Origin of the sequence: Caenispirillum bisanense, from assembly GCF_900230255.1 — a bacterium.
In the GTDB taxonomy this organism is placed as follows: Bacteria; Pseudomonadota; Alphaproteobacteria; order Rhodospirillales; family Rhodospirillaceae; genus Caenispirillum; species Caenispirillum bisanense_A.
Genome location: NZ_OCNJ01000005.1, coordinates 111,293 through 336,123 on the forward strand (window position 1 = coordinate 111,293; position 224,831 = coordinate 336,123).

209 protein-coding genes and 1 tRNA gene (2 of these 210 running past the window's edge) are annotated in these 224,831 nt (G+C 70.5%); 85 read left to right on the forward strand and 125 right to left on the reverse strand.

The features are described 5' to 3' along the window. Nucleotides 1-209: the 5' portion of a DUF2007 domain-containing protein gene (locus tag CRP50_RS12410; protein WP_097279488.1), read on the reverse strand. It extends 13 nt beyond the left edge of the window; the window shows 209 of its 222 coding nt (coding positions 1-209); it begins with the start codon at nt 207-209; its stop codon lies off the left edge, out of view. A gap of 139 nt (nt 210-348) precedes the next feature. Here CRP50_RS12410 and CRP50_RS12415 point away from each other — a divergent pair, with 139 nt between their 5' ends. Then, a complete protein-coding gene (locus CRP50_RS12415; RefSeq protein ID WP_097279489.1) occupies nt 349-1,350 on the forward strand; it encodes a polyprenyl synthetase family protein in 1,002 nt (333 codons plus the stop codon). Between the two features lie 169 nt (nt 1,351-1,519). Here the strand turns inward: CRP50_RS12415 and CRP50_RS12420 are convergent, their stop codons facing one another. Next, a complete protein-coding gene (locus tag CRP50_RS12420; RefSeq protein WP_097279490.1) occupies nt 1,520-2,095 on the reverse strand; it encodes a YqgE/AlgH family protein in 576 nt (191 codons plus the stop codon). A gap of 197 nt (nt 2,096-2,292) precedes the next feature. Between CRP50_RS12420 and CRP50_RS12425 the strand changes: the two genes are divergently transcribed. The 4 genes from CRP50_RS12425 (at nt 2,293) to CRP50_RS12440 (ending at nt 5,731) form a co-directional block, all read left to right on the forward strand. After that, entirely contained in the window at nt 2,293-4,404 is a 2,112-nt protein-coding gene (locus tag CRP50_RS12425; RefSeq protein WP_097279491.1) for a protein-disulfide reductase DsbD family protein, read from the forward strand. 74 nt (nt 4,405-4,478) lie between these two features. Then, nucleotides 4,479-4,961 (forward strand): peroxiredoxin, encoded by a 483-nt coding sequence (locus tag CRP50_RS12430; RefSeq protein WP_097279492.1) that lies wholly within the window; start codon nt 4,479-4,481, stop codon nt 4,959-4,961. Between the two features lie 66 nt (nt 4,962-5,027). After that, nucleotides 5,028-5,246, forward strand: coding sequence for a hypothetical protein (locus tag CRP50_RS12435; protein WP_097279493.1), 219 nt, complete (start codon nt 5,028-5,030; stop codon nt 5,244-5,246). Nucleotides 5,247-5,323: 77 nt separating this feature from the next. Then, nucleotides 5,324-5,731, forward strand: coding sequence for a hypothetical protein (locus CRP50_RS12440; protein WP_097279494.1), 408 nt, complete (start codon nt 5,324-5,326; stop codon nt 5,729-5,731). Nucleotides 5,732-5,741: 10 nt separating this feature from the next. On the opposite strand, the gene CRP50_RS12445 is transcribed toward CRP50_RS12440, so the two are convergent. Both CRP50_RS12445 and fliI read right to left on the reverse strand, forming a co-directional pair. Continuing rightward, a complete protein-coding gene (locus CRP50_RS12445) occupies nt 5,742-6,182 on the reverse strand; it encodes a flagellar FliJ family protein (RefSeq protein ID WP_097279495.1) in 441 nt (146 codons plus the stop codon). 10 nt (nt 6,183-6,192) lie between these two features. Next, on the reverse strand, nt 6,193-7,557 hold the full coding sequence (gene fliI / locus CRP50_RS12450) for a flagellar protein export ATPase FliI (protein ID WP_097279496.1): 1,365 nt from the start codon (nt 7,555-7,557) through the stop codon (nt 6,193-6,195). Nucleotides 7,558-7,770: 213 nt separating this feature from the next. On the opposite strand from fliI, the gene ctrA reads away from it, so the two are divergent. Together ctrA and CRP50_RS12460 are read left to right on the forward strand one after the other, a co-directional pair. Beyond that, complete coding sequence (ctrA, locus tag CRP50_RS12455) at nt 7,771-8,505, forward strand: response regulator transcription factor CtrA (RefSeq protein WP_097279497.1); 735 nt, start codon at nt 7,771-7,773, stop codon at nt 8,503-8,505. Nucleotides 8,506-8,670: 165 nt separating this feature from the next. Next, nucleotides 8,671-9,168, forward strand: a complete 498-nt coding sequence (locus CRP50_RS12460; RefSeq protein ID WP_097279498.1) for a fasciclin domain-containing protein — start codon at nt 8,671-8,673, stop codon at nt 9,166-9,168. Nucleotides 9,169-9,248: 80 nt separating this feature from the next. On the opposite strand, the gene CRP50_RS12465 is transcribed toward CRP50_RS12460, so the two are convergent. From CRP50_RS12465 to CRP50_RS12495, 7 genes are all read right to left on the reverse strand, one after another. Continuing rightward, nucleotides 9,249-9,638, reverse strand: a complete 390-nt coding sequence (locus tag CRP50_RS12465) for a HEPN domain-containing protein (protein ID WP_097279499.1) — start codon at nt 9,636-9,638, stop codon at nt 9,249-9,251. Next, nucleotides 9,628-9,963, reverse strand: a complete 336-nt coding sequence (locus CRP50_RS12470) for a nucleotidyltransferase domain-containing protein (RefSeq protein WP_097279500.1) — start codon at nt 9,961-9,963, stop codon at nt 9,628-9,630. Before CRP50_RS12470 ends, CRP50_RS12465 begins: the two co-directional genes overlap by 11 nt. A 94-nt stretch (nt 9,964-10,057) precedes the next feature. Then, nucleotides 10,058-10,912, reverse strand: a complete 855-nt coding sequence (locus CRP50_RS12475; protein WP_097279501.1) for a CheR family methyltransferase — start codon at nt 10,910-10,912, stop codon at nt 10,058-10,060. A gap of 1 nt (nt 10,913) precedes the next feature. Next, entirely contained in the window at nt 10,914-12,038 is a 1,125-nt protein-coding gene (locus tag CRP50_RS12480; RefSeq protein WP_097279502.1) for a protein-glutamate methylesterase/protein-glutamine glutaminase, read from the reverse strand. A 95-nt stretch (nt 12,039-12,133) separates the two neighbouring features. Beyond that, a complete protein-coding gene (locus tag CRP50_RS12485; RefSeq protein WP_097279503.1) occupies nt 12,134-12,508 on the reverse strand; it encodes a response regulator in 375 nt (124 codons plus the stop codon). A gap of 268 nt (nt 12,509-12,776) precedes the next feature. Further along, on the reverse strand, nt 12,777-15,710 hold the full coding sequence (locus CRP50_RS12490) for a chemotaxis protein CheW (protein ID WP_097279504.1): 2,934 nt from the start codon (nt 15,708-15,710) through the stop codon (nt 12,777-12,779). Nucleotides 15,711-15,921: 211 nt separating this feature from the next. Beyond that, a complete protein-coding gene (locus tag CRP50_RS12495) occupies nt 15,922-16,548 on the reverse strand; it encodes a histidine phosphotransferase family protein (protein ID WP_176525146.1) in 627 nt (208 codons plus the stop codon). A 115-nt stretch (nt 16,549-16,663) separates the two neighbouring features. Between CRP50_RS12495 and CRP50_RS12500 the strand changes: the two genes are divergently transcribed. The 4 genes from CRP50_RS12500 (at nt 16,664) to CRP50_RS12515 (ending at nt 19,914) form a co-directional block, all read left to right on the forward strand. Further along, nucleotides 16,664-16,858, forward strand: a complete 195-nt coding sequence (locus tag CRP50_RS12500; protein ID WP_097279506.1) for a DUF3553 domain-containing protein — start codon at nt 16,664-16,666, stop codon at nt 16,856-16,858. Nucleotides 16,859-16,946: 88 nt separating this feature from the next. Further along, nucleotides 16,947-17,264: a hypothetical protein gene (locus CRP50_RS12505; RefSeq protein ID WP_097279507.1), complete on the forward strand. Its 318-nt coding sequence runs from the start codon at nt 16,947-16,949 to the stop codon at nt 17,262-17,264. A gap of 72 nt (nt 17,265-17,336) precedes the next feature. Further along, nucleotides 17,337-18,353, forward strand: a complete 1,017-nt coding sequence (locus CRP50_RS12510; protein WP_097279508.1) for an asparaginase — start codon at nt 17,337-17,339, stop codon at nt 18,351-18,353. A gap of 64 nt (nt 18,354-18,417) precedes the next feature. After that, complete coding sequence (locus CRP50_RS12515) at nt 18,418-19,914, forward strand: sensor histidine kinase (protein WP_097279509.1); 1,497 nt, start codon at nt 18,418-18,420, stop codon at nt 19,912-19,914. Nucleotides 19,915-19,934: 20 nt separating this feature from the next. On the opposite strand, the gene CRP50_RS12520 is transcribed toward CRP50_RS12515, so the two are convergent. From CRP50_RS12520 to petA, 6 genes are all read right to left on the reverse strand, one after another. Further along, nucleotides 19,935-20,609 carry a class II aldolase/adducin family protein gene (locus CRP50_RS12520; RefSeq protein ID WP_245913463.1) on the reverse strand — a complete coding sequence of 225 codons (675 nt, stop codon included), beginning with the start codon at nt 20,607-20,609 and terminating at the stop codon, nt 19,935-19,937. A gap of 17 nt (nt 20,610-20,626) precedes the next feature. Next, on the reverse strand, nt 20,627-21,739 hold the full coding sequence (gene mtnA / locus CRP50_RS12525; protein WP_097279511.1) for an S-methyl-5-thioribose-1-phosphate isomerase: 1,113 nt from the start codon (nt 21,737-21,739) through the stop codon (nt 20,627-20,629). Between the two features lie 14 nt (nt 21,740-21,753). Next, nucleotides 21,754-22,641 carry an S-methyl-5'-thioadenosine phosphorylase gene (locus CRP50_RS12530; RefSeq protein WP_097279512.1) on the reverse strand — a complete coding sequence of 296 codons (888 nt, stop codon included), beginning with the start codon at nt 22,639-22,641 and terminating at the stop codon, nt 21,754-21,756. Nucleotides 22,642-22,832: 191 nt separating this feature from the next. Next, on the reverse strand, nt 22,833-23,603 hold the full coding sequence (locus tag CRP50_RS12535; RefSeq protein ID WP_217992044.1) for a cytochrome c1: 771 nt from the start codon (nt 23,601-23,603) through the stop codon (nt 22,833-22,835). Beyond that, nucleotides 23,600-24,865: a cytochrome b gene (locus CRP50_RS12540; RefSeq protein WP_097279514.1), complete on the reverse strand. Its 1,266-nt coding sequence runs from the start codon at nt 24,863-24,865 to the stop codon at nt 23,600-23,602. Before CRP50_RS12540 ends, CRP50_RS12535 begins: the two co-directional genes overlap by 4 nt. Nucleotides 24,866-24,877: 12 nt before the next feature. After that, nucleotides 24,878-25,429, reverse strand: coding sequence for a ubiquinol-cytochrome c reductase iron-sulfur subunit (gene petA, locus CRP50_RS12545; RefSeq protein ID WP_097279515.1), 552 nt, complete (start codon nt 25,427-25,429; stop codon nt 24,878-24,880). Between the two features lie 259 nt (nt 25,430-25,688). Here petA and CRP50_RS12550 point away from each other — a divergent pair, with 259 nt between their 5' ends. After that, complete coding sequence (locus CRP50_RS12550) at nt 25,689-26,186, forward strand: tRNA (cytidine(34)-2'-O)-methyltransferase (RefSeq protein WP_097279516.1); 498 nt, start codon at nt 25,689-25,691, stop codon at nt 26,184-26,186. Here the strand turns inward: CRP50_RS12550 and CRP50_RS12555 are convergent. The 6 genes from CRP50_RS12555 to CRP50_RS12580 all read right to left on the reverse strand — a co-directional run bounded on the left by CRP50_RS12555 (nt 26,167) and on the right by CRP50_RS12580 (nt 30,966). Next, on the reverse strand, nt 26,167-27,066 hold the full coding sequence (locus CRP50_RS12555) for a c-type cytochrome (protein WP_097279517.1): 900 nt from the start codon (nt 27,064-27,066) through the stop codon (nt 26,167-26,169). The two genes, CRP50_RS12550 and CRP50_RS12555, sit on opposite strands and share 20 nt — an antisense overlap. Nucleotides 27,067-27,197: 131 nt before the next feature. Then, the gene (locus CRP50_RS12560; protein WP_176525147.1) at nt 27,198-27,932 is read right to left on the reverse strand and encodes a GDSL-type esterase/lipase family protein; all 735 of its coding nucleotides are present in this window, start codon (nt 27,930-27,932) and stop codon (nt 27,198-27,200) included. Nucleotides 27,933-28,106: 174 nt separating this feature from the next. Then, entirely contained in the window at nt 28,107-29,459 is a 1,353-nt protein-coding gene (locus CRP50_RS12565) for a CCA tRNA nucleotidyltransferase (RefSeq protein ID WP_097279519.1), read from the reverse strand. Next, complete coding sequence (locus tag CRP50_RS12570) at nt 29,460-29,723, reverse strand: hypothetical protein (protein ID WP_097279520.1); 264 nt, start codon at nt 29,721-29,723, stop codon at nt 29,460-29,462. Beyond that, nucleotides 29,720-30,451: a CoA pyrophosphatase gene (locus tag CRP50_RS12575; protein ID WP_097279521.1), complete on the reverse strand. Its 732-nt coding sequence runs from the start codon at nt 30,449-30,451 to the stop codon at nt 29,720-29,722. Before CRP50_RS12575 ends, CRP50_RS12570 begins: the two co-directional genes overlap by 4 nt. Then, on the reverse strand, nt 30,400-30,966 hold the full coding sequence (locus CRP50_RS12580; protein WP_097279522.1) for a DUF1285 domain-containing protein: 567 nt from the start codon (nt 30,964-30,966) through the stop codon (nt 30,400-30,402). The genes CRP50_RS12575 and CRP50_RS12580 overlap by 52 nt, the downstream gene beginning before the upstream one ends. 48 nt (nt 30,967-31,014) lie before the next feature. On the opposite strand from CRP50_RS12580, the gene CRP50_RS12585 reads away from it, so the two are divergent. From CRP50_RS12585 to CRP50_RS12615, 7 genes are all read left to right on the forward strand, one after another. Then, a complete protein-coding gene (locus CRP50_RS12585; RefSeq protein WP_097279523.1) occupies nt 31,015-32,028 on the forward strand; it encodes an AAA family ATPase in 1,014 nt (337 codons plus the stop codon). A gap of 14 nt (nt 32,029-32,042) precedes the next feature. Continuing rightward, the gene (locus CRP50_RS12590; protein ID WP_097279524.1) at nt 32,043-32,939 is read left to right on the forward strand and encodes a DUF58 domain-containing protein; all 897 of its coding nucleotides are present in this window, start codon (nt 32,043-32,045) and stop codon (nt 32,937-32,939) included. Further along, complete coding sequence (locus tag CRP50_RS12595) at nt 32,940-35,666, forward strand: DUF4159 domain-containing protein (RefSeq protein WP_097279525.1); 2,727 nt, start codon at nt 32,940-32,942, stop codon at nt 35,664-35,666. After that, nucleotides 35,663-37,726 (forward strand): hypothetical protein, encoded by a 2,064-nt coding sequence (locus CRP50_RS12600; protein WP_097279526.1) that lies wholly within the window; start codon nt 35,663-35,665, stop codon nt 37,724-37,726. The genes CRP50_RS12595 and CRP50_RS12600 overlap by 4 nt, the downstream gene beginning before the upstream one ends. A gap of 65 nt (nt 37,727-37,791) precedes the next feature. Further along, complete coding sequence (locus CRP50_RS12605; RefSeq protein ID WP_217992045.1) at nt 37,792-38,088, forward strand: hypothetical protein; 297 nt, start codon at nt 37,792-37,794, stop codon at nt 38,086-38,088. A gap of 75 nt (nt 38,089-38,163) precedes the next feature. Then, a complete protein-coding gene (locus CRP50_RS12610) occupies nt 38,164-38,586 on the forward strand; it encodes a hypothetical protein (RefSeq protein ID WP_097279527.1) in 423 nt (140 codons plus the stop codon). A gap of 8 nt (nt 38,587-38,594) precedes the next feature. Beyond that, on the forward strand, nt 38,595-38,990 hold the full coding sequence (locus CRP50_RS12615) for a hypothetical protein (protein WP_097279528.1): 396 nt from the start codon (nt 38,595-38,597) through the stop codon (nt 38,988-38,990). Nucleotides 38,991-39,049: 59 nt separating this feature from the next. Here CRP50_RS12615 and CRP50_RS12620 read toward each other — a convergent pair whose 3' ends face one another. The 6 genes from CRP50_RS12620 to CRP50_RS12645 form a co-directional block, all read right to left on the reverse strand. Then, entirely contained in the window at nt 39,050-39,844 is a 795-nt protein-coding gene (locus CRP50_RS12620; RefSeq protein WP_097279529.1) for a MetQ/NlpA family ABC transporter substrate-binding protein, read from the reverse strand. Beyond that, on the reverse strand, nt 39,844-40,518 hold the full coding sequence (locus tag CRP50_RS12625) for a methionine ABC transporter permease (RefSeq protein ID WP_097279530.1): 675 nt from the start codon (nt 40,516-40,518) through the stop codon (nt 39,844-39,846). The genes CRP50_RS12620 and CRP50_RS12625 overlap by 1 nt, the downstream gene beginning before the upstream one ends. Continuing rightward, nucleotides 40,487-41,539 (reverse strand): methionine ABC transporter ATP-binding protein, encoded by a 1,053-nt coding sequence (locus CRP50_RS12630; protein ID WP_176525168.1) that lies wholly within the window; start codon nt 41,537-41,539, stop codon nt 40,487-40,489. Before CRP50_RS12630 ends, CRP50_RS12625 begins: the two co-directional genes overlap by 32 nt. A 427-nt stretch (nt 41,540-41,966) precedes the next feature. Continuing rightward, the gene (locus CRP50_RS12635) at nt 41,967-42,851 is read right to left on the reverse strand and encodes a 4-(cytidine 5'-diphospho)-2-C-methyl-D-erythritol kinase (protein WP_097279532.1); all 885 of its coding nucleotides are present in this window, start codon (nt 42,849-42,851) and stop codon (nt 41,967-41,969) included. A 5-nt stretch (nt 42,852-42,856) separates the two neighbouring features. Next, nucleotides 42,857-44,677: a tetratricopeptide repeat protein gene (locus tag CRP50_RS12640; protein WP_097279533.1), complete on the reverse strand. Its 1,821-nt coding sequence runs from the start codon at nt 44,675-44,677 to the stop codon at nt 42,857-42,859. Nucleotides 44,678-44,799: 122 nt separating this feature from the next. Next, nucleotides 44,800-46,434 (reverse strand): electron transfer flavoprotein-ubiquinone oxidoreductase, encoded by a 1,635-nt coding sequence (locus CRP50_RS12645; protein ID WP_097279534.1) that lies wholly within the window; start codon nt 46,432-46,434, stop codon nt 44,800-44,802. Nucleotides 46,435-46,556: 122 nt separating this feature from the next. Here CRP50_RS12645 and CRP50_RS12650 point away from each other — a divergent pair, with 122 nt between their 5' ends. Beyond that, nucleotides 46,557-47,486 (forward strand): uracil-DNA glycosylase, encoded by a 930-nt coding sequence (locus CRP50_RS12650; RefSeq protein WP_097279535.1) that lies wholly within the window; start codon nt 46,557-46,559, stop codon nt 47,484-47,486. 448 nt (nt 47,487-47,934) lie between these two features. Here the strand turns inward: CRP50_RS12650 and pgi are convergent, their stop codons facing one another. The 7 genes from pgi to CRP50_RS12685 form a co-directional block, all read right to left on the reverse strand. After that, the gene (gene pgi / locus CRP50_RS12655) at nt 47,935-49,593 is read right to left on the reverse strand and encodes a glucose-6-phosphate isomerase (protein WP_097279536.1); all 1,659 of its coding nucleotides are present in this window, start codon (nt 49,591-49,593) and stop codon (nt 47,935-47,937) included. Between the two features lie 123 nt (nt 49,594-49,716). Continuing rightward, a complete protein-coding gene (locus CRP50_RS12660) occupies nt 49,717-50,214 on the reverse strand; it encodes a hemerythrin domain-containing protein (RefSeq protein WP_176525148.1) in 498 nt (165 codons plus the stop codon). A gap of 216 nt (nt 50,215-50,430) precedes the next feature. Continuing rightward, the gene (locus CRP50_RS12665) at nt 50,431-51,789 is read right to left on the reverse strand and encodes a M16 family metallopeptidase (protein ID WP_097279538.1); all 1,359 of its coding nucleotides are present in this window, start codon (nt 51,787-51,789) and stop codon (nt 50,431-50,433) included. An 11-nt stretch (nt 51,790-51,800) separates the two neighbouring features. After that, nucleotides 51,801-53,282 (reverse strand): M16 family metallopeptidase, encoded by a 1,482-nt coding sequence (locus tag CRP50_RS12670; protein ID WP_097279539.1) that lies wholly within the window; start codon nt 53,280-53,282, stop codon nt 51,801-51,803. A gap of 115 nt (nt 53,283-53,397) precedes the next feature. Then, entirely contained in the window at nt 53,398-53,967 is a 570-nt protein-coding gene (locus CRP50_RS12675) for a DUF3035 domain-containing protein (protein ID WP_097279540.1), read from the reverse strand. A gap of 24 nt (nt 53,968-53,991) precedes the next feature. After that, entirely contained in the window at nt 53,992-54,480 is a 489-nt protein-coding gene (lspA, locus tag CRP50_RS12680) for a signal peptidase II (protein WP_097279541.1), read from the reverse strand. Nucleotides 54,481-54,529: 49 nt separating this feature from the next. Continuing rightward, nucleotides 54,530-55,522 (reverse strand): bifunctional riboflavin kinase/FAD synthetase, encoded by a 993-nt coding sequence (locus tag CRP50_RS12685; RefSeq protein WP_097279542.1) that lies wholly within the window; start codon nt 55,520-55,522, stop codon nt 54,530-54,532. Between the two features lie 215 nt (nt 55,523-55,737). Between CRP50_RS12685 and CRP50_RS12690 the strand changes: the two genes are divergently transcribed. Beyond that, on the forward strand, nt 55,738-56,949 hold the full coding sequence (locus CRP50_RS12690) for an argininosuccinate synthase (protein ID WP_097279543.1): 1,212 nt from the start codon (nt 55,738-55,740) through the stop codon (nt 56,947-56,949). A 204-nt stretch (nt 56,950-57,153) separates the two neighbouring features. On the opposite strand, the gene rlmN is transcribed toward CRP50_RS12690, so the two are convergent. Then, nucleotides 57,154-58,392 carry a 23S rRNA (adenine(2503)-C(2))-methyltransferase RlmN gene (gene rlmN, locus CRP50_RS12695; RefSeq protein WP_097279779.1) on the reverse strand — a complete coding sequence of 413 codons (1,239 nt, stop codon included), beginning with the start codon at nt 58,390-58,392 and terminating at the stop codon, nt 57,154-57,156. A gap of 173 nt (nt 58,393-58,565) precedes the next feature. Here rlmN and CRP50_RS12700 point away from each other — a divergent pair, with 173 nt between their 5' ends. Both CRP50_RS12700 and CRP50_RS12705 read left to right on the forward strand, forming a co-directional pair. Next, a complete protein-coding gene (locus CRP50_RS12700; RefSeq protein WP_097279544.1) occupies nt 58,566-59,057 on the forward strand; it encodes a hypothetical protein in 492 nt (163 codons plus the stop codon). Between the two features lie 157 nt (nt 59,058-59,214). Further along, on the forward strand, nt 59,215-59,706 hold the full coding sequence (locus CRP50_RS12705) for a hypothetical protein (RefSeq protein WP_141415128.1): 492 nt from the start codon (nt 59,215-59,217) through the stop codon (nt 59,704-59,706). Nucleotides 59,707-59,734: 28 nt separating this feature from the next. Here CRP50_RS12705 and CRP50_RS12710 read toward each other — a convergent pair whose 3' ends face one another. Then, entirely contained in the window at nt 59,735-60,436 is a 702-nt protein-coding gene (locus tag CRP50_RS12710) for a lysozyme inhibitor LprI family protein (RefSeq protein WP_097279546.1), read from the reverse strand. 152 nt (nt 60,437-60,588) lie between these two features. Here CRP50_RS12710 and CRP50_RS12715 point away from each other — a divergent pair, with 152 nt between their 5' ends. Next, a complete protein-coding gene (locus CRP50_RS12715) occupies nt 60,589-61,452 on the forward strand; it encodes a pirin family protein (RefSeq protein ID WP_097279547.1) in 864 nt (287 codons plus the stop codon). Between the two features lie 21 nt (nt 61,453-61,473). Here CRP50_RS12715 and CRP50_RS12720 read toward each other — a convergent pair whose 3' ends face one another. From CRP50_RS12720 to CRP50_RS12740, 5 genes are all read right to left on the reverse strand, one after another. Continuing rightward, nucleotides 61,474-61,809 carry a hypothetical protein gene (locus CRP50_RS12720; RefSeq protein ID WP_097279548.1) on the reverse strand — a complete coding sequence of 112 codons (336 nt, stop codon included), beginning with the start codon at nt 61,807-61,809 and terminating at the stop codon, nt 61,474-61,476. A 105-nt stretch (nt 61,810-61,914) separates the two neighbouring features. Next, nucleotides 61,915-62,175 carry a DUF2188 domain-containing protein gene (locus tag CRP50_RS12725; RefSeq protein WP_097279549.1) on the reverse strand — a complete coding sequence of 87 codons (261 nt, stop codon included), beginning with the start codon at nt 62,173-62,175 and terminating at the stop codon, nt 61,915-61,917. Nucleotides 62,176-62,418: 243 nt separating this feature from the next. After that, a complete protein-coding gene (locus tag CRP50_RS12730; RefSeq protein WP_097279550.1) occupies nt 62,419-62,988 on the reverse strand; it encodes a hypothetical protein in 570 nt (189 codons plus the stop codon). 122 nt (nt 62,989-63,110) lie between these two features. Beyond that, complete coding sequence (locus tag CRP50_RS12735; protein ID WP_097279551.1) at nt 63,111-63,350, reverse strand: hypothetical protein; 240 nt, start codon at nt 63,348-63,350, stop codon at nt 63,111-63,113. A 157-nt stretch (nt 63,351-63,507) separates the two neighbouring features. Then, nucleotides 63,508-64,809 (reverse strand): class I SAM-dependent RNA methyltransferase, encoded by a 1,302-nt coding sequence (locus tag CRP50_RS12740; protein WP_097279552.1) that lies wholly within the window; start codon nt 64,807-64,809, stop codon nt 63,508-63,510. 203 nt (nt 64,810-65,012) lie between these two features. Between CRP50_RS12740 and CRP50_RS12745 the strand changes: the two genes are divergently transcribed. Continuing rightward, on the forward strand, nt 65,013-66,863 hold the full coding sequence (locus tag CRP50_RS12745; RefSeq protein ID WP_245913464.1) for a bifunctional diguanylate cyclase/phosphodiesterase: 1,851 nt from the start codon (nt 65,013-65,015) through the stop codon (nt 66,861-66,863). 63 nt (nt 66,864-66,926) lie between these two features. On the opposite strand, the gene CRP50_RS12750 is transcribed toward CRP50_RS12745, so the two are convergent. From CRP50_RS12750 to CRP50_RS12780, 7 genes are read right to left on the reverse strand one after another with little or no spacing between them, the layout of a single operon-like run. Continuing rightward, nucleotides 66,927-67,271 carry a HesB/IscA family protein gene (locus CRP50_RS12750; protein WP_097279553.1) on the reverse strand — a complete coding sequence of 115 codons (345 nt, stop codon included), beginning with the start codon at nt 67,269-67,271 and terminating at the stop codon, nt 66,927-66,929. A 58-nt stretch (nt 67,272-67,329) separates the two neighbouring features. After that, complete coding sequence (locus CRP50_RS12755) at nt 67,330-67,722, reverse strand: SUF system Fe-S cluster assembly protein (protein WP_245913482.1); 393 nt, start codon at nt 67,720-67,722, stop codon at nt 67,330-67,332. Nucleotides 67,723-67,759: 37 nt separating this feature from the next. Then, the gene (locus tag CRP50_RS12760) at nt 67,760-69,067 is read right to left on the reverse strand and encodes a cysteine desulfurase (protein WP_097279555.1); all 1,308 of its coding nucleotides are present in this window, start codon (nt 69,065-69,067) and stop codon (nt 67,760-67,762) included. A 14-nt stretch (nt 69,068-69,081) separates the two neighbouring features. Beyond that, a complete protein-coding gene (gene sufD, locus CRP50_RS12765; RefSeq protein WP_097279556.1) occupies nt 69,082-70,461 on the reverse strand; it encodes a Fe-S cluster assembly protein SufD in 1,380 nt (459 codons plus the stop codon). A 16-nt stretch (nt 70,462-70,477) separates the two neighbouring features. Next, nucleotides 70,478-71,233: a Fe-S cluster assembly ATPase SufC gene (sufC, locus tag CRP50_RS12770; protein WP_097279557.1), complete on the reverse strand. Its 756-nt coding sequence runs from the start codon at nt 71,231-71,233 to the stop codon at nt 70,478-70,480. A gap of 26 nt (nt 71,234-71,259) precedes the next feature. Beyond that, nucleotides 71,260-72,723 carry a Fe-S cluster assembly protein SufB gene (gene sufB, locus CRP50_RS12775; RefSeq protein WP_097279558.1) on the reverse strand — a complete coding sequence of 488 codons (1,464 nt, stop codon included), beginning with the start codon at nt 72,721-72,723 and terminating at the stop codon, nt 71,260-71,262. Between the two features lie 35 nt (nt 72,724-72,758). Next, the gene (locus CRP50_RS12780) at nt 72,759-73,187 is read right to left on the reverse strand and encodes an SUF system Fe-S cluster assembly regulator (RefSeq protein ID WP_097279559.1); all 429 of its coding nucleotides are present in this window, start codon (nt 73,185-73,187) and stop codon (nt 72,759-72,761) included. A 223-nt stretch (nt 73,188-73,410) separates the two neighbouring features. On the opposite strand from CRP50_RS12780, the gene CRP50_RS12785 reads away from it, so the two are divergent. Next, the gene (locus tag CRP50_RS12785; RefSeq protein WP_097279560.1) at nt 73,411-73,854 is read left to right on the forward strand and encodes a SufE family protein; all 444 of its coding nucleotides are present in this window, start codon (nt 73,411-73,413) and stop codon (nt 73,852-73,854) included. Nucleotides 73,855-74,120: 266 nt separating this feature from the next. On the opposite strand, the gene CRP50_RS12790 is transcribed toward CRP50_RS12785, so the two are convergent. Genes CRP50_RS12790 through CRP50_RS12800 form a run of 3 tightly spaced genes read right to left on the reverse strand, consistent with a single transcriptional unit; the run spans nt 74,121 to nt 76,887 of the window. Then, nucleotides 74,121-74,882, reverse strand: coding sequence for a glycosyltransferase family 2 protein (locus tag CRP50_RS12790; RefSeq protein ID WP_097279781.1), 762 nt, complete (start codon nt 74,880-74,882; stop codon nt 74,121-74,123). Then, complete coding sequence (locus tag CRP50_RS12795) at nt 74,879-75,847, reverse strand: glycosyltransferase family 9 protein (RefSeq protein WP_097279561.1); 969 nt, start codon at nt 75,845-75,847, stop codon at nt 74,879-74,881. Before CRP50_RS12795 ends, CRP50_RS12790 begins: the two co-directional genes overlap by 4 nt. Next, nucleotides 75,844-76,887: a glycosyltransferase gene (locus tag CRP50_RS12800; protein WP_101613998.1), complete on the reverse strand. Its 1,044-nt coding sequence runs from the start codon at nt 76,885-76,887 to the stop codon at nt 75,844-75,846. The genes CRP50_RS12795 and CRP50_RS12800 overlap by 4 nt, the downstream gene beginning before the upstream one ends. Before the next feature lie 117 nt (nt 76,888-77,004). Here CRP50_RS12800 and CRP50_RS12805 point away from each other — a divergent pair, with 117 nt between their 5' ends. Together CRP50_RS12805 and CRP50_RS12810 are read left to right on the forward strand one after the other, a co-directional pair. Next, nucleotides 77,005-77,925, forward strand: a complete 921-nt coding sequence (locus CRP50_RS12805; RefSeq protein WP_097279563.1) for a YgfZ/GcvT domain-containing protein — start codon at nt 77,005-77,007, stop codon at nt 77,923-77,925. A 2-nt stretch (nt 77,926-77,927) separates the two neighbouring features. Then, nucleotides 77,928-78,458 (forward strand): hypothetical protein, encoded by a 531-nt coding sequence (locus CRP50_RS12810; protein WP_097279564.1) that lies wholly within the window; start codon nt 77,928-77,930, stop codon nt 78,456-78,458. Between the two features lie 155 nt (nt 78,459-78,613). Here CRP50_RS12810 and cobT read toward each other — a convergent pair whose 3' ends face one another. The 3 genes from cobT to CRP50_RS12825 all read right to left on the reverse strand — a co-directional run bounded on the left by cobT (nt 78,614) and on the right by CRP50_RS12825 (nt 82,286). Further along, entirely contained in the window at nt 78,614-80,575 is a 1,962-nt protein-coding gene (gene cobT / locus CRP50_RS12815; RefSeq protein WP_097279565.1) for a cobaltochelatase subunit CobT, read from the reverse strand. 23 nt (nt 80,576-80,598) lie between these two features. Further along, nucleotides 80,599-81,585, reverse strand: a complete 987-nt coding sequence (cobS, locus tag CRP50_RS12820; protein WP_097279566.1) for a cobaltochelatase subunit CobS — start codon at nt 81,583-81,585, stop codon at nt 80,599-80,601. 74 nt (nt 81,586-81,659) lie between these two features. Continuing rightward, complete coding sequence (locus tag CRP50_RS12825; protein ID WP_176525149.1) at nt 81,660-82,286, reverse strand: J domain-containing protein; 627 nt, start codon at nt 82,284-82,286, stop codon at nt 81,660-81,662. A gap of 121 nt (nt 82,287-82,407) precedes the next feature. Here CRP50_RS12825 and CRP50_RS12830 point away from each other — a divergent pair, with 121 nt between their 5' ends. Continuing rightward, nucleotides 82,408-82,734 carry a BolA family protein gene (locus CRP50_RS12830; protein WP_097279568.1) on the forward strand — a complete coding sequence of 109 codons (327 nt, stop codon included), beginning with the start codon at nt 82,408-82,410 and terminating at the stop codon, nt 82,732-82,734. A gap of 179 nt (nt 82,735-82,913) precedes the next feature. Here CRP50_RS12830 and CRP50_RS12835 read toward each other — a convergent pair whose 3' ends face one another. The 9 genes from CRP50_RS12835 to serB all read right to left on the reverse strand — a co-directional run bounded on the left by CRP50_RS12835 (nt 82,914) and on the right by serB (nt 91,359). After that, nucleotides 82,914-83,228: an AzlD domain-containing protein gene (locus CRP50_RS12835; protein ID WP_097279569.1), complete on the reverse strand. Its 315-nt coding sequence runs from the start codon at nt 83,226-83,228 to the stop codon at nt 82,914-82,916. After that, nucleotides 83,221-83,949, reverse strand: a complete 729-nt coding sequence (locus tag CRP50_RS12840; RefSeq protein WP_176525150.1) for an AzlC family ABC transporter permease — start codon at nt 83,947-83,949, stop codon at nt 83,221-83,223. Before CRP50_RS12840 ends, CRP50_RS12835 begins: the two co-directional genes overlap by 8 nt. A 114-nt stretch (nt 83,950-84,063) precedes the next feature. Beyond that, nucleotides 84,064-84,978 carry a PhzF family phenazine biosynthesis protein gene (locus CRP50_RS12845; protein WP_097279571.1) on the reverse strand — a complete coding sequence of 305 codons (915 nt, stop codon included), beginning with the start codon at nt 84,976-84,978 and terminating at the stop codon, nt 84,064-84,066. 68 nt (nt 84,979-85,046) lie between these two features. Beyond that, nucleotides 85,047-86,273, reverse strand: a complete 1,227-nt coding sequence (locus CRP50_RS12850) for an SLC13 family permease (RefSeq protein WP_097279572.1) — start codon at nt 86,271-86,273, stop codon at nt 85,047-85,049. A gap of 36 nt (nt 86,274-86,309) precedes the next feature. Then, on the reverse strand, nt 86,310-87,359 hold the full coding sequence (locus CRP50_RS12855) for an AI-2E family transporter (protein ID WP_176525151.1): 1,050 nt from the start codon (nt 87,357-87,359) through the stop codon (nt 86,310-86,312). 188 nt (nt 87,360-87,547) lie between these two features. Next, nucleotides 87,548-88,987, reverse strand: coding sequence for an FAD-binding oxidoreductase (locus tag CRP50_RS12860; RefSeq protein WP_097279574.1), 1,440 nt, complete (start codon nt 88,985-88,987; stop codon nt 87,548-87,550). A 223-nt stretch (nt 88,988-89,210) separates the two neighbouring features. Further along, nucleotides 89,211-89,981, reverse strand: coding sequence for an alpha/beta fold hydrolase (locus tag CRP50_RS12865; RefSeq protein WP_097279575.1), 771 nt, complete (start codon nt 89,979-89,981; stop codon nt 89,211-89,213). A 134-nt stretch (nt 89,982-90,115) separates the two neighbouring features. Beyond that, nucleotides 90,116-90,418 (reverse strand): hypothetical protein, encoded by a 303-nt coding sequence (locus tag CRP50_RS12870; RefSeq protein ID WP_097279576.1) that lies wholly within the window; start codon nt 90,416-90,418, stop codon nt 90,116-90,118. A gap of 38 nt (nt 90,419-90,456) precedes the next feature. Further along, entirely contained in the window at nt 90,457-91,359 is a 903-nt protein-coding gene (gene serB, locus CRP50_RS12875; protein WP_097279577.1) for a phosphoserine phosphatase SerB, read from the reverse strand. A gap of 84 nt (nt 91,360-91,443) precedes the next feature. Between serB and miaA the strand changes: the two genes are divergently transcribed. The 6 genes from miaA to CRP50_RS12905 all read left to right on the forward strand — a co-directional run bounded on the left by miaA (nt 91,444) and on the right by CRP50_RS12905 (nt 97,554). After that, a complete protein-coding gene (gene miaA, locus CRP50_RS12880; RefSeq protein WP_097279578.1) occupies nt 91,444-92,412 on the forward strand; it encodes a tRNA (adenosine(37)-N6)-dimethylallyltransferase MiaA in 969 nt (322 codons plus the stop codon). Nucleotides 92,413-92,582: 170 nt separating this feature from the next. Beyond that, the gene (locus CRP50_RS12885) at nt 92,583-94,343 is read left to right on the forward strand and encodes an acetolactate synthase 3 large subunit (RefSeq protein WP_097279579.1); all 1,761 of its coding nucleotides are present in this window, start codon (nt 92,583-92,585) and stop codon (nt 94,341-94,343) included. A 105-nt stretch (nt 94,344-94,448) separates the two neighbouring features. Beyond that, nucleotides 94,449-94,967, forward strand: coding sequence for an acetolactate synthase small subunit (gene ilvN, locus CRP50_RS12890; RefSeq protein WP_097279580.1), 519 nt, complete (start codon nt 94,449-94,451; stop codon nt 94,965-94,967). Between the two features lie 56 nt (nt 94,968-95,023). Further along, nucleotides 95,024-96,043 (forward strand): ketol-acid reductoisomerase, encoded by a 1,020-nt coding sequence (gene ilvC / locus CRP50_RS12895; protein ID WP_097279581.1) that lies wholly within the window; start codon nt 95,024-95,026, stop codon nt 96,041-96,043. A 146-nt stretch (nt 96,044-96,189) separates the two neighbouring features. Further along, entirely contained in the window at nt 96,190-96,483 is a 294-nt protein-coding gene (gene rpmB / locus CRP50_RS12900; RefSeq protein WP_097279582.1) for a 50S ribosomal protein L28, read from the forward strand. 186 nt (nt 96,484-96,669) lie between these two features. After that, nucleotides 96,670-97,554: a dienelactone hydrolase family protein gene (locus tag CRP50_RS12905; RefSeq protein ID WP_097279583.1), complete on the forward strand. Its 885-nt coding sequence runs from the start codon at nt 96,670-96,672 to the stop codon at nt 97,552-97,554. Here CRP50_RS12905 and CRP50_RS12910 read toward each other — a convergent pair. Next, nucleotides 97,538-99,001, reverse strand: a complete 1,464-nt coding sequence (locus tag CRP50_RS12910; protein ID WP_097279584.1) for a bifunctional metallophosphatase/5'-nucleotidase — start codon at nt 98,999-99,001, stop codon at nt 97,538-97,540. The two genes, CRP50_RS12905 and CRP50_RS12910, sit on opposite strands and share 17 nt — an antisense overlap. A gap of 521 nt (nt 99,002-99,522) precedes the next feature. On the opposite strand from CRP50_RS12910, the gene CRP50_RS12915 reads away from it, so the two are divergent. From CRP50_RS12915 to CRP50_RS12945, 7 genes are all read left to right on the forward strand, one after another. Beyond that, nucleotides 99,523-101,070 carry a 2-isopropylmalate synthase gene (locus tag CRP50_RS12915; RefSeq protein WP_097279585.1) on the forward strand — a complete coding sequence of 516 codons (1,548 nt, stop codon included), beginning with the start codon at nt 99,523-99,525 and terminating at the stop codon, nt 101,068-101,070. 140 nt (nt 101,071-101,210) lie between these two features. Beyond that, nucleotides 101,211-102,251 carry a rod shape-determining protein gene (locus CRP50_RS12920; RefSeq protein WP_097279586.1) on the forward strand — a complete coding sequence of 347 codons (1,041 nt, stop codon included), beginning with the start codon at nt 101,211-101,213 and terminating at the stop codon, nt 102,249-102,251. Nucleotides 102,252-102,379: 128 nt separating this feature from the next. Further along, complete coding sequence (gene mreC, locus CRP50_RS12925) at nt 102,380-103,237, forward strand: rod shape-determining protein MreC (RefSeq protein WP_097279587.1); 858 nt, start codon at nt 102,380-102,382, stop codon at nt 103,235-103,237. Nucleotides 103,238-103,331: 94 nt separating this feature from the next. Then, nucleotides 103,332-103,814, forward strand: a complete 483-nt coding sequence (gene mreD / locus CRP50_RS12930) for a rod shape-determining protein MreD (protein WP_245913465.1) — start codon at nt 103,332-103,334, stop codon at nt 103,812-103,814. Between the two features lie 3 nt (nt 103,815-103,817). After that, complete coding sequence (mrdA, locus tag CRP50_RS12935) at nt 103,818-105,836, forward strand: penicillin-binding protein 2 (RefSeq protein WP_097279589.1); 2,019 nt, start codon at nt 103,818-103,820, stop codon at nt 105,834-105,836. 3 nt (nt 105,837-105,839) lie between these two features. Next, nucleotides 105,840-106,997, forward strand: a complete 1,158-nt coding sequence (gene rodA / locus CRP50_RS12940; RefSeq protein WP_097279590.1) for a rod shape-determining protein RodA — start codon at nt 105,840-105,842, stop codon at nt 106,995-106,997. Nucleotides 106,998-107,134: 137 nt separating this feature from the next. Beyond that, nucleotides 107,135-107,210: transfer RNA gene (locus CRP50_RS12945), tRNA-Lys, on the forward strand. A 219-nt stretch (nt 107,211-107,429) separates the two neighbouring features. On the opposite strand, the gene CRP50_RS12950 is transcribed toward CRP50_RS12945, so the two are convergent. The 8 genes from CRP50_RS12950 to CRP50_RS12985 all read right to left on the reverse strand — a co-directional run bounded on the left by CRP50_RS12950 (nt 107,430) and on the right by CRP50_RS12985 (nt 115,546). Then, the gene (locus tag CRP50_RS12950) at nt 107,430-108,482 is read right to left on the reverse strand and encodes an ABC transporter permease (protein WP_097279591.1); all 1,053 of its coding nucleotides are present in this window, start codon (nt 108,480-108,482) and stop codon (nt 107,430-107,432) included. Beyond that, nucleotides 108,479-109,981, reverse strand: coding sequence for a sugar ABC transporter ATP-binding protein (locus CRP50_RS12955; RefSeq protein ID WP_097279592.1), 1,503 nt, complete (start codon nt 109,979-109,981; stop codon nt 108,479-108,481). The genes CRP50_RS12950 and CRP50_RS12955 overlap by 4 nt, the downstream gene beginning before the upstream one ends. 102 nt (nt 109,982-110,083) lie before the next feature. After that, nucleotides 110,084-111,145: a TMAO reductase system periplasmic protein TorT gene (gene torT / locus CRP50_RS12960; protein ID WP_097279593.1), complete on the reverse strand. Its 1,062-nt coding sequence runs from the start codon at nt 111,143-111,145 to the stop codon at nt 110,084-110,086. Nucleotides 111,146-111,233: 88 nt separating this feature from the next. Further along, nucleotides 111,234-112,205 carry a biotin-dependent carboxyltransferase family protein gene (locus CRP50_RS12965; protein ID WP_097279594.1) on the reverse strand — a complete coding sequence of 324 codons (972 nt, stop codon included), beginning with the start codon at nt 112,203-112,205 and terminating at the stop codon, nt 111,234-111,236. After that, the gene (locus CRP50_RS12970; RefSeq protein WP_097279595.1) at nt 112,195-113,070 is read right to left on the reverse strand and encodes a 5-oxoprolinase subunit B family protein; all 876 of its coding nucleotides are present in this window, start codon (nt 113,068-113,070) and stop codon (nt 112,195-112,197) included. The genes CRP50_RS12965 and CRP50_RS12970 overlap by 11 nt, the downstream gene beginning before the upstream one ends. Before the next feature lie 10 nt (nt 113,071-113,080). Further along, nucleotides 113,081-114,445, reverse strand: coding sequence for an acetyl-CoA carboxylase biotin carboxylase subunit (locus CRP50_RS12975; RefSeq protein ID WP_097279596.1), 1,365 nt, complete (start codon nt 114,443-114,445; stop codon nt 113,081-113,083). A 5-nt stretch (nt 114,446-114,450) separates the two neighbouring features. Next, entirely contained in the window at nt 114,451-114,687 is a 237-nt protein-coding gene (locus tag CRP50_RS12980) for an acetyl-CoA carboxylase (protein WP_097279597.1), read from the reverse strand. Nucleotides 114,688-114,754: 67 nt separating this feature from the next. After that, nucleotides 114,755-115,546, reverse strand: coding sequence for a 5-oxoprolinase subunit PxpA (locus CRP50_RS12985; RefSeq protein WP_097279598.1), 792 nt, complete (start codon nt 115,544-115,546; stop codon nt 114,755-114,757). Between the two features lie 264 nt (nt 115,547-115,810). Here CRP50_RS12985 and CRP50_RS12990 point away from each other — a divergent pair, with 264 nt between their 5' ends. After that, nucleotides 115,811-116,725, forward strand: a complete 915-nt coding sequence (locus tag CRP50_RS12990; RefSeq protein WP_097279599.1) for a LysR family transcriptional regulator — start codon at nt 115,811-115,813, stop codon at nt 116,723-116,725. A gap of 12 nt (nt 116,726-116,737) precedes the next feature. Here CRP50_RS12990 and CRP50_RS12995 read toward each other — a convergent pair whose 3' ends face one another. The 10 genes from CRP50_RS12995 to CRP50_RS13040 all read right to left on the reverse strand — a co-directional run bounded on the left by CRP50_RS12995 (nt 116,738) and on the right by CRP50_RS13040 (nt 130,620). Next, nucleotides 116,738-117,685 (reverse strand): helix-turn-helix domain-containing protein, encoded by a 948-nt coding sequence (locus CRP50_RS12995; RefSeq protein ID WP_097279600.1) that lies wholly within the window; start codon nt 117,683-117,685, stop codon nt 116,738-116,740. Nucleotides 117,686-117,812: 127 nt separating this feature from the next. Continuing rightward, on the reverse strand, nt 117,813-119,945 hold the full coding sequence (locus CRP50_RS13000) for a hydantoinase/oxoprolinase family protein (RefSeq protein ID WP_097279601.1): 2,133 nt from the start codon (nt 119,943-119,945) through the stop codon (nt 117,813-117,815). A gap of 41 nt (nt 119,946-119,986) precedes the next feature. Next, complete coding sequence (locus tag CRP50_RS13005) at nt 119,987-121,741, reverse strand: hydantoinase B/oxoprolinase family protein (protein WP_097279602.1); 1,755 nt, start codon at nt 121,739-121,741, stop codon at nt 119,987-119,989. 144 nt (nt 121,742-121,885) lie between these two features. Continuing rightward, nucleotides 121,886-122,890 carry an ABC transporter permease gene (locus CRP50_RS13010; RefSeq protein ID WP_245913466.1) on the reverse strand — a complete coding sequence of 335 codons (1,005 nt, stop codon included), beginning with the start codon at nt 122,888-122,890 and terminating at the stop codon, nt 121,886-121,888. Continuing rightward, nucleotides 122,883-123,908 (reverse strand): ABC transporter permease, encoded by a 1,026-nt coding sequence (locus CRP50_RS13015; protein ID WP_097279603.1) that lies wholly within the window; start codon nt 123,906-123,908, stop codon nt 122,883-122,885. Before CRP50_RS13015 ends, CRP50_RS13010 begins: the two co-directional genes overlap by 8 nt. Next, a complete protein-coding gene (locus CRP50_RS13020; RefSeq protein WP_245913467.1) occupies nt 123,905-125,404 on the reverse strand; it encodes a sugar ABC transporter ATP-binding protein in 1,500 nt (499 codons plus the stop codon). Before CRP50_RS13020 ends, CRP50_RS13015 begins: the two co-directional genes overlap by 4 nt. A gap of 92 nt (nt 125,405-125,496) precedes the next feature. Continuing rightward, nucleotides 125,497-126,585, reverse strand: a complete 1,089-nt coding sequence (gene torT / locus CRP50_RS13025; protein ID WP_097279605.1) for a TMAO reductase system periplasmic protein TorT — start codon at nt 126,583-126,585, stop codon at nt 125,497-125,499. 498 nt (nt 126,586-127,083) lie between these two features. Continuing rightward, entirely contained in the window at nt 127,084-128,775 is a 1,692-nt protein-coding gene (locus CRP50_RS26355; RefSeq protein ID WP_097279606.1) for a methyl-accepting chemotaxis protein, read from the reverse strand. 190 nt (nt 128,776-128,965) lie between these two features. Continuing rightward, nucleotides 128,966-129,865 carry a helix-turn-helix transcriptional regulator gene (locus CRP50_RS13035; protein WP_097279607.1) on the reverse strand — a complete coding sequence of 300 codons (900 nt, stop codon included), beginning with the start codon at nt 129,863-129,865 and terminating at the stop codon, nt 128,966-128,968. A gap of 29 nt (nt 129,866-129,894) precedes the next feature. After that, entirely contained in the window at nt 129,895-130,620 is a 726-nt protein-coding gene (locus tag CRP50_RS13040; protein WP_245913468.1) for a nitroreductase, read from the reverse strand. A gap of 159 nt (nt 130,621-130,779) precedes the next feature. Between CRP50_RS13040 and CRP50_RS13045 the strand changes: the two genes are divergently transcribed. The 16 genes from CRP50_RS13045 to CRP50_RS13120 all read left to right on the forward strand — a co-directional run bounded on the left by CRP50_RS13045 (nt 130,780) and on the right by CRP50_RS13120 (nt 147,750). Beyond that, nucleotides 130,780-131,244, forward strand: coding sequence for a DUF4863 family protein (locus CRP50_RS13045; protein ID WP_097279609.1), 465 nt, complete (start codon nt 130,780-130,782; stop codon nt 131,242-131,244). A gap of 112 nt (nt 131,245-131,356) precedes the next feature. After that, the gene (locus CRP50_RS13050; protein WP_245913469.1) at nt 131,357-132,955 is read left to right on the forward strand and encodes a benzoate-CoA ligase family protein; all 1,599 of its coding nucleotides are present in this window, start codon (nt 131,357-131,359) and stop codon (nt 132,953-132,955) included. Next, the gene (locus CRP50_RS13055) at nt 132,952-133,761 is read left to right on the forward strand and encodes an alpha/beta fold hydrolase (protein ID WP_097279610.1); all 810 of its coding nucleotides are present in this window, start codon (nt 132,952-132,954) and stop codon (nt 133,759-133,761) included. Before CRP50_RS13050 ends, CRP50_RS13055 begins: the two co-directional genes overlap by 4 nt. 16 nt (nt 133,762-133,777) lie before the next feature. Continuing rightward, nucleotides 133,778-135,319, forward strand: a complete 1,542-nt coding sequence (locus tag CRP50_RS13060; RefSeq protein ID WP_097279611.1) for a 3,4-dehydroadipyl-CoA semialdehyde dehydrogenase — start codon at nt 133,778-133,780, stop codon at nt 135,317-135,319. A 12-nt stretch (nt 135,320-135,331) separates the two neighbouring features. Then, complete coding sequence (locus CRP50_RS13065) at nt 135,332-135,868, forward strand: DUF309 domain-containing protein (protein ID WP_141415130.1); 537 nt, start codon at nt 135,332-135,334, stop codon at nt 135,866-135,868. A gap of 131 nt (nt 135,869-135,999) precedes the next feature. Next, nucleotides 136,000-137,649, forward strand: coding sequence for a 2,3-epoxybenzoyl-CoA dihydrolase (gene boxC / locus CRP50_RS13070; protein ID WP_097279613.1), 1,650 nt, complete (start codon nt 136,000-136,002; stop codon nt 137,647-137,649). 2 nt (nt 137,650-137,651) lie between these two features. Next, nucleotides 137,652-139,103: a benzoyl-CoA 2,3-epoxidase subunit BoxB gene (gene boxB / locus CRP50_RS13075; protein WP_097279614.1), complete on the forward strand. Its 1,452-nt coding sequence runs from the start codon at nt 137,652-137,654 to the stop codon at nt 139,101-139,103. A gap of 69 nt (nt 139,104-139,172) precedes the next feature. Continuing rightward, complete coding sequence (boxA, locus tag CRP50_RS13080) at nt 139,173-140,387, forward strand: benzoyl-CoA 2,3-epoxidase subunit BoxA (protein ID WP_097279615.1); 1,215 nt, start codon at nt 139,173-139,175, stop codon at nt 140,385-140,387. Continuing rightward, the gene (locus CRP50_RS13085) at nt 140,371-140,844 is read left to right on the forward strand and encodes an acyl-CoA thioesterase (RefSeq protein ID WP_097279616.1); all 474 of its coding nucleotides are present in this window, start codon (nt 140,371-140,373) and stop codon (nt 140,842-140,844) included. The genes boxA and CRP50_RS13085 overlap by 17 nt, the downstream gene beginning before the upstream one ends. Nucleotides 140,845-140,996: 152 nt before the next feature. Further along, entirely contained in the window at nt 140,997-142,163 is a 1,167-nt protein-coding gene (locus tag CRP50_RS13090) for an ABC transporter substrate-binding protein (RefSeq protein ID WP_097279617.1), read from the forward strand. 90 nt (nt 142,164-142,253) lie between these two features. After that, nucleotides 142,254-143,114 carry a branched-chain amino acid ABC transporter permease gene (locus CRP50_RS13095; protein WP_097279618.1) on the forward strand — a complete coding sequence of 287 codons (861 nt, stop codon included), beginning with the start codon at nt 142,254-142,256 and terminating at the stop codon, nt 143,112-143,114. Nucleotides 143,115-143,125: 11 nt separating this feature from the next. Further along, a complete protein-coding gene (locus CRP50_RS13100) occupies nt 143,126-144,235 on the forward strand; it encodes a branched-chain amino acid ABC transporter permease (protein ID WP_097279619.1) in 1,110 nt (369 codons plus the stop codon). Beyond that, nucleotides 144,235-144,987 carry an ABC transporter ATP-binding protein gene (locus CRP50_RS13105; RefSeq protein ID WP_097279620.1) on the forward strand — a complete coding sequence of 251 codons (753 nt, stop codon included), beginning with the start codon at nt 144,235-144,237 and terminating at the stop codon, nt 144,985-144,987. The genes CRP50_RS13100 and CRP50_RS13105 overlap by 1 nt, the downstream gene beginning before the upstream one ends. Further along, nucleotides 144,987-145,715, forward strand: coding sequence for an ABC transporter ATP-binding protein (locus tag CRP50_RS13110; RefSeq protein ID WP_097279621.1), 729 nt, complete (start codon nt 144,987-144,989; stop codon nt 145,713-145,715). The genes CRP50_RS13105 and CRP50_RS13110 overlap by 1 nt, the downstream gene beginning before the upstream one ends. Before the next feature lie 11 nt (nt 145,716-145,726). Beyond that, on the forward strand, nt 145,727-146,764 hold the full coding sequence (locus CRP50_RS13115; RefSeq protein ID WP_097279622.1) for an aldo/keto reductase: 1,038 nt from the start codon (nt 145,727-145,729) through the stop codon (nt 146,762-146,764). 92 nt (nt 146,765-146,856) lie between these two features. Next, on the forward strand, nt 146,857-147,750 hold the full coding sequence (locus CRP50_RS13120) for a ferritin-like domain-containing protein (protein WP_097279623.1): 894 nt from the start codon (nt 146,857-146,859) through the stop codon (nt 147,748-147,750). Nucleotides 147,751-147,758: 8 nt separating this feature from the next. On the opposite strand, the gene CRP50_RS13125 is transcribed toward CRP50_RS13120, so the two are convergent. The 11 genes from CRP50_RS13125 to CRP50_RS13175 all read right to left on the reverse strand — a co-directional run bounded on the left by CRP50_RS13125 (nt 147,759) and on the right by CRP50_RS13175 (nt 161,214). Then, complete coding sequence (locus CRP50_RS13125) at nt 147,759-149,471, reverse strand: acyl-CoA dehydrogenase (RefSeq protein WP_097279624.1); 1,713 nt, start codon at nt 149,469-149,471, stop codon at nt 147,759-147,761. A gap of 11 nt (nt 149,472-149,482) precedes the next feature. Beyond that, nucleotides 149,483-151,708, reverse strand: a complete 2,226-nt coding sequence (locus CRP50_RS13130; RefSeq protein WP_097279625.1) for a 3-hydroxyacyl-CoA dehydrogenase/enoyl-CoA hydratase family protein — start codon at nt 151,706-151,708, stop codon at nt 149,483-149,485. Continuing rightward, a complete protein-coding gene (locus CRP50_RS13135; protein WP_097279626.1) occupies nt 151,705-152,841 on the reverse strand; it encodes a thiolase family protein in 1,137 nt (378 codons plus the stop codon). The genes CRP50_RS13130 and CRP50_RS13135 overlap by 4 nt, the downstream gene beginning before the upstream one ends. A 31-nt stretch (nt 152,842-152,872) precedes the next feature. Beyond that, complete coding sequence (locus CRP50_RS13140) at nt 152,873-154,663, reverse strand: AMP-dependent synthetase/ligase (protein ID WP_097279627.1); 1,791 nt, start codon at nt 154,661-154,663, stop codon at nt 152,873-152,875. An 11-nt stretch (nt 154,664-154,674) separates the two neighbouring features. After that, on the reverse strand, nt 154,675-155,502 hold the full coding sequence (locus tag CRP50_RS13145; RefSeq protein ID WP_097279628.1) for an ABC transporter ATP-binding protein: 828 nt from the start codon (nt 155,500-155,502) through the stop codon (nt 154,675-154,677). Between the two features lie 4 nt (nt 155,503-155,506). Next, a complete protein-coding gene (locus CRP50_RS13150) occupies nt 155,507-156,697 on the reverse strand; it encodes an ABC transporter substrate-binding protein (protein ID WP_097279629.1) in 1,191 nt (396 codons plus the stop codon). A 61-nt stretch (nt 156,698-156,758) separates the two neighbouring features. Further along, the gene (locus CRP50_RS13155) at nt 156,759-157,802 is read right to left on the reverse strand and encodes a branched-chain amino acid ABC transporter permease (RefSeq protein ID WP_097279630.1); all 1,044 of its coding nucleotides are present in this window, start codon (nt 157,800-157,802) and stop codon (nt 156,759-156,761) included. 2 nt (nt 157,803-157,804) lie between these two features. After that, complete coding sequence (locus CRP50_RS13160) at nt 157,805-158,683, reverse strand: branched-chain amino acid ABC transporter permease (RefSeq protein WP_097279631.1); 879 nt, start codon at nt 158,681-158,683, stop codon at nt 157,805-157,807. Beyond that, nucleotides 158,683-159,561 carry an ABC transporter ATP-binding protein gene (locus CRP50_RS13165; RefSeq protein ID WP_097279632.1) on the reverse strand — a complete coding sequence of 293 codons (879 nt, stop codon included), beginning with the start codon at nt 159,559-159,561 and terminating at the stop codon, nt 158,683-158,685. The genes CRP50_RS13160 and CRP50_RS13165 overlap by 1 nt, the downstream gene beginning before the upstream one ends. Next, nucleotides 159,551-160,330 (reverse strand): enoyl-CoA hydratase/isomerase family protein, encoded by a 780-nt coding sequence (locus CRP50_RS13170; RefSeq protein ID WP_245913470.1) that lies wholly within the window; start codon nt 160,328-160,330, stop codon nt 159,551-159,553. The genes CRP50_RS13165 and CRP50_RS13170 overlap by 11 nt, the downstream gene beginning before the upstream one ends. A 95-nt stretch (nt 160,331-160,425) precedes the next feature. Beyond that, the gene (locus CRP50_RS13175; protein WP_097279634.1) at nt 160,426-161,214 is read right to left on the reverse strand and encodes a FadR/GntR family transcriptional regulator; all 789 of its coding nucleotides are present in this window, start codon (nt 161,212-161,214) and stop codon (nt 160,426-160,428) included. A 262-nt stretch (nt 161,215-161,476) separates the two neighbouring features. On the opposite strand from CRP50_RS13175, the gene pflB reads away from it, so the two are divergent. Further along, nucleotides 161,477-163,735 (forward strand): formate C-acetyltransferase, encoded by a 2,259-nt coding sequence (gene pflB, locus CRP50_RS13180; RefSeq protein ID WP_097279784.1) that lies wholly within the window; start codon nt 161,477-161,479, stop codon nt 163,733-163,735. Between the two features lie 47 nt (nt 163,736-163,782). Continuing rightward, entirely contained in the window at nt 163,783-164,583 is an 801-nt protein-coding gene (gene pflA / locus CRP50_RS13185; RefSeq protein WP_097279635.1) for a pyruvate formate-lyase-activating protein, read from the forward strand. Here pflA and cysG read toward each other — a convergent pair. From cysG to nirB, 4 genes are read right to left on the reverse strand one after another with little or no spacing between them, the layout of a single operon-like run. Beyond that, on the reverse strand, nt 164,493-166,001 hold the full coding sequence (gene cysG / locus CRP50_RS13190) for a siroheme synthase CysG (protein WP_097279636.1): 1,509 nt from the start codon (nt 165,999-166,001) through the stop codon (nt 164,493-164,495). The genes pflA and cysG overlap by 91 nt on opposite strands. After that, nucleotides 165,976-168,603, reverse strand: coding sequence for a nitrate reductase (locus tag CRP50_RS13195; protein WP_176525152.1), 2,628 nt, complete (start codon nt 168,601-168,603; stop codon nt 165,976-165,978). Before CRP50_RS13195 ends, cysG begins: the two co-directional genes overlap by 26 nt. Then, the gene (gene nirD / locus CRP50_RS13200; RefSeq protein WP_097279785.1) at nt 168,596-168,940 is read right to left on the reverse strand and encodes a nitrite reductase small subunit NirD; all 345 of its coding nucleotides are present in this window, start codon (nt 168,938-168,940) and stop codon (nt 168,596-168,598) included. Before nirD ends, CRP50_RS13195 begins: the two co-directional genes overlap by 8 nt. An 18-nt stretch (nt 168,941-168,958) precedes the next feature. Then, a complete protein-coding gene (gene nirB / locus CRP50_RS13205) occupies nt 168,959-171,427 on the reverse strand; it encodes a nitrite reductase large subunit NirB (RefSeq protein WP_101614000.1) in 2,469 nt (822 codons plus the stop codon). Nucleotides 171,428-172,153: 726 nt separating this feature from the next. Between nirB and CRP50_RS13210 the strand changes: the two genes are divergently transcribed. From CRP50_RS13210 to CRP50_RS13220, 3 genes are all read left to right on the forward strand, one after another. Next, nucleotides 172,154-173,452 (forward strand): MFS transporter, encoded by a 1,299-nt coding sequence (locus CRP50_RS13210; protein WP_245913471.1) that lies wholly within the window; start codon nt 172,154-172,156, stop codon nt 173,450-173,452. Nucleotides 173,453-173,667: 215 nt separating this feature from the next. Beyond that, nucleotides 173,668-174,255, forward strand: a complete 588-nt coding sequence (locus tag CRP50_RS13215) for an ANTAR domain-containing response regulator (protein WP_097279639.1) — start codon at nt 173,668-173,670, stop codon at nt 174,253-174,255. Nucleotides 174,256-174,258: 3 nt separating this feature from the next. After that, the gene (locus CRP50_RS13220; RefSeq protein ID WP_097279640.1) at nt 174,259-175,314 is read left to right on the forward strand and encodes a CmpA/NrtA family ABC transporter substrate-binding protein; all 1,056 of its coding nucleotides are present in this window, start codon (nt 174,259-174,261) and stop codon (nt 175,312-175,314) included. A 210-nt stretch (nt 175,315-175,524) separates the two neighbouring features. On the opposite strand, the gene CRP50_RS13225 is transcribed toward CRP50_RS13220, so the two are convergent. The 3 genes from CRP50_RS13225 to CRP50_RS13235 form a co-directional block, all read right to left on the reverse strand. Further along, nucleotides 175,525-177,477, reverse strand: coding sequence for an acetoacetate--CoA ligase (locus CRP50_RS13225; RefSeq protein ID WP_097279641.1), 1,953 nt, complete (start codon nt 177,475-177,477; stop codon nt 175,525-175,527). Between the two features lie 107 nt (nt 177,478-177,584). Continuing rightward, the gene (gene mdoH / locus CRP50_RS13230; protein ID WP_097279642.1) at nt 177,585-179,411 is read right to left on the reverse strand and encodes a glucans biosynthesis glucosyltransferase MdoH; all 1,827 of its coding nucleotides are present in this window, start codon (nt 179,409-179,411) and stop codon (nt 177,585-177,587) included. A 37-nt stretch (nt 179,412-179,448) separates the two neighbouring features. Continuing rightward, on the reverse strand, nt 179,449-180,018 hold the full coding sequence (locus CRP50_RS13235) for a cytochrome b (protein WP_097279643.1): 570 nt from the start codon (nt 180,016-180,018) through the stop codon (nt 179,449-179,451). A gap of 695 nt (nt 180,019-180,713) precedes the next feature. Between CRP50_RS13235 and CRP50_RS13240 the strand changes: the two genes are divergently transcribed. Next, a complete protein-coding gene (locus CRP50_RS13240; RefSeq protein ID WP_097279644.1) occupies nt 180,714-180,905 on the forward strand; it encodes a hypothetical protein in 192 nt (63 codons plus the stop codon). Nucleotides 180,906-181,053: 148 nt separating this feature from the next. Here CRP50_RS13240 and CRP50_RS13245 read toward each other — a convergent pair whose 3' ends face one another. Then, on the reverse strand, nt 181,054-181,479 hold the full coding sequence (locus CRP50_RS13245) for a secondary thiamine-phosphate synthase enzyme YjbQ (protein ID WP_097279645.1): 426 nt from the start codon (nt 181,477-181,479) through the stop codon (nt 181,054-181,056). A 22-nt stretch (nt 181,480-181,501) separates the two neighbouring features. Further along, a complete protein-coding gene (locus CRP50_RS13250) occupies nt 181,502-182,479 on the reverse strand; it encodes an NADPH:quinone oxidoreductase family protein (RefSeq protein ID WP_097279646.1) in 978 nt (325 codons plus the stop codon). Between the two features lie 76 nt (nt 182,480-182,555). Here CRP50_RS13250 and CRP50_RS13255 point away from each other — a divergent pair, with 76 nt between their 5' ends. Together CRP50_RS13255 and CRP50_RS13260 are read left to right on the forward strand one after the other, a co-directional pair. Continuing rightward, nucleotides 182,556-183,161, forward strand: a complete 606-nt coding sequence (locus CRP50_RS13255) for an RNA methyltransferase (protein WP_097279647.1) — start codon at nt 182,556-182,558, stop codon at nt 183,159-183,161. Between the two features lie 115 nt (nt 183,162-183,276). After that, nucleotides 183,277-183,795, forward strand: coding sequence for an invasion associated locus B family protein (locus CRP50_RS13260; RefSeq protein WP_097279648.1), 519 nt, complete (start codon nt 183,277-183,279; stop codon nt 183,793-183,795). A 25-nt stretch (nt 183,796-183,820) separates the two neighbouring features. Here the strand turns inward: CRP50_RS13260 and CRP50_RS13265 are convergent, their stop codons facing one another. Next, the gene (locus CRP50_RS13265) at nt 183,821-184,387 is read right to left on the reverse strand and encodes a TlpA disulfide reductase family protein (protein WP_176525153.1); all 567 of its coding nucleotides are present in this window, start codon (nt 184,385-184,387) and stop codon (nt 183,821-183,823) included. A gap of 40 nt (nt 184,388-184,427) precedes the next feature. Here CRP50_RS13265 and argH point away from each other — a divergent pair, with 40 nt between their 5' ends. Genes argH through lysA form a run of 3 tightly spaced genes read left to right on the forward strand, consistent with a single transcriptional unit; the run spans nt 184,428 to nt 187,373 of the window. Then, a complete protein-coding gene (gene argH / locus CRP50_RS13270) occupies nt 184,428-185,864 on the forward strand; it encodes an argininosuccinate lyase (RefSeq protein WP_097279650.1) in 1,437 nt (478 codons plus the stop codon). Then, on the forward strand, nt 185,864-186,082 hold the full coding sequence (locus tag CRP50_RS13275) for a hypothetical protein (protein WP_097279651.1): 219 nt from the start codon (nt 185,864-185,866) through the stop codon (nt 186,080-186,082). Before argH ends, CRP50_RS13275 begins: the two co-directional genes overlap by 1 nt. Before the next feature lie 13 nt (nt 186,083-186,095). After that, nucleotides 186,096-187,373, forward strand: a complete 1,278-nt coding sequence (gene lysA / locus CRP50_RS13280; protein WP_097279652.1) for a diaminopimelate decarboxylase — start codon at nt 186,096-186,098, stop codon at nt 187,371-187,373. 362 nt (nt 187,374-187,735) lie between these two features. Here lysA and CRP50_RS13285 read toward each other — a convergent pair whose 3' ends face one another. Next, entirely contained in the window at nt 187,736-188,077 is a 342-nt protein-coding gene (locus tag CRP50_RS13285) for a DUF2794 domain-containing protein (protein WP_097279653.1), read from the reverse strand. Between the two features lie 107 nt (nt 188,078-188,184). Then, on the reverse strand, nt 188,185-188,763 hold the full coding sequence (locus CRP50_RS25575; protein ID WP_176525154.1) for a hypothetical protein: 579 nt from the start codon (nt 188,761-188,763) through the stop codon (nt 188,185-188,187). A 187-nt stretch (nt 188,764-188,950) separates the two neighbouring features. Between CRP50_RS25575 and CRP50_RS13300 the strand changes: the two genes are divergently transcribed. The 7 genes from CRP50_RS13300 to glpK all read left to right on the forward strand — a co-directional run bounded on the left by CRP50_RS13300 (nt 188,951) and on the right by glpK (nt 196,931). Next, complete coding sequence (locus CRP50_RS13300) at nt 188,951-189,664, forward strand: tetratricopeptide repeat protein (protein WP_097279656.1); 714 nt, start codon at nt 188,951-188,953, stop codon at nt 189,662-189,664. A gap of 5 nt (nt 189,665-189,669) precedes the next feature. Continuing rightward, nucleotides 189,670-191,001, forward strand: coding sequence for a PQQ-binding-like beta-propeller repeat protein (locus CRP50_RS13305; protein WP_245913472.1), 1,332 nt, complete (start codon nt 189,670-189,672; stop codon nt 190,999-191,001). A 16-nt stretch (nt 191,002-191,017) separates the two neighbouring features. Next, a complete protein-coding gene (der, locus tag CRP50_RS13310; protein ID WP_097279658.1) occupies nt 191,018-192,469 on the forward strand; it encodes a ribosome biogenesis GTPase Der in 1,452 nt (483 codons plus the stop codon). An 87-nt stretch (nt 192,470-192,556) separates the two neighbouring features. Continuing rightward, a complete protein-coding gene (locus tag CRP50_RS13315; RefSeq protein WP_097279659.1) occupies nt 192,557-192,763 on the forward strand; it encodes a hypothetical protein in 207 nt (68 codons plus the stop codon). Between the two features lie 247 nt (nt 192,764-193,010). Then, complete coding sequence (locus CRP50_RS25580; protein ID WP_176525155.1) at nt 193,011-194,111, forward strand: PAS domain-containing protein; 1,101 nt, start codon at nt 193,011-193,013, stop codon at nt 194,109-194,111. Nucleotides 194,112-194,176: 65 nt separating this feature from the next. Beyond that, nucleotides 194,177-195,427 (forward strand): cation:proton antiporter, encoded by a 1,251-nt coding sequence (locus CRP50_RS13325; protein WP_097279660.1) that lies wholly within the window; start codon nt 194,177-194,179, stop codon nt 195,425-195,427. Nucleotides 195,428-195,461: 34 nt separating this feature from the next. Beyond that, a complete protein-coding gene (gene glpK / locus CRP50_RS13330) occupies nt 195,462-196,931 on the forward strand; it encodes a glycerol kinase GlpK (RefSeq protein ID WP_097279661.1) in 1,470 nt (489 codons plus the stop codon). On the opposite strand, the gene CRP50_RS13335 is transcribed toward glpK, so the two are convergent. Beyond that, nucleotides 196,918-198,279, reverse strand: a complete 1,362-nt coding sequence (locus CRP50_RS13335; protein WP_097279662.1) for a P-loop NTPase fold protein — start codon at nt 198,277-198,279, stop codon at nt 196,918-196,920. The genes glpK and CRP50_RS13335 overlap by 14 nt on opposite strands. A gap of 222 nt (nt 198,280-198,501) precedes the next feature. Here CRP50_RS13335 and CRP50_RS13340 point away from each other — a divergent pair, with 222 nt between their 5' ends. Next, nucleotides 198,502-200,223 (forward strand): cation:proton antiporter, encoded by a 1,722-nt coding sequence (locus CRP50_RS13340; protein WP_097279663.1) that lies wholly within the window; start codon nt 198,502-198,504, stop codon nt 200,221-200,223. Continuing rightward, nucleotides 200,216-201,064 (forward strand): universal stress protein, encoded by an 849-nt coding sequence (locus CRP50_RS13345; RefSeq protein WP_176525156.1) that lies wholly within the window; start codon nt 200,216-200,218, stop codon nt 201,062-201,064. Before CRP50_RS13340 ends, CRP50_RS13345 begins: the two co-directional genes overlap by 8 nt. Nucleotides 201,065-201,099: 35 nt before the next feature. On the opposite strand, the gene CRP50_RS13350 is transcribed toward CRP50_RS13345, so the two are convergent. Beyond that, nucleotides 201,100-201,960, reverse strand: a complete 861-nt coding sequence (locus tag CRP50_RS13350; protein WP_097279665.1) for a hypothetical protein — start codon at nt 201,958-201,960, stop codon at nt 201,100-201,102. Between the two features lie 235 nt (nt 201,961-202,195). Here CRP50_RS13350 and guaA point away from each other — a divergent pair, with 235 nt between their 5' ends. After that, entirely contained in the window at nt 202,196-203,749 is a 1,554-nt protein-coding gene (guaA, locus tag CRP50_RS13355; RefSeq protein WP_097279666.1) for a glutamine-hydrolyzing GMP synthase, read from the forward strand. Nucleotides 203,750-203,798: 49 nt separating this feature from the next. Then, nucleotides 203,799-205,439 (forward strand): ABC-F family ATP-binding cassette domain-containing protein, encoded by a 1,641-nt coding sequence (locus CRP50_RS13360; RefSeq protein WP_097279667.1) that lies wholly within the window; start codon nt 203,799-203,801, stop codon nt 205,437-205,439. Nucleotides 205,440-205,452: 13 nt separating this feature from the next. Here the strand turns inward: CRP50_RS13360 and CRP50_RS13365 are convergent, their stop codons facing one another. Then, nucleotides 205,453-206,247, reverse strand: a complete 795-nt coding sequence (locus CRP50_RS13365) for a chemotaxis protein (RefSeq protein WP_097279668.1) — start codon at nt 206,245-206,247, stop codon at nt 205,453-205,455. Between the two features lie 267 nt (nt 206,248-206,514). On the opposite strand from CRP50_RS13365, the gene CRP50_RS13370 reads away from it, so the two are divergent. Beyond that, on the forward strand, nt 206,515-206,928 hold the full coding sequence (locus CRP50_RS13370) for a hypothetical protein (RefSeq protein ID WP_097279669.1): 414 nt from the start codon (nt 206,515-206,517) through the stop codon (nt 206,926-206,928). Nucleotides 206,929-206,935: 7 nt separating this feature from the next. On the opposite strand, the gene CRP50_RS13375 is transcribed toward CRP50_RS13370, so the two are convergent. Genes CRP50_RS13375 through radA form a run of 4 tightly spaced genes read right to left on the reverse strand, consistent with a single transcriptional unit; the run spans nt 206,936 to nt 211,538 of the window. After that, entirely contained in the window at nt 206,936-207,670 is a 735-nt protein-coding gene (locus CRP50_RS13375; protein ID WP_097279670.1) for an SDR family NAD(P)-dependent oxidoreductase, read from the reverse strand. 20 nt (nt 207,671-207,690) lie between these two features. Continuing rightward, entirely contained in the window at nt 207,691-209,184 is a 1,494-nt protein-coding gene (purF, locus tag CRP50_RS13380) for an amidophosphoribosyltransferase (RefSeq protein WP_097279671.1), read from the reverse strand. 47 nt (nt 209,185-209,231) lie between these two features. After that, nucleotides 209,232-210,089 carry a CvpA family protein gene (locus tag CRP50_RS13385; protein WP_097279672.1) on the reverse strand — a complete coding sequence of 286 codons (858 nt, stop codon included), beginning with the start codon at nt 210,087-210,089 and terminating at the stop codon, nt 209,232-209,234. A gap of 36 nt (nt 210,090-210,125) precedes the next feature. Further along, the gene (gene radA / locus CRP50_RS13390) at nt 210,126-211,538 is read right to left on the reverse strand and encodes a DNA repair protein RadA (protein WP_097279673.1); all 1,413 of its coding nucleotides are present in this window, start codon (nt 211,536-211,538) and stop codon (nt 210,126-210,128) included. A gap of 211 nt (nt 211,539-211,749) precedes the next feature. Between radA and CRP50_RS13395 the strand changes: the two genes are divergently transcribed. Together CRP50_RS13395 and CRP50_RS13400 are read left to right on the forward strand one after the other, a co-directional pair. Beyond that, a complete protein-coding gene (locus tag CRP50_RS13395) occupies nt 211,750-213,648 on the forward strand; it encodes a PAS domain-containing protein (protein WP_097279674.1) in 1,899 nt (632 codons plus the stop codon). Further along, complete coding sequence (locus CRP50_RS13400; RefSeq protein ID WP_097279675.1) at nt 213,645-214,013, forward strand: hypothetical protein; 369 nt, start codon at nt 213,645-213,647, stop codon at nt 214,011-214,013. Before CRP50_RS13395 ends, CRP50_RS13400 begins: the two co-directional genes overlap by 4 nt. Here the strand turns inward: CRP50_RS13400 and CRP50_RS13405 are convergent. From CRP50_RS13405 to alr, 3 genes are read right to left on the reverse strand one after another with little or no spacing between them, the layout of a single operon-like run. Beyond that, nucleotides 214,010-214,783 (reverse strand): ABC transporter ATP-binding protein, encoded by a 774-nt coding sequence (locus CRP50_RS13405; RefSeq protein ID WP_097279676.1) that lies wholly within the window; start codon nt 214,781-214,783, stop codon nt 214,010-214,012. The genes CRP50_RS13400 and CRP50_RS13405 overlap by 4 nt on opposite strands. Beyond that, nucleotides 214,780-215,559, reverse strand: a complete 780-nt coding sequence (locus CRP50_RS13410; protein ID WP_176525157.1) for an MlaE family ABC transporter permease — start codon at nt 215,557-215,559, stop codon at nt 214,780-214,782. The genes CRP50_RS13405 and CRP50_RS13410 overlap by 4 nt, the downstream gene beginning before the upstream one ends. Next, nucleotides 215,556-216,689 (reverse strand): alanine racemase, encoded by a 1,134-nt coding sequence (gene alr, locus CRP50_RS13415; RefSeq protein ID WP_097279677.1) that lies wholly within the window; start codon nt 216,687-216,689, stop codon nt 215,556-215,558. Before alr ends, CRP50_RS13410 begins: the two co-directional genes overlap by 4 nt. 172 nt (nt 216,690-216,861) lie before the next feature. On the opposite strand from alr, the gene CRP50_RS13420 reads away from it, so the two are divergent. Continuing rightward, complete coding sequence (locus CRP50_RS13420; RefSeq protein WP_097279678.1) at nt 216,862-219,567, forward strand: HAD-IC family P-type ATPase; 2,706 nt, start codon at nt 216,862-216,864, stop codon at nt 219,565-219,567. A gap of 205 nt (nt 219,568-219,772) precedes the next feature. On the opposite strand, the gene CRP50_RS13425 is transcribed toward CRP50_RS13420, so the two are convergent. The 8 genes from CRP50_RS13425 to CRP50_RS13455 form a co-directional block, all read right to left on the reverse strand. Further along, nucleotides 219,773-220,270, reverse strand: coding sequence for a phosphorelay protein (locus tag CRP50_RS13425; RefSeq protein WP_097279679.1), 498 nt, complete (start codon nt 220,268-220,270; stop codon nt 219,773-219,775). A gap of 117 nt (nt 220,271-220,387) precedes the next feature. Beyond that, nucleotides 220,388-220,951: a response regulator gene (locus CRP50_RS13430; RefSeq protein ID WP_097279680.1), complete on the reverse strand. Its 564-nt coding sequence runs from the start codon at nt 220,949-220,951 to the stop codon at nt 220,388-220,390. Nucleotides 220,952-221,059: 108 nt separating this feature from the next. After that, entirely contained in the window at nt 221,060-221,572 is a 513-nt protein-coding gene (locus CRP50_RS13435; RefSeq protein WP_245913473.1) for a response regulator, read from the reverse strand. A 91-nt stretch (nt 221,573-221,663) separates the two neighbouring features. Next, on the reverse strand, nt 221,664-223,049 hold the full coding sequence (locus CRP50_RS13440) for an SLC13 family permease (protein ID WP_097279682.1): 1,386 nt from the start codon (nt 223,047-223,049) through the stop codon (nt 221,664-221,666). Then, complete coding sequence (locus tag CRP50_RS13445) at nt 223,042-223,947, reverse strand: hydroxymethylglutaryl-CoA lyase (protein WP_097279683.1); 906 nt, start codon at nt 223,945-223,947, stop codon at nt 223,042-223,044. The genes CRP50_RS13440 and CRP50_RS13445 overlap by 8 nt, the downstream gene beginning before the upstream one ends. A 17-nt stretch (nt 223,948-223,964) precedes the next feature. Beyond that, entirely contained in the window at nt 223,965-224,429 is a 465-nt protein-coding gene (locus CRP50_RS13450; RefSeq protein ID WP_176525158.1) for a type II toxin-antitoxin system VapC family toxin, read from the reverse strand. Next, a complete protein-coding gene (locus CRP50_RS25070) occupies nt 224,426-224,683 on the reverse strand; it encodes a FitA-like ribbon-helix-helix domain-containing protein (protein ID WP_141415131.1) in 258 nt (85 codons plus the stop codon). The genes CRP50_RS13450 and CRP50_RS25070 overlap by 4 nt, the downstream gene beginning before the upstream one ends. A gap of 75 nt (nt 224,684-224,758) precedes the next feature. Then, on the reverse strand, nt 224,759-224,831 hold the final stretch of the coding sequence (locus CRP50_RS13455; RefSeq protein WP_097279685.1) for a hypothetical protein. 356 nt of this gene lie beyond the right edge of the window; only the last 73 of its 429 coding nucleotides appear in the window; its start codon lies beyond the right edge, outside the window — the gene reads right to left on this strand; the stop codon is at nt 224,759-224,761.

The following is a 224,831-nucleotide window of genomic DNA, read 5'->3' on the forward strand; positions in this document are numbered from 1 at the left end:
TCCGCCGCCGCTTGCAGCGTGCGCAGGAGCCAGGCGGCGCGGTCGGCATCGTCGTCGGCGACCATCACGCGGCGCGGCAGAACGCCCAGCGATCCTTCGGCGATGCTGGTATAGGCGTCGAACACGACGGCCGCGATCCCGTCTTCCGCCAGGGCCGCCTGAAGGGCCGACAGCAGAACGGGGTCGTTGGTCCGCAGGATTTCCTTCATGCCGTCTCCGCATCCCGGCCGGAAAACGGCCGCAATCGCTTGACCGCCCCTGAAAGCCGCTTCTATTCTCCCGGCGCGCATAGGGTCGGGCGCAGCCGAGGCGCCATACCGGCGCGGACCCTATTGTATAGGAACGACCGTGGAAGAGAACCAGAAGCCGAAGGCCGCCGCGCTGGATGCCCTGGTGGCGCTGGTCGACAGCGACATGCAGGGCGTCAACCGCACCATCGTGGAGCGCATGCAGAGCCCGGTGGCGCTGATCCCCCAGCTCGCCGGCCACATCGTCGCCGCCGGCGGCAAGCGCCTGCGCCCCCTGCTGACCCTGTCGGCCGCCAAGCTGTGCGGCTACCGGGGCGACCGGCACGTCAAGCTCGCCACCTGCGTGGAATTCATCCACACCGCCACCCTGCTGCACGACGACGTGGTGGACGAGAGCGAGCTGCGCCGCGGCCGCCAGTCGGCCAACGCCGTGTGGGGCAACCAGGCGAGCGTGCTGGTGGGCGACTTCCTGTTCTCCCGCGCCTTCGAGCTGATGGTGGAGGACGGCAACCTCAAGGTGCTGGCGATCCTGTCGCGCGCCTCCTCGGTCATCGCCGAGGGCGAGGTGGCGCAGCTCATCACCACCAACGACACCGATACCGACGAAGCGGCCTACCTCGAGGTCATCAAGGGCAAGACGGCGGAACTCTTCGCCGCCGCCTGCGAGGTCGGCGCCGTGGTCGCCGGCCGCCCCGAGGCCGAGGAACGCGCCATGCGCGACTACGGCATGGCGCTCGGCATCGCCTTCCAGCTGGTGGACGACTACCTGGACTATTCCGCCAAGCAGGAAGCGCTGGGCAAGACCGTCGGCGACGACTTCCGCGAGGGCAAGCTGACCCTGCCGGTGATCCTCGCCTTCCAGCGCGGCTCCGACGAGGAAAAGACCTTCTGGCGCCGCTGCCTGGAAGACCTGGAGCAGACACCCGACGACCTGCCCCACGCCATGGCCCTCATGCAGAAGCACGGCAGCCTCACCGAGACGCTGGAGCGCGCCCGCTTCTACGGCGAGCAGGCGCGGCGGGCGCTGGACGCCTTCCCCGACGCCCCGGTGAAAACGGCCCTGCGCGACATCGTCGATTTCTGTATCGAGCGGGCGTATTGAGAAAAAAGGGGGCGATCGGTTGATCGCCCCCTTTTTTTGTTTGTCCCTCAGGCGCCGGGAAGAGTCTTTTTGTCCCTCAAGCGCCGGGCGCGGGCCTCGCGGCCCGCTTGGCTCTCGCGCCAGGAGGCGCGCGGCGCAGTCGCGCCGTAGATGGGGTTTGTGGTTGCCCTCAGGCGTGACCCGGCGTGTCGACCAAGCGGCTCATGTCGATGCCCATGCGGGCCATGGCGAGCGTCCATTTCTGGCCGACGTCGCCGCCGAACAGCAGATCCTCGTCCGGCTGGCAGATGAGCCAGGCGTTTTCCTTCAGCTCCGTGTCCAGCTGGCCGGAACCCCAACCGGCATAGCCCAGCACCATCAGGCTGTGGCGCGGGCCCTGGCCGCTCGCGATGTCCTTCAGCACCTCGGCCGTCGCCGTCAGCGAGATGTTGCTGTCGACCGGCAGCGTGCCCTCGTCGCGGTAGTCCGCCGTGTGCAGCACGAAGCCGCGCGCTGCCTCCACCGGGCCGCCGAAGTGGACGCGGATCTGGTCGGTGTCGACGCTCGGCGTGATGCCCATCTGCTCCAGGATGTCGTCGAAGGACAGCTGGTCGATGGTGCGGTTGACCACGAGGCCCATGGCGCCTTCCGCGGTATGCGCGCAGACATACACCACGGTGCGGTGAAAGTTGGAGTCCGCCAGAGCCGGCATCGCCACCAGGCATTTGCCGACCAGGTACCCCGAGGTTGAAAGCGTCGTCGTCATACCGAACACTTATGCCGAAGCCGCGCCCGCGGCAAGGGGCGCGCCGCTTTGGTCCAGTGTATCACGTCGGCGTGAGACGGCTCACGTCCTTCCGAATCGGCTTGCCCTGCCAGGGGGAGGAAGCCATATCCTGCGTCGGCTCAGTCCCTGGAAGACCGCATGCCGCGCGTCCGTCGCCGCGGCCGGAGTTGCCCGCGATGCTCGCCCTGCCCCGTTCCGTCCTGCCCCTGCTCGCCGCCCTGCTGGCCCTGGCGACCGCCGCCCTGCCGGCCCGCGCGCAATGGGCGGAGCCCGGCTCCTCGGGCTGGGCCGAGACCGCCGAGGCCGACGTGCGGCTGGTGGCCGCCGAGGGCGCCACGGCCGGGCACGAGACGGTGACGCTCGGCCTGCAGTTCCGCCTCAAGGACGACTGGAAGGTCTACTGGCGCGACGCCGGCGACGCCGGCTATCCGCCGGAGATCGACTGGACGGGCTCGGAGAATGTGGCCGAGACGGCCATCCAGTTCCCCGCGCCGCACCGCTTCAGCGTGCTCGGCATCGAGACGGCCGGCTACAAGGCCGACGTCGTCTACCCCGTCACCGTGCGCCTGCAGGAGCCCGGCAAGCCGCTGCAGGTGCAGGCGGCGGTGGATTACCTCATCTGCTCGGAGATCTGCGTCCCCGGCCGCGTCGACCTGAGCCTCGGCCTGCCCGGCAGCGGCGCCGGTCCGACGCAGTTCGCCCACCTGATCGAAAGCTGGGAAGCCCGCATCCCCGGCGACGGCGCCCGTCACGGCCTCGCCCTGGCCGAGGCGGTGGTGGAAACCGGCGGCGAGACGCCCATGCTGCGCGTGGTGGTGCGCGCCGACCCGCCGCTCGCCGCCGCCCCCGACCTGTTCGTGGAAGGCCCGGCGGAGCTGAACATCGGCGCGCCGGAGGTCACCCTGCGCGACGGCGGCGGCACCGCCATCCTCCGCGCGCCGGTACGCGAAGGCGGCCTGACCGGCGCCGAGCCCGTCACCCTGACCGTCGTCGAAGGCGACCGCGGCATGCAGGTCGCGGCCACGCCGCAGCCGGTGGCGGCGCCCGCCGGCGGCGCGGCGGTGCTGGCCGGCATGCTGGGCCTCGCCCTGCTCGGCGGGCTGATCCTCAACGTCATGCCCTGCGTGCTGCCGGTGCTCAGCCTCAAGGTCATGGGCGTCGCCCACCTGGGCGGGGCGGAGCGGCGCACGGTGCGGCTCGCCTTCCTCGCCAGCGCGGCGGGCATCGTCGCCACCTTCCTCGTCCTGGCGGGCGGCGCCGTGGCGCTGAAGACCGCCGGCGCGGCCGTCGGCTGGGGCATCCAGTTCCAGCAGCCGCTGTTCCTGGTCGCCATGATCGTGCTGCTGAGCCTGTTCGCCGCCAACCTGTGGGGCCTGTTCCATATCCGCCTGCCGGGTGCCGTCGGCGACGCGGCGGCGCGCGGCGGCGACGGGCAGGGTCACGGCTTGGCTGGCCACTTCGGGTCGGGCGTGTTCGCGACGCTGCTCGCCACGCCCTGCTCCGCCCCCTTCCTCGGCACCGCCATCGGCTTCGCCCTGGCGCGTGGCCCGCTGGAGATCGTCGCCATCTTCGCCGCCCTCGGCCTCGGCATGAGCCTGCCCTACCTGGCCGTCGCCGCCGCCCCCGGTCTCGCCCGCGCCCTGCCCCGCCCCGGCCGCTGGATGCTGACGGTCAAGGCCGTGCTCGGCGTCGCCCTGGCGGCCACCGCCGTGTGGCTGCTGTGGGTGCTGTCGGCCCAGGTGGGCACCCGCGCCGCGCTCGCGGTCGCCGGGCTGATGGTCGCCGCCGTCGCCGTGCTGGGCGCCAGGACCCTGCTGCCGGCCCTGCGCGGTGGGCTCGCCGGGGCCACCGTCGCCGTGCTGGCGGCGGTCGCCTTCACCGTGCCGTGGTGGGGTGCGGCGGCGACGCCCGCCGCGCCGGTGGTGCCGACCGCCTGGAGCGCCTTCGACCAGCCGGCCATCCCGCGGCTGGTGAGCGAGGGCAAGGTGGTCTTCGTCGACGTCACCGCCGACTGGTGCGTCACCTGCAAGGTCAACAAGGCCGCCGTCATCGAGCGCGGCGCCGTCGCCGAGGCCCTGAAGGCGCCCGGCGTGGTCGCCATGCAGGCCGACTGGACCAACCCCGACGCCGCCATCTCCCGCTACCTGGAGAGCTTCGGCCGCTACGGCATCCCCTTCAACGCCGTCTACGGCCCCGGCGCGCCGCAGGGCATCCCCCTGCCCGAGCTGCTGACCGAGGGCGCGGTGATGGACGCCATGGCCCGCGCCGGCGCCCCGGCCGCGGGGTAACCTCGACAGAGCCCTTGCGGCCTCCCATGTGAGTGCGGCGTTTGTTTGCGGCATTGCACACAGGAGGATCATCCATGACCATTTCCGTCGGCGACCGGATTCCCGCCATGGCGCTCAAGGCGGCCAGCAACGACGGCCCCAAGGACGTCGACACCGGCGACATCTTCGGCGGCCGCACCGTGGTGCTGTTCAGCGTTCCGGGCGCCTTCACGCCCACCTGCTCGGCCAAGCACCTGCCGGGCTTCATCGAGAAGTACGACCAGCTGAAGGCCAAGGGCGTCGACGAGGTGGTCTGCCTCGCCGTCAACGACGCCTTCGTGATGACCGCCTGGGGCCGCATGAACGAGTGCCTCGACAAGGTCACCATGCTGGCCGATGGCAATGCCCAGTTCACCAAGGCCCTGGGGCTGGAGCTGGACGCCAGCAAGAACCACATGGGCACGCGCGGCCAGCGCTTCGCGCTCATCGCCCGCGACGGCGTGGTGGAGCACCTGTTCGTCGAAGAGGCGGGGCAGTTCAACGTCTCCAGCGCCGACAACGTGCTGGCCCACCTGTAATCCGATCCGCCGGTCGCTTCCGCCCGTCGGGAAGGCAGACGCCATCCCGACGGGAGGGAGAGACCCATGCGCCTGCGCATCATCGTGGCGGCCATCGCCGCCCTGCCCCTGCTCGCCGCCTGCCAGCCCTACGACGCGCCGGTGCGGCCCGGGTACGACTTCGAACCTCAACTCGGCGTGCCGCAGCCGAGCGGCTCCCCCGACGACCCCGACCGCGCCTCCAACGCACCCGCCCAGGACTGGAGCGGCATCGAAGGCCCGCGCCGCGTGATTCCGTCGCGCTGACGAAGGGACCACGCCCGGCGTGTCATCCGCCGCGCCGGCTGCTATAACCCGGTGCGTCACGAGAAGCGGAGCGTGCGATGACCCTGCGGGTGAGCAAGACCATGGCCGTGCTGGCGGTGCTGCTGGCGCTGGCCGGATGCCGGCTGTACGACCCGCAAGGCCGGCCGCCGCCGGGCGAGAACTTCAACGCCGGATCGGGCTTCGGCGTGCCGTCGCAGCCGCGCCAGACGGTGGACCTGAGCGGTACCCGCGGCGTCTTCACCGGCAGCCAGACCGCCATGGACTCCCTCGCCGGCCTGAACGACACCCAGCGCGGCGGTCTGCTCGCCGGCTGCGACCTGCTGTTCGGCCGCCAGCCGGACAAGCGCCGCGCCTGCAAGGGCGGCGACTACGCCTTCACCGAAGCGCTGCAGGCCGGCTGCGGCGAACGCTACCGCGACGACGCCGACCGCCGGCGCGACTGTCTGGCGCCGCTGGCGGACTGACCGGCCGCCCTCAGAACCCGCCGTCCTTGCGCTGCTGCTCGCGGCGGCGGTGCAGGGTGAGGCCGATCTCGTCCATGCGCTCCTGCTCCTTGCGGTCGCGCTCGCGCTTTTCCGCCAGGTCGCGGCTCGCCTGGGTGATCTCGAAGGTCTTGAGGTCGAGAAAGGCCTCCGCCAGGTCCTGGCGCGCCTTGTCGATGCGGCGGCGGATGTCCACCAGCGCGCGGGCCAGGGCGTCGCGGCGGGCGACGTAGCGCGGCAGGTAGCGGCCGAAGGCCATGGCGAAGGTGACGTCCTGGCGGGCCAGCGCCTGCTCGCGCGCCAGTTCCTCCTGCAGCTCGCGCTGCATGCGCAGGATCTGTTCCTCCTGCGACTGCAGCTGCCCGAGCGCCCGGCGCTTTTCGTCCACCGTCCACTTGTGCAGGCGGATGACGCTGTGCAGGCCTTTCGCCATGACCGGTCAGCTACCCCTGTGACCCGGGCGCGCCCATCATGTCCTGCGGCGCGGTGTTGAGGATCTCCAGCAGCATGCGGTAGCCGTCGGCCAGCGGCGTCTGCTCGCGCTTGCCCTGGGTGAGGAACTGCTCGATCAATGGGTAGTAGAAGATCGCCTCGTCCACTTCCGGGTTGGTGCCCTTGCGATAGGCGCCGAGGCGGATGAGCTCCGCCATGTCCTCGTAGGTAGACAGGAGCCGGCGGGCGACGCGGACGATCTGGTTCTCCTCGTCGCTGTTGCACCCCGGCATGGTACGCGACACCGAGCGCAGGATGTTGATGGCCGGATAGCGGCCGCGCTCGGCGATGCTGCGCTCCAGCACGATGTGGCCGTCCAGGATGCCGCGCACGGCGTCGGAAATGGGCTCGTTGTGGTCGTCGCCTTCCACCAGCACCGTGAACAGGCCGGTGATGGAGCCCTGGCCGGGGCCGCCGGGGCCGGCGCGCTCCAGCAGCTTGGGGAGTTCGGCGAAGACCGTCGGCGTGTAGCCCTTGGAGGCCGGCGGCTCGCCCGCCGACAGGCTGATCTCGCGCTGCGCCATGGCGAAGCGCGTCACCGAGTCCATGAGGCAGAGCACGTTCTTGCCCTGGTCGCGGAAGTATTCGGCGACGGCCAGCGTCATGTAGGCGGCCTGGCGGCGCATGAGCGGCGCTTCGTCCGACGTCGCCACCACGACGACGGAGCGCGCCATGCCCTCCGGCCCCAGGTCGTCCTCGATGAACTCGCGCGCCTCGCGGCCGCGCTCGCCGATCAGGCCGCAGACGATGATGTCGGCGCCCGAATAGCGCGCCAGCATGGACAGCACCGAGCTCTTGCCGACGCCCGAGCCGGCGAAGATGCCCATGCGCTGGCCGAGGCAGCAGGTGAGGAAGGTGTTGATGGCGCGGATGCCGACGTCCAGCTTGCCGCCGACGCGCTGGCGCCCGTGCGCCGAGGGCGGGGTGTTGCGGATGGGATAGGCCGCATCGCCGCTCGGCAGCGCGCCGAGGCCGTCCACCGGCTCGCCCATGGCGTTGATGACGCGGCCGCGCCACGCCTCGGTCGGGTAGATCGACGGCTCGCCGTCCTGGATCTCCGCCCGCGCCCCCAGTGCCACGCCGCTCAGGTTGCTGAACGGCAGCAGCAGCGCCCGCCCTTCGCGGAAGCCCACCACCTCGCACGGCACGTCGCGGCCGTCGCGGGCGTGAATGATGATGCGGTCGCCGACAGACACGCTGGTCTGAATGCCGCCGACTTCGACGAGCAGGCCTTGAACTGCCACCACTCTCCCAAAGATACGGGTGTCGGGTAGCCTTTCGATCTCGTTCAGGATATTGCGGAGGTGGACGGTCACCTGTTATCACTCCCGCGCGTCGGTAAATAAAGGCGGTGCCCGCGCAACCGAGGGGTTATCCGGCGGCGTTTTCATGCAAGACGTTCGTCCTGGATGGCGGGCCCGGTAGTATGGGGCGGCGCGCTTAACAGGCGGTAAAGACCCAGTTGCACACGGGGACCGGGGGCTTTATCGTGAAGATTAGACTTCCCCCATCGAGGTAGGCGAAGACGCATGCGCGTACTGCTGGTCGAAGACGATCCTCATACGGCGAAGTCGGTGGAGCTGATGCTGCGCCGGGAAAGCTGGGTCGTGGATTCTACCGACCTCGGCGAAGACGGGCTCGAGATCGGCAAGCTCTACGACTACGACATCATCATTCTCGACTTGATGCTGCCGGACATGGACGGGCTGGAGGTGATCCGCCGTCTGCGCCAGGCGCAGGTCGAGACGCCGGTCCTCATCCTCTCCGGGCTGACCGAACCCGAGAAGAAGATCAAGGGCCTGGGCTCGGGCGCCGACGACTACCTGACCAAACCCTTCGACACCGGCGAACTGGTGGCCCGCTGCCAGGCCATCGTGCGGCGCGCCAAGGGCCACGCCCAGTCGGTGGTCAAGGTCGGGCGGCTGGAGGTCAACCTCGACGCCCGCACCGTCGCCGTCGACGCCGAGCCGCTGCACCTGACGGGCAAGGAATACGGGATCCTGGAACTGCTCGCCCTGCGCAAGGGCTCGACGCTGACCAAGGAACAGTTCCTCAACCACCTCTACGGCGGCATCGACGAGCCGGAACTGAAGATCATCGACGTCTTCATCTGCAAGCTGCGCAAGAAGCTGACGCAGGCGACGGGCGGCGAAAACTACATCGAGACGGTCTGGGGCCGCGGCTACGTGCTGCGCGAGCCGGCGGCGGGGGTGGCCGCGCCCGGCAAGGCTACGCCCGCAGGAGAGACCGGCGCCCGCCTCTGACGACGGCGGGGTTCAGGAGCCAGGGCCGATCACGGGAACGTGATCGGCCCTTTTTCTATCGGAGCGTGATCCGGTCACCGTGGCGCCCACGTAAGCCTTGCGTCGCGACGGACAGAAACGGGTACCCGGTCTCCCCCCCCAACAACCGGATCAACGAGGACCACCATGACGCTTCGCTCCGCCCTGCGCGCGGCCGCCCTCGCCGCCCCGCTGGCCCTCTTCGCCGCGCTGCCCGCCAAGGCCGCCGACATCGTCGACACCGCCGCCGGCAACCCCGACTTCGAAACCCTGGTCGCCGCCGTGAAAGCCGCGGGGCTGGTCGACACTCTGAAGGGCGACGGGCCGTTCACCGTCTTCGCCCCCACCGACGCCGCCTTCGACGCGCTGCCCGCCGGCACGCTCGACACCCTGCTGAAGCCCGAGAGCAAGGACCAGCTCACCGGCATCCTCACCTACCACGTGGTGCCCGGCAAGATCATGTCCGGCGACATCGCCATGGGTGAGACCATGGTCGAGACCGTCAACGGCAAGCAGATCAAGGTGCAGAAGACCGCCGACGGGGTCATGGTCGACGGCGCCAAGGTGACCACCGCCGACATCGCCACCGACAACGGGGTGATCCACGTGATCGACAGCGTCGTACTGCCTTCTGATCAGATGTGATCCCCGAGGGGCGGTGCCCGCGCCGCCCACCCAACGCCCGCCGCGCCTCCCCCACGCGGCGGGCGTTTTTTTATGGTGCGTCAGGGACCGAGCAGCGCCTCCAGGCGCGCCAGCAGGGCCACCACCTCCTCGAGCCATGCCGCGACCTCGTCGGCTTCGGGCTCCGGCAATTCGTCTGCGGCGGGATAGCGGTAGGCGAGGTTCAGGTAGCTCAGATGCCCGAGCGCCAGGCACTCTGCCCGCAACGGGTGATCCGCCGGGAGCAACTCGCCCAAGGCTTCGATGTCGTGGGTGCGCGGCGGCGTTCGGCCGAGGGCGACGAGCGCCGCCTTGACGGCCTTCTCCGCCGCCTGCTGGACGTGATAGGCCGCACCCGCCGGCAACGGATCGGGCTCGGCGAGGGCTTTTTCCGCTAGGCGCGCGTCGGCGCGGGCGACGACGAGCCAGCGGCGGGCGGCGTCAGCGGCCATAGACCCGACGCCCGGCCGAGGCCACCGCGTGGTTGAGCGTGCCGACCTCGCGGGTGCGGCGCTCGTGGACGGCCTTGCGGCACGGCACGATGTCGGCCCCGATCCCCGGTTCGCGCTGCACGCGGCCGGTGTCGCGCCAGGCCCGCTGGATGTCGCGATCGTCCGGCACCACCACCAGGAAATCGTAGTCGCTGTCGGGGGCCGCATCGCCGCGGGCGCGGGAGCCGAACAGCCACACCGCTTCGGGCTCGAACACGTCGACGATGCGCGCCACCAGGCGCGTCAGGATCGGGTCGGGATCGGGTGTCGGTGCGGCGGCGGGCATGGCGGCGACGGCGTCCGGCTGAAGCCTCGAAGGTCCCCCATGATAGGGAACGCCGGCCGCCGGCGGAAGGGGCGGCACTGGGGCCGCCCGCTGGTCAGACTGCGGCGACGCCCAGGGATGCCCCGTTGGCCGGCGCGCCCGGCTTGTTCACGGCATAGACGCCGCGCTGGCCGGGGATGGGCTTGAACTTGTCGGAAATGCCGAGCACCGTCTCGGCGCCGCCCAGGTAGAGCACGCCGTCGTCGGCCAGCTGCTTGGACATGTTGTCCAGCACCATGGACTTGGTCGGCTGGTCGAAGTAGATCAGCACGTTGCGGCAGAAGATGACGTCGAACTGCCCGAGCCCGCGCAGGTCCTGCAGCAGGTTCCATTCCTTGTACTGCACCATCGCCCGCAGGGCCGGGTCGATCTCCCACTGGTCTTCCTTCTTCTTGAAGTACTTGACCATGAGCTGGATGGGCAGGCCTCGCTGCACCTCGAACTGGGAATACAGGCCGGCGCGCGCCTTCTGCAGGATCTCGCGGCTGATGTCGGTGCCGACGATCTCGGTGCGCCAGCCCTGCAGGCGGGCCGAGGCCTCCTTCAGGATGATGGCGAGCGAGTACGGCTCCTGCCCCGACGAGGCGGCGGCGCACCAGATGCGGAAGCTCTTCTTCGCCGCGCGGGTCTTGATGAGGTTCGGCAGCACCACGTCGCGGAACTGCTCGAACGGCTTCATGTCGCGGAAGAAGAACGACTCGTTGGTGGTCATCGCCTCGGTGACGTCGGCGGCGAGCGCCTCGTCACGGCGGCGCAGTTGCGCCACCAGGTCGTCCAGGCCCTTGAAGCCGCGCTTGCGGGCCACCGGCATGAGGCGGCTTTCCAGCAGGTACGACTTGTCCTTGGTGAGGACGAGGCCGGACCGCGTCTTCAGCATCTGCGCGACGTAATCGAAATCTTCCGGCTTCATGTCACACCCGCCTGTTGGCGAACTTGTGAATGTAGGGTGCGACGTCCGGCAGCGGCAGGACGGCGCTGCACACGCCCGCCTGCGCGGTCGCTCCCGGCATGCCCCACACCACGCTGGTCGCCTCGTCCTGGGCGATGACGGTGCCGCCGGCGTCGGCGATCACCTTGCCGCCGCGCGCCCCGTCCGAGCCCATGCCGGTCAGCACCGCCGCCAGCACACGGCGACCGTAGGCCTTGGCGATGGAGCGGAACATGGGATCGACGGCGGGCCGGCAGAAGTTCTCCGGCGGGTCCTGGGTCAGGCGCAGCACCTTGTCGGTGCCCTTGGTCTCGACCAGCATGTGCCAGTCGCCCGGCGCGATGTAGACGCGGCCGTTCTGGATGACCTCGCCGTTCTCCGCTTCCTTCGCCTGCAGGCCGGCGATGCGGCCGATGTGCTCGGCCAGGATGGTGGTGAAGGTGGCGGGCATGTGCTGGGTGATGAGGATCGGCTGGGTGATGCCGCCGGCCTTCTTGATGCCGCCGAGCACCGTGAACAGCGCCTGCGGGCCGCCGGTGGAGGAGCCGATGGCGATGACGTCCGGGCGGTCGTTGGCGGCGGGACGCAGCTGGATCTGGGCGCCGGCCTGGTGCAGCGACGGCACGCGGCTCGGCGTGGTGGCCGCACCGGCCGCAGCCGGCGACGGCGTCAGCGGCGCCGGACGGGCGAGCGTGCGCGGCGCCCCGCCGGCGCGGCGGGCGGCGGCGCCCAGCGCCTTCACCTTGTCGACCAGTTCCTGCTTGAAGTCGGTGCCGCCGGTCAGCTCGCGCGACGACGACGGCTTGGTCACGTATTCCGAGGCGCCGGCCTCCAGCGCCTTCAGGCTGATCTCGGCATTGCGGGCGGTCAGCGTCGAGGACATGACGATCTTCACGCCCGGCGCCTTCTTCAGAAGGTGCGGCAGGGCGGTGATGCCGTCCATGACCGGCATCTCGATGTCGAGGACGATCACCTCGACGTCGTGGCGGTCGAGCGCCTGCACGGCGGCCTGACCGTTGCCGACCGACGCGATGACGGAAATGGCGGGGTCACTTTCCAGGATTCGCGTTTCCAGCCCGCGCACGACGGCCGAGTCGTCGACGACCATGACGCGGTACGGATCGGAACCCGACCCCGACGCCCGCGCTGCTCCGGCACCCTGGCTCAACGACAATGGAAGTACCCCCCGGGTAGGAAACTGGCTCAACCCTGCTCGAACAGGCCGACCTGCGCGAACTTCGCCTGCAGGATCTCGCTGTCGAACGGCTTCATGATGTATTCGTTGGCGCCGGCTTCGATGGCTTCCTGGATGTGCTCGATGTCGTTTTCCGTGGTGCAGAAAACGACCACCGGGTGGTCACCGCCGGGCAGCTGGCGCAGCGCCCGCAGGAAGTCGATGCCGTTCATGACCGGCATGTTCCAGTCGAGCAGGACGGCGTCCGGCATGTTGGCCTTGCAGGAGTCGAGCGCCTGCTGGCCATCCTCGGCTTCGGCCGTGGTGAACTGCAACTCCGTCAGGATCTTCCGCGCGACCATGCGAATGACCTTGGAGTCGTCGACGATCAGACAAGACTTCATGCCAGTACTTTCACCCCTGCATGGTCCCTACCCGGGCCGGCCGGGCCGCCGAATCAGGGCCGGACGTTCGAGACTTAAAGCGTAGAACCCCCGGCGCGTCAAGGAGAAGCATTCCCCTCGGAAGCGCTGCAAACTGCGGACTTCGCGCCCCGCGTGAGCGCCGGCCCCGGCGGGACCGTCGCAAACCCGGATGCATCATACGGGCTTGATGCAGGCCGACGCAACCGCCGGATGAGCCCGCCGCAGGCGGCGGGCCCGGCAGCAAAGATCACACGCGGATCGACAGCGTCGACTTGAGCGTCTCGAGCAGCGCGTCGCGGTCGAACTTGGTCACGTAGTCGTCGAAGCCGACCTCGCGGCCGCGCTCGAAGTCCTTCTGCGTCGCATGACTGGACAGGGCGACCAGCGGCGTCTTCGCCCAGCGTGCGTCGGAGCGGATGGTCTCGGCGAAGTGGAAGCCGTCCATGCCCGGCATCTCGATGTCGCTGATGATGGCGTCGAACTCCAGCCCCTGCTCGCGCATGACCAGCGCCCGGTCGGCGCTGTCGACGGCGGTGACCGTGTAGCCGGCCACCGACAGCAGCGGCGTCAGCAGGTTGCGGAAGAACGGGCTGTCGTCCACCAGCAGCACGCGCTTCTTGCCGCCGGCCAGCGACGGCGCCGCCTCGTCGGGGTTGCCGAACCAGTCGCCGAAGGCCTGGGTGAGGTAGTAGCCGGTGTCGATGACGTCGGTCGCCTTCTCGCCGATGATGGCGGTGCCGATGACGCCCATCTTGTCGGCCTTCAGCTCGACCTTCAGGCGGTCCTCGACGATGTCGACGATTTCGTCCACCACCAGGCCCATGCTGCGGTCGCGGTCGGAGAACACCAGCACGGGCTGGCGGCCGTCGCTCGGCATCTCGTAGCGCTCGTTCACCATCACCAGCGGCATCAGCTGGCCGCGGTACTGCACCACCGGGCGACCGTAGGAGTGCTCGATGGTCGCGCAGTCGATCTCTTCCAGGCGCGCCACCAGGGCGAGCGGCACGGCCTTGAGGTCCTTGCCGCCGGCGCGGAACACCAGCAGCGAGGTCTTCTCGTCGCTGTGGGTGTCGTGCGACGCCTGCGTGTCGGTGGTCTGACCGCCGCCCAGGCCCATCTCGCCGGTGGCGGTGGCGATGCCGTTGGGGTCGAGGATCATGATCACCGAGCCGTCACCGAGGATGGTGTTGCCCGAGAACATGGTGATGTGACGCAGGATCGGCGCCACCGGCTTGACGACGATTTCCTCGGTGTCGAACACGCGGTCGACGATGATGCCGAAGGTATAGGTGCCGACCTGGGTGACGACGATGAAGGTCTCGGCCGAATCGCTGCCCGCCACGTGGGCGCCGCCGATCTTGCCGGCGGTCTTCTTCACCGGCTTGCCGTCCTCGGCGTCGATGAGGGCCTCGACTTCCTCGTGCACGCTGGTCTTGCGCAGCTTCAGCAGGTTGCCGAGGCTGACCAGCGGCAGCAGGCGGTCGCGCAGGCGCAGCACCGGGGCGTTCGAGATCATCTCGATGCCGGTTTCGCTGTTCTTGGTCACGCGCACCAGCTCTAGCACGCTGATCTGCGGGATGGCGAAGCGCTCGGACGCGCATTCGACGATCAGCGCCGACACGATGGCCAGCGTCAGCGGGATCTTGATGGTGAAGGTGGAGCCGCGGCCCCACTGGGTCTTCAGCTCGATGGTGCCGCCGATCTTCTCGATGTTGGTGCGCACCACGTCCATGCCGACGCCGCGGCCGGAGACGCTCGTCACCTTCTCGGCGGTGGACAGGCCGGCCTTGAAGATGAACTGGGCGATCTGCTGGTCGCTCATGTTGTCGATCTCGGCCTCGGTGGCGAGGCCGTTCATGATCGCCTTGTCGCGGATCTTCTGCAGGTTGAGGCCGCGGCCGTCGTCGGAGATCTCGATGATGATGTGACCGCCCTCGTGGTAGGCGTTCAGCTTCACCACGCCCACTTCCGGCTTGCCGGCGGCGATGCGGCCTTCGGTGTCCTCGAGCCCGTGGTCCGCCGAGTTGCGCACCATGTGGGTCAGCGGGTCCTTGATCAGCTCCAGCACCTGGCGGTCGAGTTCGGTCTCGGCGCCGTACATCTGCAGGTCGATCTTCTTGCCCATTTCGATGGACAGGTCGCGCACGATACGCGGCAGCTTGGCCCAGGCGTTGCCGATGGGCTGCATGCGCGTCTTCATCACCCCTTCCTGCAGGTCGGAGGTGATGTGGCTGAGGCGCTGCAGGGGGGCGGCGAACTCGCTGTCGTCGCGGCCGCGCACCATCTGCAGCAGCTGGTTGCGGGTCAGCACCAGCTCGGACACCAGCGTCATGAGGTTTTCGAGCAGGTCGACGTTGACGCGGATGGACTGCGACGCGACGGAGCTCTCGCTGCCCTTCTTCTCGGCGGCGGGCGGCGCTTCGGCCTTGGCCGGGGCGGCCTTGGCGACGGGCGCCGGCGGCTTGGCGGCGGCGGCCGGGACGGACGGCGCGGGCGCCGGCGGCGCGGCCTTGGCGGCGGCTTCGGCGGCCTTGCGCTCGCGCTCGGCCTCGGCGGCCAGTTCGGCCTGCAGCTCCGCCTCGGTGGCGGCGCGCTTGCCGGCGGCCTGGGCGGCTTCCACCTCGGCCAGCAGTTCGGCGGCCACCGGGAAGCCCTGGTCGGAGACCTTGGGGCCGGACGCGCCGGCGCCGGTGGTCGCCTGCTCGAACTCGGCCAGCAGTTCGGCGGCCACCGGGAAGCCCTGGTCGGACACCACCGGACCGGCCGACGCGGCGGCGGGCGCGGCGGCGACCGCGGCCTCCAGCTTGCCCTCGGCGGCGGCGTTGAGCTGGACCTTGAGGTCCTCGTCGGTGCCCTCGGGCTCCTGCTCGGTCTTTTCCAGGTGCGTCAGGATTTCCTTGATGCGGTCGATGGAGCACAGGATCAGCGTCACCGCCGCCGGAGTCACTTCCAGTTCGCCGTCGCGGAACTTGCCGAGCACGTTCTCGCCGGCGTGCGCCAGGCTTTCCAGGCGCGGCAGGCCGAGGAAGCCGCAGGTGCCCTTGATGGTGTGAACGAGGCGGAAGATGTTGGAGAGGATGTCCCGGTCGTTCGGGTTCTGCTCCAGATTCACGAGTTCCACGTCGAGCGTGGCGAGGCTTTCCGACGTTTCCGTGAGGAATTCGCTGAGCAGGTCGTCCATCATTTCTCTCCCGTTGCACGGCCGTCTTCGGACGGCCGCACGGCGCTTCTTCCGCAGCGGTTCCCCCAGCGGCCGGCCGGCCGCCCGCCTTACCCTTCTGGGCCGAGACGGAATGGGGACATCCTTGTCGTTCGGAGGTGAACGCTACCACTTCTCGGCAGGGCATAGAAGCGCTCATTGCGCATCCGGAGGCAGCCGAACGGCGCGGGACTCAGCCCTGCGGGAGAACGATGGCGGCGGTACTACCGGACGCGGTGGCGGCCACCTCCACGGTGCCGCCGAGCCGACGTCCGAGCGCCCCGGTCAGCCATGCCTGCACGGTACGCGGGCCGAGTCCGTCGGTGCGACCGGCCACCGCCTCGACCATGGCCGGCTCCAGCCGCGGCGCCCGCCCTTCGGCAGCGGCGGCGAGGCGGTCGCCCTGCACCTCCACCACCAGGGTCGCCGGCGCCACGGCCGTCTCCGTCGCCAGCAGGGCCAGGTTGAGCAGCAGCCGCAGCGGCTCCGGCGCCAGGGCGGTCAGGGCGTCGCGCGGCGGCAGCGTCACGGCGCAGCGCGCCCCGGCCCAGGCGGACAACTGGCGCGGCAGGTCGCCCGGTTCCACCGCCCCGGCGAGGCCGAAGGCCGCCCGCAGGGTGCGCAGGCGCAAGGACGCGCCGGCAGCGCTGCCGGTCAGCAGGCCGAGCGCCTCGGCGTCGATCATGGCGGGGTCGTCGCCCAGCAGTTCCGCCCCGTTGGCGACGGCCCCGACGGGCCCCGCCATGTCGTGGCACAGGCGGGTGGCGATCAGGGCGGCGAGGTCGAGCGGGTCGAGCCCGCCATCCGGTTCGGCGCTCATTCCGTGGGATACCCCCTCGCGGTGGTGACGTTGGCATTTATATGAAGAGAACGGACCCGAGCCGCCGAGGGTAACGCGCGAGCGGCAGCGGTCAAGGCATGGAAGGATACGGCGCATGTTCACCGACTTCGTTCCCGGCGTCTTCGTCACCCACCCCGGCGAACCCGACTGGGGCATCGGGCAGGTGCAGTCGGCGGTCGGCCACCGGGTGACCGTCAACTTCGAGAACGCCGGCAAGCGCACCATCAACACCGGGGTGATCGATCTGCGTGTCGTCACCGAGGACGAAACCACCCTGCCCCACCATTGACGCCAGCCCTTCCGCCATCCGGAGGGTGATCCGGGCCGCCGCCCGGCGCGTTCGAAAGACGAGACCGTCCACTGCAGGAGCGTGCCCGATGCCGGCCCAGATCATCGACTTCACCTCCGTCCGCCTGCTCCGCCGCCTGGACACCTTGCGCGGCAGCAACGATGCCCTGCAGGCCCTGGCGCGCGATCAAGTGCGGGCCTGCCGGCAGGCGGAGCAGCGCCTGGGTGATCTGCACCACGACCTGACCACCTTCGTGCGCCGCCTGGACGAGCACCGCACCCGCTGCGACCACACCGCCCGCCGCCTGCGTCGCAGCGTCGAGGCGCTGGAGAGCGGCGACGTCGACCGCATGATCGCCGCCCGCGACGATCTGCGCCGTCACATGGCCCACCGCCGGCCGATGTAGGCGGCTCTTCCGGTCCGGCGGTCCGTTTGTTACAAGGTCCGATCGACCGTTCCTGACCGCGAGGACCCCGCCATGACCGCCACCGCGCGGACCATCACCCTGTTCCGCGCCGACGTGCCGGAAAGCCGTCATCCCATGATGGGCGTCGTGTGCGACGCCGCCGGCACCGTGGTGCGGGCCTGGGGCGCCGACCCGCACGCCATGGTGTTCCCGCGCTCCGCCCTGAAGCCGCTGCAGGCCCTGCCGCTGGTGGAAAGCGGCGCCGCCGACGCCTTCGCCGTCAGCGATGCGGAACTGGCGCTCGCCTGCGCCTCGCACAACGGCCTGCCCATGCATGTGGAGCGGGTGGCGGCATGGCTCGATCGCATCGGCTGCACCGTCGACGACCTGGAATGCGGCGCCCACGACCCCTACGACGCCGGCGCCACCCGCACCATCTACGAGCACCACGACAAGCCGAGCGCCCTGCACAACAACTGCTCGGGCAAGCACACCGGCATGCTGACGGTGTGCCGTCACCTCGGCCTGCCGACCAAGGGCTATTCCGACGCCCATCATCCGCTGCAGCAGCGCATCCTGACCACCTACGCCGAGACCAGCGGCACGCCGGAAGCGGCCATGCCGGTCGGCATCGACGGCTGCTCGCTGCCCGCCGCCGCCATGCCGCTGTCGGGCCTCGCCACCGCCATGGCCCGCTTCGCCGACCCCGACGGCCGCTTCGCGCCGGCCCGCGCCGAGGCCGCCCGCCGCCTGTGCCGCGCCTGGGCGGCGCACCCGGAACTGGTGGCCGGGCCCAACACCTTCAACACCGACGCCATGGTGCTGAGCGGCAATCGCGTGCTGCTGAAGCGCGGCGCCCAGGGCGTCTATGGCGGCTGCGTGCCGGAAAAGGGCCTCGGCTTCGCCATCAAGGCGGAAAGCGGCAATTCCGTCGCCGCCGACGCCATGACCGCAGTCGTGATGCGGGAACTCGGCTTGGTGGACGACGAAGTGTGGAAAAAGATGGTGGATCTGCCATACTTCCGGGAGACAAGTTGGCGCGGCCTGCCCGCCGGCACCTATCGGCCGGAGGACGGCTGGCCCGCCTGACAGGGGTGCGACGGCCGAGTATTGGGGCGCGGCCGCGCGCTCCCACCCGGCTGGGGGACGGGCCATGCAGGACGCGGCAGCGACGCCGACGCCCGATCCATACGATCTGCTGCCGGACCCGGTGCTGCGGCTCGATCCGGCGGGGCGGGTGACGAGTGCCAACCGCGCCGCCGCCGCCCTCGGGGTGATGCCCGGCCTCTCCTTTCTCGACTGCCTGCGCGCCGACGACCGCACCGCGAGCGAAGCCGCCCTGCGCCTCGCCCTGCCCTTCGACGCGCGCTTCGCCACCCTGCCCGAACGCTGGTGGTGGCTGCGCCCGACGGCCGCGGCCTGCGGCGGCACGGTGGTGATCGGCGCCGACGTCACCTCACGGCGGGCCGGTGAACGGTCGGGCCGGCGCAACGCCGTCGAACACGTGCTGACGGCGCTGGACGAGATCCACGACGCCTTCGTCATCTACGACCGTGACGGCCGGCTGGTGGTGTGCAACCGCCGCTTCCGCGCGCTCTACGGCTACACCGAGGAGGAAGCGCGGCCCGGCGTGCACTTCCGCGAGCTGGGCGAGATCGACGTGCGCCGCGGCAACGTCATCGTCGGCGACGGCGAGGGCATGGAGGGCTACCTCGAGCGCAAGGCCGAATACCGCCGCCGCCTCACCGGCACCTTCGACGTGCTGCTGAAGGACGGCCGCTGGATCCAGACCCGCGACCGCCGCATGCCCGACGGCGGCTTCGTCTCCATCCAGACCGAGGTCACCGAAAGCCGCCGCGCCGAAGCCGCCCTGAAGGCCGCCAAGGACGCCGCCGAGGCCGCCCTGCGCGACGTCGAGGCGGCCAATGCGCAGCTCGGCCAGTTCGCCTACGTCGCCAGCCACGACCTGCGCGAGCCGCTGCGCATGGTCATCAGCTACCTGGATCTGCTGCAACGCCGCCACGCCGGTGCCCTGGCGCCGGAGGCGCTGGAGTTCATGACCCACGCCCGCGACGGCGCCCAGCGCATGAACCAGCTGCTGCTCGACCTGCTGGCCTACAGCCGCGTCGGACGCGGCGGGGACGCGCCGGCCGAGGTGGCGGTGGCGCAGGTGCTGGGGGCGGTGGCCGCCAACCTGGAACTGGCGCTGCGGGAAAGCGGCGGCGCCCTGGTCCTGCCCGAGGCGGTGCCCGCGGTGGTGGGCGCGCGGCCGGAGTTGGTGAGCCTGTTCCAGAACCTCATCGGCAACGCCCTGAAGTACCGCCACCCGGACCGCCCGCCGCGGGTGGAGGTGACGGCCGAAGCCGACCCGGCGGCCGGGCGGGCGGTGTTCCGCGTCGCCGACAACGGCATCGGCATCGAGCCGCGCTTCCACGAGCGCATCTTCCAGATCTTCCAGCGCCTGCACCCGCGCGGGCGGTACGAGGGCACGGGCATCGGCCTCGCCCTGTGCCGGCGCATCGTCGAGCACCACGGCGGCACCATCCGGGTCGAGTCCGAGCCGGGCGCGGGCAGCACCTTCACGGTCGCGCTGCCGCTGGCCGGCCCCCGCCCGAAGCGATCGGCGGCGGACGAACTGCTGGGCGCCTGACCCGCGGCGTCGGCGCCGGTCTATTCGGCGGCGACCCGCGCTCCGCCGGCCGCCAGGGGCCGGCCGTAGGTCTTGAACTTCTCCAGCACCCGGTCCATCTCCGCAGCGTCGAGCAGCGGCGGGTCGCGGGTGATCTGCAGGATGCGCCAGTACTGCTCGGCCAGTTCCTCCAGCTCCACCGACAGCTTCAGGGCCTTCTGTGCCGTCTCGCCGACCACGATCATGCCGTGGTGGGCGAGCAGGCAGGCCTTGCGCCCCTCCAGCGCCGCCAGGGCGTGGTCCGACAGGGCCTGCGTGCCGAAGGTGGCGTAGGGGGCGCAGCGCACGTCGTGGCCGCCCGCCGCCGCCACCATGTAGTGGAACGACGGGATGCCCATGCCGAGGCAGGCGAGCGTGGTGCAGAAGGGCGCATGGGTGTGCACCACGCAGCCCACTTCCGGGCGGCCCTGCAGGATGTCGCGGTGGAAGCGCCATTCGCTCGACGGGGCCCGCTCGCCGCCGAAGTGGCCGTCCATCTCCATCAGCACCATGTCGGCGGGCTTGAGCAGGTGCGGCTCGACGCCCGAGGGGGTGACGAGGAAACGGTCCTCGTCCACCCGCAAGGAGGCGTTGCCGGCAGTGCCGCGGTTGAGCCCCTTGCGGACGAGGCCGGTGGCGAGGTCGACGAGCTGGTTGCGCAGGGCGAGCAGGGACACGGGCGCTCCTCTCGGGGTCATTCGGCCGCCGCGGCGGCGGCGGCGAGGTCGGGGAACAGGCCGGCGAGGCCCTCACGGGTGGCGGGGCAGACGCCGCGTTCGGTGACCAGCGCGGTGACGTAGCGCGCCGGGGTGACGTCGAAGCCCCAGTTGCCGCACGGGCTGCCCTCGGGCGTGACGGTCACCGCGACGATGTCGCCGGCGGCGGTGCGGCCGGTGACGACGGAGACTTCCTCGCCCGCCCGCTCCTCGATGGGGATTTCCTTCAGGCCGTCGGAGATGGACCAGTCGACGGTCGGGCTCGGCAGCGCGACGTAGAAGGGCACGCCGTTGTCGTGGGCGGCCAGCGCCTTCAGGTAGGTGCCGATCTTGTTGCAGACGTCGCCCGTCGCCGTGGTGCGGTCGGTGCCGACGATGCACAGGTCCACCATGCCGTGCTGCATGAGGTGGCCGCCGACGTTGTCGACGATGACCGTGTGCGGCACGCCGTGCTGGTTCAGCTCCCACGCCGTCAGGCTGGCGCCCTGGCTGCGCGGACGGGTCTCGTCGACCCACACGTGGACCGGGATGCCGGCGTCGTGGGCCTTGTAGATGGGGGCGAGCGCCGTGCCCCAGTCCACCGTCGCCAGCCAGCCGGCGTTGCAGTGGGTGAGGACGTTCAGGCGACCGGTGGCGCCCTTCTTCTCCCACGCGGCACGGAACAGGCCGAGGCCGTGGTCGCCGATGGCTTCGTTGATGGCGACGTCGTCGTCGCAGATGGCCGCCGCCCGCGCCCAGGCCGCCGCGGCGCGCTCGGCCGCCGGCAGCGGGCGCAGGGTGCGCAGCATGTCGGCCAGCGCCCAGCGCAGGTTCACCGCCGTCGGGCGGGTGGCGTAGAGACGGTCGTGAGCGGCCTGCAGGGCGGCGTCGGAGGCGTCGTCGCGCATGGCGAGCGCCATGCCGTAGGCCGCGGTGGCGCCGATCAGCGGCGCGCCGCGCACCAGCATGTCCTTGATCGCCACCGCCGCGTCCTCCATAGAGCGCAGCGTGGTGGTGACGAAGGCGTGCGGCAGCCTGGTCTGGTCGATGATCTCGACGCTGCCGTCGGCGTTCGGCCAGATGGTGCGGGTCGGCGTGCCGTTGACCTTCATGCGTCGGTTCTCCTTCAGGCCTTCAGAAGGCGCCCGGCGACGGCGTCGAGCTGCGCCAGAACGGCCGGGTCGCGCGCCGTCGGCGCGGTGATGAGGGCGTGCTCCAGGGCCGTGTGGCAGCCCTTGTCGCAGGGGGCGGCGCGGTCGCGCAGCTTGGGCGCCACGGTCTTGACCAGGCTGCGCGCCTTGTCGGCGTTCTCCAGCAGCACCTTGATGACGGCGTCCACCGTCACCGCGTCGTGGTCGGGGTGCCAGCAGTCGTAGTCGGTGACCATGGCGACGGTCGCGTAGCACATCTCCGCCTCGCGGGCGAGCTTGGCCTCGGGCATGTTGGTCATGCCGATGACGTCGCAGCCCCACTGGCGGTAAAGCTCGCTCTCGGCCTTGGTCGAGAACTGCGGCCCTTCCATCACCAGATAGGTCCCGCCGCGGGCGTAGGGAATGCCCGCCTCCGTCAGGGCCGCCGCGCAGGCGTCGCCGAGCCGGCCGCAGACGGGGTGGGCCATGGAGACGTGGGCGACGCAGCCGGTGCCGAAGAAGCTCTTCTGGCGGGCGAAGGTGCGGTCGATGAACTGGTCGACGATGACGAAGGTGCCGGGCGCCAGTTCCTCCTTCAGCGAGCCGACGGCGGACACCGACAGGATCTCGGTGACGCCGGCGCGCTTCAGGGCGTCGATGTTGGCGCGGTAGTTCAGATCCGACGGCGGGCGCGGGTGGCCGCGGCCGTGGCGCGGCAGGAACACCAGCGGCTGGCCGTCCAGCTCGCCGAACAGCAGCTGGTCCGACGTCGCGCCGAAGGGGCTCTCCACCGTTTCCCAGCGTGTGTTGGTCAGGCCGTCGATCTCGTAGACGCCGCTGCCGCCGATGATGCCGAGAACCGGCTTGGAATGACCGTCCGCCATGGGACCTCCCCTCGCTGCGCATGGACCGGCGCGCCGGCGGCCTCTGGACAGGGCCGGGGACCGCGGCGCGCGCCCTGGTGTTTTAGCCGCCCGCCCCGCGCTTGAAAAGGGAAAGGCCGCCGCTCCGGTCGGAGCGGCGGCCTCGCCTGAGTCCCCCAGTGCCCGCCGGAGCGGGTCACCTGATCCGTGCCTCAGTGTTCCACGTCGGCCCAGATCTTGCGCTTGAGCGCGTACAGCATGGCGGTCAGGACCAGCAGGAACAGCATGACCTTGATGCCGAGCGACTTGCGCGCTTCCAGCTCGGGCTCTGCGGCCCAGTTCAGGAAGGCGGTGATGTCGCGGGCCAGCTGCTCTTCCGAGGCCTCGGTGCCGTCGGCGTATTCCACCAGGCCTTCCATCAGCTGCGGCGGCATGGAGATGGCGTGGCCGGGGAAGTACTCGTTGTAGTACTTGCCGTCGGGCAGCTCGAAGCCTTCCGGCGCCTCGTCCTTGAAGCCGAGCATCAGGTGGTAGACGTAATCCGGGCCACCCATGCGCGCCTTGTTGATGAGCGACAGGTCCGGCGGCAGCGCGCCGCCGTTGGCGAAGCGGGCCGCGTTGTCGTTCGGGAACGGCGACACGAACCGGTCGGACGGCATGGCCGGGCGCATGAACATGTCGCCCGCGTCGTCCGGACCGTCTTCCACTTCCTTCTCGGCCGCGATGGCCTTCACCTGATCCTCGCCCAGACCGATGTCGGTCAGGTTGCGGTAGGCGACCAGCTTCAGGCCGTGACAGTTGGCGCAGACGTCGTGATAGACCTGGAAGCCGCGCTGCAGCTGCGCCTTGTCGTAGTAGCCGAACAGGCCTTCCCAGGTCCACGACTCGTCGGGCACCTTGACGCCGCCCGCGGCCTGCGCGGAGGTGGCGACCAAGGACAGACCCAGCGCCGCGGCGGCGGTGAGGATGAACTTACGCATCATGCCTTCTCCGTCGTGCCGAGGTTGTTGGTGAGCGGCGCGGGCTCCGCCTTGCCCTTGCGGGCGGCGGCCGAGATGCTCTCGGGCAGAGGCCGCGGCTTCTCGAACCAGCCGATCAGCGGCAGCAGCACGATCCAGTGGAAGAAGTAGTAGGCGGTGGCGATCTGGCCGATGGTCACATAGGGCTCTTCCGCCGGCATGGCGCCGATGTAGCCGAGCACCACGGCGTCGACGGCGAACAGCCAGAAGAACCACTTGTAGATCGGACGGAAGGCCGCCGAACGGACCTTGGAGGTGTCGAGCCACGGCAGGGCCGCCAGCACCAGGATCGCCGCGAACATCAGCAGCACGCCGCCGAGCTTGTCGGGCACCGCGCGCAGGATCGCGTAGAACGGCAGGAAGTACCATTCCGGAACGATGTGCGCTGGGGTCACCATCGGGTCGGCGGGGATGTAGTTGTCCGGGTGACCCATGTAGTTGGGCGCCCAGAAGACGAAGAACATGAAGAACATCATGAACACGCCCAGACCGTACAGATCCTTGATCGTGTAGTACGGGTGGAACGGGATCGCGTCGTTCGGGCCCTTCATGTCGATGCCGAGCGGGTTGTTCGACTTCGCCTGGTGCAGCGCCCAGATGTGCAGGATCACCACGCCGACCAGAACGAACGGCAGCAGGAAGTGCAGCGCGAAGAAGCGGTTCAGCGTCGGGTTGTCGACCGAGAAGCCGCCCCACAGCAGGGTCACGATGTAATCACCGACGACCGGGAAGGCCGAGAACAGGTTGGTGATCACGGTGGCGCCCCAGAAGGACATCTGGCCCCACGGCAGCACGTAGCCCATGAAGGCGGTCGCCATCATCAGCAGCATGATCACGAGACCCAGCCACCACAGCACTTCGCGCGGCGGCTTGTAGGAGCCGTAGTACAGGCCGCGGAAGATGTGAATGTACACGACGATGAAGAACATCGACGCGCCGTTCATGTGGATGTAGCGGATCAGCCAGCCGTAGTTCACGTCGCGCATGATGCGCTCGACGGAATTGAAGGCGTAGTCGACGTGGGCCGTGTAGTTCATGGCCAGGAACACGCCGGACAGGATCATGATGACCAGCACGATGCCCGCAAGCGAGCCGAAGTTCCACCAGTAGGACAGGTTCTTCGGGGCCGGATACTTGCTGCCGAGCGAATGGTCGACGAACGACACGATCGGCAGCCGCGCTTCGAGCCACTTCAGTGCCGGGTTGTTGGTGTTCAGTTCACTCATGGAACTCGCCCCTTAACCGATGACGATCCGCTGGTCCTCGATGAACTCGTACCCGGGAACGGGCAGGTTCAGCGGAGCGGGACCCTTGCGGATGCGTCCGGAGGTGTCGTAGTGCGACCCGTGACAGGGGCAGAAGTAGCCGCCGAACTCGCCCTTGGGCTCGCCCGGCTTCTGTCCCAGCGGGACGCAGCCCAGGTGCGTGCAGATGCCGATGGCGATGAGCCATTCCGGCTTCTTGACGCGCTCTTCGTCGGTCTGGGGATCACGCAGCTCGGAGACGTCGGTGCTCCGCGCCATTTCGATTTCTTCGGCCGTGCGATGACGCACGAACACAGGCTTGCCGCGCCAGGTGACGGTGATCGCCTGGCCTTCCGCTACGGGCGACAGGTCCACTTCCGTGGACGACAGCGCCAGGACGTCGGCGGCCGGGTTCATGCTGTGGATGAACGGCCAGACCGCGAGGCCGGCGCCGACGACGCCGACCGCGGTGGTCGCATACAGCAGGAAATCGCGGCGGCTTTCGCCCTCGGAGGAGCCATGAGCGGTATGTGCCGTATCAGCCATGCTCAGTTACCCTCTCGTTGCGCACTGGGGGGCACGCATTCGCTAGACGTTGACGGCCCGTCACGGGGGGAAACGAGCCGGCCGTGTTTCTTGACGCGGCCTTCGAACAGTGTGTGGCGCCGGGCCCTGCGTAATGGCCCCCGACCGCGCAAAAGGGGGGTCCGGCGACCGGGGCGGTATAATCGAAAACCTGCCCCTTGAAAAGGGCCTAACGCCGCCCCACCCTGCCCACCCCCTCTTCCTGCCATGGACGCGCCCCATGCGCATTGCGCTTTATCAGCCCGACATCCCGCAGAACACCGGCACGATCCTGCGGTTCTGCGCCTGCTTCGGCCTGCCCTGCGACATCGTGGAGCCGTGCGGCTTCCTGTTCGACGACCGCCGCATGCGGCGCGCCGGCATGGACTACCTGGACCGGCTGGAGGTGGTGCGCCACGTCTCGTGGACCCGCTATCTCGACTCGCGAGCCACCCGTCCGGGTGGGTCCGGACGCCTGATCCTTCTGACCACGCGCGCCGCCGTTCCCCATACGCAGATCGAGTACCGTCCGGATGACACCCTGCTGCTCGGCCGCGAGAGCGCCGGCGTGCCCGACGACGTGCACGCGGCCGCCGACCTGCGGGTGGTGATCCCGCTGGCCGGCGGCCTGCGCTCGCTGAACGTCGCCATGGCCTGCGCCGTGGTGGCCGGCGAGGCGCTGCGTCAGACCGGCGGCTTCCCGCCGCTGGAGGAAGGCGTCACCGCACCCGCTGGCTGACCGCGGGCACGGTGCGCAGCCAGGCGACCAGGGCGTCCAGGTCCTCGGGCGTCATGTTGGCGTAGTTGGCGACCGGCATGGGACCGACGAGGCGGCTGCCGTCGGGGCGCACGCCCTTGGTGATGGCGTCCTTCACCTGCTGGTCGGTCCAGCCGCCGATGCCGGTGTCGCGGTCGGCGGTGATGTTGGCCGCCACCACCACGCCCCAGGGACCGGGGAACGCCAGCCCGCCGGCGCCGACGCGGCGCTCGTCGGGGATGGGCGCCTCGGCGTGCAGGGGCGTGTGGCAGTGCATGCAGTGGCCGATGTCGGCCAGATAGCCGCCGTAGGCGACGGGGTCCGTACGGTCGGGCGCCGTCAGCCCGGCGGAGGCCGGCGGCCCCCACGAGGCCGGCAGCGGGAAGTCGTAGGACGAGCGCGCGACGGCGTGCTTCACCGGCGAAATGCTGCGCAGGTAGGCGATCAGGGCGGCGACGTCGGCGTCGGCCATCTTCTTGTAGAAAGCCACGGGCATGGGCGGGCCGATGAGGGACCCGTCGGGCCGCACACCGTCGCGGATGGCCGTGGCGAGCTGAGCGTCGGTCCAGGCGCCGAGGCCCGTGTCGGGGTCGGGCGTCAGGTTGGCGGCGCGCCACACCATGCCGACGTCGGGCATGTCGCCGCTGCCGGCCAGTTCCATGCCCGCCAGCGGGCCGGTCGGCCCCATGGGCGTGTGGCAGTTGCCGCAGGCGACGATGGAGTTCATGAGGTAGGCGCCGCGCGCCAGCAGGGCGTCGTGGTCGCTGTCGGTGGCAGTGGCTGCGCCGGCAGGGGCGGCGAGAACGAAGGAAGCGGCGGCCGCCGCGCCGACGGCGCGGAGGGTCCGGCGGACCGTGGTCATCTTGGTCGTCTCCGAGGGTTTCCCGCCGCGTCCCGGCGCGGCGTGGGGAGACTATGACCAAAGCCATACCGGCCGCGCCCCGTTCGAACGAACGGTGTTTCACTGCCAAAATTCGTGCAGGTTTGGGACCGTCAGAGGATGGCCGTCGCCACCATGTCCTCGGCCTGGGGGGAGGATACGCGACGGAATTCCAGCGGCCGGAAGGCGTTGGGATCGCGCTTCACCACCGGGCGCGGGCGCGGGAACCAGTCTTCCCACGCGCTCCAGGCCGCCACCGCCTCGGCGACCACGGCGTGGCCGTCGGCCGTCGGGTGGACGCCATCGCCGTCGATGAGGGCGCGGCGGTAATCGCGGTTGGCGCCGAGCGCGGCGCAGAGGTCGAGGTAGGGCACGCCGAGCTCGGCGGCGAGCATGCCGAAGGCCTCGTTCAGGGCGGCGAGACGCGCCGGGCTGTAGGCGACCCAGTGGCCGCCTTCCTCGCGCGGCTCGGCGGAGCGCAGCATGGGCGCCGGGCCGATCCACAGCACCGGGCGCCAGGCCTTGGCCTCGGTGATGATCTTCTCGGCCATGGCCAGCGTCTCGAACAGGGTGACGCGGATGCCCTGGTCGTCGATGTCGGCCATGTCGGACAGGCCGAAGCAGAACACGAGGCCGCTGCGGGCGACCCCGGCGAGGCGCGGTTCGGCCTCACGGCGCCAGCGAGCGGCGATGTCGGCGGAGGTCTGGGTGGGAACGGCGAGGTTGTAGATCTGCAGGTCGTGCACCCGCTCCGACTCGGTCCGCCACAACCGGTTCGGCCAGCCGCCCTGGTCGGCGTCGCCGAGACCGAACGCCAGCCCGTCGCCGAAGAAGCAGATCTTCTTCATCGGCAGGCTGTTTCGCGCCTCGGTTTTCTTCGCCGGCTGTGCCATAGCAGTCTCGGACCTTCCACATGCTCCACCACCCCATTGCCACGGTACGAGTGGTGGACCGCCCCGACAGTGATGATTATCACACGAACGGCACGGCGGGCAATGCAACGTGAGGCTATGACCGACCGGTCACCCGGCGCCCCCGGCAGGCCCCGTTTCGCGCAGCCGGCGCAACAGGTCCGCCCGGTCGGGCCGGAAGTCCTCGGCGAGCCACAAGGCCTCCGCCCGGCGCAGCAGCTCGCCCACCTGCGGACCCGGCGGGACGCCCAGGTCGGCCAGCACGTCGCGCCCCTGCAGCGGCAGCGTCGGCGGCGTCCACTCCGCCGCGAAGTCGAGCAGGCGGATCCACAGGCCGGTGCGGCGGCTGTCGGGATGCCCCTGGGCCACCCGCTCCGCCGCCCACAGCACCAGGGCCCGATCACGCAGGCGGGCGTTGCCGAGGCCGTAGGCGAGCCGCCGCAGGCCGGCGTCGTCGAGGGCGGGCTCCGGTTCCGGGCTGCCCGCGGCCGGCGCCGCCAGATCGGCCAGGCGGTCGCGCTGGTCGTTGGACAGGCGCAGCCGCTCCGCCAGGGCCAGCACCGCCGGCCGGTCGTTCTCGACCACCGCCGCCAGGCGCCGCAGCGGATCGGGAGTCAGCCACTCACGCCGCAGGCCCGCCGTCTCGATCCACGCCAGGGTGCGCAGGCGGCCGATGTGCACCGCCTCGGGCAGCACCTGTTCCAGCACCCGCTCGCCGCGCATCTCCAGCAGCGCCTCGGCGGGCTGCGGCGCGGCCAGGATCTTCAGCAGTTCGTCGCGCACCCGCTCGCCCGACAGCCGCGCGAGACCCGCCGCCTCCATGCCGCAGGCCTTCAGCGCCTCGTGGTCGGGGGCGCCGGCGCCGTAGTGGGCGTGGAAGCGGAAGAACCGCAGGATGCGCAGGTAATCCTCGCGGATGCGCTGCTGCGGCCGGCCGACGAAGCGCACCTTGCGCGCCGCCAGATCGGCGAGGCCGTCGAAGTAGTCGTAGACGGCGCCGTCGGGCGTCGCCGACAGGGCATTCATGGTGAAGTCGCGGCGCGCCGCGTCCTCGCGGAAGCTGTCGGTGAAGGCGACCTCAGCGTGGCGGCCGTCGGTGGCGACGTCGCGCCGCAGGGTGGTGACCTCGAAGCTCATGCCGTCGGCCACGGCGGTGACGGTGCCGTGGTCGAGGCCGGTCGGCACGGCGCGCAGGCCGGCGTCCTCCAGCCGGCGGATCACCACGTCGGGGGTTTCGGGCGTGGCGATGTCGACGTCCTTGACGGCGCGGTGCAACAGGGCGTCGCGCACGCAGCCGCCGACGAAGCGCACCTCCGCCCCGCCCGCGGACAGGGCTGCGATCACGGCCGCCGTGCGGGCATCCCGCATCCACGGCTGGGGCGACAGCTGCCCCACCGCGGTACGCGCGCCGCCGGCGCCCGTCGCGGGGATCAGGCGGATGGTCGTGTCGTGCTCGGTCGCCATTTACTGCGCGTCTTGCTGCTGCCTCGGCGCGATGTGGCCGGGAACCACCTTGCCGTCGATAACGCGGGGCGGCACGTACTCGTCGCTCGGGTCGCCGCCCTGGGTCATGGCCATGACGCCGAGCCCGACCAGTATCGCCACCGCCAGCCCGAGCAGCCCGTAGTCGATGGCGCCGGCCGTCTCGCCCTCGCCCCGGCGGAAGCGGCGCCAGATCAGGAACAGCAGGATCGGCAGCAGCAGCAGGACGAGCAGCCGGATGATCACGATCCCAGAACCTCCGCCAGATTGACGAGCATGCCGGCCGTGGCGCCCCAGATGTAGCGCTCGCCGTAGGGCATGGCCCAGTAGGCGCGGGTGCGCCCCTTCACCTTGTAGGTATGCCGCTGGTGATTGGATCGGTCCAGGACGAAGGCGAGCGGCACCTCGAACACCTCCGCCACCTCGAAGGGATCGGGCGCCAGCTCGAACGGCGGCGCGATGAGCCCGACCACCGGCGTCACCCGGAAATTGGTGACGGTGACGTAGTCGTCCAGCCGCCCGAGCACGTCCACCAGCTCCGCCGGCAGGCCGATCTCCTCGTGGCTCTCGCGCAGGGCGGTCGCCACCGGGCCGTCGTCGTGATCCTCCGACCGGCCGCCGGGGAAGCTGATCTGCCCGGCGTGGTTCTTCAGGTGCGCCGTGCGCTGGGTGAGCAGCACGGTCAGCCCGTCGGGGCGCTGCACCAGCGGCACCAGCACGGCGGCGGCGGTCTGCGGCCGCGTGTCCATGGCGGCGCCCGGCGGCACTTCGGGAGCAGCAGCAGCCGCCGCGACGACTCGCGGTCCGCCGTCGATGGCGGGGCCGTAATCGTAGTCGCCGCCCAGTTCGCGGTTGATGCCGACGTCCGACCGCTCGCGCGCCGGGCGACCGCGGGTCAGCCGGCGGACGATGGCGTCGCGGTCTAGTCGGTCTCCGTCAGGGTCCCGAGAGGGAAGAACGTGCCCGTGCTCCATACGCCGTAGTGTACCCCTTTCGCATCGCCGGCGTCTTCCTCGACGCCGTGCTCCACCAGTTCGTAGAACACCGGGCGGTTGAGTCTGGCCTCCAGACCTTTGCGGATCAAGACGTAAGGTCGCGGCTCGCCGGTGTCCGGATCGTGCTCGACCCGCAAGGGGTGCTCGGCGTCCAGGGTGACCCAATCCTCGACGTTGGTACGGAATCGGATCCGCCGGTTGCGCCCCTCGCCTTCCGTCTCCATCTCGACAGCGAGGAAGGGAACGTCCTCGACGTCGATCCTCCCTTTTTCGGCGGGCGTTTCCAGCCAGTAGGAGCCGTCTTCCTCGCGCTTGAGCACGGTCGAGAACAGGCGCACCAGTTCCTTACGGCCGATCGGAGAGCCGTGATAGAACCAGGTGCCGTCGCGGTCGATGCGCATGTCGAGGTCGCCGCAGATGGTCTGGCGTGGCCGGGCCTTGGGGGCCGCCTGTCCGGGAGCAGCCGCGTTGGTCTCTTCGCTGGTCCTGGGCATCCGTTCCTCCGTGGGTTGTCGTGTCCTATGTAGTGCGGAGAGTGCGTCGTGACCAACCCTTCCAACGAAGCAGCCCTCGCAGCCGGTCCCGACGCGGTCGCCGCCGTCGACCGTCTCGCCGAACGCCTGTCGAACGCCCGCGCGGCCCTGAACGCCGTCATCTTCGGCCAGGAAACGGTCATCGAGGACAGCATGGTGACCCTGCTGGCCGGCGGCCATCTGCTGCTCATCGGCGTTCCGGGCCTCGCCAAGACCAAGCTGGTGCACACCCTCGGCACCGTCCTCGGCCTGGCCGACCGCCGGGTGCAGTTCACCCCCGACCTGATGCCCGCCGACATCCTCGGCAGCGAGGTGCTGGAGGAAGACGAGACCGGCCGCCGCGCCTTCCGCTTCCTCAAGGGGCCGGTGTTCTGCCAGCTGCTCATGGCCGACGAGATCAACCGCGCCAGCCCGCGCACGCAGTCCGCCCTGCTGCAGGCCATGCAGGAGATGAAGGTCACGGTGGCCGGCGAGAGCCACCCGCTGCCGCGCCCCTTCCACGTGCTGGCGACCCAGAACCCCATCGAGCAGGAAGGCACCTACCCGCTGCCCGAGGCGCAGCTCGACCGCTTCCTCATGCAGGTGGACGTCGGCTATCCCGGCCGCGATGCCGAGCGCGAGATGCTGCTCGCCACCACCGGCGCCCTGGAAGCCCCCGTGCCGCGCGTGCTGACGCCCGAGGACCTGCTGGAGGCGCAGGCGGTGGTCCGCCGCATCCCCGTCGGCGACAGCGTGGTGGACGCCATCCTCACCCTGGTGCGCGCCGGCCGCCCCGAAACCAGCGACATCGACGAGGTGCGCCGCCACGTCGCCTGGGGGCCGGGGCCGCGCGCCAGCCAGGCGCTCATGCTGGCGGTGCGCGCCCGCGCCCTCATCGACGGCCGCTACGCCCCTTCGGTGGACGACGTGCTGGCGCTCGCCCGGCCCATCCTGCAGCACCGCATGGCCCTGACCTTCGCGGCGCGCGCCGACGGCGTGAGCATTCCGCAGGTCATCGGCCGCCTGTGCAGCCTCGTCGGCTGACGGCGGGACCGCCCATGGCCGATCCCACCGCCGCCGCTCCCCTTCTCGGCCGTGCCGAGGCCGCCGCCAGCGTGCTGCCGCCGCTGCTGGTGGCGGCGGAGCGGGTTGCAGTCACCGTCGCGCCCGGCATCCACGGGCGGCGACGGTCCGGCCCCGGCGACCAGTTCTGGCAATACCGCCGCTACCAGCCCGGCGACAGCGTGACGCAGATCGACTGGCGCCAGTCGGCCCGCAGCGATCCCCTCTACGTCCGCGAGCGCGAGTGGTCCGCCGCCCAGACCGTGCTGGTGTGGGCCGACCGCTCGGCCAGCATGGACTTCCGCTCCGCCGCCACCCTGCCGCTCAAGCACGAGCGCGCCGCGCTGCTGGCGGTCGCCCTGGCCGCCCTGCTCAACCGCGGCGGCGAACGCCTCGGCCTGCTCATGCCGGGCGCCCCGCCGCCGGGCATGGGCCACGCCGCGCTCGCCCGCCTCGCCGAGGCGCTGGAGCGCAGCCCGGTCGGCGAAGGCGCCCACTGGCCGACGCTGGCCGAGAACGTGCCCTTGTCGCGTCACGGTAGCGTGGTGCTGTTCGGCGATTTCCTCGACCCGCCCGACCGCCTGGAGCCGACCCTGCGGGCGCTGGCCGGGCGGGGCTTGCGGGGCCACCTTTTGCAGGTGGTCGACCCGGCGGAGGAAAGCCTGCCCTTCCGCGGCCGCATCCGCTTCACCGGCGCCGAAGGGGAAGGCGACCTGCTCATCGCCCGCACCGAGGACGTGCGCGACGCCTACGTGCGCCGCTTCCAGGCCCAGCGCGCCGCCGTGCAGAGCCTCGCCCGGTCGCTGGACTGGAGCTTCGCCGTCCACCACACCGACCAGCCGCCGCAGACGGCGCTGCTCGCCCTGCACGCCCGCCTGGCGGAGGTGCGCTGAATGTGGACCCTCGGCCCCCTCGCCTTCGCCGCCCCCTGGGTGCTGACCGCGCTGGCGATCCTGCCGGCGCTGTGGTTCCTGCTGCGGGTGACGCCGCCGGCGCCGCGCCGCATGGTGTTTCCCGGCCTGCGCCTGCTGCTCGACCTGCGGGCCCGCGAGGACGTGACGGCGCGCACTCCCTGGTGGCTCATCCTGCTGCGGCTGCTGATCGCCGCCCTGGTCATCGTCGGCCTCGCCCGGCCGCTGCTCAACCCGGTGGGAGCCGAGGCGACGGGCGGGCCGCTGCTGCTGGTGATCGACGACGGCTGGGCCGCCGCCGGCGAGTGGGACGCCCGCCGTCAGGCCGCGCTGGACCTCATCGCCCGCGCCGACCGCGAGGGCCGCCCGGTGCAGGTGCTGACCACCGCCCCGCCCGCCGACGGCGACCCCATCGCCGCCGGCCGCCTGGGCGCCGCCGCCGAAGTCCGCCCCATGGTGCAGAGCCTGACGCCGCAGCCCTGGCCGGTGGACCACGACGCCGCCCGCGCGGTGGTGGAGGGCCTGACCTTCGACGGCGGCCTGTCCACCGTCTGGCTGTCCGACGGCCTCGTCCACCCCGGCAGCGTCGCGCTCGCGACCACCCTGCAACGCCTCGGCCCGCTCACCGTGCTGACCGGCGAGCAGGCGGCCGTGCTGCTCGACCGCCCGACGCGCGAGGGCGACGGCCTGACGCTCGCCGCCCGCCGCGCCGCCGGGCCGGAGGCGCCGGAACGGACCGTGGCGGTGCAGGTGCTCGACGCCCAGGGCCGCGCCGTCGCCCGCGCCCCGCTCACCTTCGCCGCCGGCGAGGCCGTCGCCACCGCCCGCGCCGAAGTGCCGCCCGACCTGCTCAACGCCATCGGCCGCCTCGACATCGAAGGCGTGCCGAGCGCCGGCGCGGTGGTGCTGCTCGACGACACCTGGCGGCGCAAGCCCATCGGCCTGACCTCGGGGGCGCCGCTCGGGGCCGACCTGCCGCTGCTCGGCGACGTCTACTACCTCGACCGCGCCCTGCAGCCGGTGGCCGAAACGCGCCGCGGCGAGATCGACGCGCTGCTCGACCGGCCGCTCTCCATGCTCGTCGTCGCCAATTCGGGCCCGCTGTCCGGCCCGGCGGCGGCGCGCCTGCAGGAGTGGGTGCAGGCGGGCGGCGTGCTGGTGCGCTTCGCCGGCCCGCGGCTCGAGGAAAACACCGCCGCCGACCCGCTGCTGCCGGTGCGCCTGCGCGGCGGCGGACGCCAGTTCGGCGGCACCCTCAGCTGGTCGGAGCCGGTGCGCCTCGCGCCCTTCCCGTCCGACAGCCCCTTCGCCGGCCTCGCCATCCCGCCCGACGTCACCATCTCAGCCCAGGTGCTGGCCGAGCCCTCCGCCGCCCTGCCGGACAAGACCTGGGCCCGCCTCGGCGACGGCACGCCGCTGGTCACCGCCGAGCCGCGCGGCCAGGGCTGGGTGGTGCTGTTCCACACCACCGCCAATGCCGAGTGGTCCAACCTCGCCCTGTCCGGCCTGTTCCCGCAGATGCTGGAGCGCCTGCTGACCATTTCCGCCGGGGTGGAGGGCGCCGCCGCCGACGACGCCGGCCGCCCGCTGCCGCCGCTGTCGAGCCTCGACGGCTTCGGCCGCCTCGGCGAGCCGCCGGGCAACGCCCAGGCCCTGACGCCGGCGCAGTTGACCGCGACCGTGCCCGGGCCCGTCCATCCGCCCGGCTGGTACGGCACCGCGCAGGATCGCCGGTCGCTCAACCTGGTCGATCACGTGCCCGAGCTGGAGGCCCTGAGCGGCCTGCCGCAGGGCGTCGCCCGCGGCACCGTCGCCGACGTCGGCCGCGAGGTGGAGCTGCGGCCCTGGCTGCTGCTGGGCGCCCTGTGCCTCGCCCTGGTCGACTGGGTCGCGAGCTATGCCCTGCGCGGGCTCGCTCCCCGCCTGCCGCGCCGCGCCGCCGGCGCCGTGCTGGTCGCCGCCGCCCTGGCCGCCGCATCCGGCGAAGGCCGGGCGCAGGAGGCCGCACCGCCCGCCGAACCGGCCAGCGAGCGCGTGCTCGACGCCGTGACGGAAACCCGCCTCGCCTGGATCGAAACCGGCGAGCCCGGCGTCGACCGCATGTCGGACGCCGGCCTGCGCGGCCTCACCCGCATCCTCGGCAGCCGGTCCTCGGCGGAGTTGGGGCAGCCCATGGCGGTGGACCCGGAAAGCGACGAGCTGATCTTCTACCCGCTGGTCTACTGGCCGGTGACGGAGGGTGCCCCGCCCCTGTCCGTCGACGCCCGCCAGAAGGTCAACGACTACCTGCGCCACGGCGGCATGATCCTGTTCGACACCCGCGACCTGCCGTCGACGGCGGTGGAGCCCGTGCTGGCGCAGTTCGACGTGCCGCCGCTCATGCGCCTGCCCGACGACCATGTGCTCACCCGCTCGTTCTACCTGCTGCAGGACACGCCGGGCCGCTTCTCCGACACCACCGTCTGGGTGGAGCGCGAGGGCAGCGGCAACGACCGCGTCTCGTCCGTCATCATCGGCAACGGTGACTGGGCCGGCGCCTGGGCGCGCGGCCAGGACGGCACCTATCTCGCCCCCGTGGTACCGGGCGGTGAGCGGCAGCGCGAGATCGCCTACCGCTTCGGCGTCAACGCCGTGATGTACGCCCTGACCGGCAACTACAAGGCCGATCAGGTCCACCTGCCCGCCATCATGGAGCGCCTGACGCAATGATCGAGGCCGTCACCGACATCGTCTTCGCGCCGGTGATCCCGTGGCCGGCGCTCGCGGCGCTGGCGGCGGTCGGGCTGGTGCTGTTCCTGTGGGGCCTGGTGCGGCGGGCGCGCGGCACGCTGGTGCGGGCGATCCCCGTCGCCGCCCTGCTGGCCGCCGTCGCCAACCCGCAGGTGGTGCAGGAAGACCGCCGGCCGCTGCCCGACGTCGCCGTGGTGGTGGTGGACGAAAGCCTGTCGCAGCGCGTCGGCGACCGCGAAAGCCAGACGGCGCTCGCCGTGCAGCAGTTGACCGAGCGCCTGCAGGGCGACGAGAGCCTGGAGGTGCGCGTCGAACGGGTCGGCTCCACCCTCGAGTCCGGCACCCGCCTGTTCGAGGCCCTGTCCCGCGCCACCGCCGACGTGCCGCGCCGCCGCGTCGCCGGCGCCGTGGTGGTCACCGACGGCCAGGTGCACGACGTGCCGGGCGACGTGGCCGACAGCCCGCCCGGTTTCCCCGTCCACACCCTGCTCACCGGCGAGCCCGGCCAGACCGACCGCCGGCTGGTGGTGGAGCGCGCCCCCGACTTCGGCCTCGTCGGCAAGCCGGTGGAGGTGACGGTGCGGGTGGTGGACGAGAACGCCCCGCCGGGCAGCGTCGCGCCGGTGACCATCGCCGTCGACGACCGCCCGGCGCGCGCCGTCTCCGTCCCCATCGGCCAGCCGGTGCGCCTGCCGGTGCTCATCGACCACGCCGGCCAGACGGTGGTGGCGCTGGAGACGCCGGGCGGCGAGGAAGACCTGTCGCCGCTCAACAACCAGGCCGCCATCGCCATCAACGGCGTGCGCGACCGCCTGCGCGTGCTGCTCATCTCCGGCGAGCCGCACATCGGCGAACGGGCCTGGCGCAACCTGCTGAAGTCCGACCCCAACGTCGATCTGGTCCACTTCACCATCCTGCGGCCGCCCAGCAAGGACGACCTGACGCCGCTGCGCGAGCTGGCGCTCATCGCCTTCCCCATCCAGGAGCTGTTCGAGCAGCGGCTGTACGACTTCGACCTCATCGTCTTCGACCGCTACACCCGCTCCGGCCTCGTGCCCGACCCCTACATGGCCAACGTGCGCGACTACGTGCGCCAGGGCGGCGCCCTGCTGCTGGCCGTCGGGCCCGAGTTCGCCGAGCCGTTCAGCCTCTACGACAGCCCGCTCGGCGACATCCTGCCGGCCGCGCCCTCCGGCGAGGTGCTGGACGAGACCTTCCGGCCGCGCGTCGCCGGCCTCGGCCTGCGCCACCCGGTGACCGACGCCCTGGTGCCCGGCCCGACGGCGCAGCCGCTCGGCCCCTGGGTGCGCCAGATCGCCGCCCGCCCCAAGGGCGACGCCGCCACGGTGATGACGGGGGCGGCCGGCGAGCCGCTGCTGCTGCTCGACCGCGTGGACGACGGCCGCGTCGCTCTGCTGCTGTCCGATACGCTGTGGCTGTGGGAGAAGGGCTGGCGCGGCGGCGGTCCGCAGGCGGAACTGGTGCGCCGCCTCGCCCACTGGCTGATGAAGGAACCGGACCTGGAGGAACGCTCGCTGCGCGCCGAGGTCTCGGGCGGCACCCTCACCGTCACCCGCCGCAGCCTGGAACAAGGCCCGCCGGAGGTCACCGTCACCAGTCCCTCGGGCGTCGAGACCACGGTGGCGCTGGAAGCCGCCGAGGGCGGCATGAGCCGCGCCACCCTGCCGGTGGAGGAACCGGGCGTGTGGCGCGTCACCGACGGCGACATGACCGCCATCGCCGCCGCCGGCTCGGCCAATCCGCTGGAAACCTCGGCCGTGGTCGCGACGGATGCGGTGATGCAGCCGGTGGCCGAGGCCTCGGGCGGCGGCCTGTGGTGGCTGGCCGAGGGCGGCGTGCCGGACGTGCGCCGCGTCTCCGCCGAGGCCGCCACCGCCGGGTCTGGCTGGCTGGGTTTGCGCGCCAACGGTGACTACGTGGTCGCCGGCGTGCGCCAGACGCCGCTCCTGCCGCTGTGGGCGGCCATCCTGCTCATCCTGGGCGGCGTGGTGCTGGCGTGGTGGCGCGAGGGGCGCTGACGGGAAACCCCGGCCCGCGAGGGGGCGTTGATGAGGACAGACCTCCCGTCAGGAGTTGCCCCATCATGCCAGATCCCACCATGCCGACGCGCAGCAGTCCCGACCGCGACGCCCGGCAGCGCCAGGACCACCTGCTGAGCGTCGAGGAATGCATCGACGAGGCGGGCGACGAGAGCTTCCCCGCCTCCGACCCGCCGTCCTTCACCCCCGCCGAACCACTGCGCGCCGGTGGTGGAGACAAGAAGGACGAGCCGACGCCCGACGACGAGGACGACGTCGACGAAACCATCGAGGAAAGCTTCCCCGCCTCCGACCCGCCGTCGTGGACTCCGGCGAAACCGGCGCGGGAGGATGAGAAGTAGTGCAACGTAGCGACAAGCAGCCCTTGAGGATGTCCACCTCAAGTGGTATCAGCATCTCTCACTCAACGAGATGCCATGCCGATGCCGCGAGAAATTCCGTCTGTCCCGGATCACTGGCAGCAGTTTCTCTCCTCGCTGTTGGTGGCCGTCGCGCTGCCACTGTCGCCTCTTGTGATCGACAAAGCGATCAAGGGTTACGTCCCCGACACCACGCTGTTTCTGACCGTGGCGTTGTACATCCTGGCGATCGCCGGATCGTCGAGATCTACGCTCATGTTGGGGCTGTCTATCTTCGTGGGAGGCGGCTACTTGCTAGCCTACGGCTACATCTCCAACTCGAAGGCTGACGCAGCGCTGGCGCCCGATGAATGGATACCGGTCGTAGCCCGTTACGCCTTCGTGGCGATTTTCGTGCTACAGCAGGTCGCCGAACGCTATAATCGTCACGTCGCCAAAAAAGACCCGTTCTGGCCATTCCGGCCGACTACCGGGAACTGAGGTGCGTCATGGAGTCGCTACGCAGCATCGTAGGCAATGCGGATTTGATGGTAGCCATCATCCTAGGCGTGAACTTCATTGCCATGATCGTGATGACCGGCATTTCCCTGCGAGACCTCCGCGCGTCGTTGAGGGCACAGGTCAGGCTGACATCTAACCTTCGCGAACAACTCCTCCGCGATGCCATACTGCGGGCCAGATTGAGCGCCATGGACACGTGTGCCGACAATCCCCAGGCGTATGCAGCAGCGCTACAAGTACTTGAAGAAGCGGCCGCTGTCCTGGAGACGGCGGAACGACAGGCTGCCGAGTCCGCGCTTCACCAGCCCACGAAAGCAGGGCGCTTCCGCTATGTCCGGACGATCGTGCACGATGCCTTGATGCCAGCCGGCCATGCCGCCTGACGGCAGGGCCGGGGCGTCGCCACCCCGGCCCGCTGTCTGCGCCGCGCAATGATGAAGCCTTACCAGCTGGTCACCACCGACTTGCCGAAGCGCTGGTCGATGAACTGCTTCACCGCCTCGGAGTGGTAGGCCTTCACCAGCGTCGCCACCCACGGCGCGTCCTTGTCGGCCGTGCGGACGGCGACGATGTTCACGTAGGGGCTTTCCGGCTTCTCGATGAAGATGGAATCCTTCTTCGGGTCGAGGCCGGCGCTCATGGCGTAGTTGGTGTTCACCGCGGCCACCCCCACGTCGTCGAGCGAGCGCGGCAGCTGGGCGGCGTCCAGTTCCTGGAACTTCAGGTTCTTGTCGTTCTTCACCACGTCGAGCGGCGTCGCCTTCAGGCCGGCGGCGTCGTCGACGTCGATGAGGCCGGCCGATTCCAGCAGCAGCAGGGCACGGCCGCCGTTGGTCGGGTCGTTGGGGATGGCGACGGTCGCGCCGTCTTCCAGCTTGGCGAGGTCGTCGATCTTCTTGGAGTAGAGGCCCATGGGGAAGACGACGGTCTTCGCCACGGTCGCGATCTCGTAGCCGCGGTCGCGGATCTGGTTGTCCAGGTACGGCTGGTGCTGGAAGCTGTTGGCGGCGAGGTCGCCGTCGTTCAGGGCCGTGTTGGGCAGCACGTAGTCGGAGAACTCGATGATCTCGACGGTCAGGCCGTCCTTGGCCGCGACCTCGGCCACCTTCTCCATGATCTCGGCGTGCGGGCCGCCGGTGACGCCCACCTTCACGGTGTCGGCCGCGGCGGCGGTGCCGGCGGACAAGGCGGCGGCGAGGGCGCCGGCGGCGAGGATCTTCAGGGTACGCGCGACCATCAGGCCTTCTCCTTGGAAATGTTCCGTTTGTTGAGCTTGCGGGCGAGCATGTCGCCGGCGGTCTGCACCGCCTGCACCAGCACGATCAGCACCACCACCACGGCCAGCATCACCTCCGGCTGGAAGCGCTGGTAGCCGTAGCGGATGCCGAGGTCGCCGAGGCCGCCGCCGCCGACGGCTCCGGCCATGGCGGAATAGCCGATCAGGCTGACCAGCGTGATGGTCAGGCCGGCGATGATGCCGGGCCAGGCTTCCGGCAGCAGCACCTTCAGGATGATCTGGCGCGGCGAGGCGCCCATGGCCTGCGCCGCCTCGATGAGACCCGTGTCGACCTCGCGCAAAGACGTTTCCACCAGCCGGGCGGCGAAGGGGATGGCGGCGAGGCTGAGCGGCACGATGGCCGCGGCGGTGCCGATGGAGGTGCCGACGATCATGCGCGTCAGCGGGATGATGGCGACCATCAGGATGATGAAGGGCGTGGAGCGCGCCGCGTTGACGATCGCCCCCAGCACCCGGTTCACCGCCAGGCTCTGCAGGATGTGGCCGCGCTGGGTCGTGACCAGCACGACACCGAGCGGAATGCCCACCAGGGCGGCGAGGGCGCCGGAGACGGCCACCATCACCGCGGTTTCCTTCAGCGCCTCAAGCAGCAGCGCGACGAGTTGCGGCGACATGACCGACGATCTCCCCTTTCAGGCCGTTGGCGGCGAGGTAGTCGAGCGAGGGCGCCAGCGCCGTCTCGCCGTTCAGCACCTCGACCGTGAGCACCCCGTAGGGCTTGTCCTGGATGTAGTCGATGGAGCCGTGCAGGATGTTGGCCTGCAGCCCCTTGCCGGCGATCAGGTCGCCGAGCACCGGCGTGTTGGCGGCCGGCCCGGTGAAGGTGATGCGCAGGAGCGGGTTGGTCCCCTCCCCCGGCCCCTCGGCCAGCCGCGCCGCCACCGGCGCCGGCAAGTCGTGGTTCAGCAGGTCGCCGACGAAGCTGCGCGCCACCTCCGACTGCGGCTCGGTGAAGACGTCGAACACCGGGCCCTGCTCCACCACGCGGCCGGCATCGAGCACCACCACCGTGTCGGCGATTTCCTTCACCACCGCCATCTCGTGGGTGATGAGCACGATGGTCAGGCCGAGGCGGCGGTTGATGTCCTTCAGCAGCGCCAGGATCGACTGCGTCGTCTCGGGGTCGAGGGCGCTGGTCGCCTCGTCGCACAACAGCACCGAGGGGTCGCCGGCGAGCGCGCGGGCGATGCCGACGCGCTGCTTCTGGCCGCCCGACAGCTGCGCCGGATAGCGGTCGCTCTTGTCGGCGAGACCGACGATCTCCAGCAGCGGGTCGACGGCCTTGCGGATCTCGTCGCGCGAGCGGCCGGCGATCTCCAGCGGGAAGGCGACGTTGTCGTAGACGGTGCGGCTCGACAGCAGGTTGAAGTGCTGGAACACCATGCCGATACGGTGGCGCGCCTTGCGCAGGTTCGCGTCGGACAGCGCCGTCATCTCCTGGCCGTCGACCAGGACGGTGCCGCTGGTGGGGCTTTCCAGCATGTTGATGCAGCGCACCAGCGTCGACTTGCCGGCGCCGGAGCGGCCGATGATGCCGAAGATCTCGCCGCGCCGGACGGTGAGCGAGATGCCGTCCAGCACGCGGGACGGGCCGGCCTTGGTCGGGAAGACCTTGACGATGTCGGTCAGCCGGATGACCGGTTCCGACTCGGAGGATGGGGTGGTGAGGGTCACGGAAAACGGCTCCTCGTGCGGCTCCGCGCGCCGGTTAAGGCGCGGGATCGCGGTCAGACGATGCGGCGAACGGAAACTGGGGCGGTCAGGCCGGCATTCGGCGCGGACACGACGGGCGCAGGGCGGCGGGGGATGCGGCGGTGCGGCTCATGGGCGGGTTTCCTTTCCACCGAGTGGTGAGAGAAACCACGAACGTCGTGTCGTGGCGCTTTAGCGGTTGGTGACGCGGCGCAAGCTGCTCTCGTCAAATTGCCGCGGAGCCGTTTTGCGCCCGGCCCAGGCGTTGCCGTCCTACATCGGCCATGACGGCGGCCGTGTCAAGAATTCACCTATGCGTTGGCGGAATAGGGGGTAATACACAAGACTTGCAGGTAGAACCTGAAGCGGCTCAGCGGGGACGGTCGCTCAGCAGGGGCGCGGCGGCGCTCCACCACTCGGGCCGCGTCTGCGCCAGGGCGGCGGCGGCGGCGCGGGCCTCGGCCTCGGCGGCGAACAGGCCGAAGCAGGTGGCGCCGCTGCCCGACATGCGGGCGAGCAGGCAGCCCGGCAGGGCGCCGATGTCCACCAGCACCGTGCCGATCTCCGGCGCCAGGGTCACCGCCGCCTTGGTCAGGTCGTTGGCGCGTGCCCGCAGGGCCTCGGCGAGCGCGGCGGCATCGGCCGGCGCCTCGGTCAGGGGCGCGGCCTGGTTGAAGCGGCCGCGGCGGGCGCGGAACACCTCGGGCGTCGACACCGCCACCAGCGGATTGACCAGCACCAGCCAGGCCGGCGGCAGGGTCGGCGCATCAATGATGCCCTCACCCACGCCGGAGACATTGGCGGCGCGGCCCTGCAGGCAGACCGGCACGTCGGCCCCGAGCCCCAGCGCGAGCGCCATCAGATCCTCGCGCGGCGGCGCCACGTCCCACAGGCGGCACAGCGCCAGCAGCGCGGCGGCCGCATCGGCCGACCCGCCGCCGATGCCGGCCGCGACGGGCAGGCGCTTGGTCAGGGTCAGGCGGGCGCGCGGGGCGATGCCGGCGGCCTCTGCGAGGCGGCGGGCGGCCTTCAGCACGATGTTCTCCGCCCCGGCCGGCAGAGCGGCGGCGAGGGCCTCGGCGAAGGGGCCGTCGACGTGCAGGGCGAGATCCTCGGCCGGCGCCGCGGTCAGCGTGTCGCCGACGCCGGCGAAGGCGATCAGGCTGTCGAGCAGGTGATAGCCGTCGTCCCGCCGCCCGACCACGTGCAGGCTCAGGTTGACCTTGGCGGGGGCCTCGACGACGACGACCGTCATGGCGCTCAGTTGCCGGCGGCGGCGGGCTGGGCCGGCGTGTGCTCGGGCTCGCCCAGGCCGTCGCGGATCTTCTCACGCAGGCGGTCGGCCTGGCCCGGTTCCTCCGGCTTCATGTCGAGCGCCCGCTGCCACTGGAAGCGCGCCTCGTTGCGCCGGCCGACCATCCAGTAGGCGTCGCCCAGGTGGTCGTTGATGGTCGGGTCCTCGGGCGTCAGTTCCACGGCGCGCTCCAGGTGGCGCACGGCCTCGGGATAGTCGCCCATGAGGAACAGCACCCAGCCCAGGCTGTCGACGATGTAGCCGTCGCGCGGCCGCTGCTGCACGGCCTTCTCGATCATCTCGCGGCCTTCGGCGAGGTTCATGCCCTTGTCGATCCACGAATAGCCGAGGTAGTTGAGCACGAAGGGCTGGTCGGGGCTGAGGTCCAGTGCCTTCTTGAAGTCGGCTTCGGCCTGCGACCACTGGTCGGCGCGCTCGTGGGCGATGCCGCGGCTGTAGTACCACGACCAGTGCTCCGGCCCGATGACCGGCACGCGGTCGAGGGCGGCATCGTAGGCCGCGACGGCCTCGGTCCACTGCTTGTTGCGGCGGTGCAGGTCGCCGACCACCACCAGCGGCTCGGCGCGGTCGGGGAAGGCCGCCGCCACCTCGCGCAGCAGCGCCACCGCCTCGTCCAGGCGGTCCAGGCGCTCCAGGTTGTCGGCCATGCGCAGGCGGGCGGTGTACCACGCGATGCTGCCGGGCTCGGCGGTGGCATAGACCTCGTTGGCGTCGGCCTCGCGGCCCATGCGGGTGAGGATGTCGCCGGTCAGCATGCGGGCGAGCGCCAGGTCGCGGTCGAGGTGCTGGGCGAGGCGCGCGAAGGCCAGCGCCGTGTCGAAGGCATTGCCCTGCAGCAGCGTGGTGGCGGCGCCGTAGAACACCTCCGCCATGCCGTCGCGGGCGTCGGCGACCGGCGCCTGCTTGCCGCCCTGGGAGCGGATCTCCTCCAGCGCCGCCTGGATCAGGCCGTTGTCGTTGTGGGCGGCGGCGAACTCGTCGAGCAGCGCCTCCGCCTCCTGCGTCCGGCCCTGGCGGTAGAGCCAGCTGGCGCCGGCCTGCAGGGCGCGCAGGGTGATGTCCGGCGCGTCGGCCAGCACCGTGGCGTAATGGCGGTCGGCCTCTTCCGTGCGGCCGGCGATGTCGGCCAGCAGGGCGGCGTGGAAGGCGTAGAGATCCTGGAACTGCGGCTGGTCCTTCAGCGGTTCCAGGACTTTGAGCGCCGGCTCCCAGCGCTTCTGCCCAGCCAGCGCCCAGGCGCGCATGAGCGGTACCATGAAGGCGTTGAGGCCGCGGTCGTCGAGCCGCGCCACGATCTCCTCCGCCGGGGCGAAGCGGCCGTCGGCGACGGCGGAGGCGGCGAGCACCAGCGGCGCCAGCGGCTCGGAGGCGTCGAGCGCCAGGGCCTTGCGGGCGAGCGGCACCGCATCCTCGATGCGGCCCTCGGCCACCAGGTAGAAGTAGGCGCGGCGCAGGATGAGCGGGTTTTCCGGGTCGGCCTCCAGCGCTTCGACGAAGCGGTCGGCGGCGACGCGGGTGTCGCCCCCCATCTGGGCCTGGCGGGCGGCGAGGTAGCTGCCGTAGCCCTGCGGCCCGGACACCAGCGGCTCGCCCTCGCGGATCTTGCCGAGGCCCCAGGCGCGCAGATCGTGGATGGTGCCGGCCTGCGCCGTCACCGACCCGTCGCCGGCCTTGCCCGCGGTGGCGCAGGCGGTGGGAACCAGGGCGAGCAGGGCGGCGAGCGCGGCCCCGCGCAACAGGCGGGCGGACAGGCAATCCAGGGTCATGAAGATCCGTCGATCAGGGGCACCGGAAACGTTCCGGCGCCAGTATGGCGCAAGCGGGGGGCACCCCGCCACCGCCGCGGCCGGAAAAACCGGCCCGCCGCGGCGCGCGGCGCCCCATGCGCTCACATATTGGGATAATTGGGGCCGTCGCCACCCTGCGGCACCACCCAATTGATGTTCTGGGTGGGATCCTTGATGTCGCAGGTCTTGCAGTGCACGCAGTTCTGCGCGTTGATCTGCAGGCGGCGGCCGCCCTTCTGCTCGTCTTCCACGAACTCGTAGACGCCGGCCGGGCAATAACGTTGCTCGGGACCGTCGTAGTCGGCCAGGTTGACCGCCGTCGGGATCGACTGATCCTTGAGCGTCAGGTGGCTCGGCTGGTCTTCCTCGTGGTTGGTGTTGGAGATGAACACCGAGGACAGGCGGTCGAAGCTGATGACGCCGTCGGGCTTCGGGTAGTCGATCTTCGGGCACTCGCTCGCCTTCTTGAGCTGCGCGTGGTCCTCGTGGATCTTGAAGGTCCACGGGGTCTTGCCCTTGAAGACGTAGGTCTCGAGCGCCGAATAGGCGATGCCGAAGTACAGGCCCTTGTGGAAGCTCGGGCGGATGTTGCGCACCTTGTAGAGCTCGTCCCACACCCAGCTCTGCTTGATGAGGTCGCCGTAGGCGGCGGGCTCGCGGGCCGGCGCATCCTTGCCCAGCTCGGCGAAGACCGCCTCGGCGCACACCATGGCCGACTTCATGGCGGTGTGGGTGCCCTTGATCTTCGGCACGTTGAGGAAGCCCGCCGTGTCGCCGACCAGGGCGCCGCCCGGGAAGGTGAGCTTCGGGATGGACTGGTAGCCGCCTTCCGACAGCGCACGGGCGCCGTAGGAGACGCGGCGGCCGCCTTCCAGCAGCGGGCGGATGGCCGGGTGCTGCTTGAAGCGCTGGAATTCCTCGAACGGCGACAGGTGCGGGTTCTGGTAGTCGAGGCCGACCACGAAGCCGATGGCGAGCTGGTTGCCGTCCAGGTGGTAGATGAACGAGCCGCCGTAGGTGTGCGGGTCCATGGGCCAGCCGACCGTGTGCATGATCGTGCCCGGCTTGGACTTGGCGGGCTCGATCTCCCACAGTTCCTTGATGCCGATGCCGTAGGTCTGCGGGTCGCAGTCCTTGCGCAGGTCGAACTTGGTGAACAGCGCCTTGCTCAGGCTGCCGCGGCAGCCCTCGGCGAAGAGGGTGTACTTGGCGTGCAGTTCCATGCCCGGCGTGTAGCCGGCGGTGCGCTCGCCGTTCTTGCCGATGCCCATGTCGCCGGTGGCGACACCCTTGACGGCGCCGGTCTCGTCGTACAGCACCTCGGCGGCCGCGAAGCCGGGGTAGACCTCGACGCCCAGCTCTTCCGCCTGCTGGCCGAGCCAGCGGGTGACGTTGCCGAGCGAGACGATGTAGTTGCCGGCGTTGTGCATCTGCGGCGGCGTCGGCAGCTTGAAGCTGCCGGTCTTCGTCAGGTAGACGAAGCTGTCGTCCTTGGCCGGGACGGTCAGCGGCGCATCCTTGCTCTTCCAGTCGGGGATCAGCTCGTCCAGGGCGCGCGTCTCGATGACCGCGCCGGACAGGATGTGGGCGCCGACCTCCGAGCCCTTTTCGATGACGCAGACAGAAATCTCGCGGTCATTCTCGAGGGCGAGCTGGCGCAGCCGGATCGCGGCCGACAGACCGGCAGGGCCGGCGCCGACGACCACGACGTCGAATTCCATCGATTCCCGTTCCATCCTTCCTCCAAAACTCTGCGGCCCGCTCAGCGCGGTAGAGGCTTCCCGTTCCCGTGGAGCGGTTTATACCACATCATTCGTCCCTGTATCGAAAAACCAAGCCGCCTGTTACCTTGCCCGCCATGACCGCCGACGCCCCGCCCGCCGCCGACCCGCTCGCCCTCGACCTGACGCCGGAGGCCCTCCTGCGCTGGTACGTGGATGCCGGCGTCGACGAGTGCATCGCCGAGACCCCGGTCGACCGCTACGCCCTCTCCGCCCGCCTGCTGGCCGAGGCGGAAGCCCGCCGTGCCCGTGGCCCGGCGCCCGCCCCCGGCCGCCCCGGCGCTCCCGGCCGCCCGCAGACAGGCCCCGCCCCCGCCGCCCGCCGCGCCCCCGGCGCGCCGCCGCCCGCCGCCGCTCCGGCGCGGCCGCTGGCGGCGCACGGGCAGGAGATGCGCTCCGCCGCCGCGCTGGCCTCGGAATGCCGCACGCTGGAGGCGCTGCACGCCGCCATGCAGGGCTTCGACGCCTGCCCGCTGAAGGTGACCGCCACCAACACCGTCTTCGCCGACGGCAACCCGCAGGCCGACCTCATGGTCATCGGCGAGGCGCCGGGCGCCGAAGAGGACCGCCAGGGCCTGCCCTTCGTGGGCGCCAGCGGCCAGTTGCTCGACCGCATGCTGGCGTCCATCGGGCTGAGCCGGCAGACCTTCTACATCACCAACGTCATCCCCTGGCGCCCGCCCGGCAACCGCAAGCCGACGCCGCAGGAGGTGGGCCTGTGCCTGCCCTTCATCCAGCGGCACATCGAGCTGGTGGACCCCAAGGTGATCCTCATGGTCGGCGGCCTGTCGGCCTCGACGCTGGCGGCCCGCAACGAGGGCATCACCAAGCTGCGCGGCAAGTGGATCGACTACGCGAGCCCCGGCCTGTCGCACCCCATCCCGGCCATCGCCACCTTCCACCCGGCCTACCTGCTGCGCAGCCCGCAGATGAAGAAGCTGGCGTGGCGCGACCTGCTCACCCTGCGCCAGCGCATGCGGGAGTTGGGGTGCAGCAGCGTGGCGTGAGGGGGATGGGGGCGGGCCGGTTCCGGTGTGCCTGCCGTGGAGGACGGCGCCCACGCTCGCCGGCGGAGACGTCCGTGGATGGCCGGGTCAAGCCCGGCCATGACAATTTCTGACGGTATTTCAATACGTTGTCATGCCCGGCCTCCGAGCCGGGCATCCACGGCGGGCACGGCGCCCGCCGCGAAGAACGGCGCCCACGCCCACCGGCAGAGACGCTCGTGGCTGGCGGGGTCGACCCCGGCCATGACACTTTCTTCTTTCTTTTCAACCACTTGTCATGCCCGGCCTCCGAGCCGGGCATCCACGGCGTGCACCGCGCCTGCCGTGGAGGACGGCGCCCGACGCCCACAGGCGGAGACGCCCGTGGATGGCCGGGTCGAGCCCGGCCATGACAATTTTCAGCAGTATCTCAAGCACTTGCCGCACTCCGCCGTGGAGGACGCCGCCCTCACCCGCCGGTGCGCATCTCCAGCCAGGCGTTGATGAGCCCGTTGGTGGAGGCGTCGTGGCCGTCCACCGGCGTGCCCGCCTCCAGTTCCGGCAGGATCTGCTTGGCGAGTTGCTTGCCCAGTTCCACACCCCACTGGTCGAAGCTGTTGACGTCCCACACCGCGCCCTGGACGAACACCTTGTGCTCGTACAGCGCGATGAGCATGCCGAGCGTATGCGGGTCTACCTGGTCGACCAGGATGGAGGTCGACGGCCGGTTGCCGGGGAACACGCGGTGCGGCAGGGCGGCGGCGACGGCGGCCTCGTCCAGGCCCTTGGCGGCCAGTTCGGCGCGCACTTCGTCGGGCGTCTTGCCGCGCATCAGCGCTTCGGTCTGGGCGAAGAAGTTGGACAGCAGGATGGCGTGATGGTCGCCGATGGGGTTCTGGCTGCGGGCCGGCGCGATGAAGTCGCACGGCACCATGCGGGTGCCCTGGTGGATGAGCTGGTAGAACGAGTGCTGGCCGTTGGTGCCCGGCTCGCCGAACAGGATGGGGCCGGTCTGCACGTCCACCGGCTCGCCCGACAGGGTCACGCGTTTGCCGTTGCTTTCCATGTCCACCTGCTGGAAGTGGGCCGGGAAGCGGTGCAGGTACTGGTCGTAGGGCAGGATGGCGTAGGTGTCGGCGCCGAAGAAGTCGACGTACCACACGCCGATCATCGCCAGCAGCACGGGGATGTTCTGGTCCAGCGGCGCGGTGCGGAAGTGCTCGTCCATGGCGTGGCCGCCGGCGAGCAGTTGCTCGAACCGCTCGAACCCGACCGCGACCGCGATGGGCAGGCCGATGGCCGACCACAGGGAATAGCGCCCGCCGACCCAGTCCCAGAACTCGAACATGTTCGCGGTGTCGATGCCGAAGGCGGCGACGTCCTGGCCGTTGGTCGACAGCGCCGCGAAGTGCTTCGCCACCGCGTCCTCGCCGAGCGCCTCGACGATCCAGCGCCGCGCGGTGTGGGCGTTGGTCAGGGTTTCCTGCGTCGTGAAGGTCTTGGACGCGACCAGGAACAGCGTCGTCGCCGGATCGCAGGCCTTCAGCACCTCGGCGATGTCGCTGCCGTCGACGTTGGAGACGAAGCGCACCCGCAGGCCCGGCTGGTGCCAGGGCTTCAGCGCCTCCACCACCATGCGCGGCCCGAGGTCGGAGCCGCCGATGCCGATGTTCACCACGTCGGTGATGCGCTGCCCCGTCGCCCCGGTCCAGGCGCCGGAGCGGATGCGGTCGGAGAAGTCCTTCATCTTGGCCAGCACGGCGGTCACCGCCGGCATGACGTCCTGCCCGTCCACCAGCACCGGGCGGCCGGAGCGGTTGCGCAGGGCGGTGTGGAGGACGGCGCGGCCTTCCGTCGTGTTGATCTTCTCGCCGGCGAACATGGCGTCGCGCTTGGCTTCCACGCCGCACTCGCGGGCGAGGTCGAGCAGCAGGGCGAGCGTCGCGTCGGTCAGGCGGTTCTTGGAGAAATCCACCAGCATCCCCGGCAGGCGCCGCGAGAAGCGGCGGAAGCGGTCGGCGTCGGACGCGAACAGGTCGCGCAGGTGGACCTCCGCGATGCGGCCGTGATGCTGCGCCAGGGCTTCGTAGGCCGGGCACTCGGTCAGGCGCGACGGACGTGCGGGCATGGTGGGCGTCTCTCCTCTCTCCGCGCGGGAATCCCCTTCCCCAACGCAGGGGAACGGTAGCAGGCTTCGCGGCGCAGAAACAGGGAGCGGCGCATGACGGTTGCGCGAAAGACGAGCGCCGCCTCAGGCCGACTCGCGGCACAGCAGGCCGAACACCGGCGCCGGCCGCGGCGGCCAGTGCAGCGGCGCCTGCGCGAGGATGGGCTCGGCCAGCACGTCGGCCCCGAACAGGCGGCCGATGCGCAGGGCGTTGTCCTCGTAGAAGGGCTTGTCGATCATGTCGAGATCGCAGACGTGCTGGTGCCACCAGTCGAAGATGACCGGCATCACCGCCCGCAGCCGCCCCAGGTCGCGGTGGGTGGCGTATTCGGTCCGCACCCCGTCGGACCACGCGACGAAGGCGGCATGGGCATGCTCGTGCGCCGCCTCCACCGGGCGGTCGAGGGCGCGGCACACGCGCTCTTCCCGCAGCACATGGGCGCGGGTCAGTTCCACCCCCACGGTGAGCAGGCTGGCGACCACCTCGAAGCTCTCATGGCTGCGCACGGCGGCGTCGAGCCGCCGCACCAGCGCCAGAAGCGCCCGGTGATCGGCGTCGAGCAGGTCGCATCCGACGCTCATGTCCGGAGTCCACAGCAGGTCAGGCATCTGCCGGCATCGCCTTGTCTGATCAGTGAAGTGTCCGCCGCCCCCGTCCGGCGCCTCCACTGGAACGATCATCACGCCCGGGACGATAGCGCAGGGCGTAAAAACCGTCAGCACGGCTTAGGTAATAGGTGTGAACGGCGGTTCATAGACCTGCGTCTGCTCCGGTCATTCGACCGGAGCAGGGTCACCTCAATTGGAGGCCGCACCGGCCGGTTCCGTCGACACCGCCGCCTCGGCCGGCTTGCCGACCACGACCACGAGCAGGTTCTCCGGCTTCAGCAGGCGCTCGGCCACCCGTTTCACGTCGGCCAGCGTCACCGCTTCCACCTGGGCGTTGCGGGTTTCCAGGTGGTCGATGGGCAGGTCGTCGAGCTGCATGGCCATGAGGATCGACGCGATGGCCCCGGTGGAGGAAAACCGCAGCGGAAACGCACCGGTCAGGTAGGTCTTGGCGTCGGCCAGTTCGCCCTCGGTCGGGCCGGCGGCGGCCATCTTGCGCCATTCCTCGCGGATGACGTCCATGCTGGTCTCGAACCGCGCCCGCTGGGTGGCGACGCCGCCGATCATCAGCGCGGCGTGGTCGAGCGGATAGAGATAGCTGTAGACCGAATAGGCGAGCCCCCGCTCCTCGCGCACCTCCTCCATCAGCCGCGAGGCGAACCCACCGCCGCCGAGGATGTAGTTGAGGACATAGGCGGCGTAGAAGTCCGGGTCGTCGCGGGCGATGCCGGCGTGGCCGAACATGCCCACCGTCTGCGGAATGTCCATCTCCACGGCGACGGTGCGGCCGGTGAACTCGCGCGTCACGTCGGCGACCTTGGGCAGGTCGCTCTTTTCCGGCAGGCCGCCGAACACGTCGTCGAGGACGGTCTTCAGCTCCTCGGGCGTGATGTCGCCGGCGACGCCGATCACCAGGTCCTCGCGGTTCAGGCGGGTGGCGGCGAACTGCTTCAGGTCGTCGACCGTGATGGCGCGCACTGTCTCTTCCGTGCCTTCCGTGCGCTTGCGGTAGGGGTGGTCGGGGAAGGCCGTCTCGAACCACGTGCGCGAAGCGATGGTGTTGGGGTCTTCCTTCTCGAAGCGCAGCCCGGCGAGGATCTGGCCGCGGATGCGCTCCACCGGCTCGGGGTCGAAGCGCGGCTCGGTCAGCGCCGTTTCCAGCAGGTCGAAGGCCGTTTCCCGGTTGTCGGTGATGGTCTTCAGGCTGCCGGAGAAGGTGTCGAGGCCGGCGTCGAAACCCAGCTCGATGGCGAGGTCCTGCAGCTTGGACTGGAAGGCGAAGCTGTCGAGCGCGCCGGCGCCCTCGTCGAGCAGGCCCGAAGCCATGTTGGCGAGGCCCTGCTTGTCCTCCGAGTCCTGCGCCGCGCCGCCGCGGAAGGCGAACTGCAGCGAGATGATGGGGAGCGTATGGTCCTCCGCCAGCCAGGCCTCGATGCCCTGGTCGGAGACGACGCGCTGCACGTCGATGACGGCCTGCGCCGGCCACACGGCGACGAGCAACAGGCCGAGGCCGCCGAGGACGGCGCGGAACGGGGTGGGGATGCGCATATCGGGCCTCCTCAGCCGGCCTTGCCGCCGGCGGCGGTGCCAGCGTCGGACGGGGTGGATGCGGGGGTGGACGGGGCGGCGGCGGGGGCCGGCGCGGCGGCGGTTTCCGGCGGGGCCGCCGGCAGCAGCACGCCGGTGGCCGACTGGCCCTCGCGCAGGACGTCGCGCGCCACCTGCATCACCTGCTCGGGCGTCACCGCGCCGATGCGCTGCGGCCAGGCCTGCACGTCGGCCAGCGTCGAGCCGGTGGCGAGCGCCGCGCCGATGGTGCGCGCCGCCGACTGGCTGGAATCGCGGGCGTAGACCAGGCCCGCCTTCAGGCGCTGCTTGGCTTGCGTCACCTCTTCGGCGGTGACGCCCTCGTCGAGCAGGCGCGCGACCTCGGCATCGATGGCGGCCTGCACGTCTTCCGGCGCGCGGTCGGCGGCGGGGGTGCCGTAGAAGCCGAAGGTGCCGTAGTCGACGGCGGTGCCGCGGTAGAAGGCGCCGGCCGAGACCGCCACCTTGTCCTTCACCACCAGCTGCTGGTAGAGCCGGCTGACGCTGCCGCCGCCGAGGATCTCCGACAGCACCTGCAGGGCATAGGGCTCCCACGCTTCGCCGATGTTGTAGCTCGGCGCCACGTACTGGCGGCTCCACGAGGCCTGGCCGACGCGCGGATGCTCCATGACGACGCGGCTGTCGGCCGGCGGCGGCAGCTCGCGCACCCGCTCGCGCTCGAAGTCGGGGCCGCGCGGGATGGCGCCGTAGGTCTCCTCGGCGAGGGTGCGCACCTGTTCCACCGTGGCGTCGCCGGCGACCACCAGGATGGCGTTGTTGGGGGCGTACCACTGGCGATAGAAGGCGACGGCGTCGTCGCGGGTCAACTCGCGCAGCTCGTGCTCCCAGCCGATCACCGGGTTGCGGTAGGGGTGGACGGTCCACAGCGCCAGATCCACCCGCTCGCCCAGCAGGGCGGCAGGCTCGTTGGCGACGCGCGACAGGCGTTCTTCCAGCACCACGTCGCGCTCGGTCAGCACCGTCTTCTCGTCGAGCGTCAGGTCGGCCATGCGGTCGGCCTCCATGCGCATGACGAGGTCGAGGCGGTCGGCGGCGATGTTCTGGAAGTAGGCGGTGTAGTCCGACGCCGTGAAGGCGTTGTCGGTGCCGCCGTTGCGGGCGACGATCTTGGAGAACTCGCCCGGCGGGATCTCGTCGGTGCCCTTGAACATCAGGTGTTCGAACAGGTGGGCGATGCCGGACTTGCCCGGCGGCTCGTCGGCGGCGCCGACCTTGTACCACACCATCTGCGTCACCACCGGCACCCGGTGGTCGGGAATGACGACCACCTGCAGGCCGTTGTCGAGGGTGAAGGCGTGCGCGTCGAACACCTGGTCGATCTCGGCGCCCGGCGTCGCGGTCTCCGCCGCGGCGAGCGCCGGCGGCGGCGCCAGCAGCGCGCCGGCCAGCAGGGCGGCGGCGAGGGCGCGGGGGCGGGTGACGCGAGATGTCATGCGGCTCTCCCTGAAAAAGCGAAGGCCCGGCCGGTTCAACACCGCCCGGGCCCGGTCGTGCCTGGCATATGGGTCCGGGCCAGCGGCGGGACAACCCGCCGCGGCCGGCGCCGCCTCAGAACAGCCCTTCCAGGAAGGCCTTCTCGCGGCGTTCGATCTTGGGCGTCTCGCCCTGGGTAACGGGCGTGCCGAGAGCCTGGTTCTCGCGGATGCGGCGGGCTTCCGCCTCGGGGTCGACGATGGTACCGGGCGGCGTCGGGCCGCGCCAGAACACCAGGCGGTCGGTGAGCGTGCGCTCCTCCTCGGCGAGCACCGAGGACTCGCGGTTGACCACCTGGCGGATGTCGTCGGGGGCCTGGGCGGCGCCGGTCTTGGACAGCAGCACCGATTCGCCCGGGCTCAGGCCGGCGTTGAGGTAGGCCTGCTGGACCTGCTGGCCGGTCAGCGCGCGACGCGCCTGCATCTCGGCCGTGCCTTCCTGCGGGCGGGGCGCGCCGGGCTCTGGCGGGCGCAGGCTGAACTGCGGCGGGATCGACAGCGGCGCGCGGGACACCACGGTGAACTCGTCCGGGCCTTCGCGTTCGAGGCCGAGAACCTGCTTGGTGTTGCCGCAGGCCGACAGCGCCAGCGTCACGGCCAGGGCACCGCCGACCAACCAGACGGACCGCAAGGAGGAAGAACGCATCACAATCACACTCCGTCGTGCTGTCTATTCCGGCTTGCGCTCGGAGGGTCGGAAGATGTTGTCGAGCACCAGGATGGCCGCACCGACCACAATGGCGGCATCGGCCACGTTGAACGCCGGCCAATGATAGCCGAAAGCGTGCAGGTCGAGGAAGTCCGCGACGGCACCCCAGCGCACGCGGTCGACGACGTTGCCGACGGCACCGCCGACGATGGCGCCGAGCGCGAGGCGCGAGGCCCGCGACGGCTCGCGCGCCATCCACACCAGCAGGGCCGCCGCCACCGCCAGCGACAGGCCGATCAGCGCCCAGGCCTGGGTGCCCGGCTCGTTGAACATGCCGAACGAGACGCCGTAGTTCCACGCCATGACCAGGTTGAAGAACGGCGTCACCTCGATGACGCGCGGCACCGCCATGACCGTCTCGACGATGTAGATCTTGCTGATCTGGTCGACGACGAGAAGAACCGCCGCCAGCACCAGGCCGGGGATCATGCGCCGGAAATCGAAGGTCATGCGGAAGGGCTCTGGTCGGTTGCGGGGGCGGGCGGGACGGGTGCGGCGGTCACGGCGTGGCCGGCCGCCAGGGAACGTCTGCAGCCGGGCCAGCATGCGGGCCGAGTTCGGCGAGAATGCGGCGCGCCTCCTGCCCGTCCTGCACGATCTGGGCGCGCAGGTCTTCGAGGCCGGCGAACTTGCGCTCGGCCCGCAGGTGCTCGACCAGGGCGACGCGCAGGTGCTCGCCATAGAGGTCGGGCGAGGTATCGAACAGGTGGACTTCCAGCAGCAGCGTCTGCTTGTCGAAGGTCGGGCGGCGGCCGAAGTTGGCGACGCCGTCGTGCCACAGGGTCTCGGCGCCCTTGTCGATGCCGGCGCGCACCGCATAGACGCCCACCGCCGGGCGCAAAAGCTCGCCGAGCGAGACGTTGGCGGTCGGGAAGCCGATGGTGCGGCCGCGGGCGTCGCCGTGCTCGACGCGGCCCTCGATCTCCCAGCAGCGGCCGAGCAGCCGGGCGGCCTCGGCCGGGCGGCCCTCGCGCAGGGCGGTGCGGATGTTGGTCGAGGAATAGATGGTGCCGTCGGCGGCGGTGACCGAGCCGACGGAGGTGACGTCGAAGCCGTACTTCACCGCCATCTGGCGCAGGAAGGCGACGTCGCCCACGCGGCCGCGGCCAAAGACGTAATCGGCCCCCACCACCACGTGACTGACGCCGAGGCCCTCGACCAGCACTTCCTGCACGAACTCCTCCGCCGACTTGGCGGCGAAACCCAGGTCGAAGTGCTGGGCATAGAGGAAGTCGAGCCCGATGGCCTCCACGTGCCGCGCCTTGGTGCGGAAGCTGGTCAGGCGGAAGGGCTCCAGGTCGGGCTTGAACACCATGCGCGGGTGCGGCTCGAAGGTCATGGCCGCCGCCGGCCGACCGGCCTGCCGGGCGAGGCGCTGGGCCGTTCCGAGCACCGCCCGATGGCCGAGGTGCACGCCGTCGAAGTTGCCGAGCGCGATCACCGCACCCCGCACGTCGGGCGAGACCTCCTCGTAATGGCGGAAGATGCGCATGGACGGAGCGGGCGACTCTCGGCGGTTGAACGGCGGGACCTGTCCCTCGTGGAGGGTCAAGGGGTAGTGCATAACGCGCGCCGAGGCAAGGGCGGCTGCACGGCACCGCCGGCCGCCCGCCCGCAGGGCCGCGCGCGGCCCTTGTGCGCCTTCCGTCTTCGCCTATACTGCGCCCTTCGCCAATTCCCACACCTACGGTTCAAGGGCGCATCATCATGAAGAAGGGCGACGTGAAGAAGGTCGTGCTGGCCTATTCGGGCGGCCTCGACACCTCCATCATCCTGCGCTGGCTGCAGGAAGAGTATCGCTGCGAGGTGGTCACCTTCACGGCCGACATCGGCCAGGGCGAGGAGCTGGAACCCGCCCGCAAGAAGGCCGAGATGCTCGGCATCAAGGAAATCTACATCGAGGACCTGCGCGAGGAATTCGTCCGCGACTTCGTGTTCCCCATGTTCCGGGCGAACACCCAGTACGAGGGCGTCTACCTGCTCGGCACCTCCATCGCCCGCCCGCTCATCGGCAAGCGCCTGATCGAGATCGCCGAGGCCACCGGCGCCGACGCCATCTCCCACGGCGCCACCGGCAAGGGCAACGACCAGGTGCGCTTCGAGCTGACGGCCTATGCGCTGAAGCCCGACATCAAGGTCATCGCGCCGTGGCGCGAGTGGGACCTGAACAGCCGCACCAAGCTGATCCAGTACGCCCAGGACCACCAGATCCCCATCCCCAAGGACAAGCACGGCGAGGCGCCCTATTCCATGGACGCCAACCTCATGCACATCTCCTACGAGGGCAAGGCGCTGGAAGACCCCTGGGTCGAGCCCGACGAGGACATGTTCCGCCTGACCGTCAGCCCCGAGCAGGCGCCGGACAAGGCGGAATACATCGAAGTCGAGTTCAGCCAAGGTGACGCCGTCGCCGTGAACGGCGAGAAGCTGTCGCCGGCGGCGCTGCTCACCAAGCTGAACGAGCTGGGCGGCAAGCACGGCATCGGCCGCCTCGACCTGGTGGAGAACCGTTTCATCGGCATGAAGTCGCGCGGCGTCTACGAGACCCCGGGCGGCACCATCCTGCTGACCGCCCACCGCGCCATGGAGAGCATCACGCTCGACCGCGAGGAAGCCCACCTCAAGGACGAACTGATGCCGCGCTACGCGGAACTGATCTACAACGGTTTCTGGTTCGCGCCGGAGCGCCTGATGCTGCAGGCGGCCATCGACCAGACCCAGAAGAACGTCAACGGCGTCGTGCGCCTGAAGCTCTACAAGGGCAACGTGATCGTGGTCGGCCGCCAGTCGCCGAACTCGCTCTACCGCATGGACTACGTGACGTTCGAGGAAGACACCGTCTACGACCAGTACGACGCCAACGGCTTCATCCGCCTCAACGCCCTGCGCCTGCGCCTGGGCAAGATGGCGCGCGGCTGAGCCCCAGCATCGCTGACATGACGGAAGGGGCGGCACCACCGGGTGCCGCCCCTTGTTGCTGGACATCCTGCTGCAAAAGCTGAGCCCCGGGCGCATACCAGAAGGCAGAGGCGGGTCCGGGGCTTACGAAGCAAGTATGGGCGGAACCGAGGCGCCTGGTCAAGCAACCGGGCGGCTGCGCCGGCGGCCGCTCCACCCCCGGCCTCAGCCGTGGGGATCGTCGGCGATGCCGGCTTCCAGGCGCGCCTTCAGCAGCGACTTGCGCTCGCGCTCGCTGGCCGACTTCAGCTGGCCGCAGGCGGCCAGGATGTCGCGGCCGCGCGGCATGCGGATGGGCGCCGTGTAGCCCTCGTCCGCCAGCATGTCGGAGAACCGGCGGATGCGGTTCCACGAGCTGACCTCGAAGGCGGAGCCGGGCCAAGCGTTGAAGGGGATCAGGTTGAACTTGCAGGGGATGCCCTTCACCAGCCGCGCCAGCTCGCGCACGTCGGCGTCGCTGTCGTTGACGTCCTTCAGCATGACGTATTCGAAGGTGATGCGCCGCGCGTTGGAGACGCCCGGATACTCGCGGCAGGCCTTCATCAGCTCCGCCAGCGGGTACTTCTTGTTGATGGGCATGATGCGGCTGCGGACCTCGTCGGTCGCGGCGTGCAGCGACACGGCGAGGTTCACGTTGATGTCGGCGCCGAGGCGGTACATCTCCGGCACCACGCCCGAGGTCGACAGGGTGATGCGCCGGCGCGACAGGGCGATGCCGTCGCCGTCCACCAGGATCTTCAGCGCCTTCACCACGTTGTCGTAATTGTAGAGCGGCTCGCCCATGCCCATCATGACGATGTTCGAAAGCTTGCGGCTCTCGTCGGTCGGGCTCGGCCACTCGCCGTAGGAGTCGCGCGCCAGCATGAACTGGCCGACGATCTCCGCCGCCGACAGGTTGCGCACCAGCAGCTGGGTGCCGGTGTGGCAGAACTTGCAGGTCAGGGTGCAGCCCACCTGGCTCGAGATGCACACCGAGCCGCGCGTCTCTTCTACGTCGGGGATGTAGACGGTCTCCGCCTCCTTGCCGTCGGCGAAGCGCATGAGCCACTTGCGGGTGCCGTCCTCGCTGGTCTGCTCCACCTGCCTGGTCGGGCGGCGGATGACGAAGTGCTCGTCGAGCTTCGTCCGCAGGTCCTTGGACAGGTTCGACATGGCCGCGAAATCGGTGACGCCGCGGTTGTAGATCCACTGCCAGACCTGCTTGACGCGGAACGGCTTCTCGCCCAGTTCGGCCAGCGCGACGCCCAGTTCCTCGCGGCTCAGGCCGACGAGGTCGCGCTTGCCGTGGTCGGCGGCGATGGCGGCGCGCGTGGCGGCGTCGCTGGCCTGCAGCGGCAGCTTCTCGATGCCGTCGTCGGTGACGGCGTTGGTCTGGTCGGCGGCGGTGAGGGCGGCGTCGGTCATGGCACGGGTCTCCAGCATGGCCGCGTATATAAGGCGTCCCGCCCCCGGCGCAAAGCGCAACATGCCCCTGCGGCGCGTGCGGATGCAGGGCCATCCTGCCACTTCAGCGCCTGCCGACCGTTGAGCAGACGGGTATACTGCCCGTCCACTCACCAGGAGGAAGGAGCCGCCCCATGCGCTTCACGGCACCCGCAGCCGCCCTCGCCACCGTCGCCCTGCTCGCCGCCTGCGCGCCCGACACCGCCAGCACCGACGCCGTCGGCACGGCGACACCCGGCGCATCCGCCCCCACGACGACCGCGCCGCAGGCCGCCGCAGGCCCCAGCTTCCCGGAGGCGCTGATCGAGGCCTACGGCGCCATGGCGCAGTTCGAGGACCGCGCCGGTTCGCCCCAGGACGCCGTGTTCTTCCGCAACAAGCAGACGCTGGTCGCGACCTCCGCCCTGCCCGAGCCGGAGCCGGCGCCCACCGACACCCTGGCCGCCGCCCGTGGCGACCTGATGGCCGCCCTCGGCTACCGCGAGGCCATGCCGGTGCGCGTGGCGACCGCCCAGGCCGCCTACGACTGCTGGGCCAACGACGCGCGCTCGGCCGCCCAGCCGGTGCCCATCGATTGCCCGCGCCTGTTCCGTGATACCATTCAGGAAATCGCCGCCGCCCGTTGAGGGCGGACGGCTGGGCCAGGAAATCGCCGCCGCCCGCTGAGGGCGGCAGCGCGCCCCCGTTTCACCGAAACCACGGCGGCGGCATGCCTGCCATGATTTGTGCACGATCGCAGGCCATGCTGCCGCCGTACCGACCACCCAGAGGAAACGCACCACCGTGACGACGATGCCGCGCCGCCTTCTCCCCGTCGCGCTCCTGCTGACGCTCGCCGCTTGCGCCGGCGAAGACAAGGCGCCCGAACCCACCGCCGCCGCCGCTGTGACCCCCGCCGCCGTCGCCACCGGCACCCTGCCCGGCGTCACCGCCGCGGCGCTGCCGGAAGCGCTCGCCCAGGCCTATACGGTGCTCGCCGAATCGGCGCAGGGCCAGCCGGCCGAGGTGTTCCAGGCCAAGGCCGCCGCCGCCGGCACCGGCGCCCTGCCCGAGCCCGAGGCACCGATGACGCCCGACCTGCACCGCGCCGAGGCGGCCCTGCGCATCGCGCTCGCCAACAACGCCGGCGCCCTGCTGCCGCGCGAGGCCGCCACCGCCCAGGCCGCCTACGACTGCTGGGCCGTCGCCGAGCGCACCGGCGCGCCGCCGAGCGCCGCCGTGGACTGCCGCGCCCTGTTCGGCAGCAGCATCCGCGAGCTGTGGGCCCGCAGCTGAGGCGGCGGGGTCCGTCCCCGCTCCCGCCTCAGTTCCGCTGCGTCACGAACTCGCTGCCGTTCCAGTAGACCAGGATGCCGTCGCAGGCGGTGTCCTGGACCACCAGCGCCGGACACTCGGGGTCCTCCGGGTTGACCGCGAGGCTCAGGCTGACGTCGGGCTCGCACACGGCGTCCTGCCGCGTCGGGTCGATGGGCCAGGTGAGGAAGCCGGTGCCGACCATGAGCTGCACCTCCACCGGCACCGCCCCTTCCCGGGCGGCGAGCCCGAGGCGCGCCTCGGTGAGCTGACCGTCGCAGGCGAAGGCGCCCACCTGGCGGCCGCCGTCGTCGGCGATGAAGCGCGGCGGGTCGCTGCCCTCCAGCGGGGCGCCGAGCAGACGGGCGCGGTCGCGCGTCAGCTGCGTGCGGCAGGCGATGTCGACCAGCGGCGCCATGGTGCCGCCGCGCATCTCGTCGGCCTCGTAGGCGCAGGTGGCGTCGCGCATGGCGATCCAGGCGCGCTGGGCGTCGCGCAGCAGCGCCTTGCCCTGGTCGTCCCGCTCGTCGCGCAGGATCGCGTAGATCTGGTTGAGCCAGCGGTCGGCGACGTCCAGCTCCCACGACGCGCATTCCACCATCTCGACGGTGGTCGCCATGGTGTCGCACGACGGCGGCGGCACCTCCTGCGCGGCCGGTGCCTGCGTCGCCACGCCGGCGGCCAGCAGCCCGGCCGCGATGCTGTTCTTCATGATCGGCTTTCCCCTCCGCGATCCCCTCGCCTTCCTTTTCCGCCCGGCCCGGGCGGCGGTCAAGCCGCAACAGATCGTTTCCGCACCGGCCCCTTTTCGCCGGTGGCGCGCGGCGCCATCTTGCGGCGACAGAAGAGAACAGGAGCCCCGCCATGACCGTCGCCGCCCTCCCCCGCTCCCGCACCGTCGCCCGAGTCGTGCCCGGCATGCCGGCGGAGGACGGCGCCGGCGTGAAGCTCACCCGCCTGGTCGGCCAGCCGCGCCTGCCGGACCTCGACCCGCTGCTCATGCTCGACCGCATCCACAGCGACGATCCGCGCGCCTATATCGCCGGCTTTCCGCCGCACCCGCACCGCGGCTTCGAGACCGTGACCTATCTGGTGCAGGGGCGCATGCGCCACCGCGACAACCACGGGCACGAGGGCCTCATCACCGACGGCGGCGTGCAGTGGATGACCGCCGGGCGCGGCATCGAGCATTCCGAGATGCCCGAGCAGACCGACGGCCTGCTGTTCGGCTTCCAGCTTTGGCTCAACCTGCCGGCGGCGGAGAAGATGCGCGAGCCCTGGTACCGCGACATCCCGGCCGCCGACCTCGCCCGCCTGTCGCCGGCGGACGGCGTCGAGGTCGTGGTGATCGCCGGTGCGTGGGACGACGCCCGCGGCCCGGCGCCCGAACGCCCGACGCAGCCCTTCATCGTCGACGTGGCGCTGGCGCCCGGTGCCGTGGCGGACATTCCGGTGCCCGACGGTCACGCGGCTTTCGTCCACCCCTTCCAGGGCAGCGTCACCCTCGGCCCGGCCGAGGCCGGCGAGCGGGTGCACGACGGCTGGCTGGCGGTGCTGGACGACGGCGGCGGCCTGCGCGCCGCCGCCGATGCCGAGGCGGGCGCCCGCCTGCTGGTGGTCGCCGGGCGGCCGCTGCGCGAGCCCATCGCCAAGTACGGCCCCTTCGTCATGAACACCCGCGACGAACTGATCCAGGCCGTCGACGACTACCGCGCCGGACGCTTCTGAGGCGCCCGGCGCGGCGGCCGGTCACGGCACTTCGGTGACGTCGCTGTCGGTGACGTCCACCGTCACGGTGTCGGTGCGGTCGCGGCCGCAGACGCGGGCGACCTGGTTGCGCACGGTCTGGCTCATGGCGGTGTCCATGTGCCCGTCCACCACCCCGAGCACGAGGCCGGTCGCCGCCACGAACACGAGGTTCATGGTGCCCTGGGCGCCGATGTGCAGGTGGCGCAGGCCCTGCTGCGGACCCTCGCGCCCTTCGGCCGTGCGGTTGAAGACGGCGGTCAGCGCCTGCGCCAAGTCGGCGTCGCGGCCGAGGATCTCGCGCCGCGCCGCGCGGACGATGGTGCCCCGAGGAGGCATCGCATTCTCCCTTCCCTGTCATCGCCGCCGGGCCCGGTGCCCGGCGGTGTGACGATGATGGGAGAGCCGCCCGCGGACGGCGCCTGCCGTGCGACAGGGGCGCGGTCACGACGCGACGTTCAGCATCTCGCACATCATGCGGCCGTCGCGCAGTTCGAGGAACAGGCGGTAGGCGCCGGCCGCCCGGCCGAGGCCACGGGCGAAGTCGGCGGCGGTGCGGCGGTCGGCGAAGCGGTGGATGCGCTGGTCGCCCTCGCGGCGGACCACCCAGCGGCGGGCCTCGTCGCCGTCGGCGGTGGCGGCGTCGCTGACGACGTGGAAGACGGGCGTGCGGCGCCCGGAGTGGACATGCGGAACGGCGACCATGGCCGGACCCCTTCGATGATCTGAAATCCCGAGGAGCCCAGGGTGCCGGTCGGCGCCGCCCGCTTCTCCCTGCAAACGGAGGGGGCGGCGCCGTGTCCGACGGCTTAAGCGCGATCCGATCGACCGCGATCGGACCGCCGCGGTCAGGGGCGCGACCGCGCCCCCGCGCCGGTCAGGCGCGGGAGCCTGCGTGGCACCTGAACGCAGCTCTGGCGCGGTCGCGACAGAGCGCAGACGATCAGACTACCCCTTGCGGACCTCGTTGCCCTCGACTTCGACGTCGACGGTGGTCTGGCGGGCGCGACCGGCGACCTTCTCTGCCTCGGACGCCACGGTGGGCGCCATATTGCGGTCCATGTGGCCGTTGACGATGCCGAGCACCACCTTGCCCTTGAACAGCAGGTTCAGCTTGGCGTTGCCGCCGACGTGGATGTGCTTGATGCCCGTCGTGCCGGGCGCGGAGCGGCCGTTGGCCGTCTCCTTGAAGACCATGCGCACGGCCTGCGCCATCTTGGCGTCGCGGCCCCGGATCTCTTCCATCGCGTCCTTGGCGGCCTTGCCGGTGTCGACTTCCGCCTCGTCCTCTTCGTCGGGGCGCTTGATCTTCAGCACCACGTCGATGTGCTTGGCGACCTGATCGACATTGGATTCCGTCGTCCGGCTCTCGCCGGGGAAGGCCGCCTCGATGGCGCGGGTGATCTTGGACTTCGCCTCCTCGGGCGACACCGCGATGCCGTTCTTGAGCTTGCGGCCGAGATCCTTGGCCGCGTCCTGCTCCAGCACCTTGCGCAACTGCGTTCCGTTCAGCGACATGATCGCTTCCCCCCATGTTCCCCAGTTGATCGGTCGCGCAGGCATTGCGCGCCCCACGACCATCCTACCAGAGACATGAGAGAAGAAAACGACCTTCGCGCGAGAGACGCCAGCACGTCGCGTCAGTGCGCGACGTTCAACATCTCGCACAGCAGTCGACCGTCGGCCAACTCCAGGAACAGGCGGTAGCCGCCGGCGGCCTCGCCGGTCTCGCGGGCGAAGCGGGCGGCGGCCTTGCGGTCGGTGAACCGCCGGGCGTGGGGCTCGCCCTCGCGGCGGACGACCCAACGCCCGGTTTCATCCCGCTGCACATAGAGCACGGGCGTGAGCGGAGCAGACGGCGGCGACGACTCGATGTGCATGGCACCAACCTCCGAACAGGTTGATCGAACACGTCGATTATCACCCGTGCGGATCGGCCGCCTCCACATCTTTCGGCCGGTCCGGAGCATGGTTTCCCGCCCCCTGTGGCGACGGCGACACGCCCCGGAGTGACGGCCGTCACGCCTCGCGGAAGCCTCAGCGCCGGAACACCGCCACCACCTCCACATGGGCCGACCACGGGAACTGGTCGACCGGCACGACGCTCTCCATGCGATAGCCGCCGTCCACCAGCAGGCGGGCGTCGCGGGCGAAGGTGGCCGGCGCGCAGGAGACGGCGACCACCACCCCCGGCCCGTCCTCGGCCAGCGCGGCGGCCTGGGCGGCGGCGCCGGCGCGCGGCGGATCGAACACCACGGCGGCGAAGCGCTTCAGCTCCTTGCCCACCAGCGGCTTGTCGAACAGGTCGCGCGCCTCCGCCGTCAGTCCAGCCCGCGCGAGCCCCGCCACCGCGCCCACCGCCGGCCGCGCGCCTTCCACCACGTGCACGGCGCGGCCGCTCGCGTGCAGCGGCAGGGCGAAGGTGCCGATGCCGCCGAACAGGTCGGCGACCGGCCCGGCAGGTGCCGTCGCCACCGCCTCCAGCACACGGCTCACCAGCGCCGCCTCGCCGGCCCGGCTCGGCTGCAGGAAGCCGCCCGCCGGCAGCGGCACCAGGGCATCCCCCAGGCGCACCTGCGGCAGGCGGCGCTCGGCGGCGACCTCCGGCGAGGCCCCGGCGACGCGCAGGGACAGGCGGGCGAGGTCGTGGTCGGCGGCGAAGGCGGCCAGCCGCTCCCGTCCCGCCAGATCGGGGTCGGCGGCGAGGTCGATCACCACGTCGGCGCCGCTGTCGGTCAGCGTCACCGTCACGTCGCCGCCCTTGCCGGGCGTCGGCAGGCTCACGAGCAGGCTGCGCAGCGGCTCCACCAGCGCCCACAGAGCGGGCTCCGGCAGCAGACAGGTGTCGATGGCGACGACGCGGTGGCTGGCGCGGGCATTGAAGCCGAGCGTCAGGCCGCGGCCCGAGCCGGCGAGCGCGAAGGTGGCCCGGCGGCGGCTGCCGGGGGCGATGCTCACCGTCTCCGCCACCGGCACGTCGGTGAGGCCGCGGCGGCCGAGGGCCTGCGCCACCAGGTCGCGCTTCCACGCCGCCAGCGCCGCCGGCGCCATGTGCTGCAACTGGCAGCCGCCGCAGGTGCCGAAGTGGGGGCACGGCGCCTCCACCCGCTCCGCCGCCGGGGTCAGCACGGCGTCCAGCACCGCCACCCGGCCGTCGCCGCGCGCCTCGCCGGGACGCACCCGCACCCGCTCGCCGGCCAGGGTGAGCGGCACGTAGAGCGGACGATCGTCCAGGTTCGCCAGCCCGTCGCCCCGAGCCCCCACCTCCGTCACCGTCACCTCCACCGGGGCCGCCGGACGCGACGGCTTCGCAGATGCCCGGCGCGGGCGCTTTCGCATGCTCACAGTGAAAAACCCCTGTTGGCAGTCATGGCGTGGATCGCCGAAGTTGAACGGAAGCGGAGCAGCAAACGCAAATCCACTTTCACCCACGTGAAATTTTTATGTCTCGGCCGCACATCCGTTGACGGTGCTACCTCTGGTGATGGATGTAGATCGTGGTCGACCGTGTGTCGACTGTTCTTCGGGAACCGGAGGCTCGCTTGATCATCGGCTCAGTCCAGGTGCGCGAGGCCACCCAGCCGCAGCGCGACAGCCACTATCGGCCGACCTTCTCCAAGGATTCGCCGGTGGTGCTGCCGCCGCGCTGGCTGTCCATCGCCCAACTGCTCGACATGGCGCTGCAGCCGGTGGTCAACATCCACACCGGCCGCTGCCTGGGGTACGAGGCGTTGGTGCGCGGCACCGACGCGGCCGGCTTCGACGACATCGCCGCCTTCCTCGACGCCTGCGCCGCCGACGGCGTGCTGATGGAGATGGAAGTCCTGCTGGCCGACAAGGCCATGCGCAAGCTCGGCGGACTGCCCCACACCCGCGACATCAAGCTGTTCCTCAACGTCGACGGCCGCACGCTGGCGCACGTGGTGCGCTTCGACAAGGCGCTGCACGCCGTGATGCAGGCCAACGGCGTCGGCGAATCGAGCGTCATCCTGGAGATCAGCGAGCGCCACCAGATCTACGCCACGTCCGAGGGCCGCGACGCCATCGCCGCGCTGCGCCGCATGTGCGGCAAGATCGCCGTGGACGACTTCGGCGCCGGCTACTCCGGCCTGCCGCTGCTGTATTTCGCGCAGCCGGAATACATCAAGATCGACCGCTTCTTCATCGAGGACATCGGCGGCGACAGCCGCAAGAAGCTGTTCCTCAGCCACATGGTCAACGTCGCCCACCTGCTCGGCATCCTGGTCGTCGCCGAGGGCGTGGAGACGGAGAAGGAATACTACATCTGCAAGGACATCGGCATCGACCTGGTGCAGGGCTGGCTGGTGCAGCGCCCGACGCTGGAGCCCGAGCGCCTGCTGCCCGTCTACCCGCAGGTGCAGGACCTCGCCGCGCAAGACCGCCGCACCGCCGCCGGTGACCAGAAGCTCATCGCCCAGTGGATCGAGGCCATTCAGCCGCTGGTCTACGGCGTCGACATGACCGCCGTGTTCGACCGCTTCCGCCAGGACAAGACCTCCACCTTCTTCCCGGTGGTGGACGAGCATCACGAGCCGCTCGGCATCATCCGCGAGCTGGACCTCAAGGACTACACCTACTCGCTCTACGGCAAGGAGCTGATGAGCAACAAGGCCTTCGGCCGCAAGCTGCGCGACTTCGTATGGAAGTGCCCGGTGGCCGACATCAACACCAAGGCCGAGACGATCCTGGAGGTGTTCAGCGCCGCCAAGGACGAGAGCGAAGGCATCATCATCGTCGACGACAACAAGTACGTCGGCTTCCTCTCCGCCCGCTCGCTGCTGCGCGTCATCTCGGAAAAGAACCTGGCGCTGGCGCGCGACCAGAACCCGCTGACCAAGCTGCCCGGCAACAACCTCATCAACGAGTACCTGGGCCGGGCACTGGCCGAAGCCGAGGCGGCGTACACCATCGCCTACATCGACTTCGACAACTTCAAGCCGTTCAACGACAAGTACGGCTTCCGCCAGGGCGACCGCGCCATCACCCTGTTCGCCGACATCATGCGCTCCGACCTGCCCAAGCAGGACGTGTTCATCGGCCACGTCGGCGGCGACGACTTCTTCGCCGCCTTCCGCAACTTCGAATTCGCCGACGCCGAAACCCGCGTGCGCGCCGCCATCGAGCGGTTCCGGCTGGACGTCGAGAGCTTCTACGACGAGGAAGCGCGCCACCGCGGCTACATCGTGGCCAAGAACCGCGAGGGCGCGGTGCGCCAGATGCCGCTGCTGTCGGCCTCCGCCGCCATCGTGCGCATTCCCGCCGGCCACGCCCCCAGCTCCATCGACGACATCAGCACGCTCATCGCCCAGCTGAAGAAGGAGGCCAAGCAGGCCCCCGAGAAGCTGGCCTCCGCCCAGGTCGGCGCCGCCTGAAACGGCGACGGCCGGCCCCGTCGCCAGGGCCGGCCGTCGACCGCATGTCGGTGCGCCGGGGCGTCAGCCGCCGACGGAGAAGCTTTCGCCGCAGCCGCAGCGCGCCGTCTCGTTCGGATTGGTGAAGACGAACCCGGACTGCATCTTGCCTTCCTGGTAGTCCATTTCCGAGCCCAGGATGAACATGAGCGCCGAGGGATCGACGAAGATCTTCACGCCCTTGTCCTCGACCACGTCTTCGAAGGGCTTTTTCTCCTCGGCGTATTCCACCACGTAGGACATGCCGGAGCAGCCGCGCGTCTTGATGCCGACGCGCAGGCCTTCCACCGGCTTGTCCGACTTGGCGATGAGGGCTTTCACCCGCGCCGCCGCGGCTTCGGTCAAGGTCAGCACCTGGGGGGCAGCCATTCGCACGAACCTCCAAACTTCTCGAATGCGTCTCGTTCGCCCTGATATCGGGAGGACGTCAGAACATGTCCAGGGCGATCTTGGCCTCGTCGCTCATGCGGTCGGGCGTCCACGGCGGTTCCCACGTCAGCTCGACGAAGACCTTGCCGACGCCGTCCACCGCCGCGACCGCCTCGGCCACGTCGCCCGGCATCTCGCCGGCCACCGGGCAGGCCGGCGCGGTCAGCGTCATGACGATGCGCACGTCGCCGTCGGGCTTGCGGTCCAGTTCGTAGATCAGGCCGAGATCGTAGATGTTCACCGGAATCTCGGGGTCGTAGACCGTGCGCAGGGCTTCCACCAACCGCTCGTCGGTGGCCGGCTGGATGCCTTCGGGCAGCTTGGAACCGGCCTCGGCCGACAGGTCGCCGTCGGGCGGCGGCGGTTCGGGCGCGATCATCGGGGGTCGCATCACGGACATGGTCGAATACCTCTTGTCCCGTCGGGGGTCAGGCGAAGATGCGGCGGACGGTCTCCAGCGCCTTGATGAGGCGGTCGACGTCGTCGCGGGTGTTGTAGAGGCCGAGCGAAGCGCGGCCCATGGCGGGCACACCGAAGCGCTCCATCACCGGCTGGGCGCAGTGGTGGCCGGCACGGATGCACACCGCCGACTGGTCCAGGATGGTGGCGATGTCGTGCGGGTGGGCGCAGTCGAGCGTGAAGCTCATCACCGCCGCCTTGCCGGGCGTGGTGCCGAACAGGGTCAGGCCCTCGACGCTGGCCAGCTGCTGCTGGGCGTAGTTGAGCAGGTCGTGCTCGTGCCGGGCGATGCGGTCGAGGCCGAGGCCGGTGACGTAGTCGATGGCAGCCCCCAGCCCCACCGCCTGGGCGATGGGCGGCGTGCCCGCCTCGAACTTGGCCGGCAGCTCGGCCCAGGTGGTTTCCTGGAACGTCACCTTGGCGATCATGTCGCCGCCGCCCTGGTAGGGCGGCATGGCGTCGAGCAGCTCTTCCTTGCCGTAGAGGATGCCGACGCCGGTCGGGCCGTAGAGCTTGTGGCCGGAGAAGGCGTAGAAGTCGACGTCGAGCGCCTGCACGTCCACCGGGATGTGCACCGCGCCCTGGCAGCCGTCGATCACCACCTTGGCGCCGGCCGCGTGGGCCTTGCGGGTGATCTCGGCGATGGGCAGCACGGTGCCGAGCACGTTGGATACGTGCGCCACCGAAACGATCTTGGTGCGGTCGGTCAGCAGGCGGTCGAAGGCGGCCATGTCGAAGCCGCCGTCGTCGGTGATGGGCACCACCTTCAGCACCAGCCCCTTCTCGTCGCGCAGCATCTGCCACGGCACGATGTTGGAGTGATGTTCCAGCTCCGAAATGATGATCTCGTCGCCTTCCGTCAGGAACCTGCGTCCGTAGGTGGCGGCGACCAGATTGATGGCCTCCGTCGCGCCCTTGGTGATGATGACCTCGCGGGTCGAGCGGGCGTTCAGGAACACGCGCGCCTTCTCGCGGCTGTCTTCGTAGCGGGTGGTGGCCCGCTCCGACAGGGTATAGGCGCCGCGGTGGACGTTGGCGTAGTCCTCCAGATAGAGGCTGTCCATGGCGTCGATGACCGCCTGCGGCTTCTGCGCCGAGGCGCCGGAGTCGAGGTAGACCAGCGACTTGCCGCGGATCTCGCGGGCGAGGATGGGGAAGTCCTTGCGCACCGCCGCCACGTCGAAGCCGTCGGCCTCGGGCGCGATGGCCGCGGCATGCGCCGGCGCGGTCGTTCCGGAAGCGGTCCGCTGTTCAACTGCATTCGCAGACGACGTCATGGTGTCCCTCTCTGTCACGCGGCGCTGCGGGATGCGGCGGCGAGCCGGCGATCCTGCCAGACGTGGATCATGTCGGCGAAGGCCTGGCGCAGGCTCTCCGACGCGATGCGGTCGACCACGTCGTCGAGGAACCCCTCGATGAGCAGGGCGCGGGCCGTCTGCGGGTCGATGCCGCGCGAGCGCAGGTAGAACAGCGCCGTGGCGTCCATCTCGCCGGCGGTGGCGCCGTGGCTGCACTTCACGTCGTCGGCGTAGATTTCCAGTTCCGGCTTGCAGTTCACCTCGGCGCCGCGGTCGAGCAGCAGGGCCTTGTGCAACTGGTTGCCGTCGGTCTTCTGGGCCGGGCGCCGCACCAGGATCTTGCCCTGGAAGACGCCCTTGGCCGTATCGGCCAGCACGCCCTTGTAGACCTCGTTGGAGGTGCAGCACGGCACGGCGTGGTCGATGTAGCTGGTGGTGTCCATCAGCTGGTCGCCCATGGCGCCGTAGGCCCCGTTCAGGTGCGCCTCGGCATGCTCGCCGGCCATCTCCACCCGCAGGTCATGGCGGCTGAGTTTGCCGCCGATCTGCAGCACGAAGCTGTCGTAGACCGCGCCTTCCTCCACCTTGGCCGCCGTGGCGGCGATGGAATAGGCCGTCTCCGGCAGGTTCTGCAGGATGCAGTGGCGCAGGTTGGCGCGCGGCGCGACGTAGACCTCGGTGACGCTGTTGCGCAGCGTCTGCGGGCCATCGGCGTGGGTCGCGCCGATCCAGCTTTCCAGCACGGTGGCGCTGGCGCCGGCTTCCAGGACGATGAGGTTGCGCGGCTGGTGGACCGTCGGCGCGCCCTCGGCGGCGCTCACCTGCACGATGTGCACCGGGCGCTCGATCATCGCCCCTTCACGCACCCGCACGGCGAAGCCGTCGAGCAGCCCGGCCTGGTTGAGCGCCGCAAAGGGCAGCGTGCCGGCATCGGCAAGGCGGCCGAACCACGGCTCCACCAGATGCGGCTCGGTCTCCAGCAGCTTCGCCAGGCTATCGACGCGAATGGCGGCCGGCAGGGCCTCCAGGTCGGACAGTTCGGGAGCGAAACGACCGTTGACGAAGACCAGCACGTGGGCGTCCACCGTCAGGGCGTCGCCCGCCGGCAGGTCGGTGAGGCCCAGGGCGGCGGCGCCGTCGGCCACCTGGAAGGGGATCTTCAGCAGGGCGCGGAGGTTGGTGTACTTCCACTGCTCCACCTTCACGGTCGGCACGCCGTGGGCGAGGAACAGCTTGGCACCCTCCTCGCGGGCCTTGCGCACCCAGTCGATGCGGCCGCCCGGCAGGGTATCGGGCGCGCGCTCCAGCAGGGCGGCGAAGGGGGCCGGGACGGACCCGGTCGCGGCGGTGGTCAGGCTCTGCGTTTCGGCCATCGTGATGCGATCTCCGTTACGCGGCCTGCTCGGCGAACTCGGCGTAGCCTTTTTCTTCCAGCTCCAGCGCCAGTTCCTTGCCGCCGCTCTTGACGATGCGGCCGCCGGCGAAGACGTGGACGAAGTCGGGCACGATGTAGTTCAGCAGGCGCTGATAGTGGGTGATGACGAGGAACCCGCGCTCGGCCGTGCGCAGCTTGTTGACGCCGTCGGACACGACCTTCAGCGCGTCGATGTCGAGGCCCGAGTCGGTTTCGTCGAGGATGCAGAAGCGCGGCTGCAGCATGGCCATCTGCAAGGCCTCGGCGCGCTTCTTTTCGCCCCCGGAATATCCCATGTTGACCGGGCGCTTGATCATCTCGTCGGGGATGTCGAGCTCCTTCTGCTGGGCGCGCAGCAGCTTGAGGAACTGCATGGCGTCGATCTCGCCTTCGCCGTGGGCGCGCCGCTTGGCGTTCATGGCGGCCTTCAGGAAGGTCGTGGTGGCGACGCCGGGGATTTCCACCGGGTACTGGAAGGCGAGGAAGATGCCGGCCGTGGCGCGCTCGTCGGCTTCCATGTCGGCGATGTCGCGACCGTCGAACAGCACCCGGCCGCCCGTCACCTCGTAGCCCTCGCGGCCGGCGATGACGTTGGACAGCGTCGACTTGCCGGCGCCGTTGGGGCCCATGAGGGCATGCACCTCGCCCGGATTGATGGTCAGGCTGAGACCCTTGATGATCTCCTTGCCGTCGACGGTGGCGTGCAGGTCCTGGATTTCGATGAGCGGCATGATGATGGTCCCTGAATTCTGCGGCCTCAGCCGACGCTGCCTTCGAGCGAAATGTTCACCAGCTTCTGCGCTTCCACGGCGAATTCCATGGGCAGGGTCTGCAGGACCTCCTTGCAGAAGCCGTTGACGATGAGGCCGACCGCCTCTTCGGCGTTGAGGCCGCGCGACTGGCAATAGAACATCTGGTCGTCGCTGATGCGGCTGGTGGTCGCCTCGTGCTCCAGCTTGGCCGAGGGGTTCTTGCTCTCGATGTACGGCACGGTATGGGCGCCGCACTGGTCGCCGATGAGCAGGCTGTCGCACTGGGTGAAGTTGCGGGCGCCCTCCGCCCCGGCCAGGATGCGCACGAGGCCGCGGTAGGTCTGGTCGGCATGGCCGGCCGAGATGCCCTTGGAGACGATCTTCGAGCTGGTGTTCTTGCCGATGTGGATCATTTTGGTGCCGGTATCGGCCTGCTGGTAGTTATTGGTGATGGCGACGGAATAGAACTCGCCCACCGACCCCTCGCCCTGCAGGATGCAGCTCGGGTACTTCCACGTAATGGCCGAGCCGGTCTCCACCTGCGTCCACATCACCTTGGACTTCTTGCCGCGGCAGGCGGCGCGCTTGGTGACGAAGTTGTAGACGCCGCCCTTGCCGTTCTCGTCGCCCGGGTACCAGTTCTGCACCGTCGAGTACTTGATCTCGGCGTTTTCCAGCGCCACCAGCTCGACCACCGCGGCGTGCAGCTGGTTCTCGTCGCGCTGCGGCGCCGTGCAGCCTTCCAGGTAGCTGACGTAGCTGTCGTCGTCGGAGACGATGAGCGTGCGCTCGAACTGGCCGGTGTTCTTCTGGTTGATGCGGAAGTAGGTCGACAGCTCCATGGGGCAGCGCACGCCTTTGGGGATGTAGACGAAGCTGCCGTCGGTGAAGACCGCCGAGTTGAGGCAGGCAAAGTAGTTGTCCGACGGCGGCACGACGCTGCCGAGGTACTTCCTCACCAGATCCGGGTGGTTCTTTACCGCCTCGGAGATGGCGCAGAAGATGACGCCCTTCTCTTCCAGCTTCTTGCGGTAGGTGGTGGCGACGGAGACCGAATCGAACACGGCGTCCACCGCCACGTTCGGGTTCTCGACGCCGGCCAGGATCTCCTGCTCCTTGATGGGAATGCCGAGCTTGGCATAGGTCTCGAGCAGCTTGGGGTCGACCTCGTCCAGCGACTTCGGCCCGTCGGCCTTCTTGGGCGCGGCGTAGTAGTAGGCGTCCTGGTAGTCGATGGGCGGATAGTGGACCTTCTGCCACTTGGGCTCTTCCATGGTCAGCCACAGGCGATAGGCCTTCAGCCGCCATTCGAGCAGCCACTCCGGCTCCTCCTTCTTGGCGGAGATGAAGCGGATGATGTCCTCGTTCAGGCCCTTGGGCGCCGTCTCGACCTCGATGTCGGTCTCGAAGCCGTACTTGTAGCGCTCCATTTCGCGCACGGTCTGAACGGTCTTGTCTGTCGCCGCCATGGCGTCAATCCTTCCGCTTGCGTATCGCTTGCGCCTTATTGCGCGGGCACGCCGAACATCGGCTGGTCCTTGGCCATGTCGGCCAGGCTCACCGTCGACAGCGCCGTGCGCACGGCAGTATTCACCGTGGACCAATGGCCGTGCATGGGGCACAGGGCCTCGATCCCGCATTCGTCGTCGGCCTCGTCCACGCAGGAGGTGAGCGCGATCGGCCCCTCCACCGCCTGGATCATGTCGGCCACCGTGATCCCCGCCGGCTCGCGCCCGAGGGTATAGCCGCCGCCGGCACCGCGGACGGAGGTCACGAGCCCGTCGCGCGCCAGGGTCTTCAGAAGCTTCGCCACCGTCGGCAGCGGCACGCCGGTTTCCGCGGCGATCTGCTGGGCCGCGCGCACCTGTCGCTTGCGGGCCATGTCGACCAGCATCACGACGGCGTAGTCGGTCATGCGGTTGATGCGGAACATGCGGCTTGGCCTTGCTTCGGCAGTGGTTTCGGTGTCTCTACGGCCGGGCTTGAATTCCAGACCGATCTGGTCCCTTTTTAATAGGACCATGCGGGTCCCATTTCAAGGTCAAACGCGGCGACCGCCTTGAGCGGTTGCCCGTTATTCCTCATGTTGGGGCCACGCGACCGAACACACCGACGACGAGGGGCGCCCGCCGGGGCGCCGCATGTGGAGGGACATCATGGCGGGCACGCCGCAGGACACCATCGAGGAACTGGCCGACAACTTCGCGCTCTTCGACGAGTGGGAGGACAAGTACGCCTACATCGTCGACCTCGGCCGCCGCATGGACGCCCTGCCCGACGCCGAGAAATCGCCGGAAACCAAGGTGACCGGCTGCATGAGCCAGGTGTGGATCAAGCCCGAGGTGACCGACGACGCGCCGGCCCGCCTGCGCTTCCGCGGCGACTCGGACGCCCACATCGTGAAGGGGCTGATCGCGATCCTGCTGCAGATCTACAGCGACCGCACGGCCGAAGAGATTCTATCCGTCGACCCCAAGGCGATGATGACCCGCCTGGAACTGGAAAACCACATCAGCCCCAACCGCCGCAACGGCCTGGTCAGCATGGTGGAAACCATCCGCGGCTACGCCTCCCGCCTGAAGGCGAAACAGGAGGCGTGAGGGACGACGCCCTCCACGGCGGCCGTTGGTGGAGCCGTGGATGCCCGGCGCCATGACAGCTAGGTCTTTGAGATACCGTCAGAAATTGTCATGGCCGGGCTCGACCCGGCCATCCACGGCGTCCCTGACGTCAACCGCCGGGCTCCGTTCTCCACGGCGGCCGATCGTGGAGCCGTGGATGCCCGGATCAAGTCCGGGCATGACAAGGGGTTGGAATGTCGTCCGAAATTGTCCCGGCCGGTCCACCCGTGGTCCGCCAGCCGCCCCTATTCCCGCTCCAGCGTCGCCTTCAGGTGCGACAGCAGCGGGTAGAGGCCGGCGAACAGGGCGATGAGCAGCCCGTAGCCGCCCTCGCGGTAGCCCTTGCGCGACACGTAGCACTTCCAGAACCGCGACACGAGCCGCCGCACGTTGCTGGCCGTCGACCCCCAGGTCTCCCCCGCGTCGCGCAGGTCGCGCGCCTTGGCGGTGGAATAGGCGTCGAGCCGCCGCACCATGTCGGAGATGTCGCGGTCGACGTAGTGCAGCACCGGGTGCGCCAGGCGCGGCCCCTTGCGGGCGCCGTCGGCCCAGGTCAGCGCCGGGTGGACGCGCTGCGGCCCCCAGGTCTTCACGCCCTTGCGGAACAGCCCCGGATAGGCCGACTTGCCGAACGAGCCGCCCCAGCCGTGGCGCACCAGCCGGCCGCCGATGAAGTTGTCCACCGGCAGCTCGTGCCAGTCCCACGCCGACTCGGCGACGGTGCGGCGGATCTCGGCGGCCAGATCGGGCGTCACGTGCTCGTCGGCGTCGATCTCCAGCACCCACGGCCCGGCGCAGGCGGCGATGCCGGTGTTGCGGCGCGGGCCTTCCAGGTCCCACGAGCCCTCCACCAGCCGGTCGGTGAACTCGGCGGCGATGGCCTTGGTGCCGTCGGTGCACTTGTCGAGCACCACGACGATCTCGTCGGCGAAGGTCAGCTTTTCGAGGCAGGCGCGCAGGCGGGCTTCCTCGTTGTGGGCCACCACCAGGGCGGAGACGGCGGTCACGGCGCGCACTCCCGCCACAGGGCGCGCGCGGCGGCCTCCACCGCGTCGACCTCCAGGCTGTCCATGAGGGTGCCGGTGGTGCGGTGGTCGAACTCGGGCTGCTGCATGAACACCTGCCACTCGTCGTAGGAGCGCGGCGTGCGCGCCACCGCCGTGCGCGGACCCCAGGGGCCGTAGCGGCGGTCGTCGGTCGGGCCGAACAGGCCGACCGTCAGCGTACCCATGGCGGCGGCCATGTGCATGAGGGCGCTGTCGTTGCCGACGAACAGGCGGCAGCGCTCCAGCGCCGCGGCGATGGTGAGCAGGTCGGCCGCCCCCACCAGATCGAGCGTGCGCTCCGCCGGCAGGGCGGCGAGCAGCGGTGCGATGACCTCGCGCTCGCCCGGTGCGCCGAACACGGCGATGCGGGCGCCCGGCAGCGCGCCGCCCGGGCCGGTCAGGCGCTCAACCAGGGCCGGCCAGCGGTCGATGGGCCAGGTCTTGCCGGCCCAGTTGGCCGCCGGGCCGATGCCGAGCACCGGCTCGTCGCCGGGGATGAGGCTTTCCGCCAGGCGGTGGTGGCGCGGCATGGTCCATACCACCGGCGCCGGCGGTGCATCGCCGCAGCCGATGGCCTCGGCGTTGAGCGCGACGCGGTGGATGGCGCGGTCGGCAGGCACCGTGTGGATGTGGCTCGTCAGCACCAGCCAGGGCATGGCCGAGCGCCGCAGGTCCACCACCCGGTGCCAGCGCGTGCCGACCACCTGCCGCCACAGCGAGATCCAGTGCCCGGCCCGCTTGCGCTTTGGCATGGGGATCAGGCGGTCGAGGTTCACCGCCGCCGCGAACAGGGGCGCCGCCAGCGGCCCGCAGGCGACGGTGACCCGCAAGTCGGGCTCGCTGGCGATGAGGTGGTTGAGGATGCCGGTGGACAGGACGGCGTCGCCGATGCGCGTCGGCCCGATGAACAGCAGGCGCCTGGTCATCCCCGCTGCCCCCGCAGCAGGCTGTCGACCTCGGCCGCCGCCGCCGCCCAGGTGCGGCGGCGCTGCGGCGCGCGGGCGGCCTGCGACAGGCTGTCGTACATGCCGTCGTTGGTCAGCAGCTCGACGGTGACGTTCGCGAAGGCGCTGCCGTCGGGCACCAGATAGCCGGTCTGGCCGTTGTCGACGCGCTCCGCCACCGCCGGGAATCCGCGCGCCACGGCCGGACAGCCGGCGGCCTGGCTCTCGGCCAGGGTCCAGCACGCCATGTCGTCGGGGTGACCGGGGTAGAGGTGGACGCGCGCCGTGCGGTAGGCCCGCGCCATGCCGTCGTCGCCGAGCGGCTCCAGCACCGCGACGCCGTGGTCCTGCGCCGTCAGGCAGCGGACGACCAGGGGCTTCAGCTCCGCCGGTGCCGCCTCGGGGTCGATCATCGCTTTGTGCAGGCTCATGGAATAGATGTCGAGCTGGGCCTCGGGCACCTGCGGTCGGACTTCCTCCACCCACAGGTCGAGCAGCCAGTCGAGGCCGTGGCCCGGGTGCGTCGTCACCACCGCCCGCGGCGGACCGGCCGGGGCGTCGGCCTCCGTCGCCGGCCGCTCCTTGTGGTAGACGGCGGCGACGCCGGGGCGCACCACGACGCCCTCGCCCTCGGCCCGCGCCTTCTGGGCCTGGCCGATGAACACCAGGGTCGGACGCAGGGCCTCCAGGTACTCGCGGGCGGGCTTCTTCGTCAGGTACTCGGGCGCCGCCGTCACCCACAGCAGGCGACGGTCGACACGCCGCACGCTTTCCAGCAGCGACGGGCGGCGGAAGGCGATCAGGGCGTCGGCCTCCGCGGGCCGCGGCGCATCGGGGTTGTGCCAGCGCGCCGCCTCGATGGGCATGGAATACTGGCAGCGGTTGTAGACGTGCACCTCGTGCCCGCGCCCGGCCAGCGGACCGGGCAGCAGGGCGAAGGCCTTCTCGGCGCCGCCCAGCGGCTTGCGGGCGGGCGTCCAGGCATCGAACGGGACCGAGTCGTCGAACAGGCAGATCTTCATGCGCGCCCTGCGGTTGGGAGCGGTCTTTATAGGGCGGGCCACGGACCTTGCCAAGCCGCGCCCATGGCGCCACCTTGGGCGGCAGACCATTCATCCGTTCGCCACGAAGGGAAGGCCATGGCCGAAACCCGTTACACGATCCTGGAACACCGCGGCCTCGTGTCGGTCGCCGGCGAGGATCGCCGCACCTTTCTCCAGGGGCTCGTCACCAACGACCTCGGCAAGGTGGCGCCCGACCGCGCCGTGTGGGCGGCGCTGCTGACCCCCCAGGGCAAGTTCCTGCACGAGTTCTTCGTGTTCGAGAAGGACGACACCCTCTACCTGGAGGCCGAGCAGGCCCGCCTGGACGACCTCAAGACCCGCCTGTCGCGCTACCGCCTGCGCGCCAAGGTGCAGATCGCCGTGGTAGAGGGCTGGGAGGTCGCCGCCGCCTGGGGGCCGGGCGCCGCTGCCCGAGTCGGCCTGCCGGAGACCACCGCCGGCGCCGTCCTTCCCCTGCCCGGCGGCGAGGGCCTCGCCTTCGCCGACCCGCGGATGCCCGAGGCACCGCTGCGGGTGATCGTCCCGACCGAAGGGGCGGCCGGCATCCTCGGCGACCTGTTCGGCGAACCGGCCGAGCGGAGCGCGTGGGACGCCCTGCGCCTGCGCCTCGGCCTGCCCGACGGCAGCCGCGACATCGAGGTGGAGAAGGGTCTGCTGCTCGAATCGGGCTTCGAGGAACTGGGCGGCGTCGACTTCAAGAAGGGCTGCTACATCGGCCAGGAGCTGACGGCCCGCATGAAGTACCGCGCGCTGGCGAAGAAACGCCTGCTGCCGGTGACGGTGGAGGACGGCCACACCCTCGCCGCCGGCACGCTGCTCCAGACCCCCGAGGGCAAGGAAGCCGGCGAGGTGCGCTCGGCGGTCGCCGGGCTGGCGCTGGCGCTGGTGCGGCTGGAGCACCGCGAGGCCGCGCTGACCGCCGACGGTGTTCCGGTGCGGGTGGCGATGCCCGACTGGGTCCGCCTGCCGCAGCCGAAGGAGGCCGCGGGGTCCTGACCATGCACGTACCCCGCCGCCGCATCCTGTTTCCGCTGGCCGCCGTGGTCGGGCTGGTGCTGGGCGCCGTCGCCTCGTCGTGCGGGCACCAGCCGCCGTTCCAGACGAGCAACGGCGCCGAGTATTCGGCCCGCCTCGCCGCCCGCCTGGACAACCCGCCGCCGGCCCCGGTGTTCGAGACACCACCGGCCGACTGGGTGTGGACGGCGTGGCTGCCCGACTTCCTGCCCGCCGTCTCCGCCTGCCTGGCGGCGACCGAGGTGCCGAAGGCCGTGGCGACCCAGGCCTGGCCGGTGCGGCAGGGCGTGGTCGGCGTCCACCTGCGCGGCCCCGACGGCCGCCGCTGGGACTGCCTCGCGCCGGCCGCCGGCATGACGGTGGACCGCCTGACGCCCCTCCCCGCCGACAGCCCGCCGGAAGGCCCCGTCTTCGCCCGCCTGAGCGACACACCGCCGCAAGGCTGCGGCCCCGCCCGGCCCGCCACGACGGCGGCAGGCCGGCAGATCGGTTGGGTCATGCCGGGGCCGTGCTGAGGGGGTGGTGACGGAGGGGGCGGCGCCCGCCGTGGAGGACGCCGCCCACGCCGACCGGCGGACACGCTCGTGGATGGCCGGGTCAAGCCCGGCCATGACAATTCGGAAGGTATTCCAAGCCCGTAGAGAGCGCCCCAAGGCGCCCTCTACCCCCGTCAGATCACCGCCCGTTCCCAGCCGCGGCCGCCACCGGCGCGGGGTGGTTCGTCGAACAGGTCGGTCAGCTGGCGCATCACCGTGCCGCCCAGTTCCTCGGCGTCCATGATGGTCACGGCGCGGCGGTAGTAGCGCGTCACGTCGTGGCCGATGCCGATGGCCACCAGATCCACCGGCGAGGCCGTCTCGATGGCCTGGATCACCTCGCGCAGGTGGCGCTCCAGGTAGTTGCCGGGGTTCACCGACAGCGTCGAGTCGTCCACCGGCGCACCATCGCTGATGACCATGAGGATCTTGCGCTGCTCCGGTCGGGAGACGAGGCGGCTGTGGGCCCACAGCAGGGCCTCGCCGTCGATGTTCTCCTTCAGGATGCCCTCGCGCAGCATGAGCCCCAGGTTGCGGCGGGCGCGGCGCCACGGCGCGTCGGCGTTCTTGTAGACGATGTGGCGCAGGTCGTTCAGCCGCCCCGGGTTGGGCTGCTTGCCGCCGGCCACCCACATCTCGCGGCTCTTGCCGCCCTTCCAGGCCGAGGTGGTGAAGCCCAGGATCTCCACCTTCACGCCGCAGCGTTCCAGGGTGCGCGCCAGGATGTCGGCGCTCATGGCGGCGACGCCGATGGGGCGGCCGCGCATGGAGCCCGAGTTGTCGATGAGCAGCGTCACCACCGTGTCGCGGAAGTCCATATCCTTCTCCATCTTGAAGGACAGGCTGTGCATGGGATTGGCGACGATGCGGGCGAGGCGGCTGGCGTCCAGCATCCCCTCCTCCAGGTCGAACTCCCACGACCGCGTCTGCTTGGCCATGAGCTTGCGCTGCAGCCGGTTGGCGAGGCGCGCCACCACGCCCTGCAGGTGGGCGAGCTGGTTGTCGAGCTGGGCGCGCAGGCGCGTCAGCTCGTCGGGGTCGCACAGGTCGGTCGCTTCCACCACCTGGTCGAAGCGGGTGGTGTAGGGGTGGTAGCGAAGGAGGTCGCCCTCGTTGTGGCCGGGCTTGGGGCGGGCCGGTTCGGCGCTCGGGCCGGCCGGTTCCTCGGCGCCCTCGCCCTCGCCGGCCATCATGGCCTGGCTGTCGTCGGACTCGCCCTCGCCGGCCTGGTCCTGGGGCGCCGCCTCGGAGCCGGCGTCCATGCCGTCCTCGCCCTGCTCCTGCTGGCCGCCCTGCTGCGGTTCCTCGGACTCGCCCTCCTCGGGCTTTTCCTGGTTGCCGCCGGAGGATTCGTCCTCTTCCTCCTCGCGGCGCTCCACTTCCTCGATGTCGTCTTCCTCGAGGTCGAGGTCGGCGATGAGGCGGCGCAGCTCGTCGGCGAAGGCGGTCTGGTCGCCGAGCACGTCGAGCAGCTTCGGCAGGTGCTCGCCGAGCTTGCCCTCCAGGTAGGGGCGGCAGATGTCGACCATGTGCTGCATGGTCGGCCCGGCCTCCACGGCGCCGAAGCGCTCGTGGGCGTAGAGGCGCAGGACCTCGTGCAGGGGCATGCGGCTCTGCTCGTTGATCTGGCCGTAGCCTTCGCCGGACAGCCGCTGCTCGATGGTGCCGCCGAGGTTGCGCGCGATGCCCTTCAGCCGGCGCGCGCCCAAAGCCTCCACCCGCGCCTGTTCCAGCGCGTCGTAGACCTCGCGCGCCTCGCGGCTCTGCGGCAGACGGCGGCGGTGGACGCCGTCGTCGTGGTGGCGCAGGCGCATGGCCAGGCTGTCGGACACGCCGCGCAGGCGGGTGACCATGTCCGGCGTCATCTTGGCCGCCGGCAGCGGCAGGCGCACGCTCTTGCCCGACACCGAGGCGGCGTTCTGGGCATAGGTGAGCGGGGTGTAGGTCACCGTCACGTCGCGCTCGCCCGAAAGCGCGCGCACGCAGGCGGTGGTCGCCCGCTTCACCAGCTCGGTCGGGCTGCTGTCGCCGCTCGCCAGCTTGCCCGGCCGGTTGGAGCCGGGCCGGGCGGTGGGGGCGGGGCCTCTGCGTTCCATGCTTGCTCCGATGTCGGGCGCCTTCAGACGGCGACGGCGCGGGCCGGGGCCTCGGGCAGATCCTCGCCGAAGCAGCGCTGGTAGTACTCGGCGATCACCGGCCGCTCCGTCTCGTCGCACTTGTTGAGGAACGTGAGACGGAAGGCGAAGGCGACGTCGCCGAAGATCTGGGCGTTCTCGGCCCAGGTCAGCACCGTGCGCGGGCTCATGACGGTGGAAATGTCGCCGTTGATGAAGCCGGCGCGGGTCATGTCGGCCACCGCCACCATGGCCGAGATGGTCTGTCGGCCGTCGGTGGTGTCGAACTCGGGGCGCTTCTTCAGGACGATGTCGGCCTCGGCGTCATGCTCCAGATAGTTGAGCGTGGCGACGATGTTCCAGCGGTCCATCTGGCCCTGGTTGATCTGCTGCGTGCCGTGATACAGGCCCGTGGTGTCGCCGAGGCCGATGGTGTTGGCCGTGGCGAACAGGCGGAAGCCGGGGTGCGGGCGGATGACGCGGTTCTGGTCGAGCAGCGTCAGCTTGCCTTCCACTTCCAACACGCGCTGGATGACGAACATCACGTCCGGGCGGCCGGCGTCGTATTCGTCGAACACGAGCGCGCAGGCGTGCTGCAGGGCCCACGGCAGGATGCCCTCGCGGAACTCGGTCACCTGCTGGCCGTCGCGCAGCACGATGGCGTCCTTGCCGATCAGGTCGATGCGGCTGACGTGGCTGTCGAGGTTGATGCGGATGCACGGCCAGTTCAGCCGCGACGCCACCTGCTCGATGTGCGTCGACTTGCCGGTGCCGTGGTAGCCCTGGATCATCACGCGGCGGTTGAACTTGAACCCGGCCAGGATGGCGAGCGTGGTGTCGCGGTCGAACAGGTAGTTCGGATCGCGATCGGGCACGTACTCGCTGCCGTCCTTGAAGGCGGGAACGGTCATGTCCGTGTCGAGTCCGAACACCTCGCGCACCGAAATCTCGGTGTCCGGGGTGCCCGTCGGGATGTTGGCGCCGACCTCCATGATCCTCCTCGAAGCCTTTTCAGCTGAAAACTGTCGTCGTCGTTGCGGTGGCCCGGAGCGCGCTGCCGCCGCCGTCAGGCGGAGACGCTGCCGAGCAGGGTGCGGTAGGCCTGGTTGACGGCCTTGAACTTGTCTTCCGCCGCCTTGTCGCCCGGATTGAGGTCCGGATGGTAGCGTTTGACCAGCTCCTTGTATCGCGCTTTCAGGGCCTCCTTGGTCAAGGGCCACTCCAGGTCCATGACGCGGAGCGCCTTGTCCGGGTCGCTGCCGCGCTGCGGGCGACCGTTGGCGTATTCCCTGTTGTAACGCTGCTCGCGGGCGTGGGCGTCCGTTTCCTCGTCGAAGAATCGGAAGGTGTCGCGCACCCGCCCGGCACGGAAGGCGCGATAGGCGGCGGTGGAATTCTCCAGATTGCGGTGGATGTGGCCGAGCTTCCAGCTCGGGCGCTGCCAGGTGGTGTCGGCGCGCACCGAGGCCTCGACCTCGTCCTCGTTCATCTGGGCGTAGTAGTTCCAGTTGCGATTGAACTGGCGGACGTGTTCCAGGCAATACCAGTCGTAGTCCCGCAGGGTGCGATCCCGCGGAGCCTTGTGTTCGGCCGGCTCGTGGCAGCCGGGCCAGGCGCAGGTATGCGCCGTGACGCCGGGCTGTTGCTGCTGCCCGCGGCCGAAGGGGGAACTGGAGTGTCTACGTCCGTTCATCGCGACAATATGCGGGTGTGGCGGCATTCAGGCAACCGCCCAAAACGGCCGCCCGACCCTTGACGAACGGCCGGCGCCGCCCCACCCTCGGGCCCTCGACACGCCAGGGGACAGACCGCCGATGCCGACCATCCGCGAGCGCATGGAAACCAAGCTGACGCAGGCCTTCGCGCCGGCGCGCCTCGTCATCCACGACGACAGCCACCGCCACGCCGGCCACGCCGACCGCATCGCCGCCCTGAAAGACCGCGGCGCCGGCGACGGCCATGCGCCCATCGACGGCCAGGGCGAGACCCACTTCCGCGTCGAGATCGTCTCGGCGTCCTTCGCCGGGCAGAACCGGGTCGCGCGCCAGCGACTGGTGTTCGACGTGCTGAAGGAAGAACTGGCGGAACGCATCCACGCCCTCCAGATCAGCGCCAAGACGCCCGAGGAAGCGGGGGGCTGACCCGCTTTTCGAACCACCAAGACACAAAGACACCAAGAGGGCGGCGCTCTACTCACACGGCGCGACGTAACGCCCCGCAAATCAAATCGATTCACTCGTGCGAGCGGTCACGCTGAAGCTCATCGGCGCCGCTTGCGAGGACGCCTTGGTGTCTTGGTGTCTTGGTGGTTACCCCACCCTCACGCCCACCCGAACGCCCGCGCCCCCGCCACGACCCCGGCGCCGATCACCATGGCGAGCAGGGGGCTCCTGGTCAGGAGGGCGGCGGCGCCCGTGGCGGCGGCGGCCGCTGCGCCCAGCACGCCCAATTGCGTCACCGCCGGCACCACCAGGGCCAGCAGGACGATGCCCGGCAGGCGCTCCAGGCCGGCGGCGACGGGGCCGTCCTTGGGCAGGCGGCCGGCCAGCAGCAGGCCGCCCAGGCGCAGGGCGTAGGTGCCGAGGGCGACGCCGGCGATGGCGAGCACCAGCGGATCGGTCAGCAGCTCAGGCATCGGCGCGGCACTCCTTCAGCGACTCGCGGCGGGCATGCAGGGCGACGGTGACGGCGAAGCCCGCGGCGGCGGCGATCAGCACGTACCACTTGCCGGGCAGCAGCTCCGAGGCGGCCCAGGCGGTGGCGCCGGTGACGATCCACGGCAGCAGGTCGTCCCTGCCCTTCCACAGGCCGAGGGCGAGCGCCAGGAACACCGCCGTGAAGGCGAAGTCGAGGCCGAGCACCTCGGGCGCCGGCAGGAAGCCGCCGAGGGCATGGCCGGCGATGCTGGCGGCGTGCCAGAACCCCGCCAGGCACAAGCCGCCGCCGAGCAGGTGGGCGGGCGTCAGGTCGGGGCGGCGGGCGAGGCCGTTCATGGTCACCGCCCAGTTCTCGTCGGCCACCAGATGGATGCCGACGGCCTTGTGGCCCAGCGGGCGGCCCTCGAACAACGGCCGCAGGCTGGCGCCGATGAGCAGGTAGCGCAGGTTCACGATGAGGGCGGCGAGCACGATCTCGGCCGCCAGCGCGGTCGGGTGCCACATCTCGACCATGACGAACTGCGCGGCGCCGGCAAAGATGAAGAGGTTCATGGCCTCCATGGCGGCCAGCGAAATGCCCTTGCCGGCAGCCAATACGCCGAACACGGCGCCGTATCCGGTGACGGCGACGCCGATGCCCAGGTTGTCGCGGGCGCCCTCCCACAGGGCGCGAGGCGCATAGGAGTCTGCGAAACGCACGGCTCTTCTCCTTATCAGGAGCGGCAGAATGCCCGACCATCGCCGCGGGGTCTTGTACGACGTTGCGCCCGCCGCAACCGTCCCGTTCGCGGGCCGCCAAACGGCCCCATCGCGTCAGTCGGGAACGGCCAGCGTGCCGTCGGAGATCATCACCGCCGTGCCGCCGATGCGCACCGCCGCCAGGTCGCCGCCGCGGCGGTCGAGGGCGAGGCGCAGCGTGCTCGGGCGGCCCATCTCGACGCCCTGGGTGATGGCGACGTCGAGGGTGTCGTCGCCGAGCGCCGGGCGCAGGCGGTCGATCCAGGCCGCCACCGCCGCCGCCGCGCCGCCGGTGGCGGGGTCTTCGGCGATGCCCATGGCGGGGGCGAACATGCGGGCACGTAAGCCTTCCGGCCGCTGCGGATCGTCCAGCGCGACGACGTAGACGTGCGGCGCCGGGCCGTCCTTCAGGTGCTCCTCCCACACGGCGCGGTCGAGGCGGATGCGGCCCATGGCCTGCGGCGTCACCGGCACGACGCAGAACGGCACGCCGGCCGAGCAGATCGCTGGCGACAGCGGCTCGCGCGTCACCACCTCGCCCGCCTCCAGCCCCAGCAGGCGGGCGAGCACCGGCGCCGGCGGCAGGCCCTCGGTCGACAGCACCGGCAGGCGCGGGGCGGTGAAGGTGGCGAGCGGCCGGCCCGTCTCGTCCTGCCCGAGCGTGACCGGCACCGGCCCCACCGTCTCCTCCAGCACCAGCGAGCCGCCCGGCTCGGCACGGCCGAGGGCGGCCAGCGCCAGGGCGCAGCCCACGGTCGGGTGGCCGGCGAAGGGCAGTTCCATGGCCGGTGTGAAGATGCGCACCGCCGCCGTGTGTGCGGGGTCGGCCGGCGGCAGGACGAAGATGGTCTCCGACAGGTTGAACTCGGCGGCGATGGTCTGCATCAGCCGGTCGTCGAGCCCCGCCGCATCGGGCACCACGGCCAGCGGGTTGCCGCCGAAGGCGGTGTCGGTGAAGACGTCGCAGGTGAGGAAGCGGTACTGGCGCATGGGGTCGGGTCTCCGGTCGGTGTGACGGCAGGATAGGGCCGCCGGGCGATCCTGTGGCGCGAGAAAATCTAAACGGCGAGATAGCCCGCCAGCCACAGCCACAGCGCGGCGCCGGCAAGGGACAGCAGCGTCATGGGCACGCCGCAGCGGGCATGGTCGGCGAAGGACAGGGTCACGCCCGCCGCCCGCGCCCGCTCCACGGTGATGATGTTGGCGAGGCTGCCGACCACCAGCAGGTTGCCGGCCAGCGTCGACAGGGCGGCGAGACCGTAGAGGGTGCCCGGCGCCAGATCGGGCCACACCGCCAGCAGCAGCATGACCAGCGGCACGTTGCCGATGGTGTTGCTGCCGACCAGCGACAGCGGCAGCAGAACGCTCAGGCGGTCGGGCACCAGCCCGGCCTCGGCCAGCGCCGCCACGCCCTGCGCCGGCAGACCGGTGAGCGCCAGTGCCTTGGTGACCACGAACAGGCCGGCGAACAGCACCAGCAGGTGCCAGTCGACCATCCCCAGCATGGTGCGCGTCGCCATGCGGCGGCTCACCAGCAGCAGGCCGGCGACCAGCAGCACGCCGGTGGTGTGCGGCAGCGGCGCCGAGAACAGGCCGAGCAGCAGCAGCGCCGCCGCCGCCGCCTTCCACAGGGCGCCCCGGTCGACCTCGGGCACCGGCGGTAGGGCGCCGGCTTGCGCCAGATGCCACCGCCCGCGCCACAGCCGGCTCACCACCACATGCACGCAGGCGAGGCCGATGAGCGCCGGCACGCCGCAGGCCGCCACGAAAGCCCAGAAGTCGAGCCCGCCCACCTGGCCGATGAGGATGTTCTGCGGATTGCCGATGAGCGTCGCCGCCGAGCCCGCGTTGGCCGCGCCGGCCAGCCCGATGAGGAACGGCCGCGCATCCAGCCCGCGGCCGGTCAGGCCGGCGCACAGCATGGGCGTCATGGCGAAGACCACCACGTCGTTGGCCAGTACCATGGACAGGCCGCCCGCCGTCACCACCAGCAGGGCCAGCAGGCGTTCCGGCGCCGCCTCGGCCACCGCGATGCGGCGGGCGCACCAGTCGTAGAGCCCCGCCTGCGCCGCCTGCGCCGACAGGATCATGAGGCCGAACAGGATGACCAGGGTCGGCCAGTCGATGGCCGCCTGCACCTCCGCCGCCGGGACGGCGCCCGCCAGCACCACCACGAGCGCACCGAGCAGGGCGATGCCGGTGCGGTCCACCGCCAGCCCCGGCCAGCGGCCGGCGGCCATGCCGAGGTAGGTGAGCACGAAGACGGCGACGACGAGGAGGGTCATGGGCTCGGACGGCAGGCGACAGCGGCGGGGGCCGCCTCACCGCCGGTCGAGCAGAGCGCCGATGGTGGCGAGGCGGGGGATGTTGTCGCAGAAAATCTTGAAGGTCGCCAGCATGGGCACGGCCAGCAGCATGCCGGGAATGCCCCACATCCAGCCCCACACCATGAGCGCCAGGAACACCGCGACCGGGTTCAGCGTCAGCCGCTTGCCCAGCACCGAGGGCGTCACGAACTGCCCCTCGATGGCCGTCAGGGCATAGAAGGTGATGGGCGGCAGCAGGGCATAGCCGATCTGGTCGAAGGTGATGAAGGACACCAACCCGATCACCACCATGGTCGCCAGCGCCCCGAGGAACGGCACGAAGTTCAGCACCGCCGCCAACGATCCCCACAGGATGGCGTTGGGCAGCCCGTAGGCCCACATGGCAAGCCCGGTGAACACCCCGAGCCCGACGTTGATGAGGGTGATGGTGACGAGGTAGGTGGAGATGTCGGTCTCCGCCCGCCGGAAAATCTCCACCGTCCGCTTGCGCTGGCCGCGCCGCTTGGCAAGGCGCAGGCTCTTACGCAGGAACAGGTCGCCGCCGGCCAGCAGAAAATACAGCAGCACCAGCGTCAGGGCGAACTGCGCCACCACCGTGCCGGTGCCGGACATCAGGGTATCGACCACGCCCTCGCTGCGGACGATGACGGTCTGCGGCTGGTCGACGTCGCGGTTTTCGCCGCCCGATGCCGCCTGCTCCATCTGCGCCACCGCCTTGCGCACGTCGTCGAGCGGTGTCTGCAACTCCTTCAGGCGCAGGCGCAGGATGGCCATGTTCACCGGCGCCCGGTCGAGCCACCCGGCGGCCGGCCCGGCCAGCATGGTGCCGGCACCGCCGATGACCGACAGCAGCAGCAGCACCGCCAGCGCCGCCCCGACGGCGCGCGGCACGCCGATGCGTGCCAGCCGCCGCACCAGCGGCGTCAGCAGCAGGCTCAGCAGGATGGCGAGCGCGATGGGAATGAACAGGGTAGCGGCGAAGTAGAGCGTCGCGAAGCAGGCGATGACGAACAGCCCGATCACCGAGGCGCGCCACCAGCTCACCCTCCGGCGCGGCGACGACAGGGAGTCCTCGGAAGGCGGGGGTGCGTCGGGCAGGACGGGGCGGTCTGGCAGAGTCATGCACAGGAAACGCCCGAGCAGCACCCCCCGCTCAAGCGCGAAAGTGGAGGTGCCGCCAGCCGAAAAGCACGGGCCGCCCCCACCGGAGGAGGCGGCCCGTCCCGCCGGATCTAGAGGCGCACCACCTTGCCCGGGTTCATCAGACCCTTGGGGTCGAGCGCCTGCTTGATGCGCCGCATGAGGTCGATCTCCACCGGCTGCTTGTAGTGGACGATCTCGTCCACCTTCAGGCGGCCGACTCCGTGCTCGGCGGAGATGGAGCCTTCCATGTCAACGATGATGTCGTGGACGATGCGGTTCATGTCCTCCCACAGGGCCAGATACTCGGCCTTGTCCATGCCTTCGGGCTGGGTGAGGTTGTAGTGGATGTTGCCGTCGCCGACGTGGCCGAAGGGGCACGGGCGGATGCCCGGCAGCGCCGCTTCCACCGCCGCCGTGGCGCGATCGAGGAATTCGGGCACGCGGCTGATGGGCACGGCGACGTCGTGCTTGATGGAGGCGCCTTCGTGCTTCTGCGCCTCCGGCAGGCCCTCGCGCAGGCGCCAGAACATCTTGCCCTGGTCGAGGCTCTCGGCGACCACGGCGTCGGCGATGAGGCCTTCCTCGAAGGCGGCCTCGAGGAACGTCTCGAAGGCGCCGCGGAGGTCGGAGTCGGGGCGGGAGCTGGAGAACTCCACCAGCACGTACCACGGGTGCGGCGCCTCGAACGGGTCGGACACTCCGTCCAGGTGCTTGACGGCGATCTCCATGCCGAAGCGGCCGATCAGCTCGAAGGCGGTGACGGCGTCGCCGGACAGGGCGCGGGCGCGGCTCAACACCTTGGTGACGGCGGCGATGTCGTCGAGGGCGCACAGCGCCGTCTGCTGCTCCACCGGCTTCGGGAACAGCTTCAGCACGGCGGCGGTGATGATGCCGAGCGTGCCCTCGCCGCCGATGAACAGGTGCTTGAGGGCATAGCCCGTGTTGTCCTTGCCGAGCGCCTTCATGCCGTTCCAGATGGTGCCGTCGGGCAGCACCACTTCCAGGCCGAGCACCAGTTCGCGGGTGTTGCCGTACTTCAGCACGTTCACGCCGCCGGCGTTGGACGAGATGTTGCCGCCGATCTGGCAGGACCCTTGCGCGCCGAGCGCCAGCGGGAACAGGCAGCCGGCTTCCGACGCCGCGTGCTGGATGGTTTCCAGCACCACGCCGGCCTCGACGGTCATGGTGAAGTTCACCGGATCGACGGCGCGGATGCGGTTGAGGCGCGAGGTGTTCAGCACGATCTCGCGGCCGTGCTCGAAGGGCACGTTGCCGCCGACCAGGCCGGTGTTGCCGCCCTGCGGCACCAGCGGCACGCCGGCATCGGCGCACAGGCGCACGACCTCGGCCACCTCGGCGGTGCTGGCGGGCTTCACCACGGCCAGCGCCTTGCCGACGAACAGGCCGCGTTCCTCGGCCAGGAAGGGCGCCATGTCGCCCGCGTCGACGAGGATACCCTTGTCGCCGACCACCGCCCGCAGGGAGTCGATCAGTTCGGCCGTGACGGCCTGTTCCAGCAGTTCGGACACGGGGGCGGCTCCTTCCGGTGCGTGAAGGGATGGGCGTTCTGCCAACGATTTAGCGTGTCCGCCGACGGGCGGCAAGGAAGGGTTGACGTTGATGGCCTCTGGCGCCGGGCGGGCGCGTCGCACCCTCGGCTCACGCGCCAGGGGGCGCACGGCGCACTTGCGCCGTTCATCCGGCGACGCGGCGGGCGCGTCACCGGATGGATCCGAGCGCCGGGCGATGGCTTCAGGCCGCCGCCTCGGCGGCGAGGGCGGCGATCACCGCCTGCGGCTGCTCGGCGTGCACCCAGTGGCCGGCGTCGGGCACCGTCTCCAGGCGCGCCTGCGGGAACAGGCGGCGGATCTCCGCCTCGTGCTCCGGCCGCACGTAGTCGGACTTGGCGCCGGACAGGAACAGCGTCGGGCCGTCGTAGGTGCGGTCGGCGACCGGGAAGTCGGCGATCTGTGTCCACTGGTCGAGGATGGCCGGCAGGTTGAGCTTCCAGCGGAAGCCGCCGTCGACGCTTTCCAGGCTCTGCAGCAGGAACAGGCGCACCATCTGGTCCGGCACCTGGGCGGCCAGCGCCCGGTCGACGTCGGCGCGGCGGGCGCAGCCGGCGAGGTCGACGTCGAGCATGATCTTGGCATAGCCCACCGTCTGCGCCGACAGGGTCGTCGGCGGCATGTCCACCGACACCAGCCGCCGCACCGCCGCCGGCTCCATGAGTGCCAGCGTCATGGCCGTCTTGCCGCCCATGGAATGGCCGACCACCACCGCCTCGCCCAGCAGGCCCTGGGCAGCCAGGAAGGCGCGCACGTCGGCGGCCATGTCGCGGTAGTCCATGGCGGCGTCCCACGGGCTGTCGCCGTGGTTGCGCAGGTCGAGGGTGAAGACGCGGGCGGTTTCCGCCAGCCCCTTGGCGATGGTCGCCCAGTTCTTCCGCGACCCGTAGAGGCCGTGAACGATCACCACCGGCGGCTTGGCGGCATCGCCGTATTCGGTGAAGGCGAGGTCCATGGGGCGTCTCCATCGTGGGCCGTGCGGCGCCGGCGTCTGCCGTGGCGGGGCCGGCGCAAAGGGCGCGCAGCATAACGCGCGCCCGCGCCGCCGGCCAAGGCCGACGTGCCTCACCCAAGCGCCGCGCCGAAGCCTCAGGGCTTGGTGTGGCGGCTCATGCGGTAGGCGTAGACGTAGATGTCGCCGGCGTTGAAGCTGTCGCCGTGGCCCTTGGTGCGGCGGGTGCGCATGAAGAACTCCACCACCTCCTGCGCCTGGATCTCGGTATTGGCCGTGCGGATGGCGCCGATGTCGGTGCCCTGCTTGAAGTTGTGACGGCTGACCAGCTGGGTCTTGGGGTCGGCGCACATGCCGACGTACCACTCGCCCCACTTGCCGCCGTTGCGCACGATCAGCTGTTCGATGTCGTGGATGATCTCGGTCTTCGACTTGGCCATGGCCGGCGCTCCCCCTCCTGCGTGCGCAGCGTCGTCCCTTATACGACGAACTCGCTGCGGCGGTACCCCTGCGCATAGAGGAGGGCCGTCAGGTCGCCGTGGTCGATGCGCACGCGCGCTTCCGCCGCCACCACCGGCTTGGCGTGGAAGGCGACGCCCAGGCCGGCGGCGCGGATCATGGGCAGGTCGTTGGCACCGTCGCCGACGGCCACCGTGCGCGACAGCGGCAGGCGGCGCTCGGCGGCCAGGGCGATGAGGCTTTCCAGCTTGGCGTCGCGGTCGAGGATGGGCTCCACCACCGTGCCGGCCAGCACCGCGCCGTCGAGCACGAAGTCGTTGGAGCGGTCCTCGTGGAAGCCGCAGAAGGCGCCGACGCGGGCGGTGAAGAACTTGAAGCCGCCCGACACCAGCACGCAGTAGGCGCCGTTGGCGGCCATGGTGCGCACCAGCTCGACGGCGCCCGGGGTGTACTCGACCCGCGCGAAGCACTGCTCCAGCGACTCGACGGGCAGGCCCTTCAGCTTGCCGACGCGCTCGCGCAGGGCTTCCTTGAAGTCCAGCTCGCCGTTCATGGCGCGCGCGGTGATGGCGGCGATCTCGTCCTTGATGCCGGCGAAGTCGGCCAGCTCGTCCAGCGTCTCGCCGGTGACGATGGTGCTGTCCATGTCGGCGATGAGCAGCATCTTGCGGCGGTCTTCGGCGCCCTGGGCCACCACGTCGCAGGCCACGCCGGCGTCGGCCAGGGCCTTGCGGGCGGCGGCGTCGGCGGTGTCGGGGCTGATGTCCTCGAACGGCAGGTCGAAGGCGACGCCCTCGTCCAGCCAGTCGGGCGATCCCACCTGCCCGCCCAGCGCCTTCAGGGCCTCGCGCACGGGGCGGACCGTGCTATCGTCCAGGTCCGCACGGGCCGGAGCGGTGATGAGCGTCAGCACGTTTTCCATGGCCCGGTCCCTTTTCCATCCGGCATGTGGGGGCGTGGTCGCCGCGCCCTCCGTATAAAGACGAGCCCGGTCGCCTGCAAGCGCATGATGAGCCCCGAGAACCCCGACTCCCCCCTGCCCCCGCTGGTCGTGGTCGCCGGCCCGACGGCCAGCGGCAAATCCGCCCTCGCCCTGGCGCTGGCCGAGGAATTCGCCGGCACCATCGTCAATGCCGACAGCATGCAGGTCTACCGCGAGCTGCGGGTCCTCACCGCCCGCCCGAGCGCGGAGGAAGAAGCCCGCGCGCCGCATCGGCTCTATGGCGTGCTGCCGGGCACCGTCGCCTGCTCGCCGGTGATGTGGCGCGACCTGGCGGTGCCCGAGATCGCGGCGGCGTGGGAGGCTGGGCGCCTGCCCATCGTGTGCGGCGGCACCGGCCTCTACATCAAGGCGCTGCTGGAAGGATTCGCGCCGGTGCCCGAGGTGCCCGACGCGGTGCGCGCCGAAGCCAGGGCCGACCTCGCCCGCCTCGGCCACGCGGCCTTCCATGCCCGGCTGGCGCAGGAGGACCCGGAGACGGCGGCCCGCCTCGCACCGGCCGACACCACCCGCATCCTGCGCGCCTGGGAAGTGCTGCGCGCCTCCGGCCGGTCCATCGGCTGGTGGCAGGCGCAGCCGCCGGTGCCGGCGCCCATCCGCTTCCGCCCCTTCGTCGTCCACATCGAGCCGCCGCGCCCGGTGCTCTACGCCCGCTGCGACGCCCGCCTGCGCGCCATGGTGACCGACGGCCCGGCGCTCGCCGAGGTGGCGGCGCTGCTCGACCTCGGCCTGCCGCCCGACCAGCCGGTGATGAAGGCGCTCGGCGTGCCCGAGCTGGCGGCGCACCTGCGCGGCGAGACCGACCTGGAGTCGGCGCTGACCCGCGCCCAACAGCTGACGCGGAATTATGCCAAGCGGCAAGGAACGTGGTTCCGTGGGCAGCTTCGTGCGGACCTGAAGCAGGATACGCAATTTTCGGAAAGCGTGGCCGCAAAAACCTTTCAGATAATTCGCCGCTTTTTGTTGACCACCTGACGACGAGTCTATACCGTGCAGCTTCCCCGGAATGGTCCGGGGCAGGCGCGGCGCGCCGGACGGCACCCCCACGGTCGAACTGAGGTGGACGCTGTGTCCGCCGACGCCGGAGAAACAGGTGTCGGCGGCGCCGAGGTGTGCCCGCGTGTCATAGGAAGACAGGTGCAGAAATGTCGCAGGACCGCATGAACGGAGCTCAGATCGTCCTCAAGGCCTTGGCCGAACAGGGCGTCGAGGTAATCTTCGGCTATCCGGGCGGCGCCGTACTTCCGATCTACGACGAGATCTTCAAGCAGAACCAGATCAAGCACGTGCTGGTGCGCCACGAACAGGCGGCGGTGCACGCGGCGGAAGGCTATGCGCGCTCCACCGGCAAGGTCGGCTGCGTGCTGGTGACCTCCGGCCCCGGCGCCACCAATGCCGTCACCGGCCTGCTCGACGCCATGATGGACAGCATCCCGGTGGTCTGCCTGACCGGCCAGGTGCCGACCCACCTGATCGGCAACGACGCCTTCCAGGAAGCCGACACCACCGGCATCACCCGGCCGTGCACCAAGCACAACTACCTGGTCAAGAAGAGCGAAGACCTCGCCCGCGTGCTGCATGAGGCCTTCCACGTGGCGCGCAGCGGCCGCCCCGGCCCGGTGGTCATCGACCTGCCGAAGGACATCCTGATGAAGCCGGCGGAGTACATTCCGCCGTCGCGCGTCAAGCACCGCACCTACAAGCCGCAGGTGAAGGGCGACCGCGCCGCCATCGAGCAGGCCGTCGAGATGATCGCCGCCGCCAAGAAGCCCATCTTCTACACGGGCGGCGGCGTGGTGAACTCTGGCCCCGGCGCCTGCCAGCTGCTGACCCAGCTGGTGCGCCTGACCGGCTTCCCCATCACCCAGACGCTCATGGGCCTCGGCGCCTACCCGGCCTCCGACCCGCAGCACCTGGGCATGCTCGGCATGCACGGCACGTATGAAGCCAACCTCGCCATGCACGGCTGCGACCTGATGATCTGCATCGGGGCGCGCTTCGACGACCGCGTGACGGGGCGCCTGGATGCCTTCGCGCCGGGCTCGAAGAAGATCCACATCGACATCGACCCCAGCTCCATCAACAAGAACGTGGCCGTCGACCTGCCCATCATCGGCGACGTCGCCCACGTGCTCGAAGACCTCATCAAGCTCTACAAGGCCCGCCAGGTGCGCCCCGACGCCAAGGCGCTGAAGGCGTGGTGGAAGCAGATCGAGGACTGGCGCGCGGTGAACTGCCTCGCCTACCGCCAGGAAGGCAAGATCATCAAGCCGCAGTACGCCATCCAGCGCCTGTACGAGCTGACCAAGGACCGCGAGACCTACATCACCACGGAAGTGGGCCAGCACCAGATGTGGGCGGCGCAGTTCTACAAGTTCGAGAAACCGAACCAGTGGATGACCTCGGGCGGCCTCGGCACCATGGGCTACGGCTTCCCGGCCGCCATCGGCGTGCAGATGGCCCATCCCGATGCCCTGGTGGTCGACGTCTCGGGCGAGGCCAGCTTCATGATGAACATGCAGGAGCTGGGCACCGCCATCCAGTACCGCCTGCCGGTGAAGGTGTTCATCCTGAACAACCGCTACATGGGCATGGTGCGCCAGTGGCAGGAACTGCTGCACGGCGGCCGCTACTCCGAGAGCTATTCGGAGGCGCTGCCCGACTTCGTGAAGCTGGCGGAAGCCTTCGGCGCCCACGGCATCGTGTGCGAGGACGCCGACAACCTGGACGCGGCCATCCTCGAGATGATCAAGATCGACAAGCCGGTCATCTTCGACTGCCGCGTCGACCAGTCGGAGAACTGCTTCCCCATGATCCCCTCGGGCGCGCCGCACAACGAGATCCTGCTCGGCCCGCCGGAGACCGGCAAGGAAGCCATCGCCGACGAGGGCAAGGTTCTCGTCTGAGGCCGCCGCCCCACCCGCATCCGACGCATCAACGACTCGCACCGCCCCGGCGCCCACGACGGCGCCGGGGTCCCGCCGCGAGACCCTGAGGGGGAGACACGACCCGTGTCGAACAACGACCACGAAGAGATCAAGACCCACACCATCGCCGTGCTGGTCGACAACGAATCCGGCGTGCTGGCGCGCGTCATCGGCCTGTTCTCGGGCCGCGGCTACAACATCGAGAGCCTGACCGTCGCCCAGGTCGACCCGACCGAGAAGCTGTCGCGCATCACGCTCGTCACCAGCGGCACGCCCATGGTGATCGAGCAGATCAAGGCGCAGCTCGGCCGCCTCGTCCCCGTCCACAAAGTGCGCGACCTGACGGTCGAAGGCCCGGCCGTCGCCCGCGAACTGGCGCTGGTCAAGGTGGTCGGAACGGGCGAGAAACGAGTCGAATCCCTTCGCATCGCCGACATCTTCCGTGCGAATGTGGTCGACAGCACGAACGAAAGCTTCGTGTTCGAAATCGTCGGCAAGACCGAGAAGCTCGACGCCTTCATCGCGCTGATGGAGCCGCTCGGCCTCGTCGACGTGTCGCGCACCGGCGTGGCCGCCATCGCCCGCGGCCTCGGCGCTCTGTGAGCCGACCCACCAAGACCAAGACCAACACCAACGATCTGCATCAAGGATTTGGACAAATGCGCGTTTACTACGATCGCGACGCCGACGTGAACCTGATCAAGGGCAAGAAGGTGGCCGTGGTGGGCTACGGCTCGCAGGGTCACGCCCACGTGCTGAACCTGCGCGATTCGGGCGTCAAGGACGTCGCGGTCGCCCTGCGGGCCGGCTCGGCCACCCGCAAGAAGGCCGAAGGCGAAGGCCTGACCGTCATGACCCCGGCGGAAGCCGCCGCGTGGGCCGACGTCGTCATGATCCTGACCCCCGACGAGCTGCAGGCCGAGCTGTACTACGCCGACCTGCACGGCAACATGAAGGAAGGTGCCGCGCTCGCCTTCGCGCACGGCCTGAACGTGCACTTCAAGCTCATCGAGCCGCGCAAGGACCTGGACGTGTTCATGGTCGCCCCGAAGGGCCCCGGCCACACCGTCCGATCCGAATACAAGCGCGGCGGCGGCGTGCCCTGCCTCGTGGCGGTGGCGCAGAACGCCTCCGGCAACGCCATGGAAGTGGCGCTGTCCTATGCGTCGGCCATCGGCGGCGGCCGTTCGGGCATCATCGAGACCAACTTCCGTGAAGAGTGCGAAACCGACCTGTTCGGCGAGCAGGCCGTGCTGTGCGGCGGCCTGACCAAGCTGATCGCCGCCGGCTTCGAGACGCTGGTGGAAGCCGGCTACGCCCCGGAAATGGCCTACTTCGAGTGCCTGCACGAGGTGAAGCTGATCGTCGACCTGATGTACGAGGGCGGCATGGCCAACATGCGCTACTCGATCTCCAACACGGCGGAATACGGCGACTACGTCACCGGTCCGCGCATCGTGACCGACGAGACCAAGGCCGAGATGAAGCGCGTGCTGGAAGACATCCAGACCGGCCGCTTCACCCGCGACTGGATGCTCGAGTGCAAGGCCGGCCAGCCGTCCTTCAAGGCCACCCGCCGCCTGTGGGCCGAGCATCCCATCGAGGAAGTCGGCGAGCGTCTGCGCGGCATGATGCCGTGGATCAAGGCGAACGCCCTGGTCGACAAGGACAAGAACTGATCCCCGATTGCGGGTGCGCGGGGCGGCTTTCCGCCGCCCCGCGCCTTGCACCGGGCTTTTCCCCCTTGACTCGTCCCGGAGGCACCGGTACACAACCGGCCTTCGGATTTTCCGCCAGTTTTCAAAGATCGAAGAAGGACAAGGCCATGCCCCGTCGTTGTGCCATCACCGGCAAGGGCGTCATGACCGGGAACAACGTGAGCCACGCTCACAACAAGACCCGCCGCACGTGGGACCCGAACCTGCAGGTCACGTCGATGACGTCCGACGCCCTGAAGAGCCAGGTCCGCCTGCGCCTGTCCGCCCACGGCCTGCGCACTGTCGAGCACCGGGGCGGCATTGACGCCTATCTGCTGTCCACCGCCGACACCAAGCTGTCGAGCGAGGCCCGCAAGCTGAAGAAGCGCATCAAGAAGGCCGCCGCGCAGTCCGCTGCGTAAGCACCTTCGGCGTTTCCGCCGCGATCGACCGGGGCCGCTTCCGCGAGGAGGCGGCCCCGTTCGTTTGCGCGCGTCGCGGCCGCCCCGGCTTTACACCGGCCGCTGCCGCCCCCACGTCGGCATCTTCCCCGCCCCCTCGCGCGTTCGCTTCGGCGCCCGTGGAAGAAGGAAGGAGACGTTGCGCCCATGATCCCCCGCCGTACCGTGATGAAGGGCCTCGCCGGCGTGCCGCTGGCGGCCGTGCTGGCCGACCCGCGACTCGCCCGCGCCGCGGCCGACGAGTTGCAGCAGGTGAGCCTCCCCACCGCCGACGGGCGCACCGTCGAGGCGGCGCTCGCCCTGCCCGATCGCATCGAGGACCCGGTGCCCGGCGTCATCCTCGTCCACGAGTGGTGGGGCCTCAACGACCAGATCAAGTCGGTCGCCCGGGAGCTGGCGCAGCAGGGCTTCGCCACCCTGGCCGTCGACCTGTTCGGCGGCGAGGTGGCCGAGACGCCCGAGCGCGCCCGTGAGCTGACCGGCGCCGTGAAGCCCGAGCAGGCCATCGCCACCCTGACCGGCTGGGTCGACTGGCTGGAGAAGCGGCAGGAGACGTCGTCGCAGGTGGGCGTGGTCGGCTGGTGCTTCGGCGGCGGCTGGGCCTTGCGCACGGCCATCCACGCGCCGGTGGACGCGGCCGTCATCTATTACGGCAACGTCGACGTGCCGGTGGACGACCTGCAGAAGATCGACGCCCCCGTGCTCGGCCACTTCGCCACCAAGGACCAGCACATCACCGAATCCATGGTGAACACCTTCCAGGAGCGCATGCGCGAGGCCGGCCAGCCGCTGGAGCTGTACTGGTACGACGCCGACCACGCCTTCGCCAACCCGACCGGCGCCCGCTACGACGCCGGTGCGGCAGCGGTGTCGTGGACGCGCACCCTCGCCTTCCTGGTGGAGCACCTGCGCACCGCCCGCGGCCAGGGTCGCGCCGACCCGACCGAGCAGCCGGTGCAGACGGAGACCAAGGCCGAAACCGACGCCGCCGACGAAGTGCCCGACGCCGGCGCCGTCACCGCGCCGCAGTGATGCGTCCGTCGGTGGCGGGTGCCACGGTGCCCGCCGCCGCCAGCGCGTCCATGACCACCGTCGACAGCAGACGGGCGCCCTCGGCGGTGACCGTGCGCGGCGCGTCCGCCAGCACGGCATAGCCGTCGCCGCCGCGGCCGATGTAGTCGTTGACGGCGACCGTGTAGGTGGCGGCCGGGTCCAGCGGCGCCTGCCCCACCGTCACCTCGCGCAGCCGCTCGCCGGCCGGGGCGGCGGGGTCGTAGGTCAGGCGCAGGCCGGAGACCTGCGGGAAGCGTCCCGCCCCCTGCTCCACCGCCGAGACCCCGTGCTCCAGGGCGGCGTGCAGCTGGGCGCCGGTGAGGCGCACGACCTCGACCACGTTGCCGAAGGGCAGTTCCGCCAGCACGTCGCCGCGGGTGAGCGTGCCGCCGCTCGCATAGGTGCGGTCGCCGCGGATGCCGCCGCCGTTGGTCAGGGCGACGTCGGCGCCCGTGGCCGCGCGCATGGCGTCGGCGATGAGATTGCCGATGGCCGCCTCGCGTCCGCGCACCGTCGACCGCCGGCTGTCGAGGTCCGCCCCCAGGGTGGCGAGCGGCGCCGCCAGCGCCCCGTCCAGCTCCTGCTGGAAGGCAGCCACCTTGGCCCCGACCGCCGGGTCCGCCGGCCCGCCGACGGGCACCATGGACCAGCCGGCGGTCACCACCGGCTGCTTGCCGCCCGTCTCCACCGTCAGGTCGACGACCGCCAGGAAGCGGGCGTTGTAGCCGGCCTTCAGGATCAGGGTGTCGCCGTCGTGGTGCGCCCAGGGCTCGTGATCGTGACCGCCGAGCACCACGTCGATGCCGTCGAGGCGGCCGACCGCCAGATCTTCCTCCAGCGTCAGGTGGGTGAGCGCCACCACCACCTCCGCCCCCTCCGCCCGCAGCGCCGCCGCCTGCTCCTTTGCCGCAGCCAGAGGGTCGGAAAAGGCGATGCCGGCGCCGGGGCTCGACAAGGTGGCGGTCTCGGCCGTGACGACGCCGAACAGCCCGACCTTGACGCCGCCCACCTCGCGGATCTCGCGCGCCTTCACGCCGGCGATCCCGGTCGTGTTGGCGGCGAGCCAGGGGAAGGCGGACTCCCCCAGACGGTCGGCGAAGACCTCGGGGCCGAAATCGAACTCGTGGTTGCCGACCACCGCGGCGTCGGTGCCGATGGCGTTCATCAGGCTCACCATGTGGGCGCCCCGGGTCAGCGACGACAGCACCGAGGGCGAGATCAGGTCGCCGCCGAAGGTGACCAGGGCCGGCTCGCGCTCGGCGATCAGGCGGCCGAGCGGGCCGAAGCCGCCGAGCCCGTCGCGATCCGGCGCGATCTCGTAGACGTCGTTGACGTGCAGCAGCCGGGCCTGCCGCGTCTCGGCATCGGCCGCCGTCGGGGCGGCCAGCAGGACGGCGGCGGCGGTCAGGGACACGAGCAGGCGCATGGACGGACTCCCGTTGCGGTTGCGCGCCGAGCATAGCCGCAAATCCGGCGCGGCGGGAGTGGGAACGGCGGTTTTCCGGGCGGCGGGTGCTCTTCCCTCCGCTACGCTTTTCACCACCAAAGGGGAAAATAGGTGTTCCGCACACCGCGGCGAAGGTGATATACAGAGGCGGTACTTGAGTGGGGGCAACGGCCTTTGCCGAAATCACTCCTGCGCAAGTCGAAAACATCCGCAGCAAGTCGAACTTCCGTTCCGGCGGCAGGGAGTGCCAATGCGCAGCGACGCGAGGACAACGGTCAGGGCGATCGATCCGGAACAAGCTTCCGGTTCCGCCGGTCCGGTCTTCGCCCCCGTCTCCGCCGGCTCTCCGCGAAGCCTCGTTCCCGGGAGGCCGCGACGCGCCTGTGCTTGATCGTGTTCCGCTCCGGCTTCCGCGGCGGCGTCCGGTCCGCAGGAGCTCGGTGCCCGCCCGTTCCATCCCCCTGCCCGCCCCGTTCTTCCGTTCCTGATCCCGGTCCCCGATGAGCAGCCAGTCCAACCGCGTCGTCATCTTCGACACCACCCTGCGCGACGGCGAGCAGAGCCCCGGCGCCTCCATGAACCTGGAGGAGAAGTGCCGCATCGCCGCGCTGCTGGAGGAAATGGGGGTCGACGTCATCGAGGCCGGCTTCCCCATCGCGTCCAACGGCGATTTCGAAGCTGTCAACGCGGTCGCCAAGCAGAGCCGCGAGGCCATCGTCGCCGGCCTCGCCCGCGCCACCAAGGCCGACATCGACCGCGCCGCCGAGGCGCTGGCCCCGGCCGCGCGCAAGCGCATCCACACCTTCATCTCCACCAGCCCGCTGCACATGAAGTACAAGCTGCAGATGGAGCCGGAGGCCGTGCTGCAGGCGGTGAAGGACAGCGTCGCCTACGCCCGCTCCAAGGTGGACGACGTGGAATGGTCGGCCGAGGACGGCTCGCGCACCGAACACGACTTCCTGTGCCGCTGCGTGGAAGCCGCCATCGCCGCCGGCGCCACCACCATCAACATCCCCGACACCGTCGGCTACGCGGTGCCCGACGAATACGCCGCGCTCATCGCCATGCTGATCGAGCGGGTGCCCAACGCCGACAAGGCCATCTTCTCGGTCCACTGCCACAACGACCTCGGCCTCGCCGTCGCCAACAGCCTGGCGGCCGTGAACGCCGGCGCCCGGCAGGTGGAATGCACCATCAACGGCCTCGGCGAGCGCGCCGGCAACGCGGCGATGGAAGAGATCGTCATGGCCCTGCGCACGCGGCCCGACCGCATGCCCTACGAGACGGGCATCGACACCACCTACATCACCCGCGCGTCCAAGCTGGTGTCGACCGTGACCGGCTTCGTGGTGCAGCCCAACAAGGCGATCGTCGGCAAGAACGCCTTCGCCCACGAATCGGGCATCCACCAGGACGGCATGCTGAAGAACGCCCAGACCTACGAGATCATGACGCCCGAGAGCGTCGGCCTCAACAAGTCGACCCTGGTGCTCGGCAAGCACTCCGGCCGCCACGCCTTCCGCGACAAGGTGAAGGCGCTCGGCTACGACCTCGGCGACAACCGCCTGAACGACGCCTTCAAGCGCTTCAAGGACCTGGCCGACGTCAAGAAGGAAGTGTTCGACGAGGACATCGTCGCCCTCATCGACGACCAGCTGATCCGCGCCCGCGACCGCATCAAGGTGGTCGACCTGGCGGTGGTGTGCGGCACCAAGGGCCCGCAGACCGCCACCCTGACCCTCGAGATCGACGGCGACAGCAAGACCACCACCGCCGAAGGCGACGGGCCGGTCGACGCCACCTTCAAGGCCATCAAGCAGCTGTGCGGCGCCACGCCCCGCCTGCAGCTCTATCAGGTGCACGCCGTCACCCAGGGCACCGACGCCCAGGCGGAAGTGACCGTGCGCCTGGAGGAAAACGGCAAGACCGTCAACGGCCAGGGTGCCGATACCGATACGCTGGTGGCCTCGGCGAAGGCCTACGTCACCGCGTTGAACAAGCTTCTGGTGAAACGCGAGAAGACCGCCCCCGGCGACATGGGGGCGTGATTCGCGCGCAGGGCCCTGGTTTTCACTTGTTGCCGGGCCCTCGGGAAGATAGGGATATGGCGATGCCGGAGGGACCTTCCTCCGGCATTGTCGAATCGCAGGCCACAACGTTTGGCATTAGCTTGGCTGAGTGAGGAAGCATGTTTTCCAGGCTGACCGGTTGGCTCTCCGCCGACATGGCGATTGACCTCGGTACCGCGAACACGCTGGTGTACGTGAAAGGGCGCGGCATCGTTCTGAACGAGCCGTCGGTGGTCGCCATTGCCGAGGTCAAGGGCAAGAAGCAGGTGTTGGCCGTCGGTGACGAAGCCAAGCAGATGCTCGGCCGCACGCCTGGCAACATCCAGGCCATCCGCCCCTTGCGCGACGGCGTCATCGCCGACTTCGAAGTCGCCGAGGAGATGATCAAGCACTTCATCCGCAAGGTGCACAACCGGCGCAGCTTCGCCTCGCCCATGGTCATCATCTGCGTGCCGTCGGGCTCCACCGCCGTCGAGCGCCGCGCCATCCAGGAAAGCGCCGAGGCCGCCGGGGCCCGCCGCGTCTACCTGATCGAGGAACCCATGGCCGCCGCCATCGGCGCCGGCCTGCCGGTGACCGAGCCGACCGGCTCCATGGTCGTCGACATCGGCGGCGGCACCACGGAAGTGGCCGTGCTGTCGCTCGGCGGCATCGTCTATGCCCGCAGCGTCCGCGTCGGCGGCGACAAGATGGACGAGGCGATCATCGGCTACATCCGCCGCAACCACAATCTGCTGGTCGGCGAAGGCTCGGCGGAGCGCATCAAGAAGGAAATCGGCTGCGCCTGCCCGCCCGAACAGGGCGAAGGCCGCACCATGGAGATCAAGGGCCGCGACCTGATGAACGGCGTGCCCAAGGAACTGGTCATCTCGGAACGCCAGATCGCCGACAGCCTGGCCGAGCCCGTCTCCGCCATCGTCGAGGCGGTGAAGGTGGCGCTGGAGCACACCGCGCCCGAACTGGCCGCCGACATCGTCGACAAGGGCATCGTGCTCACCGGCGGTGGTGCGCTGCTGACCAACCTGGACTATGTCCTGCGCGCGGCGACCGGCCTGCCCGTTTCCATCGCCGACGACCCGCTGTCGTGCGTCGCGCTGGGCACCGGCCGGGCGCTGGAAGAAATGAAGAAGCTTAAGAACGTCCTTACCTCCATGTACTAAGATCGGCGGCGCCGCGACCCGGAGGGGGCAGCGGCGCCGTTCCGGACACGAGGCGGACGGCCGGGCATGAGTGGAATACCGGTGCGAAAATCCTCGTCGCGCCGGCAGTTGGTGGGGGATGGCTCCTCGTGAAGCAGTCGACCGTCGCGCTGAACCGCCTGGGCGCCCTGAAGGGCGTCATGCAGCGCTTCGCCCTTCTCGCGCTGGTGGGGGCGTCCTTCGCCCTCATGCTGCTCGGCAAGGCCGACACAGTCCTGGTGGAGCGGGTGCGCACCACCGTCGCCGACAGCGTCGCGCCGGTGCTGGACGTGCTGTCGCGCCCGGCCGCCTCGCTGGCCGCGGGGGTGGAAGCGGTGCGCGGCCTCACCGACCTCTACGAGGAAAACCAGCGCCTGCTCGAAGAGAACCAGCGCCTGCTGCGCTGGCAGATGGTCGCCCGCAAGCTGGAAGCCGAGAACGAGGCCCTGCGCAGCCTGCAGAACTTCCGTCCGGAGCCGGGGGCGTCCTTCGTCTCCGCCCGCGTGGTGGCCGACACCGGCGGCGCCTTCGCCCACAGCCTGCTCGTGCTGGGCGGCAGCAGCGACGGCATCCGCAAGGGCCAGGCCGTGATGACCGGCGAAGGCGTGGTCGGGCGGGTCGCCGAAACGGGCCTGCGCACCTCGCGCGTGCTGCTCATCACCGACATCAACTCCCGCATCCCCGTCATGGTGGGCGAAGGCCGCCAGCGGGCGATCCTGGCCGGCGAGAACACCGACCGGCCGCGGCTCATCTACCTGCCGGCCAATGCCGGCGTGGTGCCGGGCGACCTGGTGGCCACCTCGGGCGCCGCCGGCGCCTTCCCGCAGGGGCTGCCCGTGGGCGTGGTGGCGTCGGTGGAAGATGGCGTCGTGCGGGTCGCGCCCTATGTACAGCGCGACCGGCTGGAGATCGTGCAGGCCGTCGACTACGGCCTGAACGGCATCCTCCCCGGCGAAGCCCTGGAGTGAGCCCCGTCGCGGCCCCGCGGGCTGCGGCCCGGCTCGACCAGTAGAAGAAGAAACGGCGGCGATGCGTCCCACCCTGTGGCAGCGGATGGACACGATGGCACGGCACCTGGTGCCGTTCGTGCTCACGCTGATGCTCATCCTTCTGGCGGCGACGCCGACCCACCTGCCCGGCATGGTGCGGGTCGGCCCCATGCTGTCGCTCATCGGGGTCTATTACTGGGCCGTCTACCGGCCCGACCTCATGGGCTACGGCTCGGCCTTCAGCCTGGGGCTGTTCGAGGATATCCTGACCGGGGCGCCGCTCGGCTCGGGCGCGCTCATGCTGCTCATCACGACCAGCATCGTGGTCAGCCAGTACAAGTTCTTCAACGGCAAGTCCTTCGCCGTGACGTGGTGGGCCTTCGCCCTGGTCGGGCTCATCGCCGCCGGCACCAAGTGGCTGGCCGTGTCGCTCATCTACGGATTGTCGGCCGACCTGCAGACGGTGGCCGTGGAATATCTGCTGACGCTCGCCCTCTACCCCGTGCTCGGCTGGCTGCTGGCGCGGGCGCAGCTCTACCTCATCAAGGACGCCTGACCCATGATGCGCTCCATGACCACCCGCCAGGGGGATCGCGCCAAGGTGTTCTCCCGCCGCGCCATCGGGCTGGCGGCGGGCAAGGCGGCGCTTATATCCGCACTGGTCGGGCGCATGTACTACCTGCAGGTCCTGGAATCCGACCGCTACAAGACGCTGGCGGAGGAGAACCGCATCAACATCCGCCTGCTGCCGCCGCCGCGCGGCCGGCTGGTGGACCGCTTCGGCGTGCCGTTGGCCGTCAACAAGCAGAACTTCCGCGTGCTGCTGGTGCGCGAGCAGACCAAGGACATCGAGGGCACCCTGGATGCGCTGGGCCGCATCATCGCCCTGTCGGACCACGACCGCCAGAAGGTGCTGAAGGAAGTCAGCCGCAAGCGCGGCTTCGTGCCGGTGACCGTGCGCGAGAACCTGTCGTGGACCGAAATGGCCCGCATCCAGGTGAACGCCCCCGACCTGCCCGGCATCATCATCGACGAGGGCCTCGCCCGCTATTACCCCTGGAGCGAAGATTTCGCCCACGTGCTCGGCTACGTGGCGGCGGTGTCGGAGGACGACCTGACCGGCGACCCGCTGCTGGAACTGCCTGGCTTCCGCATCGGCAAGGCCGGCATCGAGCGCGAATACGACCTCGCCCTGCGCGGCGCCGCCGGCACCAGCCAGGTGGAAGTCAACGCCGTCGGCCGCGTCATCCGCGAACTGCGCCGCGAGGAAGGCGACCCGGGCGACGAGCTGACCATGACGCTCGACGCCCGCCTGCAGCGCAAGGCGGTGGAAGTGCTGGGCGAGGAAAGCGCCTCCATCGTGCTCATGGACGTGCACACCGGCGAGGTGCTCGCCATGGTGTCCAACCCCGGCTACGACCCCAACGCCTTCAACCGCGGCCTGACCACCGCCGAGTGGAAGACCCTGGTCGCCAACGATCACGCCCCGCTGACCAACAAGCCGGTGGGCGGCCAGTACGCACCGGGCTCCACCTACAAGATGGTGGTGGCGCTCGCCGCCCTGGAAGCCGGCGTCATCAAGCCCGAGAACAGCGTCTTCTGCCCCGGCCACATGTCGCTCGGCAATGCCCGCTTCCATTGCTGGAAGAAGGGCGGCCACGGCTCGGTGAACCTGGTGGAGGCGATCGCCCAGTCGTGCGACGTCTATTTCTACGAAATCGCCAAGCGCGTCGGCGTCGACCGCATCGCCGAGATGTCGCACCGCTTCGGCCTCGGCAAGCCGGTGGACGTCGGCCTGCCGCACGAGCGGCCGGGCCTGATTCCGACCACCGCCTGGAAGCGCGCCACCATGGATCAGCCCTGGCACAAGGGCGAGACGCTGGTGGCCGGCATCGGCCAGGGCTACGTGCTGACCACGCCCTTGCAACTGGCGGTGATGACGGCGCGCCTGGCCACGGGCCTGGCCGTGCGGCCGGTGCTGACGCGCCAGATCGTCGGCCCCGACGGCAACCTGCTGCCGCGTCCGGCGCAGACGCCCGATCAGCTCGGCATCTCGCGCCAGAACATGGAGATGGTGCGCCTCGGCATGCTGTCGGTGGTGCACGGCGACCGCGGCACCGCCCGCAAGGCGGCGCTGGAGGACAAGACCATCCAGATGGCCGGCAAGACCGGCACGGCGCAGGTGCGCCGCATCACCATGACCGAGCGCCAGGGCGGCGTCATCAAGAACGAGGACCTGCCCTGGAAGTACCGCGACCACGCCCTGTTCGTCTGCTACGCCCCCTACGACAGCCCGCGCTACGCCTGCGCCGTGGTGGTGGAGCACGGCGGCGGCGGCTCGGCGGTGGCGGCGCCCATCGCCAAGGCGGTGATGGACGAGTGCATGCGCCTCGACCCCGCCCGCCGCACGCCGACCGCCGAGGAAATGCTCGCCCTGCCGCCCGAGGCCGAGCCCGGCCCCGACGATCCCACGGGCACCGGCACGGCCGGCACCGGCGAGGCGGCGGCGGTGGAGCCGGCGCTGTTCGAGAACGGCCTGCCGCGACCGCTCGCCAAACCCGATGCGACGGGGACCTGAGCCATGTCTGAGTTCCTGTCCCACCACCGCCGCCGCGGCGACATGACGACCACCGAGAAGCTCTGGCAGGTGAGCTGGAGCCTGGTGTTCGTCATCACGCTCATCGCCTCGGTCGGCTTCCTGATGCTCTACTCGGCCGCCAACGGCAGCTGGGATCCGTGGGCCGACCGCCAGATGGCGCGGTTCGCCGTCGGCATGGTGTTCATGCTCGGCCTGGCGCTGGTGGACGTGCGGCAGCTGATGAAGTGGGCCTACCCCGTCTACGGCATCGTCTTCGTGCTGCTGGTGGCGGTGGAGGTGCGCGGCGAGATCGGCATGGGCGCGCAGCGCTGGATCGACCTCGGGTTCTTCCAGTTGCAGCCGTCCGAGCTGATGAAGGTGTCGCTGGTGCTGGCGCTCGCCAAGTACTTCCACGGCGCCAGCCTGGAGGAAGTGGGGCGGCCGTTCTATCTGGTGCCGCCCATGCTGATGGTCTTCGCGCCGGCCGCCCTGGTGCTGAAGCAGCCCGACCTGGGCACGGCGCTGATGCTGATCGCCGGGTCGGGGGTGATCTTCTTCATGGCCGGCGTGCGGCTGTGGAAGTTCGCCGTCGTGCTGGCGGCGGGCGTGGGCGCGGTGCCCATCGCCTGGGGCTTCCTGCGCGACTACCAGAAGAACCGCGTGCTGACCTTCCTGAACCCCGAAAACGACCCGCTCGGCACCGGCTACCACATCCTGCAGTCGAAGATCGCGCTGGGGTCGGGCGGCGTGTTCGGCAAGGGCTTCCTGCAGGGCACCCAGAGCCACCTGAACTTCCTGCCGGAACGCCAGACCGACTTCATCTTCACCATGATGGCCGAGGAATTCGGCATGGCCGGCGGGCTGGTGCTGCTGTCGCTGTACCTGGTGGTGCTGATCTACGGCTTCGCCATCGCGGTGCGCTGCCGCCACCAGTTCGGCCGCCTGGTGGCGATCGGCGTGACGACGACGTTCTTCCTCTATGTCTTCATCAACATCGCCATGGTGATGGGCCTGATCCCGGTGGTCGGCGTGCCGCTGCCCCTGATCTCCTACGGCGGCACGGCCATGCTGACGCTGCTGATCGCCATGGGCTGCCTGATGAGCGTGCACGTCCACCGCGACGTCCAGATCGGCCGCCGCGGCGGCTATGACGAACCGTGACGGAGCGGCGTGAACTTTTTTGAAAAAAGCCCTTGCGGGGTGGCCGAGCGTTGGGTATAAAGCGCGCCTCGGCAGGACGGAACGCCCCGGTGAAACGGAGCTAACATCCTGAAGGGACGCAGAAAAAAGTACTCTGCGGGCGCATAGCTCAGTTGGTAGAGCAGCTGACTCTTAATCAGCGGGTCCAAGGTTCGAGTCCTTGTGCGCCCACCAATTCAAGGCCCTGGAAACGCTGGCGTTTCCGGGGCCTTGCTCTTTGTGCCATACGGCGCGTCAGACACTCCGATCAACCGGCCGGGCCGGCTGCGATCCAGCGCGAGGGCCCTGCGGCGCGCACGGCACCCCCACGTCGATCAGCAGGCCGACGCGGGGGTATGGACGGCCGCTCGTCGCCGTCCATACCCCCGCCCGAGACCACGCGGTGCAGCCGCGTCAGTGGCCGCCCATCATCATGCGATAGCGCACCTGATCGAACACCACCGCCAGGATCAGCAGCAGGCCGAGCAGGACCATCTGCATGTAGGAACTCACCTGCGCCAGGTTCATGCCGTTCTGCACCAGCACGATGAAGAAGGCCCCCAGCACCACGTTCTCCACCCGGCCGATGCCGCCGCGCAGGGAGACGCCGGCGATGACGCAGGCGGCGATGCTTTCGAGCGCGATGGTGCCGCCCAGGTTGGCCTCGCCGCTCTCCACGCGGGCGGTCAGCAGCAGGCCGGTCAGCGAGGCGATCAGCGAGCACAGCACATAGGCGAAGATCTGCGTCCGCCGCGTGTTGATGGCCGACAGATGGGCGGCCTTGATGTTGCCGCCGACGGCATAGACATGGGCGCCGATGCGGGTGCGGGCCATGATCAGCCACATCACCGCCACCGCCAGCGCGGCGACGATCACCGGCACCGGCACGCCGGCCAGGCGGCCGAAGCCGAAGGTGTCGGCGAAGGTGAAGGGGATGCCGGAGACCGGCACGCCGCCGGTGAGGAACAGCGAGATGCCGGCGGCGACCGAGCTGACGCCCAGCGTCATGATGAAGGGCGAGACGCCGAAGAAGGCGACGCCGACGCCGTTCACCGCCCCGATCACCAGCGCCGCGGCGAAGCCGGCGAAGGCGCCGAGTACGATCACCAGCCACACCGCGTCGGGGAAGGCCGCCGCCAGCCCCACCATGGCCATGGCCGACACCACCGAGGTCAGAGCGATGGCCGCGCCCACGGACAGGTCGAAACCGCCGGTGATCAACACCAGCATCTGCCCCATGGACACCAGCACCAGATAGACCGACTGGCGGGCGACGTTGACCAGGTTGTCGAGCGTGAGAAAGCGGTCGGACAGGCCGCCGAAGATGATCAGCGCGCCCACCAGGAAGAACGGCAGCACGCCGAGGCGGACGAACAGGGCGCGGGCAACCGCCGGCAGGCCGGCGTGGCGCGGCGCGACGGCGGCGCGGTCGGGCGTCGGCGCGTCGGTAGCGGGCGTCGCGGTCATGCGGGAACTCCAGGCTGGGCGAAGAAGTGGGACAGCACCGCCGCCTCGGTGGCGGCCTCGCCCTCCAGTTCGGCGGCGATGCGGCCGTGGGCGAAGACCACCAGGCGATGGGCCAGGTTCATGACTTCCGGCAGGTCGGAGGAGATCACCACCACCGCCTTGCCGGCCTCGGTCAGGTCGCGGATGAGGCCGTAGAGGCTGGCGCGCGCCCCCATGTCGACCCCCACCGTCGGCTCGTCGAAGATGTAGAGGTCGTAGTCGCCGCCGAGGCCGCGGCCGAACAGCGTCTTCTGCTGGTTGCCGCCCGACAGCTGGGCGACCAGCCGGCCGCGGTAGGCCGGCGGCAGGTCGACGCGCTCGGCCACCGCCTCGGCCCGGGCGCGGATGCGGCGCCACGGCAGCAGGCCGCCGCCCTCCTCGCCCCCGGCCAGGATGCCGTGGGCCAGGTTGTCGCGGGCGGTGAAGGCCAGTTGCAGGCCCTCGGTCTTGCGGTCGGCGGTCAGGTAGTAGGCGCCGGCGGCCATCATGGCGCGCGTCGGCTGCCCGGTGACGTCGCGGCCGCCGAAGCGCACGCGCCCGCCACGGATCGACAGAAGGCCCATGACGGCGCGGAAGAACCGAGACTTGCCGGAGCCGACCAGCCCCGCCACGCCCAGCACCTCGCCGCGCCGCACCTCCAGGTCGACGCCGTGGACGCCCCAGGCGTGCAGCCCGGTCACGCTCAGCAGCACCTCGCCGGGGCGGCGGGCGATGGTTGGATAGACCTCGGCGATGGCGCGGCCGGCCATCATCTCCACCAGTTGCGCCTCCGACGTCTCCGCCATGGCGACGGTGCCGATGCGGGCGCCGTCGCGCAGCACGGTGACGCGGTCGGCGATGCGGCCGAATTCCTGCATGCGGTGGGAGATGTAGATGATGCCGACCCCCTGCCCTTTCATGCGCAGGACGACGTCGAACAGGTGGTCCACCTCGCGGTCGGTGAGCGAGGCGGTGGGCTCGTCGAGGATGAGGATGCCGACGTCGCGGTGCAGCGCCTTGGCGATTTCCACCATCTGCTGCTCGGCGCGGCTCAGGCTGACGACGCGGCGCTGCGGGTCTATGGCGAATTCCAGCCGGGCGAACAGCTCGGCGGCCTTGCGCACCATGGCGCGCCGGTCGATGAAGGGGCCGCGCCGGGGCTCGTCGCCCAGAAACAGGTTCTCGGCGACGGTCAGCGTCGGCACCAGGGAGAATTCCTGGAACACGGCGGCGATTCCGGCCGCCCGCGCATCGGCGACGGAGCCGAACCGCACCGCTTGCCCGCGCACCCGGATCTCGCCGGAGGACGGCTGCGACGCGCCGGCCAGCATGGAAATGAGGGTCGACTTGCCGGCGCCGTTCTCACCGAACAGCACATGGACCTCGCCGGGACGCAGGTCGAAATCCACCGCGTCGAGGGCGACCACGCCGGGGTAGCGCTTGGTCAGCGCCACCGTCTCGACCAGAGGGGTCTGGGTCATGAAGGAACCCCGCAGTGTGAAGGACGTCTCAGACGGAAGCGGAAAGGCCCGCCGGGCGCGGCAGGGAGGGGAAACGCGCCCGGCGGGGTCCGCCGCCGCGGATCAGGGCACCTGGAACACAGGCGTGTAGTTCTCCGGCGGCAGGATGGCTTCGCGGGCGACGGAGCCGATGTTGTCTTTCGACACCACGAAGATCTTCGGCCCGACGTGCTTCACCACGTCCTGGTTCTCCAGCAGGCGCACCGCCTGGTCGACCGCGATGCGGCCCTGGATGACCATGGAGTCCGCCGGAGCGGCCTCGATGAAGCCGCGCTGGATGCCCTGGTAGACACCCGGCGTCATGTAGAAGGCGAGCAGGCCGATCTCGTCGGTCAGGCCGCGTTCCCGCAGCAGGCCCTGGGCGGCCTCGGCGGTGACGGCGGTACCGGCGATGTAACGCACGTCGGGCGTCGCCTGCAGCACGTCCTCCACCAGCCGCAGCTGAGCTTCCTTGCCGGTATCGCCGTAGCGCGGCTCCAGCACCTCCACCGCGGACCCGGCGACGGCCTCCATGAAGCCCTTGTGCGCCGCCTCCACCCAGCCGGCGCCCGCCGGGCCAGGGAACCAGCCCACCTTCACCGGCTCGCTGCCGGCCGGGTGCTTGGCGGCGAGGTAGCGGCCGGCCTCGCTGCCCATGGTGTGGAACGACACCAGCGACTTGGCCGACAGCTCCGGCGAGGAAATGCCGTTGATGACGTCGATCACCGGGATGCCCTTGCCCCGCACTTCGCGAACGACGTTGTTCAAGCCGTCAAACGAGATGGCGCCGATGATGACGGCGTCGGCGCCGCGGGCGACGCAGTTCTCGATCTGGCTGATCTGGGTGTTCAGCTCGGTGTAGCCGCCGGCTTCCACCAGCGTCATCTTGACGCCCTGGCGCTTGGCTTCCTCGGCGATGCCGTAGTTCACGCCGAGCCAGTAGGCGTCCTTCATGTGCGGGAACGAGACGCAGATGTCCCAGTCCTTCGACGCCTTTGCGAGCGGCGAGTACTCCACCGGGCGCATCTCGCCGTCGGCGGCGAAGGCGGGCACGGTTTCCTGGGCCGGGTACGGGAACCAGTCGGCGGCATGGGCGCCGCCGGCCAGAGCCGTCGTCAGCGTCAGGGCAAGCGCAAGGGTCTTCATGTGGTGCCTCCACTGTCCTGTAGGTCTGTTCTGTCGATTCTTGGTCGTACCCGCCGGTCGTTGCGCGCCGGCGGGCGGGCGCCCCGGCTTACGCCAGGGCGTCGCGCACCTTCGCCAGCAGGGCGGCGCGGTCGTGGCGGGCCTTCAGCGCCGCTTCCATGTCGACCCGCACGAAGCGGACCGGCGTGTGGGGCTGCAACTGCCCGATCAGGTCCATGTCGGCCGAGATCACGGCGCCGAGGGTGAAGTAGCCGCCGCCCGACACCGCATCGCGGTGCAGGACAATGGGCTCCGACCCGCCGGGCACCTGGATGGAGCCGTAGGAATAGCAGCCGTCGACGATGTTGGAGGGGTCCGACCCGGCGCCGAAGGGCTGTTCGCGCGGCTCGAACTCGACGGGGCGGCCGCCGCGGAAGCGATAGCCCATGCGGTCGGCTTCCGGCGCCACCTTCCACTCGTCGTCGAAGAAGTTGCGGCCGGCCTGTTCGGTGATGAGCCGCCAATAAAGCCCCGGCAGCACCCGCAGTTCCGCCGGCGCCCCCGGCAGGCGACGCAGGGCCGGCGCCAGGGTGCGGCCGTCCTTCACCACGCCTCCCTGGCCGAGCGGCACCACGTCCCCCACCGCCAGCGCCCGGCCGTGATAGCCGCCCAGGGCACCGATGGCGTAGGTGGATCGGCTGCCGAGCGCCGGTGGCGTGTCGATACCGCCGGAGATGGCGATATAGGCCCGCGCCCCGCCGCGCAGGTAGTCGAAGGTGAGCGTCTGGCCGGCCTTCACCTTGAAGGCGGTCCAGGTTTCCACGTGCTGCCCGTCGACCCGCGGCGGCATGTCGGCGCCGGTGACGGCGACCGTGCAGTCGACCTCGAACTCGAGCTGCGGCCCCATGAACACCGCTTCCAGGCCGGCGGCGCCTTCGTCGTTGCCGACCAGCAGGTTGGCGGCCCGCAGGGCGAAGCGGTCCATGGCGCCCGACATGGGAATGCCGAGGTGGAAGTAGCCGGGGCGGCCGAGATCCTGCACCGTCGTCAGCAGGCCCGGAGAGATGACCTTAAACGCCATAGAGAGCCTCCATCAGCCGAGCGTTGGTGCCGTCCATGTCCGCCTTGAAGGCGTCGAGGTCGAAGGTGACCTCGCGGATGCGCGGCTCGTAGCGGCCGGCCGCCACGTCGGCGGTGATGGCGTCGTACTCCTCGCGCCCGATGGGCTTCCACTTCACGATGTCGCCGGGGCGGAAGAACACCATGAAGTCCCGCAGGTAGGAGACCGTCTGCGTCGGGTCGTAGATGGGCATGGGCGTGATGCCGAACATCTGGTAGCCGCCGGCCCCGCGCACCGAATAGATGCAGGAGAAGGACCCGCCGTAGCCGACCGTCTGCTTGGGCGTGTCGGTGCGCGGCCGCAGGTACTTGGGCACCTGAAGCTGCTTCTCCCGCGCCACCAGCTGGTAGAGGAAGGGCAGCCCCGCCACGAAGCCGACCATGGAGACGAACCACGGGCTCGCGTGGTGGGCGGTGATGAAATCGTCCACCGTGGCATAGCCGTTGATGCGCGCCGCGTAATCCAGGTCCGTCCCGCTCGGGTCCTGGTGGCGTTCGCGGAAGCGCATGAGCGTTTCGTGCGTCCACGGGTCGCGGTAGAACACCGGCACCTCGATGATGCGGGTGCGGATGCGCTTTTCACCCGCCTCGGCGGCGTGTTCCAGGGCCTTCAGCTCGGCCAGCAGGGCGTCGGGCGCGATGCGGTCGGGGTCGAACTTGACCTGGAAGCTGGCGTTGGCCGGGCATACCTCGGTCACGCCGGCGATGTCGGCGGCCCGCACCGCCTCGGTCATGGACAGGCTCTTGAAGAAGGCGTCCAGCGACATTTCTTCGTCCATTTCGACGAAGATGTGCTCGTCGCCTCCGAACGAGTAACGCGTTTTCATCCGGTCCTCCCTATTCGGCAGCCAGGCTGCGGCCCGCGAGCCAGGGTTCGAGGAACTGGGTGTGGAAGTCGCCGGCCCGCACCGCCGGATCGGCGGCCAGGGCGACGTGCAGCGGGGCGGTGGTCTTCACCCCGTCCACCCGCAGGGTGCGCAGCGCCGCCGCCAGCCGGTCGATGGCCGCCCCGCGGTCGGGGCCGTGGACGATCAGCTTGCCGAGCAGCGAGTCGTAGAAGGGCGGGATGGCGTAGCCGTCGTAGATCATGCCGTCGAAGCGCAGGCCCTCGCCCTCGGGGATCACCAGCGTCCCGACCACGCCGGGGAACGGCATGAAGTTGTTGGTCGGGTCCTCGGCGTTGATGCGCACCTCCACCGCATGGCCGGTCAGGCGGATGTCTTCCTGCCGCAGCGACAAGGGCGCACCGCCGGCGATCCGGATCATCTCGGCGATCAGGTCGACGCCGGTCACCATCTCGGTCACCGGATGCTCCACCTGGATGCGGGTGTTCATCTCGATGAAGAAGAAGGCGCCGCTCGCCGGCTCGTAGAGGTATTCGAGCGTGCCGGCGCCGCGGTAGCCGACGCTTTCCGCCAGGGCGACGGCAGAGCGGCACAGCTCGGCGCGGGTGGCGTCGTCGAGGCAGGCGGCGGGCGCTTCCTCCCACACCTTCTGGCGGCGGCGCTGCAGCGAGCATTCGCGCTCGAAGCAATGGACGGCGCGGCTGCCGTCGCCGACGATCTGCACCTCGATGTGGCGGGCGTCGCGCACCACCCGTTCCAGGTAGAAACCGCCGTCGCCGAAGGCCGCCTGCGCCTCCGCCTGGGCCTGCGGCACCAGCCGGCGCAGGTCGTCGGCGGTGTCGGCGACGCGGATGCCGCGCCCGCCGCCGCCGGCGGCGGCCTTGATCATCACCGGGTAGCCGATGGCCTCGGCGGCTGCCACCGCCGCCGCCACGTCGGCCAGCCGACCGTCGGACCCGGGCACCACCGGCACGCCGGCGGCGATGGCGGCGGCGCGAGCGGCGGCCTTGTCGCCCATGGTGCGGATGGTGTCGGGCGACGGGCCGACGAAGATCATGCCGGCCGCTTCCACCGCCTCGGCGAAGGCGGCGTTCTCGGCCAGGAAGCCGTAACCGGGGTGGACGGCGTCGCAGCCGGCCTCGCGGGCGGCGCCGACCACGGCCTCGATGTTCAGATAGGAGTGCTTGGCGGCGGCGGGGCCGATGCAGACGGCGCGGTCGGCCAGGCGCACGGCGAGCATGTCGGCATCGGCCTCGGAATGGGCCTGCACCGTCTCGATCCCCAGCGCCTTGGCGGAGCGCACCACCCGCACGGCGATTTCGCCGCGGTTGGCGATGAACAGCCGACGGATCGCCATCGGCCTCACCCTTCCAGCTCGGCCAGGACGGCACCGGCGGTGACCGGGGCCTCATTCTCCACCAGGAAGCGGGCGATGGTGCCGGCGACCTCGGCCTTCACTTCCATGAAGGACTTCATCACCTCCACCAGACCGACGACGTCGCCGACGGCGACCGCATCGCCTTCCTTCTTGAACGGCGGCTCGCCGGGGGCGGCGGCGCGGTAGAAGGTGCCGGGCAGCGGGGAACGGATCTCGGGCATCGGGGGGCTCTCCCTTGTTGTGCGACTGTCCCTGTTCGGTAACTCGGTACTGCGGCGGCGCCGGCGGTCAGCGGCCGCCGCCGGCCTGGGCCACCACTTCCGCCGCCGGCGCGATGCGGATGCCGTTGTCGATCAGCGCCGCCCGCAGGGTGGTGCCGATGCGCAGGGCGCCGGGGGTGTCGGAGTGGAAGCAGATGGACTCGAATTCGATGTCGATGTCGTCGCCTTCCACGGTGCGGACCTTGCCCTCCAGGCAGGCGCGGACGCACTTGTCGGCGACCTCTTGCGGGTCGAGCGGCCGCATGCGGCGGGCGAAGACGATGGAGCCGCTGCGGTCGTAGTCGCGGTCGGCGTAGAACTCGCGGGCCACCGGCAGGCCGGCGGCGCGGGCGACGGCATAGGTCTTAGAGACGTCCATGCAGAACAGCAGGGTCTCCGGGCTCGACTTCAGCAGGGCTTCGACCAGCTGTTCCGACAGCGTCTCGTCGCGCGCCACTTCCATGTAGAGGGCGCCGTGCGGCTTGACGTGCTGCAGCCGCACGCCGTGGCGGCGGGCGAACTCGCGCAGGGCGCCGAGCTGGTAGAGGATGTCGTTGACCAGTTCCTCCGGCCGCGCCTGGATGACCCGCCGCCCGAAACCCTGGAGGTCGCGGAAGCCGGGATGGGCGCCGAGGGCGACGCCCCGCTCCACCGCCAGCCGCACCACGCGGTCCATCAGGTTGGGGTCGCCGGCATGGAAGCCGGTGGCGACGTTGGCGGAGCTGATGAGGTCCATGAGGTCGTCGTCGGAAGCCTCCAGCGTCCACTGGCCGAAGCCTTCGCCGAGGTCACAGTTCAGATCGACGAGTCTGGCTGCCACTGTCCGTTTCTCCCTTGTTCGGGCAGGTCCGGCGAGCCTTGCGCCGTCCCGTGCTTCACCATCAAGGCTGCGAGATGGGACAGGCTTTGACAAATTTTATTTTTGGCTGCACCATTATCTGCAAAATTTAATTCCCTCCGAACATACACTGGGCGCAACACCCTGTCTTTCTGCGCCATGGCCCGACGTCGCGCTCATTTTGGCGGCACGTGATCAGATTTTGTCGCCTGCCGTGTTCGGAAAATCAGATAGAGAAGGCCGCCGATGTCGCTCAACTTTCGCCACGTCAAGTATTTCGTTGCGACGGCAAATCTCGGGCAGGTGTCGCGGGCGGCCAAGGAACTGTCGATCTCGCAATCGGCCATCACCGCCGCCATCAAGGACCTGGAGGCCGAGATCGGGGTGCGCCTGTTCGACCGCACCGCCCAGGGCATGCACCTGACCGAGGCCGGGCGCCGCTTCCTGGCATCGGCCCACCGCATCCTGGCGAGCGTGGAGGAAGCCCTGCACCTGGACTCGGGCGCCCACGACGTCGCCGGCACCCTGTCGGTGGCGGCCAGCTACACGGTGCTCGGCTACTTCCTGCCGCAGCACCTGGAGCGCCTGGAGCGGCGCTATCCCGACCTGCGCATCCAGCTGTATGAACTCAGCCGCGAGATGATCGAGGACGGCCTCGTCACCAACCGCTTCGACATGGCGGTGGTGCTGACGTCCAACATCGCCAACCCCGAGATCGCGACCGAAACCCTGATGAGCAGCCAGCGGCGCCTGTGGCTGCCCTCCGGCCACCCGCTGCTCGAACGCGATTCAGTCGGCCTCAAGGACGTGGCCGACCAACCCTACATCATGCTGACGGTGGACGAGGCGGCGCACACGGCGCTGCGCTACTGGAACACGACGCCCTACCAGCCGCAGATCCGCCTGCGCACCTCGTCGATCGAGGCGGTGCGCTCGATGGTCGCCAACGGTCAGGGCGTGACCATCCTGTCGGACATGGTGTACCGCCCGTGGTCCCTCGAAGGCCGCCGCATCGAGACGGCGGTGCTGGCGCAGCCGGTCCCGCCCATGAACGTCGGCCTCGCCTGGCGGCAGGGGGTGGAGCTGACCCCGGCCATGCGGCTGTTCCGCACCTACTTCAGCAGCGTCTACCAGACCCCGGTGAGCCAGGTGGTGGCATGAGGCCGCGGCGCATCACCCGGCGCGGCGGCGCACGTCGCTCGGGCTGGTGCCGAAGCGGCTGCGGAAGGCGCGGCTGAACTGGGCCTGGTCGGCGAAGCCCCAGCTGTAGGCGATTTCGGCGATGGTCCGGCGCGGCGCCCCCGTGGTCAGGGCGGCATGGCACGACAGCAGGCGCTGCTCGCGCACCCAGCCGTTGACGGTCATGCCGGTGTCGCGGAACAACTGATGCAGATAGCGCACCGAGATGCCGCAGCCGGCGGCGATCCTCTGGGGCGACAGGTCGGGGTCGTGCAGGTTGCGGCGGACGAAGCTCTCGATGCGCTGCAGGTGTGCCGCCCGCACCACCGACTCCGCGCTGTCGAGCACCCGCGCATCGTCCTGCAGGGCCAGCACCAGCAGATCCAGCACCTGCCCGCCGACGGCCGCCCTGCCCTCTTCGCCCAGTTGCGGCAGGCGGCGCGGCAGCAGGCGCAGGAAGTCGACGAACAGGGCGCCCGCCCCCTCCTGGGCGTCGAAGCGCAGGGCACAGAAGCGATCGGGCGCCCGCAGGCGGCTGCGCAGCACGTCGGACGGCACCTTGACCACCCACAGGGCGCTGGCGTCGCGATGGCTGAACTCGTAGGGCTCGTGGCTGCGCTGCAGGATGAAGCCGCCGGCGCCGCAACGCACGTCGTGGCCGCACTGGGTGAAGTCCACCTCCCCCTGCTCGGGCACGGTGATGAGGAACTGTTCTTCACGTTCCTTGCGCAGGTGGTGGACGTCACGGCGGTAGGCCAGCCCGCTGGACTGATGGCGGGAGATGGAGAGCGGCCCGACCGCGTCGATGGCGATGCTGCCGCCGAACGTCTCCGGGCGGGGGATGGTGATCTCCAGCGGGAAATAGGTGGCGCCGACGATTTCCCGCCAGCGGTGGGCCCGTTGCGCGGGAGTGACGTTCTCAGTCGTAAACCGTGCGTTCATCCCCTGGCCTCCCTGGCGATGTCGTGGCGCGGCGGGGTGGAGTGTCGATCCTTGCGCCTTTTGCCGGTCTTCGCAAGGTGTGGGGCCGCGTCGTCAAGCCCGAGCAACGCGGCCCCACCGGGACGCATCAGGCGACGGTGGCCGCCGCGCGATCCGCCCGTTCCGCCGTTCCGCCCGCCGCCCGCCGGGTGGCGAGGTAGCTGCCGGAGCGGTGCAGGGTGATGGTCCAGCCGGGCAGCACCACGATGCTGGTCGTCGCCTCTTCGACGATGGCCGGGCCGCTGATAGTATTGCCGCCGACCAGACGGGCGCCGTCGTAGACCGGGGTGTCGACCGGTGCGCCGCCGTCCGGGTCGAACCACGCCTCGCGGCGGCCGACCAGGGCCGCGGCGGGATCCTCGTCCCCCACCGGCAGATCGGGCACGGCCGGCTTGGCGACGCGGCCGATGGCGCTGCACTCCAGGTTCACCAGCTCGACCGGGTTGTGCGGCTCGCTGTAGGTGTAGAGTTCCTCGTAGCGGCGGTGGAAGGCCGCCAGCATGGCCGCCACCGTTTCCGCCGTGATGCGGCCGCCGGGAACCTCGACGCTGCATTCGTGGATCTGGCCGACGTAACGCATCTCGACCGTGCGGCGGGTGGTGATGTCGGCGGCGGTGAACCCGTCGGCGGTGAGGTCGGCGACGCCCTTGTGCTCCAGCTCGTCGAACAGGTGGTTGAGCCGCACGAGGTCGCAGCCGGCATCCAGGCGCATGGGGCTGGTGGCGAGGTAGTTGTACTTCATGTCCGAGATGATCTGGCCGAAGGCGCACAGGCCCGACGCCACCTTGGGCACCAGCACGGTGTCGATGCCCATCTCCTCGGCCAGTGCGCAGATGTGCATGCCGGCGGCGCCGCCGGCGCAGACCAGCGCGAAGTCGCGCGGGTCGTAGCCGCGTTCGATGGAGACGCGGCGGATGCCGTTGACCATGTTGATGTTGACGATGGTGCTGATGCCGTGCGCCGCCTTCTCGACGGAAATGCCGAGCGGCTCGGCGATCTCGCGGCGGATGGCCTCGGCGGCGGCGGCCCGGTTCAGGCGGATGCTGCCGCCGAGCACGGTGTCGGGGTCGAGGTAGCCGAGCACCACGTTGGCGTCGGTCACCGTCGGCAGGGTGCCGCCCTTGCCGTAGCACACCGGCCCCGGATCGGCGCCGGCGCTTTCCGGCCCCACGTCCAGCATGCCGAGCGTGTTGATGCGGGCGATGGAGCCGCCGCCGGCGCCCAGCGTCTCCACCTGGATCATGGGCACGCCGATGCGGTAGCGCAGGAAATCGACGTTCTTGTTGACGTTGGTCTCGCCGCCGCGCGTCAGGGTGATGTCGAAGGACGTGCCGCCCATGTCGACGGTGATGACGTTGTCGATGCCGAAGGGCCGCGCCACGAACAGCCCGGCCTGCGGCGCCGAGGCGGGACCGGAGTTGATGGCGTTCACCGCCCGGTCGCGCATGGCCCGGCCGAGCGCCAAACCGCCGTTGGACTGGAAGTAGCGCACCGGATGGCGGGCGCCGAGCTTCTGGAAGTAGTCGTCGATCTTCGCCACGTAGCGGCCCATGACCGGGCTGAGGTAGGCGTTGACGACGGTGGTCGAGGTGCGCGTGTACTCGCGCACCTGCGGATAGACCTCCGACCCGCAGCAGACGAAGGCGTCGGGCATCATCTCGCGGACGATGGCGGCGGCGCGGCGCTCGTGCTCGGGGTTGGCGATGGACCACAGGAAGGAGATGGCGACGCTGCGCACGCCCGCCGCCTTCAGCACTTCGACGGCGGCCCGCACCTCGTCGTCGCGCATGTGGGTGCGCACGGTGCCGTCGGACAGCACGCGCTCGTGGATCGGCCGCCGCAGGTGGCGCGGCACCAGGTTGAAGGCCGGCGGATAGGCGGCATCGTAGCGGTAGCCTTCCTCCTTGTGGCCGAGGCGGATCTCGATGCTGTCCTCGTGGCCGGCGGTGCACAGCAGGCCGACCGGGACGCCCTTCTTCTCGATGAGCGCGTTGAGGGCGACGGTGGTGCCGTTGATGCACAGGTCGGCGTCGCGGATGAGGTCGCGCACCGGAATGCCGAGGGCGTCGCCGATCTGCGCCAGGCCGTTGCCGATGGCGACGGTGCCGTCGTGGGGCGTCGACGGCGCCTTGAACAGGCGGACCGGGCCGCCGCGTTCGGCCAGGACGAAGTCGGTGAAGGTGCCGCCGGCGTCGATGCCGAGACGATACTTGCCGTTCATGGGGATATCCTCGATCAACTGGTCTCGCTCAGGCACGCGGCTCAGGCCGCGGCGGCGGAGGCGCGCAGGGCTTCGGTGGCGGCCGTGTCGACGGCGAGCGTGGCGGCATCGAGCACGACGCCGTATTCCGCCCGCGCCGCGGCCACCGACACCAGGCCGTCGCGCACGTCGGCGACCACCTGCGCCACCGGCCGCGCCATCGGATCGCCGTAGCCGCCGCCGCCGGGGTTGCGGTTGGCCACGCGCTCGCCGGGCTGCACGGTGGTGATGAGGTTCTTGCGGTGCTCCTCCGTCCGGCCGTGGCGGTCGATGAGGATGCGGCCGAGCTTGGGCTCCTCCAGCGCATTGCGGGCACCCGCCGCGCCCTGGGTGGCGATGCGGCGGCCTTCACCGAAGGCGACGACGGTCATCTCGTGGCCGAGGGGCTCCACTTCCCACACGGTGCCCGAGCCACCGCGATGGAGGCCGGCCCCGCCGCTGTCCTCCATGAGGCCGTAGCGATGGATGACGATGGGGTAGGAGTATTCCAGCAGCTCGACGTCGCCGGAGCTGAGGGCACCGAAGCAGCACAGCGGGCCGCAGGCGTGCCAGCCGTCCATGTGCTGGGTCGCGCCGGCACCCGAGATGATGGAGGCCAGCACCATGGTCACGTATTCCTCGCCGGTGCGCGGATCGCGGCCGGCGATGTTGATGCCGCTGGCGTGCCCCCACGAGGCCGACACCCGCTCCGGCGCTGCCTTCTCGAAGGCGAGGCGCACGGCGTCGGTCAGGGTCTCCATGGGCGTCGTCGTGCAGTTGGCGTGCGGTGCCGGCTCCTTGGCGTTGCAGAGCGTGCCGTGGGCGCCGAGGTCGACGCTCACGCAGCGGTACAGGCCCTCGTTGTAGGGCGGCGGCAGCTGGGCGAACATCATCAGGCCGAGGTAGACGCCCGACATGGAGTTGCCGGCGTAGGAGTTGATGAAGTACGGAATCTGCGGCGGGCTTTCGATGGCGATATGACAGGCGTCGCCGGCGATCTCCACCGTCGCCGTGATCTCCATGTCGCCGAAGCCGTGGCCGGCGTCCTCCAGCACGGCGGTGCCGGTGTAGACGCCGTCGGGCACGGCGGCGATGAGCGACCGCATGTGGCGGTCGGCCATGGCCTTCAGTTCCTCGATGCAGGCGCGCACCGTCTCGACGCCGTACTTGTCGAGCAGGGCCACCAGGTTGCGCTCGCCCACCCGGCAGGCGCCGTACTGGGCGTTGAGGTCGCCTTCCTGGTCGCGGCGCGCGCGCATGTTGGTCAGCAGCAGGTTGACCACGTCGTCGCGGCGGCGCCCCTTATCCCACAGCTTCACCGGCGGGATGCGCAGTCCCTCGGCGTAGATTTCCTTGGCGTCGGGGTTGTAGCCGGCCGGCACCGGGCCGCCGATGTCGGTCAGGTGGCCCTTGCACACCGTCCAGAACACCAGCTCGCCCTGATAGAACACCGGCTTGTACATGCAGCAGTCGATGATGTGACTGCCGGCATGGGCGGGATCGTTGTGATAGATGACGTCGCCGTCGTGGATGTCGTCACCGAAGAACTCGGCCACCGCCTTCATGGCGGGGATCAGCGAACCCAGGTGGATGGGGATGTCCTGGCCTTGCAGGATCATTTCCGGGTGATGGTCGAACAGGGCGTTGCTGTAGTCGTGTGCGAGGTTGAAGACGCTCGACCGCCCGGTCTTTTCCAGCGTCACGGTCATCTCCCGCTGCGCGGTTTCGAGGGCGCCTCGAACCACCGCGAGGGTGATGGGGTCGACGGTACCAGTCATGGTGCCTCCTGTTGGGACTGCGTTCTTTTTTTGTCGTGGAGCGGCGGCGGATCTGCGCCCGCCAGCCTCTTCCGTCACGGTAGCGTCACGATCGGTCGGTCGGCTTGCCGGCCAGCGCAGGGTCTGTTGACGCCGAGCGAAGGCTCATCGTCCGCCGCCGGTGCGCAGGCGGTCGGCCACCACGGCGGCGACGATGACGCAGCCGAGCACGATGGCCTGGACGTTGCCGTCGACGCGGGTGAGGTTCATGCCGTTGGCGAGCACGGTGACGAACAGCGCGCCCAGCACCGCGGCCCCCACCCCGCCGGCCCCGCCGCGCAGGCTGGCGCCGCCGACGACGGCTGCGGCGATGCTCTCCAGCGTCAGGGTGCCGCCGAGGTTGGGTTCTCCGGTGCCGGTACGGGCGGTGAGCAGGAGGGCGCCGATGCCTGCCAGCAGGGAACACAGGGCATAGGCGCCGACCAGCACCGCCCGCACCGGCACCCCCGCCACTTCGGCCGCCCGTGGGTTGCCCCCGACGAGGTAGAGCGAGCGGCCGAAGACGGTATGGTGCAGAAGGGCATAGAGCAGGCCCGCGACCCCCAGCGCCACCAGCACCGGCGCCGGAATGCCGAGGGGCGCTGCGGCATAGAACAGCGTGGTGAAGGTGTCCGGCAGGCCGGCCACGGGGCGGCCGTCGGACAGCAGGGACGCGAGGCCGAGGCAGACGTTCAGCATGCCGAGCGTCGCCACGAAGGGGCTCACCCGCAGCCACGCCACCACGGCGCCGTTGACCGCCCCGATGGCGGCGGCGAGTGCGAGACCGCCGACGATGCCCGCCAGCGTTCCCGCCGCCCCGCCGAAACTCCCCGTCAACAGCAGAGCGGCGAAGACGCTGACCGTCGACACGGCGGTGCCGAGCGACAGGTCGAAGCCGCGCGTCAGCAGCACCACCACCTGGGCCAGGGCGAACAGCGTCAGGTAGCTCGCCTGTACGACCACGTTGAGCAGGTTGTCGCCGGCCAGCATGCGCGGCTCGGCCACCGTGAAGGCGGCGACCATCACCACCAGGGCCGCCGGCAAACCGAGGCGCCGCACCAGGGAGCCGGCGGCCGGCATGGCGGCCGGCGACGCGACCGTGGCGGTCGAGGGAACGGGGGTCTCAGTCACGGATCTGCCTCCGCTTGGCGAGTTCGTCGATGGCGACGGCGGCGACCAGCACCACCCCCAGCACGATGAGCTGCAGCTTGCTGTCCACCCGCAGCAGGTTCATGGCGTTGGTGACGATGGCGAGGAAGACGGCGGCCACCGCCACCCGCTCCACCCGCCCGACGCCGCCCCGCAGGCTGGTGCCGGCGATGACGGCGGCGGCGATGCTCTGCAACGTCAGGTCGAGGCCGCCGAGGTTCGCCTGGCCGGACCCGACGCGGGCCGTCAGCACGAGGCCGGTCACGGCGGCGAGCAGGCCGCTCGCCACATAGGCGCCGACGAGGTGGCGGCGGGTGGCGATGCCGCTCACCAGCGCCGCCTGCGGGTTGCCGCCGATGGCGTGCAGATGGCGGCCGGCCACCGTGCGGGTCTGCGCCAGCCACACCAGCGCCACCACCGCCGCCGCCACGAAGACCGAGGCCGGCACGCCGAACCAGAGGGCGCGGCCGAAGTCGCGCACCAGGGCTTCCGGCAGGCCGTAGACGGGGATGCCGTTGGTCAGCAGCAGCGCCAGACCGCCGACGATGGACATGGTGCCGAGGGTCACCATGAAGGGCGACACCCGCAGCAGCACCACGCAGGCCCCGTTCACCAGCCCGACCACGGCGCCGACCGCGAGGCCGGCAACGAGGCCGACAGCGATGACGGTCGCCGGCGCCTCGGGCAGCGCCGCGCCCAGTGCCGCCATGACCGAGGCCGAGACGGTGCTGGTCAGGGCGACGACGGCACCGACCGACAGGTCGAACCCGCCGGAGATCAGCACGATCATCTGCCCCGCCGCGATGATGGCGAGGAAGGAGGCTGCCCGCAGGATGTTCAGCAGGTTCATGAGGCCGAAGAACCGCGGCTCCAGGATGCCGACGACGACCACCGCCGCCACCAGCAGCAGCGGCAGCAGGCCGATGGCGGCCATCAGGCGCAGGGCGCGTTCGTCGGGCCGCAGGGGGACGGGCGGATGGTCGAGGGGACGCACGCTCATGACGCCACGCCCTCCCGCCCGGTGCGGCCATCGCCGGTTTCGGCGAAGAAGCAGGACAGGATCGCCTGCTCGGTCAGGTCGGCGCCCGACAGTTCCGCGATCATGCGGCTGCGATGCATGACGTAGACGCGGTTGGACAAGTGGAGCACTTCCGGCAGTTCCGACGACACCAGCACGATGGCCGCGCCGCCTTCCGCCAGTTCCTTCAGGACCGCGTAGAGGTCGGCCTTGGCGCCGACGTCGATGCCGACGGTGGGCTCGTCGAACAGGAAGACCTGGGTGTCGCGCACCAGGCCGCGGGCCAGCACCACCTTCTGGCGGTTGCCGCCCGACAGGGCGCCTACCGGCCGTTCGATGTGCGCCGGCCGCAGGGCCAGGCGCTCCACCGTGCGCTGGATCAGGCCGCGCTCGCCGGCCCGCCGCAGCACGCCGCCGCGGGCGATGGCGGCCTCGTCGAGCGCCGCCATGGAGGCGTTCTCGCGGATCGGCCGCTCCAGCGCCAGCCCCTCCGCCACCCGGTCGGACGGGAAGTAGCACAGGCCCTGCCGCAAGGCGCGAGCCGGCGACGGATGCCGGAAGGTCTCGCCGAACAGCCGGACCTCGCCGCCCTCCAGGGGGCACAGGCCATACGCGGCGCGCACCAGTTCCGACTTGCCGCAGCCGACCAGCCCGGCGATGCCGGTGATCTCGCCCCGGCGGGCCACGAAGTCGGCGCCCTGGACGCTGCGGTCGGCGGTGGTGAGGCCGCGCAGTTCCAGCGCCGCCTCCCCCGGCCGGTGCTGGATGTGCGGGAACAGCACCTCGACCTTGCGGCCGGTCATGAGTTCCACCAGCGCCTCCTCCGTCACCCCCGCCATGGGCAGGGTGCGGACGTGGCGGCCGTCGCGCAGCACGGTGATGCGGTCGCCCAGGCGACGGATTTCCGGCATGCGGTGCGAGACGTAGATGATCGCCACGCCCTCGGCCCGCAGGCGCTCGATCAGGCCGAACAGCTTTTCCGTCTCGCTTTCGGTCAGCGAGGCGGTGGGCTCGTCGAGGATCAGCACGCGCGGCTCGGCCAGCAGCGCCTTGGCGATCTCGGCCATCTGCTGGTGCGCCCGCGACAGGGTGGCGACAGTGCGCGCCGGGTCGAGGTCGAAGCCCAGGTCGGCGATGATGCGCCGTGCCTCGGCCCGCATGGCGCGCCGGTCGAGGAAGCCGAGGCGGCGCGGCTCGCGGCCGAGGAACAGGTTGTCCTCGACCGTCAGGTTGGGCGCCAGCGAGAATTCCTGGAACACCGGACAGATGCCCAGCGCACGGGCGCGCTGCGGCGTCAGGGCGCCGGCCGGCATTCCGTCGATGAGGTAGTCGCCGGCGTCAGCGGCGAAGGTGCCGGCGATGACGTTGATGAGGGTGGACTTGCCGGCGCCGTTCTCGCCGAGCAGCACATGCACTTCGCCCGGCCGCACGTCCAGCGAGACACCGTCGAGCGCCCGCACGCCGGGGAAGCACTTCACGATCCCCCGCAGCGACAGGACCGGCGCCGCGGAGGCGGTCCCCGGCGCCACTGGCGCCGGGGCTGTGGGCAGAGGCGCCACCGCCATGGCCGTCACCGGGCCGAGACGGTGTAGGACGGACGCCAGTCGGCCGGCGCCAGCACGAGGTCGAGGTTGATGGCGTCGGCCGTCTTGCGCGTCACCACTTCCGGCACCGGCTGGGCGAAGGCCATGACCTCGGCCCCTTCCAGCGCGCGCACCGCCATGTCGACGGCGATGCGCCCCTGCAGCACCGGATACTGGGTGGCGAAGCCGGCGATCTCGTCGCGCTTCATGGCGTCGAGCATCGCCTGGTTCTCGTAGGTGGACATGATGAGCACGTCGTCCCGTCCCGCTTCCATGGCGGCCCCGATGGCGGCCTCGGCGGTGGGGGCGGTGCCCCACACGACGGTCATGTCCGGGTAGGCCTGCAGGGCGTCCTGCACCAGTTGCTGCTGCACGGCGACACCGGTATCGCCGAACTTCTCGTCCAGCACGGTGACGGCGGAGCCGGCGACGGCCTGCTTGAAGCCGTCGTTGTAGGCTTCCGCCCAGCCCGATCCGGCCGGGCCGGGGAAGGTGACGACCTTGCCGCCCTCGGCGCCCAGGTGATCCACCAGATAGCGGCCGGTCTGGGCGCTCATGGTCGGGAAGTCGACGAAGATCTTGCCGTTGGTGGCGGCCTCGGCCATGGGGTTGACGGCACCGACGACGGCGACGCCGGCGGCGCGCGCCTCGGCGATCTTCTGCGCGAGCCCGGCTTCCGAGATGGCGCCGACGATGACCGCATCCGCCCCGGCGGCGCGGCAATCATCGAACTGCGACAACTGGCGCGGCAGGTTGGAATAGCCGCCGGCCTCGTAGAGGGTCATGCCGATGTTCTGGCGCTGCGCCTCGCTGACGATGCCGTAGGCGACGGCGACCCAGAAGCTGTCCTTCATGTGCGGGAACAGCACGCAGACCGACCACGGCTTGCTGGCCTTGTCGAGCGGCACGTAGTCGACGACGGGCTTGTCGGCCTTGGCGGCATCAATCACCTTGGCCGGCCACCAGGGCGCAGGGACCGGCTCGGCAGCGGCGGCCGGAGCGGACACGATGGCGGAGGCGAGGCAAAGGGTTCCGAGCACCGCGAATGCGGCGCCGGGCTTGTGCGAGGATCGCATGGATGAAGTCTCCCATTCCGCGGCGCTCAGACGGCACCGGCGGGCGAGGTTTGTGGTCCGGCCGGATGGACCGGTGACGGCGAAGCGACGGCTCCGGCAGGAGCCCCTGTTCACGGTTTCTTGTTTCCCGCCGGCCACGACCGACCGGCGGGTGATGCTCTACGGCATGATTGGAAAGGCTAAGTCAGGGCGGCGCCGGGCGTCTTGTCATCGAGCGCACGGCGGACAGGCATTGAGCGCACGCCCGATGGGTGAACGCGCTTCACCGTGTCGTGGGCGAGGATGATGGGGTCTCCCGGTGCCCGGAAAGGACCTGTGCGGCAAGCCGCCGCAGAAGGGCTCCGCTACATGGCGATCATGCGGCGGGCCGGTGTCGGCACCACCGGGCACTGAAGTCATGACCAGCGTTAAGCCCTTCAGCCCGGCGATTGGCCGGGCTGAAGGGGTGGCGGGTGATGCGCCAGCAGGCCTCCGGCAGGGGACCGGCGGCCCCGCACCTCAAGCAGCGCGGATGTCGGCCAGGAAGCCTTCCACCGTCGCCTTCATCCGTTCCGAGCGTTCGGCGAGGCGGCGGCTGACGTCCAGGACTTCGCCGGCCGAGCGGCCGGTGACCGAGGCGGCGTCGGAGACGCCGGCGATGTTCTGCGTCACCTGGTCGGTGCCGCTGGCCGCTTCCTGCACGTTGCGCGCGATCTCCTGCGTCGCGGCGGACTGCTCCTCCACCGCCGAGGCGATGGTGGCGGAAGCCTCGGCCACCGTACCGATCTGGCGCGACAGGCGGTCCATGGCGGCGACGGCTTCGTCGGTCTCGCCCTGGATGCGCTGGATCATGCCGGTGATGTCCTCGGTCGCCCGCGCCGTCTGGGCCGCCAGGCTCTTCACTTCGTTGGCGACCACCGCGAAGCCCTTGCCGGCGTCGCCGGCGCGCGCCGCCTCGATGGTGGCGTTGAGCGCCAGCAGGTTGGTCTGGCTGGCGATGTCGGTGATGAGGCCGACCACGGTGCCGATCTCGGCCGCCGCCGTCGCCAGCCCGCCGACGATGTCGAGGGTGCGGCGGGCCGCCTCGGCGGCGTCCTCGGACACGGTGTTGGACTGGTGCACCTGGCGGCCGATCTCCTGGATCGACGCCGCCAGTTCCTCGGTCGCCGCCGACACGTTCTGCACGTTCGCGCCCGCCTGGTCGGCCGCCGCCGCCACGGTCGTCGACTGCCGGTTGGTGAGATCGGCCGTTTCCGCCATGGACCGCGCCGTCGCCTCCATTTCCGTGGCCGCTTCCGCCAGGTTGGAAAGCAGGGCCGCCGCCTCCTGGTCGAAGTGGGAGATCAGCGCCTCCACGCGCTCGGCGCGGGCCACCTTCTCGGCCTGTTCGCGCGCCTCCAGTTCGGCGAGGCGGCGGCGCTCCTGGGCGTTCTCCTTGAAGACGGCCATGGCGCCGGCGATGGTGCCGATCTCGTCGCCGCGGCCGGTGCCGTAGATCTCGGCATCGAGGTCGTCGTGCGCGAGACGCTGCAGACTGTCGACCGACCGCTTCAGGGGCAGGACGATGCCGTAGCGCGAGACGGCGATGCCGGCGAAGAGGCCCAGCGCTACGCCGAGCGCCGCGATGGCGATCACCAGCCAGCGGGTGGCGGCCGCGGTTTCCGCCTGGGCGGTCGTCAGGGTGTCCACCCGTTCCGAGAACAGCTGGCTGAAGGCGCGGATGTCGGTCTCCAGCCCCTCGGACAAGGCGCGCGACTGCCGCACGAGGTCGACCAGGGCGCGATGGTCCTCAGACAGGTCGGCATTGCCCTGCAACTGGCGGGCGGCGGCCGTGGAAGCGGCGACGGACGCCACATAGGCCTGATAGTCGGCTTCGATGCGGGCGAGCGCGTCGCGGTGCTCGGAACCGGCGGTTTCCTTCAGGCGCGCGAGGCGCCGCTCGAAACCGTCGCGCGCCTCGCCGATGCTCGACAACGCCCGCTCCAGGCTCTCGGGCGTCGCGGCGTAGCGGTATTCGCCCTGGCTGATCTCGATGACGTTGCGGTGCATGTTGGCCGCGTCGCGCATGGCGTCGGCCCCGGCCGACATGCGCTCGCCGGCGCCGCGGATGGTTTCCACGCCCCACAGGCCGGCGACGGCGACGCCGGTGATGATGGCGGCCATGAGGCCGATGACGAGCAGGATCTTCTTGGAAATGGACCAGTCGGCCATGAGGATCTCCCGGAATGCGGATGCACTGGACGCTGGCACGGGGCCAGCCGTGGCGGCTGGGATGCCACGCGGGACAGTACGGCCGTTCGGGAAAGGTCGGACCTTTGTGACAAGGTATACGGGCCGGTGCTTTCGGCACCGTTTCGTATCCCCTGCTGCCCTACGAAAGGATAGGGGCCCTGGCGCCGCCTCAGCCGGCGGGCGTGGCCGCCGGCAGTTCCAGGAAGGGCCGGCAGACGCCGGTCAGTTCCCGCAGGCACTCGGCCGGGGACCGCCGGCTGGTGTCGAGCACGTAGTTGGCGGTGCCGTAGAAGGGCTCGCGTTCGGCCAGGATGCGGCGCAGGTCGTCCATGGCTTCGTCGTTGCCGCGCATGGGCCGCAGGTCGCCCTGCTGGATCACCCGGTTCATGTGCTCCTCGGGCGAGGTGCGCACCCAGACGGTGAAGAACGAGGCGCGCAGGAGTTCGAAGGTGTCGGACTCCGACACCAGGCTGCCGCCGGCCTCGACGATGGCGCGCTCGTGGCGGTCGACCACGTACTGCACCGCCTCGCGCTCCAGGCGGCGGTAGGTCTTCTGGCCGCCGAGGGAGAAGATCTCCGCCAGTTCCATGCCGGCCAGCTGCTCCACCAGGTCGCCTAGGCGGATGAAGGGCACGTCGAAGGCCTCCCCCATGGCGCGGCCGAGGGTGGTCTTGCCAGCCCCGCGCAGGCCGATGAGGGCGACACCACCGAGCGTCTGCGGCGGCTGCCGCGCGAAATGGCGGACCAGCATGCCGTAGGCCTGGTTCTGCTCCTCCGCCGACAGGTTGCGCAGCAGGTCGAGCAGCGGCGCATGGGCCATGGGCTGGACGGAGCGGTCCGACACCAGTTCGTCGAAGCTGATGCCCATGGCGTGCACGATACGCCACAACAGCTCCACCGACGGATTGGCGGCGCCGTTCTCGAGCTGGGCGAGGTAGCGTTCGGAAATGTCGGAATGCCGCGACAGATCCTTGCGGGTCATGCCGCGACGGGCCCGCAACGACCGCACCCGCTCTCCGAGGTCGCGGAGGTAGGCGCCGATGTCGATGGTGTCTGGGGTCTCGGTCATGGCAGGCGAGTCCGAAAGTTGCGAACGGGTCAATCTAGAGGGGGCACCGCCGGAAGGGCAACAGCCGCGGGGAAGCCGCGGAACTCGGTGAAGTCCTCGACCTCGGCCCGCACCGTGCGCAGACCGTTCTCCGGCGCGTCCGGATCGGCGTGGCCGAGAGCCATGGCGCAGACCAGCATCCTGTCCTCCGGCAACCGGAGAACGCGCGAGACCACGCGGTGGTACTTGCCGAAGGCGCCTTGCGCGCAGGTGTCGAGTCCCCGCGCCCGCGCCGCCAGCATGACGTTCTGCACGAACATGCCGTAGTCGAGCCAGCTGCCGCGCTCCATGACGCGATCGATGGTGAAGACCAGGGCGACCGGCGCGCCGAAGAAGCGGTAGTTGCGTTCGAAGTGGCGGCGCGTGCCCTCGCGGTCGCCCTTCTCCACGCCGAGCAGGGCGTAAAGATCCCACCCCACCTTGCGCCGGCGGCCGAGGTAGGGCTCGCTCCAGGTGCGCGGATAGTAGGGCCATTCCTCCTCGTGCGCCTCCGGCTCCTCGCGGGAGGCCGCCACCACCGCGTCGCCCAGCTCCGCGAGGGGGGCGCCGGTCAGCACCGTCACCTGCCAGGGCTGGATGTTGGAGCCGCTCGGCGCATGGCGGGCGGCGCGCAGGATGTCCTCCACCACGCGGCGCTCCACCGGCGTCGGCAGGAAGCGGCGGATGGAGCGGCGGGAGGTCATAACCCCATCGAACAACTCGGTTTCTCGGGTCACGGAGTGCGGGCTCCTCTGTCGTGGGAAGGGTTGGCGCCCAGGCTGCGCCTGCTATATAATGCACAAAAGGTGCGGTCTTGGCACGCTTGATCTGCATTATGATGCATGATAGCGTCAGTCGGGTATTCAGGCATTCCTGCTCTTCCCGAGAGGATTTCCATGACCCAGACGGACTTCCAGAAGCTGGTGGCCGACCTCACCGGGCGCATCGCCGGCCGGCCGCTGGACCAGGACCTCGACGCCTGGCTCAACCGCGAGTACCCGCCCGACGGCGAGGCCTTCCAGGCGCTGCGCCGGGCGTGCGAGGCGGGCGTGCGCGACGGCTGGATGTGCGCCCGCGAACACGGCGGCATCCGCTACGGCCGCGTCGTCAAGCCGGGGCCGGAGACCCACGGCTTCAGCGTCGACGTGGTCCACATGACCGACTGCGCCGGGCCGCACCACAGCCACCCCAACGGCGAGATCGACATGATCATGCCCATCGCGCCGGAGGCCACCTTCGACGGCCGCGGCGCCGGCTGGCTGGTCTACCCGCCGCAGAGCGCCCACCCGCCGACCGTGCGCGGCGGCGACGCCTACGTCCTCTACCTGCTGCCGGAGGGCGAGATCACCTTCACCCGCTGAGCGGGCCACACGAAGGGCCACGGGAACCCGCAAGAGGTTCGGCCCAGGGAGCGGCGCGGTCGGGCGCCGGTACGAGAACGAGGCGCCGAAGCGCCCACATTGGGAGGAACACATGGTGGCGTTGGACACGATGCCGGCCCCTGCGGAGGTGCCGGCGCCGCCCACCCTCGCCTTCGACCGCTACTACAATGCGGCGAGCGATTTCATCGACCGGCACCTGACGGAAGAACGCGGCGACAAGACCGCCGTCATCGACGATGCCGGCACCTATACCTACCGCGACCTCGCCGAGCGCGTGAACCGCGCCGGCAACGCCTTCCGCGCCCTCGGCCTGAAGCCCGAGACGCGCATCCTCATGATCATGCTCGACGGCATCGATTTCCCGGCCGTCTACTGGGGCGCCATGAAGGCGGGCTTCGTGCCGGTGCCGGTCAACACCCTGCTGCCGGCGCACAACTACCAGCACATGATCGGCGACAGCCGCGCCCAGGTGGTGGTGGTGAGCGAGGCCCTGCTGCCGTCGGTGGAGCCGGCGCTCGCCAACCAGCCGTGCCTCGACCATGTCATCGTCGCCGGCTCGACCGGGGCGGGACGCCCGCGCCTCGCCGACCTGCTGGCGGCGGCGGCACCGGACCTGGAGGCCGCCCCCACCACCAGCGACGACGTCGCCTTCTGGCTCTATTCCTCGGGCTCCACCGGCGCGCCCAAGGGCGTGCGCCACCTGCACCGGAACCTGCGCGCGACGTCGGACCTCTATGCGGTGCCCGTGCTCGGGATCGGCGAGGACGACGTCATCTTCTCGGCCGCCAAGCTGTTCTTCGCCTACGGCCTCGGCAACGGCATGACCTTCCCCTTCGCGGTCGGCGCCACCGCCGTCTACATGGCCGAGCGCCCGACGCCGCCCGCCGTCATGCGGGTGCTGCGCGAGCACCAGCCGACCATCTACTGCGGCGTCCCCACCCTCTACGCCGCCATCCTGGCCGACGAGAGCAACGACCGCTCCAAGGCCTCCGCCCGCCTGCGGCGCTGCATCTCCGCCGGCGAGGCGCTGCCGGAGGACGTCGGCAAGCGGTGGGAAGCGCGGTTCGGGGCGGAGATCCTGGACGGCGTCGGGTCGACCGAAATGCTGCACATCTTCCTCAGCAACCAGCCGGGGTCGGTGCGCTACGGCACCTCCGGCAAGCCGGTGCCGGGCTACGAGGCGCGGCTGGTCGACGAGCACGGCACCGAGGTCAGTGACTTCGGCGAGTTGCACATCAAGGGCCCGTCGGCCGCCGACGGCTACTGGAACCAGCGCGACAAGAGCCTGATGACCTTCGTCGGGCCGTGGACCGTCACCGGCGACAAGTACACCCGCGACGCCGACGGCTACTACCACTACTGCGGCCGCGCCGACGACATGATCAAGGTGAGCGGCAACTGGGTCTCCCCCTTCGAGGTCGAATCCGCCCTCATCGAGCATCCCAAGGTGCTGGAAGCCGCCGTCATCCCCCACGACGACGGCGACGGCCTCATCAAGCCCAAGGCCTACGTGGTGCTCAAGGACGGCGTCGAGGCCGACGGCGACCTGGAGATCGAACTGAAATCCTTCGTGAAGTCCAAGGTGGCGCCGTGGAAGTACCCGCGGTGGATCGAGTTCATGGACACCCTGCCCAAGACCGCCACCGGCAAGCTGCAGCGCTTCAAGCTGCGGGAGATGGACCAGGGATGACGCAGGCGACGGAGTTCCTGACGGTCGACGGTCGGCGGCTGGAGGTGGCGCGCCACCCCGGCACCGACCACGACGCGCCGACCCTGATCTTCCTGCACGAGGGCCTCGGCTCCGTCGGCCTGTGGAAGGGCTTTCCGCAGGCCGTCGGGCAGGCGACGGGCTGCCCGGTGCTGGTCTACAGCCGGGCCGGCTACGGCCGGTCCGACCCGGTGCCGGTTCCGCGGCCGCTCACCTACATGCACCACGAGGGCCTCGTGGTCCTGCCGGAACTGATGGACGTCGCCGGCATCGGCGACGCCATCCTGGTAGGGCACAGCGACGGCGCCTCCATCGCGCTGGTGAATGCCGGCGGCGTGCGCGATCCGCGGGTGCGGGGCGTCGTCGCCATGGCGCCGCACGTCTTCAACGAGGACATCAGCGTCGCCAGCATCCGGGAGGCGCGCACCGCCTACGAGACGGGGGGCTTGCGCGACCGCCTCGCCCGCCACCACGCCGATGTCGACTGCGCCTTCTGGGGCTGGAACCGGGCGTGGCTCGACCCCGATTTCCGGCACTGGACCATCGAGGAGTTCCTGCCGGCCATCCGCATCCCGCTGCTCCTCATCCAGGGCCGCGAGGACGAATACGGCACGGCGGCGCAACTCGACGCCATCGCCCGCCAGAGCGGCGGCCCGGTGGAGACCTGCTGGCTGACGCCGTGCCGCCATTCGCCGCACAAGGACAGACCCGACGAGACGCTCGCCGCCATCGCCGCCTTCGTCGCCCGCGTGCGGCGGGAGGTTCCGGCCGCCGCGGCGCAACCCTGACAGACGGAAGAACGCCATGATCCTGCAGCATTATCTGGGCGGCCGGTGGCTCGACGGCACCGGCGCCGCCACCGCCCTGCTCGACCCCGTGACCGGCGACGAACTGGCCACGGTGGCCGGCGGCGGCCTCGACCTCGCCGCCGCCCTCGACCACGCCCGCCGCGTCGGCGGTCCCGCCCTCAAGGCCATGACCTACGCCGAGCGCGGCGCGCTGCTGAAGGCCGTCGCCGAGGTGCTGACCGCCAACCGCGACCGCTACAACGACCTGTCGCTGCAAAACTCCGGCGCGACGGCGGTGGACTGCGCCTTCGACGTCGACGGCGGCATCGGCACGCTGCGCTACTTCGCCGGCCTCGGGAAGGGCCTCGGCGACACCCGCCACCTGGTGGAGCCGGACATGGAGCGCCTCGGCCGCGACGAGAGCTTCCAGACCCTGCACGTATGGGCGCCCTATGGCGGCGTCGCCATTCACATCAACGCCTTCAACTTCCCGTCGTGGGGCCTGTGGGGCAAGGTGGCGGTGGCGCTGCTGTCGGGCATGCCGGTGCTCGCCAAGCCGGCGGCGGCGACGGCCCTGCTGTCGCACGCCATGGTGAAGGACGTGATCGAGGCCGGCGTGCTGCCCGACGGCGCCCTGTCGCTGCTGTGCGCCGGCGGGCGCGAGCTGATGGACCTGGTGCGGCCGCAGGACGTGGTGTCGTTCACCGGCTCCGCCGACACCGCCCGGCGACTGCGCGCCAACGCGACGGTGATCGCCGCCGGCGTGCCCTTCAACATCGAGGCCGACAGCCTCAACGCCGCCGTCCTCGGCCCCGACGCCGGGCCGGAGACGGAGGAGTTCGCCGCCTTCGTGAAGGAGGTGCTGAAGGAAATGACGGTGAAGGCGGGCCAGAAATGCACCGCCATCCGCCGCATCCTGGTCCCCGCCGACCGCCTGGACGCGGTGCAGGAGGCCCTGACCGCCAAGGTCGTCGTCGGCGATCCGCGGCAGGAGGGCGTGCGCATGGGGCCGCTGGTCAACCGCGCCCAGGTGCAGGCGGCCGAAGAGGGCCTCGCCCGCCTGACGCAGGACGCCCGCGTGGTGTTCCAGAGCGACGTGCCGCGGGGCGGCGCCGGCTGCTTCTTCCCCGCCACGCTGCTGCGCTGCGACGACCCCGACGGCGCCGAGGCGGTGCATGCGCACGAGGTCTTCGGGCCGGTCGCCACCCTCATGCCCTACCGCGACGCCCACCACGCCTTTGCCCTGGTGGCGCGCGGCGAGGGGTCGCTGGTGACCTCGGTCTTCACCGCCGACGCCGACTTCGCCGCCCGCGCCAGCGTGGCGCTGGCCGCCGTCAACGGCCGCGTCGCGGTGGTGGACGGCTCGGTCGCCAAGGCCAACCCCGGCCACGGCGTCGTCATGCCGCAGTGCCTGCACGGCGGTCCGGGTCGGGCCGGCGGCGGCGAGGAGATGGGCGGCCGGCGGGCGTTGCGCTTCTATCACCAGCGCTGCGCCATCCAGGGCAGCGTCGCCCATCTGACGCGCCTGAAGGAGACGGGCGCGTCCTTCACGGGCTGAGGCCGCCACCCCATGCAGTATAGTGCACCCCGGCGCTACACGGTGCTGCCCCTGCCGCCCTATGCCTTCCTGCCGGGCCGCGATCCGCACCCGACGGCGAACCCGCTGGGCCACGGCGGCATCGCCCCGGTGCCGGAGGAGCGGCTGCGGGCGGCGGAGTGGGAACGCAACACCGGCTACCTGTTCGGCTGCGATCTCTACAACGCGGCCTTCTTCTGGGAAGCGCACGAAGCCTGGGAAGGCTGCTGGAAGGAGACGCCGCGCGACACCGACGAGCGGCGTCTGCTCCAGGGCCTGATCCAGACCGCCAACGCCCGCCTCAAGGAGCGCATGGCCCGGCCCGCCGCCGTCCAGCGGCTGCGCGGCCGGGCCTTGCAGCTTCTGCAGCCCTTGGCCGAGCGGTACGGCGACCGCCCCGTCTGCGGCCTCGTGCTGCCACCCTTCCTGGCCGCGACCGAACGGGCCTTCGACGGCGGCGACGGCGACGGCGAGTATCCACCCATAGTTCTCATGGATACTCCGGCCCACGGATGCACTCAAGTTCATTAGGGCTTAAAGCCCCTCCTTCTCCGATGAACTTATAGTGCATTTTTCTTCTTGCCCTCCACTGCTGCTGCACTATACTTCCATCCATAGGCGGCGACGAGCCCGCCGGGGAAACGGCTTCAGGATGGAGACCCATGATCGACTTCCGCACCCACCCGGACCAGTACAAGCACTGGGCCCTGTCCTTCGACGGCCCGGTCGCCACCCTCACCATGGACATCGACGAGAACGGCGGCCTGTTCGAGGGCTACCAGCTGAAGCTCAACTCCTATGACCTGGGCGTCGACATCGAGCTGGCCGACGCCGTGCAGCGCCTGCGCTTCGAACATCCGGAAGTGCGCGCCGTCATCCTGCGCTCCGCCAAGGACCGCGTGTTCTGCGCCGGCGCCAACATCCGCATGCTCGGTGGCGCGACGCACGTCCACAAGGTCAACTTCTGCAAGTTCACCAACGAGACGCGCAACGGCATCGAGGACGCCTCCAACCACTCCGGCCAGGTCTACCTGTGCGAGGTGAACGGCACGGCGGCCGGCGGCGGCTACGAACTGGCGCTCGCCACCGAATACATCGTCATGGCCGACGACGGCGCCTCCGCCGTGTCGCTGCCGGAAGTGCCGCTGCTGGCGGTGCTGCCGGGCACCGGCGGCCTGACCCGCGTCACCGACAAGCGCAAGGTGCGCCGCGACCTCGCCGACGTGTTCTGCACCATCGAGGAAGGCGTGCGCGGCCAGCGTGCCGTCGACTGGCGCCTGGTGGACGAGGTGGTGCCGGCATCGCAGCTGCGCGAGACCACCGAGGCCCGCGCCCGCGCCTTCGCCGACCGCTCCGACCGGCCGGAAGGCGCCCGCGGCGTCACCCTGACCCGCATCGAGCGCGAGATCACCCCCGACCGCGTCGCCTATCGCCACGTCACCATCGACCTCGACCGCACCCGCGGCGTCGCCACCCTGACGGTGCACGCCCCCGCCGAGGCATCCCCCCGGGACGTGGCGGCCATCGAGGCGCAGGGCGCCGACTACTGGACGCTCGCCGCCGCCCGCGAGCTGGACGACGCCATCCTGCACCTGCGCCTCAACGAGACGGAAACCGGCACGCTGCTGCTGAAGACCGCCGGCGACCGCGACGTCGTCGCGTCCTACGACGAGGCGCTGCGGGCCAACGCCGGCCACTGGCTGGTGCGCGAGATGACGCTCTACTGGAAGCGCGTGCTGAAGCGCCTGGACGTCACCTCGCGCAGCCTCTTCACGGTGGTGGAGCCGGGCAGCTGCTTCGTCGGCCTACTGGCGGAACTGCTGTTCGCCGCCGACCGCAGCTACATGCTCGACGGCCAGTTCGAGGGCGACGACACCCCGGCGGCGGCCATCCGCCTGACCGAGTCCAACTTCGGCCCCTTCCCCATGAGCAACGACATCACCCGCCTGCAGACCCGCTTCCTGGGCGAGCCGGAATCGGTGGAGGTGGCGCGCCAGCGGGTGGGGAGCGACCTCACGGCGCGCGATGCGCTCGACCTCGGCCTCGTCACCTTCGCCCCCGACGACATCGACTGGGACGACGAGATCCGCCTGGCGCTGGAGGAACGCGCCTCGTTCTCGCCGGACGGCCTGATCGGCCTCGAAGCCAACCTCCGCTTCGCCGGCCCCGAGACCATGGAAACCCGCATCTTCGGCCGCCTCACCGCCTGGCAGAACTGGATCTTCCAGCGTCCCAACGCGGTCTCCGAGACCGGCGCCCTGAAACGCTACGGCACGGGCGAGCGCGCCCAGTTCGACAAAGTGAGGGTCTGATCATGCAGAACATCGACTACGAAACCCTGATCCCGAACAACGTCAACCTCGCCGGCGACCGCCGCCTGCAGCGCGCGCTGGAGCAGTGGCATCCGAACTTCATCCAGTGGTGGATGGACATGGGCCCCGACGGCTTCCAGGAACTGGACGTCTACCTGCGCACCGCCATCAGCGTCGACCCCAAGGGCTGGGCCCACTTCGGCTACGTGAAGATGCCGGAATACCGCTGGGGCATCTTCCTGGCGCCGCAGGAGGAAGACCGCAAGATCGGCTTCGGCCGCCACAAGGGCGAGCCGGTGTGGCAGGAAGTGCCGGGCGAATACCGCGCCATGCTGCGCCGCCTCATCGCCATCCAGGGCGACACCGAGCCGGCGTCGGTGGAGCAGCAGCGCCACCTCGGCAAGACGGCGCCGTCGCTCTACGACATGCGCAACCTGTTCCAGGTGAACGTCGAGGAAGGCCGCCACCTGTGGGCCATGGTCTACCTGCTGCAGGCCTATTTCGGCCGCGACGGCCGCGAGGAAGCGGAAGCCCTGTTGCAGCGCCGCTCGGGCAACGCCGACAAGCCGCGCATGCTGGGCGCCTTCAACGAGGACACGCCGGACTGGCTGTCGTTCTTCATGTTCACCTTCTTCACCGACCGTGACGGCAAGTACCAGTTGGAAGCCCTCGCCCAGTCCGGCTTCGACCCGCTGGCGCGCACCACCCGCTTCATGCTGACGGAAGAAGCGCACCACATGTTCGTCGGCGAGACCGGCGTCGGCCGCACCATCGAGCGCACCTGCCAGGCCATGACCGAGGCCGGCATCACCGACCCGTACAACGTGGACGCCATCCGGGCGCTCGGCGTCATCGATCTGCCGACGCTGCAGCGCTACGTGAACTTCCACTTCACGGTCAGCATGGACCTGTTCGGCCAGGAGACGTCGACCAACGCCGCCAACGCCTTCAACGCCGGCATCAAGGGACGCTACCGCGAGCACGCCATCGACGACGACCATCAGCTGCTCGACAGCACCTACCCGGTGCTGAAGCTGGTCGACGGCCAGTTCCGCACCGAGGAGGAACCGGCGCTCAACGCGCTCAACGCCCGCCTGCGCGACGACTACATCAAGGATTGCGCCGCCGGCGTCGGCCGCTGGAACAAGGCCATCGCCAAGGCCGGCATCGACTTCGAGATCGCCCTGCCGCACCAGGCCTTCAACCGCCAGGTCGGCCAGTTCGCCGGCCTGCACGTCGACCCGCAGGGCAGCATCATCTCGGCCGACCGCTGGGACGCCGGCCAGGCCGAGTGGCTGCCGAGCCTGGCCGACCGCACCTACGTCGCGAGCCTCATGGTGCAGTGCCTGGACAAGGGCCGCTATGCCGGCTGGATCGCGCCGCCCAAGGTGGGTGTCGACCAGAAGCCCGGTGATTTCGAGTACGTCCGCATCGAAGGCGTCGCCGCCGAGTGACGCGCGCAACCGGGCGGGGCGGTCCTCTCCCGCCGCCCCGCCCGGACCCTGCCCGACGAAGAGGTATCCATGGCAGCCCTGCTCCGCCAGCACCTGATCGACCCCGAGGTCTGCATCCGCTGCAACACCTGCGAGGACACCTGCCCGGTCGACGCCATCACCCACGACGACACCAACTACGTGGTCAAGGCGGACGTCTGCAATTTCTGCATGGACTGCATCGCCCCCTGCCCGACCGGCGCCATCGACAGCTGGCGGACCGTGCTGACGGCCTACACCCTGGAAGACCAGTTCGGCTGGGACGAGCTGCCAGAGCAGGACGACGTGCCGGCCGACGCCGAGGTCCGCGACGGCGCCGCCGCCCGCGACGAGGAGGCGGAAGCCATCCTGGAAGTCGCCCACGCCGGCCAGGGCCGGCTGGTGCCGCCGTTCTCCGCCGCCCACCCTTACGTCAACATCTACCCGCGCGAGGCGCCGGTGACCGCCCGGGTGACCGGCAACTACCGCCTGACCGCCCCCGACGCCGACAGCGACATCCGCCACATCGTGCTCGACTTCGGCGCCCACGCCTTCCCGGTGATCGAGGGCCAGAGCATCGGCATCATCCCGCCCGGCGTCGATGCCAAGGGCAAGCCGCATCTGGTGCGCCTCTATTCCGTCGCCAGCCCGCGCGACGGCGAGCGGCCGAACCACAACAACGTGGCGCTGACCATCAAGCGCACGGTCTACGAAAAGGACGGCGCGACGCACAACGGCGTCGGCTCCTGCTACATGTGCGACCTGAAGATCGGCGACGAGGTGCAGGTGACGGGGCCGTTCGGCAACACCTTCCTGATGCCGAACCACCCCGACGCCAACATCATCATGATCTGCACCGGCACCGGCGCCGCCCCCTTCCGCGCCATGACCGAACGCCGCCGCCGCAAGATGCCGCAGGCACCGGGCAAGCTGCTGCTGTTCTTCGGCGCCCGCACCCCCGGCGAACTGCCCTACCACGGGCCGCTCGCCAAGCTGCCCAAGGACTTCATCGACGTCGAGCTGGCCTTCTCGCGCCTGCCCGACCGCCCGAAGGAATACGTGCAGGACCGCATGCGCGGACGCGCCGACGACCTGGCGGAACTGCTGAAGAGCGAGCACACCCACGTCTTCATCTGCGGCCTCAAGGGCATGGAAGCGGGCGTCAACGAGGCCTTCGCCGACATCTGCCGCCGCCACGGCCTCGACTGGGACGACCTCATGCCGGCCATGCGGGGGAGCGGTCGCTACCATGTCGAAACCTATTGAGCTGAACGACGTCGTCTCGCACACGCCCTTCGTCTTCCGCCGCCGCATCGGCTGGGGCGACACCGACGCCGCGCGCATCGTCTACACGGTCCGCTTCTTCGAGTTCGGCATGGCCGCCATCGAGGCGTGGTTCCGCGAGATCTGGGGCATGGACTGGTACGCCATGCACGTCGAGCGCGGCGAGGGCTCGCCCTTCGTCCATGTGGAGATGGACATCGCCGCCCCCCTGGTGCCGGGCGACCTGCTCGACTGCACGGTGCGCGTCGAGAAACTGGGCACGGCCTCCCTCGGCTTCCACGTCGAGGGCCGGCGGCGGGACGAGACGCTCTGCTTCACCGCGCGCTTCGTCAGCGTGGTCGTGAAGATGGATCCCATGCGGTCGGCGGAGATCCCGGCCGACAAGCGACGGCTGGTGCAGGACTACATGGCGGCGGCGCCCGTTCCCGCCACGTCCTGACCACGCCCCGAAACCAAGCAGCAAAGAGAAGTATAGTGCGTGATTCCCAACGATTTTGGGGCCATAGAAGCCTTGTTGGGCGCTCGGACATGCACCATACTTCCACAAACAAGAACTATAAATCCAGTCGCCAAGATCCTGGGAGGAACACGATGTTGAAGACCATCCTGAAAGGGGCGGCCGTCGGGGCCGCCGTGGTCGGGTTCATGGCATCGGCGCAAGCCGCCGATCCGGTCAAGGTGGGCGTCATGCTGCCCTACACGGGCACCTATGCGGCGCTCGGCGAGGCCATCACCAACGGCATGAAGATGGCGATCGAAGACGCCGGCGGAACGCCCGGCGGCCGCGCCATCGAGTACGTCGTGGTCGACGACGAGTCCGAGCCCGGCAAGGCGCCGGCCAACATGGAGAAGCTCGTCTCCGGCGCCAACGTCGACATGGTGGTCGGCACCGTGCACTCGGGCGTCGCCATGGGCATGCTCAAGGTGGCGCGCGAGAAGGACGCCATCCTGCTGATCCCCAACGCCGGCTTCAACGCCGCCACCGGCCCGCTGTGCGCGCCGAACGTCTTCCGCACGTCCTTCACGTCGTGGCAGACCGCCTATCCCATGGGCAAGGCCGCCGCCCACCGCGGCTACAAGAAGGTCGCCACCATCACCTGGAAGTACGGCTTCGGCGAGGAATCCGTCGAGGCCTTCAAGGAAGGCTTCGAAGCCGCCGGCGGCGAGGTGGTGGAAGAGATCACCCTGCCCTTCCCGGACGTGGAGTTCCAGGCCCAGCTCACCCGCCTGGCGCAGATCAAGCCCGACGCCGTGTTCGCCTTCTTCGCCGGCGGCGGTGCCGTGAAGTTCGTCAAAGACTACGCCGCGGCGGGCCTTAGCAAGGACATCCCGCTCATCGGCTCGGGCTTCCTCACCGACGGCACGCTGGCGGCCCAGGGTGCGGCGGCGGAAGGCATCATGACGACGCTGCACTACGCCGACACCCTCGACAACCCGACCAACCGCAAGTTCCGCGAGGCCTACAAGGCCGAGTTCGGCAAGGATGCCGACATCTACGCGGTGCAGGGCTACGACACCGGCCTCGTCATCGCCGCGGCGCTGGAGGCCACCAAGGGCGACACCTCCGACCGCCAGGCGCTGCTCGCCGCCATCCGCGGCGTCACCGTGAACAGCCCGCGCGGCCGCTGGACCTTCTCGCCGGCCCAGAACCCGGTGCAGGACATCTACCTGCGGCAGGTCAAGGACGGCCGCAACGTCATGGTCGGCGTCGCGGCGGAGAAGCTCGCCGACCCGGCGCGCGGCTGCAAGATGATGTGATCGTGCGGCAGCGGCCCCGGGCGCCCTTCGCCGGCGCCCGGGGCCTTCGCGGGGGGGTGACCTCCGGGGGAGCCGGCCAGGAGTTGTCCGATGGACCTGTCAATCTTCCTCATCCAGACCATGAACGGCGTGCAGTACGGGCTGCTGCTGTTCCTCATCGCCAGCGGGCTGACGCTGATCTTCGGCATCATGCACATCATCAACCTGGCCCACGGCGCGCTCTACATGATCGGCGCCTACCTGGCGTGGTGGCTGACGAGCCAGGTGGGGAACCTGTTCCTCGCCATCGTGCTGGCCCTGCCGGTGACGGTCGCCATCGGCATCGTCATCGAACGCTTCCTGATCCAGACGCTCTACAAGCGCGACCACCTGGATCAGGTGCTGCTGACCTTCGGCCTCATCCTGGTCTTCGACAGCCTGCAGAGCATGACCTGGGGCAACGACGTCCACAGCGTGCCGATGCCCGAGATCCTGTCGGGCTCCATTGCGCTCACCGACACGCTGCAATACCCGGTCTACCGCCTGTTCGTGTCCGTCGTCTGCGCCCTCATCGCGCTGTCCATGTACCTGGTGATCCAGCGCACGCGCCTCGGCATGATCATCCGCGCCGGCGCCAGCAACCGCGAGATGGTGCAGGGCCTCGGCCTCAACATCCGCAACATCTACACGCTGGTGTTTGCCGCCGGCACGGCGCTGACCGCCTTCGCCGGCATGATCGCCGCGCCCATTTCCTCGGTCTATCCGGGCATGGGCAGCCAGATCCTCATCATCTGCTTCGTGGTCGTCGTCATCGGCGGGGTCGGCTCCATCAAGGGCGCCTTCCTGGGTGCGCTGCTGGTCGGACTGACCGCCACCTGGGGCCAGATCCTGGTGCCCGAGTTCTCCGGCGTCGTCGTCTACGCGCTCATGGCGGCGGTGCTGCTGTGGAAGCCCCGCGGGCTGTTCGCCTGAAAGGACCCCAGATGCGCAGCCTCCCCACGCCCATCCGCGCCCTGCTGCTGACGCTGACCGTGCTCGCGGCGCTGTTTCCGCTCTATGGCCCGCTGGTGGCCGGCGACGCCTACGACTTCTACCTGCAGAAGGTGACGGGCATCCTGATCCTCTGCATCCTGGCCGTCAGCCTCGACCTGCTGGTCGGCGTCACCGGCATGGTGAGCGTCGCCCACGCCGCCTTCCTCGGCATCGCCGGCTACACGCTCGCCCTCTATGCGCCGGAGTACGAGGCCGCCAACATCCTGACCGCCCTGCCCGTCAGCCTGGCCGCCGCGGCGCTCGCGTCGCTGGTGATCGGCCTGCTCATCATCCGCACCGGCGGCATCTTCTTCATCATGGCGACCATCGCCTTCTCGCAGATGATCTACTACCTGTTCCACGACGCCGACTTCGCCGGCGGCTCGGACGGCATCTACATCATGGTGCGCCCGGCGCTCATCGTCGGCGACACCGAGATCCTGACCTTCGACAATCCGCACACGCTGTTCTACGTGACCCTCGGCTCGCTGGTCGGCATCTACCTGCTGCTGCGCGCCATGCTGCGGGCGCCCTTCGGCCGGGTGCTGGCGGGCATCAAGGAGAACGAGAACCGCGTCCAGGCGCTGGGCTACAACCCGGTGGTCTACAAGCTGGCGGCCTTCGTCATCGCCGGCACGCTGGCGGGCTACGCCGGCTTCCTGACCGCCAGCCAGTACGGCTACATGAACCCGGCGCAGCTGTCGTGGACCCTGTCGGCGCACGCGCTCATCATGGTCATCATGGGCGGGCTCGGCACCCTGTTCGGCCCCATCCTCGGCGCCTTCGCGCTGGAGGGCCTGCACTACGTCTTCGCCTCGTGGACGTCGCACTGGGAGCTGCTGCTCGGCCTCGTCGCCATCGGCATCGTCCTGCTGCTGCCGGGCGGCATCGCCGGCCTGCTGCTGCGCCTCTGCGCCCGCTCCGCCAAGGCCGCCGCCCCCGACACCGGCGAGCCCGCCGGGACGCCCGCGCCGCCCCGCCCGGTACTCGCCCGCACGCCGACCACGACCGCGACCGGCGGCGGCGCGCTCAAGATGGCCGCCAACAAGGAGAAGAGCTGATGGCCATCCTCCAGACCACGGCCCTGACCAAGAGCTTCGGCGGCCTGACGGCGGTCCGCGACGTCAGCATCGCCGTCGCCGAGCGCGAGGTGCACGCCATCATCGGCCCCAACGGCGCCGGCAAGAGCACCATGGTCAACCTGCTCACCGGCCAGATCCCGCCGACCTCGGGCAAGGTGACCTTCGAGGGCCGCGACATCACAGGCCTGCGCCCCGACCGCATCTCCAAGATCGGCATCGGCCGCAGCTTCCAGCGCACCAACGTCTTCCCGACCTTCACCTGCCTGGAGAACTGCTGGCTGGCGGCGCAGTCGCGCATGCGCCATTCCTTCCGCTTCTTCCGCCGCGCCGAGCGCTACGCCTCCTGCGGCGAGCGGGCGGAACGGGCGCTGGAGCTGTGCGGCCTCACCCACCGCCGCGACACCGCCGCCGCCGACATGAGCTACGGCGAACAGCGCCAGCTGGAAATCGGCATGATGCTGGCGACCGAACCGCGCTTCCTGGTGCTCGACGAACCCATGGCCGGCATGGGCAAGGAGGAGAGCGGCAAGGTGGTCGCCCTGTTGCGCGACCTCGCCCGCAGCTACCCGCTGGTGCTGGTGGAGCACGACATGGACGCCGTCTTCAGCATCGCCGACACCCTGACCGTCATGGTCAACGGCACGGTGATCGCGAGCGGCCCGCTCGACGAGGTGCGCGACAGCACCGCCGTGCAGGAAGCCTATCTCGGCGACGGCGAGGAGGACTACTGATGACCGCGATGACCGCCGCCGAACCGCTGGTCGAGGCCGAGGGCCTGCAGACCTATTACGGCCGCAGCCACGTGCTGCACGGCGTCAGCCTGACCATCCGGCGCGGCGAGACCGTCTGCCTGCTCGGCCGCAACGGCATGGGCAAGACGACCACCATCAAGTCCGTGCTCGGCTTCGTGCCGCCGCGCGACGGGCGGGTACGCATCAAGGGCGCCGACCTGACGGGCGCACCGGCCAACCGCATCGTCCGCCAGGGCATCGGCTACGTGCCGGAAGGGCGCGGCATGTTCCCGAACCTGACGGTGCGCGAAAGCCTGCTCATGGCCTCGCGCGCCGGCACCGACGGGCGCCGCGACTGGACGCTGGAGCGCGTGCTGCACACCTTCCCCCGCCTCGCCGAGCGCATCGACAACCTGGCCGGCACCCTGTCGGGCGGCGAGCAGCAGATGGTCGCCATCGGCCGGGCGCTGATGACCAACCCGGACCTGATGATCCTCGACGAGGCGACGGAAGGCCTCGCCCCCCTCATCCGCCGCGACATCTGGCGCGTGATCCGGGCCATCAAGGAAACCGGCATCGCGACGCTCGTGGTCGACAAGAACGTCAAGGTGCTGCTCGACCTGTGCGACCGCTCGCTCATCATGGTGAAGGGGGTGCTGGTCCACGACAGCCCGAGCGCCGAGCTGCGCGCCCGCCCCGACATCCTGCAACAGCACATCGGCCTGTGACGGAGCCCGCCATGCAGACCACATCCCTCGGCCGCAGCGGACTGTCCGTCAGCCGCCTCTGCCTCGGCACCATGAACTTCGGCGCCTCCGTCGACGAGGCGGCGGCGCACGCCCAGCTCGACATGGCGCTGGACGCCGGCGTCACCTTCCTCGACACCGCCGAGCTGTACCCCTCGCCGCCCGACGCCGGCAGTTTCGGTGCCACGGAAGCGATGATCGGCCGCTGGCTGGCGGCGCGCGGCGCCCGCGACCGGGTAGTGATCGCGACCAAGGCGACGGGCCGCAGCCGCATGCCCTGGCTGCGCCCGTGGGAGGGCGGCACCCGGCTCGACGCCCGCAACATCGAGGCGGCGGTGGAGGGCTCCCTGCGCCGCCTCGGCACCGACGTCATCGACCTCTACCAGCTGCACTGGCCGGACCGGAAGACCAACATCTTCGGCCAACTGGGCTATACGCCGGCCGCCAAGGACGACGCGGTGCCGCTGGAAGAGACGCTCGGCGCCCTCGGCCGGCTGGTGGACGCGGGCAAGATCCGCGCCGTCGGCCTGTGCAACGAGACCCCGTGGGGCATCATGACCGCGCTGGCCCTGGCGGAGGCCCACGGCCTGCCGCGCGTGGCGACCGTGCAGAACCCCTACAACCTGCTGAACCGCACCTTCGAGATCGGCCTCGCCGAGATCGCCCACCGCGAGGACATGGGGCTGCTCGCCTACGCGCCGCTCAGCATGGGGATGCTGACGGGCAAGTACCTGGGCGGCGCCCGCCCGGCCGGTTCGCGCCTGAGCGAACATCGGCACTTCGCGCGGTTCCTGGAGGGCGAGGAGGCCGCCGGGCGCTACGCCGCCCTCGCCCGCGACCACGGGATGGAGCCGGCAACGCTGGCGCTCGCCTGGGTGCTGTCGCGGCCCTTCACGGCGTCGGTGCTCATCGGCGCGACCTCGCCCGAGCAGCTGCGCCGCAACATCGCCGCCGCCGAGGTGACCCCGTCGGACGAGGTGATCGCCGCCGTCGACGCCATTCACGCCGAGCATCCCAACCCGGTGCCCTGACGGCCCACCGGGGGCACGGCCAGCACCACCCGCCGCCGCGACGGCACCACCGCGGACCCGCCCAGGGGTCCGCCTATCCGGGGAGGACGGACATGGATCGCGTCAGGGAGCGTCGTCTCGTGACCTTCGACACCGCGCCCGACGTCGGCGGCGTGGCGGAGCTGTTCGCCATGGCGGCGGCGCTGGAACGGGCGGCGGTGCAGCGCTACCGCCAGCTCGCCGAGCGCATGGAGGGCTCGGGCGAGGCCGACCTCGCCGCGCTGTTCCGGCGCCTCGCCGACATGGAGGCCGGCCACGAGGACGGCCTCGGCGCCTGGGCCGCGCGCGAAGGCGTGGCGGCGGCCGAGGACGTGGTGTTCGACTGGGACATCACCGAGGGCATCACCGAAGCCGACATCGCCAGCGCCGGCGGCACCGCCGCGCTCAGCCCCTGGAAGGCCCTGGCGCTCGCCGTCCACAACGAGGAGCGCGCCTTCGCCTTCTACGCCCGCATCGCCGCCGTGGCGACGGACGCCGCCGTGCGCGCCTATGCCGAGCAGATGGCCGACGAGGAACTGTCGCACGTCACCCTGCTGCGCCTGGAGCGGCGGCGCGCCTGGCGGCGGGCGCACGGCGACGCGGCAGCGGCGGGGCCGTCCCTCGGACCCAAGGGCATGGCCGCCTGGATCGCCCGCCGCGAGGCGGCGGCCGCCGCCCGTCACCACGAACTGGCCGCCCTCGCCGACCATGCGGGGGAGCCCCGCCTCGCCGCCCTGCTGCGCCGCCTCGCCGCCGGGACGGAACCGCCGCCGGCAGCGGACGGTACGCCGGCGCAATGGCTGCGGGCCGAGATCCGCCGCCTGGGCGACGACTACAACCGGCTGGTCGACATCGCCGAGGGTGGCGGCGACGCCGAGACTGTGCGCCTCGCCCGAGACGCCGCTCACCGCCTGACCGCCTGCCTCGCCCAATTGCGCGACGCCGAGCAGGGGTTGGGCGGCGGCTGAAGGATGGGTCAGGCGGCGGCGGCGGCGATGCGGGCGGTCAGGGTCTCCGCCTCGGGCAGCACGCGGCGGGCGAAGACGCGGGCGGTCTTCCGCTTGGCGGCGTGCAGGGCGCCGTCGCCGCGCTCCGCCGCGGCGGCCATGCGGCCCCACATCCAGCCGTAGGACAGCAGCGCGAACAGCCGCAGGATGTCGGTCGCGGCCTCCGCTGCCGCCGTCGGGCTCAGGCCCGCCTGCAGGGTCTCCACCACCCGCTCGCTGGCGGCCAGCACGCGGGCCACGGGCTCCCGCAGGTCGGCGGGCATGCCGGGCAGGTCGGCGCGGACGAGGTCGAACAGGCGCTGCGGCAGGCGACCGCCGTCGGGCAGCAGCTTGCGGCCCACCAGGTCGAGGGCCTGGATGCCGTTGGTGCCTTCGTAGATCTGCGTCACCCGCACGTCGCGCACCAGTTGCTCGACGCCCCAGTCGCGGACGTAGCCGTGGCCCCCGAGCACCTGCTGCGCCGCCACGCAGGCCTCGAAGGCGAAGTCGGTGCCGGCGGCCTTCACCACCGGCGTCAGCAGGGCGACCAGATCCTCGGCCGCCGCCCGACCCGGTCCGGGCGGCAGGTGTTCGGCGCGGTCGAGCTGGATCGCCACCCAGGCCGCCAGCGCCCGGCCGCCTTCGGTGGTGGCGCGGGCGGTGTCGATCATGCGGGCGACGTCGGGGTGATGCACGATGGGGTCGGCCGGCAAGTCGGGGCGGACGGGACCGCCGGGGGCGCGGCCCTGGAGGCGCTCGGCGGCATAGGCGGCGGCGCTCTGCCAGGCGCATTCGGCGGCGCCGATGCCCTGGATGCCGACGAACAGGCGCTCGTCGTTCATCATGGTGAACATGGCCGGCAGACCGCGGTGGGGCTCGCCGACCAGCCAGCCCAGGGCGCCGTCGTAGTTCACGACGCAGGTGGGCGAGGCGTGCAGGCCCATCTTGTCTTCCAGCGAGCCGACGGACCAGCCGTTGCGGCGGCCGTCGGGCAGCATCTTGGGCACCAGGAACAGGCTGATGCCGCGCGTGCCCGGCGGCGCGTCGGGCAGGCGGGCGAGCACCAGATGCACCACGTTGTCGGTCAGGTCGTGATCGGCGGCAGAGATGAACATCTTGGTGCCGGTGAGCCGCCAGCCGTCACCGTCCGCAGCCGGCTCGGCGCGGGTGCGTAGCAGGCCGAGGTCGGTGCCGCATTGCGGCTCGGTCAGCGCCATGGCGCCGGTCCAGGCGCCGGTCGCCATCTTCGGCAGCCAGCGGCGCTTGAGGTCTTCCGAGGCATGCGCCGCGATGGCCCGCCACGCTCCGCGCGTGAGGCCGGGCAGGATGCTGAAGGCGAGGCTGGCGCCGCACACCATCTCGGTCACCAGGAAGTCCACCACCCGCGGCAGGCCCTGGCCGTCGTAGGCCGGGTCGAGGGCAATGCCGGTCCAGGCGCCGTCCGCCCACTGGCGATAGGCGTCGTGGAAGGCGGCCGGCATGACCACGCCCGCATCGGTGAGCGTCGCCCCCTCGCGGTCGCCGACGGCATTGGCGGGAAAGACGGCGCCCTCGCAGACCTTGGCGGCTTCGCCCAGCACGGCGTCCATCAGGTCGGCGTCCACCTCCGGCAGGCCGGGCAGCCCGGCGAGCGCGGTGGACACGTCGAACACCTCGTGCAGCAGGAAGCGCATGTCGTCGACGGGCGCGGCATAGACGGTCATGGGCACGGTCCTCAGTTGGCCAGCGGCTTGCCGGTTTCGAGCATGGCCCGCAGGCGGTCGCGGGTGGCAGCGGTGGCGGCGAGGCGGCGCACGGCCTCGCGCTCCAGGGCGTAGAGGGCGTCTTCCGCCACCAGCGCGGCGGGTTGGGTGTCGCCGCCGGTGACGATGGCGGCCAGTTCTTCCAGCACCACCACGTCGTGCGGCGACAGGCGTCCGGCGGCGCGGGCGGCGTGGACGCCGTTCATGAGCGACACCCGCCCCGACGGCCCCGGCAGGGCGACGGCCTGCTCCGCCGACGGCGCGTAGCCCGGCGCCAGGGCGAGGCAGCGCGCCTTGGCATCGGCCAGCAGGCGGTCGCGGTTCATGGTGATGCCGTCGCCCTCCCCCAGGAAGCCCATGGCGCGTGCCTCCAGGGCGGAGCGGGAGATGCGGGCGCCGGCGATGGTCTCGAAGGCGGCGGCCGGGGCCGGCAGCGGTCCCTTCGGCAGGTCGGCGCGGGCGGCCATGCGCAGCAGCAGGCGGGTGGTGCCGCCCCAGCCGGGGATGATGCCGACCAGCCGCTCCACCAACCCGAGCCCGGCCTCCGCCCAGGCCTGGACGGCGTCGCAATGGAGCAGGATCTCGCAGCCGCCGCCGACCGCGACGCCCTGCGGCGCCCCGACCACCGGGAAGGGCGCGGCGCGCAGCGCACGGAAGGCCTGCTGGCCGCGCAGGATGTAGGCGTCGAGCCCCGCCGGGTCGTCCAGCAGGGCGACGAAATGCGCCAGGTCAGCCCCGGCGGAGAAAGCGCGCGGATGGTCGTTGGCGAGCACGAGACCGGCGAGGTCGCGCCGCGCCGTCACCCGTTCCACCGCCGCCAGCAGGTCTTCCGACACCACGTTCATCTTGGTGCGGAAGGACAGGCAGGCGATGCCGTCGCCGAGGTCGCGCAAGCATGCGGCCGGGGTGTCCTCCATCACCGCCGCGTCGTCCAGCCGCAGCACGCCCGGCGCCCTCAGCGGCGGCCGGTGGAAGCCGCCGGCGGCGGCGGCCTCGGCGAGCAGCGGCGGCACGTCGCGGCCCTCGGCGGCGAGGCGGTCGGCGATGGTGCGGCAGCCGACGGCATCGGCGAGCGCGAAGGGGCCGCGGCTCCAGTTGTAGCCCAGCTCCATGGCGGCATCGACGGCGGCCGGGTCGTCGGCGATCACCGGCGCCACGGCGGCGGCGTAGCTCACCGTCTGCGACAGCACCGCCCAGGCGTAGCGGCCGAGGGCGTCGTCGCGGGCCATGAGGGTGGCGAGGTCGGGCGCCACGGCAGGCGCCGGCTGTTCGGGGCGATAGGCGCCGGTGTCCAGGTCCATCACCTCGCGCGTCTTCCGCCCGGCGGCGTCCTTGACCATGCGGTAGAAGCCGCCGCCCGCCTTGCGGCCCACCTGCCCGGCCTCGATCATCGCCCGCAGACGGGGCTGGCCGAGGATGTCGTGGGCGCGGTGGGCGTCGTCGGCCGGCAGGGCGTCGAACAGGCTGCCCCAGACGTGCGGCACGAGGTCGATGCCGACCAGGTCGAACAGGCCGAAGATGCCCGTCGGCGGGATGCCGAAGGGGCGCCCGGCCACGGCGTCCGCCTCCTCCACCGTCAGGCCGTGGGCGAAGGCTTCCATCAGCGCCACGGTCATCCAGTAGCAGCCGATGCGGTTGGCGATGAAGGCCGGGGTGTCGCGGCAGTCGATCACCGTCTTGCCGAGCAGCCGGTCGGCCGCCTCACGCACCAAGGCGGCGGTGGCGGGGTCGGTGCGCGGGCCGGCGACCACCTCCAGCAGGCGCATGTGGCGGACCGGGTTGAAGAAGTGGGTGATGACGAAGTCGCGCGCGAACCGCTCCGGCAGGCCCTCGGTCAGGCGGGCGAGCGGGATGGTGGAGGTGTTGGACGATACCGCCGCGCCATCCCGCCGCACCGCCTCCACGCGGGCGAAGAGGGCGCGCTTGACGTCCAGGTTCTCGACCACCGCCTCGACGATCCAGTCGGCATCGGCGAGGCGGCCGAGGTCGGCATCGATGCCGCCCGTTTCCACCAGCGCCACGGCGCTGTCGTGCATGAAGGCGCCGGCCTTGATCTGGCGGGCGAGGCCGGCGCGCGCCTGCTCCGCCGTCACGTCGAGCAGCACCACCGGCACCCCGGCATTGGCGAACTGCGCCGCGATGCCGCCGCCCATGGAGCCGGCGCCGAGCACCGCCGCCTTGCGAACCGTGCGTGTCATGCCGCCTCCAGGATCATGGCGATGCCCATGCCGCCGCCGATGCACTGGGTGGCGAGCGCGTGGGTCTTGCCCTCGCGCGCAAGCAGGCTGGCCGCCTTGCCGACCAGCCGCGTTCCGGTAGCGCCGAGCGGATGGCCGAGGGCGATGGCGCCGCCGTCGATGTTGAGCCGTTCCTCGGGGATGCCGAGGTCGCGGCGGCAGGCTTCCGCCTGGGCGGCGAAGGCCTCGTTCATCTCCACCAGGTCGATGTCGGCGATGGTCAGGCCGGCGCGGGCCAGGGCCTTGCGCGTCGCCTCGATGGGGCCGAGGCCCATGACGCCCGGCGCGCAGCCCGACACGGCGAAGGATTTCACCGCCGCCAGCACGGTCAGCCCGTGACGGGCGGCGAAGTCCTCGGTGCACACCAGCACCGCCGTCGCGCCGTCGGTCATGGGCGAGGACGACGCGGCGGTGACGGTGCCGTCGGCCTTGAAGGCCGGCTTCAGGGTGGCGAGCTTCTCCAGCGTCGTGGCGCGGATGCAGCCGTCGGTATCGACCAGCGTGTCGCCCATCGGCACCGGCACGATCTCGGGCGCGAGGCGGCCGCCGTCGCGGGCGGCGACGGCCTTGCTCTGGCTCCAGTGGCCGAAGCGGTCCTGGTCCTCGCGGGTCAGGCCGTACATCCCGGCCACCCGCTCGGCGGTCAGGCCGACGTTGATGTAGTCGGCGACCATCTGCGCGTCCCACGCCGGGTTGGGCAGCTGGTTGAAGCCCATCATGGGCACCCGCGACATGCATTCGGTACCGCCGCAGACGAAAGCCTCGCCGGCGTTGGTGGCGATCATGCCCGCCGCCATCTGCACCGCCTGGATGGACGAGCCGCACCAGCGGTTGATGGTGGCGCCGGCCACCGTCTCGGGCAGGCCCGCCAGCATGCCGACGACCCGGCCGATGTTGAGGCCCTGCTCCCCTTCCGGGAAGGCGCAGCCCCAGATGACGTCCTCGATCTCGGCCGGCGGCACGCCGGTGCGCGCGATCAGGGCGCGGACGACGTGGGCGCCCAGGTCGTCGGGGCGCATCCCGGCCAGCGCGCCCTTGTGGGCGAAAGTGAAGGGGGTGCGGCAATAGCCGGCGATGACGGCCTTGCGGGTCATGCGTCGTTCCTTCCTGCGGGCGTCGGCGGGCTCAGGCGTAGAGGCCGGCGATTTCGGTGGCGTATTTGGTGGCGATGTTGGAGCGGCGGACCTTCATGGTCGCCGTCACCTCGTCGTCGTCGTGGTCCAGTTCCTTGGTCAGCAGGTGGAACTTGCGGACGTGCGACACCTGGGCGAGCTGCCCGTTGGCGGTGTCGATCTCGCGCTGCACCAGCTCGCGCACCGCCGGGTTCTCGACCAGGCTGCGGAAGTGGGTATAGGCGATGCCCTGCTCCTCGGCCCACTTGCCGACGGTGTCCAGGTCGATCTGGATGAGGGCGGAGACGTACTTGCGCCCCTCGCCGATGACGATGCATTCCTTGATGTAGGGGCTGCCCTTGACGGTGTTCTCGATCTCCGACGGGCTCAGGTTCTTGCCGCCGGCGGTGATCATGATGTCCTTCAGGCGGTCGACGATGCGGAACTGGCCGTCGATCATCTCCACCACGTCGCCGGTGTGCAGCCAGCCGTCGCGGATGGAGGCCGCCGTCGCCTCGGGGTTCTTGTAGTAGCCGGCGAAGACGAGGTCGCCGCGCACCTGCAATTCGCCCAGGTCGCCGATGCGGCACTCCGCCCCCTCCACCGCCGGCCCGACGCAGCCCGGCGCCGTGCGGCCGGGATACTGGCCGGTGACCATGCCGGTGGTCTCGGTCAGGCCGTAGATTTCCAGCACCGGCACGCCGATGGTGCGGAAGAAGGTGACGATGCGCCGCGAGATGGGCGCCGCCCCCGTCATGGCGACGCGCGCCTTGCGCAGGCCGATGTAGTTGCGCAGCGCCCGGAAGACGAGCGCCGAGTAGAGGGCGAAAGTGAGCGTCTGGCCCAGGCTGCGCTGCGCCGGCGGCGTCTCGGCGAAGGGCTCGCAGGCGGCGATGGCGCGGTCGAACAGCCAGCGGCGCACCCCGCCGGCCTCGATCATCTTGATGTGGATGGAACTGTGCAGCTTTTCCCAGATGCGCGGCACGCCGAGGAAGCTGGTCGGAGCCACCTCGCGCAGGTCTTCCTGCACGGTGCGCAGGCTTTCGCCGAAGTTCACCATGCCGCCGGCATAGATGGGCGCCATGGTGGTGAACATCTGCTCGGCCACATGGCAGAGCGGCAGGTAGGACAGATGGCTGGTGCCCGGCCCGGCGCCCAGCCGCTCGACCATGGCGGCGGCCTCGGCCCGCATGTTGCGCCACGCGATCATGGCGCCCTTGGGCTTGCCGGTGGAGCCGGAGGTGTAGATCATCAGCGCCACGTCGTCGAGCGTCTGGGCGTCCACCGCCCGCTCCACCTCGGCGGGGTCGAGCCCGGCGCCGAGCGCCTCGACGTCGGCGAAGGAGATGATGCGGTCGCGCGGGTAGCCGCGCAGGCCCTTCATGTCGATGACGACGATGCGCTGCAACTGCGGCAGCCGGTCCTGGCATTCCAGCACCTTGTCGGCCTGTTCCTGGTCCTCGCAGACGACGATCTGGCAGTCGGCATGGCCGAGGACGTAGGCGACTTCCGACGCCGGGCTGGTGGGGTAGACGCCGACCGCCACACCGCCGGCGATGCCGGCGCCGAACTGCGCCAGCACCCATTCCACCCGGTTGTCGGACAGGATGCCGACGTGGCCGCCTTCCGGCAGGCCGAGCGCCCGCAAGCCGAGCGCCACGGCGCGGGCGCGGCGGTAGTAGTCGGCCCAGGTGATCGGGTTCCAGATGCCGAAATCCTTCTGGCGCAGGGCGATGCCGGCCGGCGTCTCGGTGGCGCGGCGGCGCAGCATCTGCACCAGGGTCAGCGGGGGAAGCTCGGGCATGGCGGGCATCCTCAGGAAAGCCAGCGCTTGCGGCGCTTGTAGTGCTTGACGTCGCGGTAGTTCCGCGCCGCCCCTTCCTCGCCCATGCCGAGGTAGAACTCGCGCACGTCCTGGTCGCGCATGAGCGTCTCCACCGGCCCGTCGGTGACGATGCGCCCCGTCTCCATGATGTAGGCGTAGGAGGCGACGGCGAAGGCCATGGCGGCGTTCTGCTCCACCACCAGCATGCTGGTGCCGTGCTCGGCGTTGATGCGGGCGATGATGGTGAAGATCTCCTCGGTCAGCAGCGGCGACAGGCCGAGCGAGGGTTCGTCGAGCAGGATGAGGCGCGGGTTCGCCACCAGCGCCCGGCCGATGGCGAGCATCTGCTGCTCGCCGCCGGACAGGTAGCCGGCGAGCCCCTTGCGGCGCTCGTACAGGCGGGGGAAGTATTCATAGACGAGGTCGAAGTCCCGCGCCGACGCCCCGGCGCGGGAATAGGTGGCGGCGACCAGGTTCTCCTCGACGGTCAGGTCCTCGAACACGTGGCGCCCTTCCATGACGTGGAAGAGGCCGGCGTGTACCAGCTCGTGCGGCTTGCGGCCGCGCGTGGTGGTGCCCGAGAACAGCACGTCGCCGGCCGTCAAGGCGCCGTTCTCCAGCGCCAGCAGGCCGGAGATGGCTTTCAGCGTGGTGGTCTTGCCCGCCCCGTTGGAGCCGAGCAGCGCCACCACCTGCCCTTCCGGCACCCGCAGCGACAGGCCGCGCAGCACCTGGACCGTGTGGTTGTAGACCACTTCGATGTTGGTCACCTCGAGGACGCTGGGCGCCTCGGCGACCCTGGCCGCCGCCACCGCCATGGCGTCAGCCCCCCGCCTTGTCGAGGCGGATCCAGTCGGACACCGGCACCATCTTCTGCTGCTTCATGTCGGCCTGGTAGATGCGCCCGACCGGGATGGAGTTGCCGGGGATGCTGACCGGCACGCCGATGATGCCGCCGGTGTCGAAGTCCTTCAGGCTGTTGAGCGACGCCTTCAGGTTGGGGCCCGTCAGCTCCTTGCCGTCGGCCAGCGTACGCTTGACCGCCTCGGTCATCAGCATGGCCGTCAGCATGCCCTGCAGGTAGGCGGTGGACTGGTACTCGGGCCGCATCTGCCGGATCTTCTCCAGCATCGGCGCCTTTTCGCTGTCGTCGTAGTAGTAGCGGTAGGGCATGACGCCCATGAAGCCGTCGGCGGCCTCGCCCATCTTCATGACGATGCCGTTGTCCATGGACCAGAACGTGCCCATGAACTTGGTCTCCATCCCCATCTGCTTGGCCTGGTTGATGAATTCCGGGATGGGCGCCAGCACGTAGCCGTGGAAGATGGTGTAGTCGGGGCGCGCGCGGCGCAGCTTCAGCACTTCCGTCGACACGTCGACCGAGCCGGGCGGCGTGACGATGGTCTCCACCACCTCCAGGCCGAGGGTCTTGGCGCGTTCGGTGCTGCTGGCGATGGGGTCGCGGCCGAATTCGGTGTCGGAATGGACGAAGGCGACCTTGGCGCCCGGCTTCTCCTTGGACACGTATTCGAGCAGGATGCCGAACATTTCCGTATAGTCCGGCCCGGCGATGAACTGCAGGGGGAACTTCTCGGGGTCGTTCAGTTCGGTCGCGAAGGATGCGCCGGCCATGAGGATCTTGCCGTTGCGCTCCAGCTCCGGGTTGATGGTCTTGGAGAAGGCAGTGGAGTCCGCGTAGTAGAGGTTCACCGCGTTCTGGCCGGTGATCTTGTTGAAGGCGGCGACCGAGGCGTCGACCTTGTAGGCGGTGTCTTCCGGCACGTAGCGCAGCATGCGGCCGTCGATGCCGCCCTGCTCGTTGACCATCTTCACCCAGTCCTGGATGCCGGCATGGATGCCCTCGCCGGCGAAGGCGAAGACGCCCGTCAGCGGGATGGAGCCGCCGAGCACGATGTCGTCGGCGGCACGCGCCTGCGGCGCGAGGGAGCCGGCCGCGAGGCCGGCGGCGACCAGCGCCGCCAGTACGGTCCGGCGGGAAAGCTTGAACGTCATCACGATACCTCCCTGTACGGTCTTGGGTCTCGTCGTTGCGAGGTGTTGTTTTTGCGAAATGTCAGGTCTTGAAGGGCCACAGGTGGAAGAACCGCCGGACGCGGCGCCACACTTCGGCCAGGCCCTGGGGCTCGAAGATCAGGAAGAGGACGATCAGGCCGCCGAACACGATGGTGCGCACCGGCGACAGCAGCGCGACCGCATCCGGCACCCACGGCGACATCCAGCCGACCACCAGCTTCAGCGCCTCGGGCACCATGGTCATGAAGGCCGCGCCCAGGATGGCGCCGAGGATCGACCCCATGCCGCCGACGATGATGGCGGCCAGGAAGAAGATGGACATGACCAGCGGGAAGCTCTCGGGCGTCACCACCCGGAAGAAATAGACCCACAGCCCCCCGGCGACACCGGCGTAGAAGCTCGACAGCGCGAAGCTCAGCAGCTTGAAGCGCAGCAGGCGGATGCCCAGCACCTCGGCCGAGATGTCGCGGTCGCGGATGGCGATGAAGGCGCGGCCGATGCGGGTGCGGAACAGGTTGGCGGCGCCGAACACCATCAGCACGGTCACCGGCACGATCACCCAGTACAGCTCGTGCGGCTCGTCCAGCGTCAGGCCGAACAGGCTGCCCGGCGGCATGGTCAGGCCGGACACGCCGCCCGTCACCGCCGTCCAGTGGGAGAACACGAAGTGCAGGATCACCGAGGCGGCGATGGTGGCGATGGCGAGGTAGAGGCCCTTCACCCGCAGGCTCGGCACGCCCACCACCATGCCGGCCAGCCCGGCGACCACGCCGCCGAGGATCAGGTTCAGCGGCAGCGGCGTGCCGACATTGACCTCCAGCCACGCCACCGTATAGGCGCCGACGCCCATGAAGGCCGCCTGCCCCAGGCTGACGAGCCCGGTGTAGCCGGTGAGGATGTTGAGGCCCGTCGCCGAGGCGATGTTGATGGCGACCAGGCAGGCCATGTAGACCCAGTAAGGCCCGGCCATGAAGGGGAAGACGGCCAGCAGGGCGAACAGACCGATCAGCCAGGCGCGCTGCACCGTGGTGTCGAACAGGGCCTCGTCGGCGGCATAGGTTTGTTTGGCGGCTCCGATGCGCATGGCTACAGTCGCTCGATCTCGTGGGTTCCGAACAGGCCGTAGGGGCGGACCACCAGGACCGCGACCAGCAGCGTGAAGGTGGCGAGCATCTTGAACTCGCCGCCGAGGAAGGCGCCGGTCAGCGCCTCCAGCAGGCCGATGAACAGCCCGGCGACCATGGCGCCGAGCACGCTGTCGAGCCCGCCGACGATGACCACCACCAGCACCGACAGGCCGAACACGCCCATGGTCGGCGAGATGCCGCCGATGGCGCCGACAAGCATGCCGGAGGCGGCGGCGGTGATGCAGGCGATCACCCAGGCCAGCGAGAAGACGCGCGGCACGTCGATGCCCATGGAATAGGCCGCCGCCTGATCGCCCGCCGTGGCGCGCAGGGCGACGCCGCCGCGCCAGAAGCGGAACAGCAGCAGGAAGGCCACCACCGTCACCGCCGCCACGGCAAAGGCCGTCGCCACCTTGGCCGAGACATAGGCCTCGCCGATGAACAGCGGCGTGTTCGGCATGTAGTCGGGCAGTTGCAGCGGGTTGGCGCCCCACAGCAGTTCCACCACGCCGACCAGGATGCTGCCGAGGCCGATGGTCAGCATGAAGACGCTGATGGGGCTTTCGCCCAGCATGGGGCGGATGAGCAGGCGCTCCACCACGCCGCCGAACAGGCCGGCGACGGCCAGCGTCAGCAGGATGGCGAGCCACGTCGGCAGGGCGAGCCCGGCGGCGAAGCCGAAGAACACGTAGCCGCCCAGCATGAGGATTTCACCGATGGCGAGGTTCACCACCCGCGTCGCCTTGTAGATGAGCACGAAGGCGAGGCCCGTCAGGGCATAGAGGCCGCCGGCGCCGATGCCGGCGAGGCTCACCTCGGCGAGGAACAGCCAGTCCATCACGCCACCTCCCGCCGGCCGCGGCCCTGCTGCACGCGGGCCCGCAGGTCGCCGACGTCACCCGACCCCAGGTAGGCGGCGATGACCTCGGGATTGTTGGAAATCTCGCGCGGCTCGCCCTGGGCGATGACCTGCCCGAAGTTCAGCACGACGACGTGGTCGGAAATGTCCATGACCATGCCCATGTCGTGCTCGACCATCAGGATGGTGACGCCCCATTCCTCCTTCACGTCGAGGATGAAGCGGGCCATGTCCTCGGTCTCCTCGCGGTTCATGCCGGCGACCGGCTCGTCGAGCATGAGGATGCGCGGCTTCATGGCCAGCGCGCGCGCCAGTTCCACCCGCTTCTGCAGGCCGTAGGACAGGGCGGCGACGGGGGCGTTGCGGATGTGGTCGATTTCGAGGAAGTCGATGATGCGCTCCTCGATCTCGCGGCGCAGCTCCATCTCCTCGCGCCGCGCCCGGCCGAAGTACCACAGGGCATCGAGCAGGCTGGTTTCCATGTGGGCGTGGCGGCCGAGCTTGATGTTGTCGAGCACGGTCATGCCGCGGAACAGGGCGATGTTCTGGAAGGTGCGCGCCATGCCGAGCTTGGCGCGATCCGGCGCATGCAGGCGATCGACGCTGTCACCGAAGAACCGGATGGAGCCGGTGTTGGCCTTGTAGAAGCCCGAGATGGTGTTGAACAGCGACGTCTTGCCAGCGCCGTTCGGCCCGATCACCGAGGTGACCGACCCTTGCGCGGCGCTGAAGGTGACGCCGTCCAGCGCCCGCAGGCCGCCGAAGTACAGCGCCACGTCCTGCACCGCCAGGGCCGGCACGGCGGCGGCGGATGCGGGCGGCCCGGCTTTGGGCAGCGGACTCACGTTACTCGCCATGGAACTGCGGCCTCCTCTTTTCCGTGAAGGCGCGGCAGCCTTCGGCGAAGTCGCGGGTTCGGGTGCTCGCCATGAAGGCCTCGCGCTCGGCCTCCAGCTGGTCGGCCAGGGTGGCGCCGAAGGATCGCTCATAGAGCCGCCGCACGCGGCCGTAGGCGGCGGTCGGCCCGGCGGCAAGGCGTTCGGCCAGGGCGAGCGCCGCCGACTCCAGGTCGACAGTCGGCACCACCTGCGAGACGAGGCCCAACTCCAGCGCGCGGGCGGCATTGATGGGCTCGCCGAGGAGGGCGATCTCCATGGCCCGGCGCAGACCGACCAGCCGCGGCAGGAAGAAGCTGCCGGAGCCGTCGGGCGTGGTGCCGATGGCGGTATAGGCGAAGACGAAGCGGGCATCCTCGGCCGCGATGGCGAGGTCGCAGGCGAGCGCGAGGCTCATGCCGGCGCCGGCGACCGCCCCTTGCAGGGCGGCGACGACCGGCGCGTCCTGGCGGCGCAGGGTCAAGAGGCCGTCGTGCAGCGGCAGGATGATGTCGGAAACGGCGGCGGCGCTTTCGTCGGGGGTGCCGCCGAAGCGGCCGATGTCGCCGCCGGCCATGAAGGCGCGGCCTTCGCCCTCCACCAGCACGCAGCGCACCGAGCGGTCGGCGGCGACGGCGCGGCAGGCGTCGCGGAAGGCGACGGCCGTGGCTTCGTCGAGGGCATTGAGCGCCGCCGGCCTATTGAACCGGATGCGGGCGATCGGCCCCTGGCGCGCCAGGAGCACGGGCACTGTCTCGGGCAACGTCTCCTCCCTGGTGACACGCCGGCGCCGTTGTTGTGATCGGGGCGCTTCGGCGTCTTGCCGCTACGAGTTCGTCAGTCCGCCTAGAGGCTCCCCCTGGTCTGGAAGATGCTCTCGAAGGCGATGGCTTCGACGGGTGTTTCGAGGCTGCGCCCGGTGCGCACGAAGCCCTTGCCGAAGTCGGCGACGTGGCGGCGCATCCAGGTGCGCGCGGCATCGGCGTCGCGGCTGTGCAGGGCGGCGAGCAGGTGGGCGTGGGCGGCCAGCAGGCGCGGGCCGGCTTCCGGCACCGCCTCGAAGATCGGCTGGGTGGCGGGATAGATGAGCAGGCTGGCCGGCTCGCGCGCCAATTGCAGCACGCGGTTGCCGGCGGCCTGGGCGATGAGGGTGTGGAATTCCGTGTCCAGCTCGGCGAGGCGCGAGGGGTCGTCGAGGGCGTCCTCGGTGCGCGCCACGTTGTCGGCGATGGCGGCGAGATCGTCTTCCGTGCGGTGGACCACGGCCAGCTCGATGGCGCTGCGCTCCAGCATGTCGATGGCTTCGTAGAGCTCGCGGAAGGTCACCTGATGCAGCACCAGCGCGCGGCTCATGCGGGTGGCGAGCTTGCCCTGGCGCGGCAGGCTGGCGACCAGCTTGCGGCCCGATTCGCGGCGCAGCAGGCCCGACTGCTCCAGGCAGCGGATGCCCTCGCGCACGGTCGAGCGGTTGACGCCGAACTGCTTCACCAGGTCGGCCTCGGTGCCGATGTGCTCGCCGGGGCGGATGCGGCCGGTGACGATCTCGCGCTCGATGGCTTCGGCGACCAGCTGATAGGCCGGCGCCGTGCTGATGCGCTCGAACTTCTCGGCGGTGGCGGCCTCGGCGCGGGGCATCGTCTCTCCAACAGACTGACAGATTGTCCGACAAACTGATCGTCTGCTGATTCGGGATCGCCTGTCAAGCGGCCTCGCAGGCCCCGGCGGCGTTTACCGGACGGCAACCCGAAAAGGCGTAAACTGTTGATGGTCATGGAAAACCGGTCGCGTCGGGTCCCCCTGGACGTCGCCCCGCCGATGACCGATCCTTGTCCCAATCCCGAGACACCGGGGCGCCACCGGCGGCGCCCAGGCCTCCTCCCCCCAAGGAGTCCGAATGATGGGCATCATGTTCGACAGCGAGACCGTCGCGGCTGCGTGGCGCGGCTTCGCGGACGGCGCGTGGAAGACCGAGATCGACGTCCGCGGCTTCATCCAGGCCAACTACACGCCGTACGAAGGCGACGCCGGCTTCCTTGCCGGCCCGACCGCGCGCACCAAGGCCCTGTGGGCCAGGCTCGGCGACTTGCTGGCGGAGGAGCGCAAGCGCGGCGTGCTCGACGTCTCGGCCGACCGCGCTTCGTCCATCCTGGCGCACGATCCGGGCTACATCGACCGCGACGCCGAGATCATCGTCGGCCTGCAGACCGACGCGCCGCTCAAGCGCGCCATCATGCCCAACGGGGGCCTGCGCATGGTCGAGGCCGGGCTGAAAGCCTACGGCTTCGAGATCGACCCCGCCGTCTCCGAGGTCTGGACCAAGTACCGCAAGAGCCACAACCAGGGTGTGTTCGACGCTTACAGCCCCGACATCCTGGCCGCCCGCAAGTCGGGCGTCATCACCGGCCTGCCCGACGCCTACGGCCGCGGCCGCATCATCGGCGACTACCGCCGCGTCGCCCTCTACGGCGTCGACGCCCTGCGGGCCGAGAAGCAGGCCGAGTTCCACGAACTGGACGACGCCGTCTTCACCGAGGACGTCATCCGCCTGCGCGAGGAATTGTGCGAGCAGTGGCGCGCGCTGGCCGAGCTGAAGGAAATGGCCGCCCGCTACGGCTTCGACGTCGGCCGCCCCGCCGCCTCCGCCCGCGAGGCCATCCAGTGGACCTACCTCGCCTATCTGGCGGCGGTGAAGGAGCAGAACGGCGCCGCCATGTCGCTCGGGCGCGTCTCCACCTTCCTCGACGTCTACATCCAGCGCGACCTCGACGCCGGCGTCCTCACCGAAGAACAAGCGCAGGAGATGATCGACGATCTGGTCATCAAGCTGCGCATCGTCCGCTTCCTGCGCACGCCCGACTACGACCAGCTGTTCTCCGGCGACCCGACCTGGGTGACCGAGTGCCTGGGCGGCATGGGCGAGGACGGCCGCACGCTCGTCACCAAATCCAACTTCCGCTTCCTCAACACCCTCTACAACCTCGGCCCGGCGCCGGAGCCCAACCTGACCGTGCTGTGGAGCACCCGCCTGCCGCACGGCTTCAAGACCTTCTGCGCCCGCGTGTCGGCGGAAACCAGCGCCATCCAGTACGAGAACGACGACCTCATGCGGCCCCAGTGGGGCGACGACTACGGCGTCGCCTGCTGCGTCTCGGCCATGCGCATCGGCAAGCAGATGCAGTTCTTCGGCGCCCGCGCCAACCTCGCCAAGGCGCTGCTCTACGCCATCAACGGCGGCGTCGACGAGAAGACCGGCCAGCGGGTGGCGGCAGGCATGACGCCCATCACCGCCGACGTGCTCGACTTCGACGAGGTGGTGGGCAAGCTCGACGTCACCATGGACTGGCTGGCCAAGACCTACGTCAAGGCGCTCAACGTCATCCACTTCATGCACGACAAGTACGCCTACGAGCGGCTCGAGATGGCGCTGCACGACCGCGACATCCTGCGCACCATGGCCTGCGGCATCGCCGGCCTGTCCGTCGCCGCCGACAGCCTGTCGGCCATCAAGCACGCCAGGGTGAGCGTCGTGCGCGACGAGCGCGGGCTGGCCGTCGACTACGTGATCGAGGGCGACTATCCGGCCTACGGCAACAACGACGACCGGGCGGATTCGCTGGCGGTGTGGCTGACCGAGACCTTCATGAAGAAGGTCGCCGCGCAGCCGCATTTCTACCGCGGCGCCACGCCGACCCAGTCGGTGCTGACCATCACGTCCAACGTCGTCTACGGCAAGAAGACCGGCAACACGCCCGACGGCCGCCGCGCCGGCGAGCCCTTCGCGCCCGGCGCCAACCCCATGAACGGCCGCGACACCAAGGGCTTCATAGCCGCCGGCGCCTCGGTCGCCAAGCTGCCCTATGCGGCGGCGCTGGACGGCATCAGCTGGACCGCCTCGGCCACCCCCGGCTCCCTCGGCCACACGCCGGAGGAGCGGGCGGAGAACCTGGTGAACTGCCTCGACGCCTATGCCGAGGCCGGCGGCTTCCACGTCAACGTCAACCTGTTCGACCGCGACACCCTGGTCCACGCCATGGAACACCCGGAACTCTATCCGCAGCTGACGGTGCGGGTGTCGGGCTATGCGGTGAACTTCGTGAAGCTGACCCGCGAGCAGCAGCTCGACGTCATCAACCGCACCTTCCACGAGGCGATGTGACGCCGCCGCCAAACCGCCCGCCCGACTCTCCGGAGGAGGCTCCGCGCATGACCACCGCCGGTCCGGCGCCCCATCCCCATCTGGCGCCGCACGTCTCGGCCGCCCTGCACCACGACCCGTCCCACGGCTATCTCCATTCCGTGGAGACGGGGGCGGCGGTGGACGGGCCGGGCATGCGCTTCGTCTTCTTCCTGTCGGGCTGCCTGTTCCGCTGTTCCTACTGCCACAACCCCGACACCTGGAAGCTGCACAACGGCCGGCGGGTGGACCTGGAGCAGGCCGTGGCGGAAGTCCGCCCCTACGCCGGGTTCCTGCGCCGCGCCGGCGGGGTGACGGTGTCGGGCGGCGAGCCGCTCATGCAGGCGCCCTTCGTCGGGGCCCTGCTGCGGCGGCTGAAGGACGAGTTCGGCCTGCACACCGCGCTCGACACCCAGGGCTTCCTGCACGCCTCCGTCGACGACGCCTGGTTCGACGCCGTCGACCTGGTGTTGCTCGACATCAAGCACTCCGACCCGCAGGCCTACCACGCCCTCACCGGCCAGGACCTGCAGCCGACCCTCGACTGCGCCCGGCGCCTCGCCGCCCTCGGCAAGGCCATGTGGATCCGCTACGTGCTGGTGCCTGGCCTGACCGACGCCCCCGACGACATCGCCCGGCTGGCCGATTTCGTCGCCACCCTGGGGCCGGCGGTGCAGCGGGTGGAGGTGCTGCCCTTCCACCAGATGGGTGCGCACAAGTGGACCGACCTCGGGCTCGACTACCCGCTGGCCGCCACACCGACCCCGACGCCCGAGGCCACCCGCGCCGCCCGCGCCATCTTCGCCGCGCGCGGGCTGACGGTGACCTGAGCGCAGACCGCCTGCCACCCCGGCGCCGCGCCGACGGCGTCACCGACGAACAGGATGGCCGGACCGCTGCCCATGGCCTCCCCGCCGCCGGCGGCGAACCCGGCGGCGGTGCCGAAGTGGTGGGCGGCGTCGGGGCGGCAGGCGTTCTCCGCCACCGCCATGGGCGTGTCGCCCGGCAGGCCGGCGGCGACGAGGCGGCGGGCGATCGCGGCCATGCGGTCGCGCCCCATGTAGACGGCGAGCGTCGTCGCCGCATCGGCGAGCGCACGCCAGTCCATGGCCGCCGTCTCCGCCTCGGTGCGGCACTGGGCGGTGACGAAGCGCACCGAGCGGGCGACGCCGCGATGGGTGAGCGGCAGGCCCATCTCCGCCGCCGCGCCGACCGCCGCCGTGATGCCCGGCAGGACGCGCACGGGGATGCCCTTGGCGCGCAGGTAGTCGGCTTCCTCGCCGCCGCGGCCGAAGACGAAGGGATCGCCCGCCTTCAGCCGCACCACCCGCAGGCCGCGCGCCGCACAGGCCGCCATCATGCGGTTGGTGAAGGCCTGCGCCACCGACGGCCGCCCTTTGCGCTTGCCGACGGGCACGAGGCGCGTCTCGCGGCGGGCGAGGCCCAGGATCGCCGCCGGCACCAGGGCATCGTGCAGGATGACGTCGGCGGTCTCGATGGCCTTGGCGGCGTGCAGGGTGAGCAGGCCGGGATCGCCGGGGCCGGCGCCGACCAGCGTCACCGAGCCCTCTTCCGCCGGAGCGGCGGCGAAGCGGGCCAGCTCCGCCTCGATGGCCGCGACGGCCTCCGCCTCCGGCAGGGCCATGAGCGTGTCGGCGCGGTCGCCGGTCAGCACGCCGTCCCAGAACCGCTGGCGGGCGCGCGCCGTCGGCAGGGCGTCCTTCACCCGCTGCCGGCAGGCCTGCGCCGCCCGCGCGAGGCGGCCGTAGCCGGCGGGGATGGCGGTTTCCAGCCGCTGGCGGATGGTGCGGGCGAGCGCCGGCGCCGCCCCGCCGGTGGAGACGGCGACCACCACCGGCGCGCGGTCGAGGATGGCCGGCACGATGAAGTCGCACTGCTCCGGCACGTCCACCACGTTGCAGGGAATGCCGCGCGCCTCCGCCGCCGCCCGCACCTCGGCGGTCAGGGCGGCATCGCCGCTGCCGTCGATGACGATGGCGGCGCCGTCGAGCAGCTCGGGGCGGAAGGAGTCGCGGTGCCACACCACGCTCCCCTCGCGCACCAGGGCGGCGAGGTCGGGGCAGAGGCTCTCGGCCACCACCACGGCGGCGGCGCCGGCACGCACCGTCAGGCGGGCCTTGCTGGCGGTCGCCTCGGTGCCGCCGACCAGCACGACCTTGCGGCCGCGCACGTCGAGGAACACGGGCAGGTAGGGCAGCGCCTCAGGCGGCGACGGCGGGTTTGGCATGGCTCAGGATCTCCTTGATCTCGGGGACGCAGGACCCGCATCCGGTGCCGGCGCCGGTCAGGCGCCCGATGTCTTCGGCGGTGAGCGCACCGCCCCCGGCCGCCGCCGCCTCGATGGCGGCGAGGCCCACGGCCATGCACGAACAGACGATGCGGCCGCTTTCCGCCACCGCCCCGCCTTCCGGCGCCCGGCCGGCGAGCAGCACGGCCCGATCGGCGGCGGACAGGGTTTCAGCGGCGAACAGGTCGCGCAGCCAGTCGCGCGCCACCTCCGGCCGCTCCGGCGCCAGGAACAGGCAGGCGGAAAGCCGGCCGTCGGCGGCGATCCAGGCATGGCGGGCGATGCCGTGGCGGGCGTCGGCGTAGTCGAGCCGTTCCCCGTCCAGGCGGTCGAGCGGGAAGGCCTCGTCGCCGGCCAGCTCGTAGACGGCGCAGGGGCCGGCCGCCTGCTTCACCCAATAGGGCAAGCCGGCGAGGTCGACGGGCGCGCGGGCCAGCAGCAGGCCGTGCCACGCCGCCCGCAGCGGCTCGACGCGCACCGGCACGTGCTTGCTCTCCGGCTGGCCCGACACCGAGTCGACATGGCCGGGGACGAGCCGGCCGATGCTGCCGCGGGCCGACAGGGTGTCGCTCCAGTGCATGGGCAGGAAGACCTCGCCCGGCCGCTGCGCTTCGCCGATGGCGACGCGCATCACGACCTCGCCGCGCCGGCTGGTGACCCGCGCCAGGGCACCGTCGGCGAGGCCGGCGGCGGCGGCGTCCTCGGGGTGCATCTCCACCAGCGGCTCGGGCCGGTGGGCGGCGAGGCGGGGCGACAGGCCGGTGCGCGTCATGGTGTGCCACTGGTCGCGGTAGCGGCCGGTATTGGCGACGAGGGGGAAGCGCAGGGACGCCCGCTCCGCCGGGGCCTCCTGCCGCACGGCGATCATGCGGCCGCGGCCGTTGGCGTGGGTGTAGCGGCCGTCGCCGTAGAGGCGGGCGGTGCCGGCCGAGGTGCCCGCCGGCACCGGCCATTGCACGGGCGCGAGCGCGTCGTAGGCGCGTGGTTTCAAATTGGCGAGGCCGCCGATGTCGAAGGCGCGCAGGCCGTCGTTCTCGAAGGCCGACAGGGCGGCATGCTCGCGGAACAGGTCCACCGGCGCGCGGTAGCGGAAGGCCGTCTCGAAGCCCATGGCACGGGCGACCTGCGTCACGATCCACCAGTCGGGCTTCGCCTCGCCGGCCGGCGCCCGGAAGGGCCGCTGGCGGGAGATGCGGCGTTCCGAGTTGGTGACGGTGCCGTCCTTCTCGCCCCAGCCGGCGGCCGGCAGGCGGATATGGGCGAAGCGCTGGGTGTCGGTGTCGGTCACCATGTCGGACACGATCACCGTCGGGCAGGCGGCCAGCGCCGCGCGCACCAGGTCGCCCTCGGGCAGGCTGACGGCCGGGTTGGTCGCCATGATCCACAGCGCCTTGATGCGGCCCGCCCGTACCGCCTCGAACAGCTCCACCGCCTTCAGCCCCTGCCCGCCCGTCAGGTTGGGCGCCCGCCAGAAGCGGCGCAGGCGGTCGACGTCGTGCGGGTCGTCGGGGTTCATGTGGGCGGCGAGCTGGTTGGCGAGGCCGCCCACCTCGCGCCCGCCCATGGCGTTGGGCTGGCCCGTGACCGAGAACGGCGTGGCGCCGGGCAGGCCGACGCGCCCCGTCGCCAGGTGGACGTTCAGGATGGCGTTGACCTTGTCGGTGCCGCGGCTCGACTGGTTGACGCCCTGGCTGAACACGGTGACCGTCTTCGGCGTGGTGGCGACCCAGTGGTAGAACAGCTCCACGCCCTCCACGTCCGGCGGCGTGTCGGCGCGCGCCGCCGCCAGGGCTTCGTCGAGGCCGGAGACGTGGCGCAGCACGTACTCGCGGTCGATGGCGTCCACCCGGTCCAGGTGGGCCAGCAGGCCGTTGAACAGCGCCACGTCCTGCCCCGGCGGCAGGGCGATGTGCAGGTCGGCGAAATCGCAGGTGGCGGTGCGCCGGGGGTCGACGACGACGACCTTCGTCCCCCGGTCCCGCCGCGCCGCCCGCAGCCGCTGGGCCAGCACCGGGTGGCACCAGGCGAGGTTCGACCCCACCAGCACCACCAGGTCGGCCAGTTCCAGGTCCTCGTAGGTGCCCGGCACCACGTCCGCCCCGAAGGCCCGCTTGTGGCCGGCGACGGTGGACGCCATGCACAGGCGCGAGTTGGTATCGACGTGCGGCGTGCCGATGAAGCCCTTGGCGAGCTTGTTGACGGCGTAATAGTCCTCGGTCAGCAACTGGCCGGACACGTAGAAGCCGACGGCGTCCGGCCCGTGCTCCGCCACCACCGCCGCCAGGCGGTCGGCGACGGCATTGACCGCCTCGCCCCAGCCGGTGCGGCGGCCGTCGACCATGGGGTGGAGCAGGCGTACCGGGCCGGTGTCCTCGGCCGTCACCGTGTCCATGAGCGTCGCGCCCTTGGAGCACAGGCGGCCCCGGTTGGCCGGGTGGTCGGGGTCGCCGCCGACCGCCCAGCCGTCGCGCGTCGGGCTGACGATCAGGCCGCAGCCGACGCCGCAATAGGGGCAGGTGGTGCGGATGGCGGCGTCAGCCATGGGCACAGCCTCCCCCGCCGCCGGCCCAGGGAACGAGGCCGAGGAAGACGCGGCCGTCCTCGATGCGCACCGGGATGGTGCCGGTGCAGCCCTCGTCCGGCCCCTGCGCCGCGCCGCTGCCGAGGTCGATGACCCAGTTGTGCAGCGGGCAGGTGACCGACCGGCCGTGGACGATCCCCTCCGACAGCGGGCCGCCCTTGTGCGGGCAGGCGTCGCGCAGGGCGAAGACCTGGTCGTCCACGGTGCGGAACACGGCGATGCGCCCCTGCGGGTGGGCCACGGTGCGCGCGCCTTGCGCGGGGATGTCGGCCAGCGGGCCGACGTCGGTCCAGGTGATGATCTGATCCATGGCGGCTCACTCCACCGTCGCGAGGGTCTTGAAGGAGGCGGCGTGCTTCTGCGTCTGCTCCGCCCAGGGGTCGGACTGGCTGTGCCGCTGGCTTTCCAGGAAGCGGGCGTTGAGGGCGGCGCGGTTGCCGGCGTCTTCGACGATGCGCTTCTTCACGAAGTCGAGGCCGACGCGCTCGATCCACGGCGCCGTGCGCTCCAGGTAGCGCGCTTCCTCCCGGTAGAGCTGCATGAAGGCGCCGACGTATTCGTGCACCTCGGCTTCCGTCGTCACCTTGGTGAGCAGGTCGCAGGCGCGCACCTTGATGCCGCCGTTGCCGCCGACGTAGAGGTCGAAGCCGCCGTCGGTCGCCACCACACCGAAGTCCTTGATGGTGGCTTCGGCGCAGTTCCGCGGGCAGCCGGAGACGGCCATCTTGAACTTGTGCGGCGTCCACGAGCCCCAGGTCAGGCGCTCCAGGTCGATGCCGATGGACATGGCGGCCTGCGTTCCGAACCGGCACCACTCGCTGCCGACACAGGTCTTCACCGTGCGCAGGGACTTGCCGTAGGCGTGGCCCGAGACCATGCCGGCGGCGTTGAGGTCGGCCCACACGGCCGGCAGGTCTTCCTTCCGGATGCCGAGCAGGTCGATGCGCTGGCCGCCGGTGACCTTGACGGTCGGGATGGCGAACTTGTCCACCACGTCGGCGATGGCGCGCAACTCCTTGGCGTTGGTCAGGCCGCCCCACATGCGCGGGACGACGGAATAGGTGCCGTCCTTCTGGATGTTCGCGTGCACGCGCTCGTTCACGAAGCGGCTGGCGGCGTGGTCGACGTACTCCCCCGGCCAGGCGGCCAGCAGGTAGAAGTTGAGCGCCGGCCGGCAGGAGGCGCAGCCGTCGGGCGTCTTCCATTCCAGCGCCTGCATGACCGCCGGGATGCTCTTGAGACCCTGGCTCTTGATCAGGCGGCGGACGCTGTCATGGTCGTGCTCGGTGCACTTGCACAGGGGCTTGATCGCCGCGGCCTCGTAGGCGCCGCCGAGGGTGTGGGCGAGCAGCCCTTCCACCAGCCCGGCGCAGGAGCCGCAGGAGCCGGCGGCCTTGGTGTGCGCCTTCACCTCGTCGAGCGTCGTCAGGCCCTTGGTGGTGATGGCCTGGACGATGGTGCCCTTGCAGACGCCGTTGCAGCCGCAGATTTCCGCATCGTCAGGCAGCGCTGCAACGGCGTCGGTAGGGTTTCCCGTGCCCGCTCCCGCGGCGGCGAAGGCCTGGCCGAACAGCAGGGTGTCGCGGCGGTCGGAGACGTCCTCGCCCGCCTTCAGCAGCTGGAAGTACCAGGCGCCGTCGGCGGTGTCGCCGTAGAGCACGGCGCCCTTCACCCGGCCGTCCTGCAGCACCACGCGCTTGTAGACGCCGCGCCCGGCGTCGCGGAAGACGATGTCCTCGGTGCCCGGCCCGCCGGAGAAGTCGCCGGCAGAGAACACGTCGACGCCGGTCACCTTCAGCTTGGTGGAGGTGACGGAGCCGACGTAACCGGCGCCCTCCAGGCCGGCCAGGCGGGCGCCCAGCACCTTTGCCATTTCGAACAGCGGCTGCACGAGGCCGTAGCACTGGCCGCGGTGCTGCACGCATTCGCCGACGGCGAAGATGGCGGGGTCGGAGGTGGTCATGTGGTCGTCCACCACCACGCCGCGCTCCACGTCGAGCCCGGCCTCGCCGGCGAGGCGGGCGTCGGGGCGGATGCCGACCGCCATGACGACGATGTCGGCGGCGATGTCGGTGCCGTCGCGCAGCCGTACGCCCGTCACCCGGTCGTCGCCCAGGATGGCCGCGGTGTCGGCGCCGGTGAGCACGGTCAGGCCGCGGCGCCGCAGTTCCTCCGCCAGCAGGTGCCCGGCGGAGGCGTCGAGCTGGCGCTCCATGACGTGGCCGGCGAGGTGGAGGACGGTGACGTCCATGCCGCGCGCCTTCAGCCCGACGGCGGCCTCGAGGCCAAGCAGCCCGCCGCCGATCACCACCGCCGAGCCGCCCTTCGCCGAGGCGTCGAGCATGGCGTCCACGTCGTCGACGTCGCGGAAGGTGACGACGCCGGGCAGCGTCGCGCCGGGCACCGGGATGACGATGGGGCTCGAGCCGGTGGCGACGATCAGGCGGTCGTAGGGCACGGCGAGGCCGCTTCGCGCCACCACCTGCCGGCGCAGGCGATCGATGCGGACCACCGGGTCGCCGGCGTGCAAGGTGATGCCGTTGGCGTCGTACCAGTCGCGGTCGTTGAGCACGATCTCGGCGAAGGTCTTCTCGCCCGACAGCAGGGGCGACAGCATGATGCGGTTGTAGTTCACGCGCGGCTCGGCGCCGAACACGGTGATGTCGTAGAGGCCGGGCGCCCGGTCGATCAGGTCCTCGACGGCGCGGATGCCGGCCATGCCGTTGCCGATCACCACGAGCCGCGGCTTGGCTGCGCCGGGGGCGGGGTGGGTCACATGGGTCATCGTCTGGTGCTCCATCCTGCGGTGCACAAAAATCGTGCAAAGAAAAAGGCGCCCGATCGCGCCGCCGCCCCGTGGGGCACATGCGCGTTCGGACGCCGTTATCCGGTGTGGGGCCCAGCCTCGGGCTTCCCTATGTCGACCGCCGGGAGGGCGGCGGAGCGGACGCCGTTGCCCGCTCGCCGCATCCTCCTGCGAGCGCCGTGCCAGACCAACGGCCGGGCCATAAGTCTCTGTTTTCCGGGGAGACCTCGCCTGGAAGCCATACCCGGCCGCGCCCTGCTTGCTCAATTTTTCCGCACGTACACGCAACACGCCCATATTTTGAGCATTTCAGAGCAAGCGGCCCCGATTCCGGCCCAGTCGAAAGGCCCGGCGGCTGGCACCTTTCCTCAAGCGCCGCAAGGCTTTGCTGCGTCGCACCCATCCCTTGGGCGCAGATGGCACGGCGGTTGCTGATACTCCGGCATCTCCCGACGACGGGAGACCAGACGCTTCCTCGTCCAATGGCGGACGACCAGGCACAGACGCCTGACCAGCACAGCGGCACCCGGCCTTGCCCGGCGCGCCGCCACGGTCACGGTGTCTTCATGCGTGGCCGCCGCGGGACGAGAGAAACGAGATCCACGCGAGCGGCCCTTGGGACGACTTCACGAATTCGAGGGCTTGCAGATGGACATCCGGCACAAAGCCACACGCATCGATCTCTTCTCGCTGAAGACGATACAGATGCGCACCTTCCACCTCACCTGGACCGCCTTCTTCCTGTGCTTCTTCGGCTGGTTCGGCATCGCGCCGCTCATGGCCGTGGTGCGCGAGGACCTGGGCCTGACCAAGGGCGAGATCGGCAATACCATCATCGCCTCGGTCGCCATCACGGTGCTGGTGCGCCTGATCATCGGGCCGCTGTGCGACCGCATCGGCCCGCGCAAGACCTATACGGGCCTGCTGATGCTGGGCTCGCTGCCGGTCATGCTCATCGGCTTGGCCGACAGCTACGAGACCTTCCTGCTGTTCCGGCTGGGCATCGGCGCCATCGGGGCGAGCTTCGTCATCACCCAGTACCACACCTCGGTCATGTTCGCGCCGAACGTGGTCGGCACCGCCAACGCCACCACGGCGGGCTGGGGCAACCTGGGCGGCGGCGTGACGCAGATGGTGATGCCGCTGGTCATGGCCGGCGTGCTCATGTTCGGCGTCGAGCAGACGCTGGGCTGGCGCCTCGCCATGGTGGTGCCTGGCGCGGTGATGCTGGTGATGGCCGCGCTCTACTGGCGCTACACCACCGACTGCCCGGACGGCAACTTCGCCGACCTGCGCGCCCGCGGCGCGCTGCCGCAGTCCAGGGACAGCGCCGGTGCCGGCGGCGGCTTCGTGGCGGCGGCCAAGGATGCCCGCGTGTGGGCGCTATTCGTGGTCTACGCCGCCTGCTTCGGCGTCGAGCTGACCATCAACAACATCGCCGCCATCTACTTCTTCGACACCTTCAAGCTGGACCTGGCGACGGCGGGCATCATCGCCGGCCTGTTCGGGCTGATGAACATCTTCGCCCGCACGCTCGGCGGCGTGTTCTCCGACCGCTTCGCCCGCACCGGCGGCCTGAAGGGCCGCGTCGCCTTCCTGTTCCTGGCGCTGTTCCTGGAAGGCCTCGCGCTCATCCTGTTCTCGCAGATGACGACGCTGGTGATCGCGGTCTCGGCCATGGTGGTGTTCTCGCTGTTCGTGCAGATGAGCGAGGGGGCGACCTTCGGCGTCGTGCCCTTCATCAACCGCAAGGCCCTGGGCGCCGTCGCCGGCATCGTCGGCGCCGGCGGCAATGCGGGCGCGGTAGCGGCCGGCTTCCTGTTCAAGTCGGAGAGCCTGTCCTACCAGGACGGCCTGTTCTACCTGGGCTGCGCGGTGGTGGTGTGTTCCTTCGCCGCCCTGGCGGTGAAGTTCTCGCCCGAGGTGGCGGCCGAGGAGAAGCGCCGGTTCGACGATGCGGTCGCCGAGCGCAACGGCGTGCCCGCCGTGGCGGCGGCGGAGTGAGCGGAACCGGCGGGCGGCGGCGGTGCGGCTGCGGCCGGGCCGTCAGTCGCCCGACCGGGTCTGGCGCAGAAGGTGGCGGAAGATCATGGCGGCGGCGACCACGAAGCCGAGCAGCCACAGGCCTTCCCACAGGATCTGGTCGATCATGGCGGCGCCTCCTCTGCCGTCGCGGTCGGCCAGTGTAGCATGACGACGGTCAGGGGTGAGCGGGCGGAATGGGCGACAGGGACCTCAGCATCCTGGTCATCGACGGCGACCCCGACCGGGCGGCGGTGGTGGAGCGCGGCCTGGTGGAGGCGGGCTGGGTGCGCGTCAGCGTCATCGGCCCCTCGGTCAACCTGCTGGCGCGCATCCAGGCGCTGGCGCCGGACGTGGTCATCATCGACCTGGAGAACCCCGACCGCGACACCCTCGAGCAGATGTTCCAGGTGAGCCGCGCCGTGCAGCGGCCCATCTGCATGTTCGTCGACCACAGCGACGACCACATGATCCACGCCGCCATCGAGGCCGGCGTCAGCGCCTACGTCGTCGACGGCCTCAAGCAGGCGCGCATCAAGCCGATCGTGGAAACCGCCATCTCGCGCTTCAACGCCTTCGACCGCCTGCGGCGCGAGCGCGACGAGGCGCAGGCCAAGCTCGCCGACCGCAAGCTGGTGGAGCGCGCCAAGGGCCTGCTCATGAAGAACCGCGGCCTGACGGAGGAGGACGCCTACGCCCTCATGCGCAAGACGGCCATGAAGCAGAACCGCAAGCTCTCCGACATCGCGCAGAGCGTCATCACCGCCTTCGAGATGGAGTTCTGAGCCATGGCCGAGACCGTCACGCTGGGCTTCGTGCCGCTGGTCGACTGCGCCGTGCCGGTGGTCGCCCGCGAGCTGGGCTTCGCCGCCGCCGAGGGCATCGACCTGGTGCTGGAGCGCGAGGCCGGATGGGCGGCGGTGCGCGACAAGCTCGCCTTCGGCCTGCTGGACGCCGCCCACATCCTGGCCCCCCTGCCGCTCGCCCTGCACCTCGGGCTCGGCGGCATCCCGGCGGTGCCCATGGCCGTGCCCATGGCGCTCGGGCTCGGCGGCAACGCCATCACCGTCTCCCTGCCGCTGTTCGAGCGCATGAGCGAGGCCGACCCCGACGCCATGGCGGGACCGCGCGCCGGCTCGGCGCGGGCGCTGAAGGCGGTGATCGAGGCCGACCGCACGGCGGGGCGGCCGCCGCTGTCCTTCGCCACGGTCTTCCCCTTCTCCAGCCACACCTACGAGCTGCGCGCCTGGCTCGCCGGCGCCGGCATCGACCCCGACCGCGACGTCAACCTGGGCGTGGTGGCGCCGGCGCGCATGGTGGAAAGTCTCGCCAGCGGCTGGATCGACGGCTACTGCGTCGGCGAGCCGTGGAACCTGCGCGCCGTGCAGCGCGGCATCGGGGCCGTGGTCGCCAGCAAGTGGGACATCCGCCCCGACGCACCGGAAAAGGTGCTCGGCCTGCGCGCCGCCTGGGTGGACCAGGACCCGGCGCGCACCGTCGCCCTGGTCCGCGCGCTGGTGAAGGCGGCGGCCTGGGCCGATGCGGCGGAGAACCGCCCCGCCCTGGCCCAGATGCTGGCCGCCCCGGACTACGTCGGCACCTTCCCCGAGGTGATCGCCATGGCCCTGACCGGCCGCCCGGTGCTGCAACCCGGCGGCGAGCCGGTCGCCCTCGACACCCACGTCTTCTTCCGCGACCGCGCCACCGAGCCGCTGCCGGAGCGGGCGCAATGGCTGGTGGAGCAGATGCTACGCTGGGACCGGACCGGCCTGACGGCGGAAGGGGCGAAGGCCGCCCTGGCGGCGGTGTGGCGGCCGGAGTTGTGGGCGGCGGCGGTGGGGTGAAGGCAGCGGCACCGCGCGGGAACACGCCGATCTGGTGGGCCCCATCCTTGCCAGCATCGTAGAGACGGTAAAGACGTCCCCGCTCGGCGACATGCAGACCCTGGACCAGCGTATGAAGGACAACACCTTCGCCTTCGTCCTCGGCAAGGCGTAGTCCGGCACTTCGGACGTCGGGAGCGGCGCCACCGCAGGCGGCGCCGCCCTCCCGTCTCAGGCCTGCAGGTCGGGCACTTCGGCGAACAGCTCCAGCGCCTCGGGGTTGGCGAGCGCTTCCTTGTTCTTCACCGGGCGGCCGTGGACCACGTCGCGCACGGCCAGTTCCACGATCTTGCCCGACTTGGTGCGCGGGATGTCGTCGACCTTGACGATCTTCGCCGGCACGTGGCGCGGCGTGGCGCCTTCGCGGATGGTCTTGCGGATGCGCGCCTGCAGGTCGTCGGACAGCTCCACGCCCTCGCGCAGGCGCACGAACAGCACCACGCGCACGTCGTTGTCCCAGTCCTGGCCGATGACCAAGGCCTCGATCACCTCCGGCAGCTTTTCCACCTGGCGGTAGATCTCGGCGGTGCCGATGCGCACGCCGCCCGGGTTCAGCGTGGCGTCGGAGCGGCCGTAGACCACGATGCCGCCCGTCTCCGTCAGCTCCACCCAGTCGCCGTGGGTCCAGGTGTTGGCGTACTTGTCGAAGTAGGCAGCGTGGAACTTGGCGCCGTCGGGGTCGTTCCAGAAGCCGACCGGCACCGACGGGAAGGCCTTGGTGCACACCAGTTCGCCCTTCTGGCCCTGCACCGGCTTGCCCTCGTCGTCGAACACCTCCACCGCCATGCCGAGGCCGCGGCACTGGATCTCGCCGCGGTAGACGGGGCTGATGGGGTTGCCGAGCATGAAGCACGACAGGATGTCGGTGCCGCCCGAGATGGAGGCCAACTGCACGTCCTCCTTGATGCCCTCGTACACGAAGTCGAAGCTTTCCGGCGCCAGCGGCGAGCCGGTGGAGGTGAGCAGGCGCACCGTCTCCAGCGAGTGGGTCTTCTTCGGCTCCAGGCCGGCCTTCTTGACGGCGTCGATCCACTTGGCCGAGGTGCCGAAGAGGGTCATCTTCTCCGCGTCGGCGTAATCGAACAGCACGTTGCCCGAGGGGTAGAACGGCGAACCGTCGAACAGCAGCAGAGTCGAGCCCGCCGCCAGACCGGCCACCAGCCAGTTCCACATCATCCAGCCGCAGGTGGTGAAGTAGAAGACGCGGTCGCCCGGCTTCTCGTCACAGTGCAGCACGTGTTCCTTCACCTGCTGCAGCAGCGTGCCGCCGTGGCCGTGGACGATGCACTTGGGCACGCCCGTGGTGCCGGAACTGAACATGATGAACAGCGGATGGTCGAAAGGCAGCGCCTCGAACACGATGGGCGCCGGCGCGAGCCCGGCGACGAAGTCCGGCCAGGTGACGGCGTTGCGCACGCCCGTCACGACCGGCGCATCGCTGGTGTAGGGCACGATCACGACCTTCTCGACCGTCGGCATCTTGTCGACGATGGCGGTCAGCTTCTCCAGGCAGTCGTGGGTCTTGCCGTTGTAGAAATAGCCGTCGCAGGCGACCAGCACCTTGGGCTCGATCTGGCCGAAGCGGTCGAGCACGCCCTGCACGCCGAAGTCGGGCGAGGCCGACGACCAGATGGCGCCCAGCGCCGTCGCCGCCAGCATGGCGATGATGGTTTCCGGCATGTTGGGCATGTAGCCGGCGACGCGATCGCCTTTCGTCACGCCCATGGCGATCAGCGCCTGCTGGAAGCGCGACACCTCGGCCTGCAACTCGGCGTAGGAAAGGCGGCGCTTCACCTTGTCCTCGCCCCAGAACACCAGCGCCTCGGTGGCGGCCGGGCGTTCCTTGAGCAGGTTGGCGGCGTAGTTGATGTGCCCTTCGGCGAACCACTTGGCGCCGGGCAGCTTGCCCAGGTCGTCCACCACCACCGAGCCGGGCTCGCCGACGACGCCGCAGAAGTCCCACACCAGGCGCCAGAAGGCGGCCGGATCCTCCACCGACCACGCGCGCAGCGACTCGTAGTCGGAGAAGTCACGGCCGGCGACGCTGCGCGCCTCCTGCATGAAGCGCGTCATGTTGGTGCGCGCGATGCGCTCCGGCGAGGGTTCCCACAGCTTGGCGGACACGGACGGTTCTCCCTTGTTGCTTGGTCGTCTGGCGCGACGCGGTTCCGGATGATGCCCGATTCCGCCCGCCTTCGCCAAGCCGGGAGAGGGGTTTTTGTGCGCCGCGGTCAGGAGGCGACGCGCACCGGCTCCGCCGCCGCGGCCGTGGCCTCGGCTTCCAGCCGATCGAGCAGGCGCAGCACCTCTGGCCGGGCGCGGTCCTCGGGAATGTCGAACAGGCCGACCCGCCGCGCCCAGGCACCGGCGGCCGGCGCGGCCGTCAGCACGGCGAGGGGCACGGCGCACAGGAAGGCGAGCAGCACCGGCGCCATCCACGGCAGCAGCGCCGGCTGCGCCCACGCCACCGCCGCCAGCAGCCCGATGCCGGCCGCTGTCTGGGGCCACAGGCCGCGCAGGGCTTCCGTCCAGGCGAGGCGGCGGGCGTCGCGCACCTGCCCGCTCCACGTCACCGCCCGGCCGAGCGGCAGGCCGGCCATGAAGCGCGTCTGGGCCAGGCTGACCGCCGGCGCGAGCAGGGTCGAGGCGGCCAGTTCCAGCACCGCCGCCCCCGCCAGCCGCAGGCCGCCGCCATAGGCCCGCCGGGTGCGGGCACGCAGCAGCACGTCGAGCACGCCCAGGATCTTGGGCATCAGGCTCATGGTCACGACGGTGACGAACAGGGCGACGCCGCCGGCGACGTTCAGCGGCGCGGAGCCCGCATTAACATAGACTTGCGCCGTGCCAGCGGCGATGAACAGCATCCACCCCGGCGCCCCCAGGTACATGAGGATCGCCAGCACCAGCTGCATGCGGCTCACCGGGTGCAGCCCCGGCATGCCGAGCAGGCGCCAGTACTGCATGTTGCCCTGGCACCAGCGCAGGTCGCGGCCGATGAAGCCCGGCAGGGCCGGCGGGTTTTCCTCGAAGCTGTCGTCCTCCTCGGCGAAGACGCGCACCTCCCACCCGGCGCGGCGCATGAGGGCGGCTTCCACCTGGTCGTGGCTGAGGACATGCCCACCGAGCGGCGGCCGCCCCGGCAGCAGCGGCAGACGGCAATGGTCGCGGAAGGGGCGCAGGCGGATGGCGGCGTTGTGCCCCCAGTACGGGCCGCAATCGCCCTGCCACCACGCACTGCCGGTGGTGTAGCTGCGCATGCCGTGGCGCATGCCGAACTGGAAGACGCGGGCGAACAGGCTGCCGGAGGGCATGCCGACCACCAGCCCCTGCACGATGCCGAGCCGCGGGTCGGCCTGCATGGCCCGCACCAGCCGCACGATGGCGGCGCCCGACATGACGCTGTCGGCGTCGAGCGGCACGAAGAGGTCGTAGTCGTCGCCGCAGCGCTCCACGAACTCGCGCACGTTGCCGGCCTTGAAGCCGGTGTTGTCGGTGCGGCGGCGGTAATGCAGGCGTTGCGGCCGCCCCATCTGGCGGCGCCATGCCTCCACCAGACGCTCCTCCTCGGCGGCGACGGCGGGGTCGGCGGTGTCGCTCAGCAGGTGGAAATCGAACCGCGGGCCGTCGGGCTCGGCGTCCAGGCTCTGCTGGATGCAGCGCAGGCGGGCGACGGCGCGGGCGGCATCCTCGTTGCGGATGGTCATGACGACGGCGGTGCGCAGGGTGATCGCCGCCTCGCCCCGCAGCCCGGCGAGGGTCGGCGCGACGTAGAGGGCCGGATCGCGCGCCGTGTGCAGGATGACGAAGCCGATGACCGCGTTCCAGAACCCGAGCGCCAGCCATGGCAGCGTCAGGGCGAAGCCGCCCAGCATCAGCGCCTCGGTCCAGCCGATGCCGCCGCCGGCGAAGAGGGCGTACAGGGCGGCGAAGAGGCCGATGCAGGTGGCGGAAACCAGCAGGAAGACCAGGAGGCGCCGCCGGCCGAGGATGCGGGCGGCGGTGGTGTCCGGGGCCGGCAGGGCGGTGACGGCGGCCTCGGCGGCGGTGCGGCTGTCCATGCGGTCTCCTGCGGAAGGACTGCGGTCGGTCGGCACTCTACGCGGTGGGATGGCGGGTGGATCGCTCCGGCGCGCCGTGGCGGCCCGGCAGCATGCGGGCCAGCACGTCGTCGCGGCGGACGAAATGGTGATGCAGGGCGGCCCCCATGTGCAGGGCGACCAGGGCGCCGAGGGTGATGACGCCCCAGACGTGGAAGGCGAGCACCGTCTCCGCCACCGCCCGGTCCTGCGCCACCGGCACCGGCAGGGTGAACAGGCCGAAGACGCTGACGGCGGCGCCGAAGTACGAACTGCCGAGCCAGCCGAGCACCGGCACGGTGAACAGCAGCGCATAAAGCACCCAGTGCGTCGCCAAGGCAGCCGCCTGCTGCCACCCCGGCAGGTCGGCGGGCAGCGGCGGCGGCGGATGAGACAGCCGCCACAGCAGGCGCGCGGCCGCCAGGACGAAAATGACGAAGCCGACGGAGCGGTGCAGGTCGAACAGGCTGTTCTGCGTCTCCCCCGGCCCGACGTTGAGCATGGCGATGCCGAGCGGCACCACGATGACGATGCCGAGCACGGTCAGCCAGTGGAACGCCTTCGCCGTGGCGCCATAGGACGCAGCCATGACACGCCTCCTCCGATGCATCCCCCGGTGCTTACGTGAGGGCGGCGACGGTGGATCGGAAGGGGGCGCCGGGGTCGGGGAGGGTTCGCCGCCGCCGCGAGGCCGTTTTCACGGCCGCCGTAGGTGACGCCGTGGATGGCCGGATCAAGTCCGGCCGTGACAATTTTCGCTGTCTTTCCAAGACCTTGTCATGCCCGGCCTCCGAGCCGGGCATTCACGGCTCCACCGCCGCTCGCCGTGGAGACCGGAGCCCTAAGGGCCACCGCCGTGGAGGGCGGTGCCCATGTCCGCCGGCAGAGACGCTCGTGGATGGCCGGGTCGAGCCCGGCCATGAGAATTTGGACTGTTGTTTCAAAAACTTGTCATGCCCGGACTTGATCCGGGCATCCACGGCTCCCCGGGCGGCGGCCGTGGAGAGCGGCGCCAGCGTTCGTCGCCGGAGCGGGCGGCAGACGCCGTCTGCGGGGGCGCCGGCCCTCCCACCCAGTGCCGCCAGACCCACCGAGTCGATCCCGCCCCGCCGTCGACAGTCGGCCGGGAACCGGAAAATCTTCGAATTCTTCCAATTTGCTACGGGTCTTTCTGGACAGGCGCCGCGCCGATGGCATAATGCGGAACGAATTTGGGGTTTCTCCCGTGCGGAGGGGGAAAGCCTGCTGGTCCGCCCGCGGGCGGCGTTTGGAGGGGTGTTTTCCATGTCCGTTACCGGCAAGACGCTCGGCATCGTCCTCATCGGCCTCGTCGGCCTGCTGGCCTATCTGGCGATCCAGATCGGCAGTGCGCTCGGCGTCGGCGTCGCCCACGGCCTGATCTACTTCGGCCTGTTCATGACGTTCAGCCTGCTCTGCCTCGTCATGTACCTGACCTCGGCGCCCGCCGCCGACTGACGCTTCACAGCGCGTCCGGGGCGACGGCGTGCGGCCGTCGCCCCGCATGGCAGACATAGACGACCCGCCAGCCGCCGCGGCCGGATCTTCCGGTGCGGCGCCGGGCGGGTTTTGTCGTTCCCGGGGCGGATGAGGCGGACCCGCCGCCTCACTCCCCCAGCAGATGCACCACGACCCGCCGCCGGTGCGGGCTCGCCCGGTGTTCGCACACATAGACCGCCTGCCACGTCCCGAGCGCCAGCCGGCCGTCGCTCACCGGGATGGTGAGCGACACGCCGGTCAGGGTGCTGCGGATGTGGGCCGGCATGTCGTCCGGCCCTTCCATCGTGTGGCGGTAGAGGGCGGTGTCGCGCGGCGCCAGACGCTCCAGATGCGTCGTCAGGTCGCGCAGCACGTCGGGATCGGCGTTCTCCTGGATGGTCAGCCCGGCGCTGGTGTGCTGCAGGAAGAGCGTCGCGAGCCCGCTGTCGATCCCCGAGTCGCGCACCACTCCGTCCACCTGCGCCGTCACGTCGACGAAGCCGGTGCCGCGTGTCTGCACGTCGAGCGTGGCCTGGTGTTGTCGCAGGCTCATGGTCGCCGGTCCTCCCTCCGCGTCACCGAATGCCGATCACCGCCTTGCCGACGACGCTGCGGTCCTTCAACGCGGCGATGGCGGCCGGCGCTTCGTCCAGGGCGAAGGTGCGGCTGACGCGGGGCTTCAGCTTGCCTTCCTCGTACCACCGCAGGCATTCGGCGAAGCTGGCGCGGATGCGCTCGGGCGCGAGGCGGCGGTAGGCGCCCCAGTAGAAGCCGATGATGTCGATGTTCTTCACCAGCAGCAGGTTGGCGGGGATCTGCTGCACCGTGCCGCCGGCGAAGCCGATGACGATGAGGCGGCCGTCGGGCGCCGTGCAGCGCAGCGACTGGTCGAACACGTCGCCGCCGACCGGGTCGTAGACCACGTCGACGCCGCGCCCGGCGGTGAGGGCTCGCACGCGGTCCTTGATGTTCTCCACCTTGTAGTCGATGCCGTGGTCGGCGCCGTGCTCGGCGGCGACGGCCAGCTTGTCGGTGCCGCCGGCGGTGGCGATGACGGTCGCCCCCATGGCCTTGCCGCATTCCACGGCGGTCAGCCCGACGCCGCCCGCCGCGCCGTGCACCAGCAGCACCTCGCCGGCCTTCAGCCGCGCCCGGTCGGCGAGGCCGAAGTGGCTGGTGCCATAGGCGATGGGGAAGGCGGCGGCCGTCGCGAAGTCCATGTCGTCGGGGATGCGCATGACGTCGGCCGCCCGCGCCACGGCTTCCTCGGCATAGCCGCCGTGCTCCAGCACCGCCATGACGCGGTCGCCGGGGCTGACGTGGGTCACGCCCGGCGCCACCTCGGTCACCACGCCGCCGATCTCGAAGCCGGGGGCGAAGGGGAAAGGCGGCTTTTCCTGGTATTTCCCCTGCACGATCAGGCCGTCGGCGAAGTTGACGCCGGCCGCATGCACGGCGATGCGCACGCCGTTCTCGACCATGGTGGGGGCATCGACTTCGGCCACGCGCAAGGCGTCGGGCGTTGTGAACTCGCGGACCAGGACCGCCTTCATGGAAACCTCCTGCTTGAACGATCGACGTTTTCTCTTAAGGTGCCGCCTTCAATAAGACCAAACCGGGAGCAACCCCATGCGCGGCTATTTCGGCATCGGAGCCGAGAGGATCCACAAGCCCTACAACGTAGGCAACCTCTTCCGTTCCGCCCATGCCTTCGGCGCCGGCTTCGTGTTCACCGTGGATGCCCAGTACGAGCGCCGCATCGGCCACCGCACCGATACCTCCGACGCCCTGAAGCAGCTGCCCTTCTACCAGTTCGACGGCGTCGCCGACATGCTGCTGCCCAAGGGCTGCCGCCTGATCGGCGTGGAGCTGACCGACGACGCCATAGAATTGCCGAGTTTCCGGCATCCCCTGCAGGCGGCCTACGTCATGGGGCCGGAGCGCGGCAGCCTGTCGGCCGAGATGCAGGCGCGCTGCGACTTCATCGTCAAAATCCCGACGAAGTTCTGTCTCAACGTCGGGACGGCGGGCATCATCGTCATGTACGATCGCCTGCTGAGCCGCGGGAAGTTCGCGCCGCGCCCCGTGCGGCCGGGCGGCCCGACCGAGGAGGCGCGGGAGCACGTGCACGGCGGGCCGGTCTTCCGTACCATGGAGCGGTTCCGCAAGGAGCCGCCGCTCGCCGAGGTGGCGGTGGCGGAAGCCACGGCGGAAGAGGAGGAGGCCGACTCGTAACCCGTTGCGATTGCACCGCCCGGCGGGGTTGCCGGCGGGGCCGACCACCCCCACATCCGCGATGGCCTCTCGCACAGACAAAACCCCCTGCGAACGAAGACGGAGTGACAGACCCATGCGACGCGCAAGACTTCCGGGCCTGCTGACGACCCTGTGCGCGCTGACGCTCGCCGCCTCCCCGGCCGCGGCGGCGGACCCGGAGATCCTCGGCGCCTACACGGACTGGACCGCCTACACCTTCACCGAGAACGGCAACAAGGTGTGCTACATGGCCAGCGAGCCCAAGAAGGCCGAGGGCAAATACGACAAGCGCGGCGACGTCTTCGTGCTGGTGACCCACCGCCCGGCCGACAAGACCCGCGACGTGGTCAGCGTGGTCGCCGGCTACCCCTACAAGGCCGAAAGCGAGGCTCGCATGACCATCGACGGTCGCGACACCTCGCTGTTCACCCACGGCGAACGGGCCTGGGCGCGCGACACCGCCACCGACCGCAAGCTGGTGGAGTCCATGAAGGCGGGCCGCCAGATGGTGGTGAAGGGGTCGAGCGAACGCGGCACCAACACCACCGACACCTACTCGCTCAGCGGCTTCACCGCCGCGCACGAGGCCATCACCAAGGCCTGCGGGCTGTAAGGCCGGACGCGGCCGCCGCGGTGCCTCAGGGCGCGGCGGCCAGCGCCTTCAGGGCGGCGATGAAGTCGGGGCTGTCCCACGCGGCGACGCCCTCCTTGTAGGCGAGCTTGGTGCCGTCCCTGCCGATGAGGTAGGTGGTCGGCATGCCGCGCAGGCCCATGCCGCGGGCCAGCGCCTGCTTGTCGTCGACGTAGACGTCGAGCGCCGTCAGGCCCTGTTTCGCCAGCCATTCGGGCGCCACCTTGGCGCCGTTGCGGTCCTCGTTCACCACCACGACGGCGATGCGGTCGTCGCCCTTCACGGCGGCGGCGAGGCGGTCGAGGGCGGGCATTTCCTCGATGCAGGGGGCGCACCAGGTCGCCCAGAAGTTCAGCAGCACCACCCGGCCGCGGAAGTCGGCGAGGGTGACTTCGCCGCCGTCGCCCTTGAAGAAGGCCGTGTCCGGCAGGGCGGCGGGGTTGTCCACCTTCACCATGTGGGGCACGTCGACACCGGCGATTTCCGCCGCCAGCGCATCCTGGCCCCTTGCGATCTGACCCGTTATGGTGATGATCGCGATGACCATCGCGACGCCGACCGCGCCCAGCGCCATCGGCGCCTTCCTGCCAGCGAACAACCCGAGTAGCCCGTTCATGAGCGACAACACCAAGCAGGCCTCCAACGCCATGTGGGGTGGCCGGTTCGAAAGCGGCCCGTCCGCCGTCATGGAGAAGATCAACGCCTCCATCGGCTTCGACAAGCGCTTCTACCGGCACGACATCATGGGCTCCAAGGCCCACTGCGCCATGCTCGTCCGCCAGGGAATCCTGAGCGAGGACGACGGCCGGGCCATCATCGACGGCCTCGACCAGGTCCTGCAAGAGATCGAGGACGGCCGCTTCGAGTTCAAGACCGAACTCGAGGACATCCACATGAACGTGGAGGCCCGCCTGGCCGAGATCATCGGCGAGCCGGCCGGCCGCCTGCACACGGCGCGCTCGCGCAACGACCAGGTGGCGACCGACTTCCGCCTGTGGACGCGCGATGCGCTCGACGAGATCGACCGCGGGCTGGAGGCGCTGCAGCGCGCCCTCATCGCCCAGGCCGAGGCGCATGCCGAGACGGTGATGCCCGGCTTCACCCACCTGCAGGCGGCCCAGCCCATCACCTTCGGCCACCACATGATGGCCTATGTGGAGATGATCGGGCGCGACCGCGGCCGCTTCGGCGACTGCCGCACCCGCCTGAACGAATGCCCGCTCGGCGCCGCCGCGCTCGCCGGCACCAGTTTCCCCATCGACCGCCACGCCACCGCCGAGCTGCTCGGCTTCGACCGCCCCTGCGCCAACTCGCTGGATGCCGTGTCGGACCGCGACTTCGCGCTGGAGTTCCTGTCGGCCGCCTCCATCTGCGCCATCCACCTGTCGCGGCTGGCCGAGGAGATGGTCATCTGGACGACGGCGCAGTTCGCCTTCGTGAAGCTGTCCGACGGCTACACCACCGGCTCGTCCATCATGCCGCAGAAGCGCAACCCCGACGCCGCCGAGCTGGTGCGCGCCAAGGCGGGCCGCGTCATCGGCGACCTCAACAGCCTGCTGATCGTCATGAAGGGCCTGCCGCTGGCCTATTCCAAGGACATGCAGGACGACAAGGAACCGGTGTTCGAGGCCTACGACACGCTGGAACTGTGCATCGCCGCCATGACCGGCATGATCACCGACCTGCGCGTCAACAGCGAACGCTGCCGCGAGAGCGCCTCGGCCGGCTTCACCACCGCCACCGACATGGCCGACTGGCTGGTGCGCGAGCTGAACATGCCGTTCCGCCGCGCCCACCACGTCGCCGGCAGCCTGGTGAAGCTCGCCGAGACCAAGGGCTGCGACCTGCCGGACCTGACCCTGGCCGAGATGCAGTCCATCGAGCCGGGCATCACCGCGGCCGCCATGGCGGTGCTGACGGTGGAAGCCAGCGTGCGCAGCCGCACCAGCTTCGGCGGCACGGCGCCCGACAACGTGCGCGCCGCCGCCCATGCCGCCCGCGACGTCTTCCTCGCCGGCGGCCCGACCATCGACGAAGACGGGAGCGCCTGATGCCCGTATCCGCCCCGCTGACGGCCCGCCAGGGCCGGCTCGCTCCCCCGGCGGCCCGCCAGGGCCGGCTCGCTCCCCCGGCGGCCCGCCTGGGCCGGCTCGCCGTGGTGTTGCTGCTGGCGGCGGCGGTCACAGCGCCGCTCGCCGCCTGCGGCAAGCGCGGCGCCAACGAGCCGCCGGAAGGCGCTTCGTTCCCGCGCCACTATCCCTCCCGCTGAGGCCCCGACGTTCATGCACCACTTCACCTACCGCGACGGCGCCCTGCATTGCGAGGACGTGCCGCTGGCCGCCATCGCCGCTGCCGTCGGCACGCCGGTCTACGTCTATTCCACCGCGACCCTGACGCGCCACTGGACCGTCTTCACCGGCGCCCTGAAGGATGCCGGGCTGGACGCCAGCGTCCACTTCGCCACCAAGGCGAACGGCAACATGGCGGTGCTGCGCACCCTGGCCGACCTGGGCGCCGGCGCCGACGTGGTGTCGGGCGGCGAGCTGTTCGCCGCCATGCACGCCGGCATCCCGGCCTCGCGCATCGTGTTCTCGGGCGTCGGCAAGACGCGCGACGAACTGGCCTACGCCCTCGACCAGGGCGTCTTCCAGATCAACGTGGAGAGCGAGCCGGAACTGCGGCTGCTCGACGCGGTGGCGCGCGAGAAGGGCGTGCAGGCGCCCATCGCCATCCGGGTCAACCCGGACGTCGAGGCGGGCACCCACGAGAAGATCACGACCGGCAAGCTCGACAACAAGTTCGGCATCGCCTGGACCCAGGCCCATGCGCTCTATCGCCTTGCGGCGGACCTGCCGGGCATCGCGGTGAAGGCCATCGCCATGCACATCGGCAGCCAGATCGCCGACCTCGCGCCCTTCGCCGCCGCCTTCCGCCGCATGCGCGACCTGCTCGCCATCCTGCGCGCCGACGGCATCGAGATCGAGCGCCTGGACATCGGCGGCGGCCTCGGCGTGCCCTACGACCGCGAGGGCGACCCGACCCCCATGCCGCCGGCCGACTACGCCAAGGTCATCCGGCAGGAGTTGGGCGACCTCGGCTGCAAGCTGCTGCTGGAGCCGGGCCGGCTCATCACCGCCAACGCGGGTGTGCTGCTGACCAAGGTGATCTACCGCAAGGAAGGCGCGACGCGCACCTTCGTCATCGTCGACGCCGGCATGAACGATCTGGTGCGCCCGGCCATGTACGACGCCTTCCACGCCATCGCCCCGGTGCGCGAGCCGGCGGCCGGCGCGGCGACGGAACTGGTCGACGTGGTGGGGCCGATCTGCGAAAGCTCCGACATCTTCGCCAAGCAGCGCTCGCTGCCGCGGCTGGAGGCCGACGACCTGCTGGTGCTGCGCACGGCGGGCGCCTATGGCGCGGCCATGTCCAACAGCTACAACGGCCGCCCGCTGGTGCCCGAGGTGCTGGTGAACGGCGACCAGTACGCCGTCGTCCGCCGCCGGCCGACGTGGGAAGAGCTGGTGACGCTGGAGTCGCTGGCGCCCTGGCAGGGGTGAGGGGCCGGGGCCGGCTGGCGGTTGCCGGCTCCTATGGCTGCGGTTTCCACGGCGAGCGGCGGTGGAGCCGTGGATACCCGGCTCGGAGGCCGGGCATGACAAAGGCTTGGAAAGACAGCAGAAATACTCATGGCCGGGCTCGACCCCGCCCATCCACGGCGGCACCGGCGGCGGCCCTTAGGGCTGCGGCCTCCACGGCGAGCGGCGGTGGAGCCGTGGATGCCCGGCTCGGAGGCCGGGCATGACAAGGGCTTGGAAGACAGCAGAAATACTCATGGCCGGGCTCGACCCCGCCCATCCACGGCGGCACCGGCGGCTGGCCCGGGCGTGGGGCATCCCCCTGCACCCTCGCCATGCCCCCCTTACGACGAAATCAGCCGCACCGGCTTGTCGAACAGGTTCAGCAGGTCGAGCAGGCTGGTGCTGCGGCGGATGCGCTTGTCGCCCTCGAACAGCAGGTACTCCGGCGCGGCGTTGGGGCCGCGCGGGGCCAGCTTGACCACCGTGTACTGCGCCGTCTCGTGGGTGTGGCGGTGGACCGAGAAGCGGGCCATGCCCGGTTCGTGGGCGATGCCGTAGTCGCGCCACTCGCCCTTGGCGACGAAGCGACTGTACACGGCCAGCAGGGCGTTCAGCTCCGCCCGGTTGAAATAGACGGGCGCACCGCGCTTCTTGCGGTCCGCGAGACGGATGACCTGCGCCATGAGGTTCGGGTCGCCTCCGTTGTAACCTGTCCGTCATCCATTGTTCACGGATGCCGCCGACAGGGCAAGGCCAAATGCCCGAACCGGATCCCCCGCGATGCCCCGCCTCAGCGCATCGGAATGAGCGGCGTCGCGGTCGCCGGCGCGGATGCCATGGGGGCTGCGGTCGCGGGCGCCACGGGCGCGGCCGAGACCGGCGCGACCGGCGCCACCGGGGTCGTCACCACGGGGGCCGGCGGCGGCACGGCGACCACGCCCGGCACGTCCTTCACCGCCACCACCCCGGCGGCGGGCTCGGCGGCCAGGGCCTGCACCGGGCGCACCGCCGCCATCTTGGGCAGGATGATGCCGACCAGCGTGTCGCCGGGGTGCGGGCTCGGCCGGTCGTAGCACGACACCTCGGCGAGCGTGCGGTAGCAGAAGGTGGGCTGCGGCACCTGCGGCATGCCGACCAGCGAGGAATCCTCGACGCACCACACGCCGCCGACGCTGGCGCGCACGCTGGAGCAGTCCATGGGGCCGAGCGAGGCGATGTGGTCGATGATCGTCTTGTCGGTGTTGATGAGCGAGACCATTTCGATGCCGGCGACGGTGCCGCCGACGGCATTGGCCTGGGGCGAGCAGCCCGTCACGGCGGCAGCGCCGGCGAGCGCCGCGGCGGCGGCCAGCATGCGGATGGGCGTCACGGCGGCGTCTCCCCTCTCGACCGGAAGCGGTAGTTCGGCCGCAGTATGACGCCGGGCCGTTAACGAGTCTTGAAGAAAGCCGCCGCGCGACCCGCGACCGCCCCCTTCCCGCGGCGATTGCCTTACCCCATGACACGGCTTATGTTTGGCGCTCGTTTTTCAGAAGTGGTTCGAGCAGGAGCATCTCGTGGCCGACCGTCGCGAAGACGCCACCCAGGAAGCATTGTTCCGGGAAGTGGACGAAGACCTTCGCCATGAACAACTGGCGAGGCTGTGGAAGAAGTACGGCGGCGTGGTGATCGCGCTCGCGCTGGCCCTGGTGGTCGGCGTGGCCGGTTATCAGGGCTGGCAGGCGTGGGAACGCTCGGCCCGGCAGGACGAGGCGGCGCGCTATACCGCCGCCATGCGCCTGCTGGAGCAGAACCAGACGCAGCCCGCCGCCGAGGCGCTGGCCGCCCTGGCGGCCGACGGCAATACGGGCTACGGCACCGTCGCCGCCCTGCGTCGCGCCGCCCTGCTCGCCGACCAGGGCGACGAGGCCGCCGCCGCCGAGGCCTATGGCGCCGTCGCCGCCGACGGCGCGGCCGACCCGACCTTCCGCGATCTCGCCCGCGTGCTCGCGGTGCTCCACCGCATGCAGGGTCCGGCCGAGGGCGCGCAGCCCGACGCCCTGATCGCCGAGCTGCAGCCGCTGACCGATCCGGCCAACCCGTTCCGCTTCTCGGCGCTGGAGCTGACGGCGGCGCTGGCCCTGAAGCAGGGCGACGAGGCCCGCGCCCGCGACATCTACAAGTCGCTCGCCGGCGACGCCAACGCGCCGCAGGGCCTGCGCTCGCGCGCCCGCACCATGCTCGCCGCCCTGGGCGGTGACGCCGCCGCCGCCCCGCGCCAGGAGGGTTGATGCGCATGACCGTTCGCCGCCGTCTGTCCGCCGCCGCCGTGGCGGTGCTGCTGCTGCCCGCCCTCACCGCCTGCGAGAGCTGGCTCGGCGACAAGGAAGCGCCGCCCCTGCCCGGCAAGCGCATCAGCGTGCTGCAGATGCAGCGCGGCCTGGAAGGCGTCCAGGCGGAAGCCGTCGACATCCTGGTGCCGCCGCCCGAGCCGAGCGCCGACTGGCCGCAGGCCGGCGGCTACGCCCACCACGTCATGCAGCACATGGTGGTCGCCGCGCAGCCGCGCGAAGTGTGGAGCAGCGACATCGGCGAAGGCGCCGGCTCGCGCGATCGCCTGCTGGCGCAGCCGGTGGTGGCCGCCGGCCGCGTCTACACCATCGACACCGAGGCCAAGGTCGCCGCCTTCGACCTGCAGAGCGGCCGCGAGCTGTGGGAAACCGACCTGCTGCCCGAGGACGAGGACACCGCGACCCTGCTCGGCGCCGGCGTCGCCGTCGCCGCCGAGCGCGTCTTCGCCACCACCGGCCTCGCCCAGGTGGCGGCGCTGGATGCCGCGACGGGCGCCGAGATCTGGCGCACCCGCGTGCCCGCGCCCCTGCGCGCCGCGCCGACCTACGACGGCGGCCGCGTCTTCGTGGTGACGGTGGACAACACCGCGCTCGCCCTCGCCGCCTCCGACGGCCGCATCCTGTGGAGCCAGCCGGGCGTCGGCGAAGCCACCGGCCTGCTCGGCGGCGCTGCCCCAGCGGTCGACAACGGCGTCGTCATCGCCCCCATGCGCTCGGGCGAAGTGCTGGCCCTGACGGTGGATACCGGCCGCCCGCTGTGGTCGGACAGCGTCATCGCCGCCACCCGCACCGACGCCGGCGCCGGCCTCGCCGACATCAGCGCCCGCCCGGTGCTGGACGACGGCCGCGTCTACGTGGTCAGCGCCTCCGGCCTCATGGCCGCCATCGACCTGCGCACCGGCCGTCGCATCTGGGAACTGCCGGTCGCCGGCATCGAACAGCCGTGGCTGGCCGGCAAGGTTCTCTATGTCCTGAACACCGACAGCGACCTCGCCGCCGTCGACGCCCGCACGGGCCGCGTGCTGTGGGTGACGCCGCTGCCGCAGTGGGAAGATCCCGAGGACCGCGACGGCCGCATCCTGTGGTCCGGCCCGGTTCTCGCCTCCGACCGCCTCATCATCGCCGGCAGCCATGGCGAGGCCATGACCGTCAGCCCATATAACGGCCAGGTCCTGGGCCGCGAGGAGATGCCGTCGGGCGTCACCATCGCCCCCATCGTGGCCGACGGCACCCTGCTTTTCCTGACCAACGACGCCCAGCTCGTCGCCTATCGCTGAATCGAGTCCCTTTCTTATGTTCACCGTCGCCATCATCGGCCGGCCCAACGTCGGCAAGTCCACCCTGTTCAACCGGCTGGTGGGCCGGCGTGAAGCCATCGTGCACGATTTCCCTGGCGTCACCCGTGACCGCAAGGAGCGCAAGGCGAGCCTGCTCGGCCTCGAGTTCCTGGTCATCGACACCGCCGGCCTGGAAGAGGCCGAGCCCGACAGCCTGGCCGCGCGCATGAGCGCCATGACGCTCGGCTCGCTGGCGCAGGCCGACGTGGTGCTGTTCCTCATCGACGCCCGCGCCGGCGTGACCCCCATGGACGAACACTTCGCCGACGTGCTGCGCAAGCAGCCGACGCCGGTGGTGGTGGTCGCCAACAAGTGCGAGGGCAAGGCCGGCGAGCCGGGCCTGCTGGAGGCCTATGCCTTCGGCCTGGGCGAGCCGGTCGGCATCTCGGCCGAGCACGGCACCGGCATGGGCGACCTGCTGGAAGCCCTGCTGCCCTTCGCCCGCCAGTACGCCGACGATCACGGCGAGACCCTGTTCGGCGAGGAGCCGGCAGCCCCGGTGCTGACGGCCGAGGAACAGGCCGCCCTCGACGACGAGACGCTGGGCGCCGACGAAGACCCGTCGCTGCCGCCGGTGCGCACCGAAGAAGACGTGACGAAGCCGCTGCGCCTCGCCATCGTCGGCCGCCCGAACACCGGAAAGTCCACCTTCGTCAACGCCCTGATCGGCGAGGAACGCCTGCTCACCGGCCCCGAGGCCGGCGTGACGCGCGACGCCATCTCGGTCGACTGGACCTTCAAGGACCGCGCCATCCAGCTGGTGGACACCGCCGGCCTGCGCCGCAAGGCGCGCATCCAGGAAAGCCTGGAACGCCTGTCGGTGGGCGACACGCTGAACGCCGTGCGCATGGCCGAAGTGGTCATCCTCATGCTCGACGCCAACATGGTCATGGACAAGCAGGACCTGACCATCGCCCGCCTGGTGGTGGAGGAAGGCCGCGCGCTGGTCATCGCCGTCAACAAGTGGGACGCCGCCGAGGACCGCCAGGCCTCCATCCAGCGCCTGAAGGACCGCCTGGAGTCGAGCCTGCCGCAGGTGCGCGGCATCCCGACGGTCACCCTGTCGGCCATCAAGGGCCAGGGCCTCGACCGGGTGATGGACGCGGTGCTGAAGATCCACCGCGTGTGGAACACCCGCGTCTCCACCTCGGCGCTGAACCGCTGGCTGGAACACACGCTCAGCAAGCATCCGCCGCCGCTGTCCAAGTCCAAGCGCCGCATCAAGCTGCGCTACATGACCCAGCCCAAGGCGCGGCCGCCGACCTTCGCGGTATCGTGCTCGCGGCCCGAGGACCTGCCCGAGTCCTACGTCCGCTACCTCGCCAACGGCCTGCGCGAGGATTTCGGCCTGGACGGCGTGCCCATCCGCATGCACTTCCGCAAGCCGAAGAACCCCTACGTCGATTGAACATCCCGCCGCTGCTGCATCCGACCGGTTGCAGCAGCGGCGCCCCCGTGGCAGCCTTTGGCGGTCACCGTGGCGGAGGGGCTCGTGATGGCCCAGATGTTCAAGCGGTCCGAAGACGGCGCCATCGTCTGCGCCGACTGCCTCGCGCCCGACGAAGAGATGACGGCGGCCGCCCTGCAGCCGCGCCACTTCCCGGGCACCTACCATCGTCTGCACTGCGCCCGCTGCGGCGCCCCCGGCACCCCCGATCCGGCCATCCCGCCGGCGCGGGTGCGCGGCGATGCTCGCCCCTGAACGGATGGCGGCGGCGGTGGTGCGCCGGGCGGGCGCCCCTGCGGCGCCCGAGCATGACGCCGAAAGCAGCAAGACCTGACCGCGACGACGGGCCGGCGTTACCTGCCGGGCCGCGGCCCGCGATTAGTTCAAACGTCATATATTTGCACCTATGTCCAGTACTGCCCCTACTTTTATCGCATGCGGACTTACCCTATACGGAGGTGTAGGACTTATCCCAACGGATCACCCCGCAGGAGGCCCCGCCATGACGGAGGCGCCGCTCGTACTCGACCGCCCGGCCGCCGCCGGCGCGGTCGCCGACGTTCTGGACCATCCCTTCGTGCGGGCCGTGCGCGACGCCAGCCAGCCCATGACCCTGGCCGATCCCAACCGGCCGGACTGCCCGCTGGTGTTCGTCAACCAGGCCTTCCTCGACATGACCGGCTATAGCGAGGGCGAGGTGCTCGGCCGCAACTGCCGCTACCTGCAGGGGCCGCTGACCGACCGCGACACCATCGCCCGCATCCGCGCCGCCATCGCGGCGCACGAGCCGCAGTGCGTCGACGTGCTCAACTATCGCAAGGACGGCACGCCGTTCTGGAACCAGCTGGTGCTGAGCCCGCTGTTCGGGGCGGACGGGCGGCTGCTCTACTACTTCGGCTCGCAGCTCGACGTCAGCGACCGCCACCGCACCCACGATGCCCTGGCGCAGGCGCTGGACATGCAGCGGGCGCTGGTGCGCGACATGAACCACCGCATCGCCAACAGCTTCACGCTGGTGCTCGCCATGATGCGCCTGCAGCGCAGCGCCATGGACGACGCCGACGGCCGCGCCCTGCTCGACACCCTGGAAAGCCGCATCCGCGCCACCGCCGAGGTGCACCACGCCCTGCACCGCGGCCAGGGCGACCGCGTGACCATCGCCGCCGACGTGTTCCTGCACCGGCTGGTGGAGGGCGTGCGCGACAGCATGGTCGCCACCGCCGACGGCGCCCTGCTCACCTTCGACCTCGCGCTCGCGCCGGTGCGCCTGCCGGCCGACCAGGCCATCCCCCTCGGCATCGTGGTGACCGAGCTGGTGACCAACGCCGCCAAGCACGCCATGCGCGGCGGCCGGCCACCCCACCTCGCCCTCGCCCTGCTGCCCGCCCGCGACGGCCGGCGGCTGTGCCTGCGGGTGTCCGACGACGGGCCGGGCCCTGCGGCGCCCCTGTCGGCGGGGACGGAGCGCGGCAGCGGCCTCGACATCGTGGCGGCCATGACCCGCCAGTTGAACGCCGCCGTCCTCACCGGTTTCACGGCCGCGGGATCGTGGACGGAGCTGACCTTTCCCCTGCAAGAAGCCCCCCTCCTCTCGGCCTCGTGAGCGGGTGCCGCAGCGGGTGCGTTGACCGGGCAGCAGCCCGCCGACGACCACCACCCGAGGACGGCATGACGGACTTCCACATCGCGATCCTGTGCACCACGAGCGTCGTCCTGGTGCTGGGACTGACGTCGGGCCTGTTCAAGAGCACCCTGCCGCTGTCGGAACCCATGGTCGCCATCGCCGCCGGCATCGCGGTCGGCCCGTGGGGCTTCGGCTGGCTGCGCCTGGAGGCGCTCGGCGACCCGCATACGCTGCTGGAGCAGGTGGCGCGGCTGACCATCGCCGTCGCGGTGGTCACCGCCGCCGTCCGCCTGCCGCGCGGCTACTTCACCACCCGCGCCGCCCTCGGCCCGCTCCTGGCGCTGGGTCCGGGGATGCTGATCATGTGGGGCGTCTCGACCCTGCTCGCGTGGCTGATCCTGGGGGTGCCGGGGTGGACGGCGGCGCTCATCGGCGCCATCGTGACGCCCACCGACCCGGTACTCGCCGGCTCCATCGTCACCGGCCGGCTGGCCGAGAGCAAGCTGCCAGAGGGCGTGCGGTCGCTCGTCACCGGCGAGTCGGGGGCCAACGACGGGCTCGGCTACGCCTTCGTCTGGCTGCCGCTGCTGATGCTCGCCCACCCACCCGGAGAGGCCCTGCGGCTGTGGCTCGTGGAGACCTGGCTGTGGGAGATCCTGGCCGCCGTCGCCGTCGGTCTGGCCGCCGGCTGGATCGCCAGCTGGCTGGCCAACGGCGCCCGCCGGCTCGGCCTGACCGGCGAGACGTCGCTGGTGACCATGACGCTGGCGCTCGCCTTCGTGGCCGTCTCGGCCGTCAAGCTCATGGGGTCGGACGGCATCCTGGCGGCCTTCTGCGCCGGCGCCGTGTTCCGCACCCACACCACCAGTCATACCGACGACGAGAATGAACAGTTCCAGGAAGCCGCCAAGCGCTTCTTCGAGCTGCCGGTCTTCGTGCTGTCCGGCGCTTTCCTGCCGGTGGAGGCCTTCCTGCGCGACGGCTGGATGCTGTTCGGCCTGGCCGCCGCCCTGCTCCTGCTGCGGCGGCCGCCGGGCTACTGGCTGCTGACCCGCGCCATGCCGCAGACGCCGCGCCGCCGCGACCGCGCCTTCGTCAGCTGGTTCGGGCCGGTCGGCATCGCCGCCCTGTTCTACGCCCTGGTCGGCCACAAGGAGGGCGCCGCCGCGATCGTCTGGCACGCGACGGCCGCCACCGTCCTGCTGTCGGCGGTCGTGCACGGCGTCACCGCCACCATCGGCACCCGCGCCTATATGCCCGCGAGGAGGGCGAACCGCCGCGCTGACCCGTGGTAGGCTGGCGGCAAAAGCACAGGGAGGCCGTTCCGCCATGCACATCCTCGCCATCGACCAGGGCACCACGTCGAGCCGCGCCATCGTGTTCGACGAGACCGGCCGCGCCGTCGCCGTGGCCCAGCGCGAGTTCCCGCAGCACTACCCCGCCGCCGGCTGGGTGGAGCACGACCCCGAGGACATCTGGACCTCCACCGTCGCCTGCGTGCGCGAGGTGCTGGAGCGGGCGGGCGACCGGGTGGGCGCCATCGGCCTCACCAACCAGCGCGAGACCACCGTGGTGTGGGATCGCCGCACCGGCAAGCCGCTGCACAACGCCATCGTCTGGCAGGACCGCCGCACCGCCGAGCTGTGCCGGGGCTTGCGCGAGACGGGTGTGGAGGCGGAGGTGACGGCGCGTTCCGGCCTCATCGTCGACCCCTATTTCTCCGCCACCAAGGCCGCCTGGATCCTCGACCACGTGGACGGCGCGCGGCTGCGGGCGCAGCAGGGCGACCTGTGCTTCGGCACCGTCGACAGCTTCCTCATCTGGCGCATGACCGGCGGCCGCGTGCACGCGACGGACGCCACCAACGCCTGCCGCACGGCCCTGTTCAACATCCGCACCCAGGACTGGGACGACGGCCTGTGCGAGGTGTTCCGCGTGCCGCGCGCCATGCTGCCGGAGGTGAAGGACAGTGCCGCCGACTTCGGCACCACCGACCCCGAGGTCTTCGGCACCGCCCTGCCCATCCTCGGCGTCGCCGGCGACCAGCAGGCCGCCGCCATGGGCCAGGCCTGCTTCGAGCCCGGCACCATCAAGAGCACCTACGGCACCGGCTGCTTCGTCATCCTCAACACCGGCGACACGCCGCTGTTCTCGCAGAACCGCCTGCTGACCACCGTGTGCTGGCGCCTGAAGGGGGTGCCGACCTATGCGGTGGAAGGCTCCATCTTCGTCTCCGGCGCCGCCGTGCAGTGGCTGCGCGACAAGCTCGGCCTGGTGCGCAGCGCCGCCGAGACCGAGGCGCTCGCCGCCAGCCTGCCCGACAACCGCGGCGTCTATCTGGTGCCCGCCTTCACCGGCCTGGGTGCGCCGCACTGGGTGCCGGAGGCGCGCGGGGCGCTGTCGGGCCTCACCCGCGACACCGGCCGGGCGGAGATCGTGCGGGCGACTCTGGAGGCGGTCGCCTACCAGACCCGCGACCTGTTCGAGGCCATGGCGCAGGACGGCATGCGGCCGCAGACCCTGCGAGTGGACGGCGGCATGGCGGTGAACGGCTGGCTGATGCAGTTCCTCGCCGACACCCTCGACGTCCCCGTCGACCGGCCGGCGGTCACCGAGACGACGGCCCTCGGCGCCGCCTTCCTGGCGGGCCTGCAGGCGGGCGTCTTCGCCGACCTCGCCGACGTCGCCCGCCGCTGGCGCCTGGACGCCCGCTTCACCCCCGCCATGGCCGCCGACACCCGCCGCCGAAACCTGGAGGGCTGGGACAAGGCGGTGGGGCGGGTGGCTAGTTCCCGATAGAGGAAAGGCCGTCCAATTGGCTTGCCGCCCAACGAAACGGACCTGAGACGTCGCTGCGGCGACCTAGCTCTTGCACAATCAAGTCAACCTCACGATTGTCCGCGCTACCACTCGGGCACCAAAGAGCACGAATTAGGTTCTCGTAATATTTTGCGTAATAACTAATTTCTCCATTTCTCGATGCCCACCGCCTTACGGACAAAAATTCTAGCAAGTCTTCTGAAGAAGCAGAACCAGATTGGATCTTCCGGAAAAAATCAGAATCCTCATGCCGGATTATTGCACAGATAACAACTATATCCTGGTAAACATCGCGACCTATATTGCCGAGTCCGGCCAAAGCGATGCTGGCCACTACCCTTTCAAGAGATCTAAAAGACATTTTCCTGAGGTGCGCAACATTGCTTAATATTTCTGATAATTTTGCGTGATCCGTTGGAACAGAAACGACCATCTTCGCCATCAAAAAGCTCACGTATTTTCTTACCTCATCATGACGATATTCGTGCATTCTAGCCGGTAAGCGCGCCACGAGGTGATAGAACTTCTCCAAGTAGCGCTTGGCGTCAACGTTCCCATTGGCGAGCCGAACCGACGCTTCCATCTGCGAAATCTGCATAGCCAGAATGAAGACAACGCCCTCGACGTCGAAGTAATGCTTAATAGATTCGATCACTTCCAGGGCAAAGGAAGGGCGACATCTGTCAAGCTCGTCAATTACAATAACCAGCTTCGCATCGTCACGAGCTTGGGATACAGACTTGGCGTACGCGGTAAAGCTACTCCTGAATGCCGCCACCGCCTTCTTTCTGGCCCGGTATGCCTCAAGTATGTCGACATGGCCGTCTGGGACTTCACTCAGCACCTCCGTAGTCGCAGATTTCAGCCTATCGGAAATGCCCGAGAAGGCTTCTAGATCCACCAACCCCGCGGTTGCCAAACGCAACCCGGCACGGGCTACCGAAGGCCCGAGAAGCGCCGCTATGTTGATGAGCTTGTGCCGGAGTCGCCCTTCCTCCACCTGAGCACCGGAAGCCTCGGCCATCTCTTCAAGGGCATCCAGGACCTCCGCGGTGATCGCGAGAAGGGCGCTATCTGTATGATCTATGGAGAATGCGTCGATGTACACGCATGGGATGCTCTCCTTCCTGAGAAGGCCCATCCACATCTTGATGAAGGTCGTCTTTCCACTTCCCCAATCCCCGTCGAGGATGACGGTGGCCGACCCTTCAACCGCTTTTACAAAGGACGCAAGCTTCGCTCCGTACTCTGCGCGGCCGAAAAGATCTTTCTCTCGCACGAATCCTTCATCATCGGCGATGTTGAGCGGTTGCGGATATAGACGCATCTTGGTCCCCTGATGGGCGAATCGAAAAGGGGCACATACTATAGGATCTCCACTGGGTGAATGCCATCTGAGGACGCAACTCTCATGTCCACTGGTTTTCTCTCGCAGCGCCGGAATGCCCGATCATCCGCACGGCGGCTATGGTAAAACCCGTGCAGGCACTTACTTGAACCAACCCGGGCGCGGAGAGGGAGCGCGCGGCGTGAGGAGGGGGACGCGGCCGTGGAGACGGTGTTTCAGGAATTGTCGGTCGTGCTGCTGTTCGCCACGGCGGTCGGCGGCATCGGGTTGTTGCTCAAGCAGCCGCTCATCGTGTCGTTCATCGCCGCCGGCATCCTGGCCGGGCCGTCGGCGCTGGGGCTGGTGACGGCGGATGCGCATGTGGAGGTGCTGGCGCAGTTCGGCATCGCCATCCTGTTGTTCATCGTCGGCCTGAAGCTCGACGTCCACCTGATCCGCACCATGGGCGCCGTGGCGCTGACCACCGGCCTCGGGCAGGTTATCTTCACCTCCGTCTTCGGCTACTTCATCTGCCTAACCCTCGGGCTGACGCCGCTGGCGAGCCTCTATGTCGCCGTCGCCATCACGTTCTCGTCCACCATCATCATCGTCAAGCTGCTGTCCGACAAAGGCGAGATCGACGCCCTGCACGGCCGCGTGGCGCTCGGTTTCCTCATCGTGCAGGACATCGTCGTGGTGCTGGTGATGGTGGTGGTTTCCGCCCTCGGCGCCGGCACGGCGGAGGCCGGGGCGGGCGGCATCGCGCTGGCCATCGGCGCCGTGGTGCTGAAGGGCGCGGCCATGATCGCCGCCGTCGCGCTGTTCATCCGCTACGCCGCCCAGCCGCTGCTCGACCGCGTCGCCACCTCGCAGGAGCTGATGGTGCTGCTGGCGGTCGGGCTGTCGGTCGCCTTCGCCTCGGGCGCCCAGATGCTCGGCTTCAGCATGGAGCTGGGGGCCTTCCTGGCGGGCGTGGCGCTCGCCTCCACCAGCTACCGCGAGGTGGTGGCGTCGCGGCTGAACGCCCTGCGCGACTTCATGCTGCTGTTCTTCTTCATCTCGCTCGGCTCCCACATGGACCTGAGCACGGTGCAGAGCCAGATCGGGCCGGCCATCGTGCTGTCGCTCTTCGTGCTGATCGGCAACCCGCTCATCGTGCTGGCGATCATGGGGATCATGGGCTACCGCAAGCGCACCGGCTTCCTGGCCGGGCTGACGGTGGCCCAGATCAGCGAGTTCTCGCTCATCTTCATGGCCATGGGGCTGACGCTCGGCCACGTGGCGGTGGAGGATGTGGGGCTGGTGACGCTGGTGGGCGTGGTGACCATCGGCCTGTCGACCTACATGATCCTCTACTCGCACCAGATCTATCCGCGCCTGGAGTGGATGCTCGGCCTGTTCGAGCGCCGTGTGCCCCACCGCGAGATCGGCGCCGAGGACGCCGCCGCCCCCGGCCGCGCCGACGTCATCCTGTTCGGACTCGGCCGCTACGGCACCAACATCGCCCGCGAGCTGCGCCAGCGCGGCCTGTCGGTGCTCGGCGTCGACTTCGACCCCGAAGCCGTGCGCCTGTGGCGCCAGCAGGGCCATGCGGCGCTGTATGGCGACGCCTCCGACCCCGACTTCCCGGCCAGCCTGTCGTTGCGCGAGGACCAGTGGGTGATCACCGCCGTGCCCGCCCAACGCGGCGGCACGGTGGGGGCCGATCCCGCCGAGATCCTGGTGCGCGGCCTGCGCGACGGCGGCTTCCGCGGCCGCATCGCCGTCACCGCCCACCGCGCCCACGACGTGACGCCGCTGCGCAAGGCCGGCGCCGACGTAGTGCTGCTGCCCTTCGCCGACGCCGCCCACAAGGCGGTGGAAATCATCACCAGCCACGACTCCGGCGCCGCGCCCGCGGTGCATGCCGACCCCGACGACCTGCGAGTTGCCCGCCATGCATGACACCCTGCCCGCCGCCATCCTGGTCGCCACCGACATGTCGCCGCGCGGCGACCGGGCACTGGCCCGCGCCGTCGACCTCGCCGCCGCCTTCGGGGCGCGGCTCGCCGTTCTTCATGTGGTGGACGAGGATCTGCCGGCCTCCCTGCGCGCCGCCCTGATCCCGCAGGCGGAGCGGCTGCTGGCCGAACAGGTGGCCGCCCTGCCCGCCGCCGCCGAGGTCGCCTGGACGGTGACGGTGATGGCCGGCGTCGACGTCGCCGCCATCGTCGAGCAGGCGGAACAGCGCGGCGCCGGCCTGGTGGTGCTGGGCATGCACCGCGAGCATCCGTTCCGCGGCATCGTCTTCGGCACCACGGCGGAACGGGTGATGCGCAGCGGCCATTGCCCGGTGCTGGTCGCCAAGGGCGCCTATCGCGGCCCTTATCGCCACATCCTGGCGGCGGTGGACGACTCGCGGGCGGCCGGGCGGGCGCTGGCGGCCGCCGCGCGCTGCTGGCCGCAGGCCACCGTGCAGGCGGTGCATGTGGACGACGTGCCGGCGCCGCTCGACGGCCTCGCAGGCACGGCTTTCGCCGCCGAGCCGCGACCGGCCTGGCCGGCGCACCTCGCACCGGCGCTGGCGGACGTGGAAGCGGCGACCGGCCGGCGTCCCGCCCTGCTGGTGCAGCCGGGCGACGACGTGGCGGACGCCCTGCGCGCCCTCGCCGACCGCTTCGCCGCCGATCTGGTGGCGGTGGGCAGTGCCGCCGGCAACCGGCCCATGCGGGCGCTGCTCGGCGGCACGGCCGAGCGTATCCTCGACCTCGCCCCCTGCGACGTGCTGGTGGTGCCGCCGGGCTGACGGCGGTCCGTCGGCCCGGCGGGTGGTCTGCGGCCTCAGCCGATGACCTTCAGGACGTCCAGGAGGTGTCCCTTGAACTTCTTGATCTCGGGCACCTGCTTGGCGAGGAAGTTGGCGTGCATCTGCAGGGCCTCGTCCTCCGTCTGACCGCGCTTCTGCATCTGGTCCTGGAGCATTTCCTCCCACTTGTTGGGAGCATGGTTGGCGCCGTATTCGCGCACCGGCGGGAAATAGGTGTCCATGGCCTTGCCCTTGAACACCGGATCGCGGATCTCGGGGAAGTCCTTCAGGATCTGGTCCCAGTTCTTGCACTGGGTGCAGTAGCCGCGGGCGCCGCCGTCGCCTGTCGCCAGCTTGAGCAGGTTCTGCTTGGTCGGACTGCTCTTGAAGGTGGCGATGTCGCTGAGGAACAGGTCCACCTTCTGCACGCCCTTGCTCAGAATCGGCTTGAGGGCGGAGCGAACGGTGTTTTCGATTTTCTTGCGCTCGGTCGCGTACTCGGCCTCGGCGAGCTGCTCGAACGCCAGGGCCTGCTTGCCGTAGTCGTCGGCCGCATCGGCGATGGCCTTGCAGGCTTGCGCCGCGGATTTCGGGATCAGCTTGTCCTTGCTGAACTTGGCCGCCCAGGAATTGGCGAGGCTCGCCACGTCCTTGCAGGCGCGGGCGATGTTCTTCACACTGCCGTATGACTTCTTCGCGATGTCGCGGGCACCGTCGATGGAAGCCAGCGCACCATGCTTGGTGAAATCGAATTCCCCCCAGGCAATGGTACCGTGATACTTCTCCAGATTCTTCAGAAGATCACCGATACCGGTCGATTTCGTTTTCGCGATGAGCGGCTTCTTCTTGTCCCAGTCCTTCTTCGTAAGAACTACGGGATAATCGATCTTGGCCATGAGTCTAACCCCAATCTTGCGTCGCCCCACGTTGGGCGACTCCCCGCCTCAAGAATACGCCGGATGGTAGAGTGCGCAACGGCAAAACTCCATCGACCGGCGACCTTTCCGACCCGTCGCGGTCCGGCCGAACCTGTGGAAAATGGGGGTGGGCGGCGGGGCGCGTCTGGAGTATGGTCCGCCCCAAACTCACCCCAGCAGCCCCCGGACTGCCTTTAGTCGGACACGGACGCCCATGACCGATCGCATCCTCATCATCGACTTCGGCTCGCAGGTCACGCAGCTCATCGCCCGCCGGGTCCGCGAGACCGGCGTCTACTGCGAGATCCACCCCTTCAACAAGGTGACGGTGGAGAGCATCCGCGAGTTCGACCCGCGGGGCGTGATCCTCTCGGGCGGCCCGGCCTCGGTGACGCTGGACGTCAGCCCGCGGGCGCCGCAGGGCCTGTTCGAGATGGGCCTGCCGGTCCTCGGCATCTGCTACGGCCAGCAGACCATGGTGGCGCAGCTGGGCGGCAAGGTCGAAACCAGCGACATGAAGGAATTCGGCCGCGCCTTCCTCGACGTGAAGAAGGACTGCAGCCTGTTCGAAGGCGTCTGGCAGCCCGGCGCCCGCGAACAGGTGTGGATGAGCCACGGCGACCGCGTCGCCAGCCTGCCCGAAGGCTTCGAGGTCTACGCGACGTCGGACAACGCCCCCTTCGCCTTCATCGCCGACGAGGCGCGCCGCTTCTACGGCGTGCAGTTCCACCCGGAAGTGGTGCACACGCCGCACGGCCACCAGCTCATCCAGGCCTTCACCCATCAGGTGTGCGGCTGCTCCGGCGACTGGACCATGGCCGCCTTCCGCGACCAGGCCATCGAGGCGATCCGCAAGCAGGTGGGCAGCGGCCGGGTGATTTGCGGCCTGTCGGGCGGCGTCGACAGCTCGGTCGCCGCGGCGCTCATCCACGAGGCCATCGGCGACCAGCTGGTCTGCGTCTTCGTCGACCACGGCCTGCTGCGCGCCGGCGAGGCCGATCAGGTGGTGAAGGTGTTCCGCGACCGCTTCAACATCAACCTGGTGCACTCCGACGCCTCCGACCTGTTCCTCGGCAAGCTGGCCGGCAAGACCGACCCCGAGGAAAAGCGCAAGATCATCGGCGCCACCTTCATCGACGTGTTCGAGGCGGAAGCCAAGAAGGTCGGCGGTGCCGACTTCCTGGCCCAGGGCACGCTCTACCCCGACGTGATCGAGAGTGTCAGCTTCGCCGGCGGCCCCTCGGTCACCATCAAGAGCCACCACAACGTCGGCGGCCTGCCTGAGCGCATGAACATGAAGCTCGTCGAGCCGCTGCGCGAGCTGTTCAAGGACGAAGTCCGGGCGCTCGGCCGCGAGCTGGGCCTGCCCGACGAAATGGTCGGCCGCCACCCCTTCCCCGGCCCCGGCCTCGCCATCCGCATTCCGGGCCAGGAGATCACCCGCGAGAAGCTGGACATCCTGCGCAAGGCCGACACCATCTATCTCGAAGAGATCCGCAACGCCGGCCTCTACGACGCCATCTGGCAGGCTTTCGCCGTGCTGCTGCCGGTGAAGACGGTCGGCGTCATGGGCGACGACCGCACCTATGACTATGCGCTGGCCCTGCGCGCGGTGACCTCCACCGACGGCATGACGGCCGACTACTACCCCTTCGACCACGGCTTCCTCGGCCGCACCGCCAACCGCATCATCAACGAGGTGCGCGGCGTCAACCGGGTGGTCTACGACGTCACCAGCAAGCCCCCCGGCACCATCGAGTGGGAGTGACGGGAGCCACACCGGCTCCCCTTCCCTTCCTTCTTCCCCTACGGACTCCATGATTCGTCTCGACAACATCAGCAAGCAGAACGGCCATCAGGTTCTGTTCATCGACGCGTCGATGGGCATCCAGAAGGGGGAGAAGGTGGGACTGGTCGGGCCGAACGGCGCCGGCAAGACCACCCTGTTCCGCATGATCGCAGGCCAGGAAGCGCCCGACGACGGGCTGGTCACCATCGACCCCGGCATGACCATCGGCTACTTCAGCCAGGACGTCGGCGAGATGTCGGGCCAGAGCGCCGTCGCGGCGGTGATGGACGGCGTCGGCCCGGTGAGCGCGCTGGCGACCGAGATGGCGCAGCTCGAGGCGGCCATGGTCGACCCCGACCAGGCCGACGCCATGGACGAGATCATCGAGCGCTACGGCGAGGTGCAGTCGCGCTTCGAGGAACTGGACGGCTATGCCCTGGACGCGCGGGCGCGCGAGGTTCTGGCCGGCCTCAGCTTCAGCCAGGAGCGCATGGACGCCGACGTCGGCCTGCTGTCCGGCGGCTGGAAGATGCGCGTGGCGCTCGCCCGCATCCTGCTCATGCGCCCCGACGGCATGCTGCTGGACGAGCCGAGCAACCACCTGGACCTGGAAAGCCTGATCTGGCTCGAGTCCTTCCTGAAGGACTACGACGGCGCCCTGCTGATGACCTCGCACGACCGCGAGTTCATGAACCGCATCATCGGCAAGGTGGTGGAGATCGACGGCGGCACGCTGATCACCTACTCGGGCGACTACGACTTCTACGAGAAGCAGCGTGCCCTGGGCGAGGCCCAGCGCCAGGCGCAGTACGAGCGCCAGCAGGCCATGCTCGCCAAGGAAGTGAAGTTCATCGAGCGGTTCAAGGCCCGCGCCTCCCACGCCGCCCAGGTGCAGAGCCGCGTGAAGAAGCTCGACAAGATCGAGCGGGTGGAGCCGCCGCGCCGCCGCCAGGCCGTGCAGTTCGAGTTCCGCTCCCCGCCCCGCTCGGGCGAGGACGTGGCGACCTTCAAGGACGTCCACAAGGGCTACGGCAGCCGGTCGATCTACGCCGGGCTGGACTTCCGCGTCCGCCGCAAGGAACGCTGGTGCGTGCTGGGGGCCAACGGCGCCGGTAAGTCGACGCTGCTGAAGCTGGTGGCGGGCAGCGAGACGCCCGACCAGGGCTCGGTCACCATCGGCAGCGCCGTGCGCATGGGCTATTTCGCGCAGCACTCCATGGACCTGCTGGACGGCGACGAGACCATCTTCGAGTCGCTCGACGGCTCGTTCCCGCAGGCCGGCCAGGGCGCCCTGCGCACGCTGGCGGGCTGCTTCGGCTTCTCGGGCGACGATGTGGAAAAGCCCTGCCGGGTGCTGTCGGGCGGCGAGAAGGCGCGGCTGGTCATGGCCAAGATGCTGTTCGACCCGCCCAACTTCCTGGTGCTGGACGAACCGACCAACCACCTGGACATGGCCACCAAGGAAATGCTGGTCGCCGCCCTGGCGGATTTCGAGGGCACCATGCTGTTCGTCTCGCACGACCGCCACTTCCTGGCGGCGCTGTCCAACCGCGTGCTGGAACTGACGGCCGACGGCGTCCACCAGTTCGGCGGCGGCTACACGGAATACGTGGAGAGCACGGGGCAGGAAGCGCCCGGCCTGCATCCAGGCGGCGCCGTGGGGGGCTGATCGCCCCCCTCCCTCAGAACTTCATCATGTTGTCGATGTCGTCCTGCGACATGCCCATGCCCTCGTGCTGGGGGCCGTGGAGGAGGTGTTTGTCCTCGCGCGTGTCGCCGGGGCGGTTGCGGATGATCTCCGACCGCGCGCGGCCTTCCTCGATCTCCCACAGTTCCACCAGGCGGCGCAGCTCGGCGTCCAGGTGCAGCAGGGTGTGCATGGAGGCGGCGATGCGCTGCCCGGTGATGTCCTGGAAGCCGCAGGCGGTCATCAGGTCGATGACGTGCGAGCCGAGCGCCTGGTAGAGCTCGACACCCAGCCGGTCGGCGTTCTCGTCCAGCGCCAGCTGGATGGCCTCGGCGGTTTCGAGGATCTGGTTGGTGGCCGTCTCCGTCGCGTTGATGACGGCGTTCAGCTCGGTGGTGGTGGTGGTGATCTGGTCCTGCTCGCCGGCGGCGGGGGCGAGGCCGGCGACGTAGTCGCGCGTCAGGTCCAGGCGCTCCACCAGCTCGGCGAGGCTGAGGCGGATGAGGTCGAAGTTGTCGGCCATGAGCAGGCGGGCGTGGTCGTCGTCCACCACCGGCTCGGCGTCGGGCTGCGGCTCGGGCGGGGCCGGCGGCGGCGGTTCGGGCGCCGGAGCGGGGGCCGCGGCGGCGACCGCGCCGGCCGGGATCAGGGCGCCGCTTTCCACCAGACGCGCGATCTCCTCGCGCACCGCTTCCTGCACCGATTGCTTCACGATGCCGCGCAGCTCGCCGGCCATGGCGAGCATGGCTGCCGACAGGTTCGCGATCTGCTGGTCGGTGGTCGACGCCATGGCAGCCTTCCGAGTGGGTTATACCCCTGTTTACACGTCTGGCCCAATGTCGCAAAGAGCAACGACTGGCGGTGCCCGTTGCGATTGTACGTAAACGCGGCAATTCAGCGGACTTGTAGAAGCGACGCGACCCGGCGCCGCACGCCGCATACTTGCCTCCAACACTTTGGATTGAGTGTATTCTCCTTTTGATACGGCGCAAACCGTGGTTTCCGCTGCGAACATCAGGGTAGAATGCGCCGAGATCAAAAGGGGGGGAGCATTGAAATGACCCGCGCGGCACGCCAGACCGAAAGCAGGGACATGCTGTCGCAAGAGGCCGCCATGCCGGTGGAAGGATTCTGGATCGTCCGCGTCGAGCAGGACGCCGCCGGCGATGCCACCGGCGCGACGCTGACGCTCGACCGCGGCCACCTGACCGGCGGCGACGACACCTACTACTACCTCGGCACCTATCGCCAGGAACCCGACGACACCCTGGCGCTCGACATCGACGCCACCCGCTACGCCGGCGACCCGCCGCCGGCCCTGGACGACCTGCAGGACATGGTGTTCCTGCGGCTCACCCTGCGCCCGCGCGGCGGCTCCGCCGACCTGTGGGAGGGCGAGGTGGTCGACCGCGTCACCGAGGACGCCGAGCCGGTGCGCGCCGTCGCCCGCCGCGTCGCCGCCTGGCGGTGAGGCCGGATCAGCCGGCCGCCACGTCTTCGCCCAGGGTGACGATGCGGCCGGTGAAGTCGACCTCGGGCACCAGCAGGTCGACGAAGGCGCCGGTGACCGTTTCGGGCAGCGGCACCGTTTCCGGGTTCTCGCCGGGGAAGGCGGAGGTGCGCAGGCGGGTGCGCACGCGCACCGGGTCGATCAGGTTGACCCGCACCTTGGACACCTTCTCGATTTCGTGCGCCCAGGTCTTCACCATCACTTCGAGCGCCGCCTTGGAGGCCGCATAGGGACCCCAGTAGGGATGCCCGTCGCGGCGCGCCACGCCGTCGGTGACGAACACCGCCCGGCCGGCATCGGACGCGCGCAGCAGCGGGTCCATGCTGCGGATCAGGCGCCAGTTGGCGGTGACGTTGGTGGCCATGCACTCGTCGAACTGCTTGATGCCGACGTGGCCGATGGGGGCCAGCATGCCGAGCGTGCCGGCATTGCCCACCAGCACATCGAGCCGCCCGAAGCGCTGGTAGAGGGCGGCGCCCACCTGGTCGATCTTGTCGCCCTGGCGCAGGTCCTCGGCCACCAGCACGGCGTTGCGGCCGGTGCGGGCCTTGATCTCGTCGTCCAGTTCCTCCAGCGCCCCTTGCGTACGGGCGACGGCGACCACGGTCGCGCCTTCCTCGGCGAGGCGCAGGGCCACGGCGCGGCCGATGCCGCGCGACGCGCCGGTGACGAGGGCGATGCGGTCCTTCAAGCGTTCGGTCATGGGTCTTCCTGGCTACTCGATCAGGCGAGCTTCTCGCGGAGCAGGCTAAGCTGCTGCGAGGTGCACTCGGTGTCATTGCGATCCGTCAGCGGCAGGAAGTAGTCGCCGGTGAAGCAGGCGTCGCAGAAGGTGGGGTTGCCGAGCTCGCGGCCCACCTGCCCGACGGCGCGGTAGAGGCCGTCGATGGAGATGAAGGCGAGGCTGTCGACGCCGAGCAGCTTCTCCATCTCCGCCAGATTGTGCTGGGCGGCCAGCAGGTTGTCGCGGTCGGGCGTGTCGATGCCGAAGAAGCAGGGGTGCGTGGTCGGTGGCGAGCTGATGCGCATGTGCACTTCCGTCGCGCCGGCCTGACGGACCATCTGCACGATCTTCTTCGACGTCGTGCCGCGCACGATGCTGTCGTCCACCAGCACGACGCGCTTGCCTTCCAGGAAGGCGCGGTTGGCGTTGTGCTTGCGCTTGACGCCCAGGTCGCGGGTGCGCTGGGTCGGCTGGATGAAGGTGCGGCCGACGTAGTGGTTGCGGATGATGCCGAACTCGAAGGGCACCCCCGATTCCGCCGCGAAGCCGAGCGCCGCCGGCACGCCGCTGTCGGGCACCGGCACGATCACGTCGGCCGGCACGGCGCTCTCGCGCGCCAGTTCCTCGCCGATGCGCTTGCGCACGTGATAGACGCTGGTGCCCTCCACCACCGAATCGGGGCGGGCGAAGTAGATGTATTCGAAGATGCAGAAGCGGCTCTGCACCGGCACGAAGGGCTTCACGCTGCGCACGCCGTCGCGGTCGATGACCACCAGCTCGCCCGGTTCCACGTCGCGCACGTACTCGGCGCCCATGATGTCGAGCGCGCAGCTTTCCGACGCCAGGATGTGGGCGCCGTCCAGATGGCCGAGCACCAGCGGGCGGATGCCGTACGGGTCGCGGATGCCGTACATGGTGTTCGTCGTCATGGCGATCAGCGAGTAGGCGCCTTCCACCTTGCGCAGGGCGTCGACCAGCCGGTCCTCCACCGCCAGGTAGTCGGAGCGGGCGACCAGCTGCAGCACCACTTCCGTGTCGGATGTCGAGGAGAAGATGCAGCCCTTCTGCACCAGCTGGCGGCGCAGGGTGACGGCGTTGGTCAGGTTGCCGTTGTGGCACAGGCCGAGGCCGCCGAAGGCGAGGTCGGCGTAGAACGGCTGCACGTTGCGCAGCGCCTTGTCACCCGACGTGGAATAGCGGTTGTGGCCGATGGCCATGGGGCCGGCGAGGCGGTTCATCACCTCTTCCGACTTGAAGTTCTCCGACACGTGGCCGAGACCGCGATGGCTGTGGAACGAGAAGCCGTCGCACGACACCACGCCCGCCGCCTCCTGCCCGCGGTGCTGCAGGGCGTGCAGCCCGAGCACCGCGTGGCTCGCCGCGTCCGGGTCGCCGAAAATGCCGACGACGCCGCATTCCTCCTTCGGCTTGTCGTCGTCGTCCTCGTCGCGGAGATGGGCCGGGGCGAGGTCGAAGGGGTTGGTGGTCAGCATCGAACGCCGAAGCTCCTGCACAGGCGATGCGTCGGGACGGACGCGGGTCACTGGGTCGTTTCGAACAGACGGTCGAGCGTCTGGCGCTCGTCGTCGGCATAGCCCACCGGCGGCTTGGCCGGCGCGGCGGGGGCCGGGGCCGCCTGCTTGGCGGCGGGCGGCGGCACCGGCACGGGCACCGCCGCCGGAGCGGGGGCCGGCGCCGGGGCGGGCGCGGCCTGCACCACCGGCTGCGGCTGCGGCGCGGGGGCCGGAGCGGGCGCGGGCGCGGGGGCCGGGGTCACTGCCGCGGGCACCGGGGCCGGCGCGGGGTCCGGCTGGCGCACCTGCGGCTGGGTCAGGTTGTCGAAGGTGCGCTTCAGCTCGATGGCTTCCTCGGCGGTGCGCTTGCCCTGGTCGGCGGTATCGGCGATGCCGAGTTCGGCCGGCACGGCGGAGCGGATCATGGCCGCCGACTGCTCGATGAGCGGCAGGCCGCGGGCGTTGCGGATCCAGTCCGGCTGGTCGGCCGGCGGGATCAGCCACGCCAGCACGATATAGGCCAGTCCGACCAGGAACGCACCCCGCGCCAGCCCGAACAGCACGCCGAGGGAGCGGTCGAGCGACCCGAGCGAGCTGTCCTGCACCCGCTTGGCGATGCTGCGGGTGATGATGGACAGGATCAGCAGCGTGACCAGGAAGATGGCGACGGCGGCGGTCGCGTCGGCGGCCCAGGACACGGGGATCAGCTCGCGCACCTTGGCCTGGATCACGGGCAGGCCGTAGAGGGCGGCGAAACCGGCGCCGACCCAGGCGGCGATGCCCAGCGTCTCGTGAACGAAGCCGCGGAAGAAGGCGAGCACCGCCGACAGGAGCAGCACCACGAGGACGATGAGGTCCAGCACGTTCAACGGCAGTCCGTCCATAGGATCCCCGGGGCCCGCAGGCCGATCAGTAAACTCTCACCCGTCGCGCTTCGGCAGCGGCGGGAACATGGCCACCAGATCCTGCAGGTGACCCAGTTCGCGCACCTGCAGGCCTTCGATCGCCGGCGGCGGCCGGCCCTTGTCGCGTCCGCCGGCCGCCGGCTTGGGCGGGCGGCGCGGCACCAGCGCCTCGGCGAAGCCCAGCTTGGCGGCTTCCTTGAGGCGGACATCCGCCTGCGCCACGGCGCGCACCTCGCCCGACAGGCCGATCTCGCCGAACACCGCCATGTCGGCGGCCACCGGCTGATTGGTCGCCGAGGAGATCAGCGCCGCCGCCACCGCCAGGTCGGCCGCGGGCTCGGCGACCCGCAGGCCACCGGCGACGTTCAAATACACGTCGTTGCCGCCGAGGGCAAGGCCGCACCGGGCCTCCAGCACCGCCAGCACCATGGCGAGGCGACCCGAATCCCACCCCACCACGGCGCGGCGCGGCGTCGAGAAGCCCGACGGCGCCACCAGCGCCTGGATCTCCACCAGCACGGGGCGCGAGCCTTCCAGCCCGGCGAAAACGCAGGAGCCCGAGACGTTGCCGCGCCGCTCGGCCAGGAAGAGGGCGGAAGGGTTGAGCACCTCTGCGAGGCCGCGGTCGGTCATCTCGAAGACGCCGATCTCGTCGGTCGCGCCGAAGCGGTTCTTCACGGCGCGCAGGATGCGGAACTGGTGGCCGCGCTCGCCCTCGAAATAGAGCACCGTGTCGACCATGTGCTCCATGACGCGCGGGCCGGCGATGGTGCCTTCCTTGGTGACGTGGCCGACCAGGAACAGGGCGAAGCCCTTGCGCTTGGCCAGGCGGATCAGCTCGTGGCTGCAGGCCCGCACCTGGGCGACGGTGCCCGGCGCGCTGTCGAGCGTATCCAGGAACATGGTCTGGATGGAATCGATGACCGCTACCTCGGGCGGGTCGGCCTCGAGCGTCGCCACGATGTCGCGCACCGAGGTCGCCGCCGCCAGCTCCACCGGCGCGTCGTCGAGGCCGAGGCGGGCGGCGCGCAGGCGCACCTGGTCCACCGCCTCTTCGCCCGAGATGTAGGCGCAGCGCATGGAGCGGGCGAGCGCCGCGGTCGCCTGCAACAGCAGGGTGGACTTGCCGATGCCGGGGTCGCCGCCGACCAGCAGGGCGGAGCCGGGCACCAGGCCGCCGCCGCACACGCGGTCCAGTTCGCCGATGTTGGTGCGCCGGCGCGGCGGGGCGGCGGTCTCGCCGCGCAAGGGGACGAAGTCGAGCTTGCGGCCGCCGCGGCCACCGGTGGCGCCCTTGGGCAGCGCCTCGGGCGCCGCTTCCTCGACGATGGTGTTCCACTCGCCGCAGCCGTCGCACCGCCCCGCCCACTTGGCGAAGACGGAGCCGCACGACTGGCAGACGAAACGGGAGGCGGCGGCTTTGGCCATGGCTGCGCGTGGTCGGGTCCCGGGGGCGGAAAAGGCCGCCACACTATAGGGCGGGCGGCCTTCCGGGGGTAGAGGCAGGGGTGAAAGTTTTTTGCCGGTCCTTCGGGCCGTGACGAAAGGGGAAACGTTGAAGCCTTTGGAACGATGCCGCCGTTCCGGCCCGCCGCGGGTGCCGCGGCGGCCCCATGCAGGCAGCGAGGGAGCCCTCATCGTGCACGACACCGGCGCCACGGACGCCCAGGACATGGCCGCCCGCATCGCCGCCCATCCGTGGGCGACGACGCCGCTCGGCCCCAGGGCGGACTGGCCGCAGGCCCTGAAGACGCTGGTGGAGACCATCCTCGTCGTCCCGTTTCCGCAGATCCTCGCCTGGGGGCCGGAGCTGACCTGCGTCTACAACGATGCCTACCGTCCCCTGCTCGGCCGCAAGCGAGAGGCCCTCGGCCGCCCGTTCCTGGACGTCTGGGCCGAGGCGGCCGACGTCGTCGCCCCGGCCCTCGATCAGGTGTGGCAGGGCCACAGCACCGCCGCCTCCGACTTTCCCTTCGTCCTGCTGCGCAACGGTGAACCCGAGGAGGCCTTCTTCGACTTCTCCTTCAGCCCCGTGCGCGACGAGACGGGCGCCGTCGCCGGTGTCCTGAACGTGGCGGTGGAGACGACCCGCCGGGTCGCCAGCGATCGCGACCGCCGCGAGAGCGACATGCGCCTCGGCGCCGTGCTCGAGCAGATGCCGCTCGGCGTCGCCCTCGCCGCCCTGCCGAGCGGCGCGTTGCTCTACCACAATCCCAAGGCGGTGGATCTGCTGGGCCATCCCATGCTGGCCGCCGCCGACACCGCCGGCTACGCCTGCTACGGCGCGCTGCACGACGACGGCACCGCCTACGGACCCGAGGAATACCCCATGGCGCGCGCCGTGCTCGGCGGCGAGACGGTGGACCGCGAGATCATGCGCTACCGCCGCGGCGACGGCCGCGAAACCTGGTTCGAGGTCAGCGCCGGCCGCGTCCACGACAGCAACGGCGACCCGGTGCTCGCCGTCAGCACCTTCCACGACATCGCCGCCCGCCGCGCCGCCGAGGCGGCCCTGCTCGACCGCGGGCACCGCCTGCGCGAGAGCGAGCGGCGCCTGCGCTCGCTCATCGAGGGGATCCCGCAACTGGTGTGGCGGGCGGTGGACGCCGGCAACTGGACGTGGGCGAGCCCGCAGTGGACCGAGGCGACGGGCCTGGACGAGGCCGACAGCCACGGCCACGGATGGCTGCAGGCGGTGCACCCCGACGACCGCGAGACGGCGCTGGCTGCCTGGCGCAGTGCCGGCGAGGCGGGCCACGGCTTCACCCTGGAGGCCCGCATCGGCCCGCCCGACGGCAGGGCCTGGCGGTGGTACCGCACGCGCGCCACGCCGGTCCTCGACGAGGCCGGCGGCATCGTCGAATGGCTCGGCACCTGCACGGACATCGACGACCTGCGCCGCATGCAGGACCAGCAGGGGGTGATGGTGGCGGAGTTGCAGCACCGCACCCGCAACCTGCTCGCCATCGTGCAGTCCATCGCCACCCAGACCGTCGGCCTCAGCGACTCGCTGGAGAGCTTCGAGAGCCACTTCGCCGACCGGCTGGCGGCGCTGTCGCGGGTGCAGGGGCTGTTGTCGGCGGGCGACCCGGAAACGGTGACCATCGGCGCCCTGGTGCGCCTGGAACTGGATGCCCTGGCCGCCGACCTGGACGGCGACCGCATCGCCTGCGGCGGCCCGGAGGTCCCCCTGCGCAAGCGGGCGGTCCAGACCCTGTCGCTGGCGCTGCACGAACTGGCCACCAACGCCCGCAAGCACGGCGCCCTGTCCGGCCCGGCGGGGCGGCTCGACGTCCACTGGCGCATCCGCGACGACGACGGCGAGCATCGCGTGGTGCTCGACTGGACGGAAAGCGGCGCCCCCTTGCCCGCCGCCACCGCGACGAGCCGGCACCGCGGCTACGGCCGTCGACTCATCGAACGCGCCCTGCCCTACTCGCTCGGCGCCCGTACCGAGTTCGTCCTCGACGACCGGGGCCTGCGCTGCCGCATCGACCTGCCGCTCACCCTCAAGGACAACCGCGAGGTGGCCGGATGACGGCGCGCCCCCTTCGCAGCCTCGACGGCCGCCGCATCCTGGTGGTGGAAGACGAGTTCCTCATCGCCGACGACCTGTGCAACGGCCTCGCGGCGCGCGGGGCGGTGGTCGTCGGGCCGGCGCCGACCGTGGGCGCCGCCCTGGAACTGGTGGCGCGCACCACCCGCCTGGACGGCGCCGTGCTCGACATCAACCTGGGCGGCGAGCCGGTGTTTCCGGTGGCCGAGGCGCTGCTGAAGCGGCGGGTGCCGTTCCTGTTCACCACCGGCTACGACGCCTTCCACATCCCGCCGCGCTTCGCGACCGCCGAGCGCTACATGAAGCCGGTGAAGCCCGCCGTGCTGGCGGCGGCGCTGTTCGGTTAACGCCGCAGCTCCATCTTGATCGGGCCCTCGGCGCGTCCGTGGACGAACTGGTCGACGTAGGGGTTGCCGCTGTCCTCCACCGCCTGGGCGTCGCCCACCCAGATGATGCGGCCGTGGTAGATCATGGCGATGCGGTCGGCGATCTTGCGCGCCGAGGCCATGTCGTGGGTGATGGACAGCGTGGTGGCGCCCAACTGCTCGCGGCAATCGACGATCAGGTCGTTGATGACGTCGGCCATGATGGGGTCGAGGCCCGTGGTCGGCTCGTCGAAGAAGATGATCTCGGGTTCGGCGGCGATGGCGCGGGCGAGGCCGACGCGCTTCTGCATGCCGCCCGACAGTTCCGCCGGCACCAGGTCGGCGACGTCGGGCGACAGGCCCACCTGGCGCAGCTTCTCGACCGCCACCTCACGGGCGTCGCGGCGCGGCATCTTGTCGCCGTGGACGAGGCGGAAAGCCACGTTCTCCCACACCGTCAGGCTGTCGAACAGCGCCGCGCCCTGGAACAGCATGCCGAACTTGTGCAGCATCCGGTCGCGGTCCTTGCCGGACAGGCGCGCCGTTTCCTGGCCGTCGATGCGCACCGATCCGGCGTCGGGGTGCAGCAGCCCGAGGGTGCACTTCAGCAGCACCGACTTGCCCGTGCCCGAGCCGCCGATGATGACGACGGACTCGCCCGTGCCGACGTCCAGGTCGACGCCGTCGAGCACCGTCTTGGGGCCGAAGCTCTTGCACACGCCCCGGATCTGGATCTTCGGCTGGTCGGTCATCGGCTGAAGAACAGCTCCGTGATGATGTAGTTGGCGGTCAGGATCAGGATGGAGGCGCCGACCACGGCGTTGCGCGTCGCCTGGCCGACGCCCTGGGCGCCGCCCTTGCTCATGTAGCCGTTGTAGCAGCCGATGAGGGCGATGAGGAAGCCGAACACCGCCGCCTTCACGAGGCCCGAGAAGACGTCGACGAATTCCAGGTAGTCGAGCGTGCGCTTGACGTAGTTGGTCGGGTTGAAGCCGAGCTTGTAGGTGCCGACCAGATAGCCGCCGAACACGCCGATCACGTCGGCCACCAGTACCAGCAGCGGCAGCATGAGCGTCGCCGCCCACAGGCGCGGCGCCACCAGGTACTTGTAGGGATTGGTCTCGAGCGTCGTCAGGGCGTCGATCTGCTCGGTGACGCGCATGGTGCCGATCTCGGCGGCCATGGAGGCGCCGATGCGCCCTGCCACCATCAGGCCCGCCAGCACGGGGCCGAGTTCGCGCGTCATGGACAGCACGACGACCGTCGCCACCGCCCCTTCCGCCGAGAAGCGGGCGAAGCCGGTGTGGCTCTGCAGGGCCAGCACCATGCCCGAGAAGATGGCCGTCAGCCCCACCACCGGCAGCGAGTAATAGCCGATCTCCACCATCTGCCGGCCGATGTTGCGCAGGAAGAACGGCGGCGTGAAGCAGTGCAGCAGCGACACCACCGTGAAGGTGCTCAGCCGCCCCGCGTGGCGCAGGAACGACAGCACCATGCGGCCGATGATGGCGAGGAAGTTCAGGTTCATGCCGCCGCGCCCTCCGGCCCGCCGACGTAGACCCGGTGGTAGCGGCGGCCGAGCTGGGTCAGCAGTTCGTAGGCGATGGTGCCGGCGTGGGCCGCGACCTCGTCGATCGGCATGTCGGGTCCGATGAGCTGGATCATGGCGCCGGGACGCGCCTCGGATGCGGGGACGCGGGTGACGTCGAGCGTGGTGAGGTCCATGGACACCCGCCCGACGATGGGCACGCGCGTTCCCGCCAGAACGCCGTACCCACGGTTGCTCAGCGCGCGGGAGAAGCCGTCGGCGTAGCCGACGCCCACCGTCGCGACGCGCGAGCCGGCCGCCATGACGTGGCTGGCGCCGTATCCGACCGACTCCGCGGCGTCGATTCGGCGCACCTGCAGGATCGGCGCCTCCAGCCGCACCACCGGCGCCATGGGGTTGGGCAGGTGGGGCGTCGGGTTGACGCCGTAGAGGGCGACGCCCGGTCGCGCCTGCTCGAAGGCCGCGGCACCGTCGAGGAACACGCCCGAGGAATTGGCCCACGACCCGCGCACGCCGGGCAGTGCGGCGTGCAGGCGGGCGAAGAGGTCATACTGCTCGGCGTTGAGCGGATGCTCCGGCTCGTCGGCGCAGGCCAGGTGCGTCATTACGGTCGCCGGGGCGATGTCGGCCAGCGCCGTCGGGTCGGCCAGCAGGGACTCGGCCTCCGCCGCCGTCAGGCCGAGGCGGCGCATGCCGGTGTCGAGGTGCAGGGCCGGCGCCGGCAGGGCGGCGCGCAGCTCGGCCGAAAGCCCCCGCCACTCGGCGATCTGCTCCGGCGTCGACAGGGCGGGCGCCAGACGGTGGGCGGCGAACAGGTCGGCGGTGCCGGGCAGCAGGCCGCACAGCACGAAGACGGCGGCCGGACGCTCGGCCAGCGCCGCCCGCAGGGCAATGCCTTCGGAAATTTGGGCGACGAAGAAGGTGCGGCAGCCGGCAGCGTGCAGGGTGCGCGCCACCGGCGCGACACCCAGGCCGTAGCCGTCCGCCTTGACCACGCCGGCGCATTCGGTGCCCGACGGCGCCAGCCGGTCGGCCAGCCGGCGCCAGTTGGACGCCAGTGCGTCCAGGTCGATGGTGAGAATGGCGCCCGCGGCGCGCCGGTCGATCATGATGCGTCTCGCTGCCCCGCATGATGGCGGCGCGACTGTACGGCGAAGAACCCGCCGCCGCCAAGCCTTTCCGGCGACCGGGCATGGGTGAGCTGCGCCGGTTTGCGATGCGGCACGACCGGAAAACCCTTAAACTGCGAAGGAACGGGCGATCCATCCGCAGGAGGTAGCCATGCCGCTCGACATCCACCCGACCGCCTGGCACGCCGCCTCGCCCGAGGAGGCCCTGGACGGGCTCGCCGCCGCGCCGGGCGGGTTGGCCGAGGCCGACGCCGCCGAGCGGCTGCGCAGCCACGGCCCCAACAGCCTGCCCGAAGCCGCCCGCCGCCCCGCCTGGCGCCGCCTGGTGGCGCAGTTCGACAACGTGCTGATCCTGGTGCTGCTGGCCGCCGGCGTGGTGACGCTGCTGCTCGGCCACTGGGTCGATGCCGGTGTCATCTTCGGCGTCGTGCTCATCAACGCCCTCATCGGCTTCATCCAGGAAGGCAAGGCGGAGAAGGCGCTCGACAGCATCCGCACCATGCTGTCGCCCGAGGCCGTGGTGCTGCGCGACGGCCGCCGCCGCCGCATCAAGGCGGTGGAGGTGGTGCCCGGCGACGTGGTGGTGATCGAGCCGGGCGACCGCATCCCCGCCGACCTGCGGCTGCTGCGGGCGCGCGGCCTGCGCGTCCAGGAAGCCGCCCTGACCGGCGAATCGCTGCCCGTCGACAAGGCCGCGGCACCGGTCGCCGCCGATACGCCGCTGGCCGAACGCACCAGCCTCGCCTTCGCCGGCACGACCGCGGTGCAGGGCCACGGCGAGGGCGTCGTCGTCGCCACCGGGGCCGCCACCGAGATCGGCCGCATCTCGCAGATGCTGTCGACGGTGGAGACGCTGGATACGCCGCTGCTGCGCCAGCTCGCCGCCTTCGGCCGCCTGCTGACCGGCGCCATCCTGGCCGTCGCGACGCTCGCCTTCGTCATCGGGGTGGTCGGGCGCGGCTATTCCATGGCCGCGATGTTCCTCGCCGCCGTCGGCCTCGCCGTGGCGGCCATCCCCGAGGGGCTGCCGGCGGTGGTGACCATCACGCTGGCCATCGGCGTCAAGCGCATGGCCGGGCGCAACGCCATCATCCGCCGCCTGCCGGCGGTGGAGACGCTGGGGTCGGTGTCGGTCATCTGCTCCGACAAGACCGGCACCCTGACCCGCAACGAGATGACCCTGGCCGCCTGCGCGCTGGCCGACGGCGAGGTGGCGGTGGAGGGCGTCGGTTACGGCCCCGAAGGCACCTTCCGGCGCGACGGCGCGGGGCTCGACGACCCCATGGCCGACCCGCTGCTCGCCCGCCTGCTCGTGGCCGGCTGCGTCTGCGCCGATGCGCTGGTCGACCAGCGCGACGGCCGCTGGACCATCACCGGCGACCCGACCGAGGCCGCGCTGGTGGTGGGCGCCGGCAAGGCCGGGCTCGCCCCCGAGACCCTGCGCCGCGAGCACCGGCGGCTCGACGCCATCCCCTTCGAGTCGGAACACGCCTACATGGCGACCCTCGACGCCGATCCCGACGGCGGCCGCCCCAACATCCACGTGAAGGGCGCGCCGGAGGTGATCTTCGCCCTGTGCGACCGCGAGGCCCGCGCCAATGCCGCCGACGCCCCCTTCGACGCCGCCGCCTGGCGCGCCCGGGTCGAAAGCCTGTCGCGCCGCGGCATGCGCGTGCTCGCCCTGGCCGAGCGGGCCGGCGCGCCCGACGAGCTGCGGCTGCGCCAGGCCGACTTCGACGGCAGCCTCACCTTGATCGGCCTGGTCGGCCTGCTCGACCCGCCGCGCGAGGAAACCGTCGCCGCCGTGCACCGCTGCCTGCGGGCCGGCGTGCGGGTGAAGATGATCACCGGCGACCATGCCCTCACCGCCGCCGCCATCGGCGAACGCCTGGGCCTGCCCGGCGCCGCCGGGGCGCTGACCGGCCGCGAGGTGGACGGGCTCGACGACGCCGCCCTGCGCACCGTGGTGCAGGAGGTGGACGTCTTCGCCCGCGCCACGCCCGAGCACAAGCTGCGCCTCGTGCAGGCCCTGCAGGCCGACGGCTCGGTGGTCGCCATGACGGGCGACGGCGTCAACGACGCCCCGGCCCTCAAGCGCGCCGACGTCGGTGTCGCCATGGGCGTCCAGGGCACCGACGCGGCGAAGGAGGCGGCCGAGATGGTGCTCGCCGACGACAACTTCGCCTCCATCGCCGCCGCCGTGGAGGAAGGCCGCACCGTCTACGACAACATCAAGAAGGCGATCCTGTTCATCCTGCCCACCAACGGCGGGCAGGCGCTGACCATCCTGGCCGCCATCGCCGCCGGCATGGTGCTGCCCATCACCGCCGTGCAGATCCTGTGGGTGAACATGATCACCGCCGTGACGCTGGCGCTCGCGCTGGCGTTCGAGCCGGCGGAGCGCACCGTCATGACCCGCCCGCCGCGCCGCGCCGCCGAGCCGCTGCTGTCGGGCTTTCTGCTGTGGCGCGTCGGCTTCGTGTCGGTGCTCATGCTGCTGGCGGTGTTCGGCCTGTTCGTGTGGGAGATCAGGACGCAGGGCACCGACCTCGCCACCGCCCGCACGGCGGCGGTCAACATGCTGGTGGCGGTGGAGATCCTCTATCTGTTCAGCGCCCGCTACCTGACCGCCAGCGCCCTGACGGCGGAGGGCCTGTTCGGCTCGCGGCCGGTGCTGATCGCGGTGGCGCTGACCATCGTGGCACAGGCGGCCTTCACCTACCTGCCGGCCCTGAACGTGCTGTTCGGCACGGCGCCGCTGGAGCCGCGCCACTGGCTGCTCATCGTCTGCCTGGCGGTGCCGGCGTTCCTGGCGGTGGAGGCGGAAAAGGCGCTGCTGCGTCGGCGGGGCGGGTGAGGCGGCGCCCGGCGGACCGTCGCCGGCGACACACCCCTACGGCGCGACCGCGCCGCGCGGCCCCTGCCGCGTGAGCCAAGCGGGCCGCAAGGCCCGCGCCCGGCGCTTGAGGGGCAAAATAACTCCGCGACCGCGCCGCGCGGCTCCTGCCGCGGGAGCCGAGCGGGCCGCAAGGCCCGCGCCCGGCGCCTGAGGGCCGTAAGGATCACCCCTCGGGGCCGCTGACCTTGGTGATGACGGCGTCGAGGCCGCGCATGAGGTTCTCGCCGGCCCGGCCGCCCTCGCCCGCCATGCGCTGGGCGATGACGAGGCGCAGGGCGTCGATGTGGACCTTCACCACTTCCATGTGGCCGCGCGTGATCTCGCCCGGCAGCTTCTCGATGAAGCGGCAGAGCTTGTTTCCGATGGCGGTCATGAGGTGGTAGTCGAAGCTGCCGCCCTGGCCCTTGACGTCGTGGGCGACGGAGAACACGTCGTTCAGCCGCGCACGGCGGTCGGCCCCTTCGGCGGCCATGGCCTGGCCGTAGAAGGTCTGCAACTTCTCCAGGTCGCCCTCGACCCATTCCAGGTAGCTGTCCTGCAGGCCGGCGATGAGCGCCTCGGCCTTTTCGAGCGCGTCCAGGTCGACGCCGCCCTCGGTGATCTTCACCTTGTCCTTGAGGTGGCTGGGCGGCTCGATGAACTCCGGACCGTTGTTGCTCATGCCCCTGCCCCCTCGCCCCCTGCGACCGGACCATCGGTCCGGCGCTCCTTATCCGTCCGGGCCATCCTAATCCATTCGGACGATTGGTCAACGTCCGGCGCGGACGATTGGTCAACGTCAGCCGTTGAGCAGCGCCTCGACCTCGGCCTGGCTCAGCCCGCCGTCGGCGGCGTTGGAGGCGCCTGCGGCGGCCATGCCGGCCTTGCGGCGTTCCGGGCCCTTCCAGTCGATCTGGCGGCGGCGGCGGTCGGGGCCGAAGTACATGCCCGCCCGGATGAAGGGGCGCGGCCGCTCGATGATGGACCGGATGCGCGAGAACAGGCCCTTGGCCGAGATCGGCTTGGCGAGGAATTCGTGGACGCCGGCGTCGCGCGCCTCGATCACCCGGTGCATTTCCGTGTGGCCGGTCAGCATGATGATCGGCACGAAGGGGTTCGGGCTGTCCTTGCCGGTGCGCACCAAGCGCACGAAATCCAGACCGTCCAGCGGCGACATGTTCCAGTCGCAGATGATGATGTCGGCCGGAAAGTGCCGCAGTTCCTTGAAGGCGTCGGCGCCGTCGGCGGCTTCGTGCACATTCTTGGAACCGAGCGCATGCAGGATCGTCTTGACGAGCGCCCGCATGTGCTTGTTGTCGTCGACGCAGAGGAAGTTCAGACGTTCCAGATTGTAACCAGCCATCCGATCGACCTTCGCCCTGGCGTTCTGTTGACGGTTGCGCCGTTTTCCCGGCGGGCAGATTTCCAGATCGTGTATACCGCGAAAACTTCTGTGCCGAAAAGCGGAATTCTACTCCGTAGGTAGGGATGACCTGCGGCGATCGGGGTGCGGAACGGCCACCTGGCGGCGCCGCCGGTCGGGACCGAAGTATCCCTCGCACGATACGAACGGCCGCGGGTTCTGGAGCAGTTGCACGATGCGCGAAAGCAGCGTCTTGGCCGAGATCGGCTTGGCGAGGAACTCGCTGACCCCGGCGTCGCGCGCCTCCGCCACCAGCTTCGGTTCGGTGTAGCCGGTGACCATGAGCACGGGGACGTAGGGGTTGGCCGAGCCCGGATCGGTGCGCAGGCGGCGGGTGAATTCCACACCGTCCATGGGGGTCATGCGGTAGTCGACGATGACCAGGTCGGCGTCGCAGCCGGCCAGGGCGGCGAGCCCGGCGGCACCGTCGGCCGCCTCGCTGACCTGGGTGATGCCGAGCGCCTGCAGCACGGTGCGGATGAGCCGGCGAAAGTGCTCGTTGTCCTCCACCAGCAGAACGCGCATCTGGCGCCCGTCGAAACCGATCATCCCTTGCCCCATGCTCGTGTCCCGCGCCGCGGTTCTCCGCCGCGGGTCGCCCATCATACCCAACCACCCGAAGGATTTAAACAGCGGCCCTACGTCCTATGGATCATCCGCCGCCCAACAGGCCGATCATGCGCCAATAGACGATGGTCGCAGGCCACGACAGGACGACGCTCGCCGCCGCCACCGCGAGCGTCAGCTTCGCCCCGCGCCGCAGGGGCACGCCGCCCATGGCCATGGCGACCAGCAGCGGCGGCACCTGATAGGGCAGCAGCGCCGTGGCGTAACCCATGACCTCGGCCATCAGCACCGCCTCCAGCGGCAGGCCCGAGGCCTCGGCCAGCCGCGGCGCCAGGGGCGTCACCACCGCCGCCGCGCCCGGCGTGGTGACCGCCACCGACACCGCCATGGACAGCGCCGCCACCAGCACCGCGTCCCACGCCCCGCCGGCCGCGGGGTCGAGCGGCAGGCGCTCCACCAGCCGTCCGCCGAGGCCGGTGGCGAGGCCGCTCTGCGCCACGGCCGCCCCCAGGCCGACGAGCGCCGCCACCAGCACCAGCGCCTTGACGTTGACTGCGCCGGCCAGCCGCGGCGCCGGCAGAACGGGGCGCGGCGGCAGGACGCACAGCACCGCCGCCCCGACGGCGATCCAGGCCGGCGAGACGTGGTGCAGGAAGTCCGTCGCCCACAGGGCCAGGGCGGCCGCCAGGATGAGCAGCAGGCGCGTCTGCGGCCCGGTCAGCGGTCGCGGGTCCTGCGGCGGCGCCGCCTGCGGCCGCTGGCGGTAGAGCAGCCACGCGATGGCGACCACCAGGGCGGCGCGCAGCAGGCCCGTGGTCGGCAGGTGCGCCGCCATGAAGTCGAAGTAGCGCAGCGTGCCCGGGTGCTGCGCCTCCACCGCGCCCAGCATCACCACGTTGGGCACGGTGGCCGGCAGCACGGCCATGGCGGGGATGATGCAGGCGGTGCCGGTGGCGAGCACGAGCCCCTCGTAGCCGCGGCTGCCGTGCCGGAAGCCCAGCGCCGCCGCCAGCGACAGCACCACCGGCGTCAGCAGCACCGTGCGCCCCATGCTCGACGGCATGACGAAAGCCATGACCAGGGCCACGGCGACGATGCCGGCCAACAGGGCACCGTAGGAGCCGCCGATGCGCGCCACCAGGCCGCGCGCCAGCCGCTCCCCCAGGCCCGAGTGCTTGACGGCGACGCCGACGATCATGCCGCCGGCGACCAGCCACACGGCGCCGGAGGTGGCCACCGCCCGCACCACGCCGAGGGGTGCGGCGGCGACGGCCAGCGCCGTCAGCACCCAGCCCGAGGCGCTCGCCCACGGCCCGAGCAGCCCACCCGCCCATAGCGCCGCCACGGCGAGGACGGTGCCCGCCAGCCGCAGGCCGGCGGCGGCGGGCGCGGCCGTCTCCAGCCCCGCCGGCAGCACCACCAGCACGGCGCCGACCGCCAGGGCGGCGGTCGTCGCGGCAGGGTTACGCACACCCGCCCCGGGCGCGCGCCACCTTGGACCCGGTGGGGCGGCCGAGTTCGCCGGAGATGTAGGCGCCGGCGGCGATCAGCCGGTCGATGTCGACGCCCGTCTCAATGCCCATGCCGTCGAGCATGTAGAGCACGTCCTCGCTGGCGACGTTGCCCGAGGCGCCCTTGGCATAGGGGCAGCCGCCGAGCCCGGCGACGGAACTGTCGACCACCGCGACGCCCTTCTCCATCACCGCCAGGATGTTGGCGAGCGCTTGGCCGTAGGTGTCGTGGAAGTGCGCCGCCAGTTTCTCCACCGGCACCACCTGCGCCACCGCCTCGATCATGGCCTGCGCCTTGACCGGCGTGCCGGTGCCGACGGTGTCGCCGAGGCTGATCTCGTAGCAGCCCATGGCGAGCAGTTTCTGCGCCACCTCGGCCACCTTGGCCGGCGCGATCTCGCCCTCGTAGGGGCAGCCGAGCACGCAGGAGACATAGCCGCGCACCCGCCAGCCGTTGGCGAGCGCCCGCTCGGCCACCGGCGCGAAGCGGGCGAGGCTCTCGTCGATGGAGCAGTTGATGTTCTTCTGCGAAAAGCTCTCCGACGCCGCGCCGAACACGGCGATCTCGTCCACCCCGCCGGCCTGTTCGGCGGCTTCCAGGCCCTTCAGGTTGGGCACCAGCACGGGATAGGAGACGCCGGGCCGCCGCGTGATGGCGGCCAGCACCTCGGGCGTACCGGCCATCTGCGGCACCCACTTGGGGCTGACGAAGCTGCCGGACTCGATGGCGGTGAGGCCGGCCTCGGCCAGCATGTCGACCAGCCGCGCCTTGACGGCGGGGGCGACGGGCGTCGGCTCGTTCTGCAGGCCGTCGCGCGGCCCGACCTCGACCATCTTCACGGACTTGGGCAGGGGCATGGGAGTTCCTCTTGCGGTTATTCTTCGTCGTCCAGGATGCGGAGGGCCTCGGTCACGTGCAGGACCAGGGGCCGGTGCGGAACATGACCCGCGCGCCAGCTCTCGAACGCCCGGACGAAGCGCCGGTCGGCGGTGACGACAGCGGCAGCCTGCGTCTGCTCCGCCGCGGCGACGTAGGCGCAGTCGTACGCGGGATGATCGACCTCGTAAGCCAGCTCGAGCGCCCGCGTCCAGAGGCGGCGGTCGGCGATGGGGTGCAGCGGCGACGCCTCGACCAGAGCCATCGCGACGTCGGCCGCGGCCACATCCACCGTGCCTCGCCGCTGCTTCTTCCAGAGAATGTTCGAGATTTCCAGGTAGAAGAGCTCGGGCACGACCAGTCCGCGGCGGCCCATGAACGACCGGGCCGCCGCCGTTTCGAGCGGCTCTTCCGGAAGAGCCCACTTCAACACGACCGAAGAGTCGATGACGACGGCGCTCACTTGTCGCAGCCGCGCATGGCCCGCACTTCGGCGAGATCGTCCTCGCTGTTGCTGTAGGGCTTGCCCTCGGCCATGCGCCGGGAGATCGCCGCAAGTCGCTCGACGCGGGCCCAGGCCTCCGCCTCGTCCTCGGCAGCGGCGTCCGTCAGGATCTGGCGGACTTCCGTCTCGCGCGTGATGCCTTTGGCCGCAGCCCGGCGGTCGAGCCTGCGCAAGGTCTCTTCGGAAAGGTCGCGCACCATCATGTTCGGCATGTCACGTCTCCCTGGCCCTTCCCGCGGCATCTCCTCAGCCCGCTACCGATGACATCGGCCGACCGGCGGCCCTGGTCAATCCTCCTCCTCGCCCACCTCGGCCACCAGGGCGTAGGCGCGGTCGAGGACGGTGCGGCCGTGCTTGGCG

Coding starts and splice junctions, on each gene's coding strand:
- CRP50_RS12420 (WP_097279490.1), bottom strand. CDS start 2,095: ATGACGACGACGCTTTCAACCTCGGGGTACCTGGTCGGCAAATGCCTG.
- CRP50_RS12425 (WP_097279491.1), top strand. CDS start 2,293: ATGCTCGCCCTGCCCCGTTCCGTCCTGCCCCTGCTCGCCGCCCTGCTG.
- CRP50_RS12430 (WP_097279492.1), top strand. CDS start 4,479: ATGACCATTTCCGTCGGCGACCGGATTCCCGCCATGGCGCTCAAGGCG.
- CRP50_RS12435 (WP_097279493.1), top strand. CDS start 5,028: ATGCGCCTGCGCATCATCGTGGCGGCCATCGCCGCCCTGCCCCTGCTC.
- CRP50_RS12440 (WP_097279494.1), top strand. CDS start 5,324: ATGACCCTGCGGGTGAGCAAGACCATGGCCGTGCTGGCGGTGCTGCTG.
- CRP50_RS12445 (WP_097279495.1), bottom strand. CDS start 6,182: ATGGCGAAAGGCCTGCACAGCGTCATCCGCCTGCACAAGTGGACGGTG.
- ctrA (WP_097279497.1), top strand. CDS start 7,771: ATGCGCGTACTGCTGGTCGAAGACGATCCTCATACGGCGAAGTCGGTG.
- CRP50_RS12460 (WP_097279498.1), top strand. CDS start 8,671: ATGACGCTTCGCTCCGCCCTGCGCGCGGCCGCCCTCGCCGCCCCGCTG.
- CRP50_RS12465 (WP_097279499.1), bottom strand. CDS start 9,638: ATGGCCGCTGACGCCGCCCGCCGCTGGCTCGTCGTCGCCCGCGCCGAC.
- CRP50_RS12470 (WP_097279500.1), bottom strand. CDS start 9,963: ATGCCCGCCGCCGCACCGACACCCGATCCCGACCCGATCCTGACGCGC.
- CRP50_RS12475 (WP_097279501.1), bottom strand. CDS start 10,912: ATGAAGCCGGAAGATTTCGATTACGTCGCGCAGATGCTGAAGACGCGG.
- CRP50_RS12480 (WP_097279502.1), bottom strand. CDS start 12,038: ATGGTCGTCGACGACTCGGCCGTCGTGCGCGGGCTGGAAACGCGAATC.
- CRP50_RS12485 (WP_097279503.1), bottom strand. CDS start 12,508: ATGAAGTCTTGTCTGATCGTCGACGACTCCAAGGTCATTCGCATGGTC.
- CRP50_RS12490 (WP_097279504.1), bottom strand. CDS start 15,710: ATGGACGACCTGCTCAGCGAATTCCTCACGGAAACGTCGGAAAGCCTC.
- CRP50_RS12495 (WP_176525146.1), bottom strand. CDS start 16,548: ATGAGCGCCGAACCGGATGGCGGGCTCGACCCGCTCGACCTCGCCGCC.
- CRP50_RS12500 (WP_097279506.1), top strand. CDS start 16,664: ATGTTCACCGACTTCGTTCCCGGCGTCTTCGTCACCCACCCCGGCGAA.
- CRP50_RS12505 (WP_097279507.1), top strand. CDS start 16,947: ATGCCGGCCCAGATCATCGACTTCACCTCCGTCCGCCTGCTCCGCCGC.
- CRP50_RS12510 (WP_097279508.1), top strand. CDS start 17,337: ATGACCGCCACCGCGCGGACCATCACCCTGTTCCGCGCCGACGTGCCG.
- CRP50_RS12515 (WP_097279509.1), top strand. CDS start 18,418: ATGCAGGACGCGGCAGCGACGCCGACGCCCGATCCATACGATCTGCTG.
- mtnA (WP_097279511.1), bottom strand. CDS start 21,739: ATGAAGGTCAACGGCACGCCGACCCGCACCATCTGGCCGAACGCCGAC.
- CRP50_RS12530 (WP_097279512.1), bottom strand. CDS start 22,641: ATGGCGGACGGTCATTCCAAGCCGGTTCTCGGCATCATCGGCGGCAGC.
- CRP50_RS12535 (WP_217992044.1), bottom strand. CDS start 23,603: ATGATGCGTAAGTTCATCCTCACCGCCGCCGCGGCGCTGGGTCTGTCC.
- CRP50_RS12540 (WP_097279514.1), bottom strand. CDS start 24,865: ATGAGTGAACTGAACACCAACAACCCGGCACTGAAGTGGCTCGAAGCG.
- petA (WP_097279515.1), bottom strand. CDS start 25,429: ATGGCTGATACGGCACATACCGCTCATGGCTCCTCCGAGGGCGAAAGC.
- CRP50_RS12550 (WP_097279516.1), top strand. CDS start 25,689: ATGCGCATTGCGCTTTATCAGCCCGACATCCCGCAGAACACCGGCACG.
- CRP50_RS12555 (WP_097279517.1), bottom strand. CDS start 27,066: ATGACCACGGTCCGCCGGACCCTCCGCGCCGTCGGCGCGGCGGCCGCC.
- CRP50_RS12560 (WP_176525147.1), bottom strand. CDS start 27,932: ATGAAGAAGATCTGCTTCTTCGGCGACGGGCTGGCGTTCGGTCTCGGC.
- CRP50_RS12565 (WP_097279519.1), bottom strand. CDS start 29,459: ATGGCGACCGAGCACGACACGACCATCCGCCTGATCCCCGCGACGGGC.
- CRP50_RS12575 (WP_097279521.1), bottom strand. CDS start 30,451: ATGGAGCACGGGCACGTTCTTCCCTCTCGGGACCCTGACGGAGACCGA.
- CRP50_RS12580 (WP_097279522.1), bottom strand. CDS start 30,966: ATGCCCAGGACCAGCGAAGAGACCAACGCGGCTGCTCCCGGACAGGCG.
- CRP50_RS12590 (WP_097279524.1), top strand. CDS start 32,043: ATGGCCGATCCCACCGCCGCCGCTCCCCTTCTCGGCCGTGCCGAGGCC.
- CRP50_RS12595 (WP_097279525.1), top strand. CDS start 32,940: ATGTGGACCCTCGGCCCCCTCGCCTTCGCCGCCCCCTGGGTGCTGACC.
- CRP50_RS12600 (WP_097279526.1), top strand. CDS start 35,663: ATGATCGAGGCCGTCACCGACATCGTCTTCGCGCCGGTGATCCCGTGG.
- CRP50_RS12605 (WP_217992045.1), top strand. CDS start 37,792: ATGCCAGATCCCACCATGCCGACGCGCAGCAGTCCCGACCGCGACGCC.
- CRP50_RS12610 (WP_097279527.1), top strand. CDS start 38,164: ATGCCGATGCCGCGAGAAATTCCGTCTGTCCCGGATCACTGGCAGCAG.
- CRP50_RS12615 (WP_097279528.1), top strand. CDS start 38,595: ATGGAGTCGCTACGCAGCATCGTAGGCAATGCGGATTTGATGGTAGCC.
- CRP50_RS12620 (WP_097279529.1), bottom strand. CDS start 39,844: ATGGTCGCGCGTACCCTGAAGATCCTCGCCGCCGGCGCCCTCGCCGCC.
- CRP50_RS12625 (WP_097279530.1), bottom strand. CDS start 40,518: ATGTCGCCGCAACTCGTCGCGCTGCTGCTTGAGGCGCTGAAGGAAACC.
- CRP50_RS12635 (WP_097279532.1), bottom strand. CDS start 42,851: ATGACGGTCGTCGTCGTCGAGGCCCCCGCCAAGGTCAACCTGAGCCTG.
- CRP50_RS12640 (WP_097279533.1), bottom strand. CDS start 44,677: ATGACCCTGGATTGCCTGTCCGCCCGCCTGTTGCGCGGGGCCGCGCTC.
- CRP50_RS12645 (WP_097279534.1), bottom strand. CDS start 46,434: ATGGAACGGGAATCGATGGAATTCGACGTCGTGGTCGTCGGCGCCGGC.
- CRP50_RS12650 (WP_097279535.1), top strand. CDS start 46,557: ATGACCGCCGACGCCCCGCCCGCCGCCGACCCGCTCGCCCTCGACCTG.
- pgi (WP_097279536.1), bottom strand. CDS start 49,593: ATGCCCGCACGTCCGTCGCGCCTGACCGAGTGCCCGGCCTACGAAGCC.
- CRP50_RS12660 (WP_176525148.1), bottom strand. CDS start 50,214: ATGAGCGTCGGATGCGACCTGCTCGACGCCGATCACCGGGCGCTTCTG.
- CRP50_RS12665 (WP_097279538.1), bottom strand. CDS start 51,789: ATGCGCATCCCCACCCCGTTCCGCGCCGTCCTCGGCGGCCTCGGCCTG.
- CRP50_RS12670 (WP_097279539.1), bottom strand. CDS start 53,282: ATGACATCTCGCGTCACCCGCCCCCGCGCCCTCGCCGCCGCCCTGCTG.
- CRP50_RS12675 (WP_097279540.1), bottom strand. CDS start 53,967: ATGCGTTCTTCCTCCTTGCGGTCCGTCTGGTTGGTCGGCGGTGCCCTG.
- lspA (WP_097279541.1), bottom strand. CDS start 54,480: ATGACCTTCGATTTCCGGCGCATGATCCCCGGCCTGGTGCTGGCGGCG.
- CRP50_RS12685 (WP_097279542.1), bottom strand. CDS start 55,522: ATGCGCATCTTCCGCCATTACGAGGAGGTCTCGCCCGACGTGCGGGGT.
- CRP50_RS12690 (WP_097279543.1), top strand. CDS start 55,738: ATGAAGAAGGGCGACGTGAAGAAGGTCGTGCTGGCCTATTCGGGCGGC.
- rlmN (WP_097279779.1), bottom strand. CDS start 58,392: ATGACCGACGCCGCCCTCACCGCCGCCGACCAGACCAACGCCGTCACC.
- CRP50_RS12700 (WP_097279544.1), top strand. CDS start 58,566: ATGCGCTTCACGGCACCCGCAGCCGCCCTCGCCACCGTCGCCCTGCTC.
- CRP50_RS12710 (WP_097279546.1), bottom strand. CDS start 60,436: ATGAAGAACAGCATCGCGGCCGGGCTGCTGGCCGCCGGCGTGGCGACG.
- CRP50_RS12715 (WP_097279547.1), top strand. CDS start 60,589: ATGACCGTCGCCGCCCTCCCCCGCTCCCGCACCGTCGCCCGAGTCGTG.
- CRP50_RS12720 (WP_097279548.1), bottom strand. CDS start 61,809: ATGCCTCCTCGGGGCACCATCGTCCGCGCGGCGCGGCGCGAGATCCTC.
- CRP50_RS12725 (WP_097279549.1), bottom strand. CDS start 62,175: ATGGTCGCCGTTCCGCATGTCCACTCCGGGCGCCGCACGCCCGTCTTC.
- CRP50_RS12730 (WP_097279550.1), bottom strand. CDS start 62,988: ATGTCGCTGAACGGAACGCAGTTGCGCAAGGTGCTGGAGCAGGACGCG.
- CRP50_RS12735 (WP_097279551.1), bottom strand. CDS start 63,350: ATGCACATCGAGTCGTCGCCGCCGTCTGCTCCGCTCACGCCCGTGCTC.
- CRP50_RS12740 (WP_097279552.1), bottom strand. CDS start 64,809: ATGCGAAAGCGCCCGCGCCGGGCATCTGCGAAGCCGTCGCGTCCGGCG.
- CRP50_RS12750 (WP_097279553.1), bottom strand. CDS start 67,271: ATGGCTGCCCCCCAGGTGCTGACCTTGACCGAAGCCGCGGCGGCGCGG.
- CRP50_RS12755 (WP_245913482.1), bottom strand. CDS start 67,722: ATGCGACCCCCGATGATCGCGCCCGAACCGCCGCCGCCCGACGGCGAC.
- CRP50_RS12760 (WP_097279555.1), bottom strand. CDS start 69,067: ATGACGTCGTCTGCGAATGCAGTTGAACAGCGGACCGCTTCCGGAACG.
- sufD (WP_097279556.1), bottom strand. CDS start 70,461: ATGGCCGAAACGCAGAGCCTGACCACCGCCGCGACCGGGTCCGTCCCG.
- sufC (WP_097279557.1), bottom strand. CDS start 71,233: ATGCCGCTCATCGAAATCCAGGACCTGCACGCCACCGTCGACGGCAAG.
- sufB (WP_097279558.1), bottom strand. CDS start 72,723: ATGGCGGCGACAGACAAGACCGTTCAGACCGTGCGCGAAATGGAGCGC.
- CRP50_RS12780 (WP_097279559.1), bottom strand. CDS start 73,187: ATGTTCCGCATCAACCGCATGACCGACTACGCCGTCGTGATGCTGGTC.
- CRP50_RS12785 (WP_097279560.1), top strand. CDS start 73,411: ATGGCGGGCACGCCGCAGGACACCATCGAGGAACTGGCCGACAACTTC.
- CRP50_RS12795 (WP_097279561.1), bottom strand. CDS start 75,847: ATGACCAGGCGCCTGCTGTTCATCGGGCCGACGCGCATCGGCGACGCC.
- CRP50_RS12800 (WP_101613998.1), bottom strand. CDS start 76,887: ATGAAGATCTGCCTGTTCGACGACTCGGTCCCGTTCGATGCCTGGACG.
- CRP50_RS12805 (WP_097279563.1), top strand. CDS start 77,005: ATGGCCGAAACCCGTTACACGATCCTGGAACACCGCGGCCTCGTGTCG.
- CRP50_RS12810 (WP_097279564.1), top strand. CDS start 77,928: ATGCACGTACCCCGCCGCCGCATCCTGTTTCCGCTGGCCGCCGTGGTC.
- cobT (WP_097279565.1), bottom strand. CDS start 80,575: ATGGAACGCAGAGGCCCCGCCCCCACCGCCCGGCCCGGCTCCAACCGG.
- cobS (WP_097279566.1), bottom strand. CDS start 81,585: ATGGAGGTCGGCGCCAACATCCCGACGGGCACCCCGGACACCGAGATT.
- CRP50_RS12825 (WP_176525149.1), bottom strand. CDS start 82,286: ATGAACGGACGTAGACACTCCAGTTCCCCCTTCGGCCGCGGGCAGCAG.
- CRP50_RS12830 (WP_097279568.1), top strand. CDS start 82,408: ATGCCGACCATCCGCGAGCGCATGGAAACCAAGCTGACGCAGGCCTTC.
- CRP50_RS12835 (WP_097279569.1), bottom strand. CDS start 83,228: ATGCCTGAGCTGCTGACCGATCCGCTGGTGCTCGCCATCGCCGGCGTC.
- CRP50_RS12845 (WP_097279571.1), bottom strand. CDS start 84,978: ATGCGCCAGTACCGCTTCCTCACCTGCGACGTCTTCACCGACACCGCC.
- CRP50_RS12850 (WP_097279572.1), bottom strand. CDS start 86,273: ATGACCCTCCTCGTCGTCGCCGTCTTCGTGCTCACCTACCTCGGCATG.
- CRP50_RS12865 (WP_097279575.1), bottom strand. CDS start 89,981: ATGGACCTCGCCTTCACCGAATACGGCGATGCCGCCAAGCCGCCGGTG.
- CRP50_RS12870 (WP_097279576.1), bottom strand. CDS start 90,418: ATGGCCAAGTCGAAGACCGAGATCATCCACGACATCGAACAGCTGATC.
- serB (WP_097279577.1), bottom strand. CDS start 91,359: ATGGAAAACGTGCTGACGCTCATCACCGCTCCGGCCCGTGCGGACCTG.
- miaA (WP_097279578.1), top strand. CDS start 91,444: ATGATGAGCCCCGAGAACCCCGACTCCCCCCTGCCCCCGCTGGTCGTG.
- CRP50_RS12885 (WP_097279579.1), top strand. CDS start 92,583: ATGTCGCAGGACCGCATGAACGGAGCTCAGATCGTCCTCAAGGCCTTG.
- ilvC (WP_097279581.1), top strand. CDS start 95,024: ATGCGCGTTTACTACGATCGCGACGCCGACGTGAACCTGATCAAGGGC.
- rpmB (WP_097279582.1), top strand. CDS start 96,190: ATGCCCCGTCGTTGTGCCATCACCGGCAAGGGCGTCATGACCGGGAAC.
- CRP50_RS12905 (WP_097279583.1), top strand. CDS start 96,670: ATGATCCCCCGCCGTACCGTGATGAAGGGCCTCGCCGGCGTGCCGCTG.
- CRP50_RS12910 (WP_097279584.1), bottom strand. CDS start 99,001: ATGCGCCTGCTCGTGTCCCTGACCGCCGCCGCCGTCCTGCTGGCCGCC.
- CRP50_RS12915 (WP_097279585.1), top strand. CDS start 99,523: ATGAGCAGCCAGTCCAACCGCGTCGTCATCTTCGACACCACCCTGCGC.
- CRP50_RS12920 (WP_097279586.1), top strand. CDS start 101,211: ATGTTTTCCAGGCTGACCGGTTGGCTCTCCGCCGACATGGCGATTGAC.
- mreD (WP_245913465.1), top strand. CDS start 103,332: ATGGCACGGCACCTGGTGCCGTTCGTGCTCACGCTGATGCTCATCCTT.
- mrdA (WP_097279589.1), top strand. CDS start 103,818: ATGATGCGCTCCATGACCACCCGCCAGGGGGATCGCGCCAAGGTGTTC.
- rodA (WP_097279590.1), top strand. CDS start 105,840: ATGTCTGAGTTCCTGTCCCACCACCGCCGCCGCGGCGACATGACGACC.
- CRP50_RS12950 (WP_097279591.1), bottom strand. CDS start 108,482: ATGACCGCGACGCCCGCTACCGACGCGCCGACGCCCGACCGCGCCGCC.
- CRP50_RS12955 (WP_097279592.1), bottom strand. CDS start 109,981: ATGACCCAGACCCCTCTGGTCGAGACGGTGGCGCTGACCAAGCGCTAC.
- torT (WP_097279593.1), bottom strand. CDS start 111,145: ATGAAGACCCTTGCGCTTGCCCTGACGCTGACGACGGCTCTGGCCGGC.
- CRP50_RS12965 (WP_097279594.1), bottom strand. CDS start 112,205: ATGGCGTTTAAGGTCATCTCTCCGGGCCTGCTGACGACGGTGCAGGAT.
- CRP50_RS12970 (WP_097279595.1), bottom strand. CDS start 113,070: ATGAAAACGCGTTACTCGTTCGGAGGCGACGAGCACATCTTCGTCGAA.
- CRP50_RS12975 (WP_097279596.1), bottom strand. CDS start 114,445: ATGGCGATCCGTCGGCTGTTCATCGCCAACCGCGGCGAAATCGCCGTG.
- CRP50_RS12980 (WP_097279597.1), bottom strand. CDS start 114,687: ATGCCCGAGATCCGTTCCCCGCTGCCCGGCACCTTCTACCGCGCCGCC.
- CRP50_RS12990 (WP_097279599.1), top strand. CDS start 115,811: ATGTCGCTCAACTTTCGCCACGTCAAGTATTTCGTTGCGACGGCAAAT.
- CRP50_RS12995 (WP_097279600.1), bottom strand. CDS start 117,685: ATGAACGCACGGTTTACGACTGAGAACGTCACTCCCGCGCAACGGGCC.
- CRP50_RS13000 (WP_097279601.1), bottom strand. CDS start 119,945: ATGAACGGCAAGTATCGTCTCGGCATCGACGCCGGCGGCACCTTCACC.
- CRP50_RS13005 (WP_097279602.1), bottom strand. CDS start 121,741: ATGACTGGTACCGTCGACCCCATCACCCTCGCGGTGGTTCGAGGCGCC.
- CRP50_RS13015 (WP_097279603.1), bottom strand. CDS start 123,908: ATGAGCGTGCGTCCCCTCGACCATCCGCCCGTCCCCCTGCGGCCCGAC.
- torT (WP_097279605.1), bottom strand. CDS start 126,585: ATGCGATCCTCGCACAAGCCCGGCGCCGCATTCGCGGTGCTCGGAACC.
- CRP50_RS26355 (WP_097279606.1), bottom strand. CDS start 128,775: ATGGCCGACTGGTCCATTTCCAAGAAGATCCTGCTCGTCATCGGCCTC.
- CRP50_RS13035 (WP_097279607.1), bottom strand. CDS start 129,865: ATGACCGAGACCCCAGACACCATCGACATCGGCGCCTACCTCCGCGAC.
- CRP50_RS13045 (WP_097279609.1), top strand. CDS start 130,780: ATGACCCAGACGGACTTCCAGAAGCTGGTGGCCGACCTCACCGGGCGC.
- CRP50_RS13050 (WP_245913469.1), top strand. CDS start 131,357: ATGGTGGCGTTGGACACGATGCCGGCCCCTGCGGAGGTGCCGGCGCCG.
- CRP50_RS13055 (WP_097279610.1), top strand. CDS start 132,952: ATGACGCAGGCGACGGAGTTCCTGACGGTCGACGGTCGGCGGCTGGAG.
- CRP50_RS13060 (WP_097279611.1), top strand. CDS start 133,778: ATGATCCTGCAGCATTATCTGGGCGGCCGGTGGCTCGACGGCACCGGC.
- CRP50_RS13065 (WP_141415130.1), top strand. CDS start 135,332: ATGCAGTATAGTGCACCCCGGCGCTACACGGTGCTGCCCCTGCCGCCC.
- boxC (WP_097279613.1), top strand. CDS start 136,000: ATGATCGACTTCCGCACCCACCCGGACCAGTACAAGCACTGGGCCCTG.
- boxB (WP_097279614.1), top strand. CDS start 137,652: ATGCAGAACATCGACTACGAAACCCTGATCCCGAACAACGTCAACCTC.
- boxA (WP_097279615.1), top strand. CDS start 139,173: ATGGCAGCCCTGCTCCGCCAGCACCTGATCGACCCCGAGGTCTGCATC.
- CRP50_RS13085 (WP_097279616.1), top strand. CDS start 140,371: ATGTCGAAACCTATTGAGCTGAACGACGTCGTCTCGCACACGCCCTTC.
- CRP50_RS13090 (WP_097279617.1), top strand. CDS start 140,997: ATGTTGAAGACCATCCTGAAAGGGGCGGCCGTCGGGGCCGCCGTGGTC.
- CRP50_RS13095 (WP_097279618.1), top strand. CDS start 142,254: ATGGACCTGTCAATCTTCCTCATCCAGACCATGAACGGCGTGCAGTAC.
- CRP50_RS13100 (WP_097279619.1), top strand. CDS start 143,126: ATGCGCAGCCTCCCCACGCCCATCCGCGCCCTGCTGCTGACGCTGACC.
- CRP50_RS13105 (WP_097279620.1), top strand. CDS start 144,235: ATGGCCATCCTCCAGACCACGGCCCTGACCAAGAGCTTCGGCGGCCTG.
- CRP50_RS13110 (WP_097279621.1), top strand. CDS start 144,987: ATGACCGCGATGACCGCCGCCGAACCGCTGGTCGAGGCCGAGGGCCTG.
- CRP50_RS13115 (WP_097279622.1), top strand. CDS start 145,727: ATGCAGACCACATCCCTCGGCCGCAGCGGACTGTCCGTCAGCCGCCTC.
- CRP50_RS13120 (WP_097279623.1), top strand. CDS start 146,857: ATGGATCGCGTCAGGGAGCGTCGTCTCGTGACCTTCGACACCGCGCCC.
- CRP50_RS13125 (WP_097279624.1), bottom strand. CDS start 149,471: ATGACCGTCTATGCCGCGCCCGTCGACGACATGCGCTTCCTGCTGCAC.
- CRP50_RS13130 (WP_097279625.1), bottom strand. CDS start 151,708: ATGACACGCACGGTTCGCAAGGCGGCGGTGCTCGGCGCCGGCTCCATG.
- CRP50_RS13135 (WP_097279626.1), bottom strand. CDS start 152,841: ATGACCCGCAAGGCCGTCATCGCCGGCTATTGCCGCACCCCCTTCACT.
- CRP50_RS13140 (WP_097279627.1), bottom strand. CDS start 154,663: ATGCCCGAGCTTCCCCCGCTGACCCTGGTGCAGATGCTGCGCCGCCGC.
- CRP50_RS13145 (WP_097279628.1), bottom strand. CDS start 155,502: ATGGCGGTGGCGGCGGCCAGGGTCGCCGAGGCGCCCAGCGTCCTCGAG.
- CRP50_RS13150 (WP_097279629.1), bottom strand. CDS start 156,697: ATGACGTTCAAGCTTTCCCGCCGGACCGTACTGGCGGCGCTGGTCGCC.
- CRP50_RS13155 (WP_097279630.1), bottom strand. CDS start 157,802: ATGCGCATCGGAGCCGCCAAACAAACCTATGCCGCCGACGAGGCCCTG.
- CRP50_RS13160 (WP_097279631.1), bottom strand. CDS start 158,683: ATGGACTGGCTGTTCCTCGCCGAGGTGAGCCTCGCCGGCATCGGCGCC.
- CRP50_RS13165 (WP_097279632.1), bottom strand. CDS start 159,561: ATGGCGAGTAACGTGAGTCCGCTGCCCAAAGCCGGGCCGCCCGCATCC.
- CRP50_RS13175 (WP_097279634.1), bottom strand. CDS start 161,214: ATGCCCCGCGCCGAGGCCGCCACCGCCGAGAAGTTCGAGCGCATCAGC.
- pflB (WP_097279784.1), top strand. CDS start 161,477: ATGGGCATCATGTTCGACAGCGAGACCGTCGCGGCTGCGTGGCGCGGC.
- pflA (WP_097279635.1), top strand. CDS start 163,783: ATGACCACCGCCGGTCCGGCGCCCCATCCCCATCTGGCGCCGCACGTC.
- cysG (WP_097279636.1), bottom strand. CDS start 166,001: ATGCCAAACCCGCCGTCGCCGCCTGAGGCGCTGCCCTACCTGCCCGTG.
- CRP50_RS13195 (WP_176525152.1), bottom strand. CDS start 168,603: ATGGCTGACGCCGCCATCCGCACCACCTGCCCCTATTGCGGCGTCGGC.
- nirB (WP_101614000.1), bottom strand. CDS start 171,427: ATGACCCATGTGACCCACCCCGCCCCCGGCGCAGCCAAGCCGCGGCTC.
- CRP50_RS13210 (WP_245913471.1), top strand. CDS start 172,154: ATGCGCACCTTCCACCTCACCTGGACCGCCTTCTTCCTGTGCTTCTTC.
- CRP50_RS13215 (WP_097279639.1), top strand. CDS start 173,668: ATGGGCGACAGGGACCTCAGCATCCTGGTCATCGACGGCGACCCCGAC.
- CRP50_RS13220 (WP_097279640.1), top strand. CDS start 174,259: ATGGCCGAGACCGTCACGCTGGGCTTCGTGCCGCTGGTCGACTGCGCC.
- mdoH (WP_097279642.1), bottom strand. CDS start 179,411: ATGGACAGCCGCACCGCCGCCGAGGCCGCCGTCACCGCCCTGCCGGCC.
- CRP50_RS13235 (WP_097279643.1), bottom strand. CDS start 180,018: ATGGCTGCGTCCTATGGCGCCACGGCGAAGGCGTTCCACTGGCTGACC.
- CRP50_RS13240 (WP_097279644.1), top strand. CDS start 180,714: ATGTCCGTTACCGGCAAGACGCTCGGCATCGTCCTCATCGGCCTCGTC.
- CRP50_RS13245 (WP_097279645.1), bottom strand. CDS start 181,479: ATGAGCCTGCGACAACACCAGGCCACGCTCGACGTGCAGACACGCGGC.
- CRP50_RS13250 (WP_097279646.1), bottom strand. CDS start 182,479: ATGAAGGCGGTCCTGGTCCGCGAGTTCACAACGCCCGACGCCTTGCGC.
- CRP50_RS13255 (WP_097279647.1), top strand. CDS start 182,556: ATGCGCGGCTATTTCGGCATCGGAGCCGAGAGGATCCACAAGCCCTAC.
- CRP50_RS13260 (WP_097279648.1), top strand. CDS start 183,277: ATGCGACGCGCAAGACTTCCGGGCCTGCTGACGACCCTGTGCGCGCTG.
- CRP50_RS13265 (WP_176525153.1), bottom strand. CDS start 184,387: ATGGCGCTGGGCGCGGTCGGCGTCGCGATGGTCATCGCGATCATCACC.
- argH (WP_097279650.1), top strand. CDS start 184,428: ATGAGCGACAACACCAAGCAGGCCTCCAACGCCATGTGGGGTGGCCGG.
- CRP50_RS13275 (WP_097279651.1), top strand. CDS start 185,864: ATGCCCGTATCCGCCCCGCTGACGGCCCGCCAGGGCCGGCTCGCTCCC.
- lysA (WP_097279652.1), top strand. CDS start 186,096: ATGCACCACTTCACCTACCGCGACGGCGCCCTGCATTGCGAGGACGTG.
- CRP50_RS13285 (WP_097279653.1), bottom strand. CDS start 188,077: ATGGCGCAGGTCATCCGTCTCGCGGACCGCAAGAAGCGCGGTGCGCCC.
- CRP50_RS13305 (WP_245913472.1), top strand. CDS start 189,670: ATGACCGTTCGCCGCCGTCTGTCCGCCGCCGCCGTGGCGGTGCTGCTG.
- der (WP_097279658.1), top strand. CDS start 191,018: ATGTTCACCGTCGCCATCATCGGCCGGCCCAACGTCGGCAAGTCCACC.
- CRP50_RS13315 (WP_097279659.1), top strand. CDS start 192,557: ATGGCCCAGATGTTCAAGCGGTCCGAAGACGGCGCCATCGTCTGCGCC.
- CRP50_RS25580 (WP_176525155.1), top strand. CDS start 193,011: ATGACGGAGGCGCCGCTCGTACTCGACCGCCCGGCCGCCGCCGGCGCG.
- CRP50_RS13325 (WP_097279660.1), top strand. CDS start 194,177: ATGACGGACTTCCACATCGCGATCCTGTGCACCACGAGCGTCGTCCTG.
- glpK (WP_097279661.1), top strand. CDS start 195,462: ATGCACATCCTCGCCATCGACCAGGGCACCACGTCGAGCCGCGCCATC.
- CRP50_RS13335 (WP_097279662.1), bottom strand. CDS start 198,279: ATGCGTCTATATCCGCAACCGCTCAACATCGCCGATGATGAAGGATTC.
- CRP50_RS13345 (WP_176525156.1), top strand. CDS start 200,216: ATGCATGACACCCTGCCCGCCGCCATCCTGGTCGCCACCGACATGTCG.
- CRP50_RS13350 (WP_097279665.1), bottom strand. CDS start 201,960: ATGGCCAAGATCGATTATCCCGTAGTTCTTACGAAGAAGGACTGGGAC.
- guaA (WP_097279666.1), top strand. CDS start 202,196: ATGACCGATCGCATCCTCATCATCGACTTCGGCTCGCAGGTCACGCAG.
- CRP50_RS13360 (WP_097279667.1), top strand. CDS start 203,799: ATGATTCGTCTCGACAACATCAGCAAGCAGAACGGCCATCAGGTTCTG.
- CRP50_RS13365 (WP_097279668.1), bottom strand. CDS start 206,247: ATGGCGTCGACCACCGACCAGCAGATCGCGAACCTGTCGGCAGCCATG.
- CRP50_RS13370 (WP_097279669.1), top strand. CDS start 206,515: ATGACCCGCGCGGCACGCCAGACCGAAAGCAGGGACATGCTGTCGCAA.
- CRP50_RS13375 (WP_097279670.1), bottom strand. CDS start 207,670: ATGACCGAACGCTTGAAGGACCGCATCGCCCTCGTCACCGGCGCGTCG.
- purF (WP_097279671.1), bottom strand. CDS start 209,184: ATGCTGACCACCAACCCCTTCGACCTCGCCCCGGCCCATCTCCGCGAC.
- CRP50_RS13385 (WP_097279672.1), bottom strand. CDS start 210,089: ATGGACGGACTGCCGTTGAACGTGCTGGACCTCATCGTCCTCGTGGTG.
- radA (WP_097279673.1), bottom strand. CDS start 211,538: ATGGCCAAAGCCGCCGCCTCCCGTTTCGTCTGCCAGTCGTGCGGCTCC.
- CRP50_RS13400 (WP_097279675.1), top strand. CDS start 213,645: ATGACGGCGCGCCCCCTTCGCAGCCTCGACGGCCGCCGCATCCTGGTG.
- CRP50_RS13405 (WP_097279676.1), bottom strand. CDS start 214,783: ATGACCGACCAGCCGAAGATCCAGATCCGGGGCGTGTGCAAGAGCTTC.
- CRP50_RS13410 (WP_176525157.1), bottom strand. CDS start 215,559: ATGAACCTGAACTTCCTCGCCATCATCGGCCGCATGGTGCTGTCGTTC.
- alr (WP_097279677.1), bottom strand. CDS start 216,689: ATGATCGACCGGCGCGCCGCGGGCGCCATTCTCACCATCGACCTGGAC.
- CRP50_RS13420 (WP_097279678.1), top strand. CDS start 216,862: ATGCCGCTCGACATCCACCCGACCGCCTGGCACGCCGCCTCGCCCGAG.
- CRP50_RS13425 (WP_097279679.1), bottom strand. CDS start 220,270: ATGAGCAACAACGGTCCGGAGTTCATCGAGCCGCCCAGCCACCTCAAG.
- CRP50_RS13430 (WP_097279680.1), bottom strand. CDS start 220,951: ATGGCTGGTTACAATCTGGAACGTCTGAACTTCCTCTGCGTCGACGAC.
- CRP50_RS13435 (WP_245913473.1), bottom strand. CDS start 221,572: ATGGGGCAAGGGATGATCGGTTTCGACGGGCGCCAGATGCGCGTTCTG.
- CRP50_RS13445 (WP_097279683.1), bottom strand. CDS start 223,947: ATGCCCCTGCCCAAGTCCGTGAAGATGGTCGAGGTCGGGCCGCGCGAC.
- CRP50_RS25070 (WP_141415131.1), bottom strand. CDS start 224,683: ATGCCGAACATGATGGTGCGCGACCTTTCCGAAGAGACCTTGCGCAGG.